The sequence below is a fragment of the Pyrinomonadaceae bacterium genome, assembly GCA_036277115.1.
GTDB lineage: Bacteria > Acidobacteriota > Blastocatellia > Pyrinomonadales > Pyrinomonadaceae > UBA11740.
Genome location: DASUNM010000023.1, coordinates 979,625 through 1,210,310 on the forward strand (window position 1 = coordinate 979,625; position 230,686 = coordinate 1,210,310).

Here is a 230,686-nt window from a genome sequence, read left to right on the forward strand (position 1 = left end):
GATAATGACGGTGTTGCCGCAGACCAGCGCGGGAATCATTTTCCACGACGGAATCGCCATCGGAAAATTCCACGGCGTAATCAATCCGCACAGGCCCACCGGTTGCCGCACACACATCGCGAACTTGTTTGGCATCTCAGCCGGCGTGGTAAAGCCGTGCAAACGCCGGCCTTCGCCCGCGGTGTAGTAAGTGCAGTCGATCGCCTCTTGCACGTCACCGCCCGCTTCCTTCAAAACCTTGCCCATCTCGCGGGTCATGTCGGCGGTGAATTGTTGCTTGTCGCGAATCAGGATTTCGCCGAGCTTGAAAAGAAGCTCAGCGCGTTTCGGCGCCGGAGTGCGTCGCCAGCCGTCAAACGCCTGGCGCGCCGCCGCCACTGCTTCGTCAACATCGTCCTGAGAGGACTGCGGAAACCGGCCGATCAGATCGCGCGTATCAGCGGGGTTGCGATTTTCACTCCACTCGCCGCTGCTGCTCGGCACCCATTGGCCATTGATGTAGTTGTGATAGGTATTCGCGCGGGTGCGCGCGGACGATTTATTAGACCTGGCTTTTTTTGCGAGTGCTCTTTTTGCTTGAACCATAAAAAGTGAGGGGATAGGGTGTTGGGTTAAGGGTGTAGGAGGAAAATATATAGAAGGGATCAGAACGCAGCGGACGACGGCGAACAAGCCATTCTTATCTGAGAGGCACGCATTAACAACTACACCCTAAACCCTACACCCAACACCCATCTCCTATTCGTAAGTAAACTGGACTATGCGCTGCACAACCCGCTTGGCGCCATGATCGTAGCGCGAAAGGTTGAAGACGATAGCGTCGCCTGGTTTCAGCGTGTCAATCACGCGCTGAAAATCCGCCAGCGTTGCTACCGGAACGCGATTGATGCGCGTAATGACTTCACCGACTTTGACGTCCACGGGTCGCACGTCGGCGACCAGACCGTTCGGATCCACTTCTTTAATGTAGAGACCTTTCACGCCGGTCAGGCGCTTGTCGGTAACTAACTGTGGCGTCAGCTCGCCCAGCGTGAGACCGAGCCGCGCCGCTGACGTCTTAACAGTCTCTGGCTTCTCTTTGCCGGTAACCGTCTCATCGCGGACGCTGAAATCCGGACGTTCTCCTAAAGCAACACTGACTGAGCGCTTCTCTAACTTGCCATCGACATCGCGCAGGTAGGTGATACTTACTGTCTGTCCGATAGCCGTGCCGGCTACTTTCGCGATCAGATCCTGCGAGTCCTGAACGGGTTGCCCGTTGAACTCGATGACGATGTCGTTCACCCTGAGACCGGCTTTTGCCGCCGGTGTGGGCTCGCCGTCGCGTTGTTCAACCTGAATGTCGGCCACAATCGCGCCGCGTGCGTCCGGCAATGAATACACGCGCGCAAACTCGCCCTTAACAGAATCAAGTGTTACGCCGAGATAGCCCCGCTTAACCTTGCCGTTGGCCAGAATCTGATCGCAGACAAACTTCGCTTCGTTTGAAGGCAACGCGAAGCCGATGCCGTTATAGTCACCGTTCAGCGTCGCGATTTGCGAATTTACCCCGATAACTTCTCCGCGCATGTTGATGAGCGGACCACCGCTGTTCCCACGATTAATGGCGGCATCGGTTTGCAGAAAGCGCTGGAAGGTTTGCGCTGAAGCCGTGTCGCGCTCTTTCTTGGAAATAATTCCCGCCGTCACCGTCTGCTCAAGCCCGAACGGCGAACCAATCGCCAGGACCCAATCGCCGACCTGCACCACGTTCGAGTCGCCAAACTTCATTACCGGCAACGGTTGCGGCGCATCGATTTTCAAAATCGCCATATCGGTCTCACGATCTATACCGATAACCCTGGCGAGATAACGCTCGCCGTTTAGCAGACCAATCTTGATCCGCGATGCGCCTTCGATCACGTGATTGTTCGTGACGATGTATCCCTTTGCGTCGATGATGAATCCGCTGCCGACTCCACGCATGGGGCGCGGTGGCTGGCGGCGAAACAGGTCATAGAGAGGGTTGTTCGGTGTCCGATCGGACTTGTCTTCGTTGTCGCTCTCAGTAATGTCCGAAGCTTGCAAGGTGTCGATGTTCACCACTGCCGGTTCGACGTGTCGCGCGATTTCGACGAACGAAGCAGACAGCGAGTCCGGCCCACGCGCCGCCAATTGAAGTTGATCCTGCGCCACCGCCGGACGGCCCGCCAGCATCGCGCCAATGCCGATGCCGGTCAGCACGCAAACAGCCCCCAGCGCAGCAATCCACACGCGTAACTTTTTCAGAATGAAAGTTTCCGCGTCCGTCTTTGGCTTAAATGATTCGAACATGGTGCACCGCCTTCGAAATCTCGATAGCGTTTAATTGAATGAGCAGGGCCACTCTGGCTACTGTCCGGGGCTGAGTCGCGCCAGTATAACCGAAAGAGAAGCGGAAAAACTAGACGCAGCCGCCGCCACTGAGTCCGGGGCCTGAGAAAGCCTCGTTAGGTGAAACTTCCTGCCGGGTGATCCAAACAGTCGCGGCCGCCGATCGCGAATCGCAGCCGGCGGCCACCTCGTATTCGAAGGAATTAACGATTAATTGCCGCTTGAAGAAGCCTCTGCGGAAAGCGCTTTTTCGATCGCCTGCTTCAGACGGTCACGGCTCTCTGCCGGTGAGTAGCCGCGCCAATGGCTGATGATTTGGCCGTGCTTATCGACGACGATTGTCTGCGGAATTGAGCTCTTCCCATTCATCAGGGTGCGTGCTGTGGCCGGATCGGCCCAGCCAATGCGAAAACCGAAGTTCATGTCGCGCACGAATTTCTGAACCTGGCCGCGCGCCGCGAGCGGGTCTTCGGTCGTCAGCGCGATGAACTCCACCTCGCGCCCGGCGAATTCCTTTCGCACTTTTTCGTAATCGGGGACCTCTCGCCGGCACGGACCACACCAAGTGGCCCAGACATTTAAGACGATCACCTTTCCGTCAAAGTCGGTCAGCCGAAAGCTGCTGTCGTCAATGGCTTTTAGTTCGCGGCTGAGCAGGCTTTCCGGCAGAACGGTCATCACCGGCGGTCCCGTCGGCACATACGCAGGCTTGCTGGTCAGTGATTCACTGGGCGGCGCTGGCGGAGGAGGTGGCGGCGGCGGATTACTATTTCTTCGGCCCGACTGGGCGGCCGCCGTCGCCAGGATTGCCGTAATGATAAGGGGAGCAAAGAATTGTGTATTTCTGAGACGTGACATAAGTAAAAGCGCACGCCGCCTACCTCGCGCCGTGCGCCGCACATCTTACGCCAATTCCCTGGGTCGGTAAATACCCGGCGCCGCCGGACGCTTTAGGTGTCAGCCATCATGGTGAAGAACCACCTTTCAAAGCCGTGAAGTCTTCGCGCTTTGCAGACCCAACGAGAGCACCGTCTTTTGAGAACCTGTACTCGCGAAGAATGTAGCTTCTCCCTTGCACCCTTCCCGAAGGCATCCGCAGCCAGAGGGTAATGCTGATCTCACCGCCTGCCTTTGAAACTACCTGGGGAGGTTGAAACGATCGGTTCTCGAAGTCTTTATTTTTCTGGTGCAGCACTTTGACGAAAGCAAGCAGGCCCTTGACCACCCAGGCCTGCACTAGTTTCTCGCGCTGCTCCTGATCGGCGGCCTTCCAGCCAAGCGTACCCAGCACGCCTTCCGACAAAGCTGCATCACTTGGGCCAAAATAACGGGTGTTTACAAACACGCCGTCAAACTTGCATCCGCGGTCAAAAGCGAAAGTGCCCACGACAACCAATGGCAGCTCGCGATCACGGCGGATACAAGTCCGGCTCCGGCGATCAACCTTCTTGCCGGTGAGGGTTTCGAGGGCTGCCGCCACGCCCTGGTCGGTTGAAAGGTCATACGGCGCAGCCTCTCGCCCCTGATTAAACGCGAGCCCGGGTGATGCCCAACCGGATGCCAGCGAGATAACGATGCTGACGGAACAAAACAGCTTCGCTAGAGTGATCGACATGTTCAGCTCGCTGGCGCAATCCGGTTGATTACTGCAATCACGCGATGTCCTGATTGTTTTTCTCTGTGGACGCTTTGTCGCTCTCCGTGTCTCTTGTAGTGGCATTGGTTTAAAGAGGGCCCCACCACAGAGTCACTGAGTTCCACAGAGTTCCACCGAGATTCCAAATTGAGTACGCGATCCGGTGGCAAAGATCACTTGCACAACTGCATGCGCAGCGAGTGTTGCAAGCCGCTGGTAACCGCTTCAGCATTGAAGCGGCCGCCGCCGATGTAGTTTTGCTCGAGAGCAAAACTGGTTACCAGACAGTTTTGCGCACCCGGCAGGCGGAACATCACATAGCCGCGCTTGTACCGTCCTGACGGAATACCGTTACGGTGATGGTTGACCTGCCACTCACCGTGCAGCATGCCGATCTTAACTACCGTTGATTTAGGGTGCCTATCCTTCAGCCAGCCGCGCGCTTTAGCTTCGATCATTGCGTCGCGGAAAGTCGGCGGAAACACCCACTTGCCGGCGTTTTCATTGGCGAGAGCGACCAGTCGATCATGCGCCGCGTCGTATTCAGCGAAAACGGAGACGTCCGGCATAGTGATACCGACCAGGGCATAGTGTTCCTTGTACGCTTCCATCAACGCTGCGTGTCGGGCAGCTTTGTCGAAAGAGTCGCTCCCCAACACGTAACCCTTCCATTCGCCGACTTCGCCGAACTCGGCCATCGCGTCGTTGACGCTGCCGATTTTCTCAGCCAGCTTCGCGCTTAAAAGTTGATTCACGCAGTTTTTCGTTATTGCCTCACGATTCTCTGCCGCCCGGCGAAAGTCGCCCACCAGGTGCTCCTCAGCGTTGCCCGCTGACCAACTAGGGTTCTCGATCGTCGGATACTTCTGCTTGACGATTTCGTAAAAGGCGGCGCCATGGGTCAGCGCGGTACGAATCGACGACAGTTCTCGGCACCCCGCGGGTTTCTCAGCCCACCATTTGAGGTAATACATTCCGTTGCGGTACGGCGCCATGTCTTTATTGAACTCGCTGACCTGGTCGCGCGTCGCGCCGGTTTCGACCCTGGTGTTCGCCGTCGGCCGCGTGTTCGCGTTCGGCGTCGGCGTCTTGTTGCCATTCGGATTCGGCGTCGTCGGGTTCGTATTCGTGGTCGGCGGATTTTTCGGCTGCGGATTTTTCGGATTCTTCGGCAGCGGAATCTTGATGTCGCCGATTCTGATCTGCGCCGAAGCGCCGATAGCGAAAAGCGCCGTCATGAAACACAAGGCAATGATGCGCGTGAGCTTTGTTGAAGAGTGCTGATTCATTTGAGACCTCCGATTCAAACTGAGTATGTGAGTTGATTAATTAACGACATAGAAGTCGCCTTGCTTCACGGTGCGCGTCTTGCCGTCGGCCAGCTTCACATCAACCGTGCCGCCATTCACGCTGGTTACGCGCGCGTAAGCGAACGACTGGTTTTCGCTGTCCTGCTTCACGATCACAAAGTCATTCTGTTTTGGAGACGCTGCGGGCGCTGGATAAGGCAGGACCTTGTCGAGAGTCAGCTGCGATTGCGGAAAGCTCGCCGGCCATTTGACCGTCGCTTTGCTCGGCGAGGCGCTGACGACGTTGCCGATGTACCAGGTGTGATCGGTCCACTCGGCGACGACGCGTTGGCCTGCTTTCGGTTTGTAGGCGGCCGGCGGATGGGGACGACCTGTCTTCGCGGACTTCAGGAAAGCAACTTCCTGCGCGTAGGTCTTGAACTCTGCGGCCGCGGCTGAATTGATCTTAATAAGTTTCTCTGGCGGCACATTCAGACTGTCGCCGTTGGAAATCACTTGCACTTCGATGACGTCGCCGTTGACGCTCTTCACTTCTGCGCCCGGCCAGTAAGCATCTCGTTGATGGGCCACAACGATGTCGCCGGGCATCACCTCGGCTTTCGCGCCGGCTTTTGGCAGCGTGTACACATCCACCGCGTCTACGGTCTGCGGCGACTGGCCGTACATCACCTTGTAGCGCGTGCCGTCGATGCTTTGGACTTTTCCTTCGACGTAGCCTTGCCGCGAAAACTTGAAAACTGCGGTGTCGCCTACGGCAGGCTTGGCGGTGGTGGATTTTTCAGCGTCGGCGGTGGTGGTGCTGGTTTTGTTGCTGCCCGAACATGCCGCCATTAGCAATGAAACGAGGGCGAGAAATAGGGATAGTTTTTTCACGATCATCCTCCGTTAGTGCGAACTGAAGTTGAGAACTGCTGCACTATTCAAACGAGTATGGTGATGACCGCTGAAAAATTTCAGAAGAATTTTTTGGGGTGAATAATCCACAGATTTCACAGATAGGAGAGTCAGTACCGGGAGCGGTACTGACTCATCTGTGTAATCTGTGGATAAGCTATTCCGGAAGCGCGCGGAAGTAATAGCGCCCGACGGATTCGAGCTGTCCATCGGCCTGGCGCGTTAGCTTCACTTGATAATCGTCGGGCTGGACCAAACGGGCAGGTAGGTCAAGGGTGATTTTCGTTTGGCCGTTTCGATGAGGTCTTAGGTTCTTTCTAACGGTCACGGTTTTGCCGTCGGCGTTGGCCAGCTCCGCTTGATATGTGCCAGGCGATGGATTCTCCAAAACCAAACTGAGACGCAGAATTGCACGTTCGCCGCGCGGTACCGCCACGCGCGTCATCTCGCCGGGCCCGCGCAAGGCGCCGGGCAATAAAACAAAACTGGCCACCGCGACTGGTGGTTCGGATGGCGAAGGCTTTAACTGAGGCGGAGTCGGCGATGCGGTCGGCTGAACGTGCGCAACTGCCGGAGCCCGAGTGGCTGCCGGCGACGCCGCATTTACGGGTGGTTGATAGGCGACAGGTGTTTCGGTTTGCCGCGATTGCCGGGACAAGTACCAGGCACCAGCGAGCACCAGCACCAGCAGCGCAAACGAGCCGGCGGCGGCCCAAGCCGGCCCAGGTTTCAAGGCGAAGAATTCACTAAACGCTTCGCGCCAGGATCGCCTGGCGGCCGGCTGCGGCACAGGTACAGCGGCTTCGGACTGCGCGGAATAATCGCGAAGCGCCCCAGTCAGCCGGACCTGCTCCCGCCGCGCGTCGGTTTTCAAGAAGCGCGTGTGGAAAACTCCTGCGGCTTGCGGGTCGAGTTCGCCCGCGACGTACTCGTCGACCAACTGAGCTTCGGCGAGCCGGACACGTTCTGCCACAGCGTCGTCTGTCAATAAACGCTGATCCAGCCGCAGTCTCTCATCCTCGCGCAGTTCGCCGAGTAAGTACGCCCGGAGCCTTTCGTCAGAAAGCTCCTCCGATCCGTCTGTCTCGAATTGTTTGAACCCGTCAGTCATCGTCGCTCCGCGCAGCACCCGATTCCGGCACGTGCTTCTTCATCTGCGTATGGTGTTCGTTAGTATTTCATTTCAAATCAAATTCGACCGCTCAACACAACGGTTGATGCATGGCTGTAACTTTTCCTTGAGACGCAGCACGCGCAGCCGCAGCGTGTTGATCGTGATTCCCATTTCGCCGGCCATGATTTTGTGCAATTCGATTTTCGCCTGCTTCTCTTGCGAGTAGTACCGCAGAAGCAGATCGCGCGAGCCGGAGGGCAGCTTACTCAGGCACTGTTCCAAACAATGATGCACCAGCTCGCGTTCACCCGTGTCGTCGTCATTCAATGCAGCATTCTCAGGCGGCGCGGGTTTCTTCAAGTACTCGTGATGCACGTTGTTGGCAACACCGAAAAAGTAAAGTGCTTTATCGCCTTTGTAGTTTGCTTCAATGTCCGCCACGCGCCGCGCCACCCGATCAATCGTTTCATCAGCCAGTTCTTCAGGAACGGCACAGTTTCGCGCCGCAAAAATCGTAATCAGTCGCCAACGAATCTGTTCGTAGCGTTCACCCGCGCGCTCGCGATCGCGGTCCAGCCAGACCAGGAGGCGGTCGAGGTCTGCTTGTTCGAGTGTGCGGGTGGTGCGCCGCGCCGGCATGGCTGCGGAGACTATCGCCAATCGCCTTGCAAAGTAAACGCGGCCCAGTAATACGGCGAGCGCCAGCGTGGCTGTGCGCGCATTTCGGCTTGCGCGGCGGACAAGGCTGCGGATGCAGGCATCTGTTTTTGCAGCAGGTTGCGATAGAAGAGCTTCATCAATTCAGTGGTCGCTTCGTCGTCCACTTTCCAAAGGCTGGCGATAACCCGCGGGGCGCCCGCGTACATGAACCCGCGCGTCAGACCAATTAAGCCTTCGCCACGGACGTCTTTGCCGAGCGCAGTGCTGCAGGCACTCAAGACGACCAACTCGCTTGAGAGTCGCAGGTCGTAGATGTGGTTCAGTCTGAGAAAGCCATCCCGCCGATTCCCCAGTGCGTCATACATCGAAAGCACGATCCCGGAAAGCTGAGGCTGCTGCGAATTCACGAGAGCGTGCGTCGCAAAGTGCAGCACCCGATACTGATTCAACTCTCCCTTCGTTACGCGGTCGCGATTGGCATCGAAGTCAAACGCGCTGAACGTCGTGCCCGCGGGCGCCAGCGCGAGAATAAACCTCGCTTCTTCGCGCGCGCCCAATAACCGAGGCAGGCCGTTTCCGTAGAAGCCGATCTCCGTTTGAGTTCCGTTGGAAGTTGTTCTTCGAGATGGCGGAAGCCGCGGGTCGTCAGCCTCGAAAACCGGATCCGCGAATACGGCGACAGTTTTCGTGGGCGTTGGCCGGCCGCTGTGCGCACGTCGCAGCTGACTCAATACGCCGATTGATGGCAGAAAAGCAATTTCGCGGGCGCCTGATCTGCCGGCCAATCGTGGCTCGTTGAGCAGCGCCGCGAATGGCACGTATTGCAACGCGCCATCCGCAACAATCAACACGCGTTTACCGGCAAGCGACGATTCAATCGGCCCGAGCAGAAGTCCCCTTAGCTTTTCGCCGAGCGTTTCCAGTTGCTTGTCTGCCGTTTCAACCCGTGCGCGCCGCTGTCCGGGCGACTCAGGTTTTACGAGTTGATTGCGCGCTGTTAACGACTGGTAGAATTGCTGCGCGAGTTTTTCAATTTCAGCCCGGCCCGCAAGCTCGTGGCTCTGCAGTCCGTTTGCTGTAATTAGCCAAACGTAACTCCGCTCGTCACTCAGCTTGTATTCAAGCAGCACTGTGTCCGCTTCGAGCAGCTTCTGCGTCTCAGCAATCGGATCAGAACTGGCGCTCACCAACTCGGCATAACGCGGATTGCTTTCTCTGATCCGCGCTTGCAGCGTTTCGAGTTCAAGCGTCAAACCATTCAGCTCTTGTCCCAGAACCTTAGCCAGTTCGGCTTTCTTTGGATCGCTAAAAGCTGTTTGCTGCTGATCGCTTTTGCCGTTGATCAGTTCGGTCAGCTCTTTTTCACGCGCCAGCAATTGTGGATCAGCGTCGCGCCGCAGGTCGGCCTTCGCCTCGTGCAACAAATCCAGAAGGCTGCGCGCACGTGCCTGCTCGCTCGCCTCAAGTGCGCGGACCGCAAAATCCTTTCCCGGATGGGCGCGGTGTTCTTCCATGAGCAGATCGATGTACAGCTCGTAGTACTGTTGCACCGTCGCCAGGTAAGTCGAACGCAAGTCCGTGCTGCCGAGTTTTCCGCGAATCGTTTCCGCAATTGCGAGTGCCGTCGTGATGTTTTTCCGCGCGTCCTCTGTTCGTCCTGTCTTTCGCTGCACCATCGCGAGGCGATGCAGCGTCATCGCTTCGCCATTCCGATTTTCGGTTTCGCGAAAAAGCCTAAGCGCTTGATCGAAGTAGTCGAGCGCTTTTGTGAAATCTTCGAACTCGTAGTGGGCCAGCGCAAGATTGTGCAGCGTCAGGGCCTGGTCGGGTTTAGCTCCCGCGTTACGATGGATCACCAACGCGATCTCGAAGATGGCCATTGCTTCCGGAGTGCGACCTTCAGAGTTCGCGAGCAAACCGAGGCGCGCAAGCGTCGCTGCCTCGGCCAGCGGGTTCCTGGTTTCCCGTTGGAGACTTAGCGCCTGCTCCAAATGGAGCCGTGCCGATCGGGTGTCACCCTCCGTTTGAAACAGTTCGCCGAGATGCCTCAGAGCGGTTGCCTCTTCCAGCTTATTCTGCGATTTCCGCGCGAGCCCCAGCGCCTCTTTGAAAAATTCACGCGCGCGCGCGCCTTCGCCGAGCGTTACGTATAACGCTCCGGATGAATTCAACATGCGAATCAGGCCGATAGTCTGGCCGCGCTGTCGATAAATTGCGGCACTCTTCGCGTAATAATCCAGCGCCTTCTGCGGCTCGGCGAGCTTTGCGTACGCCGCGCCGAGAAAATTGTAGGCCCGCGCTTCGCAGTCTCTTTCTTCAAGCGACGCGCACAAAGGCGCCGCCGGCTCGTAATAAGAAATCGCCCTTCGCGCTTCACCGAGTTCGGAATAAACGAGCCCCAGGTAGACGAGAGCGGTGGCGATTCCATGGGGCCGATTGAGGGCACGAAAAATGGCGAGGGCCTGGTTTTGATAATCGGCGGCGGTTTTCAATTGGCCGATGCCGCGATAGGCTTCGCCGATGTTGCTCAACAGATAACCGAGCAGGTTCTTCGATCCCAACGCGCGGTAAAGTTTCTCAGCGCGCTCGAACTGTTCGAGCGCCGTAGCGAAGTCTCCTTTTTGAAAGTGAATGTTTGCGGTCTCGTGGTAGGCGAGAGCTTCGCCTTCCTTGTCCCCGGTGCCGCGGTGGATCTCAGCGGATTTGTGAAGCAGCGGAAGTGCGGCATTGAAGTCACCGAGAAAGACATTCATGCTCCCGATACTCTTCAGCGCGAGTGCCTCGCCGCGACGGTCGTGCAGTCGCTGCCAAAACTCCAGCGCGCGCAAATAAAACTGCCTGGCCCGCACGTAATCACTCTGTGTCTCGTAAACACGTCCGGTGTACTGCAAAGCCATTGCCTGGCCGCTAACATCGTTCAGTTGATGGTAGAGCTGACGCGCCTTCTCGTATTCCGCCAGCGCCTTTCGATTGCGGTCGGGCGATGGTCGCGAGCGAAGCGAATTGCCGGTACTGATATGACCACGAGCGGTAACGCGAATGCGGTCATCGCGCGTGACCGCTCGCGCCAGCACCAAAACAATTTCGTAAGAGCCTCCAACTTCTTCGGCCCGCGCCGTGACACGCACGAAGTAGTCGCCTGCGGTCTCCGCCTCGAATTCGATCTCCTGCGCCCCCACGCGTCCCAAAGAGTCATCCACGATTACTAGTCGCTTTTGTTGTGCGTCAAACGCCTGGACCGAAACATCGACGCCTTTTTGCAGCACAGTCACCTTAATCAGATGGCGCGCCGGCGCGTCCAACCGGAACGTGTGGGCTTCGCCGCCTGTCAGCGTGCGAGTAACTGGCTCATTGATCCGCAGGATGGGGAATTCGTTGGTTGGCTGCGCGTTCGCGCAAGGTGATGACGCACTGAAAGCAGAGAGCGCTATCAATAGGAAGGCTACCGGACTTCTCCTGGCGGTTAAACTCATCTCACAAACCAACCAGCTGAGAATCCTAGCGCAAAACGTCCGTACTCTCGACGTTTTCCCTGCTTTCCGGGATTTAGACCAACTTCCGCGGAGTCAGCTTCAACTCGATGGTCTTGTCACCGCGGCGCACTGTGATTAGATAACTTCCAGGACGCTCGAACATTTCACCCAGCGCGGTAATACTAAGATCGGCTGCGTGCTTGCCGTTAACCTTCAAAATTTGATCGTCTTTAAGCAGTCCGGCCTCCGACGCCGGTGAATTTTCAAGCACGTCGAGAACGCGAAGGATGGAAAAACCTGCGCCTTCAGCAGTGAGGGCCATCCCACTCTGCGCCTGGTCGAAAGGGTCCTGGAAAGTCGACGCCGGTTCGAAAATTATTCGGTGCCGTTCGTAATCGAGAAAGAGCTTGAACTTACTCGCGATGCGCTGACCAATATTTCCGGCGAGCGAGGCATTGGCGAAAGCGCCGGCTTTGTCCTGCGACAACAGAGCGGTGGGGCCCGCGATTTTGAACTTGCCAATCTTCAGTTCTGAGACGCGGGTCATGCGAGCCTGGACGTCGCCGCCTGCGCCCCCGACACCAATTGCTCGAATCGTGTGATGATTCGCTTCGAGCAGGCGGTGTTCTTTGACCAACGGAGTATGTAAAGCGAGCGCGCCGCTGGACCCCAGATCGAACACAAACCTCCCCTTGATCGGTTGGCCGCCGCGCGGGGTCACCTCAGCATCGATGAGTGGATGTCCCTGACTGTTGAATTGAACCGGTATGCTCTCACCGTTGCCTGAATAAACGAACCCGTCTTTAGCGTGCAACCTGAGAACGTGCGCCTGGTAATCAACTTCGATCACAAACTGTTTGATGAAGTCACTGCCGATGATCCCATCGAAGTCGTGTCCGAATCGCGCGGCGAGGCGGCCCAGCGGAATGGCCAGCGCGACCGGCTGGGAAAACTCTTCGAAGCCTTGCAGTTTCCATGTCGCGCCGCGGACATACGATCCGAGGAGCGTGTCGCTGCCGGCGCCGCCAATGCGAAGCTGCCCATGAAGATCCAGGCCGAGTTCCCTGGCGCGGGCAATGTCGACTATGCCGACCTTGTCACCGGTATCAAAAACAAATGAGAGCGGCCGCGAATTATTTATCTTGACCGGAACTACGATGTGCCTGGTCACGAGCTTGAAAGGGATCGTGACGATCGGCTTGGGAGCCGAAGCCTCAGGCGCACGCCGCCCCCGCGACGAAAGAACTGCCTGCTCCGAAAACGGCGAGACGACCGCCGCGAGCGTTACCATCAATGCGAATAGAAGAGTGATAAGACGATTTCGCTTCACGTTTTTCTCCCGAGACTGCGGTAAACGATGAATGAACGCTGCTCGCGCCTGGCGGGTTGCACAATTAACCTTATTTCCCGCCCTCCGGAATTTGTGCTTGCGGGACGGGCTCGGAGACCGCGGTCTGGCCGCTTATCGGCGCTATCCTCGACCCCCTCGAAAGCCCAGTGATTCCCGCCAGAGAGAGACATGAGTCGGCAATTAATGAGGCCGTTAGGTCGGCTTGCAAAAAAGTTGCATTACTAGCCATTTCGGAATAAGCTGGCCCTGCTCGCACTCAGAACTCCGGGACTCACACTGGGACGCTCACGATGGGGACGCGGCATCAAAGGAGATAAGCATGCCAATCAATGTCGTTATCGACATCTCGCATCACAATGGGAATGTCGATCTGAAGAAAGCCAAAGCAGCCGGTGTCCTGGGTGTCATCCACAAAGCGACTCAGGGAGTGGGGATGTTCGATAACCGGTATCAAACCAATCGTCAGCAAGCTCAGGCTGCCGGACTGTTGTGGGGCGCCTATCACTTCGGCACGAAAGCCAACGGTGCAGCGCAGGCTGATTTCTTCCTGAGCAAGGCCGACGCCGACAACCAGACGCTGCTGATACTGGACTACGAACCTAACGGCAATTCCACCATGACGCTCGATCAAGCGCGCGCATTTGTGGCGCGCGTGAAAGCAGTCAGCGGCAGATTTCCCGGCCTCTACTCAGGCAACTTGATCAAAGAACAATTGGGCGGGCAGCCTGTGGATCCGATTTTGTCGCAGTGCTTTCTTTGGCTCGCTCAGTATGCCAACCAAACAACCAACATTCCGGCCACCTGGCCCAGCTGGACGCTGTGGCAATACACCGACGGAGTAGCGGGGCCCGGTCCGCATTCAGTCGACGGCATTGGCCCATGTGACCGCAATCAATTCAACGGCACGGTCGAGCAATTACAACAACTCTGGGGTGTTGCGGCTGACGCCGCCGGCAGCAACTAAAACAGAGAAGTCTCTCACGACACGGACGAGTTTTGCGTTGAGTTTTCAAGCAATGCTCGAGCATTTCTCTGCAAACCTGCGAGCTTAGCGCGTTTCATCGCGCTCCCTCGGAAACGAGCAGCGTACGACTCGGGCGTCAGTTCAAGAGTCTCAACCAGCGAGGCATTAACGTTTCTTTCGCGAGGTTCAAAGCGCGTTTCAAGCGTGACCGGCGTTGTGTGGTTCCAGGGGCACACGTCCTGACACACATCACAGCCGTAAAGCCAGCCGTCCAGGCGTTCAGCCACGTCGGCACGAATCGTGGCCGCGCGTGATTCGATCGTCGCGTGTGAGATGCACAGATTCGCATCCAGTACGTACGGCTCAACAATCGCGCCCGTGGGACACTCATCAAGACAGAGAGTGCAACTACCGCATTGATCCGCAATTTGATCCGCTTCGTACTCAAGCTCCAGGTTCAGCAACAACTCGCCGAGGAAAACCCATGAGCCGTAGGCGCGCGTGATCACGTTCGTGTGTTTCCCCATCCAGCCAAGCCCGGCGCGCGCCGCCCAGGCCTTGTCCATGACGGGCTGAATATCCACGCAAACCTTACCCTCCGCCTCCGGCCATTGCTGTTTTATCCACTCAAGAAGTTCGCGGAGTTTCTCGCCGACTACTTCGTGATAGTCATCTCCCCAGGCGTAACGGGACACGTGACCGACGTTGTCATCGTCAACATGCTGATGAGGCGTGTAGTAATTCATCGCGACGGCGATGACTGAACGTGCTTCAGGAAAAATCTTTTGCAGGTCGGTTCGCTGCTCCGGATCGCGAGCCATGTAAGGCATTTCGCCGTGAAATCCACGGTGCAGCCACTCTTCGAGTTGTTGACGTTCGTCGAGCAGCACCTCGGCGCGAGCAATTCCCACGGCCTGAAACCCGAGTTCCAGCGCCTTTGCCTTAACCGCTTGGCTGCGCTGCTTCACCTCACCCGAGACGTGCTGAGGAGTAACTGGCATTGAGTTCGATAAGTATACCAACTCGAAAGTAGCGACGAGCCTAAGAGTAACGCGGGCCGGCGGATGCAAAAAAGAAGGCGCGCCTCTTTCGAGACGCGCCTTAAGGGTAAAAGATTAGTTTCGGTTAGAACTCAAACCTGACAGCCAGCTGAACCTGCCGCTCGCGGAAGAGCGTGCTGTCAGCGCCGGTCGTTGACAGAAACGTCGGGCTGAAGGTCATCGTCGTACCGGACTGCGTGTACGCCGTGGTGTTCACGAGAGTAACCTGGGTGCGGTTGAAGAGATTAAAGGCCTCGCCCAGAATTTCCAGCTTCGTTCCTTCGGTAATCTTGAACCGCCGCGAAAGGCGGAGATCAACGTACCAAATGTTCGGCTGCTTGAAGGCGTTCCGCGGCAGACCGGCAAAACGGTTGGAACCACCTGAACCGTTCACGCCACCCCCAGGCGTCGTATTCGAAGCAAATCCGAATGCTGTCGGACTGACGCCGCCACTGACAAACGGAGTCACGCGGGCACCCGAAAACGCATTGAGAATCGGAGCAATCGTCCAGCCGTTGAAAATGTGGCCGGCCGGTTTGTCTCGTAAGCTGGCGAAGTCCGTGTTGTAGACCAGGCTCGCCACAAACTTCTGTCGCCGGTCAAAATTCGACAGAGCATCTTCCGCCGCCGGATCGAATGCATTGAACGGAACATTGTTCGCGACGAAAGTCTGCGATCCCTGGCCGTTGTCCATCGCCCGCGACAAGGTGTAGTTCACCTGGAACTGCAAGCCGTCCGTCAGACGACGATTGGCCTGCAGCACCAACGCGTGATACTTCGAAATGATATTGCTGCGGATCTCCGTTAGCTGCTGATAGGTGGTGTTTGGCCGGGCACCGACAAAGATTGGAGTTACGACCTGCTGACCATTTAATGGTCCACCCACGATGTTCAGCGCCACATTCCGCGCCGGTGGCGGCAAATTCGTGTCGACAAAGGTCGGCAGTGAATTTCCGAAGCTGAATAGATACGAAGCCGAGACGACCATGTTGCGAGCAATCTCACGTTCGACGATTAGATCGCCCTGGTGAATTTGCGGCAGTTGAAAGTCGTCGTCGAAGTACTGGACCGCCGGACGCACAACGACATTGGTGGTGGTTGCCCCAATCGGCACCAACAGGTTTGGATAAATCGGCAAGCAGTTTTGCGCCGTGACCGGGTTACCACCACAGGTTGACGTGCTCGGTGGCAGATTATTCGAGGCAATCGTCAACTGCTGCTGCGAGACACTCGGACCAAGACCCGTGTTGGTAAGCGCACTGTAAACAGTCGAATTGATCACGCGACCGTAGTACAGGCCCCAGCCGCCACGAAGGGACGTCTTACCGTCGCCGGTCATGTCGAATGCGAATCCGACGCGCGGACCGAAGTTGTTCTTGTCATTCACCTTGTTGGCCGTTTGCGGTAACGCCGGATTTGGCGCAACGGCGTCAGGATTCTTCTGGTACTCGTAACGCAAACCGAGGTTTAGCGTCAGGCGCGGGTGAATCCGCCAGTCATCCTGAATGAAAAAGTTGAAATCCGTGGTCTTTATCGTTAGACCGAGCGGCCCGATACCCTGGTTAAAGGCGCCAGCGTAGCACTGGCCCGCGCGGATTCGTGCGGCCACGGCCGTCGTCGTAGCCAAACGCGGGCAGACACCATTGAAAGGGATGACGTCGGTTGGAAGAGCGCGGATGGCTCCGTTGGTCGTAAAGTTGATGTAGTCAAAAATAAAATCATCGATTGCATTCGCGCCGGTGTAGTTGAACTCGCCGCCGATGAAGCGAAGGTTGTTGATGATGTCCTTGACGAAGTTGATGTCTCCGCCGAACTTCAACGCGTGTTTACCTTGCGTCCACGTCATCGTGTTGGCGAATTGCCAGCGTCGTTCATCCGGAAACGCCGGACGGTCGAGGAACTCCGGTATACCGAAGCTCAGGCCATTCGTGATGAACGTTTGGGGAGAGCGGCCATCGATCGAGTTCGTCGGCTCGCCCGCTTGTGGCGCACGGCTAAACTGCGTTTCGTTATCACGTCCCCATTGGAATCGGAACTCATTCAACAAACTTGACGAAAGCGTTGAGCTGAGCCGGGCGGTCAACCAGTCGATGTCAACCAAATCATCACCGAAGTTGTCACGCGCGCGCGTGTTCGTGGCCTGTGTCTGAACTCCGTTGGGCGAATTCCAGCGCAAACGGTTATAAGTCACGGTTAAGGTATTACTGTCGTTAAGGTTCCAGTCCAGCTTCGGCAGGATCAGCCTTTGATCGCCGCGACGCTCCACCTCGCCCGTAAGGCTGTTCAGGAAGGCGAGACCGGCGTCGATTTGTGGGTTCGTCAGTCCGCGCGATGTCAGAAGGGTCCGGTTGGCCGTGTTCAAGAAGTTAGGATTGTTGAACCTGGCGAGACCTGGAAAATCGCGGCGCTGCTCGTCGTATGAGAAGAAAAAGAAAGCCTTGTCCCTCACGATTGGGCCACCGATGGTGCCACCGAACTGATGACGCACGTCGTGCGGCTTGATCCCGACCGGCGTGAAGACGCCGTTTACCAGCACATTGTTGGTCGCCAAAGGATTGCGGGCGCCCCACTTGTTGTTGCGCTGATAGTAGAAGAGATTGCCGTGGAATTCGTTGGTGCCGCTCTTGGTGACAGCGTTGACCACGCCGCCGGCCGAGCGTCCATACTCGGCTGAGTAGCTGGAGGTGTTCACCTGAAATTCGCGAATCGCCGCCTGGCTGACTGAGTAGCTTATACGCGTGCGGCCGCGCTCTTCAGCGAAGAACGCCTGGTTGTTGTCGCCGCCGTCGATGGTGCTGTTGTTCAGCAGTCCGGAAATGCCGCGAAAACTAATCAAGCCAAAGTTACCATCCGGAACCGCGCCTGGGGTCAGCAACGCAAAGTTAGACCAGCGGCGGCCGTTGATGGGCAGTTCGTTAATCGAAGTCTGGTTGATGTTGCTTGAGAAGTCCTGCTGCTCGGTATTGATTACCGGTGCGCCGCCCGTGACTTCGACGATGTTCTCACCGCCGGCGATCGCCATGACCGCGTCAACTGAGCTAACCACGCCGACTTCCACGACGATGTTCTGTTGGGTGAACTTCCCGAACCCGGAACCTTCAGCCGTCACAGTGTACGTTCCCGGTTGCAGGTTGTTGATGCGGGCGCGCCCTTCGTCGTCGGTCGTCGCCGTGTCTTCCTTATTGGTTTCGGAATTGCGCGCGACCACCGTGGCACCCGGGACGACGGCGCCCTTCGGGTCAGTAACGGTAACGCCGATCGCGCCTGTAGTCGTCGACTGCGCCATGACGCTGAACGCGGAGAGCGCCAGCACCAGGAGCGCAGCAAAACTAAAACTGAAGATTTTACGCATATCAGGAGAACTCCTTAGAGAATTAGAAATCGTTGTGGCCACTTTGCGCCAAAGGCGCAAGCAAATCTGAGACTTTCGAGAACTGTGAACTGCTTGTTGCGAAGGAACGTCTCTGAACAAAGCAGAAGGCGGTTTTTATCACGATGATTGGCAATTGTGCAAGCATTTTAAGGGTTTTTGTGGCCGACTACATCACGTGTTGAATGCGGTCAGGCGTGACATTGTTCTTCGCGACCCGAAAGCAAAAGCGCGCCTCGTTCAGAGACGCGCTTTTAACAACCAGGTTTCCACCCTTAGAACTCGAAGCGCACGGCAAGTTGAATCTGCCGCTCACGGAAAAAGAATCCGTTCGAAAGATCGCTCGGGGTTCCGAAGGTCGGATCGAAGGTCGCGCTGCACGAACCGTTAACGGTATTGCCTGTGCAAGAGACGTTGTAGATGCGGTTATTAACGCCGGTTACCTGGGTCCGATTGAAAATATTGAACCCTTCCGCGAGCACCTCGATCTTAGCGTTTTCCTTTATCGTAAACCGTCGCGATATGCGGAGGTCTACGTAATTGATTCTTGGCGCTTTGAAGTAATTGTTGGGCAAGAAGGCAAAGCGCAGCGAACCATTCGATCCGTTAACGCCGCCCGCCGGGCTAGCGCCGAAAACAGAGGAAGTGCTAAAGCTGTTCGTGACGCCGGTGTATCGGAAGCCGGAAAACATGTTTACGATTGGCGCAATGGTCCAGCCGTTGAAAATGTGCCCTGCCGCGGTGTCCCTAAAGCGCTTGAAGTCAGTGTTGTAAACAATGCTTGCGGAGAATTTATGCCGCCGATCATACGGAGACAAAGCATCCTCGCCGCCCGCATCAAAAGGATTGAACAGAGCCGAAAAGCCCGGTGTAAAGGTCGCCGAACTCTGTGAGCCCCCGTCATCTTGCGCTCTCGACAACGTATAGCTGCTTTGGAATTGAAAGCCGTCCGTCAAACGCCGGTTAGCTTGCAGCACTAACGCGTTGTACTTGGTCGATACGCTATCGCGAATTTCAAGGATATTGCCAAAGCTTGTGTTCGGCCTCGTTCCCGTGAAATACGGGAAGGTCCACTGGTTGCCACCGAATGGCCCGCCAACAATATTGATCGTTGCGCTGCGACTTGGTGGCGGCAGGTTCGTATCAACAAAGGTTACGAGATGCTTCCCGAAGCTGAAGAGGTAGGACGCAGAAACCACCGTGTTGCGTCCGATCTCACGTTCGACAACAACATCACCCTGATGAATCATCGGGTTTTGAAACCCCTCACGGAAATAGTTCACCGCGGCGGTACCCGCCGGGGCGGTCGTCAGGATATTTGGAAAGATAGGCGCTGCAGAGTTGCCCGCCGGAGTGACGGGGTTTGTTGCCGGATTGACCGATGACACCGCCTGGCCCGTGCTCAGGCCGGTGTTAATCAGCGAGTTGATGATGACGGTGCCGTTTGTTCGGCCGAAGTAAATTCCATAGCCGCCGCGCAAACTCGTCTTGCCATCACCGGTGGCGTCCCATGCGAACCCGAGGCGCGGACCGAAGTTGTTCTTATCACTCGGTCGGTTGGCAGTTTGCGGCAGAGCCGGATTAACCAGAAACGGCGTCGGGAATTTTTCATATTCCCAGCGCAGTCCGAGGTTCAGAGTCAGCCGCGGCATTGCGCGCCAGTCGTCCTGAACAAAGAAAGCATAGTCGATGGTCTTTTCTTCAAAACGCGGCTGACCAAAACCCTGCGCGTAGTTGCTCGTGTAGCACCTGCCGGCAAGCCGGGTATTCCCAATTGGTGATGCCGCTGTCGCGCATATAACCCCAGCCGTTCGCAACGCTCCGTTGCTCGTGAAATTAACGTAGTCAACGATGAAGTCGTTGATGTTGGAATAAGTGTAAGAGCCGCTGCCGGTGAACAAATTATCGTCAATGTCTTTGACGTGATTGATGTCCATGCCGAGTTTGAGGGTGTGATTTCCACTGGAGTAGGTCAGCGTGTCGGCGAATTGAAAGCGGGTCTCGTCCGGCAGCGCCGCGCGATCCAATGATGTTGCTTTGCCAAAGGTGATGCCATTCGTCAGGGCAACCTGTGGCGAAAAACCGTTGGCGGTCGTCGGCTGGCCTGGCAAAGGCGGCTGGGCAAACTGGGCATTAAGTTCATGGGCCCACTGAAACCGGAACTGATTGATCAGCTTGCTTGAGAAAGTGGAATTGAGTCGCAGATTAAGCGAATCTATGTCAACAAAATCATCTCCGAAACCGGCCCGGTCACGCGTGACCGTCGCGCCCGTCTGAACTCCCGCTGGGGAGTCCCAACGCAGCCGATTATAAGTCGCGGTGAAGTGGTGGTTCTCCGTGAGATGCCAATCAAGCTTCGGGAGAATGAGTCTCTGATCGCCACGACGCGGCGTCTCGCCGGTCAGGCTGTTGATAAACGCCAAACTGGAATCAATCTGGGCCGTGGTCAAGCCTCTCGCCGTGAGCGTGGTGCGGTTGACGGTGTTGAGGTAATTGGCCGTACTAAACACGGCAACTCCCGGGAAGTTTCGTCGTTGTTCGTCGTAGCTGAAGAAGAAAAACGCTTTGTCCTTTACTATCGGCCCGCCGATAGTTCCGCCGAATTGATGACGCACATCCTCAGGCTTTAAGGCAACGCGGGTTGACACGCCATTTACAAGCTGGTTGATAAAACTATTTGGATTACGCGCGCCCCATTTGTTATTACGGGTGTACCAAAAGCCAGAGCCGTGAAACTCGTTGCTGCCGGACTTGGTTACGGCGTTGATCACGCCGCCCGCGGAACGTCCGTACTCAGCCGAAAAATTCGAAGTGTTTACCTGGAATTCGCGAATGGCCCCTTGGCTTATTGAGTACGCGCTGCGGGTACGACCGCGCTCCTCCGAAAAGAACGCCTGGTTATTGTCGCCGCCGTCAACCGTGCTGTTATTGAGTAGTCCGGAGATGCCGCGGAAACTGATCAGACCAAAATTGCCGTCCGGTGTTGCTCCAGGTGTCAGGATGGCGAAGTTAGACCACCGGCGGCCGTTAATCGGGAGTTCGTTAATCGACGTTTGGTTGATGTTGCTTGAGAAGTCCTGCTGCTCAGTGTTGATAACTGGCGCTTCACCGGTGATTTGGACAACTTCAGTTGCACCTTGGAGTGACAGATCGATTTCCAGCGATGTCGCGCGCCCGACCTCGACAACGGCCGTACCGCTAAAGGCTGCGAAGTTCGCCACGTTGACGGTTACCGCGTAGATTCCTGGATCGAGGTTAACGGTCTTGAAGGCGCCATCATCATTTGTGGTCACCGTCGACTCTTTGTTTGTCTCGGTGTTTTTGACGGTAACGGTAGCGTTAGGAACAACCCCGCCTTGCGGATCTTTAACCGTGCCGCTAATCGCACCTTGCGTTGTGGATTGCGCGATTGCGTTAGACGCAAAGATCGCAAGAACTAACGTTAGAGCAAAACTAAAATTGAAGATTTTACGCATATCAGGACCACTCCTTAGGGAATAAGAAAACGTTGCGGGTCACTCTGCGCCAAAGACGCAATCCAAACTGAGACTTTCGAGAACTGTGATCTCCCGGTTGCGAAGGAACTTCTCTGAGCAATGCAGAAGGCGGTTTCTAGCACGACTGGTTGGCAATTACGCAAGATTAAAACGGTGTTCGGGACGTGAAAACTTCATGAACAGATCGAAAGTTACACGGCAAAAACGGCAACTGTCGTGCCCTGCAGGGGCCTCGATCGGCGTCGTCCGATCCCTGCTGTTTTCTACGGTTGCTCGTGCAAACGTCAATCACGAATCGGATTGCGCAACCATTATTTTGGATTTTCTATGAAAATCTAAAGCTTCTCGACAATGATTGCGATGCCCTGACCGCCTCCGATGCACGCGGTGGCCAAGCCATAACGACCATTACGCCGCTGCAATTCGCGCAGCAGCGTCAGCACCAGACGCGTTCCCGTAGCACCGAGCGGATGACCGAGCGCGATAGCGCCGCCGTTCACGTTCGTCTTGTTGCGATCGAGCCCCAGCTCCATTTCCACCGCCAGGTACTGGGCGGCGAAAGCCTCGTTAACTTCGACGAGATCCATGTCCTCAACCTTCAGGCCGGCTTTCTCCAGTGCTTGAAGCGACGCGGGCACCGGGCCGATGCCCATGATCTCAGGTTCAACCCCCGCATAGGCCCAACTAACGATGCGACCGAGCGGCTTCGAGTCATGCGCTTTGACGTACGATTCGCCGGCGATGACCAGCGCCGCCGCGCCATCGACGATCCCCGAGGCGTTGCCGGCGGTGACGAAGCCGTCTTTTGCGAACGCAGGCCTGAGCTTCGCAAGACCTTCCATCGTGGTGTCGGGACGCAGGTGATCGTCGTGATCGAATAGCGTTGTCCCTTTCCGGCTCTTCACCTCAACCGGCGCAATTTCATCGGCGAAGAAGCCTTCATCGAGTGCGCGCTTCGCGGCCTGCTGTGAACGGAGCGCGTACTTGTCCTGCTCCTCCCGAGAAATCTCGAACTTGCGCGCGAGGTTTTCCGCCGTGCCCGCCATCGGCGTATTGCAGTACGTGTCGAGCAGCGCCACCATCAAGCTGTCTTCCAACTTTCCCTGACCCAAACCAAACCCTGAACGCGCGCCGCGAATCACGTGAGGGGCTTGCGACATCGACTCCATGCCACCGACCAGACACGTCCGCGCTTCGCCGAGTTGAATCATCTGCGCGCCGGAAACGATCGATTGAATCCCGCTGCCGCACAAACGATTGACCGTTAACGCCGGTCGATCGAAAGGGACACCCGCTTTTAAAGCGACGTGCCGCGCTCCGTAGATTGCATCGCCGGATGTTTGCAGCGCGTTGCCAAAGATTGCGTGATCGATTTCTTCGGCGGCGACGCCCGTGGTTTCGAGGGCCGCTTTCGACGCGGCGGCGCCGAGATCAATTGCCGAAATATCCTTCAATGCGCCGACATACTCGCCCATCGGCGTCCGCTTACCACCAAGAATGAAAACATCCTGAGCCATGAATTAATTTGCCTTCCTACGGTTGTAAATTTTCTTGTCCTTAGAAACGAACGAGGCTAGCAAACGAGAAACGCGAGGTCAATTTGCAAAGGACGAAAGTAGCGGATGCTGTTTAGAGGCGGGCTACCGCCCGCCTCTTAGCCGGCAAGATTGGGCGGGCAGTAGCCCGCCTCTAAACGAAGGTGAAAATTCAATCGATGAACCGGTGTTTCTCGCGATAGCGATGCAGCAGCTCTTCGAGGAAGCCTTCGTAAGTGAACGTCGGAAGATCGTATTGCGGGCGCAGCTTGAAAAGAATCGGCATCGAGACTCGCCAGGCCATCCACTGTCGCGGATAGTCCTTCAAGTCCCAACGGCGGCGTAGAAAACTTTCAACGACTTGAATCTCAGCTTCGGTCAACAGATTCACGTCCGCGGTAAATGGCACCGGCTTCCAGGCGCGCCGCAACGCTTGATCGGAAACAGGTGAAGCGAACACTTCGGTGAAGGCGGGCGCCTCGGCTTCGCGTTCCCGCACGACCACCGTGCCCGCAACCAGATCGCCGACGCGTTGGTCGCGCCCAGTCACAAACACCGAGACCAGTCCCACCGAATAGAACGGCGGCGTCGGCAGCATGTCAAAGTTTCGCAAAAGGTTTCTGACTGCCGATTCAAAGAACCCAATCGGCCGGCCGTCTTCGCGAATCACGCGCAGCTTCAGCCAACGCTTGCCCGGTGTTTGGCCGCGCCAAATCCATTCGAATACGGCAAAGTACCCGGAGATCAAAAGAAAGATGAATATAATCAGCACCGCCTTTACCCAACTGGGCGCACCCGTAACGCGATCTCCAAAGTCGGAGAACCCCGCGATGATCATGAAGAAGATCACCATCGCAAACAGTGCCACCGTTTGAATAATGTGGTCGATGGCGCAGGCGATAAAGCGATTGCCAATCGACGCGAGCGCAAAGTGAAGCGGTACGCGCTCAGGCGTTTCAATGACGAGTGTTTCGTCTGTAGTGACAACTGCGGACATGCTTACGAATTAGCAGCTTGACTGAAATGGTTGTTCGCCAGCACCTGCGCCACGGCTTCCGGATAGAGCTGGTGCTCCTGCTCAAGTATCCGCGCTGACAATGTCTCAACCGTGTCGCCTTCCAGCACCGGCACTACGCGTTGCGCGATGATCGGCCCGCCGTCCAATGTCTCATCAACAAAGTGCACCGTGCAGCCGCTGTAGTTCGTGCCGTTATCGAGTGCCTGTTTCTGGGGCCCGAGGCCGGGAAAAGACGGCAAGAGACTCGGATGAATGTTGAGAATCCGCCCGCGAAACCCTTCAATAAATTCGTTAGAAAGGATGCGCATGTAACCGGCGAGGCAAATCAGATCGATGTTTCGATCGCGCAAGGCGGCCATGATCTCGCGGTCATGTTCTTCGCGCGAACGGCCCCGGCGTTCAATAACAACACTCTCAATACCGCGCGCTTGTGCTTTTTCCAAGCCCGCGGCAGTTACTTGATCGCTAATCACAACGGCGACATCCGCGTTGGGAATCATTCCGGCTTGCGCCGCATCGATCAGCGCCACCATGTTCGAGCCGCGGCCGGAGATTAAGATACCAAGGCGATGAAAAGGCATGAAAAGTTTCGGCCCTGAAAGATTGTGCGACCAAAAATAGCATATCAAAAATGAAAAGCACCTATTTAAGAGCAAAGGGACCGGGGTTGCGTCAGTCAGCGAAAGCAGCCGTAGGATCGAAGCCTGAGGGCTACATTCCGTCCTACGAACTGCTTTCAGTCATTCTCGTAATCGGCAGATGACTTGCAGCGACTAAAGAACGATCACGGCCCAAATCTTTCCCGGTATTCAATCGACGACAGAAACGCTTTGACCATCTCAGCCTGAATGAAGTTGCCGTTGAACTGGTTCAACTTCGTCAGCCAGAAGTCATAGCCGCTATGGTCTGTATCCTGAGCGGCATTCGGGTCGCGCCGCAGATATCCAAAGTACTGCATCAGCACAAAGGCCCGGTTCATCTCGTTGGCCTTCAGCGTCGAATTCTCGGCCACCCGCCGCAGCGCCCTTCCTCGCGCCGCCAGATCCGCCGTATTCACCGCCACTCCAAACTCATTAATTGCCGCGTCGCGGTCCGTGGTCGAGGGAGTCACCCCGGCATTCGCGAACAACGCATCCACAAAAGCCGCCGGCGTCAGCGTCGTCGGATAAGCCGTGGCGAATCGCGACCGCTGCACAAACTCAGAGACGAATGCCTGCTTGTTGTTCTCCAACACTGTTTCCCAACCAGGCTGAAGGACAATTACGCCTTGCGAGATCTTCTGCGTGTCGGGCATAAACTCGCTAAATTTTACGATGGGCACAGGCAATGTGTGAGGCGATCCAATGTTCGAGGTGCCCGTTGCGTCGCCGTATGACGCTTTGTAAATTCGCTCGACCAGGTAACCCGTATCCTGGAACTCAATCGAGAGGAAGAACGACGCCGAGACAGCGATGCGCTTCGCTTCTATGCACTGCACGTTGGCGCCGCAAGAGGTGATTTCGTTGGTCCAGAACGCCAGGCCGGCCGGATCGGGCTCGCGATTAAGAAAGTCGTGATAATGCTGCCGCACAAAGTTTTCGGGATCGTCGATGGGACTGGTGGCCGGCTCAGTCACGTCGTCGGCGATCGTCAACGTCGCCGTTGAGGGCGTTCCGAGGACCGCTCCGCCCGTCGGGTTCGAGAGCGTCAGTGATAGGGTCTCTGCTCCTTCCACATAATTGTCCTGTGAGATCAGGACCGTGAAGGTCTTCGAGGTTTCGCCCGCCGCGAACCGCAGCGTGCCCAGCGCCGTGGTGAAATCGCACCGCGGCGAAGCCAGCCCGCTAGTGGTGGCGCACGGAACCACTGTCATCGCCGCGCTGTCGTCCGGCGTGGCATAGTCCACGGTCACCACTTGGGTAGTATCGCCGACTCTTTCCACGGTAATCGTCGTTGAGCCGGAGTCTTCGGTCGTGTTGTAATTCGCCGCGCTGAATCTGATGTTTCCGCCCCCGGCGTCGTCGTTGCTGATCGTTCCGGTTGCCTGAGCGGGACTGCCTATGGTGTAGCCAGCGCCCGAAGTCACAGTCAGGATTACGGTTTCATCCGATTCAGAGGTCAGGTCGGCTGTCGGATCAATGGTGACCGTCGCAGTAGAGTTCCCGGCGTCAAACGTCACCGTACCAGTTGCAGACGTAAAGGTGGCGGCGCCCGTCTGCGAGTAATCAGTATCGAAGGTTGCCGTGCCGCCGACCGAGAAGTTCACCGTCAACGCGCCACTGTTAACACCCGTGCGCGTGAACGTGTAAACGAGATTCGTCGCCCCATCTTCAGATACCGACGCAGGTGACACAGCCACGGTCACATCCGTGTCGTCGTTGTTGATCGTGCCCACTGCCTGGCCATCTGCCATAGTCGCGTTGGCGGAGTTGTTGCTCAGGTTAGCGAAGAAGGTCTCGTTGGTTTCAACCGAGGTGTCTCCGTTCACCTGGATGGTGAATTGTTCACTCGTGTCGCCTGGGACAAAGGTCAATGTCTGCGCCGGACTGATGGCGGAGTAATCGCCCGGGGCGATGGCCGAGTCATTTTGAGTAGCGTAGTCAACGGTCACAGTCCCGGAAGAAGGATGCGAGAGCGTTACGGTGAACGTGAAGGCGGTGGTCCCGGTATTCCCTTCATTCAGCTCCACGTCAGCAATCGAGAGTGAAGGCGTCGGGTCGTCGTCGGTGATGGTGCCGGTGGCCGAAGCCGGGCTGCCGACGTTATAGCCTGCTCCCGCCGTCACTGTCAGAATTGCTGTTTCGTTCGGCTCATCGGCGGTATCGGGTGTTGGGTCGACGGTTACAGTTTTGGTGGCGCTGCCGGCGTCAAACGTCACCGTACCGGTTGAAGAGGTAAAGGTGGCGGCGCCTGTCTGGGTGTAATCGGAATTGAAAGTGGCGGTACCGCCAACTGAGAAGTTCACCGTGAGCGCGCCGTTCGTGTCGTTACGAGTGAAGGTGTAAACGAGATTCGAGGCGTCATTTTCCATTACTGAAGCAGGCGACACCTCTACGGTTACCTCCGCGACGCCCGTACCCTGGATCGCAAAGTCATAAGGATTTTCGTCGTTATCGTCATTGGCGATACTCAAGGTCGCCGTGCGCAGCCCTGAAGCAGTGGGATCGAATTGAACTGTGAAGGTGGTTGTGCCGCCGCCGCTGCTGACAGGCGAAGAAGGCTGCACGGTCACGCTGAAGTCTCCAGCATTCGCGCCGCCGATTGTCACTTTGGGCGTGCCGGTGAGGTTGAGCGCCAGAGGGCCGGTGTTCTCGATCGTGAAAATGCGTGAAACGGTGCCGCCGTTAATCAGGGCGCCACCAAAATCTGTGTGATCGGTCGCGGTGGGAGAATTGTCGCCGTCGGTGATCGAAACGCTATTGCCGCTGACGTTAATCTCCGGGGCCGGAGGGATTGCGCACTCGCCACCGCCGTTGGCGCATGCGACGGTAAGGATAGTGAGTGTCCAGCACTCGATGTTGCCCGCGACTCCCGTCTCGTCGTCGACCACCTTCAGTTTCCAACTGCCGTTGACCGCCGCACCAGATTTGCCGTTGAAGGCGATGAGAGCTTGCTCGGGCTGGAAGGTGCCGACGAAAGCATTGTCGCCATCGGTAATGGAATCCTCGGCAGAGTCATCGAAGACTGTGTCGTTAGCGTCGGCGGGACAATCTGTTCCGTAGTTTGCTCCCGCTCCGTTATCGGAGGAGAGGTTAATAGTCGTGCCGTCAGGGCCGACAAGACTGATGTCCAGATCGTCCGTAGATCCGTGCGTCAAATGTAGATTGACCAGCGCCTTGGCAATCGGACCTGTCACGCCGGACACAGTTACCGGCAACTCAGCCCCGCTCGGGTTATTGTCCGGAATCGCTACCGGACCCGCCGAGTTGAATGTGGAGCTGACCGCAGGTGTCGAAGTAATCTCCAGCGCCCAGCACTGGATCGTGCCGGCGTCACCTGAAAACGTGTCTTCTACGCGCAGGTTCCAGGTGCCGTTGACTGACGCCCCCGACTTATTGATAAAGGGGGTGAGATCGTCAACCGGTCGGAATGTGCCGACAAAAGGATTATCGCCGTCATCGATGGGTGTATCCGCGTCGTCGTCAAAGATTGTGTCATTGGCATCCGCAGGGCAGTCGGTACCGAAATTTGCATCGCCGCCATTGCCGAGCGCAAGGAATACTTCAGTTCCGTCCGGCCCGACGAGACTGATGTCCAGGTCGTCCGAAACGGGATGCGTGATAAACATCTTCACCCGGACCTTGGTTATTGGTCCGATGATCCCGCTGACATTCAGCGGCATGTTAGCCACGTTCGTTTCATCATCGGGAATCGGCACGGCCGGACCGCTCGTGTTAAAGGTAGAAGTCACCGCTGGGACGTTAGTGGGAAGTTGGAAATCCACTATGAAGACGCCTTGGGCAGTCGTCGCAGTTATTCGCAACGCGATCGGCGCGCCGCAGCCAAAACCCGGTGGAACGCTCACTTTAAAGGGCGTAGCGTTCACGCCGGTATTACCCGTCGCGAGATCAGAATAGGCAGAGTTCGGCTGAGTGACAGTGACGCCCGCGGTTTGGCTGGAGAGCACCGTCGAGATGGCGGTGGCGCCAACGCCCCCGCGGTTTCGCAACTCGATGTTGAGCGAGATGCATTCGTTGACATCAATCAAGCCGTTCGCATTGCCAGCGCTGTCGTCGATCACAGCCGCGCTGAATGCGAGCGACACTGCGGGCGGTCCTTCCTGCGCGCATTGTGAGAATTCGGAGGTATCGCCGTTCGGCGCGGTCGCCGTGGCGGTCAGAAAATGGCCGGCCGGGATAGCCGGCACGACATGATTAAAGTTGATACTGCCGCCGGCGGGCGTAGTAACGTCGGTGGTACCCACGAAGGTTTGTCCCTCGCCAAATCCTGAGCTGTCGCAGGTAGGATTCGAGAAAAATTCCAGACGAAACTGCGTACTTGGCGTGCTGTTGAGCGTGCCGCTGATGTTGATATTGCCGCCGGAGTTCGTCGGAAGGTTGAGGATAGGATAGTTCTGCCGGTTGTTGGCGCCGTTATCCGGATCGTTCGTGTCGTTCGCCGTCACATTGTTGGGACTTAGATCGATCCCGAGACCGCCACTTCCGAAAATCGAGTTTGTTTCAATCGTGTTCTGCGCGCTGGAGTCGACAAACACCCCGTCGCCGCCGCTGTTCGCAATCGTATTGCTCTGAATAGTGTTGTTGCCCGATGTCGCATCGCCCTCGATCAGGACGCCGTGATCTCCACTGTTTGAAATGATGTTACCGGCGCCGGGCGCGGCGCCGCCGATGGTGTTATTAGGAGAGAAGTTTATGGTCACGCCTTCGCCGGTATTGCCCAGCGGAGCGGCGTTAATGTCTACACCGATATAATTGCCCTGGATAGTATTGCTGCCCGCGTCGAGTGTTGCGCCTTCGATCGACACGCCTCTTGAGTTACCGGAAATAATGTTCCGCGCCCCCACGGTCGTACCGCCAACGGTGTTGCTGGAGGCGCCGGTGATGATGACCCCGAAAGATCCGTTACCGACCGCGGCGGTGCCGTTCTTATCCGTCCCAATTAGATTGCCCTGCACAAGGTTTCCCGATCCCGAACTGCCCTGGATCGAAATTCCTCCGAAGCCGTTACCTGAGATCAGATTGCCCGCCCCAGCCGCCGTGCCTCCGAGCGTCATGTTGATCTGGTTCTGTAGTTTGACCCCGGTGGTGTTGCCGCGCGCGGCCGTGCCCGTCGCGTCGGTGCCGATGTAGTTGCCCTGGACCACATTCCCGGTCGTACTGGTGCCATTGATCTCGACGCCGTCGCCATTTGCGCCTGAGATGATGTTGCGCGCGTCTGCTGTCGTTCCCCCGATAGTATTGTTGTCCGCTCCGGACAGTACGCTCACGCCGTCTCCAAAAGTAAACAGGCTCGCCTCAAACTCGACATTGCCCGTCACGTCGAGACCGATGATGTTGCCTTGCACCACGTTGGCATCAGAAGGCTCACCGGTTATCTGGATTTCGCTCGCCGTGTTTCCGCCGATCACGTTGCGCGCGCCCGCGACGGTGCCGCCAATGGTGTTGTTATTTGAAGAGAATATGCCGACGCCGAGTCCGCTGTTGGCAATTGCCACTGTGCCGGTCTTATCGGTGCCGATAAAGTTACCCTGGACCTTATTAGTGCTCGCCGGACTGCTGGTGCCGGAAATTTGCACAGCATGACTATTGTTCCCTGAGATGATGTTGCGATCAGCCGGGTTGATGCCGCCGATCGTGTTATTTGGCGCGAAAGAACCGACGCCTACCGAGGTGTTGCCACGGTCAATCGTCCCCGTGGGATCCGTGCCTATGAAGTTGCCCGCGATGATGTTGTTCTCGCCGCCCGCTCTAATCACGATTCCAAAACCACCAAAGCGGTTAATAACCAGTCCCCGAACCACACAGTTGTCCGTGTTGATGTCGAGCCCGTTAAAACCGGAAGAAGTGCCGTTTAGCTCAACGTTAAGCACGGCGTTGCTTCCCATGGTTATGGGATTAGTGTTCGCACTTGAGCCAGGCTGAGTGTAGCCGTCGATGATCACCGGGTCGGTGATCTGTGGAGTCGAGCCGGTGATGTTGATCGTCTGAAGACCCCCACCGGGGATGTTGAATTGAATCGTATCCGGATTCGCGGGATCAACGTTGGCGTTCGCGGCGTTGATCGCTTCGCGCAGAGAGCAGCTTGCGTCACAAACACCGTTGTCGTTGTTCGTCACGGTGACCACGAATGTCATTGCCGCTGGGGCCGTCTTCAGGCCACTGGACCTCGAAGTGGACTTACTGCCCGAGGTGTCGTTGGCTGGCGGCGCGCCCTGTTCGGCTCCCGGAATCTGGCTCTGTTGATCGTCTTGCGCTGCCGACTGCCTTTCCTTTTTCTGACCGGCGCGTTTCTGATCCTGTCCAATTCCCGTCTTGCTGGCCTTCACGGCCACGTCACCTGCGTTTAGAAGCAGGGCCAGACAAATGGTCATGGCGACCATCGCCGCAATATAAGTAAACGCGGCAAATCGGCGAATGGGGGGATTGTGCTTACTGGCGATCAAATTCGCAGTTTTCGTGAGTTTGGGTCTCATGACATCTCCTTTAGAAACTGAGCAAATGACTTGGGCTGGTCTGAGATGAAGTTTTCCTTCTACTTAAATACGCGTAGAGAGCAGCTCAAAAAGGTTCAACCGGGGGGCGAAAATATTCTTCGGGGTGAGGACCTGGGCCAGTGGGTGATCGTTCATTTTTCCCGGATGTCCCCGCACTGACATCCTTCGCGATATCCTTCGCGATGCCTTTGATTCTTTGTATAATCCGACCTCGTCAATCGGCGTCAGGAGAGTCCCGAGGTACTGTGACTGTCCCCCCTCAGCAAGATGTGACGGCGACTCTTTTGGAGATGAGCGCCGGCGACAGCGATGCGGCAGCGAAGTTATGGCCGCTGGTTTACGACGAGCTGCGGCGGCTCGCGGCCGCCTTCTTGCGCCGCGAACGGCCGAACCACACGTTGCAACCAACCGCGCTCGTGCACGAAGCCTACCTGCGCTTGATCGATCAAACTCGTGTTGATTGGAAAAACCGCGCTCACTTTTGCGCCGTGGCGTCTGAGATGATGCGGCGCATTCTGGTCGACCATGCCCGCAAATACCTCGCGGCAAAACGCGGCGGGTCGGAAACCAGAATCTCTCTCGATGACGCAGTCTCTTTTCCCAACGATCTCGAAATCGACGTGGTCGCAGTCGATGAGGCATTGCTCGATCTGTCACGCCTCGACCCGCAACAGGGCCGGCTGGTCGAGCTTCGTTTTTTTGGGGGGCTGACTTTGGATGAAACGGCTGAGGTTATGGGCATCTCGCGTTCGACCGTGCAACGAGAGTGGGACATGGCCAAAGCGTGGTTGTACAACCAACTTAAGAAGGTCTCGGACAATGACACCTGAGCGCTATCAAAAGGTGAAAGCTTTGTTCTACGCGGCGCGGAAACTTGAACCGCAGGCGTGCGCGGACCTGCTGTCAGACAATTGCAATGGCGACAGCGAGCTGCGCAATGCCGTTGAAGAACTACTGGCGTCTGCGGGCAAGGTCGAGGCTTTCATAGAGAAGCCTGCCTACGCTGTCATTGCTCATACGCTGGCGGGCGATGTGACGCACTCACCGGTCGAAGGCAAACGCATCGGCCAGTACCAGGTAGTGCGCAAGTTGGGCGAAGGCGGCATGGGGGCGGTCTATCTGGCCCAGCGCGCCGATGACCTCTATCAAAAGCAGGTAGCGATCAAGCTAATACGGCGAGGCTTTGATAATAGCGAGCTGTTAAGGCGTTTCTATACTGAGCGCCAGATTCTCGCCGCGCTGGATCATCCGAACATCGCCAGACTCCTTGACGGCGGGACCACGGAAGATGGCGTCCCGTATTATGTGATGGAATATGTTGAGGGACGGCCGCTGCTCGAATATTGCGACGAGCAAGGGGTCACGAACGAAGGACGACTGAAGCTCTTTCGCACCGTCTGTTCCGCGGTCCAGCATGCCCATCAGAATCTGATTATTCACCGCGATTTAAAGCCCAACAACATCCTCGTCACGAGCGATGGAAATCCCAAGTTGCTGGATTTCGGCATCGCCAAGGTCTTTCAACCTCATGCGGAAGCCGGAGCGATAGAGGTCACCGTTACCGACTTGCGCGTGATGACTCCGGAATATGCCAGTCCAGAACAGATCATCGGTCAGCCGGTTACCACGGCGAGCGATATCTATTCGTTGGGAGTGATTTTCTATCAACTGTTGACCGGTCAACGTCCCTATCGTTTTCGCAGCCACCTGCCACAGGACATTGCGAAAGCGATTTGCGAAACGGAACCCGAAAAGCCGAGCGCGGCCCTCAAAAGCCAGTCATTGGAAAACGGCAATGGCCAACCAGGCCGAAAACAAACCCGTCAAGTAGAAGCCGGGGACCGGCATTTACGAGGCGACCTGGACAATATTGCTTTAATGGCGCTGCGCAAGGAACCGCAGCGGCGTTACGCCACCGTCGAACAGTTTTCCGAAGACATCCGCAGGCATCTGCAGGGCCTGCCGGTCATCGCCCGCCGCGATACTTTCGCTTACCGGACCAGCAAGTTCGTCAGACGCAACCGCTACGGGGTCATGGCCGCCGCGTTGGTGGTGGGGCTTTTGCTCGCCGGCGTTGTCGGCATTATTCGTCAGTCCAGAATCGTAGCAGCCGAACGCGACCGGGCGCGAACCGAACAAGTCAAAGCCGAACGCATCAACAAGTTCTATCAGGACATGTTGGCGCGCGCCAACTCTCGCTGGTATGCACCCGGCAGCGGGAAAAAGGCCGATGTGACCGTTATCGACGCTTTGAATGAAGCCTCAAGCAGAATTGAACACGAACTGAACGACGAGCCGGCGGTGAAAGCCGAAATCCTGACGACAATCGGCGACACGTACGGAGCCTTGGGGCGGCCTGAGCTCTCCGAACGTCCATTTCAGCTGGCCTTGAATCTGCGCCGCAGTTTGTTCGCGAATAATCACATCAAGGTGGCTGAAAGCCTTTACTACCTGGCAGGAGCAAAATCCCTGACGGGGAAAGTCGAAGAAGCCGAGAGTCTCTACAAACAAGCGCTGGATATTCAGCGGCAGAGGCCTAGTGAAGGCAATAACCTTCCTTACATGTTGCTCGAATACGGCGCCTTATTGAAGGGTAAGAACGACCAAGCCGCACTTTCGCATTATCGTGAAGCGTTGGCGATTTTTCAGCAGCGCAACGGACCTGAGCACATTACGGTGGGCGTCGCACGTGATTACATCGGCAAACTTAACCTGGAGCGGGGAGACTTTGAGAAAGCCGAGGCGGAATATCGAGAAGCCATAAGGCTATTCGGAAACGAGCAGAATACTTATCTCGCCAAGTTGCACGAGCGATTGGGACAGATTCTGGCAACGAAGAAGATCTACCACGAAGCGGAGTCCCAGATGCGGCGAGCGCTGGAGCTTTATTTGCTCACCTATGATGGGAATGATTGGAACTCCGTCGCGGTGAAAATGCAGCTGGAGAATATAGTCTGCCTTAAAGGCCAATGCCCCACGGCGAAAGCCGAGATGGAAAAGATTTTCGCGACGCAGAAAACTCTCCTCGATCCGAACAGCAAGGAGTTTTCTTCGCTACTGTTTTACCTGGGCATCATTCTGACAAAAAACGGGGAGCCTAAACGAGCTGAGAGTTATCTTCGCGAATCGATACGGATCTGGAGCGCAATAGACCCATCGAAGCCTTCCGCATCTTTGGGCAATGGCCTCGGCGAGTGTTTACTTGCCCAGGGTCGTTATGCCGAGGCAGAGCCCTTGTTATTGGCGTGGCACAACGCAATCAAGAGTGACGTGCCACACAGTCCGCGAATCAAAGCCGCTACCGAAAATCTGCAGAAGCTCTATCAGGAATGGGGTAAGCCCGCAAAGTACTAGCCGCTCCGTCGGAAGCACTGGTTTCGCATAATCAGCCAAACGGATGCGCGGACATGCAGACGCGCTCCAACCTATCTCCCATTCAGAAGTCCCGGTAACGTTGGTCAGATGAATTCAACAGTTCGGACAGTTAAGCGGGATCGCCATCGCTGAAAATCTGCGCCAGGTGATGCTTCAAATGATCGACGTAGTCTTTCATTAAATATTCGAGGGTGACCGGCTCCGCTTTAGGGACGGTCTTGAAAGCGATTTCCTGCAGAGTGTGCAGCGTGCACGGCGTGTTCAGCTTTGCCTGGTCGGCGTGCGACATCACATGGTGCAGGTGCAGATTGTAAGTGCGCCAAAGTTCGACGAGCTGTGGCCACGGCGCATCCTGATAGTGGTTCGTGCGTACCCAGTCGTCCTGATCGTAACCGGGAAACACTAGATCATCTTTCAACTGTCCCAGCACGAAACGCGCGTGGTTGTTGGTCGCAGAGTCGATCAAGTGCCCGAGTATTTGTTTTGACGACCAGTGATCTTCGGTGCGTGGCTGCGCCGCCTGCGCTTCGTCAATCGTGCGCAAACGATCCGAGGCAGACTCAACCGTCTTGCGAAAGTCTCTAAGCCAATCTTGCATTGCCTCTCCTCTTTATATAAGAACTACGCGCCGGTCACCGTTCACGATGCGGCCGACTTCATAGCAGGCTTCGCCTGTCGATGCGATGTGTGTTTTTATTCCGGCGGCTTCCGAGGGCTCACAGACGACGACCATGCCGATTCCCATGTTGAATGTGCGGAACATCTCGGACTCGTCGATGTTGCCGAGGCGCTGAAGCAAATTGAACACGGGAAGAGCCGGCCACGCACCGCGTTGAATCTCGGCGTTGGTGGCCTCAGGCAAAATCCTCGGAATGTTTTCGAGCAAGCCGCCGCCGGTAATGTGCGCGAGTCCTTTAATATTGCCGCGATCGAGAAGGCCTTCGAGCGGGCGCAGGTAACTCACATGCCGGCGCAGCAGCACTTCGCCGGCCGTGCCTTCGGCTTCATCCAGGTGGGTTGCGACGGTGTAGCCCGCGTCCTCGAAAAAAAGTTTGCGCGCAAGCGAATAACCGTTCGTGTGCAAACCGGCTGACGGCAAACCGAGTATGACGTCGCCCGCTTCGATCGTTTGCCCGTCGATGATGTGTTCGCGATCGACTACGCCGACGATGAACCCGGCCACGTCGTATTCGCCTGCGGAATAGAAACCCGGCATCTCAGCAGTCTCGCCGCCCAACAGCACGCAGCCGTTTTCGCGACAGCCGTCGGTGATGCCTTCGATCACACTGGCGATTACATCGGGCGAGAGTTTTCCCGTCGCCACGTAATCGAGAAAGAAAAGCGGCCGCGCGCCCTGCACCAGAATGTCGTTAACACAGTGATTCACCAGGTCGCGCCCGACTGTGTTGTGCACGCCGGTTTCGAATGCGACCTTAAGTTTCGTGCCGACACCGTCCGCGGAAGCGACGAGGACAGGCTGACGCATTCCGGGGAAGGCGCCGTCGAACATGCCGCCGAAGCTGCCGATGTCGGAGAGGGTGCGCGCGTTAAATGTCCGCCGTGCGAGTTCTTTGATTTTTTCGGTGGCGCGATTCGCGGCGTCAATATCGACGCCGGCGTCGGCGTAGGTTGCGGGTTTCATAAGCTAGTGAATCGTAAATGGTAAATCGTAAATAGATCTCTTTTCCAAGGTCCGCGCCGATAGAACGCGTCGCGCCTGGCGTCTGAATCTATTCACCATTCACGATTTACTATTCACTTCCTTTTCGGCGTCGCTCTCGGTTTCGGCGGCGGACCGAAATCGCCGTACGCGATAAATCCGGATCGCGACGAATCATCTTTCGACCCTTCGCGTCCCACCCAGACATCTTCAGTCGTTTCTTTAGCCGGCTTGATATCGTAGAGCTTGCTGGAATCGAGTCTGCCTTTCGTCGTGATCGTTATCTCGCCCTGCAGATCAGTGCGATAGACTTTCGCGTTTATGCCCTTCAGCCGGTCGAGCACGGTTTGCGACGGGTGGCTGTAACGGTTCCACGCCCCCGTCGAGATGATTGCCGCTTCCGGCTTCACGCGCTTGATGAAGTCCTCCGAACTCGCGTACTTCGATCCGTGATGCGCGATCTTGATGACCTTGGCGGTGAGGTCAGCATCCCGGCTGAGCAGCCTCGATTCCGTTTGCTCTTCGGCGTCACCCATCAGAAGCATCGTGAAGCCGCCGTAATCCAACCGCAAAACGATTGAGTTTGCGTTCGGCTCGTTGCCGCCGGCTTTCATTTGATCCTTGGTGAAGAACGGCTCGTTGGGCGCGAGCACCGTCAGGATCGCGCCACCGCCCAGATCCATCTTCTGACCCGGCTCAGCTTTCTGGTGCTGGGCGCCGGACTTTTGCAAAGCTTCCTTGTATTCATCGAAGAAGCTGGTGACCGTTTTCGCCCGCGTTCTTCTCGGGGCCGGAGTCGGCGTCGCTCTCGCACCGCTTCTCGCCGGCGTCGGTGACGGAGCAGGCGTCGACATGTCAACTCCGTTGTCGATCACCGTATCGACTTTAATTCCATTTAATACTTCATCAGCCGCGCCAATGTGATCCGGGTGCGGATGCGTCGCGATGAAGTAGTCGAGCTTTTCAACTTTGTGACGCTTCAACGCTTCGAGCACGACTTTGCCTTTTCCGGCATCGCCGGCGTCGATCAGGACGGACTTACCACCGGGCGCTAAAATCAGAGTCGCCTCACCTTCGACCGGGCCCACATCGAGCATAACGATCTTCAGTTCGCCTGTCGGTTTCGGCGGCTGTGTGCGCCACCAGGGCAATCCCCACTTAACGAATGCGAACGTACCGCCACCCAGCAGGAGCACCAGCACCGCAATCACACATCCGCATCCGCGAGTTGAACGTTTCATTTGAATTTGCGCCAAGTATAGTTCACTTCGGTTTGGAAGTCGGAGTTGCGAGCAGTGAAACTGTGATCCTGGAACAGAAAAATTCTGATGATTGCCGAGCGCTCCGCGTCATCCTCGCGCTTTTGTTGCGGGGAATAGGAACCTGAGCACCTTGTTCATTCTCAGTGCCCACGCAATATCTTCGTGCCTGGCCCGTTTGTCTTCGAAGTAATAAAGGTCTGAGTCGAGCGCCCAGCCCTTCTCAGTCAGCGCATCGCGCAACCGTCTCGCGTTTTTGTCCATCCCTGCGCCTTCCTCGGAACCCACATCGAGCCAGATACGCTGCTCGGGCTTGGCAGTTAACGACTTGACGCTGCGCAAGATGACGCCGCGATCCCACCAGACTGAGGGCGACATGACGGCCAGCTTGCCGAAGGTCTGAGGGTAACGCAGCCCGAGATGCATCGCCATAATCCCACCCAAAGAAGCGCCGCCCAATCCCGTGTGCGCGGCGTCCGGAAGCGTCCGATACTCGCGGTCAATGAACGGCTTTACCTCCTCGACCAGCATGCGACCTGTCTCTTCGCCCTTGCCTCCCTTACCTGAGAAGCGCGTGGGCGTGTACTCGTCCGTGCGATCTTCCCATGTCCCACCGTGTTCGACGCCCACGATGATCAGCGGTTCGATCAGCTGGGCCTCAATAAGCAGCCTCGCCGTCTCGTCAACCTCCCAGATGACGAAGGAGTTTGCCCCGTCGAAGAGATAGAGCACTGGATAGCGCTTCGCCTCATTCGTCAGATAGTCAGGCGGGAGATAAACGAAGAGCTGGCGGGACTTTGGCAGAAATTGAGATTTGAAGTCCGGATGGAAGCGGACATGGGGCGGCAACTGCCGCGTCCTCTGCCCCTTCTGCGCCCAGCCCCACGGGGCGTAAGCGCAGCCGAGCAGCAGCACGACCATGGCCACGACAGGCCGGGCGAGCTTGAGGTTGGAGTTAGCCACAGAGGACACAGAGAAGACCGGCAAAGGCTAAGCGCTAAGGGAAGAGGCAAGGGCTAAGAACAGACGGTTATTGATTCACCTGCACCTGTATCCAGCTCTTAGCTCTTAGCTCACGACGCTTTGGAATTCGCGTAACGCGGTTTCAATATCCGGGCGCGCGACGTCGTAATGCGTGACCATGCGAATCGACGTTCCGAATCCGATCGCCAGGACGCCCCGCTCGCGCAGTTCCGCACAAATGCCGTCAGCGGTCTTTCCGGTTTCGGCCACGTCAATGATCACGATATTCGTGACAACTCGCTCCGGATCGATCTTGATTCCGGGAAGTTCCGCCAATCCCACGGCCAGCCGGCTCGCGTTCTCGTGATCTTCGTGCAGCCGCTTCGGAGTTTCCTGCAAGGCCACCAGACCCGCAGCCGCGATCACGCCGGCTTGTCGCATTCCACCGCCGAGCATCTTGCGCACTGATCGCGCCTGGTCGATGAAGGCTTTCGAGCCGAGCAACACCGATCCCACCGGCGCACCCAGACCCTTAGACAAGCAAAACATCACTGAGTCAACCGGTCGGGCCAGGTCAGCTACCGATTCACCCAGCGCCGTCGCCGCGTTAAAAATTCGTGCGCCATCAAGGTGGACCGGCAACTTCATCGCATGCGCGTGTTCGCAAATGTCTTCCACGCGCGCGCGGGACATCACCGATCCGCCGGCGAGGTTGTGCGAATTCTCGACCGCGATCAGTCCGGTCGGCGCCATGTAGTAAGCCGCATTGGCGTGAAGCGCAGCCGCGATCTCGTCCCATGTCAGGATGCCGCTGCCGTCTTTGCTGTGCACGGGCCGCGCGACGCAACCTGAGAACGCCGCCATTGTGGCCATCTCGAAGTTGTAGATGTGTCCGCGCTCTTCAATGACGACTTCGTGGCCGTGTCGCGTGTGCAACTTCACCGCGATCTGATTTCCCATCGAACCGGTCGGCACATACAGGGCGGCTTCCTTCTGAAAAATCTCAGCCGCCAGTTCCTGCAAACGATTGACGGTTGGATCTTCGCCGTAGACGTCGTCGCCGACTTCGGCTTCGGCCATGGCGCGCCGCATCGCCGGCGTAGGTTTAGTGACAGTGTCGCTGCGTAAATCGATCATATGGGACAGGCTTCAGTCGGTATTTGTAAAAAGGAGACACAGACTAAAGTCTGTGCTACTTGGCGCGGACTTTATCACATATTCACAGGGGAATTCGGGCAGAAACCGTGCTTTTGCGGAAGATCAACGGGTCACGAGGACTCGGGCTGCATGGAAGAATCGTCAGCAGCGGCGTGCACAAAGATGCAACGGCCTTCGAAGACAGCGCCGGGCTCAATAGACAGCGCCACAGTTTCGATGTCGCCGACGACGCGGGCCGATCCGCCGAGTTCGACCTTCCGCTTGGCGCGAATGTCACCGCGCACGCAGCCATTGATCGTCGCATCATGGACTGAGATGTCAGCGTCGACTTCGCCGTCGGCTTCGACGATCAGATGGCCTTCGTCCGAACGGATGACTCCGGCAGCGTACCCGTTGATCCGCAAGTTACCTTCGAAGGCTATCTCGCGCGGCGGTAGCGGCGTCGCGACCGCCACCGAATCCAAAGGGTGATCTGTTTCGTTTCTTGAAGTGTCGCTGACGTTAAGCCAGTCTTCAACGACCTCGTCGGGATCGCGCGCGAGATCCGGGCGAGAATCCTCCGGGCTCAAAATCGGCACGGGTTTGAAGGTCAGAGTTTCCGCTTCCTGTGACACGACGGTCGGTAGCTACCCTGCGGTCTTCAGCATGCGGCAGTCGCCGTGAAAAGTAGCACCGGGTTTTATGGAGAGCAAGGGGGTTGAAATGTTGCCATTGATGACCGCGCCGCGTCCAAGTTCCACGCGCTCGCGCGCGAACACATCGCCGTTGACTTCGCCGCTAATGATCGCCACGCCGACTTCGATCTGCGCATCGACCGTTGCCGCGTCGTCAACGATCAGAGTGCCGCGTTCCGATTGCACCTTACCGCGAATGTGACCGTTGATTCGCAGCAGGTCTTTGAAAGAAAGCTCGCCATCGAGTTCCGGATCGGAATCGGATCGCACACGCTGTTTGACCATCAGTCCGCCGCCACTCGCCGTCAACTGCCCCGATATGAGACCGTCCACGGGCATGTAGCCGCGATAAGTTGCTTCACCGGTAATCACCGGAACGCGAGTCTGGAACGTGTGCGGCTTTTGTGTGGCGGGCGACGCTACGGGCCTGAGTCCGGCGGTATGACGATCGACACCGGCAATGACGTTTGGACGACGCGCAGGGACAGTTTCACCGCTGCTGGATCGCAGGGCGGTTTCGGTCTCTAGCTGAAGAGCCGGCTTGACCAGGGGGCGTTTTCCTTTCTTCGCTCGTACCGCGTCAAACAGTTTTCCGAAAACTGTTCAAGACAAACTTTTAACCAGGGAGGAGTCCGCGCTGACTTGAGGGCGCGCACACTACCACAGCAGGCACCGGCGTTCAAGGGAAATTCTTCAAATTAGGCCACTAACCATTGGCCGTCGAGTTTCGCATGTCCTTTCATGGGCGACGGTCGTTAGTGATGCTCAAGGCGAGGATGTCGGCGCGTGAGCAAATCGCCACCCGCTTCACGGCTTGCGGCAGTTTCTGATTTCCCAAATCCACAGTTGAATTTCCAACGATAAAGGCCGAGCCTAACTTGACCCAGCCCGATCCGTAATCGACGTACACCGGCACGGGCATCTTGAAATTGTCCGACACGCCCGACTGAGTGATTTTTCCAGTGAGGCTAGTGCCCGCTAGTTGGTACTCGAACTTATAACTTGGCATTTCAGTCCCATAGACCCACGCGTCAAAAAACCAGTCCATCCGCCGGTTTCCATCCACATCCATCTGCGGGGTCATGTGCTTTTCCACGATGCGCTTGAAGTCTTCAGTCGATACGTCCAGGTTGTAATGCGTCTTGATGAAGTCTTGCATCATCGCCGAGAAATGACGGTCGCCGGTGCGCGGATCGAACATCATCATCCTCAGCATGTGCAGGATGTATGCGCCCTTGGGATAGATCATGAACCGCGCGACGCCACCGGTCTTTCCGCTGTTCAAGCGGTACCCTTGAGTGACCGGGCCAACCGTGTAAGGTTTCTTGTCAGCCGTCTGCGGACGCGCTTCGATGATTAAGCCGCGCTGGTCATTCCAGAATTTCAGAAAGCGGCCCTCGTCGCGCATGACATACTGGACGTAGAGCGACGTAGAGAACTCGGCAAAGCCTTCGCTCATCCACTGATCGTGATAACTTTTCCAGCCGACCATGTGTCCCCACCACTGATGAGCGATCTCGTGCGGCGCGACGTATTCAAAAAAGTTGTTCGTCGCAGCTCTAACATTCCCTCCGGTGCCCATATAACGCTGCGTTGGATCCAGGAAAGCAGTAAACGGCATATAGATGAGCGTGGGCCATGCCTGTCCGAAATTTCCGGCCGGTTGCTGCGTGAGCGCGAGGCGGGTATAAGGCAGCTTCCCAAAATAAGCATTGAAGATGCGCGTGGCGTTTTGCGTGTCCGCCAGCATCGCACCGCCCATTCCTATCGTGTTCCTCGAGCCTGACGCGCTCATTACTGTCGTGTTCGGCGAGCCCATCTGGCTGGGCATTGACGATGGAGACTCCTCGTTAGCGTAAAACTCGACGTTGTAGCCTGTCTCCGAGTCGAGAAGCTCCTTTTTCTTAAAACTGCCGTAATTAAAGCCAGCGACTGCCAGGGCCACGTTTCCGCTCGACCACTTGACCGTCATACCTCCGCCATCTGAGGCTGGCGGAGCCACGGGTGCGCCCGTGCCGATTACAGTTTTTCCCTTCGGGTAGTGGTAAGTGACATCGAATGTCGCCCGATCACCGAAGGCGGTTCCTTCGTTATTTGGATACCAGGTAGATCGTGCGGGCGTTGCCAGAAAGAAGTTGCCGCCGCCCACGTCGATCAACGCGTCTCCGCCCCCGTACTCAACAATCAGCTTGTAGGTTTTGCCCGCTTGCAGCGGTTCCGGAAAGACCACACCGAAATCGGCGTCCTCGTTCTTCCCTTCCTGAACGAAATCCAGATCGCGGCCGGCTTCGTCCTTCACGCGCGTGACGCGCATCGAGCGAAACAGTCTGAACGGCAGCACGCGCGCACCGTTATCCAATTGGCGAAACGTGATCTTGTCCGTGGACGTGAGCTTCGTGCCGCGAATTACTGTATCAATTTCATGATGGACCAAATCATAAATCCGATGATCCTCGTCGCTTGAAGCGGTGCCCTTGGCATACTCTTCGGCGCGATGAAAAGCCGTCCACAGCCCTCCGTCAGACTCTCCATAGCTCGAGAGCAGGACTTCCTCTGGAGAAACGAGTGGAATCCCGAGCGGGTCATATTGAAAGTTGAGTTTGTTGAAGCGCTTGCCATCGATGAAAGCGGTAAAGAATCCCGGTCGCTGAGGATTGTAAAGATCGATCAGCTTGCGCAGGTCGACATTGCGGCGCAACGTGCGGCGCAGAAGGGCCTGGTTTTCGCGATACGCATCTTGTGCCCGGGCAGCCTGCGCACCATTGGTGGACATTGTGACCTGCGGCGACGCTTTGATCTCGTCGAAGGTCTTGTCGGTAAAATGCAGCACCAACTTTGTAAACGCTTCCTTGATTTCCGGTTCTTTCGTGAACAAAGACAACGTGTGCTTTTCAATTGCCGTAGGCGGCGTGAGATACAGCTCGCCTTCGCCAAAGAAAACCGCGCCCGAGATGCGGTCGTTGACGGCCGGAGTAAAATAGATCTCGCCACTTTTCAAAGTGAACGCTCCGGCATCTCGCTTGATCACCAGATTAGTGACCGTCGCGAACGGTCCGCCAAAATCGCCGTTTGATCTTGCCTGTTGGCGCAATTGCTGATAGTTGGGATCAGTGTTGGCTTTGACGTTCGTCACCGTGACTGTTGCTTCGATGGGGGCAATCTCTAATTTCACATCCAGCGTCACTACCGCGCCCTCTTCAATTTTGAGGTCGTCGTTGCGCGCGTCACTAAAGCCGGCGGCTGAGACCCCCAGCGAATAAACTCCAGCCGGCAGTCCCTCGAATTTGTACCGACCTTGTTTGTCAGTGACCGCCGTGAAATTCTGATTCGTTAGCGTGTCGATGATCGTAACCGTTGCGCCTGCAACGATTGCGCCCTTAGGATCGGTGACCTTGCCTTCGAGTCGCCCGCCTGCGGCGTGGGCGAACGAAAGGGGAAGCAACGCGCATAAGAGCAACAGAACGAACGGGGTTTTAAGTCGATTTGAGGCTTTCATAGTTCAGTTCGAGTCAAACGTGTAATTTGCCGGTCAGAGAGGATTTCAACGGGCGCATTCTAGCTCACGTTGACTCGGTGCGTATACATTCGCGTTGGCCCGTTTGTCAGTCGCGTCCGCAGCGTGGCATTCTGAGGCCGATGTTTGCTGAGAGTCGCATCAAGACGAAATTGCTGCGCCGCATGGGCGAGGCGATTGAAGACTTCGGGATGATCGAAGATGGCGACCGCGTCATGGTGTGCATGTCGGGCGGCAAAGACAGTCACACGCTGCTGGATTTACTGCTCGATGTGCAGAAGCGCGCCCCCGTAAATTTCGATCTGCTGGCGGTTAATCTCGACCAAAAGCAGCCGAACTTTCCGGCTGAAGTTTTGCCAAATTATCTGCGCGAACGCGGCGTGCCATTTCGTATTGTCGAGCAGAACACTTACGCAATCGTGAAGCGGCTGGTGCCGGAAGGAAAGACTTACTGTTCAGTCTGTTCGCGTCTGCGGCGCGGCATTCTTTACAACATCGCAGTCGAGGAAGGCTGCACCAAGATTGCTCTGGGCCACCACGCCGACGATATCATCACCACGTTTCTGCTAAACGTTTTCTACGTCGGTACTTTGAAAGCGATGCCGCCGGTGCTGCGGTCGGACGACGGACGTAACACGATCATTCGCCCGCTGGCTTACTGTCGTGCCAGCGACATTACCGAGTTCGCGTCCGAAATGAAGTTTCCCATCATCCCCTGCGATCTCTGCGGGTCGCAGCCTAACCTGAAACGCGCGCGCATCGAACGGCTAATCACGGACCTGGAAAAAGAGATTCCGAATATTCGCGCGTCGATGTTGACCGCGCTTGGCAAAGCGGTGCCGACTCACCTGCTCGACCCAAATCTCTTCGACTTTAAGAATCTCTCCAGCGGAACCGGCAATGTCGAAGCCGAACTCGATCTCGTTCTGGGCCACACGGACAACGAACCTGCACTCGTCGCGATCGCATAAACCCGCGAGCGCTCCAGCACAACTGGACACTTCAAGGCTTAACAGTAGAAATGTCACGTCGGGTGCATCCAGGCGTTGCCGTGCCTGCGGTGTCCTGACCACCCGCCGCAATCTGTTTCACCGTGTCTCCCGCCCGCAATTCGACCGTGCCCTTTGAGACTGATACCAACGTATCGCCGCAAGTCGTGTCGACCAGGAACTCCGCTCGATTAGGGCTGACAGCCTTAACGGTGCCGTCATTAGTAGTCGCCGTGGCACTCGTGCCCGATGAAGTTGATAAACGCACCCGGCCCGATGAAAGCATTTCCACCGTGTAACCCGAATCGTCAAAACTTAACTTCATCGTCGTTTCGGGCAACACTTCAACGCGTCCCAGCTTGCCCAAACTCACCACGGCACTGGAATTTTGTCCTGTAACGATGCTGGTCTCCGACACGATTTTTAGCCCATTAGTAGCCGGAACTTCGGTTCCGTCGGCCTGCTTCAGCGTGACCGTGCCTCTGACCTGCATTACTTGCGCGTGAGTTTGTTGGAACGCACCAGCAACCCCCAGCAGAACGACAACAAACACCCACATCCATCCCTGTTTACCGCGTTTCATAGACACCTCCGAAGTTCAGTTTTGACTTGGTTCAGCGCCGAAAAGCTTACCTTAAAAGGAGGCGGACAAATATTGCGACTTGATAATCTTCTCAGGCGGCCAATTGAGTAAAACTATTTGATTCTGCGTTCCCTCAGCCCGACGATGAAGTACCTTCATCGTCGCCGCCTAAGCCGCCAACTGCATGACTGGCCACCGGGTTTGTGATTAAATCGGCCCGATGGTGACGACCAAAAAACGCGAACTGGATCTGTCGGCATTTCCGTCCGGAACGGTCACCGAATACACAACGTTCGTTTGCCTCGCCTGCATCTTTGATATCTTCACCAAACAACTTCAGATGGCGCCGCGCACAGCCTTTTCAGAAGTGAAGCGTCACACGCCGACCGTCGAAGAGCTCACCAGCCGCGGCGCGATGCGTCCGTACTTCGACAGCGACGAGAAGAGTCCACATTGTCCTTACTGCGGTTCCGCGAAGCGTTGGCTGGCGCGTTTCGACACCTATTGCATCGAAGGCGGCAAGACGACCGACGCCGCCCGACGAGCGCTGATCAAGAAACTTCCCACCGCCGGCGAACAGTTTGTTGTGGTCGAAAAGAAATCCGACTCACGGGCCGTGTTCTTCGAGTGGCTCGACACTTTGGGGATGAATGTTGAATTGCAAGACGAAACCTGGCTGATCGAAACGACGCGACGCTATCTGGAACGCCGCGATCCGAAAACGAATTGGGCGGAAGTGTTTGAAGGGGCGCGCGCGGTGCGTCGCTCGTCCCGACTGACCGAAGGTTGGGAGCGCGATGGCGCGCGGCTGTTTCTCGCGCCCCAGCTCTACAGCGAAGCGATTCTCATCCAATACCTTGTCAGCCGTTCCCACACACATGGCGGATTGACGCTGGAAGGCCGGCTCACTTTGATGGATTTGCTCCGTCGTCTGCGCTACAGCGGCTACCTCGACCGCATCGGAATCACCGAAACAGATCCGGGTGAAGTGTTCGAGCGAGTTGTCGATCACATGGCGGCAACTCACGAGTGGGCGAACGCCGACTCAGTCAGGAGGGCCGCAAAAGGAAAAGGAGTCAGTACCGCGAGCGGTAGCGACCGGGTTAAGAGTTCGAAGAAAAAGCCGGCCAAGAGAGCTTCAAAGTCTCGCAAGACCAAACCGGTCCAGCCTGAGCCGGATGAGATCGTCTCTGAACCCGTTAAGCTTTACTACCTCATCGATCGTCGCGAGTTTTTGGAAAAGGTGAAGAGTGTTTACGCGGCCTATGCGTGATGTGGAGTGCGTCGGATCCCTCTCCCAAAGGGAGAGGAAACAAAAAACCCAAAGCTCACATTTACGCCTCACGATCAGCAATCAAGTCAACAATCGAAATCAGAAGTTCGGCAGGCCGATTGATGTTCGTCGCCGCATCGCAGGCGGAGCGGCGCACAATATCAATTTGACGTCGGGTCGCGTCGATACCGTGGACCGCCGGGTAAGTCGCTTTACTGGCGCGCGCGTCTTTGCCCGGCGTCTTTCCCATGGCGCTGGCGCTTGCCGTCACGTCCAAAAGATCATCGGTGATTTGAAACAGCAGCCCAAGGTTTCGACCGTAATCGGTGACCGCTTCCAATTCTTCATCGTTCGCGCCGCCGATAATCGCGCCGCAGCGTGCGGCGCCACAGATCAGCGCGCCCGTCTTTTGCAGATGGATCTGATCGAGTGCCGTCGCGTCTACTGATTGCGCCTCTCCATCCAGATCGCGCGCTTGCCCTGAGACCATCCCGCTCGGCGTGCCCGCCGCACGCGAAAGTTCAGCAATGACTCGTACGCGAATCTCGGTCGAAAGGGTTTTGTCTTCCGCGATCGTTTGAAACGAGAGCGCTTGCAGCGCGTCGCCGGCGAGAATTGCCGTCGCTTCGCCAAACTTGATGTGACAAGTCGGACGCCCGCGCCGCAGATCATCATCATCCATCGAGGGCAGATCGTCGTGAATCAGCGAGTAGGTGTGAATCATCTCGAACGCACACGCCGTTCGCAGCAACTGATCGCTGGTGGCGCCGAACGTCTCGCCCACCGCCAGCACCAGCGCGGGCCTAAAGCGCTTGCCGCCCGCAAACACACTCCAGCGGATGGCGCTGTGAAGCCGAGCAGGGTCGGCTGTCTCTTTGGGGATTAGCTGATCGAGTTCCGTGTCGACGAGTAAGCGCGTGGAAACGAGAAATTCTTTCGCGTTGATTGTCGAAGCATTAACCACAGAGGACACAGAAGAAGAAATAATCGCCAAATTACTCCTCGCTCTTCGATGCTGGTTCACTCTCAACATCGAACGGGCGGATTGTGGGCCGGCCCTGATTGTCGCGGGTCAGGATCTCAATGCGGCGTTCAGCTTCGTTCAGTCGCTCCTGACACGCGCGCGAAAGCTTTACGCCCTGCTCGAAAAGCTCGAGGCTTTTTTCCAAAGGCAGATCGCCACGCTCAAGCTCACGCACAATGCGCTCGAGTTCTTCCAGCGACGTTTCAAAGTTTGGCGCGTTGTTGTTGCTCATATCTTCGTGGCACAGACTTCAGTCTGTGTTTGTCAGCGGCGGAATCACAGGCTGAAGTCTGTGCCACTAAGGCGACGGGCTCGGCGACGGTGTTTGCAGCTCTCGCAAACGGCGCATGATGTCGTCCTGAACGTCCGAGCCGCGTTGTGACAAACCCTTCTTCGCCGTGTCCGCGATTATGTTCGTCAGACGGTCGTCGCGAATCGCGATTACTCGCCAACGGTCTTCCGCCTGCTGCATTGTAAGTTGAATCTGCTCGTCTTTGAACTTGAGATCGACAGTGGCGCTGGCGCCGTCCTGTTTGATCGTGGCGAAATACGACGCGCCCAACGCGACGAGAAAAACAGGTTTGCCTTTGGCCGGCTCAGTGACGCGACGAATCTCAGCCGGCAAGACCTCGCGCAGTGTCTCTTTCAACTTCGGCGTGATATTCGAAACGATCTGATCGATTTGCGACGGCACCACGCTGTTAAGAATTGAAGTCCCGCTGACGCGCGACCGCACGTCCGAAACAAAGCCTTCGGAAATTTTGTCGAGGTCGAGAATGCGATCCAATTCCGCACGGTCATCACGTTGCGACGCATCGACCAGCAACGCGAGCGTGTAAGCCGGCTTTGACTTGAGGTGCTGCCACCAGAAAAACGCGCCCACGCCAACGCCGATGAGGAGAAGAAGAAGTATGACGCCGATGATTCCCAGAATTCGACCCAGTCGTCCGGATTTCCTGGCGCGCGGGCGCCAACCCGGTGGTGGCGGCTGGTTAAGGTCGATGACGATGCGATTACGTTTACTTTTCATGCGTCTGGGCAACGGTATCAGGTCAGTACCGGGAGCGGTAGCGACCGGATCATCAATTCAACGTTCTGTTTTGATCCCCTCGCTATCGCTCGGGGTACTGACACTCTCAACCCGGCAATCCACCGCGCCCTTCCAAAGCCGAACGCGTAGTTCGTCGCCGGGAGAAACGGCGGACGCCTCGCGCACGATCACTCCGCTCGCATTCTGGGCGATGGCGTAACCGCGTTCCAGAGTTCGCAGCGGCGACATCGCATCGAGCTCGGCCGCGGCGACGCCGAATTGGCTGCGCGCGCTTTCCATCCTCGACATGATCGCCGCAATGCGTGCCTGATTCAGCCTCTCAAAGCGCGCGCGTTGTTTAATTGTGCGGCTCCGCAACTCCGCGGGCGACAGCAGCCGCGCCGCAGCGTCGAGCCGCCGAAACGCGGTTTGATACACCCGCGCAATAGACTCGCGCAAACGATCTTCTCTCGTCGATACGCTCTTCAGGGCATCGCGCAGCCGGGCGCGGACTTCTTCAAAGCCGCGCGCAAACGTCAGCTCCTGCACGCGCGCACGTTCAGCCGCGATGCGAAAGTTAACCAGCCTGCGCAAGCCGCTGACCAACTGATCGAGCGTCGTGCAAAGCTGTTCTTCATGCGCCGCGACTAATTCTGCCGCGGCTGAAGGCGTCGGGGCGCGCAGGTCCGCTACGAAATCGGCGATGGTGAAGTCCGTTTCGTGGCCTACCGCCGAAATCACCGGAATCGCCGACGAGCGAATTGCGCGGGCCACCGCTTCTTCATTGAAAGCCCAAAGGTCTTCAATCGAACCGCCCCCTCGGCCCACGATGAGCACGTCGATCGTCGCATCGTCGCGGCCATCACGTTTCGCGCGTGCATGGTGATCGTTTAGGAACCTGATCGCGCGCACAATCTCATGCGACGCTCCTTCGCCCTGCACCCGCGCGGGCGCGAACAACAGATGCACCGTGCGCGTCCGGCGCGAGATAACGTTGATGATGTCACGCACCGCCGCTCCGCTCGATGACGTGACGACGCCGATACGGCGGGGAAAATATGGAATCACGCGTTTCAATTCCGCCGCGAACAAACCTTCTGCCTGCAAACGCTTCTTCGTCTGCTCAAACGCCAACTGCAAAGCGCCGGCGCCGACCGGCTCGAGCGTCTCGACGATCAGTTGGTATTCGCCTTTTTGTTCGTACACGCTGATGCGGCCGCGCGCGCGAACCTGTAGTCCATCTTCCGGGCGAAACCGAATTCGTTGATTGCTGCTGCGGTAACACGCCGCGCGTAACTGTGCGAACTCGTCTTTCAGAGTGAAGTACCAGTGCCCCGACGTGTGGGGACGGAAGTTTGAGATCTCGCCCTCAACCCATACTGACGCAAAGCCTTTTTCCAGTGTGCCGCGAATTGACGCAGTCAAATCCGACACGCTCAAGGGAAGGCGTTCAGTTTCTTCAAACAGAGATGCGAGAAGCGATTGCTGCATGCGCGTCGGAATCCAATAAAGCGCGCCGGATCATAACTCATTCGCCATGCAGTGTCAGACTGTGACTAATTTTTCCGCGGGAGACGCGGAGCCAGCGTATAATCACCTGGTCGCTGACGCGATGATTGAAATCCGTAGCCAGCTGATTCAAGCCTTCGATGCCCATACTCCTAATCGCAATCGTTTTTTTCATAGTGCTGCTTATTGCCGGAGTCTACCTGGAAGAGCTCTCCTGGAAACAGGTTGTTGTTTGGGTCGCGATCGCGGTCGTCGCGTATGTCGGGTTAGTGTGGTTTGTAGATGAGTCAGCGAACCTTTTCAGCGCTGCTCTCGCGGTAATCGACGTCGTGCTGGCCGTTATTATTTTTAAGGAGTATGTCGGGAGATTATAAGGTCGGTACGCACGCCTCCGGAGTGCCGCTGATGCGAAGCACGCCGGAGGCGTGCGTACCCTCAAAACCCCGGCGCCATTAGGTTCGTCACGGCGACGGAATTCTTGATCTGCTGCTTACTCATCCATTCTTCCGATTGCGCGATCAGTTCCCGTCCTTCATCGCCACCGCGCAGTTCGCCCAGCCGCCGGCGCGCCGCCGCTGCGTAAAGAGCCATATCCGCCGCTACAAAGCCATCGACCGCCTGCTTCGTCAACGCTTCCGCGCGTGAAGTGTCGCCTCGCTGCTTCGCGAGCGCGGCGTAAGTGAAGTTCGCGAGCGGATTCGACCACGGCATGTCCTCTCGCGCGATGCGGTCAGCGCAGTTCCCGGCGATGCGCAAACGCTCGTCGCGCTCTCGGCCAAACGCGCTGGCCAGCGCCAGGCGCGCGCGCAGATGCAGCATGTCGATGCGCAGGCCCTGCGTGCGCAGCAGCAGGGATCTTTCCAGCGGCTTAACCTGTTGGTCAATGTGTTTCCACGCGACTTCGAAATCGCCGGTGTAAAGTTCAATCTGCGCGAGGGCAACGAGCGATGTGTAGTGCTGCAGGTGAAAACCTTCGCGCGGCCATTGGGTCATGGCGGCGATGACCTCGTCGCGCGCACGGTCGGGATCGTCGGTCGCGAGCCAGATTGGATTGAGCCGCGTACGCAGGTCAGTGGCGGCAAAAATGTTTCCCTGCTCAAGCGCTACCGAAAGTAACTGCGGCACTCGCCGCGCCACCTCAGTCAGCTCGCCCAGAAACATTAGCGACGTCAGCATGAAACGGTGGGCCACGGTCAGCTCCCAGGCCGCGCCGGTGCACTGATCGCGCAACACCTCAGCCGCGCGTTCGCACAACTCAGCCGCTTCTTTCCAATGGCCGATCAGATATGCACTTAGTCCGCGCGCCCAGATCGCCAGGCCGAGTGCGTGTGGATGTCCTGAGCGTCGCGCCAGCTCTTCGGTTTGATCTGCAAGCTGCCGCGCGCGCGCAATGGCTGGTCCACCGCGCGTAGCCATCTGCACGGTCTCGAAAGTCATCGCCCGCGCGACGCGATAGACTTCGCCGGCGCGCAGCGCTAACAGCACGTGCCGGCTCTGAAATTCTGCCCCGCGTATCAAATCGACTACCCCCAGGCCGGCCGCGACCGACCAGCAGATGTCGATGCGATGCAGTTCAGCTTCTGAAATGGCCGCCGCGTCACGCTCGGTGAAATCCAGTCCGCGCATCGAAATCCACGCGCGCCGCACCAGCATCGACAACAACGCGCGCTTGGGACCTTTCGGTAATTTGAATCCTGCGGCCTGCAAGACCTTCTCGAAAACAGCGAGTCCTTCCTCGACGTGCCCGCCCATTAGTAACTGGGCGCCGGCGCGTTGTTGCAACTCAAGCGCGCGTCTGGGCGCGGTTGACTTCGCGGCTTCAAGAAACTCAGCGGCCGCTTCGGCCGGTCGTCCCGCGTTGGCCAGAGCATCTCCCAAAGCGATCTTCAAATCGACAACGTCAGTCCCCGCCGGCGCCAAATCAATCGCCCGCCGGAAATAGAGCGCGGCTCGATCAAAAGCCAAAGTGCTCGCCGCTTTTCGCGCCGCGGCTTCCGCATGAAAAGTTGCCCGCGCAAGTTCGCCTGCCCCGAGATAGTCGTGGTACAGGGCTTCCGGATCGTCAAAGCTGCGAGCTTCAATCGCTTGCGCCAGCCGCCGATGAATTTGCTTTCGGTCCGCATCGGGCAGCAGGGCCCGCAGCGTCTCGCCGATGCGATCGTGATGAAGCTCGATTCCGTAAGCCGTGCCGCCCGTGCGAACCAGCTCCGCCGCGCGCACCGCGTTCAGGATCTGTAAATCGTGCTGCTGTGCGCCGCACGCCGCGAAGGCGACGTCCTGGTTCACCGGGCGCGCCGCAACTGCGAGCACATTGAGCAGCCCGCGCGACCCTTCGGGTAGTTGCCTGATGCGTTCTTCGAGCATCGTCGCCAGACTGACCCCGGTCTCGCCCGCCCGTTCAGCGATCGAAACGTAGTGACAGAGTTGTTCGACCAGAAACGGATTGCCCGCGGCTTCCGCCACGACGGATTTTACGAAGAGGTCACCCTCGACTTTCGCGGCGGCAAGCAGTGACGCAGCGAGCTCTGAAGCTTCTTTGTTGGACAGACGATCGAGAACTATTTCGCGACAGGATTCAGTGCCGGCGTTTTGCACTAACTGCTTAAGGAAAGTCTTTGTCTCGAAATCTTCAGCGCGAAAACCTCCGATGAGCAACAGCGGTGGCGCATCGGGTGGTCGCAGCAGGTCTTCCAACAGTCTGATGCTGTCGTCGTCGGCCCACTGCAAATCGTCGGTCCAGATAATCAGTGGCTGCCGGCGGGTGAGCGCGGTCAGCATCTCTCGTAACGCGCCAAATGCGTGGCGGCGCAAGGTGAATAGATCGCCCGTCTCAGCCCCCGCGCGCTCGTCAAAGATGGCATCCACTTGGAGGAGTACGGGAAAGCTTCGCGCCAGCGCGCGTGCATGACGGGGCACCAAAGCCTCAGCACTTTCGCGTGGCAATGACGCCAGGTATTTGCTGAGGCTATCGACAACGCCGTCGAGCGCCTTGTACGGAACCGACTCGCGCTCGTAACAGCGGCCCTGAAGAATCAGCGCGTCCGGAAAATTCTCTTTCGCCTGTTCGAGAAACGCCTGCACGAGCGTGCTCTTGCCCATCCCGGAAAGCCCGCGCACGTAAACTGAGACCGCCTGGCCGCGGCGCATGGTGCCAAACGCATCATTCAGTTCCCGAAGCTGCCGCTCGCGCCCGACAAACGCAGTTTCTGCAACGGACACCGCGAAAGAGGATCGGCTCGCTTTGAGAAACCGCAGCACGGCGCGGCCTTTGAGACGATTCTCGGGCCGCCGGCGCAGCAAGTTCATGCAGAGTTCGTTGAGATCATTCGGAACTCGCGGGTTGATCTCGATGGGCTGAATAGGCCGGCGCGTTTGTTTCCGAATCACGACTTCAAAGAATCTTCCGGTGAAAGGAAGACGGCCGGTGAGAGCTTCGTAGAGCATCACGCCGACGCTGTACCAGTCGCTGGCTTTTGAGATTGGCAGTTGCGCCCCTTGTTCGGGCGACATGTAATCAGGCGTGCCCACGAGCAGGGTGTCGCGCGATGCGGGTTCAACGTCTTCGACCAAACCAAAGTCTAAAATTACGACGCGCCCTTCGTCCGTGATGAGCACGTTCGACGGTTTGATGTCGCGATGTAGCTTTCCGACTTCATGCAGGTGATGCAAACCCTCGGCAAGTTGCCTTAGCGCTGAACGCAAACGCAGCTCATCAAATTCAGGTATCGGCGTCCAGGAGGCCGGCGATTCAGCAGAGACCGACATTTCGCCCGATTCAAACAGAACATCAGAGCTGTCGAACTCGACGGTATTGGCCTCTAAGATCGCCCGCTCATCACCCCGGCGAAGCGTGGAAGATCCTTCGCCGGTTTCGCCTTCGCCTTGACGTCTGATGTGCTCAATGAACTGGACGCCCTGCACGAGTTCCATCGTGAAAAACCAGTGACGTCCGGACGACATCAACTCGTAAAGCGCGGCCAGGTTCGGATGTGAAACGTCGGCGAGCTCGCGGAACTCGCGCTTCAAACGATAAATGTGCTCCGGTTCGGCGCGATTCAAAGTCTTCAACGCCACCGGTTTATTGGTCAGCCGGTCGATTGCTTCGTAGACGACGCCCATTCCGCCCGCGCCGAGTTTGCGGCGCAGACTGAAGCGTTCAGTCCCGCGAAATTCTTTAGCTGCTTCGACCATGGCCCGGCGATGGAAACGACTGGCGGCGCGAGTGATTGACAGATGCGATTGTGCCTTACATGATTTGCCGCGATCAATGTTTGACCGCCCACGGCGAGATTGGAAGGAGTTCACATGGACTGGCGCGTGCTGCTCACGACCTTTGGCATCATTTTCCTGGCAGAGATGGGGGACAAGACGCAACTCGCCGCGATGACCATGGCGGCCGACAAGAAACGGCCGTGGGAAGTTTTTCTCGGCGCGTCGCTGGCGCTGGCAGCAGTTTCCGCTGTGGGCATTCTGGTTGGCACGGCGCTCGGTCATTACCTGCCGCTCGATTGGATTAAGCGCGTGGCGGGTGCGGCCTTTGTTGTAATCGGTGTCTTGATACTCCTTGGGAAGTTCTAAGAACATTTTCCATTTGTCATATGACATCTTTCATTTGCCATTTATTTGAGCGCGTTGGCACCCGCGTTTTTGCGAATGGCCCGCTGACAAATGGAAAATGAAAAATGGAAATGATTTTTTGATCGCGCATTAAGCGCAACAACCGCAATGCCCCAGACACCACACACGGAAAAACACTTCACGGCCGGGCAGACTGTTCGCGACACGGTGATCGGAATGGCGGACGGATTAACCGTGCCGTTCGCGCTGGCCGCGGGCTTAACCGGCGCAATTGATTCGGCGAACATTATCGTGACCGCGGGCTTTGCTGAGATTGCCGCCGGTTCGATCGCGATGGGCCTCGGTGGTTATCTCGCGGCGAAGAGCGACGCGGAGCATTACGCGAAGGAGCGCGAGCGCGAGAAGCGCGAAGTTAAAGAGATCCCCGACGAAGAGATGCGCGAAGTCGCGCAGGTCTTCAAATCCTACGGCTTGAGTGACAAAGAGAGCGCACCGATCGTCGAAGCGCTCTCGAAGAATCCGAGGAAGTGGGTCGATTTCATGATGCGTTTCGAGCTGGGCCTGGAAAAACCTGATCCGAAACGTGCATTGGCCAGTGCGTTGACGATCGGAGGCGCCTATGCCGTGGGGGGCTTGATTCCACTCTCTCCTTACGTCGTTGCATCGGTTTTCCAGATCATAACTGTAACCACGGCGCTGTTAGTTTCCGTGAGCCTAACGTTGATCGCGCTGTTTGTTTTCGGCTTCATCAAGGGTCGCTTCACCGGCACCCGGCCGATGCGCAGCGCTCTGCAAACGGCTTTTATTGGGAGCGTCGCGGCGGGAGCGGCTTACGGAATTGCGCGGTTGATTGGCGGTTGACACGCCCGCGAGATGGCAAAAATCACACGTCGTTGGTTAGCAGTACCGCTCATAGCGCTAGTTGTGTTCATCAGCGCCTTTGAGTTGTGGCATCGCTCGACCGCCGGACACTTTGTGGCTTACGGAGCTCACACTCACTTACTGAGAGATCCCGCGAATATCGGCATTCCGGGAATCAATTCAATGTACGCGGTCGATGTTTTCAATTATGGCCTTCTGCCGATAAGCCTGAAGGGCTGTAAGCAGGGAAGTGACATCTCGCCTTACTACGAGATCGTCTATCGATATCAATTAGAAAGGTGGGACCCAAGCGCGGCAGATTGGAAACAAATAATTTCGCTTAAAGCGAGCGATTGTCCGAAAGAAGCGCTAGTTTCTTCAACGCTATGGCCAGGGCAGTCAGTCCGAATCGTGGACTGGGAGGCGACGGCAGCAACGGACGGACTTCGGGTCGGCGACAATGCACGGTTCGTGGCGCACGCGCTGTTCGATACTGATGACAACTCGGCCGGGCAAAAGACATTTATCTCGCAACCTTTTCCCATTGATGAGGAGCCAACCGACAGATCGACCCAATACAGAATTAAACACTGAGTCAACGATGAACCTCTACGTCGGCACCAGCGGCTACAGCTACAAAGAGTGGAAGGGCAATTTCTATCCGGAGGATTTGCCGGCGAAAGAGATGCTCGCGTATTACTCGCGCCGCCTGCCGGCCGTGGAGATCAACAACACCTTCTATCGCATGCCGCAGCCGAACATGGTTGAGAATTGGAGAGATCAGGTTCCCGAGACTTTCCGCTTCTCGATCAAAGCCACGCAGCGCATCACCCACATTAAACGCCTGAAGAACTGCGCTGAGGAAACAAAGTTTCTGATCGAGACGGCGTCATTGCTGCGAGAAAGATTAGGCGTCGTGTTATTTCAACTTCCGCCGAATTCGAAAAAGGATCTGGAACGGTTGCGCGAGTTTCTCGAGTGTCTGCCGGAGCCGACGCGCGCTGCCTTCGAGTTTCGTAACGAGTCGTGGCTCGACGACGAAACGCTCGACCTTCTGCGACAGAAGAATTTTGCGCTAGTCGTTTCGGACACAGACGAGAAGCCGCTCACGTCAATCACCAACACGGGAGACTGGGGCTACCTGCGTTTGCGCAAGACTTCGTATTCAGATCAGGAGTTGGGGGATTGGATGAAGCGTGTGCAGGAGCAGAAATGGAAAGACGCCTTCATCTTTTTCAAACATGAAGACGAAGGCGTCGGACCGAAATTGGCGGCGCAGTTTTTAGCGTTGTCAGAACCACCTGCGGCGCGGGGTCCCCACGCGGGCATCCCGCGTGGGGTGCAGGATGCGGGTGGTTGAACTTTGCCCAATCTACAACCGCCCGCTACCCCGACAGGTCGCGATTCTGACTTCCTTTTTACTCAATCTTAATGCCCGAGCTATTTAATCTTCACGCCCGCGCCGACGCGGAAGTTGTCCTGCCGCTTGCCGTTAAAGTACGTCGGCACCCAATCCACCATGATCGGCCGGACATCGATGTGCTCGCCGGCGTGGATGTCTACGCCGCCGCCGAACGCCATCGCGAATGCCGTATCAGCCTTCTTGTGCGGTGACAGACGATCGTCGAAGTTCGCGCGGATGTGCGTAATGCCGAACAAGGCGTGCGCAAACGGGGTCGCGACGCGGTTTCGCGCATTGAAGCGTGGCCCGATCATAATATCGTAACGCTGCACGCTCGCATTGAAGACCCGGCCGCTATTCCGATCAACGTAACCGGTGTCGTCAAATCCGGCCGTGAAGCTGGTGACGATGCCCACGTTGCGGTGCACGTTCTGATTGAACTCACCGGTGAAGCCGTTGTAGCTGGTCCGCTCGCTCGCGAAGTTGACGCGCGCGCCGTTGAAAGTGGCGCTGCCCGATCGATCGAAATGGTTCGCGTTGTTGAAAGAGCGCTGGTGAGCGTAACCAATGTAGAACTCATAAAACGAGTAGTCTTTATCCTGCGCGAGAGCGCACGGCGCGCAAATCGCGGCGATTAGGAGCAAGAGAAAAATTCTGGTCATTCGGAGCGCCTCCTTGTTGACGCGGCTGGTTTTGAATTGAAAGATTACCGGTATATTAACACTACCAATCGGGAAAACATTCCCAGATTTTCCGCAAATTATCTCTTTTCTGGTTAAGGAGAGGTCGTTTTCGCGGTCCTAATCCGCTGAGATTCAAATGAACTTCCTGCAAAAATCTTTAATAGTCACCGGGTTGCTTGCGCTGTGTGCCGGGTCCCCTCTGGCCCAATCAACCGCGGATCCGGTCAGAGAAGCTCAACGGCTGACGCGTGTCGCGCAGGTTGCTCAACAGCAGGGCCGCTTTGACGACGCCATTAAAGCGTATCAGACGATTACGGTCGTCGCTGCGAGTTCCCCGCGCATTGCTGCCGCAGCCCATCTGGCCGTCGGAAACGTCTACATGATGACGGGCCGGTTTCCGGAAGCTGCGACGGCTTATCGAAAGTCGATTGCCCTTGACCCTGCGTCTGCGGAAGCCTTGAACAATTTGGGGGAAGCTTTGGGCGAGCTGAAACAGTACCGGCCGGCCCTCGAAGCTTTTCAGAAAGCAGTCGCGGTCGATCAGAAGTATTTGAAAGCGCGCTACAACGTGGGCGTTACCTATGATCGCCTGCGGCAGTTCAAGTATGCGGAATTCATTTACCGGATTCTGATTCGAGATTTTCCCGAGTTCGCGTTGGCCTACGACAGTCTCGCCGTGTCGCTTTCAAAATCCGGGCGCCCGCGCGAAGCAGTTCCGTTTCACGAAAAGGCGATCGGCCTGGCGCCGAAAGACCCGTCGTTCTACTTCAACTTTTCGCTTTCCTACCTGATGCTTGGAGATACGAAAAAGGCGCAGGAGCAGCAGCAGAAACTTCGCGCGTTGGATCCGGCGATGGCTGAGCATCTGGCGATCATGATCGCCAAACGCCCGCGGTAACTGGGATGCGGCTCCCTCTCCCACTGGGAGAGGGCTGGGGTGAGGGAGCAAATCTCTAGCGGCGGCAATAAACCCACTTATCAACGCGAGGCTTCGCCTCGCGGATTGTCGTAGGTAGAAGAATCACTGATTCGGGCGTCTCGGCTCCCGTTAAGCGGAGGCGAAGCCTCGCTGGATTGGCAGGCGGGCCCGCTAAAGCTCCGCTCCCTCACCCCGGCCCTCTCCCAAAGAGAGAGGGAGAAAGAATCCTAGAAATTTCCGCCACAAGCTTCGTGCCCGCAATCGCAATCGAGCTCGATTGTGTCGCCGGTGCCTTCACAAGACGCGCTGCAGTACTTGCCGTCTTCCGGCCGTGGACACGAACAGGGCGGGTTCTTACAGGTGTTATCGTCAGCCATGATTTCTCTCCTGAAATCTATTGATGATTGGTTGGAACGAGCGCCAGAGCTTAACACATCCGGCCAACTCAACCCGAACGAGTTTGCCGCAACGCGCCCGTTTGGCTAACATCGCCCGCCACCAAAGACCAAGGGAGTGAACATGAACGCTACTGTGATGACTAAAGAAATTCCGCCACCGCTTCAGATGCTGCAACTGATTTCCGGATTTTGGGTTTCGCGTTGCCTTTACGTCGCCGCCAAGCTCGGTATTCCTGACGTGCTGAAGGACGGACCAAAGTCAGCCGGCGAGTTAGCCGCGGCCACCGGCGCGCACGCGCCGTCACTGTTTCGGGTTCTGCGCGCGCTCGCCGCCGTCGATGTGTTGACGCAAACGGGCGACCGCTTCGGCAACACGCCACTGTCAGAGACGTTGCGCAGTGACGTGGCGGGATCGCTCCGGGCTTTTGCCATGACTGAACTCGGTGAAGAGCACTATCCCGCCTGGGGCGAGCTGATGCATAGCGTGCGCACCGGCGAAATCGCGTTCGACAAGGCCTTCGGCGAACCGGTTTGGGAATTCTTTGCAAAGCATGAAGAGAACGCAAAGATTTTCAACGACGCGATGAGCGGCATGACGGCCCAGGCCGAACAAGCACTACACGCGGCCTACAGCTTTGCCGGAATTAATACCCTGCTTGATGTCGGCGGCGGTCACGGGGGATTGATTACATCGATCCTGAAGAGAAATCCGAACATGCGCGGAATTCTTTTCGACTCGCCGCAGGTGGTCGCAGGCGCAAACGCGAAGATTGCGGACTCAGGCGCCGCGGACCGATGCGAAGTTGTCGGCGGAGATTTCTTCCAGGCCGTGCCGCAAGGCGCCGACGCGATCATCATGAAGTGGATCATTCACGACTGGAACGACGAGCAGTCGATCGCCATCATGAAGAACTGTCATCGCGCGCTGCCTGAGAACGGCAAACTGATTCTGGTGGATGCAGTCGTCCCGCCCGGAGACGAAATGCACTTCGCAAAGTTCATCGACCTGAACATGCTGGTGATGACCGGCGGCCGCGAACGCACCGAAGAAGAATTTCGGCAGCTCTACGAAGCCGCCGGATTCCGCCTCACGCGCATCGTCCCGACCGAATCACCTTTCAGTGTGATTGAAGGCGTCAAAGCGTAAGAAGAGAGTGCCGGAAGCTCGATTGTGGTGAGGACACTTTTGAGAGGCTCGCGACCGTGGCCAGCGAGCTTCCGACACTGGCGAGCTTCATTCCGGCGCACCGCGAGACTTCAGAAGCTGAACAACCTCTTCCTGTCCATATCGAATGGCCATCGCCAGGACCGTGTTTCCGTCATTGTTCTTGATGGCCATGTTTGCGCCGGCGTCCAATAGCACGCGCACATGCTCAACCTCATTCGCACGCATTAAAGCCGTCCAGCCGTTGCGGTTCACCGCGTCAACTTCGGCGCCCGCGTCAATTAACGCCTTGATTCCTTCCGGCGTACTGTATTCAGCGGCAAACATCAACGCGGTTGTATCGTCATCTTTTGCATTTGCCTCTGCTCCAAGTTTGAGCAAGAACTTGAGTGTGCGGGCATCGCCGTGCCGGGCAGTAAGAACCAAAGCTGAATTCAAATCGCTCTGGCCCAAATCAACCGCCGCGCCTGCATCGATCAGGAGCCGTAGGTTCTCGCCACGGCCTTCGCGCGCCGCAATCAACAACGCCGACGCGCCTTCATCGTTCGCTCGATCCAGCGGTACGCCGCGTTTGACGAAATATCTAAGAACGTCAGCGTCCTGATTTTCCGCCGCGTTCATCAGGACGGTAATGCCGTGGTTGTCCCTATCGTCCGCCTTTGCTCCTGCGGCAATCAATTCCTTCACGACCGCGAGATTACTTGAGCGAACCAGCTTCATGAGTACACTACGGCCCGAATTGTCGCGAGCTTTAACATCGCAGCCCATTTCGATCAGCTTCTGGACAAACTCGACCGGCGCCGCGTTTCGCAAATGCATCAGCGGCGTTTCCCCTTCCTGGTTCGCGCTGTTCGGACTGGCGCCCGCTGAGATCAGAATGTTCACCATAGTGAGATTGCCATTCGCAATCGCGTAGGCGAGTGCGCTGGTGCCAGTTGCTTTGTCGCTCGCGTTGATGTCGATGGTGCCGGGAATATGCTCGACAAGTGCTGCCAGGTCATCATTGAAGGCAGCTTTAATTAGAGGATCAGCCGGTTGGCTTATGCGGATTCCTCCCATTGTGACGGTTTCGAACTGGCGTTCTTCCATTACAATCTGCACTTCTTCCAGAATCTGAGGAACCTCGACGGCAAGATCCACGGTCTTGGTGGATGCGGCCGGCAGTTCGATCTCAATCGGCTCTTTTGGAGCAAAACTTGCCGCGTCAACAATCAACGTGTACTGCCCGGGTTCGAGCAGCGAGAATTTGTACGAACCATCTTCGCCGGTCACGCAAACGAAGGCTGCGCCGCTTCCTTTCCTGGACAGAATCACACTGGCTCCCATGACGACTGCTCCGTTTGGATCTCTGACGGTGCCGGCAATGGTGGCTTCGTGCGCGATCGGTAAGGCGACCGCCGTTGCCACGGGTGTTTGGCGCGGGCTTTCAAAACCGGTTCCCGACTGTGACTGTACCGCGCTCGACAAGGTGAGCGTCGCGCTGAAAGCTCCGGCCGCAATTCGCGAGGCGCGCCGGGCGATCTGATGCACTTTGCGCGGAAGCTGCTTCGTCAGCAGACGTCCGCCAGGACTCGTCACAAAACGCACGCATAGTCGTCCTTCGGCACGCTCGACAAGACGCATCGCTTCGGGTCTGGTCAAAGCAGAAAGATTGGTGACGTCGAGTTTGCAGTGCTCGCAAAATCGCACCCGATCGTTACCGATCATTGAATCCCAATCGGCGTCGCAAGGCGCAGGAATATTTATTCGATCGAAAGAATGGATTGACTGTGGCATAGCTACGCTCCTTCAACGCTCGACAGCTCACGCAATCGAATTGGGTTGAACCTGGGGAGAGGCTCCTTGTCTTAATGCAGACTTAGACCTTCAACCGGACATTTCTGTTCCGGCATTTAGCTTGCCCTTGAAAAATAAACGAACCTGAGGAGGCGTTCGGACTTGCGCAATCACGAGCCTGGAGAGTCGCAACGGATTGTCGCTGAGATGCGCAGCCGTTCGCTCTGGGTTGTTAGCGAAGAAAAGAAATTTGGAGGGCCATGCGAAAAATTGTAGCGGCGAGGTGCAGAAATGAAAACTTGGAATTCGATTCGAGCAAGAATGAGTTTGTGCATCAAGGTGAGCATGCGCGTGTGCGCACCGAACTAAAGTGCGCGTGCGATTTGCGCCGCCACCCGCGCGTTGTTTTCCAGCAAAGCAATATTCGCACGCAAGGTCGCGCCCGCGCTTTGCTCAGCCATGCGCGCCAGCAGAAACGGCGTGAGATCGCGACCCGCGACTTGCTCACGTTCCGCTTCCGCCAAAGACTCGTCGAGTACGCGCTGCAAAAGATCCGCGTCTACTTCTGCTGCGGCGGGAACCGGCACTGTCACGAGCAATGCTGATTCCATCCCGAGTTCTCGCTGCGCGTTGAAAATCTCGACCACTTCCTCTGGCGAATCGCAGCGCGCATCAACCGGCAAGCCACTGCGACGCGAATAGAAGGCCGGCAGATCATCGCATTCGTAACCGACGACTGTGACGCTGTGCGTTTCCAGCCACTCGCGCGTCGCCGGCAAATCCAAAACAATCTTTGCGCCCGAGCAAACGACAATCATTGGCGTGCGCGCCAGCTCCGGCAGATCCGCGGACACATCCGACAGCGAACCACGATGGACGCCGCCAATACCGCCGGTCGCGAAGACGCGAATGCCGGCTCGGTGAGCAATCCACATAGTTGACGCAACAGTCGTCGCTCCATTCCACCGGCGCGCCACGGCGATGGGGAGATCGCGCGTGCTGACTTTCTTCACGCCACCTGCAGTGGCGATCAGTTCGCGTTGCGCGGCATCTAATCCGATGCACAGCTTTCCGTCAATTACGGCAATCGTTGCCGGAACACCGGCTTCCGCACGCACAATCTCTTCCAGACGAAGCGCCGTCTCCAGGTTCTGCGGCCGCGGCAGGCCGTGCGCGATGACGGTGGACTCGAGCGCGACGACGGGATTGTTCGCGGTAAGCGCTGCCTTTGCCTCCGCGGCAATCTTGATTAAGTCAGAACGCATTAGCTGGATAGGTTAGAGTCGGGCTACTGCCCGACCGATGGCGGGCGGTAGCCCGTCTCTAAACGGTATTATTCGGTAACAAGAACACTAATTCTTGCGCAGTGAGAACACGGTTCCGCCGCCGTTGCGCTTTGCCCACGATACATCGGCATCAATCATGCTGGCGCGCGTGCGAATGTTGGCCACACCCCGGCCGGAATTCTTGCGCGCGTCCGCTTCATCATAGCCGCGCCCGTCATCTTCGATTTGCAACTCGAACTGATTGCCGGGCGCGATGCCGGCGCTCATCTTCACCCGCTTCGCGTTAGCGTGACGGCAGATATTGCTCAAAGCTTCCTGTGCGATTCGATAAACCTGGATCTGGGTGCTCTGCGACAGCTGAAGTTTTTCCTCGATCGCGTCGTCACAAACAAAATCGTATTCAAACTTACATTCAGGCGCCGCTTGCTCAACCGCATGCGCGAGCGCGAACTGCAACGCCGCCGACAAACCGACATTTTCGAGTGCCGATGGACTCAGATCTTCGCAGATGCGCCGCACCTCGTGTGAAATCGATTCAATCTCCGCGCGCAAAGCATTTGGAGCTGAGGGCGCTCGATTCGGACGCGCCGTCGCGGCGTTCAACGGTATCTGATCGACGAGCAACGCGAGATGGCGCAAATCCGCCAGGGTCTGATCGTGGAGATCGCGCGCGATGCGACGCCGCTCAGCTTCCGTTTCGTTCGCGAGTCGCAGGCGCGCGTCCGCCAGCTCGCGATTGGCTCCGGCGAGTTCCGCACTCGTCCGATGAATGCGCCGGTTCTGCACGTAACCCCACACGAGGGCAATCAGCGCCAGCAGCAAGAGAACTCCGAGCGCCGTCGAGGTCCAGGGGAATGGCGCGCGCGCGACGGTAAATTCAAACGAGAGGGGAAGGGCCGGCGTCAGATCTTTCGTGAATGCGCGCGCGACTACTTTGTACTTGCCTGCGCTCAGCTGCTCCATAGGAAATTGTGAGTCCTGCGAAAGCTTCTGGCGGATAATTTTTCCCGTGTTGTCGTACAAAGCGAACGCGTACTGAAACTGCTCGGGAAAAGTGCGGCTGCTAATCGCCGTGACGTCGAGGAGCAGACTGTTCTGCGGATAATCGAGATGAAGTCCCGCTGGAAGTTCGCTTTGCTGGTGAATCCTCTGGCCAATGACCCGTGAAGGCAGAACGGTGGGCGTGCCGCGACTCGGTTGATAGCGCACTACTCCCCGATTCGTCGCCGCGATCACCCGTTCGCTGCCATTTTGGTCGCGGGTGCTGACCACGCCGAACACCCGCTGCGACGCCAGTCCCTGCTCGATGTCGAAACGCGAAACGACCGCGCCGAATTGATCGTCGAGGGAGACCCGCAGGAGTCCGTTGCCAACTGTCGCGCACCAGACCTGTCCGGCCCGGGAATTGTCGGCACTCGGAAAAAGAGAGCGGGCTTGTACCCCGGGCGCGAGCTCGCGCAGCTCTCCTGACTTGTAAAAGAAAAGACCGCGCGCGCTCGCCAACCAAAGCCCATCACTGTCCGCCAGGGCCGACCAAACTGCGTCGCCTTTCAGTCTTTCGAGCGCTGTTTCCGTGCGCGCTTCTTTTCCGTCCCAGAAAAAAACTCCAGCGGTGGCTGTTCCAATCACCAGCCGTCCAATCGGATCGCGACCGAGCGCCGTCACTTCGCGCAAACGATTGTCGGTCGAAGGCGCCGGCCACACGAACGTTCGTTGTGAACCAGCCAGTTTCTCGACGCCGTAGCCGTAAGTGGCAATGTAAGTCGCGCCGTCAACGTTCGCGATCGCGCGCACGCTGTCGCCTTCGGGCAGGTTGTTGCTCGACGGCGAGACACGTGCAAACGCGAGTTCGTTGCGATTCGAGGAAGCCAGTAGTCCGCTGGACGTGCCAATCAACACGCGGCCTGAGTTGTCTTCGTTGATGGCGTAAACGATTCGCCGGCCGACATCGGCAACCGGCGACCAAGCGCTTTCCGCTGCGTCGTGCATGAAAAGTCCGGCATTTGTTCCGGCGAGCAAACTCCCCTTTGACGTGTGCCAAAGCGCGCGGACGTAATTCGCGTTAGCATCGTTGGCAATGGCTTCTGTCCGGGCGGCATTCGGATCGTAACGGCAGACGCCTTTGTCGGTGGCGAACCAGACGACATCCTCGGCGTCGATGAAGACGCCGTAAACATGATCGGAACGCAGCGCGCCCCCCGTGCCGACAAAGGTGAACCGCTCGATTATTTTGCCGTCGCGCAGGTGAAATGCTCCGCGGCCGTCAGTCGCCACCCAGATGTCTTCGCCGGCGCCGCGCGCGATTGCCGTAACGGGACCCGTCGGAGCGTTTGCTCGCACCGGCTTGAGCGGGTCGCTTTGATCGAAGATCGCGCTTTCTTCCTTACCTCCGCGCGCGCCGACCCACAATCGTCCTTTCGCGTCCGTTTCCAGCGCGTTGATGAAAAAGCTCCGCGGCCTGCTCACCAATTCCTTTACGTCGCCGTTTTCGATCACCAGCACACCGCGACTGTGCGTGCCCACGTACAGCTTGTCGCCAACCATTGCGAGGCTGGTAATTTTCAGTGGCCCGGGCTGATCTTTGTCGGCGCTTTGGAGTGGTTCAGTTGGAATTGCCTGCACGGTAAAACTGACTTGCGGGACTCCCTCGCCGGCCCTCATCTCGCTCACCGCGCCAAGCTGTACCCGGCAGTCAAAAATCTGGCCATTCTCGCTCGCCATCAGAACGTGGTCACGGTCGCGTGTGACGATGGTTGTGATCGCTTTGCCCGACGTTTCTTTAATCGGGTGGGCCTTTCCATTCGCCATCCAGGCGGCGCCGGTGTCCGTGCCAATCCAAATCGCTCCGGAATCATCAATCTTCAGGGCCAGCACTCGGCCCTTCGGCAAACCTTCCGCAATAACCGCATGCGTTCGGCGACCATTGAACATCGCCAGCCCGCCATCGGTCGCAAACCAGGTTACGCCCGTCTTCTCCTGCGCAATCGCCCGCGCTCGATCCGAAGGCAATCCGTGGAACGAAGTCAGCGCACCCCACTGATGCAAATTTGGCGGCGGCGTTGGTGAAGGAGAAGGTGTCGGCGTGGGCGAAGGGGTCGGACTTGGCTGTGGTTGCGCGGGCGGCGGCTGATTTTGGGAAAACACCCGGGGCAGTAGCCCGACCGTGAGGGAGGGCGTTTCAATCAGCAGAGAGCCGAAGATAGTGAGCAGGAGCAGAACCGCCAAAAGCAGATGATGAGCAGCAACTCGACTTTCATTCTCACCTGGCTTCAGCCAGGTGAATGGGCTGCCAATCTTTTTTCCTAACCGTTTCAACGGTTTCACTCTTGGAACGTTCTCCTTTGAAACAGCTTTTGGGAAAACCGTTGAAACGGTTCAATAGGAATAATGCCCGACTGTTCACCCGGCTGAAGCCGGGTGAGAATGAGAAGATTTTTCTTTCTTAACACTGTCACTTTCGCCGCGTCTTCGCTTCTTCCCGCTTCTGCTCTTCCGAAAACTTCTTCCGATCACGGTCGATCCAACCTTCGAGGTCCGCGGCGGCCTTTTCCAGTTCGTCGCTGTTCAGCAGTCCGCGGCGCAGCGCTTCAAAGAACGCACGCGTGCGCACGTTATAGGCGAGCTTCTCGTAAGCTTCCGAGTCTGTGCCCTCGGGAATTGAGATGAAGAGTTTCTCGTAGAGCGTGGCCAGACGGCTTTCCACTCCGCGCAGACTCAAACTGCACTTGCGCGCGATGGCCCAGTTCGAAAGTCCGAGCGCGAGATAGTAAAGCGCCTCGGCTTCGAACTCCGTCAGCAAAGGCCGTTTGAAGGAATCCTTGAACGCCGGATCGATCATATCGGCGCCGTCTTCCAAAACCGCAGCCACGAAACGCAGGAAACGCGACTCGGGATTGTTCTTATGAATGAAACCGTAGGCCGGCGGCGGATCAACCGACTTAACGATCTTGCGAATCTCGTTGATGTAAATCTCGTGCGGGAACTGGGTCCAAAAAATGATCCGCGCTTCGGGATAATCACGCCAGATTGCGCGAGCGGCCTTTACTCCCGAAAGCTTCGGCATCTGAATGTCGAGGATGCAGACTTCGGGCTTCTGCGCGAGCGCCAGCTTCACCGTCTCTTCGCCGTCACCGGCTTCAATCACCGGAGTATGCGAGGGAAAGTCGCGCTCGAGTATCTCGCGCAGATAAGCGCGTTGCGCCACGTTGTCTTCGGCAATCAGGATGGACATTGTCATGATTCTAAATCGCCAATCGATGTTTTGGGAAAGCTCGCGTCATCCACTGAATTCATTGCGTCAGCATCCGCCGCAGCTTGCGAACCTCAGGCGTTGATTCGCATTCCTTTAAATAAGCGAGCAACCACTCTCTTTGACCACGCCGGTTACCCGTCGCGATCTGAGACAATTCCGCAAAGTTGTATTTGACGAAATCCTCCCCGTACAACGAATCAATGTTGTAAACGGAGTCAAACTCGTGCTGAGACAGATCGGAGCGACTCGCATCGAGGACTGGTGAGCCGCTGCTTAGCTTCTTAATAAGGGTGGCGCGCTGACGCTTGCTGAACAGTTCTGTAACAGGACTGGTGTCATAAGCGGGCATCGAATAACTTACGGACAGGTCGAGTTCAACTATTGCGCGCCCGTGGCTGACTTCCAATGAGACCGGCCGAGCGGCGAACTCTCGGGTCGCGCCGTCGGGCGCGCCCGATTGAATACCCGCAGCCGAGTAACCAGCGACTTGTCGCAGGCGGCCGCCGCTAATCTGAAAAATGTAATCAATGTAGAGCGCCACGCCGCTTCCTGACGCTCCCTGTCCGCGAATGACCAGCCATGGCTTGCCCCCGCTCAGAAGGATCATGTGATAAGGCTCGATGTATTTTCCCCAGACGTCTGCATGGCCGAGCACCTTCCACTTGTCTGGCCGTTCGATGGCTTTAAAGACGACAAATCGCACCGCCTCTCCCTCTACTACTCTCAGGAGTGCTTCATTGCGCGGTTCGTTATCGAGATCGTAGAAGAACGTCTCCGCCTTACAACTCGAGCATTCGGCTACTGCACGTGGCGCGTCGTTATCCTTAATGCCAAGGGCCTGCCAAACTTTGGTCAGATCCGCATCAGGGTGGTTGCTGATAAATATCTCGATGTCGACTGGTGAGAGACTTTTCGGCATTGACTGATCATCTTCCGGCTCCGTAAACCGGGTAAACGGAGGATCAGGACAAACTGGAGCCGGAGCCGAAACTTGGTCGCGCCATTTGCTGGTCACGCGTGCGCGGTTTCGTATTGTGGTGGTCGTAGTGCCAACCGTGAAGGTTAGTGCCGCCACCAGTAGCTTCAGAAAAAGTCTTCGCACTTCACATGAATATGCCGGTTACCGCTTCCGCTCAATGTGGCAGGCCACATTAGCGTCCGCGGCTGCGACTGAGGACGAGGCGCTATTTCCTCCGCGCCCGACGGTAGATGAAGTTGTAGACCGGTTGTTGGCGCAAGGTGGATTTAATGCGCCTCTTGAGCTCGACTCTATCGTCGAGACGGTAGGTTCGATTGTAGATTTGCCAGCCTTCTTTCCGGCGGCCGGCGTAGATGTGAGTCAGCACCATGTGGAGCACGGCTGAACGGATGGCAAACTCATCTTTGATGGTGTTGCGGCTGTCTAATTTCCTAATTTCGCCAAACAGGTAATTTCGAAAGCGCGGATTGGCCGGAAGGTACTTTTTGCGTTTTAGATCATATCTAAAGACGATCTCAGGCAAAGGGATCTGACTCATCGACATTTTGTCTTGCAGCGAATAGAAGTCCGTTATTGGGACGATTACCTCAAACACTCCATCCCCATCGAGATCGACGATCGTCATGTCGTCACCCTCTCGTCCTACCGACCAGTGCATTCCATTGAAGATTATTCGCGGCTTGCCGGCGAGATTAACTATCCATTGAGCGCCACCACGAAAAATGTCTTGTGAGATCACCGCCTGTTTTGTGGGCCCACCGAGAATCGAAACCAATCCAAACCTGACGGCATTGCCGGCTCCGAAATAGATATCGCCGTCAAATCGAGCCAGGACTCTACGGTTACGTTTCAGAACAGCATACGAGACATCTATGGAAAGCGCGGTTTCCGTTCCAAGGTCGAGTTCTACCTCTCGCGTTCGCTTCTCGAGGACGTAGCTCTTGTAACGGATGCTCTCAGCCGAACCAAGCACATCACCAATCCAAATCTCAGTTTGCTTCTTCGGAACCTCGCGCCCACTCGCCGTGAGCGGTGGGCACGCTGACATCAACGAGGTGAGCAGAACAACGATCTGAGAGAATCGCAGCATGGCGGTACAGTCGTTCTACGCCCCTGCGAAGATCGTCTCAATGTGGTTTTCCACGTTGGACCGCCCGGCTGTGCCGCTTCTGACTAAACCTGTCTTGTGGTAAATCTCTACGCCATGAAAAGACCATTCGCAGTCGCACTGATCTCCCTGCTCGTTCTCTTTTCAATGCCGGCAGGCGCCCAGACAACCACCCAATCGCCTCCAGCGAAACCGGCGCAAACAGAAGCGCCCACGCTTTCGCCAAGTGACGCCGCCCTCTGGCGACGCGCGCTCGCGATTCATCGCAGCGCAATCGTGGTCGATACGCACAACGACATTCTGTCGATGATGACTGATGACAACTACGATCTTAGCGTCTCGTCCGTCGGGAAGTACCACACCGATTTCGCGCGCATGAAACAGGGCGGACTGACCGCGGAGTTCTTTTCGGTTTATGTCGATCGCAAGTACGTGACCGAAGGCGGCTCGGCCCGGCGCGCCCTCGACATGATCGATTACGTCTATCGCGCAGTGGAACGGCATCCACGCGAACTCCTGTTTGCGACTTCCACGGCGGACATTCGGCGCGCAAAAGCGCAAGGCAAGATCGCTGCGCTGATGGGAATTGAAGGCGGCCACGCGATTGAAGACTCTTTGATGGCGCTGCGTGATTTTCATCGACTCGGCGTGCGTTACATGACGCTGACGCACAACAACACGAACAACTGGGCCGACTCGTGCTGCGACGCCGCGAAACACAACGGTCTGTCGGACTTTGGCAAAGAAGTAGTGCGCGAGATGAATCGCATCGGCATGTTGGTCGATGTGTCGCACGTATCTGACAAGACGATGAGCGACGTCCTGGACATAAGTACGGCGCCGGTGATTGCTTCGCATTCGTCGGCGCGCGCGCTCGCCGATCGGCCGCGCAATATTCCGGACGAACTGCTCCGACGCTTTGCGAAGAATGGTGGCGTGGTGATGGTGATGTTTTACCCCGGCTTCATCGACAAGAACGTGATCGCCGCGACCAAAGAGCGTGCCGATCGACTGAAGCCACAGTTGGATGAGCTGGCGGCAAGATACAAAGACGATCCAAAAGGACTCGAAGCAGAACGCGACAAGCTGTTCGCGGCGAATCCTCTGCCGCCATCGCCGCTTTCGGTTTTGATCGATCACTTCGATCACGTTGCCAAAGTTGCGGGGGTGGATCACGTGGGTATCGGATCAGATTTCGACGGTGTCGCGAGCCTGCCGGTGGGAATGGAAGACATCTCGAAACTGCCGAGCATTACTTTCGAGTTACTGAAGCGCGGTTACAGTGAACGTGATGTGCGGAAGATTCTCGGCGGAAATTTCATGCGCGCGTTTGCGCAGGCTGAACGGGTCGCGCGCAGAAGCAAGAAGCTCAGCGGCGACGGCAGCGTGCGAAGAATTAAGTGATTTGGAGTGCGGCGGCTCCCTCTCCCTCTGGGAGGCTGGGGTGAGGGATCGAAGCTTTAGCCGCTAAGAAAAGAAAAATAGTTTTGTTTTTCGCGCCCGGCCCTCACCCTACCCCTCTCCCAAAGGGAGAGAAAACAAACCCCAATCCAATCCAATCCAAAGCGCCGACTAGAGCACTCCACGCGAGATGCTAGCGCGGGGACCCCGTTCCGGCACGCTCCAAACGCGACACGGCCCACGAGTGACTTTATTAAACGTCACGCGTGGGCCTCGGGGTGTGGACAGCTCCGTTGATTACCGTTTTTCTTGTTCGTTCTGGCCGCCTTCTTTGTAGCTGCCGCCGTCACCGCCAACGCTTGGATCGAAGCCGCGCTGGCCCGCTTGCTTATCCTCCTGGGCACCCTGTCCGGGTTCCTGGCTGCCTTGTTGGCGGCCCTTGTCACCGCGCTCACCGGCGGTGCGATCATCCTCTGGATTCCGACCCGGCGCCTGATGGCCTGTGTTACCAGTACCTTGTTTCATTCCCTGCTCTCGTTCTCTGTCGTCTGCCATATCATTCCTCCCCTTTTGGTGTTCCGTGAATTGAAATGTCAGGCCGTCGAGATGCGGCCTCGCACAGAATTTCTTGTCTTCAACCGCCATGCCAAACACGAAAGTGCGTATACATCGAGTTCGCATTCAAGTTTTCCAAAATGTCAGCACTCAAACGGTACAGTGTGCAAAATAAAATAGAACAGCGAAGTGCAGACGCCATGTGGAGTGGGAGTGAGGCCTACGGCGAGAGAAGAAAAAATGCGTTTAATTTCTCTTCGCTAAAGCTGCGCTCCCTCACCCAGCTCTCTCCCAGGGTGAGAGGGGGCAAACTACGAACGTGCTTGCTTGAAGGAGTCTGCGTAATCTGCGTACTCTGTGGATACCGATGCGCGCGGGAATTTACATCCACACTCCATTCTGCCGATCACGCTGCTCGTATTGCGATTTCGCGACAGGAATGTTCGAGAGCGACGTCGCCGATCGCTACGTGCGAGCAGTCGTTGCAGAGATTTCCCGCTGGCGGGAAGTCGAGCCATCCGCGGCAGTCGACACGGTCTACTTTGGCGGCGGCACGCCATCATTGCTGACCGTTGAGCAGCTCGAACACATTCTGAACGCGGTTCGCGGGGCGGCACGCACGCCTCTGGCGTGCAGCATGCCGGAGGCATGCGTACCGACGTTTGACGTTGCTGCCGATGCCGAGATCACGCTCGAGATTAATCCGGGAGATGGCGGCGAAAACGCCGATGCGCAGCGCAAGACCATGAGCGAGTGGCGTCGCCTCGGAATCAATCGGGCAAGTTTCGGAGCGCAAACGTTCGATGATCGGGAGCTGAAGATGCTCGGACGAACGCACGATTCGGGCGATATCAGCAAAACGTTTCAGCGCCTGCGTGACGCAGGATTCGACAACATCAATTTCGATCTGATTGCCGCATTGCCCGGACAGACATTGGAAGGCTGGCAGCGGAATCTCGACGAAGCTCTGCAACTGCGGCCGGAACATTTGTCGCTCTACCTGCTCGACGTACACGAAGGCACGCCGCTGCACGATCAAATCAACCGCGGCATGCGCCCGCGCCCTGACGAAGATCTCGCGGCTGAGATGTACGCGCTCATGATCGAGCGAGTCTGCGCCGCCGGCTACGAGCATTACGAGATTTCCAACTTCTGTCTGCCGGGGCGCGAGTCGCGTCACAACACGAAGTATTGGAGCGGCGCGCCGTACTACGGTTTCGGGAACTCGGCCCATTCCTACGATGGCGCGCATGGGCGTTGGGCCAACGAACGTGATGCGGCAAAGTACGTCGAGCTGATAGAGAAAGATCAATCGCCTATCGTCGAACGCACGGAATTGACCGAGGAAGACGCGCGCTCAGAAGCGATCTTTCTCGGATTGCGTCTACTGCGTGGAATCGATTTGAACAGCTACCGCGCGCGGTTCGGCACGGATTTGCGCGAGCAATTCAATGGCGAGCTGGATCGCTTAAAGGCGGGAGGCCTGGTTGCGATCGACGAAGAGCGCTTGAAGCTGACCACGCGCGGGGCTTTGTTATCGAATGAAGTTTTTGCCGCGCTGGCTTGAGTGGCAGCTCTCATTCTCACCGCGCTTAAAGCGCGGTGTTGTCGCGACAGTTGGTAAATCTGAAACCGTTTAAACGGTTTCGAATCTTCTCGCAACGAAGGCACCGGCTGAAGCCCGGTGTGAATGAGAAGCTGCCACTTAGATCTCGTGAACCAGCAGTCCATCCCTTAATTTCGGCTCGAACCAGGTTGATTTCGGCGGCATGATCTCGCCGGCGTCTGAAACGCGCAGCAAATCCTCGATCGTGGTTGGATAAAGCGAGAAGGCGACCGCCGCTTTCCCTTCGTTAACCAACTTTTCCAGTTCGTCAGTGCCCCGAATCCCGCCCACGAAATCGATTCGTTTATCAGTGCGCACGTCTTTGATTCCGAGAATCGAATCGAGCACCCGATCCTGCAAAATGCTTACGTCCAGTGACTCAACTACTCCTTCAGGACGCGATGCGCCATCCGGCAAACCCAGTCCGTGCCAGCGCCCGTCGAGATACATACTCCATTGGCCACGCTCTTTCGGTGATGGCGGGGCGCCGTCTGTCACCTGGAAAGCTTTACCCAATTCCGAGAGAAAACCGGCGGGTGACATGCCATTCAGATCGCGCACGATCCGGTTGTAAGGAAGAATCTGCAACTGCTTATCGGGAAAGAGCACGCACTGAAAGAAGTTGTATTCTTCGTTCCCGATGAAGCTGAAGCCGTGCTCTTTCAACTGCGCGCGGGCGCGGCTGGCACTGGCGGCGCGGTGATGGCCATCCGCGATGTAAAGGTTAGGCACGCTCGCAAACGCTTCAACGAATGCGCCCGTGTTCGAAATGCGCCAGATACTGTGACGGATGTCATCATTAGCCACGAAATCGTAAAGCGGCTCGTTCTGCTGCAAGGCCTCGTTAACCAGTGAGTCGATGTTCGCCTGGGTGCGATAAGTCAGGAATACCGGTCCTGTCTGCGCGCGCAGCACCAGCATGTGTCGCGTGCGATCATCCTCCTTGTCACGCCTCGTCCGTTCGTGTTTGCGAATGACGTCGCTGTCGTATTCATCGACCGAGCAACAGGCAACGACGCCGATCTGCTCGTGATTGCCCATAATCAGGCGATAGAGATACAGGCTCGCTTCGCTTTCCTGCTCGAAGGGACACTCCTTCTTCAGCAGGTCAAAATTCGTAACGGCCTTGGCGTAAACTTCATCGCTGTAGATCGGCGTGCCGTCGGGCAAATCAATTTCCGGACGCGATACGTGCAGAAAACTTTGGGGATTGCCCGAAGCCAGCGCGCGCGCCTCGTCGGTGTTGACGACGTCGTAAGGCACCGCGGCGACCTGATGCGCGCATTCAGCCGCAGGGCGAAGCGCATTGAAAGGACGAATGACTGCCATCCGCACTCCTCACTTGAACTGGAATGTTGAAAGCTTTGCGTAAGACTAAACGCGGCTAAGTGGATTTGCAAAGCACCCCGCGAGCGTACTCGAATCACACCGGCGTGCGGCCAAACTCGCGCAACAGCGGCTTCAGGCTGTCGATCACCAACTCGTGCGCGGCGCTGTTCGTCGCCACCACTCCATTGCGGTTGTCGATGCGCGCCGCGTTATAACGAAGAGGCTTGCCGAACAGATCAGTGAGTCGCCCGCCCGCCTCCGTTAAAACGATTTCCGGAGCGCACGTGTCCCACTGCTTCGTGCCCGGCGAAAGATGCAGATAGAGATCGGCTTCCTGTTCCGCAATCAACCCGACCTTAACCCCGACCGATCCCCTGCGAGTTTCGAATTTGAAACCGAACGAATCGACCACGCGCTCCATGCGCGGGCTGCGGTGCGAGCGACTCGACGCCAGGACCATTTCCGCCGGATCAGTTTTGTTAGAAACGTGCATCCGCTCAGCCTGTTTCCCGTCCCTCTCTAGCCACGAGCCTGCGCCGCGCACCGCGCGATAGAGGACATCGCGCACGGGTTGATAGACAACCCCGAGGACGGCTTCGCCGCCAACCGCCAGACCGATTTGGACGGCAAAATCTCCATCGCGTTGCACAAAATTCTTCGTGCCGTCCATGGGATCGATTAACCAGACGCGCTCTTTGTTCAGACGCTCGTCGGTGTCAACTGACTCTTCCGCGAGAATGCCGTCGCCGGGAAACTCATGCGCCAGTCGCCGCACGATGAGATCGTTGGCTTCGCGGTCCGCGGCGGTCACCTCTTCCATTTCCAGCAGCGCATTCACTTTTTGCTCAACGAGAAACGGACTGTTGTAGTGCGCGAGCAGAACCGCGCCCGCAGCGCGGCCTAGTGCGGTCGCGACTTCAATTTCGCGGTCGTAGTTGATTTTGTCCACGGCTGGTTGATCTGACTACACGCTAACACAAGGCATCGGTTGATCGAAGTCACGCGCGCTTCTATAGTCATGACCAACTCAAATCAAGATATGAGCAAAAACGACTGCGCGAAAACAGATGGAACTGCGCGTTATCGCGCGCGCTTCAAAGACGCCGCCGACGGCCACTTTCGGCAGGCGCAGGATCTTTGGCTGTCGTCCATCGGCGTCGGAACGTATCTTGGTCAGCCGGATGAACTCACGGATCGGCGCTATACCGAAGCCATCCTGCGCGCGGTCGAGCTGGGTGCGAACGTCATCGACACCGCCGCAAACTACCGTTTGCAGAGAAGCGAACGATCGATTGGCGCGGCGTTAACGGAATTGCAGACCCGCGGATTTCCGCGTGATGAACTTGTGACTTGCACCAAGGGCGGCTATCTACCGTTTGACGGCGCGCCGCCAAGCGACGTGCGCCAGTACGTCGAAGACAACTTCATCAAGACCGGAATCGCGACGTGGGGTGACATCGCCGGCGGCTCGCATTGCATGACGCCCCGATATCTCGAGAGCCAGTTGGAGCAGTCTCTGCGCAACATGGATCTCGACTGTGTTGATGTTTATTACGTGCACAATCCTGAATCGCAGTTGTCGGCCGTTTCCGGCGAGGAGTTCTCGCGGCGTCTGCGTGCGGCGTTTGAGTTTCTCGAGCAGAGTGTCGCGCAGGGCAAGATTCGCAATTATGGTGTCGCGACGTGGAACGGCTTCCGGGTCGAACCAAACGCCCGCGGGTACCACTCGCTTGAACAGATGGTCGAAGTTGCACGCGACATCGCCGGCGATGCGCATCACTTCCGATTCATTCAATTGCCGGTAAACCTGGCAATGCCCGAGGCGCTGTTTTTTAAGAATCAGAAATTTGGCGATGAATGGATGACTGCGACCGATGCGGCGCACAAACTTGGCGTCACGGTCATTGCCAGTGGTTCAATTTTGCAGGGCCAGGTCGCGCGCGGCTTACCGGAAGCGATTCGCCAGGCGCTGGGGTCGCTTGCCACGGACGCGCAGGCCGGTATTCAATTTGTGCGCTCAGCGCCGGGAATCACAACCGCGCTGGTGGGAATGAGCAACGTCGCGCACGTCGCAGAGAATCTTGAACTGCTGCGCACTGAACCGGCTGCGTCTGCGACGGTGATGGGTTTGTTCGAACAGGAAGAGTAATTTGGAGTGCGGCGGCTTGACGCCGCTTTGGATTTATTAGGAACGGGAACTAACTTTGCGTTCCTTTGCGACTTGGCGCCTTTGCGTGAACCTATCTCACGCCAAGACGCCAAGGCGCAAAGAACCGCCAAGAAAGAAAAGCGCCGTCTAGGGAACCCACGCGAGATGCTCGCGCGGGAACCCCGCGGTCGGCGCACTCCAAAAAATGAAAATTCTAATCGCTGACAAATTCGAAGAGTCCGGCCGCATCGGCTTGCGCTCGATTGGTTGCGAGATTTCGTTTCAGCCTGATCTCAAAGACGACGCACTGGTCGAAGCGATCGCCAAAGAGAAGCCCGACGTGCTCATCGTGCGCGGCACAAAAGTTACCGAGCCGATGCTTGAAGCCGGGCCTCTTAAGTTAGTGGTGCGCGCCGGCGCGGGCTACAACACGATTGACGTAGCCGCGGCATCTCGGCGCGGCATCTATGTGGCGAACTGTCCGGGAAAGAACTCAATCGCCGTCGCGGAACTCGCGTTCGCGTTGATGCTCGCGCTCGATCGCCGCGTCGCCGACAACGTGATCGCTTTGCGGGCCGGTCAATGGAATAAAAAGGAGTTCTCGAAAGCGCGCGGTCTGTTCGGGCGGACGCTCGGCCTGGTCGGCGTCGGCAAGATTGGACAGGAGATGATTCCGCGCGCGAAAGCTTTTGGTATGCCCGTTATTGCCTGGAGTCGCAGTCTGACGGATGAAAGAGCTGAAGAGTTAGGCGTGGAACGAAAGGATTCGCCGCTGGAGGTCGCGAGGGCCGCCGATGTCGTGAGCGTCCATGTGGCGCTGAAGCCGGACACGCGCTCGCTGATCGGTCCCGAACTCTTCAAGGCAATGAAGGAAGGCGCTTACCTCATCAATACCGCGCGCGGCGAGGTTGTCGATCAGGATGCTTTGGTGGCAGCGATTCATGCGAAGGGCATTCGCGCCGGGCTCGATGTTTTCGCGGCTGAACCAACTTCCGGCGTGGCCGAATTCACTGATGCGATTTCGCAGGAAGCAAGCGTTTACGGCACGCACCACATCGGCGCCTCAACCGATCAAGCGCAGGAAGCCATCGCTGCCGAAACCGTGCGTATCGTGAAGTCTTTCAAGGAAACCGGTCAGGTGCCCAACGTCGTGAATCTCGCGGCGCGCACGCCGGCCACCCATCGGCTGGTGGTGCGTCACCGCGATCGGCCGGGCGTGCTGGCCCAGGTGCTCGAAGCTATCAAAGCCGAACAGATCAACGTGCAGGAGATGGAGAACATCGTGTTCGAAGGCGCCGAAGCCGCCGTGGCGCGGATCAATCTGGACAAAGCGCCGTCGAGCGCGACGCTCGATCAATTGCGCGACGGGAACGCGGATGTTATCGAGTTGAATCTATTGACGCTTCAATGAACACAACTCTCATAACGGGCGCGTCATCCGGAATTGGTGAAGCATTCGCGCGCGCGCTCGCGGCCCGCGGGCACAACCTGCTGCTCGTCGCGCGTTCGGAAGATAAGCTGATCACGCTTTGCAGCGAACTCGGCCGCATCCGGAGCATTCACTGTCAGTATGTGGCGATGGATCTGTCAAAGGCGGAATCGCCGGCTAAGTTGTTTGCAGAAACTAAAAAACGCGAACTCGAAATCGATTTGCTGATCAATAATGCCGGATTCGGATCGATGGGAGATTTTGCTGCGCATGACCTCGACCGCGAACTCAACATGATCGATTTGAATGTGCGTTCGCTGGTTGAGATGACGCATCGCTTTCTGCAGCCGATGCGCGCTCGCAAGAGCGGTGCGATCGTTAATGTCGCTTCGACGGCTGGATTTCAGCCCGTGCCTTACATGGCGACGTACTCGGCGACAAAAGCGTTCGTGCTTTCATTCTCGGAAGCGTTGTGGGAAGAAAATCGCGAACACGGAATCAAAGTGATGGCGCTGTGTCCCGGCGTGACTGAAACGAATTTCTTCGAAGCATCGCAAATGAAGCAGAAGCCGCCCGCACGCGCGTCGCAAACAGCCGAGGAAGTCGTCGAAACAGCGTTGCGGGCGCTCGCCCGGGGGAAGAGTCACGTGATCTCAGGCTGGGCAAACTTCTTTGCGACTGAAAGTGAACGCCTCGTGCCGCGTTCACTTGTCACCCGCGCAATTGGATCCGTGATGCGGAGCTCGCGCGGCGATGCGATACAGAAACGTGAGCCATAGTCAGCTATGACCCTGGTCGGTAAATCAATTCCCCGCAAAGAAGGCCGGAAGAAAGTCACCGGTCAGGCGCTCTACGTCGATGATCTGAAATTCGACGGCATGCTGCACGGCGTGACCGTGCGCAGCTCAGTTCCCCGGGGAAGCATCAAGAACATTTCCTTTGATAACCCACCCGCTAACGCAGGCGGTAGTGACCTCTCCATCCCCTGGGATGAATTCACCATCGTCACGGCAAAAGACATTCCCGGAGAGAACTACGTCGCACTGATTCTGAACGACCAGCCCTATCTCGCTGAGAACACGGTGAATCACGCCGAAGAGCCAATCGTCCTGTTGGCTCATCACGACAAATACCTGCTCGAGGAAGCTCGCCGCCGAGTGAAGATTGAATATGAAGAGACGCCCGCAGTCTTTTCGCTGGAAGAGTCACTCGCGCCGAAAGAAATCATCTGGGGCGAAGACAATGTCTTTAAGAAGTTTCTCGTGAACAAAGGCAACGTTGAAGAAGCCTGGGCGCACGCGGACTTCATTGTCGAAGGCGAATACGAAACCGGCGCGCAGGAACAGCTCTACATTGAAACGAATGGCGTGATTGCCACTGCGAATCCGGCGGAAGGCGTGACCGTGTGGGGATCGATGCAGTGTCCCTACTATGTGCACAAGGCTTTGATTAAGTTGTTCGGCCTGCCGGAAGAAAAGATTCGCGTAATTCAAACTGAAACCGGCGGCGGCTTTGGTGGGAAAGAAGAGTATCCATCTCTGATCGCCGGCCACGCGGCTCTGCTCGCATGGAAATCAGGCAAGCCGGTGAAGATGATTTACGACCGTGCCGAAGACATGGTCGCGACGACCAAGCGCCATCCATCGCGCACGCGTCACAAGACGGCGCTGACGAAAGACGGAAAGCTTTTGGCGATGGAGATCGATTTCGTGATCGACGGGGGCGCGTACTGCACTCTGTCGCCGGTCGTGCTGTCGCGCGGAACGATTCATGCCGCCGGGCCTTACTTTTGTCCCAACGTTCGCATCCTGAGCAAAGCGGTGGCGACTAACATGCCGCCGCATGGCGCGTTTCGTGGTTTTGGCGCGCCGCAAAGCATCTTCGCTCTTGAGCGACACATGGACAAAGTTGCGAAGACACTTGGTCTGTCTCCCGAAGAGTTTCGCCGCCGCAATTTCATCAAAGAAGGAGAGACGACGGCGACGAATCAGGTGATCCGCGAGCATGTTGATTTGGACGGATTACTGAATCGGGCGTTTGAGTTGACTGACTATCACGCGAAGCGCGAGCGGTTTGCGGAAGAGAACGGTACACAGGCCTCCGGCTTGCAGCACGCCGGAGGCGTGCGTACCAAAAAAGGCATTGGCTTTGCCACGTTCATGCACGGGGCGGGATTTACTGGTTCGGGCGAGGTGTATCTCCAATCCGTCGTCGGCGCTGAAGCTAACGCCAATGGCCAGGTGAAAGTGCTCGCCGCCAGCACTGAGATCGGCCAGGGCACGAATACGATCTTTGCGCAGATTGCCGCGGAAGCCCTTGGCATTGATTACGATCTGATCGAAGTTGCCCAGCCGGACACCGGCAACGTCCCGAACAGCGGCCCGACGGTCGCGTCGCGCACCACGATGATTGTCGGCAAGCTGGTTGAATCGGCGGTGCTTGGTCTGAAACAGACTCTGGTCGGCAGCGGCTTGCTGAAAGAGGAGTCTACGCAAGCTGATTTTCAAAAAGCGTGTGCGGAATACACTGAGAAGTTCGGCGCGCTTAAATCTACCAGCCAGTATCAACCGCCGCCCGGCATTCGTTGGGATGATGAAAAATACGAAGGCGACGCGTACGGTGCGTTTGCCTGGGCGGTTTACGTGGCCGAGATTTCCTACGATCCGCTGACGTATGAAGCCCACGTTGATGATTTCGTCGCCGTGCAGGAGATCGGACGCGTGATGAATCCGGTGCTCGCGGCGGGCCAAATCGAAGGCGGCGTCGCGCAAGCCATCGGCATGGCGCTTTACGAAAACGTCGTCTGGCAAGACGGACGCATGGCTAACGGCCAAATGACGAACTACATTATGCCGACCGCCGCTGACCTGCCACCGATTCGGGTTTACTTTGAAGAGAACAGGTACGCGTTCGGTCCCGGCGGCGCTAAAGGAATCGGCGAACTGCCGATGGATGGGCCGGCGCCGGCGATCCTGAATGCCATCGAGAACGCCACGGGAATTAGTTTCAATCGGATTCCACTGATGCCGGAAATGATCCTTCAAGTCGTTTAACGAGATGTGGGATTGGCAGCGAGTTCTGTCATTGGTTCTGTCGGGAGTAATGATCGCATTGCTCTTTGCCATGTCCGCGAGTATTTCAGACTTTTGGGGCGTGCTTTTGTATGCGATGTGGCCAGTCGTTTTGTCCTTGGCGTGCATCTGGTTTCCAGATGAGATCGACGCGTGGTCCGATCGACCAGGTCCAAGATGGATGGTTAAGGCAGTGGGTTGGTTAGTGCTCTTGATAACTCTCGCACGCTTTACGCTTGGTTGGTGGATTACTTAGAACATGAGATCGCAGTTTAAATGTACGGTCAATGGGAATGCACTGGAACTCCAGGCTTATCCAATGGAGCGTCTGCTCGACGTTTTGCGCGAGCAGCTTCGTCTGACCGGCACCAAAGAAGGATGCGGCGAAGGCGAGTGCGGCGCGTGTACCGTGATGATCGACGGTCAAATCGTCAACAGTTGTCTGGTTCCGGTGGCGCAAGTCGAAGGCTGCGACATTAAGACGATTGAGGGCATCGCGGTCAGCGAAAGCCAACTTCACGCGGTACAGCAGGCATTCATCGATTGCGGCGGCGCGCAATGCGGCATCTGCACGCCGGGAATGGTGATTGCCGCCGTCAATCTGCTCGAGAAAACGCCGAACCCGACTGAGCCCGAGATTCGGAATGGTCTTGCCGGAAACCTTTGTCGTTGTACCGGGTACATGAAAATTTTTGAGTCTGTTGTGCGTGCGTGCCAAAGATAATGAGAGGTTACGTTCCTACTTACAGCATCATTTCTCCCGCGAAGCTGGCCGAAGCTCTCGATATGCTTGCGCAAGACAACGGCGCCTGGAAACCTTTCGCGGGCGGTACTGATCTGATGGTGCTGCTCGAAGCCGGGAGACTTCCGCACAAAAACTATGTCAACATTTGGAATTTGAAAGAGCTGCGCGGAATTGAGGTGACGGACAATCAGATCACGCTGGGCGGACTCACCACCTACACGGAAGTTCAAAACCATCCGGTTTTGCAGCAAGAGTTTCCGATGCTTTGTCAGGCCGCGAAGGAGACCGGCGGCATCGCCATCCAGAATCGCGGCACGCTGGGCGGCAACATCGTCAACGCTTCGCCAGCCGCGGATTCGCCGCCCGCCCTGCTTGCGTATGACGCTGAGTTGGAACTTGTTTCCAAAGCAGGCGCGCGAAGAATTCCATACTCGGGGTTCCATAGTGGCTACAAGCAAATGGATATTCGTCCTGAAGAATTGTTGCGCGCGATTAATCTGCCGCGCCGGACGAAAGGACTGACGCACTACTATCGGAAGGTTGGCACGCGGAAGGCACAGGCGATTTCCAAAGTTTGCTTCGCGGCAGTTGCCGGTGTGAAAGACGGCGAAATCGATCACGTGCGGATCGTGCTGGGCAGTGTGGCCCCGATTCCGCTTCGCTGTTTCAAGACGGAAAAGGTACTACATGGCCAGCCGCTAAACGGCCAAACGATTGCCGCCGCCAAACAGTCGCTCGTCGATGAAATCTCTCCTATCGATGACATTCGCTCTACCAAAGATTACCGTTTGCAGGTTTCCTTGAATCTGCTTGAAGATTTCCTCTCTCACTTACGCTAGGTACGCACGCCTCCGGCGTGCTGCATGCCAGAGGCATGCGTACCGGGTTAACCGTTTTCCAGTGGCAGTTCAAAACTTCCTTGCGTTAGAATCCCACCAACGCTTGCGCTTGAAATCTTTTGCGTACGTTACGAAAGTTCGCGTCGTCGTTCTGGCGGCGCTGCTCCTCGTTTTCTCTCAGGGCACATCTGGTCAAAGCACCCGGCCCACACCTGCTGAATCTCCGCGGGAGTTCAACATGCTGGTCCTCGGCGACTCGATACTCTGGGGCCAGGGGTTAAAAGAGCAAAACAAGTCCTGGTATCTGGTGAAGAGCTGGCTGCAAACCAACGGGCACATCGTGCGCGAGCGCATCGAAGCTCATGCCGGAGCCATGATCGGGACTCCCGGCGGAGAAATGCCGAAGTCTCTGACAGTCCACGGCGAAATAGCCAACGCTTATCCGACGCTTCACGATCAGATCGATATCGCAGTCCGGTCTTACGTCGATCCATCGCACGTCGACCTGGTGCTGGTCGATGGCTGTATCAACGACGTTAACGCGCGCCGGTTTATGAATGCGGGCAACACGCCCGAAACAATTCAGGCGCTGGCGCAGGAAAAGTGCGGGGCGCCAGTCGAAGAACTGCTGATAAGAATCGCCTCGACCTTTCCCAATGCGCACATCATCATCAGCGGTTACTACCCCGTCTTCTCTGACAAAACGCCACGGGATTTCTTCATGCGGGCGCTGGCGAAAAGGTTCTATGCGGCGCTAATTCCCAATGGGCCGAAAATCAATTCGCGAGAAATGCTGGCGCAACTGACGATCATTTCCACGGCCTGGTACGCCGCCTCAAACAGCACTTTGAGCGATGCCGTCGCCCGGGCAAACACGCGTCTCGTGGCGCGTGGGACGCGTCAACGCGTGATGTTCGCTAAGGTAACGTTCGAACCCGAACATGCTTTCTCCGCCCGTAAGTCACAGCTTTGGGGATTCGACGCTTCTTTTTTGAGAAAATTATTGGTGCTTTTGACGTTAGGTAAAGTGGACCTGCGAACTAATGACGAGGTGAGCAGCCTGCGCTCGACCGCCTGCCGGGACTTTTACAAAAGCATTCCGGGCGAGAGCGAGGACGAGAAGAGATCGCGTAAGGACCATTTGATGGTTTGTCGTCTTGCCGCCATTGCGCACCCCAACCGTAAAGGGGCCGTCTTGTACGCCGAGGCGATCAAAGAGCAGCTGAAAAATCTACTTCCCAATCCCGGCTGGCTGCGGGCGACGGCCACCGGCGCGACCGCGCAATAAAACTTTCCATTGCACGCAGCCTTCTGCGGTGATAAATCTGGGCCGGATTGAAAGGAACGGGGATGAATCCAAATCCAATCGAATTTCGCAGCGGGGTCATCTCGCCGGTTGAATGCGTGAAAGAGGGCTGGCAGCTAATCAAGGACCAGTACTGGCTCTTCCTGGGACTAACGCTCGTGGCGATGCTCGTCGGTGGCGCGGTTCCCGTCGTGATCATCGGTCCGATGATGATCGGACTTTACATGTGCCTGTTTGCGAAGATGCGGGGCGAACCGGTCGAGTTCGGAATGCTCTTCAAAGGTTTCGATTATTTCACGCAGGGTTTGGTGGCGGCTGCAATTCAGACTGTGCCGGTAATCCTGATTATTGCGGTTGGACAGGTCATCTTCGTGGCGTTCACGATGATCATCATGCCAACGCAGCGCGGCGACGTGATGCCAGCGGTGTTCTGGGTTGCCCTGGTCGTATTGGTGCTGGTTGCAATGATCGCCAGTCTCGCCATCCACGCTCTCTTTATGTTCGCCTATCCGCTGATTGCGGACCGAAACATTCCGGGCCTGGACGCAATTAAGCTTAGTTACCGCGCCGCGCTCCAAAACCTCGGCGGCATCATTGGCTTGCTTCTGCTGGTCACCGGACTGGGAATCCTCGGCGTGTTTGCCTGTTACGTAGGCGCTTTCCTGGTCATGCCGATTAGTTTTGCCTCGTACGCCGTGGCCTATCGCAGAGTCTTTCCTGAAACTGGTCCGCTTGCCGGCTCCGCGCCGCCACCGCCACCCGGAAGCTGGGCCGCCTAACGATGCACGCGACGGAACTGGTAATTCGCGGACGCCGGGTCGCTACCGAACATGGAGTCGGCCCGGCGTCAGTACATATAACCCGCGGCTACATCTCTTCCATTTCGATTTTCGAAGACGTCCCCGCCGGCGCCGATCTGGTAGAAGCATTCGATTCGATCGTGATGCCGGGCCTGGTCGATACGCACGTCCACGTCAACGAGCCTGGTCGCACCCATTGGGAAGGATTCGAGACGGCGACGCGTGCGGCCGCCGCCGGAGGTGTGACGACGATCGTGGACATGCCTCTGAATTCGATCCCGGCCACGACAACTCCCGAAGCCTTCGACGCGAAGATGAAAGCTGCAGCGGGCAAGCTGCATGTGGACACCGCGTTTTGGGGCGGCGTGGTGCCGGGAAACACGAGTGAGTTGGCAAACCTTTGGGAAACAGGCGTGGTCGGCTTCAAGTGCTTCCTGATTCATTCAGGCGTTGATGAGTTTCCGAATGTCACCGAGAAAGATCTGCGGGAAGCCATGCCTGAGTTGGCCCGGCTCGGCGCGCTGCTGATTGTGCACGCGGAATTGCCCGGCCCGGTTGAAGCATGCTGCCAAACAGCATCCCAGTTGCCCGTTCGATCGTATGAAACTTTTCTGCGTTCAAGGCCGCGAGAAGCTGAGAACGAAGCAATCGCGACAATGATCCGGTTGTGCCGCGAAACCGGCTGTCGCGTGCACATCGTGCATCATTCGTCGGCAGACGCTTTGCCGATGCTGCGCCAGGCGAAAAGCTTCGGGCTGCCGATTACGGCCGAGACATGCCCTCATTATCTTCACTTTGCCGCCGAAGAAATCCCCGATGGCGCGACTGAATTTAAGTGTTGCCCTCCGATTCGTGAAAGTGAAAACCGCGAACAACTCTGGAACGCTCTCCGCGACGGCACGCTTGATTTCGTCGTCTCGGACCATTCGCCGTGTCCCCCTGACATGAAGCTGCCCGAGGAAGGCGATTGCATGAACGCCTGGGGCGGAATTTCTTCTTTGCAGCTTCGCCTGCCGATTATGTGGACTGAGGCCAGCGCCCGCGGTTTCATGATTGAGGACCTGGTTCGATGGCTGTGCCGCGAACCAGCGCGACAAGTTGGTCTCGAAATTCTGAAAGGCGCAATCAAAGACGGCTGCGATGCCGACATCGTCATCTGGAATCCGGATCGGGAATTCAAGGTCGAGCCGGCGATGCTGCATCACCGGCACAAGCTGACTCCCTACAATGGCGAAGTTCTGCGCGGCGTTGTAGAAAAAACTTTCCTGCGCGGGCAGATGGTTTATGATGACGGGCGATTTTTCGGACCGTACGGATCATTGCTCTTGCCGGAGCGAAGTCAGTACCGGGAGCGGTAGCTACCGGGTCTCAGGCATCGCGACGGTCGAGTTTGCAATGACGCTACCCGGTCGCTATCCCGACGCCTCGGGAAACTGACATCACGGCGTCCGGTCCGCCAGTTCCTATGGACTTCACCGAACTAATCGATCTGGCATCCGAACGGCTCGGCGGCACTGTGCTGCACGCCAACGACGAATTCTTTGCGCCAAAAGAGAACCTGCTAAAAGCGTCGGTTCCCGTCTTCATCGAGGGCAAGTACACGGACCTCGGCAAATGGATGGACGGCTGGGAGTCACGACGCAAACGCACGCCCGGATTCGACTGGTGCATCGTTCGTTTGGGACTCGCGGGCGTAATTCGTGGAGTTGTAGTCGATACAGCGCACTTCAAAGGCAATTATCCGGAGCAGTGCTCGATTGAAGCCTGCGCGGTCGATGGCCTGCCCACCACCGAACAACTGATTGACGGCTCGCAACAGTGGACTGAGATTCTGCCACGCGCCAATCTGAATGGTGATTCCCACAACCCGTACCCGATCAGCAGCGACGAACGTTGGACGCACCTGCGATTCAACATCTTCCCCGACGGCGGGGTGGCGCGTTTGCATGTGTACGGTGAGGTTGCACCGCAATGGAACCGCTTGCGGCAAATCGGCGGTGATATCGACCTTGCGGCCGTCGAGAATGGCGGAATGGTGCTGACTTGTAGCGACATGTTTTTTGGTCACCGGCACAACCTGATTATGCCGGGACGTGCGGCCAACATGAGCGACGGCTGGGAAACCAAGCGCCGGCGCGGCCCGGGACATGACTGGACGATCATCAAGCTCGGCACACCGGGCCGCATTCGACGGCTGGAAGTAGACACGTCCTGGTTCAAAGGAAACTTCCCCGAGAGCTGCTCGCTGGAAAGCTGTAACGCCCCGGACGTGCCGCTCGAAACGATGCAGGATCCTGCGTTCACCTGGAAGCCGGTGCTGGCGCGCACGAAACTGCAGGCGCATACGCGCCATTTCTTTGACGAGGTGATGGAGACAGGGAACGCCTCGCACATTCGCTTCAACATCTTTCCGGATGGCGGTGTCAGCCGTTTGCGGGTGTACGGGACGATTGAGTAGTGAACCATTGACTCATTGATCCATTGAGTCAGTGAATCAATGGTTCAATGAATCAATCGATTGACCGAATTAACGAACTACCGGCAGCGCAGGCGCAGTATGAGTTTCTGAAATGTTGCGGCTCGACAGCATGGGCGAAGGCAATAAGCGATGCTCGTCCGTTTGCGAATTCGGACGATCTATCGGCTAAAGCTGACGGGATTTGGTGGAGCTTAAGCGAGGAAGACTGGCTCGAAGCTTTTCGCGCCCACCCAAAAATCGGCGAAAAGAAAGCCGAGGCCGCTCAATCGGCTGAGGCGCAAAGGTGGTCGGCGCAGGAACAATCGGAAAGCGAGCGCGCGGCAGCCGAAACGAAAGGGGCGCTGGCGGAAGGAAATCGCGAGTATGAACGGCGTTTTGGCTTCATCTTCATTATCTGCGCCACGGGCAAATCGGCGGAAGAGATACTTGCGGCGCTGCATGGCCGCTTGAATAACGATCCGGCAACCGAACTGCGGATGGCAGCCGAGGAGCAGCGAAAAATTACTCAACTAAGGTTACAGAAGCTCCTGGAGAATTGAATACCCGAATGGCGACCCTTTCGACTCACGTTTTGGATACTTCTCGCGGGCGACCGGCGGGCGGCATAGACATTAGCCTCGAACGATTGAATGCCGGTGAAGGGTGGTCACCACTTTCGCAAAGCGTCACCGATGACGACGGCAGGGTGAAGCAGTTCGTCTTAAGTGAGCCTAATCTCGGCCCCGGCACTTATCGACTCGTGTTTTCAGTGGAAAAGTATTTTAAGGAACTGAATCAGCAGACCTTTTACCCGGAAGTTTCTGTCGCGTTTTTGATCGAACCCGGCGCAGAGCACTATCATGTGCCGCTTTTGATTAGCCCGTTTGGATATTCGACGTATCGTGGGAGTTAGGTTTTAGGACTTTGGTCTTGGCTCAATCGTGGTTTCAAAGACCAAGACCAATGACCTAAGACCTAAAGCAGCAAGATGCAAATCGATCCAACCATCTCAGAATGGCTCAACTTCATCGCCCGCTGGATCCACGTGTTTGCTGGGATCATGTGGGTGGGGACGACGTACTACTTCACCTGGCTCGACGCGCGTCTGACCGAAGAAGAAAAGGCGCTCGCCAACACCGGAAATGCCGCGCAGATTTGGATGGTGCATAGCGGCGGCTTCTACGTCGTGGAAAAACGAAAGGTGCCGGACGAGCTTTCGCGGAAGTTACACTGGTTCAAATGGGAAGCCGGCACCACCTGGTTGAGCGGCTTTGCGCTGCTGATCGTTGTTTATTACCTCGGCGGCGGAGCGCTAATTGACCGCGACGTCGCTGATATCGGCCTGGGAACCGCCGTTGGTATCGGCATAGGGGCGCTGATTGTTGGCTGGTTGATTTACGACTTGCTGATGATTTCGCCGCTGGGCCGCAACGAAAAGCTGTTTGCAGTAATTGCTTACGCGTTGATTGTTGCGGCTTCGTACGGCCTGACCCGCGTTTTCAGTGGTCGGGGCGCCTACATTCATCTCGGCGCCATCTTCGGGACAATCATGGCCGCGAACGTTTGGATGCGCATTCTGCCGGCGCAGCGAAAGATGATCGAAGCCATGAAAGCCGGCCAAAAACCGGATCAGAAGCTGGCCGACCAGGCTAAGCTCCGTTCAAAACAGAACACCTTCACGGCCGTCCCCGTGGTGATTCTCATGCTCAGCAGCCATTTCGGCGGCACAACTACAGGCGGCTACGACTGGATCCATTTAGTGATTTTGGTTCCGGTGGGCTGGCTGGCAGCAAAGTTCATTCGCCGGGCTTAGCGGGCTACTTTCCCATCTTTACGATCTCTTCAAACTCAGCTTCACCAACGGGGCTCACTGATAAACGCGATTGGCGCACGAGTAACAAGTCACTCAACTTCGCGTTCGCTTTAATGTCAGCAAGCGAAACTGGTTTCGGCAGACGCTTCACCGGTTTGATATCGACGGCAATCCAGCCCTCTTCCCTGGCAGTTGGGTCCGGATAGGCAGCTTTCGACACACTCGCGATTCCCACGACACATTTATCTTTTCCCGAGTGATAAAAGAAAACCGGATCTCCGACTTTCATTTGCTGCAGGTTGTTCCGCGCCTGAAAGTTTCGCACTCCCGTCCACTGTGTACTTCCGTCGCGCACTAGATCGTCCCACGAATAATCTTCCGGTTCCTGCTTCACCAGCCAGTGACCTTTACTTTCTTTCCCCGCTGACTTCATTGCGATCGTCTCTCAGTTTTGATTTTCGAAATCGTTGGCTAGAATTCTAATCCTAAATTCCAAATAGAGGATCAACCAAGTGGCAACTAAACTCAAAGAAGGTGACAAGGCGCCGGACTTCGCTGTGCCCGACGGCGAAGGAAACACTGTTCGTTTGAAAGATCTACGCGGCAAGAAAGTCGTGCTCTTCTTTTATCCGAAGGACGACACGCCGGGATGCACGAAAGAAGCTTGCGCGTTTCGCGATTCATTTTCGAAGTTCCGCAAGCGCGGCATTGAAGTGCTGGGAGTGTCGCTCGATAATGAGAAGTCGCACCAGAAGTTTGCGCAAAAGTTTGACCTGCCGTTTCGACTGCTCGCCGACACTGAAAGAAAAGTCTCAGACGCGTACGGCACCTACGGCGAAAAGAAATTCATGGGGCGCAAGTACATGGGCAATCACCGCATGACTTTTCTGATCGACGAAAAAGGGAAGATTAAAAAAGTTTACGAGAAGGTGAGGCCGGACGAACACGCGGAGGAAGTTCTGGCGGCGTTTGCGGATAAGCGGACTTGGCAAAGACTGTAAGAGACCAACTTCAGTTGGGTTTTCGTCGCTAGAGTCCGACTAAAGTCGGTACTCTAAACAGGACTCAGGACGAGACGGCTTTTTTCGCGGCGACGGCTTTAGTTGAGCGCTTCCTGCCCCGGGCCGAGGGTTTACGCCCCGGCATCAGCACGCCGACCGAACTGAATGACGGTGAAAGTCCGCGTTTCACCTGATTTGCGGCAGTTTTCTGCAGTTCTTCGAGCGCCTCGTTCACAAAATACATGCGCTGGTGATTCACGATTTGGGTGCGGATTTCGCGCGTCCAGAGCAGCAAATTCGCGAGCGCGTCGCAAACTTCATCCTTCGGAAGTTTTGTGACATGGGCGATCTCTTTTTGCGTCTTTGCGCCACAGCGGATTGCTTCGCGTACGCGATCAGCGGGCGAAAGTTTGCGCAGCATGCGCGCGATGCGACGTGACGAAAATCCTGACTTGGGATCGAGCGTTACTTTTGTCTTGGTGGAAGTGGTGCCGGCTTTGGTGCGGGCGCTCTTGTATTCACGCAACGCCTGACGACTTAAAGCGATCTTCTGTCTGATGCAGCGCTTGCAGTAGAGATTCAGTCCGTCCTTACGTGCGCGGCAGACACCAAACTCTGAAACCGGCAACGATTCTTCGCAACGGGGGCACCGCTTTAATTCAAGGGCAATTACTTCTGCTGCATTCGTCATCATCCGCGCTCCGACACTATTTCGAACAACACGATTCCAACTGACCACTCGAGCCCCGATGACAATCGAGGCTGCTTGCGCCCTGGTTCGATCGAACCCCGTCGGTGTGAAACTTGGCGATGAGCTATCGGGGGAGTTGAATTTCGCAACTCTTTTACGATCCGAAAGAAATTGCTAATCGGCTTCGTAAATCAAAACGCAAAAGCGTTTCGAGTTAATCGCGAATTGGCTGACGGTTACTTGCGAGGGTAAAAAAATAATTGCGTTAAAACTGCTAATCGTTTCGTCAACTCGATCGCCGATACTCATCGTTAACCAGCAAGGGACTGGAATTATATGTAGGAAGATTTTTTTTGCAACTTCCAAATTGATTGAGTGCGATCAAATCATCAAACACGATCATTTTACGGTTGCGAAGACTTAAGAATTTCTTCTTACCTTCGCAACATGTGTAGTGGTGACAGTTAGAAGAACGCTTGCTTCAAAGGCACTACTGATAAATCTGCGATCCATGATGATTCTCCGCGAACGACAACCGAAAGATTGCTAATGAATTCATTGCATTGACCAGAACACATAAAGCGTTCGCCGTATGTTTCGCGCAACCCATGCGACTAAAAGGAGCTTGGGCCTACTATTAGTTGGCGGTTGATTGGAAGCGTTGTGAACCATCAACGTGGATGATCGAAGTCGAAATCAAAAATCCTTCTGATCCGTTATCGATTAATTCAGAAAACAATCTTCAGCTGCGCGCCGCTGACTGGAGCGCAAGCGTTCGCTTGCCAGTTCTGCAAGGAAGGCAACCGAGACCGTTGCGCTCCAGTCCGTAAGTGCTTCCGAGGAGAAGTAGTTCGCGGGAAAATATTACGCCCTCCCTCACGGTCGGGCTACTGCCCCGCATTTTGCTCGAGTTAGCAAGACTGTGAATGCTGTCGTGTTGTGCAAAATGCCCTAAGTTGTTGCGCCTTCGCCGGTTTTGCTGCTGCGGGAGTCTTCGTCCACAGGTTTTACACAGCGCCTGTGGAAGCTTGTGAATAGGTCGGAACGCCTACTTTTTTGGCCGGTCTTTCAAACGAATGACAAATTTCAGCCCCGACCAGACGTCATTGATCGCGCAGACCTTCACGTCAACCAGCCCCTTTGCCAGACCGAGTTCTCTGACAACGTTGTCACTAAGATCCGATGCGACTCCGGACGTTTTCTTAGGCCAGCAAATCCAAAGCATGCCGGTCGGACGTAACTTCGCTGCGTAACTTGAAAACGTTCGCTCCAATTCACGCTTGGTTGTAACGAACAACAACACGATATCAATCGGTTTGCGCGCGCGTGAGTTCACGGTGACGTTCGCCGGCAGAATCAACTCTTTAAAAACTTCGGCGGGCGCGTTTACAAAACGAAGGTTGAAACCGTCTTTGATACCAAGTTTTTTGGCGAGTGGTGTTCCAGAATATCCAGCCATTAACGTTTTACGTCGGCATAACTCCCTCCCCGCAAGCGGGGAGGGTTGGGTGGGGTTAGCGCCGGTGCCAACCTCTCCCTCTTCCCCTCTCCGCTTGCGGAGAGGGGGGAAAGAAAACGCCGTCTACAAACACAATTGAGAGCACTCTTTCAAAATTTTAAGATCCAGTCGCTAACTTTGACCGGTCAAAAAACGGGGCGATACTAAACTTGGAAAGCTTTGCGTTCAAGATGTTTGTGCTTCTGACATACGCGCTTTGCAAAATTCGCAACTAACAACCAGGGATGCTGATTAAAAAGCCATCTGACATTCAGTCGAGCGAGATCACCGATCAAAAAGTGTATCTCAATCGGCGCTTGTTCATGCGCGGCGCGATTCTCGCCGGATCAGCCGCCGCAACTGGTTTGATTTACCGCAAGTTGAATCCATCGGCTCCTGTCGTCGAGTCGCGTCCGAAGATCGAGGTGGTTACCACGCCCACGGATGAAGCAATTCGCAACGCCTTTAAGACGAAAGAACCTCTGACATCGCTCGAAGACATCACCAACTACAACAACTTTTACGAGTTCTCGACCGTTAAGGAAGAAGTTGCGACCGCCGCGCGCGGTTTTGTTACGCGACCTTGGACGGTTGATGTTGGAGGTCTCGTCAGCAAGCCAAAGACATTTGACCTGGACGAGTTGCTGAAGCTGGCGCCACAGGAAGAGCGGATTTACCGGCTGCGCTGCGTTGAAGGCTGGTCGATGGTGATCCCCTGGGTCGGTTTTCCCTTGAACGCGCTGCTCAAACAGGTTGAGCCGCTCTCTACGGCCAAATACGTGGCGTTCCAAACGCTGCTCGATCCCAATCGCATGCCGAATCAGAACACGGGCGTACTCGATTGGCCGTACGTTGAGGGGTTGCGGCTCGACGAAGCCATGCATCCGCTGACGATTCTGGCGAGCGGCTTGTACGGCGAGACTCTGCCGCCGCAGGATGGCGCCCCGATTCGGTTGGTTGTGCCCTGGAAATACGGGTTTAAAAGCATTAAGTCAGTCGTAAAGATTACTTTGGTCGCCGATGAGCCGCCGACGACGTGGAACATACAGGCACCGAATGAGTATGGGTTTTACTCGAATGTAAATCCGGGTGTCAGCCATCCACGTTGGAGCCAAAGCCACGAGCGTCGGATTGGTGAGTTCCGGGCTCGCGAGACGCTTTTGTTCAATGGCTACGCAGAACAGGTCGCGCATTTGTACGAGGGGATGGATTTAAGGGTGAATTACTGAATTGGTCGGTTTCAGTAGTCCGTTGTCAGTTGGGAAACCGAGTCAGCGGGACGATCGACAACCGACAACTGACATTTTTCCATGGACACTCGCTTTACCAAACTGGTTCTGATAATCAACGGCCTCGTGCCGCTGACGCTTTTGCTTTGGGACGTGTGGCGGAAGCAGGTGGGCGCGAATCCGCTCGAGTTTGTGACGCGCACGACAGGCATGCTGACGCTGGTTTTTCTGCTTATCACCCTCGCCGTCAGTCCATTGCGTCGCATCACCGGCTTAAACTGGTTGATCAAGCTTCGTCGGATGCTGGGCATCTTCGCGTTCTTTTACGGCGCGTTGCACCTTTTGACTTACATCGCGTTTGACCGGTTCTTTCGTTTCTCGACCATTCCGGCTGACATTGCCGGGCGACGTTTCATCGCCGTGGGCGTCGCGGCGTTCTTCCTGATGGTGCCGCTGGCAATCACTTCCACTGACGCGATGGTCAAGCGCTTGGGTGGCAAACGCTGGGCGCGTCTGCATCTCCTCATCTACCCCGCCGCAATTTTAGGTGTCCTGCATTTCTACATGCTGGTAAAATCTGACGTGCAGCGGCCGCTGACTTTTGCGTTTCTGCTGGCCGTGCTGCTGGGATTCAGGATTTTCGCGAAGTATCACCAAAGTCGAGAGCGGCTGACCGCCGACTTTAACCCACGCTTATGACTGAGGAAAAGCGAGCAAGCGAGCGCGTCCCGGTGAATCTACCGACGTGTTGGCACGGCGCGACCGGCACATACGAAGGTCGCGTCGAGGATCTCAGCGTTACCGGTTGTTTTGTGAACACCAAAGGCCCGGTTGATGAGGGCGAGATTGTGAGCCTGCTGATTCAACTTCCTTCCGGTCGTTGGTTGCCAACACGCGGAAAAGTCGCGTTTTATCAGCAGCTGACCGGTTTCAGCATTTCGTTTTCGATTTTGGACGACAAAGAGCGCGAAACCCTGAATGAACTTGTCGCGCAGCAATCGCCGAAAGCCTGAACCCGCCCGATGCTCGATCCGACCAAGCGCTTTTCCAACCGCGTAGAAAACTACCTGAAATATCGTCCGCGTTACCCAGCCGAAATCATTGCGCTGCTTGAGAAGGACTGCGCCCTGACGCGTGATTCGGTCATCGCCGATGTCGGTTCAGGCACCGGCTTTCTCAGCGAGTTATTCCTGCGCAACGGTAATCGCGTGCTTGGCGTCGAGCCGAATGCGGAAATGCGGGCTGCCGGCGAACGGCTCCTGGCTGATTATCCGAACTTCTTGAGCGTTGATGCGACGGCCGAGGCCACGACGCTTTCCGACTCATCAGTTGACTTCATAACAGCCGGACAGGCCTTTCACTGGTTTGATCGAGAGAAGACTTACCGAGAGTTCCAGCGAATCCTGAAGACCGGTGGATGGGTCGTCATCGTCTGGAACACTTTCCCCACCGGCCGGAGCGCCCTGGTCAAAGCTTACGACGACGTCCTGGTGCGATACGGGACCGACTACCGCGAGGTCGCAAGCGAGATAGAAAACTCGGGCATTCAGACGTTCTTTCCGCCCGGTCAGTACCAGCGAGCACGATTCGATTTCCAGCAGACGTTTGACTGGAAAGGTTTTCAAGGGCGGCTGCTATCCGCTTCTTACGCGCCGAACGCCGACAGCGCCAATTACGAGCCAATGCTGGGCGACCTGCGGCGGGTCTTCGATTCACATCAGAAAGATGGAGCCGTCGTCTTTGACTACGACACGGTGGTTTATTACGGCCGGCTGAATCGGTAAGAGAAAGCTACTGGACGGGCAACGCACTAAGGCGGGCCATGGCGCGGGCCAAATCCAGACGGGTAAACGCGGCTTGCGGACTAAAAGCCGTACCATTCGACTTAATTAGTCCATTCTGAATCGCGACGGCGACGTACCCACGCAAAGATGAAGGAATGGAAAGGGTATCCGTGAAAGTCAGCGGGTGTGTTCCCGTCTCGGCCTGTTGCTGCAAGCCGGCGGCACGAACCAGAGCCACCACAGCTGTCAGTCGATCAACCGTGACATTCGGCTGGAAGGTGCTGCCGGTAATGGATGGGAACAGAGCTCCGTTTGGTCCTGCCTGGGCGCTCTCAACGAATAACATCGTCGATCGATCGCGCACGTCGCTGTAACGTGACTGCGCCGGCAAATACTGAGGTACGCGCCCGCCCAACACCATCGCCTTTGCTAAGTCACTGCGCGTGACGGCAAATCCCGGACGGAAGTGTTGGCCGACGGGAGCCATGACGAGCGAGCGAAAACTCTGCTGAATTCCGGCGACCGATGAGCTATCAAGGCCACCAATATCCGCCAGCGCCGGGTAACGGGCCTGGGTCACGCTCACAAATCCGAAGTAGCTCTGTCCCGCATTGGTTACGCCGTTTTCGGTGATTGGCACCGGCGCGCCCGCAGGGCCGATCACATTTGCGACGCGCGCAGTCCAAACGCCCCCTGCCGGCGAATTAATCACCGAGCTTTGACGGCGTCCGGTAAGTCCCTGGGTGATTGCTTCATTGGCAATGGACTGCTCGCGTCCCGTTGTATCCAACAAAGAAAGGCTAAGTTTGCTGGTGCTCAAGAGTCCGCCCCACGCCACCTGCACCGACGCACGTAAAGCATCCTGCGGCAGCCAGACTGGCGAATCGTTGTATGCGCCCGGGACGACTGAGCCGCTGAAAAGCTGTGGCGTGCTTTCTTCAAACTCGACCTGATTCTGGAAAGCCAGCCCACGCCATTGACCGAAGCGTCTTTGCGGGAACGCTGCCTCAAGAACTGCCGCGTGACTGTTCAGCATTCCTGCGCCCACTTCGTGGATGTAGTAAGCCGTCAGCGGTGTGGCGGTGCGTTGCAAAATGTCGCGAACCTGAGCCGGGGTAAGTTGCGGGTTTGCCTCAAGCATTAAAGCAATTACGCCCGCGACGTGTGGCGCGGAAAAACTGGTGCCGCTGCCGGTCGTGTAATACGGCAGCTCATTCGCACTCAATTTCTTGTCCTCGACCAGGCCTCCGGCGGTAGTGATTGAGGCGACGGTGGCGGGCCGCAAACTAACTTCATTAACACCGGGCGCAACCAGCGTCGGCCGAAACATCGGACTGCCGAACTCACCGCGGGACGAAAAGTTGGCCAACTGGCCTTGAATATCGGTCGCGCCCACGCTAACGACCCACGGAGCCACCGCATACGGGTTTATTGAATCGTCACCCGGCCCGGTATTACCGGCGGAAAAGACCACGTTCACGCCGTTATCGGTGAGCATCTTCGTAGCTATGTTTACCGGGTCGTTAAAATCAAAGACTGTTTTTGCTGAGAAGCTGCAATTGACGACGCGTACATTGAAGCTGGACGAATTCGCCAGCAGGTAGTCAAAGCCCGAGAGAACAAAGAACAGATTAGCGTCGCCGGCACTCAGACCGAGGATATTTGCTCCCGTCGCTACCCCCGCATATTTCCCGGCGGACTGCTGTCCGTTGCCGGCGATCACACCGGCGACGAATGTTCCATGACCGTAAACCTGGTCCGTGCTGGGCAGGTTAGGCGAGGCGACCGGGTAATTGAAACCAACACCCTGCCCTTGCGTGTCGGCTAACTTCACATTGTTAACCACGCGGCCTGCCAGATCGGCATGAGTGCCGTCAACTCCCGTGTCGAGCACCGCGACGGTGACGCCGCGACCACTCACTGCCACTCCGTGATTCGCCACCGTCAGCTCGTTATTTCTTTGCACGCGGTCTATTCCCGTTACATTTCGGGTAGCCGGTTCGAGATCCCAGCGAAACGTGCGGTTTCCATAGATTGAGCGGACGGAAGCCAGACGAGAAATCGCACTCAGCCGAGCTTTGGTGGTAGTCACCGAAATCATCGGCAACACCTGGTAACGCGTGCCCCCGAGAACTCCTATGCTCTGCAAGTCTGCAATATCCGCGTCCGTAGGCCGTTGGTGATAGACGATTACCGCGGCGACGTTGCTGTCATCGGTCACGTTGTTCAGCAGCACTGCCAGTTCCGGATCCACGCCCGCGATGCCCACGCCGGCTCCGTTATCGTTGAGCGCTGCCATCAGCGCGGCTGTTCCAGTCTTCACAAAACTGTCGGCTCCACTAATGGTGATTCCGTCAGCACCGCTAACCGTGATGCCGTTGACGCGAGTTATCGTGACCGAGCCCGGCGTAATGGAAAAGATCACGCCGTCGGCGCCCGACGCGGTGATGCCGTCGGTTCCCGCAACTGCGATCGTGCTGTCGGCCCCGCTGGCCGTGATGCCATCTGATTTAGCTATGCCGCGGGTGTCAGCGCCGCTCGCGGTGATGCCGTTAGTGCCAGTGGCGATTACGTTATCGGCGCCGCTGGCCGTAATTCCGGTGGGGTTTCTGATGGTGACCGAATCAGCTTGATAAGTATTTCCGTCGGCTCCACTGATGGTAATTCCATTCGGGCCCGCCGCCGTAAGGCTATCCGCCCGGTTAATGGTGGTTGAATCTGCGCCCGAGGCGGTGATGCCGTCCGCTCCGCTGACCGTAATGCCATCAGCCCCGGAAGCAGTGATTCCGTCTGCGCCGGAAGCTGTAATGCCGTTTGGTTTGAAGGCGAGAAAGCTGTCAGCGCCGCTGACGGTGATTCCTGAAGTGTTAACAAAACTTACGCCGTCGGCGCCTGAGGCGGTGATGCCGTTTGAGCCGAATATAGTCAGACCGGCGAGCGCAGGTACGCTGCTCAGTATGACCACCAGAGTCAGCGCCAGTGCGGTTCTCGCTTTGTTGAAAAAGAGACGGCCCATCTTAACAAGCCTACGCCACGGTCGGGTCAGGACAGCAGCTTGTTCGTTTACAAAATCGGAGGCGGTGTAGTTGTCAAAATACAGAACTGAGACGACCCGTGATTCTAAATTGCTTACTCGCGAGGGTTTGTTGCGTTCGGCTTGCATTTGAGTCGTGCTTTTCCTAAATCCCGCCAAATTTCCGCCGAAATTGACCCTATTCAGCTTTCCATCAGTTCACGAAAAGCGTTCTGTGTCTGCATTGCAGGCTCGACGCCGAGCTCTTTTTGCAAGAGTTCCCGCAAAGTTTCGTATTGCTCTTTCACGGCGACGCGGTTCCCGACCGCGGCTTGGGCGCGCATCAGCATGCAATGGATGTCCTCGCGGAACGGGTCCTCGTGCAAGATCCGCTTCGCCAAGTCCATCGTCCGCGGCCATTCCGCCTTCTTTTCGGCAACGGCGGCCAGTGATTCCAGCATTCGCAGGTGCTGCTCGCGGTAATACGAACGTTGCTCATCGACCCAGGGCTCGTAAGTTCCCTGCATGAACTCGCCGCGATACAAGGCCACTGCCTCCTCGTAACACTCAATACAGCGCGCATAGTTACGTTCGCGGCGCGCCGTTTCGCCATCGGCAATTAAGCGCTCCAGGGTGTCTGTGTCGATGCGATAAGAAAACTCGGGATTCAGTTGATAGTCGCCGTCGCGATAGATGATGAAGTTTTGCTTCAACGGCTGGTTACTGTTGAGCGCCTTGCGAATATGCGAGATGGTCGGATGAAAGTTCTTTTCGATCGTTTCGATATTGTCCTCAGTCCAGAACATGTCGATGATCGTGTCCTTTGGCGCGCGATGGTGCCGGCGCGACACGATGAAGCACAGAATGTCGCGGGCGCGGCGGGTGGTCCACGCATCAGCCGCAAAAGGCCGGGCCGGATCGCGGAAGATCTCGACCGGCCCCAGCATGTTTAGGGTTAGATCGACGAGGGGCCGAGGCGTTAGGTCCGTGGCCGTGACGGGTTGCGGCGCGATTGCTGCCACTACCGGGACCCCGGCGCGCAAATCTGCGGGCAGAATTTCCTGCGCCAGGTCTGAAGCGAAAAGCGACGGGCGATGCGCAATTTCCTGCCGCAGCCAATAGTCGTAATCGTATCGCGCGGCGAGATCCATGACTCGCCGCAGGTATTCGAGCATTTGCGGCTCATGACCAAGTTCCGCCTCGCAGGTCGCCAGATCGATGCACGCCTGAGCTTCGTAGTAGTGAAGTCCGCGCGGGCGGAAATATTCGAGCGCGGGAACCAGCTCCTCGAGCGCCGCGCCAAATTCGCGTACGGCAATCCTGATTCGGACATGCGCCAACGTCGCCGTGAACACTCCGGCATCGTCATTGCGCGCCGAACGGAGCTCGATTAGCCGCTCAATCTGGTTGCGGGCGCGTGCCAGATCGCCGGCCTTCAGACTTAGCAGCGCTTGTTCTTCAAACAGTTCAACGCGCGATTGGTCGATACCGGCCTCTTCGTAAGCTCGCGCGGCCCGCTCATAAAACTCAGCTGCGCGCTTTAGCTCGCCGCGTTCACGGTAAAGATTGCCGTAGGCTTCAAAGGCTTCCCCCTGCTGGCCGACGAGATTGAAAAGCTGGCAGCGCTCCAGCGCCAAATCGAGATGCCTTTCGCACTCTTCCATCTCACCGCGATACAGGTGGCACCGAGCAATGTTCAGGTGCGCCCAGGCCTCCTGCGGAATCGGCGCCTCGTGCCCGTCCGTGCGCAGCATGCGACGCAGCCAGTGCAGCGCTTCGCCAAAATCGCCGCGCATCATCGCGGGCAGACCCAGGTTGTGCGTGATCAGCCGAATGTGATGGTCGTCGTTCCGCTCTTCGGCGGATTGCAGCGCGACGCGAAACTCGCGCTCGGCGGCCGTCCAATCGCCCAGCGACACAAAACAGAGGCCGCGCGTGTTCCCGCACTTGGTGCGCACGGCCGACTCAGGTTTCGTCAGTTCAATTGCGCGATCGAGATAATTGAAAGCCGCGTCGCAATCGCCCTGACGTCGCGCAATCGTCGCCAGAGAGTGCAGCGCGTCGGCTTCGCCTTCGTCGTCGCCTTTGGAACGCAGCGCGGTCGCGGCCCGGCGGAAAAGACTTTGAGCGGTATCGAATTCCCCGCGCAGACGCGCGACTTCGGCCCGATGCGCCATCGCCCGCGGCTGCGCTTCCAGCACCGTGGGCGGCAAAGCCTCCGCCAACGAGACAAGCGAGGCGAGCTTGCCCGAGGCAATCCACTCGGCCCCATGCGCGGCGATTACTTCGCCGGCGCGTTCGAAGTCCTCGGCTTCCAGCAAATGGCGCACGCCCTGGTCCCAATCGCCGCGTTCGAGCAAGTGGTCCGCGCAGCGCACATGTTCCGCGGCCACGCCTGAAAGGCCGATCTCCGTGCGCAGACGCCGCCGGAGGAAACTCTGAAACAGCGGATGCAGACGATACTCTTCGCCGCGCGCGTCACTGGCGACCGTCAGAAAAACGTTCCGGCGCACGAGCTGCGGCAGGATGGCCGACGAAATCACTTCGGGATAGAGCCGCGCGCAGGTGTTCACTTCGATTCGATCCAGCAACGCCACGCGCATCAGGTATTGCTGAACGTCCTCCGGCTCAGCGTTGAAGACTTCTTCCGCAAAGTATTCAAAGATGTCGCGTTCCGACTGGTGCAGAACCCCAAGCGGATCGGCATGTCCTTCGCCGGCGGGCGCCTGCCGCTGCGCGACCTGCCGCACCAATTGCAGCGCCGTGATCCACCCGTGCGTGCGTTCGCCGTACTCTTGCAGTTGTGCCGGCGTCAGGGCCAGACCGAACACTTTGCGGAAGAGTTCTTGCGTTTCTTCCGCCGTGAAAAGCAGGTCGTTGCGGTCGATAATCGCTAGCGATTCCTGCGAACGCAGGCGGGCGAGCGCCAGCGGCGGCACGTCGCGCGAGATGATGATGACGTGGACGACATCCGGCAGATAAGTGATCAGCCGATCGACTACCGCATGAACCGGAGTTTCCGTGCCCAGGTGGTGATAATCGTCGAGCACGACGATTAGCTGCTGTTCAACACGCTCAAGAATCTCGTTCAGCAGCACGTCGGCGGCGCGCTCGGGCTCTTGCACCATCTCCCCCGCCTGCAAATACGCAAAGATCGTCTCGCCAAAATCGCTGATGCGCTGCTGAATTCCGTGCGCCAAATAACCGAGAAAAACCGCGGGGTCACTGTCCGTGTGATCGAGTTGATACCAGACGTAGGGCTGCTCCTGTTTGCGCAGAAAGTCGGCTACCAGAGTCGTCTTTCCCGATCCCGCATTCGCGGCCACCAGCGTTACGGGCAGCGACAGATTGGCGCGCAGCCGCTCAATCAGCCTTTCGCGGTACAGCAACTCGGGCGCGGCCCGGGGCGCCAGCAATTTTGTGCGTAGGAAAAACGTGCCGGGCAGCGCAAGCGGCGCCGCGGCAGTGGTCGGCGGAGTAGGCTTGGCAGATTTGCGTTCGCCCTTGGCCATCACAGCTTCGAGAACCCCGACGCGTCGGGGTCGTGGGGTGCGGAGAGTAGCACAGCCAAAACCGGGACTTCTACGCGTCGTTAAGCGTTCAGATAACTGCGCGCCAGAGGCGACGCCGGTAGTTTGGACGGGGGCGGTGGTTATTTCAGGCATTGCTGCCAAAGTTTCGTTCTAGGTTGGCAGTTCGAGCGTTAGTTGACCCATTGAACTGATTGCGGGTCGCGCTTCGATAGCCAGAAAGCTGTCGGCGACGGCACGACCAGCGCGTCCCGGCGTGGCGGCAAAGTTCGCAATCGCCGCGGCCCGGCCGTTGGTTTCGCGCAGAGCGATGCGCGCGTGCTCTTCGCTTAGGCCATAGGTTTCGAACAGGCGCGCGGCCTCTTCCAAATTAAAAGCCAACTCGGTCTCTTCAATCACCCGTAGCATTTGCTTGGAACGCAGACGCCATAGCGGTGCGGGCGGCAGGCTGCGGCACGTAATGATCAAGTGGATCTCTGCCGGCAGAAGCGGCAACAGGCGATGAAAGAACGGCACGACCCAGTCGGCGTCGTAAATCAGGTGCAGGTCTTCGATGATAACCAGCAAAGGCTCTTCCCCGACTGGTCGGGGTTCAGCTAACTGGAAAACGAATGCTTCCGCCAACACCTCGGCGCGGTCGCTCTCGACTGATTCAGTGATTTCCATCAGCCGCGCGGCATCCATTGCCGGTCGCTGTAAACGAAGCGTGGAAATCAGATACTGGCAGAAGACACCAAGTTCAGCGTCAGCCGCATCGACCTTGTACCAGCAGACGGGTCGAGTTGCGCGCCGGGCAAACTCGGCAGACAGAGTCGTTTTTCCCGTCCCCGCGCGGCCATTCACGATGGTGGCGGTGTAATTCGACAGGTTGTCAGTCAAAAGGTTGAGCAGGCGCGGCCGCGAAGTGCGCGGTCTCTGCGTCGGAACCGTGATTTTGTCGTGTATCAGGTGGTTGTCGTCTCTGGGCATCTTTGAATCCTTGCTAACGAGGGAATTCCCGCCGCGGACCCGTTCGGGTCAGGGTGATCGCATTATCCGAAGGTGGCTTGAGGAATTCTTGAGTTCTGATTGCAATCGGCGAATTCGGGCGGAATTGGGAAGAAATTGCACATTGCGCGTCGGCGTCGAGTGCGCTATTTACCACCGGCGTCCTTAGCTTACGTCGGGTCATGCTCACTGACGGTTCCGGTCGCAAAAGCGGCCATCCGAAGGTAGCCAGACGTGAAACGTCTGGGAACGGAGTGTGACGTGAACCGCGCTTCGAAGATGCGCAAAGAAGATGCCTTGCACTCACATTAGCCTTCACATCCATTTGGTTTTCTCAACCAAAGTTCAGAATGGATTCACCGCGAGATCGGCCGCCGATTGTTTGCCTGGCAAAAGGATACGGAGCATTCGCGGTGAGTCCCTCAAACCTTGAGCGAGTAAGGATATATGTCATCAACCAGGAGCAACATCACAGTCGTCTTACGTTTCAGGAGGAATATGTGGGTCTGCTGCGCGCGAGCGGCGTCGCATACGATGGCGATATCTGTGGTGAGAGCTGTGCGCATCTCTGATGCGCGCCCTCGTTTATGCCATCTTTCCAGACGTTTCACGTCTGGCTACCCTGGGGTAGCCGCTTCGCGGCCCAGAGGTTCGGCTCCCGGAATCTCGTTGTTACAAACTCGCTCGCGATGTAAACTCACGCCGCTTCCGAGACCGGTTTTTGCAAAAGGAGTACCGAATCATGATCAAGCGTGCGTTGAGTTTCTTTTTCATACTCGTCACCGCATCCCTGGCCGCCGGGCAAACAACGCCGGCCCCGTCGCCGACAGCGACACCGACTCCGGCCCGACCGGCGGCACCAAAGACTCATCTGAAAGTAGGCGATGCGGCGCCCGACTTTAACTTGCCCAGCACCATCATCGGCGCGGACAACCGTTCTGTGCGCTACAAACTGAGTGACCTTAAAGGCAAGAAAAACGTCGTGCTCGCGTTTTATGTGCTGGCGTTCACCGGTGGTTGAACGAAAGAAATGAAGGCGTATCAGGCTGATATCGCCAAATTCGAAGCGACCGACACACAGGTTTTTGGCGTTAGCGTTGACAGCGTTCCCGCTAATCGCGAATTCGCCAGGAAAGAAGGCATCACGTTTCCGTTGCTCAGCGACTTCGCCAAGCGCTCCGTTGTGAAGGACTACGGCATTTTCAGTGAAGAAGGCGGCTATGGAAATCGCGCGACCTTTGTGATCGACAAGAACGGAATTATTCAACACATCAAGGAAGGCAACGAGGCGATTGACCCAACCAGTGCCATGGACACCTGCAACATCCTGACGCACAAGAAAGCCACGCAATAGCGGCGAGGGAATTCATCATGCAAAGCTATCTCAATAAGACTTTCGTCATAGGCGATCCGCAGGCAAGACTCCGCGAGGGAGAGGACCTGTTGGCGTTCGTGATGGAAAACAACCAGCCGAAGCTAATACCGAACGGTACTGAGGTTCGCATCATTGATGCGCGTGTCCTGCGCGACCTGGTTTTCGTGAACGTCGAGAATTTTGGCTGGACGGCAGCCACCAACCTCAAGAACAAGTTCCTCAATGAGACGGTAGGCGTGTTCCCGCCGCAAGACGACAATCAGAAGGGCGCAAACGCAGCTTGGGATGCGGGCAGGTTCCTGAAACAAATCACGCTCATCCAGATCGTCGGCGCCGACAACCAGTTGAAGTTCATCTCGGAAGACATTGCGGACGAGTATCTCGCTCTGGTAAACGCCGCGGCGGCGGACGGAGTGCTGATGCCGCTGAAAAGCGGCTTTCGAACCTATCCGAAACAGGCGTTTCTTCGTGACGGTTGGGAGCGGCGCCGGCCGGGATTTAACCTGGCCGCGAAGCCTGGCTTTTCAAACCATCAGGATGGATTTGCATATGACTTTGCGATTAGCGGTTATGAAGGAAATCCGCTTTACGACTGGATGAAGCGGAACGGCCCACGTCACGGATTTGTCCGGACGGTGAATAATGAACCGTGGCATTGGGAGTATCGCCCGGCAATCGCCCAGACCGGAGCGTTCAAAGCGCCGGGAGTCACCAGGTAGGCGACGCGATAGAGCTCGAAAGCGAATGCGGCGGCGTTGGTAATTTGCCATCGCCGCCACATTCTTTTCTGCACTGTGGCACAGACTTCAGTCTGTGATATTTCTTGCGCGGGTTAACTGTGTCAGTACCCGGAGCGAACCGGGGTCCCCATGCGGGCAGCCCGCATGGGGTGGTGGATGCGACGGGATCCGCCCGAGTCTCCAGTGGCTCTAGATCCGGTCGCTACCGCTCCCGGTACTGACACCGTGCCCTCTTGCCCCGCGCCTTACCTGAACAACGTCGCGCAGGGCCGGCGCTTCAGCACGTGCGTCTGTCCGTCAGGGTCTTTGACCCGAAATCCAGCGATGCTGACGGTGCCGGTATATTTTTGATCGCCGACAGTGAACTCAACCGCATTCCCCCTGACGGTGGCATCCACAAACTCGGGTTTCGGATCTTCCGCGCCGCCCTGAGCGATCTGCACCATCGCATAGAAGCGGTTGTGCGCGGGAATAATCACGATGCGCATTCCGACCAAATCGCCCGACTCTTTGCCAACCGTGAAGTTTTCATAAACACCCGCAACCGGCCCAGTCTGCGCCGATATATTCGCGGCGAAGAAAACTGAGAAGACCATCACACCTAAAATTGCGACAACTTGCGATTTTCGTTTCATCTGAATCTCCCTTAATTTGAAAATGTAATTTAGAAGAGCTGTTATTGCGTCTTGCCCGCGCGGGCCAGACCTTTATCAATCGCTTCGCGCAAGGCGTCGGCGCTAAGCGAAGTGAGCACGACGCCATTTATAAAAATTGTGGGCGTGCCTTCAATGCCGTATTGTTCGCCTTCTTCGATGTCACGGCGAATGTCGGCGTCAAACTTTCCGCTCGCGAGGTCAGCGTCGAACCGCGCGCGATCGAGCCCGGCCTGGGTCGCAAACTTTTTCAGTGACTCAGGGTCGAGCGACTTCTGGTTCTTGTAAAGCAGATCCACGTACGGCCAGAACTTGCCCTGCGCGTGCGCGGCGGCCGCCGCCTGCGCCGCCTGAAATGCGTTTTCATGAATTGCGCTCAGAGGAAAGTTGCGAACCTCAAAATACACGCGGTTGCCGTAGGCCTTCAGCACTTCCTCGATCACCGGATACATGCCACCGCAAGCACTGCACTGAAAATCCGTGAACTCGACGATCTTAACCGGCGAGTTGATGTCTCCCCGCGAAATGCCTCTGCCGACTGCCACATTGAAAACGGGCGCCACCGGTTCCTTCAAAAGCGTTTGGATCTTTGCGCCGGCCCGCAGGCGAGCCGCCAAGTCCTGCTCCAGTTTTTGTTGCTGTTGTTCCTGTAGGTAATTCGCGATCGCGCCGCGCGTAGCGGCCAGGTCACCGTTTATCTGCGATTTGTTGTCTTCGTAGAACTTCGCGATCTCAGTTTCGCTCGGGGTTGTCAGCTTCTCAGTGACTTCGGTGCGAATGATCACTTCCGGTCCAATGTTTTTCTTGTTTGCTTCCGCGAGTACCAGCGTGTCATTGATGCGACGATCGAGCGCTTGCTTTTGCGCTTGGTAAATCTGGCGATCCAATTTGTGGATGTAGGCCTTCATCCGCTCGTTAATCATTTCGATCCGGATCGGCTGGCCATTGACCGACGCCAGCACGGTCCCCGGCGCAAGATTCGGCGCGTTAACGTCCGCGCCTTTCTGGACCGTGTTCGTCATCTTCAGACGATTGACCATGTCGCCGTAAGCCTTTGCACCACGTTCGTTGCGCAGATAATTCATGATTGTCGGCCGCGCCGCTTCCAAATCCGTGTTCGCAAACTGCGCGCGATTCGCGTCGTACACAGCGCGCACTTCCGCATCAGTCGGCGGCGGCGTTTTGCCCGTAACTTCGCGCGCCAAAAAATCCTCCAGCGGAATTCCGCGCTTCCTGGCTTCAGCATTAATCAGCATTGAACTTACCCGCGCATCAACCGCGCGCTGGCGCGCCTCTCTGATCGCTTTTTCCCGGTCCTGATAAAACGCGTTGAGTTCCGCGTCGCTGCCCATCGCCGACAGAACCGTCGATTCAATGTCCATCAATGTGATCGTCACGTTATCGACGACCGCGAGCACCGGCGAGTTGGTCGACGGCGCGGGCTGCGCCGGAGTCGGCGCCGGCGTCGCCGCGGCCGTTGGGTTCGAAGCAGGCGTCTGTTTCGAAGTCGGATCTGCCGACGGAGGCCGGCCGGCCCTTTTCGCGCGCGGGCGTGGCTGCGCGATAACGGTGACTGCCATCGAGATGATCAGAACAATAATCCAGGGGGAAGTGCGCTTCATGAATTGCATCTTTCTAGTCAGAGTCGTGAGTTGTCAACTCGCGCCAGGCAAAGATTTGTAGTGCGACAACTCCTTCTCCCTTTGGGAGAGGGCTGGGGTGAGGGAGCGAAGCTCTAGCGGCCAAAGAAAAGAAAAATATTCTTTTGTTTTTCATCCGCTAATCCCTCACCCTAACCCCTCCTAGGGAGAGGGAGCTGCAAATCTAAACCAAATTCGCGTTCGCTTAGGCGACAAGCTTCTTCACTGTATCCAACGTGTCTATTTCGGCGGCCATCTTGTCGCGGCGAAGTCTTACGATGCGCGGAAAGCGCAAAGCGTAGCCGCTCTTGTGGCGATTTGAGGGCTGCACGCGGTCGAAAGTCACCTCGATCACGACCGTGGGTTCGACAATGCGGACGCGCCCGTGGGCGTATTCCTGCAAAGTGTGCGCGCGAAACCATTCAGTCATCTGGGCAATTTCAACGTCGGTCAAACCTGAGTAGGCTTTGCCGATGTTCAGCAGTTCGGCGTCGTTTTCCGAACGGCGCACCGCGAACGTGTAGTCCGAAAGCACGTTGCGCCGTTTGCCGTGGCCGAGTTCCACCGCGGTCACCACCACGTCCAGCGTCGCCAGCGCCTTTTTCAATTTCAGCCACTCACGACCACGCCGGCCGGGTTTGTATGAAGACCTGGGGTCTTTAATCATTAAACCTTCGTTGCCGCGTGCGCGCGCCGCGTCGAATTCATCATCGAGTGCGGCAACGTCGCTGAACGCCCGTGTTTGCGACAATCGCACGGTGCCCGCGTTTGTTTGCGGCCCCCCGATCAGTACTTGAAGTTGCGCGCGACGCTCGCGCAGCGGTTCATCGATTAAAACCTTGCTGCTTGCATACAAAACGTCCCAACCCACGAAGACCACCGGCGCGCTTGCCAGCAACTCATCACTGATAGTTTTTCTTCCCAGCCGTTTTTGCAGATCGGCGAAGGGCAGAATCTCTTCGCCACGCGCGGTGATGATTTCGCCGTCGATGATCGCGTCGGTCGGAAGCCTGCTCAACGGCTCGATCAACTCCGGAAATCGCGCCGAGATTTCATCGAGGGTTCGCGAGTAAATCGCCACTCGTCCGCCCTCCACGTGAACCTGCGCGCGAATGCCGTCGAACTTGTCTTCGACGAAAAACTCATCCGGCATTGTGCGTGCGATGTCCGCAAGGTCCGACGCCGGGGTCGCGAGCATGAACTTCAAAGGGTGGAATAGACGCATCTCGAGGTCGCCCAACGCTCCGGCGCGCGCGCGCACCGCTGCTTCGCCGATGTCGCCGCGCAACATGTTGGCGAGCGAGACCTCAGCCAGCGGTTGTTTGAAGGCGCGTGCGATCGCATCTTCCACCAGCCCCTCGCGTAAACCGATTCGCAAGTCACTCGACAAGAGTTTCACCAGATACTTTGCTTCCAGCGGTGTGGCCTTCGCCAGCACCTTAGTGAGCAAATCGGTTTTAGCTTTCTTTCCGCGAGTGCTGCTCAAGCGAATCAGAAGATCTTCGGTGTCGCCGAGACTCAGGCTCGGCGTGTTCGCAGACTTCGCTTCCGTGAACATCTCAAACGCCACGTCGCCCGCATCACCCCAACGCGCCCAGCGCGCGCCAAGGTCGGCGTGCAGACCGGTCGCGTGGATTAGCGCCTCGCTGATTATGCTGCCGCCAACGTTCGTCGTGCGCGCGTCGTGTTGTGCGAACACCTGACCGGCAAAGTACCGCGCGGCGCGGGCCAAATCTTCGTCCGAAAGAGCCGGAAAATATTCGCCCAGCAGCGCCGCCTTGGCGAGTTTCTTCGTGGTTGCGCCTACCTTTTCGGCGACCCGTGCGAACTGCTCAAGTGAATTTGAATGAATAGTTGAGGCCATGAATAACGATCGGAATGCTGGATTTAGTGAGATTGCTGTAGGGTGCACCGAGTTGTCAAAAGCTGTTCAATTACGATTGACAGATCGGACCACGAGAGTACACTGCGAGTTACTCGGGGTGTTGGCCGCAGGTTCCGAGCGCCCTTCAGGAGGTAAACCTTGATACGACAACATAATCAGCCGGCGAAGTTTAGCCACATCGGCTTCGCGTTACTCGCCTGCGTTTGCGCGTCAGGTTTATTCGCACATGCTCTACCAAGTCGGGCACAGACAACTCCAGAAAGAGTCGTCGAATTCAAGATTCCAAATCATGTGCCGATAAAGGTAAGGCTAAAGCGTGAAAAGGAAAAAGCAATTAAAGACCTCACAAACGCGTCCTGGTATGAAGATTTTCAGCTCGAGGTCACGAACACCTCTGACAAGCCGATCTATTTTTTGAACCTGTGGCTAATTTTGCCCGAATTGATAAACCGAAGCGGTCGTCCCGATGGGTTCGTTCTCAATTACGGAAGAATGGACTTCTTAGCTTTCGACACCCGACCGATCTCCACAGACATTCCGATTGCGCCAGGATCGACGTACGTCTTTGAGATCCCGGAACAATTCCAAAAAGGCTGGGCTGCTCACAAACAAAGAGATAACGTGTCCGATCCCAAAAAACTGGAATTATCATTAACCCAGTTGAGTTTTGGAGATGGAAGCGGCTTCATCCGCAGCGATGCGAGACCTTTTCCCTTCAAAGACTGACGGATCTTCCGGTAGCGTTAATAAGAACTCAAGAGGCTAGAAATCCGCCGGCTCATTTCGCCGGGAGTGAACCGAGGGCTGCGGGTTCTCAGGTGGGGATCTGTACCTGTTGCTTCCGACCACGATACAATCCATTCGGACAGCGTGAGGCCGGATCTAAAAGATGTACCTGCTGATTCTCGATTCTCTGGGAAATACTGAGTTGCTGCTGATTCTGGTTGCGGCGCTGATTTTCTTTGGGCCGCGACGGCTGCCGCAACTCAGCCGGCAGCTCGGCAAAAGCCTGTCCGAATTTCGCCGCGCGTCCGAAGACTTCAAACGCACCTGGGAACGTGAGGTCAATGCGGAAATTCACGAGCACGGTATCGATCCCGCAAGTTCATTTCTCGACAACGCCACCAATCGAATTCGCGCCGCACGCGAAGCCGCCGCGCGTGAACTGAACGTGTTCGAATCCGAACCGCGGCCCAGCGCGCCCGAGATTAAGCCGGTCGATGCGGAACTCGTCGAGCCGCGCAATGCCGGGGCTGAGAGTGAGCCGGCGAAAACCGAACAGCCAAAACACGAGTGGATATAATCGCGCACGTCGAAGACACCTGTGATCAAGCCCCTCCCCGCGTGCGGGGAGGCGTCGGGGGTGGGATTGCCACATGCCGCCTCCTCACCCCTAACCCCCCTCGCGCGGAGAGGAGAACACGCGTTTCATCCAAAGGGCCTTTCAGCGGTAAGACTCTTTCAACGCCGTTCGAGGGTTATCCTATCTAACATGTCTCTGCGTCTACTCAATAAACCAGAGAAAGCAGCTCGCGAAGATGAACTTGGCGGGCAGATGTCGTTTCTGGAGCATCTGGATGAGCTGCGCACCCGGCTGATTCGCAGCATCGTGTTCGTATTCCTGGCCGCCACACTGGCCTGGGCTTTCTCTGATCGCATTTACAATTTTCTCGCGCGACCCGTGCAGCGCGCGCTCAGCGAAGCTCAACAGCAAAGGCGCGTGCCGATTGACGGGGTGAGCGGTCAGCTCTCTACCGGTTCGCTCAGTTCACTCAAACCCGGCGACAAGCTGCGTTTCACTTTTCCCGAAGCTAAGCAACTCGGCCCCGCGGCGATTCCCGCCGGCACATCGGTTATTGCGCGCGTCGATAAAGACGCGCAGGGGAACATCGGACTGTTCACCGATGAAGCGTTAATCGCGGGCAACGAAGTCGTGCCGAAAGACGTGCGCCTGCCAATTGATCTGGCGAAAGGGTACGAGAAGGGAACAGACCCCAACGACAAACTGATCGTGACCACCGTGGCGGAATCCTTCGCTTTGTACGTGAGAGTTTCTTTGTACACGGCCATCGCGATCTCAGTGCCGTTTCTGTTGTGGCAGATTTGGGCGTTCGTCGCGCCCGGACTATTTCCGCACGAGCGCAAATACGTGACGCCCTTCGTCTTGTTGTCGAGCGTCTTTTTCGTGCTCGGCGCAGCGACTGCGTATTACGTGATCTTTCCCGCCGCCGCGAAATATCTGCTGGGACTGGGTTCGGATTTTCGTTTGCTGCTGAAGGCGGACGACTACTTTGATTTCATCATCCTGCTGATGCTGGGAATGGGTCTTGTCTCGCAGATGCCGGCAATCACATACGTGCTGGCGCGCATTGGCGTAGTGACTGCGCGCTGGATGCTGAAGGTTTGGCGCTTCGCATTGATCGCCATTCTCGTCATTGCCGCGATCCTGTCGCCCACCGGCGACATCCCGAACATGCTTCTGTTCGCCATGCCCATGGTGGTGCTGTATCTGATTTCGATTTTAGTGGCGCTCATCAGCGGCCGCCCACGGACGGCCACATAGTTCTCAGATCTCAGATCTCAGATCTCAGATTTCAGATTTCAGATCTCAGATTTCAGATCTCCGATCTCAGATCTCAGATCTCATTTCAATTCTTAAATCACAAAAAGTCAGTTGGTTGGAGCGGTAGCAGGCGCGGGGGATTTCCGGCGACTGCCGCCCGCCGTCTGCAGCAGGCTCATCACCCCCATGTAGCCGTAGCCAAAGCAGAACAGCAGCAGGAAAAGAATCGGTCCCCACATGTGCATCTTGATCGCATAGGCGATGGCCAGCACAAAATAAACTGCAAAGCTCAGTTCCAGCAGCGGGAGCCAGCCGTGCTTCCGTTTGTACTTCTTGCGCTTCCACGATTCGTCGTCGCCGGGCTCGACGCTGTACTTAGGCGTGCGCACAAAGTCGGATTTCTTTCCCATGAGCGCTTCCAAAACCGCGCGCGCGTTTGAGAACGCCAGGCCAATACCCAAACCCATCACCAGCGGCAGGTGCAGAAAGCGTTTCTTCGTTCGGTCGAGATACCAAACGGCGCTGCCATAAAACAGCACGACGGAAACTGTCGAGAAGAAAAGCAGCGGCACATCCAGAACCATCAGTTGGTAAAGCCCCTGGTTGTATCGCACCAGCAAGAGCGGGAACTGCATGAAGCTGGCGACGATCATCAGCGGATAGCTGATGTTGCCGGTCAAGCGGAAAAACATTTCCAGCTTCACCAGCAAAGGCAGAGGCGCATTCCAGATGCGGCGATAAAGTTTGAACCAAACTTGCAGCACGCCCTTGGCCCAACGACGCTGTTGCGCTTTGAAGGCGTTGATCTCGACGGGAATTTCCGCCGGGGCTTCTTCGTCCAGCAGGTAAACAAACCGCCAGCCCATCAACTGGGCGCGAAAACTCAGATCGGTGTCTTCGGTCAGCGTATCGTGCTGCCAGCCGCCACTCATCTCGATCGCTTCGCGTCGCCAGATACCCGCGGTGCCGTTGAAGTTGAAGAAGTTGCCGCTGCGATTGCGCGTCGTCTGCTCAACCACGAAATGGCCGTCGAGCATGATCGTTTGCAAACGCGTCAACAGATTGTACGAACCGTTGATGTGCGCCCAACGCATCTGCGCGCAACCGACTGTGGGCTCGGTGAAGAAGTGGACCAGCTTGCGCAAAAAGTCAGGCTTCGGCACAAAGTCCGCATCGAAGATGGCGATCAAATTTCCTTTCGCCGTCTTCATACCATTCTCCAGCGCGCCGGCTTTAAAGCCCGTGCGATCAGAGCGATGGATGTAATGAATGTCGAAACCCTGGGCGGCGAAGCGCGCGACTGTCGCGCTCGCAATGTTCACCGTCTCGTCCGTCGAATCGTCGAGCACCTGAATTTCCATGCGCTCGCGCGGGTAATCGATCTCCGTCACCGCTTTAACCAGCCGCTCGACCACATACATCTCGTTGAAGAGAGGAAGCTGGACGGTGATATGCGGCAACTCGGCTTCGGCAAATTCGCCTTTGGGCTTGGGTGGAAATCGCGAATAGCGCCAGAAGTCTATGACCTGCTTAACGCGATACACGCCGTAAATCGCCAACACGGTAAGAATGCCGAAGTAAACGATCAGCACCGTCCAATCGAACATGTCGAGCTGGTAAAGCGGGCTGATATTGCCGAATGTCTTATCGACCACATCGCAGTATCCCGGAGAGTCAATGCAGATGTTGCCACTCAGCGGCGTCGGGCAATTTGTCCCGTATTCGAGACAGTTTGAGGGGATAACTTCAGTCGCGAGCATTGCTTATCTTTCTTCAGTGAATACCGCTGCCGGTTGGTGGCCGATTCGAACGCGGGCCTTGAATTCTAGCCTATTCGGATCGAATTCCATAGTGAATCCTGGCCCATGGAAGGGTGAGTGGCGCCGAGTCGGGGCAGTCGTTCGACCGTCAGGGAGGGTGCCGATTTCGCTATAAGCACGCCCTCCCCAACGGTCCGGTTACTGCCCCGCGAGTCTCCAATTTGACTGGGCTTTTTGACCGATGACCGGGTGACCGAAACCGGAAATACCACAATTCCTGAAGAAAAACGCAGCTTCGTTCATGGAATGGGCATTGCGATGCGCGAGGTGCGGAGCGTCCTGCTTCTGCTCCCCCTTGAGATGTCACGCACCCGGCTTAATCAAATCTACACTTGGCTCGTCGTTCTGGCGGGCATCGGGGCGTTGGTGTTCTCGCTGGCTGAGTTCCCCGTCAGGCAGCTCGACGTGCGGTTCCTCGTGATGGCCTTGGCGACGGTGCTCGTGGGGCCGCGACTTAGTATTCAGATTCCGCGTGTCCGGGCCCACATCTCAGTATCTGACACCTTCATCTTTCTTACCCTGCTGCTGTTTGGCGGTGAAGCAGCGATCATTTTGGCGACCGTGGAAGCGCTCTGCTCGTCGGTACGCATCAGCAAGCAGGTAAGCAATCATTTCTTCAACTCCGGCGCGACGGCCGTTTCAACTTTTCTTACGGTCTGGTCGCTGCGTCTAATCTTCGGCGAGACGGTCACGTGGCAGGATTCGTACTCCACCAATCACCTCGCCGCGATTTCGGCGATGGCGATTATTCAGTACGCGAGTAACTCGCTGCTCGTCGCGACCAGCTCCGCCTTGAAAGCCAACACTTCGGTTTGGCTAACCTGGCGAAAGAGCTTCCTCTGGACTTCCATTACCTATTTCGCCGGCGCATCAGCCGCGGCGCTCATTGCTCGCTTCATCGGCACCGTCGGCTTCTTCGCATTCGTGTCAACGATTCCGATCATCGCAATTGTTTACTTCACTTATCTGACGTATTTGAAGAACGTCTCAAGCGCGGCCGCGCAGGCGGAACAGGCGCGCCAGCACGTCGAAGAATTGAATAGCCACATCGCGGAACAGGAACGAATCAGTAAAGCGCTGCGCGAAACCGAAGAGCATTTTCGCAACGCGTTTGATTACGCCGCGATCGGAATGGCGCTCGTCTCGCCGCAGGGCTCGTGGCTGCGCGTGAATCGCTCGCTGTGCGATCTGATTGGCTTCACGGAAGCCGAACTGCTCGCGTCGAACTTTCAAGCCGTGACGCATGGCGATGACCTGCAGCACGATTTGGCAAACCTTTACCGGCTGATGCAGGGCGAGACGCTCACTTGTCAGGTCGAGAAGCGCTACGTTCACAAGTCGGGCCAGATGGTTTGGGCGCTCAACAACGTCTCGCTGGTGCGCGACAGTGACGGCGCTCCGGTGCACTTCATTTTTCAGATTCAGGACATCACTGAGCGCAAACGCGTCGAAGCAGCTTTGCAGAACCTCTCGCTGATTGACGAGTTGACCGGTCTATATAATCGCCGCGGATTCATGGCGGTGACTGAACAGCACCTCGCCGCGATTCGGAGGAACAAGCAGCTGCCGGTGATCTTGTATGCCGATTTGGATGGCTTGAAGACCATCAACGATTCGCTGGGTCACCACGAAGGCGATCGCGCGCTCAAGCGGACTGCGGATATTCTCAAAGATACTTTCCGCACGTCGGACATCGTGGCGCGCCTGGGTGGCGACGAGTTCGTGGTGCTGGCCGCCATCGGGCAGGAAGAGGTTGCCGATTCATTGACTGAGCGGCTCCAGGAAAGATTTGACGTCAGCAACGCCCAAGCCAACCGGCCGTATCAGCTTTCGATCAGCGTCGGCGTCGTCCACTTCGATTCCACCGACACATCGATTGAAGAGGTCACCGCGCGCGCCGATCGCAGCATGTACGAGAACAAGCGGCGCAAACAATCGTTTCGGATTACGAACCTCGAGGTCGTGCGGCCGCGAATCGAAGTCGCCGCTTAGGTACGCGCGCGTCCCGCGCGCTCGTAGCACGCCAGAAGCGTGCGTACCAGGGTTGTCGCGCCGTTAGGCGCGAAATGTTTATAGATTTCCGTCCCGTTGGTTTAAGGCGCAGAAAGAACGAAGCCGCTTCGTTTCTTTCTGCGCTGATTTCTTTCCTGGTTCGCGACTATAAACATCTGGCTCCTTCGGAGCCCTGCGTTTACAATGCGACGCCTTGTCTCGATCAGGCAGTTCTAAAACTGGTAGTGACGCGCCCAAGCGTTGGCGCACCCTGGCGCTGCTCGCGATTGCTGAATTGCTCGGCATGTCTCTGTGGTTCAGCGGCTCGGCGGTGGTGCCGGCGTTGGCGCGTGAATGGAACCTGACCGAAAGCGCCGCCAGTTGGCTAACCCTCTCAGTGCAACTCGGATTCGTGGCCGGCACGCTTCTCAGTGCGCTGTTCAATCTTCCCGACATCATCAGCTCAAGACACCTGTTCGCGTTGACCGCAATCGCGGGGGCTTTGGTGAACGCGGCTTTCGGATTGTTCGCTGACGATGTAGACATAGCGATCACTCTGCGGTTCTTGACCGGAATGTTTCTGGCCGGAGTTTATCCGCCCGCCATGAAGATCCTCGCGACGTGGTTTCGCTATGGTCGCGGTCTCGCACTCGGTGTTCTGGTCGGTTCGCTGACACTAGGGAAGGCGGCGCCGTACTTGATCAATGGAATTGGCAGCGAGAGCTGGCGCACGAATGTCGCGCTGGTTTCTTTGCTGGCCGCGGCCGGTGCGCTGATTGTTCTGTTCTTCATCAGCGATGGTCCCCTCGCGCTCCCGGCCGCGCGGTTCGACTGGCGACAAGTCGGAAAAATCTTTCGCAATCGTGGGGTGCGGCTCGCGAGCCTCGGTTACTTCGGCCACATGTGGGAGCTGTACGCGATGTGGACGTGGATTCCGTTCATGATTCGCGCGAGTCTTTCTTTGCGGCAAAGCGAGCCGGCCCTGGCTGAGGTCGCTTCGTTCCTGGTGATCGGTTGCGGCGCACTGGGTTGCGTCGTGGCTGGTTTGCTCGCCGATCGCATCGGTCGCACAGTCGTAACGTCGGGCGCGATGGCGATCAGCGCGAGTTGTTGCTTGCTGATCGGCTTTGCGTTCGGTGCTCATCCGCTGCTGCTTTTAACGATTGCCGCGATCTGGGGCGCCAGTGTGGTCGCCGATTCCGCGCAGTTCTCGGCCTGCGTCACTGAACTCGGCGATCCGCAATACATTGGCACCGCGCTGACAATGCAAACATCGCTCGGATTTTTACTGACGACTGTCTCGATCGAATTACTTCCGCGCGTTGAAAAAATCGTCGGCTGGCGTTACGCGTTCATGATTCTCGCGCCGGGTCCTTTGTTGGGAGTATTGGCCATGCTGCGTCTGCGCGCGCTGCCGGAAGCGCAGAAGATCGCGCACGGCAGGCGTTGAGCTGAATACCACTCGCGTCGAAATGAGGTCAGTCCCACTTGCGTCAGCAAGTGGGTTAAGGACTCACCTGAGGCTTGACCCTTTATTCCATCCGCTGACGCAGATGGTACTGACTCCGATCCCGCTGACGGATGGTACTGACTGCGGGCGAGACGCCCGCGCTCCCAGCGATTTGCAGTCATCGCCGTATCGGCGTTTAATATGCGAAAGAATGATCGGCGCAAAACTTGGGAACTACAGGATCCTAGAGAAGATTGGCGCCGGTGGGCAGGGAACAGTTTACAAAGCGACCGATACGAAGCTTGGTCGCGCAGTTGTCATCAAAGTCCTTCCCCCGGAACTCACCGTTAAAGAAGCCAACCTGAAGCGTTTTGAACGCGAAGCGCGACTGGCCTCGGCGCTCGATCACCCGAACATCTGCACAATTTTCGACCTTAACGAAATCGGTGGCGTGCATTTCATCGCCATGCAGTTCGTCGAGGGCAAAAACGTCCGCGAGCTGGTGAATGGCCGTCCGCTTGATCTGCGCAGCGCGCTCTCAATCACAATCCAGGTCGCTGACGCGTTGGCCGCGGCGCACGGACGCGGCATCGTGCATCGCGACATCAAAGCCGGCAACGTCATGGTCACACCAACCGGTCAGGCGAAGATCCTGGACTTTGGTTTGGCGAAGCTTTTGGACAGTGAAGATCTCGGTGGCATACACCACACCGATTTAACCGAAGTTGGCATTCCGTACGGCACTGCGACGTACGCGGCGCCTGAACAAGCGCGCGGCGAACGGGTTGATGCGCGCGCGGACATTTTTTCCACCGGCGTTTTGCTGTACGAAATGCTCACCGGCATGTGGCCGTTTCAGGGTAAGACGAGCATCGATGTGCGCCACGCCGTGTTGCACGACGATCCGTTGCCGCTCGATCAGGCGCGACCGGATCCGACGCCGGCGCGGCTGCAAGCAATCCTCGATCGGACGATCGCAAAGAACCCGAAGGATCGTTATCAGAAAGCCGATGTGCTGCGCGACGAATTGCGCGAAGTGCTGCGTGACGTCGATAGCGGCACGGCGTTCAATGAACCGCTGGTGCCGATTGCTCCGAAATATTTATCGGGAACGAGTGCGGTTGGCCGCGCGATGCGCTGGTTACGCGGAGTAACGGGCGAGCGGACTTCACAGATGCGCGGATCCAGCTCCGCCGACCGGCCGGTACATGAAACGCCGGTGACGAGCGTGGGCGAAGGCGACCGCAAAAGCGTCGCGATCCTTCCTTTTAAGAATCTCAGCAGCGATCCGCAATCGAGCTTTTACGAATTTTCTCTCGCGGACGCGGTCATTACTGAGCTCGCGCGCGTGCGTTCGCTGGTCGTGCGGCCATCTTCGGAAATTGTGAAGTACCAGGGAAAGCAGGTCGATCCGCGCGAAGCCGGCCGTGAGATGAGTGTCTCAGCGGTGCTCTCCGCTGGTTTCCTGCGCGCCGGCGATCGCATTCGTGTCACCGCGCAGCTGGTGGACGTGAACTCAGGCGAGCTTCTGTGGAGTGACCGCATCGACGCCGACGCAACCGACATCATCAACGTGCAGGACACGATCACGCAGGAGATTTGCGACGGGTTGCGGCTGGAACTGTCGTCGGACGAGAAAGATCGGCTCGAACAGCAGAAGACTGCGAATGCCGAAGCCTACGAGGAATACCTGCGCGGCCGCGACTCGCTCGGCCGGTACATCTATCACACGATCGCGCGCAAAGACATCGACGAGGCGATCGAGCGTTTCGAACGCGCTGCGGAAATGGATCCTTCGTTTGCTTTGGCGCACAGCGCGCTGGGCGCCGCCTACGGCAGTCGCGTCATGAAAGGATTCGGCGAGGCCGACGATCATGCGCTGGCGCGCGAAGCCTTCGACAAGGCGCTCGCTCTCGACCCACATCTGCTGGAAGCCCGCTTGAACATGGTCTTCATCTACTTGTCTGGCGGTGAGAAAGCGAAGGCGCGCGCGGCCGTCGATGAGCTGCGACGGGAAGCACCAAATGATGCGAGCGTCCATTTTGTGCGCGCGGTGGTGGCGCGGCTCGACGGCGATTACGAGAAGGCGCTGCGCAGTTTGGATCGGATGCTGAAGCTGAACCCGAGCGAGCGCGTCGTGGTGAGCTACAATCGATCGCGCATCCTCACTTACCTCTCGCGCTTTGATGAGGCGTTTGCGGAATTAGGCGCCGGCGCCGCCGTCGAGCCGGATCATCCGCTGATCAAAACGTTTCGCGCGCGCGCATTGTACTACCACGGCGAGCCGACCAAGGCGGCCGAGATTCTCGAAGCAGTGCTTGAACAGCACCCGCAGCTCGACGGCATCCGCCCGATCTACGCGACGTTCCTGAGTGCGCTCGGGTTCAGCGAAGAAGCGCGCGCGCAATTAACCGACGAAGTCGTCAAGACAGCTAACACCGATCACGACATTGCGTACTGGCTCGCGTCGGCGTATGCGATGGAAGGCGAGCGCGATCCGGCTTTGCAGTGGTTGCGACGCGCGATTGAGCTCGGCAACGAAAATCGCCCCTGGTTCGAGCGTGACAAGAATTGGGAATCGCTGCGTGACGATCAGGAGTACCAGCGGATTCTGAATTCAATTAACGTCCCGATGTCGCGGGACGAAGCAAATCCCTAATTGGAGTAAGCTTACTGCACCCGGGCGGGCGAGGCGCCCGCGCTCCCAGCATTATGAAAACATTCGTCGTTGGTGACATTCACGGCCGTTGTGCGCAGCTGCGCGGGCTACTCGATCTTCTGCCGCGTGATGAAGCCACGGACACGTTGGTTTTTCTCGGCGACCTCATCGATCGCGGGCCCGATGTGCCGGGCTGCGTCGAGCACGTTTCCAAACTCTGTGGTGACAATCCGGAACGCGTCCGGTGTCTGCGCGGTAATCACGAACAGATGCTGCTGGACTTTATCGATCGCAAGCACACGATTTGGGTCGAGGCCTCGACCGGAGGAGAACAAACTTTCAAGCAGTACACGGGCAAGCCCTGGCGTCTGCGCACGGATGCGGATTTCTGGGCCGCGAGTGACGCGATCGCAGAAGCGATTCCGGCAGAGCAACTCGCATTCATGCGCGAGTTACCGCTTTATCACGAGGACGAATTCGCGCTTTACGTTCATGCGGGTCTGGAAGATGGGAAGCATCCGCGCGACAGCTCACCTCACGCTCTGCTCTGGACACGCAACACCGACTTTTACAAAAGCTATCGCGGCAAGCCGTGCGTGTTCGGTCACACGCCGACGCCCTTCCTGCCGCTGCGCGGACGACTCGGCCGCCACGGCATCTACGTCCACAACAGCGCGATTGGCATCGACACGGGTTACAACCTGCAATCGCCGCTGTCGTGCCTCTCGCTGCCCGACTTCACTTTGTATCAGACGTTTGCCGACGGCCGCACCGCTACGCATCACATCACCGTAATGATTCCAGAAAGTTTGAAAGAGATGCAGCGGAATGCGGCGGCTGGTAGTTAAAGAAGGGAACATCGGCGGTCCAGCGCGTATGCACAGCCAACGACCACGGGAGGTATTATCGGCGCCGTCAAGGATCCCTAGGGCGCTGTCGTCGCGGACGCCACGGTGACGGCAATCGCGTGCTCTTCAACAACATCACCGTTGACGGCAACGACCTGCCGCGACCTACGATGATGGTAACTATATTCTCGGAAGAAAATCCATAGAAGTGAATCAATATATAGCCAAAAAGGCGGTTTTTGGCACGTTTCTTAAACGGAACACCCTTTGCGACGGTGACCTCGACACACGAAGCCGCCGTTAAAGCTGCTAAATGTGGAACTACGAACGGGCTGTCTAACTTTGGAGAGTGGGGCAGCCCGCTTCGTTTCTAGGCGCAGGGGAGTCAGCGTTTCATCCAAGAATTTGGACTAAAAACCAATATAATCTCACCCCAACCACGCGCCCACATCACAACAAGCCCACATAAGGCTGAATAATCGACGCCGCACATACGAATTGCCGGCCGGAACATTGTTTGCCTAAAACCTTAACAAAGTATCCGTCACCGGCACTCTCCAAAAAGTAACACCGGTCGTCGGAAACGAGAGTTCCACATTCAGCTGCGGATGAACTGCGGCTTTGGTGTGTCTATGCGAAATCGGAGCGATATTCCGTCACGAAGCTTTAGAAGAATTAATAAGTTCTTCGACGCCGCTGAATTGTTCGTCGATAGGGTCGCCAAGCTGTTAAAGAGATGCAAACCGCTGGTTATCGAGGTCTTTCTCCTCGTTGAACTCATAGTCTTGCTTGTGTTGGTGATTTTAAAAACCTAGCGAAAGCCTATTCGTATCGCAGGCATTCAATCGGATCGAGGCGGGCGGCTTTGCGCGCGGGCCAGACGCCGAAGACGAGTCCCACGAAAATACTCACCGACAATCCCGAGACAACGGCCCAGGTAGGAACTGAAGCCGGCAGGCTCGGAATAAGCAGCATGATGAGATTGCTGATGCCCACCGCCGACAGCACACCAATCATGCCGCCGATAAACGTGAGCGTCATCGCTTCAAAAAGGAATTGATTGGTGATGTCGCGGCGTCGCGCGCCCAGCGCTTTCCGCACGCCAATCTCTTGAGTGCGCTCAGTCACGCTGACCAGCATGATGTTCATGACGCCGATGCCGCCGACCAGCAGCCCAAGGCTGGAGATCGCGATCGCGATCAACCCGACCATTGCCGTAATGCTGTCGAACTGCTTAACGAAGTTGTCGGCCGTTTTGATGTCGAAGTTGTTTGGATCGCCAAAGTTGACGTTGCGCCGGCGACGGAGGATATCTTCCGACTGCGTCAGTGCTTCATTGAGCTGGCCGGCTCGCGCTTTAATTACAAACAGCAGCCAACCGCGTGCGGGCGCAACCTTTTGCGCGGTGCGCAGCGGAAGATACACGGCATTATCTTCCTCGTTCTCTCCGAAGAAGCCCGCTTTGCGCTTTTCCAGAACGCCGACGATCTCAAAGTTCAAACCACCCATCCGAACTTCCTTGCCGGCGATGTTGCTCTGCTCACCTGGAAACAGTGCATCGGCCGCGTTGACGCCAATCACCAGGACATTCCGGCGCTGATCATCGTCAGCATCGGTTATGAAGCGCCCTTCGCGAATCGTCACATTTGTCAGATCCGCATAATTGGCGGTCACGCCCGTCGTGTTTCCCCAGCGATAATTGTTTCCCCGATAGGTGATGTTGTCGTCGAACGGTCCGCCGCTGTAACCAACGTTCGGCGCCTCAACGGCAATATCTTCCACGGCGCCCGCCTGGGCCTTGATTGCTTCGGCATCGTCCACCGTCAGAGGTTTACGCAGGCGCTCGGCGCGATCTGTGTTTGTGCGCGGGCCGGTGGTGAGGTGAAAAGCATAGATATTGTTCGTGCCGTAATCTTCAATCATGGCGACCAGGCTCTGCCGCATGCCGGTCAGGATGGAAGCCACCACGATGGCAGTGAACACGCCAATAACGATGCCGAGCACGGTCAGAAAGCTGCGAAACTTATTCGAGCGGACGCTGTCCAGCGCCATGCGCAGAACTTCTGTCGGAAAGATTTTAGGAATCTTAAGTTTCACGTACTTCCTAAGTCGCTATTTTAGTGCTTCGTACTTTGTGCTTGGTACTTTGAAAAGACATCAAAGCACGAAGTACAAAGCACCGCCCTACGTAGTTTTTGTCAAAGCAATAATCGGGTTCAGCCGGGCGGCCTTGAAGGCCGGATAAATGCCGGCAATCATGCCCACGCCGGTTGATACAACGACCGCTAAGAGAATGTAGCCAATGGTAATCGTCATCGTGATCCCGGCGACTGCCGTTATCAGGGTGACAATCCCGTAGGCCGCGAGCAGCCCAATCAGACCGCCCATCCCGCAGAGCATGGCGGATTCGATTTGAAACTGCACCAGGATTTGTTTGCGCGTCGCGCCCACCGCTTTGCGCAAACCGATCTCAAACGTTCGTTCCGTCACACTAACCAGCATGATGTTCATCACGACGATACCGCCCACGATCAGAGTGATGGCCGTGATCGGAATCACCACCGCGGCGATGCTGGCGGTGAATTGATCGATTTGATTGGTGAGCCCTTCGACGTCCACTACGCCAAAGTCATCTTCCTCGTTCCCCTTCAACCGGTGCTTGTTGCGCAGCTCCATGCGCGCGTTTTCGATGGCCGCCTGGAAGGTTTCTCGCGAACTCGAGCCGCCGTGAATTTGCAGGTTGTTTCGCCCAAACATCTGCATGTGGGTGGTGGCGGGAATATAGATGTGGCGGTCCATCGAATCGCCAAAGAACGAGCCGCGTGTTTCTTCGACGCCGACCACGCGCATCGGCAATCCACGGACCTTCAGCGTTTTGCCAATCGGGTCCGTGTTCCCAAAATACTTTTCTCTAATTTCCTGGCCGAGCACGCATACCAGCGCCGAACGCGTCACGTCGTCGGGCGAAATGAAACGGCCTTCGTTAATCGTCTTCTGTTCGATCGTCTCCATATTCGCGGTGACGCCGAAAATAATTGCGCCGGGGAACTCGACTCCGTCCTGACTGAGATCGGCCTGCGCGCCCATCGCGACGCCGACCTCCGAGCACGCCTGGCAGCGGTCGCGCACCCATTCGTAGTCGTCCCAGTTCAGCCGTTTATTGCGGCGATTCCGGCGCTCGTACTCTTCATCGCTCATCCGCCCGTGCGAGGCCATGCGCGCAATCATGAAGTGGTTCGCGCCCAGAAGCTTCGAGACGCGCTCAGTCACATAGGTGTTCAGGCCGCTAATCGACGCGCCGACGACCACCACCGCGGCGACGCCGATGATGATGCCGATAAGGGTCAAAAACGCGCGGAGTTTGTGCGCCAGGATGGACTGAAGCGCGATTTTGGCGGAATCGGAATAGACGGAATACAGGTATCGCATCGGTAAATACGGTCTGATTTCAGTACGAGGACTGCCCGCGAAAAGTTTAGACCTTAGACACGGAGCTGGGGTTCCATCTTAAAGACGCGGGATTGGAGAGGTTATTAACGTTAATTTTGGAGTGCGGCGGCGGGCTCTTTCAGCCCTTCAGGCTGACCCATAACCCCCAAAGGATAGTGAGAAGCCCGGCGCACTCCAAATTATTGTATAAAGCCCTTTTTCAAAAGCCACTCACGGACAACAACCTTCTTGTCTCGCCGCGCGCCGTCCACCTCGTAGTTCAGCTTCCGCATTTCGTCGGTGGAAATCGCACCGCCGAGTATTTGCAGGGCGTCGGCCAACGCCGAAACCCGCGCCAGGGCATCTCTGCGGGTCATGAACACCGCTTCGTACGGCGGGAAATAGCGCCGATCATCTTCGAGTTGCACCAGATCGAGAGAAGCAATCCGCCCATCGGTTGAATTTCCCGCGATCATATCGACCTGGCGCGAAGACAACGCGGTATAAGTTAAGTCCAGCGCCATCTCGCGGATTGCACGGAATTTCAAACCGTACGTGCGTGAGAAGCCGGGGTAACCATCCTGTCTACTGATGAAGTCATGCCCAAAGCCGGCTTGCCATTGTGGCGAGTGTCTCGCCGCTTCCGAGACGGTTTTCAGATTTAATTTACGCGCGTCTTCACCCCGCACCAGGATCGCGAAGGTGTTGTCGAAGCCGAGCGGCGGACTTACTTCGACGTTGAATTGTTCGCCGTACTCGCGTCTGACCTGATCGTAGACAGCTTTAGGATCGGTGACGGGCGGGTGTTGGAGAATCGCCGTGAAGGCTGTGCCGGTGTATTCAGGATAGAGATCGATTTGCCCGGCAGTCAGTGCCGTGTGCACCAGGTTTCCTCCCAAGTCAAAACGCCGGTCCACCGTGACATTCTTGGCTTCGAGCATCTGCGCGACAATCTCAGCAAGCAGGACGGATTCCGTGAAATCCTTCGAGCCAACGACTACTCGAGCCCGACCGTCAGAGGCTGTGCCGCGGAAACTCTTTAGCGCCGCATAACCCATCGCGAGCACGCCTGCCGCCAGAACAGTCACAGCCACTACGCGCAGTGGTTTCGGAAATCGCCGCTGACGCGACACGTTTGGGTCAAATCGTCTTTCGATCAACGTAAAGCCGAAATCCGCCGCCAGAGCCATCAACGCCGATGGTACCGCTCCGGCAAGCAGAAGACGATCATCGTTCACCCTTAAACCTCGAAAGATGTATTCCCCCAACCCGCCGGCGCCAACTGCGGCCGCGATGATCGCCACGCCAATTGTGATCACTACCGCGACGCGCACGCCGGTGAGGATGACACTCAACGCGAGCGGCAACTCGACCTGAAACAGCACCTGCCGATCAGTCATTCCCATCGCGACGGCGGCTTCGCGGACATTCGCGTCGACACCAACGATTCCCGTCACTGTGTTACGAATGATTGGCAGCAGCGCGTAAAAGACGAGCGCTACGATCGCCGTGCGTGGACCGATGCCGCCGATGAAGGGAAGTGGAATCAGAAACCCGAACAACGCGAGACTCGGAATCGTCTGCATGACGTTCGCGATGCCCAGCACGGGCGCGCGCAGACGTTTGCGCCGCGTGATCAGGATGCCGAGCGGCAATCCGATCGCGACCGCAATCGCGATCGCGATGAAAACCAGCCAGACATGCTGCGCGATGTGCGCCAGAATGTCAGACCAGTTGGATCGAAGGAATTCGGTCATGGAACATTCAAGGCAAAAGTGTTTTAAGTCCCGTTAGGGACTAAATGTTTATAGAGAACCTACGGAACAACTTTGAGTTCTGAATCTCCGCGAGGAGCGATTATCGCCCCTCGCGGAGAGTAGGTTTCTTGGTGACGCCTACTTCTATAAACATTTCGCTTCTACGGAGCGGTGGCCAAATCCGCTTTCAGCGTTTCCAAATATGCTTGCGCCAATTCGTTCTCGGACTTGACGAATCCTTCCGGCGTTTCGATCAGCACAATCTTGCCCGCCGACATCAACGCGATGCGCGACCCGAGCAGCAAGGCTTCGCGCACATCGTGCGTCACAAAAACCACGGTCTTACCCAAACTGGATTTCAGTTGCGCAAATTCTTTCTGTAAAGATGCGCGCGTCAATGGATCAAGCGCACCGAAGGGCTCGTCCATTAAAAGCAGCGGCGGATCGGCAGCTAAAGCGCGCGCGACTCCGACCCGCTGGCGTTGACCGCCCGACAACTCGCGGGGATAGCGATCTCCAAAGCGAGCAGGCTCGAGTCCAACCAGGGTCAACAACTCTTCAACGCGATCGCGGGTCCGGTCTTTCTCCCAATTCTCCAGCGAGGGCACCAGCGCCACGTTCTCGGCGACCGTGAAATGCGGAAACAACCCGGCTTCCTGAATCACATAACCCGTCCGTCGTCGCAAACGAATTACGTCCCATTCGATTGTCGGTTTTCCGTCGACGACAACCTCACCCGAGGTCGGCGTCAGCAAGCGATTTACCAGGCGCAGCGTGGTCGTCTTGCCGCAGCCTGATTCGCCGAGCAACACAAGTGTTTCGCCTGACTGAACACTGAAACTCAATCGATCGATGATCGGCCCCGACGTGTTAGGTTGGACCGCGAATGTAACTTCGCGAAATTCAACGAGGGGTGTTACTGCGTTAACGTTCAAAGCGTCGCGAGAATATCAGAAACATTCACCAGCGACACTAATTTGGAGTGCGCCGACTTGGCGGCGCTTTCTTTCTCGATGGTCAAAGCGGTGTCAAAGCCGCCGCACTCCAAATTTTTACCGCCGGATGGTAAAGTTTCGCCCAACCCATGAGCCAAATCGATCGAATTCACGCACGCGAAATTCTGGATTCACGCGGCAATCCAACTCTTGAAGCTGACGTCATTCTCGTAAGCGGTGCGCGCGGGAACGCGGCTGTTCCCTCCGGGGCTTCCACCGGAGAACACGAAGCGGTTGAGCTGCGCGACGGAGATCCCAAACGCTACCTGGGCAAAGGCGTCTTAAACGCGGTCCGGCATGTCAACGAAATCATCGCGACCGAGCTAAAAGGAATGGACGTGCTCGATCAACGCGCGGTCGATCGCAAACTGATTGAGATCGACGGGACGCCGAACAAATCGAAGCTGGGAGCGAACGCTCTACTGGGGGTGTCGATGGCGTCGGCGCGCGCGGCTGCGAATTTTCGGAAGCTGCCGCTGTATCGACACATCGGTGGTGACGCGGCGAACACTTTGCCGGTGCCGATGATGAACATCATTAACGGCGGCGCGCATGCCGACAACAACGTCGATTTTCAGGAGTTCATGATCGTTCCTGTCGGCGTTGACCGGTTCACAGAAGCGCTGCGCACGGGCGCGGAAATTTTTCACACGCTCAAATCAGTTTTGAAGAAGAAAGGCTATGCGACGAGCGTCGGGGACGAAGGCGGCTTTGCCCCAAACCTGAAATCGAACGAAGAAGCCATCGAAACGATCATCGAAGCGATAGCTCAAGCCGGTTACGAAGCGGGCCGCGATGTTTTGCTCGCGCTCGATCCGGCGTCGAGTGAGTTCTATGACGGTTCGGCCTACGTATTCAAGAAATCCGACGGGCGGAAACTTTCGAATGAACAGATGGTTGCTTTTTGGTCAGACTGGGTCAGCAAGTATCCGATCATCTCGATCGAAGACGGCATGGCCGAAAATGATTGGGACGGATGGAAAGCTCTGACCGAAGCAATTGGCAATCGGGTGCAACTCGTCGGCGACGATCTCTTCGTCACCAATACCAGGTTCCTGCAAAAGGGAATCGATCTCGGGGTGGCGAACTCGATTCTGATTAAGGTTAATCAGATTGGTACCTTGACCGAAACGTTGGAATGCATTGAGCTCGCCAAGTCGAACGGCCGGACCGCGGTCATCTCGCATCGTTCGGGCGAAACTGAGGATTCGTTCATTGCGGATCTCGCGGTGGCAACAAACGCGGGCCAGATCAAAACTGGTTCGCTTTCCCGCAGTGACCGCATCGCGAAATATAATCAGTTGCTGCGGATCGAAGAGGAACTCGGCCGCGCGGCGCGTTATCCGGGTAATACGGTGTTTAGTCAGAACCGCCTGCGGTAGCGGGCGGTTGAACTCGCGGAAATTGCAACCAACGATCAACCCCCCGCTACCGCAGGTGGTTCGGACTTCATATGAATCTTTCAGACATCAGACGTCTTTTCGATTACACCGAGTGGGCGAACGACCTCGCGCTTGAAGCTGCGAAGCGGCTGCCGGACGACAGTCTCCGTCGCGATGTTGGCTGCAGCCACGTATCGATCTTCGGCACCCTCACGCACACGGCGGGCGCGGAATGGATTTGGCTCGAGCGTTGGCACGGACGCTCGCCGACGAAAGCCGAAGCCTGGCCGAAGTGGACACCGGAAGCGTGTGTGGACATTGCGACCCTGAAAGATCGCTGGTCCGACATTATCGATCGACGCGCGCAACTCCTGATGAACATCGATGAGGATCGTCTCGCCGCCGAGCTGTCTTTTAAGCTTCTGAGCGGCGATCCGAGTTCCTTGCCGCTCATCGATCAGATGCAGCACGTGGTCAATCACTCTACGATGCACCGCGGGCAGGTTGTCGGCATGATTCGACAGTTAGGAATTGAGCCACCTGCTACAGATCTACTCTTCTTTCTGCGTCGAGAGATTTCGCCGAAATAGCTTCGGTGCGCGCGCCTCTGGCGCGCTGTGTTGAGGCACGCCGGAGGCGTGCGTACCGTTATGACCGATACCTGGCAGCGAGACGACTACACCATCAGCACCGATCGTTCGCGTCTGAACATCGAGCTGATTCACAACTTCATTAGCAAAGATTCCTACTGGGGCAAAGGCCGCGCGCGCGAAGTTGTCGAGCGTTCAATCGAGAACTCATTTCCGTTTGGAATCTACAAAGGCGATGAGCAGGTCGGGTTCGCCCGCATCGTGACGGACTATGCGACGTTTGCGTGGGTCGCCGACGTGTTCGTTCTGCCTGCACATCGCGGCCGCGGACTTTCCAAGTGGTTGATGGAAATCATTCTCGCGCATCCGCAGTTGCAGGGCTTTCGCCGCTGGGTCCTCTCGACAAAAGATGCGCACGGCGTTTACGAACGGTTTGGTTTCATCAAGCTTCACCGGCCCGAGCGTTGGATGGAACGGCCCGATCCGGACATGAAGGAGAGTCCGGATTATTGGCAGTGAGTGTGGGTAGGCACGCCGCCGGCGTGCCCTGCGTGGCAGACTAGATTGCACGCCGGAGGCGTGCGTACCGAATGAGAACTCCACTTGCACTCATTATTCTCGACGGCTTTGGCTATCGCGCGGAACGCGACGGCAACGCGATCGCCCAGGCGGAGATGCCTTTCTACAACGAGCTGCTCGAAAAATATCCAAACACTTTGCTGCAAGCGTCAGGTGAATGCGTTGGCTTACCCAGCGGCGTAATGGGTAACTCGAACGTGGGTCATTTGTGCATGGGCGCCGGCCGGGTCGTGCGCACAGATCTTGAATACATCAATCATGAAATTCGCACCGGCGCTTTTGCTCAGAATCTGGTGTTGAATGCAGCGATTGATAACGCCGTCAATCACGATCGCGCGCTGCATGTCATGGGTTTGACGTCAGACGGCATGGTGCATTCGTCACAGGAACACGCGTTCGCTCTGTTGCGGATGGCCAAAGATCGCGAAGTGCGTCGCGTGTATGTTCACTGTTTTCTGGATGGCCGCGACACGCCGCCGCAATCGGCGGACAAATACGTCGCGCAGATGCAGAGCGCGTGTCGCGACATCGGCGTGGGCGAGATCGCTTCAATGGTGGGACGTTACTACGCGATGGATCGAGACAAACGCTGGGAGCGAAACGAACGCGCTTATCGTCTGCTCGTGCATGGCGAAGGCGAGCCGGCTACCGATCCAATCGCGGCGATCAAGAAAAGCTATGAACGCGGCCTGCACGACGAATTTGTTGAGCCAATTGTACTCGTGGGTGCAGACGGGAAACCTGTCGCCACGATTCAGGATGGCGACTCAGTCATCTTCTTCAACTTTCGCGCGGATCGCGCGCGGCAGATCACCAGTACGTTGGCCGTTCCCGGCTTTGACGATTTCCCGACCCCGAACCGGCCGCACACGCACTTTGTTTGTTTTGCCATTTACGATAAGACGTATCCGCTGCCGGTAGCCTTTCCGCCGGAGGCGCCGCGAAACATTCTTGCTGACGTCTTTGCCGGAATCGGGGTGCGCAACTATCGGATGGCGGAAACTGAGAAGTACGCGCACGTCACTTACTTTTTCAATGGCGGGACAGAGCGCGAGTTTCCGCATGAGAAGCGCCTGCTGGTTCCTTCGCCGAAAGTCGCGACCTACGATCTGCTGCCTGAGATGTCGGCCTTCAAAGTTACCGACAAGTTCCTGCGCGCGCTCGAGGAACGCGACACGGACGTGTTCATCGTGAACTTCGCCAATCCCGATATGGTCGGCCACACCGGCAAGCTCGACAAAACAATCGAAGCTTGTCAGTACGTCGACACGTGTCTCGGCTGGATTTCGAAAGCCGTTGCGTCCGCGAAGGGCACCATGTTGATTACCGCTGATCACGGTAATGCCGAGCAGATGCTCGACCTATACACTGGTGAGCCGCACACCGCGCACACATCGAACCCGGTGCCGTTTGTTTTGATCGACAAGGATTCGATCGGTGTAAAGTTGCACAGTGAAGGGGCCTTGGAAGACGTCGCGCCGACGATGCTCGGGCTGTTGGGAATTGAGAAGCCTGCGGAGATGACGGGAAAAGATTTGCGGGAGAGATAGCTTTTCTCTCTTTTGCGTAGCCCAGGCGTTCACGCCTGGGAACGTTTACGTAGCCCAGGCGTTTACGCCTGGGAACGTTTACGATTCCAAACTATATTGAGCCCCTTTTAGGGGCTTATCAACGAGCGTAAGCGCATGAATGGGCGTTAACTTTCAACCCAACTGCTGTCCCAGGCGTGAACGCCTGGGCTACAGAAACACCCGGAATGGCCACCGCAACTGACACACTCGCAGTAAAGAGCACGTCAAGCGCAATCTCGCTTCGCTGGATCATCAGCGCGCGTGAGGACCTCGTGTGGTTCATCAGCTCGGTCGCGTCCAGTTATCTGCTCCTGATTTTGTACGTCACCGGCGTCCTCCCGCTGATTCCGATGGTGGCCGGCTGGGCAATTCTAATCGACGCGCCGCACGTGTTCGGCACCTTCTCTCGCACCTACTTCGACAAATCGGAGTGGAAGACGCGCAAGCGTCTGATGCTCGGCTCGCTTTTGTTCTTCGTAATCGGCCCCGTGATGGTGCTGCTCGGCGCGGGCTTTACATTCTTTTTCATCGCGGCGCTTTGGGCTTATTACCACCTGGTGAAGCAGCACTACGGCTTTATGGTGCTGTACAAGAAAAAGAATAACGACCTCGCGCCGATTGATAACGCGCTCGATCGCCTGTTGCTGCTGTTCGCGTTCAACTATCCATTCGTCGCGTTCATCGCAAACGATCCGACGGCCATGGCCCGCGTGCCGGCGATCTTGAGAAGCGGAGTCAATGCGGTCGCGCTCCTGCTGTTGATTGGGACAGTGGTTCTGGCGACGGGTTGGTTAATACGCCAGGTTCAGCGCCTGGTGTTGCGCCAACCGCTCAACGTTCCGAAGTATCTGTTACTAGCGGCGGCGATACCGATGCACTGGATCGCTCTGCTAACTCCGATGCCGGCAAAACCGATAGCCCTCGTGGCGATTCTCACCATCTATCACAACTTTCAATATCACCGGCTGATCTGGTTTCATAATCAGAAGTACGGTACGCGCGCGTCCCGCGCGCCGAATGCAGGCGAGACACCTGCGTACCAGGCTTACGGCGCCGCCGCATTCATCAGCCGCCGCCTGATCATCTACATCGCGCTCGGAATCATCTTCGGTATCATCTACCAGGGCCCGCGCCAATACTTCGGCTATCTGAATCTCCACACGGGGGACTCACCGGCCGCGCTGTCGCTGCCCATTCAACTAGGCATCGCCTTTCTCTGGGGCTACGCCTTCATTCACTACTATCTGGATTCTAAAATTTGGCGGGTGCGCAGAGATCCCTCGGTGGGCGCGGCGCTGAGAATGTCAGAGCCGTCTGCGTAGCGGGCGGGTAAACGTCGAGTACCCGTGGGTCAGTTGCGAAAGTCACCCACCCGCTACCGCAGGTGGTACTGACTTCTTGCGCTTGAACTTCAGAGGCTTCGCGTTCCGCATTTCCGCGGTGTTGCAGAACTGAGTGAGGACCTGCACAAACTTCTCGGGCTGTTCGGCGGGCGGCAGATGACCGCAGTTTCGAAAGACGATTAAGCGCGCGCCCGGAATGCAATCGCGCAGACGAAGGCCATCGCTGAGCGGCACGTGGGAATCGGCTTCGCCCCAAACAATCAGTGTGGGCATGCGAATCGTATTCGCCTCGCGCGAGACTCGTTCGGCACTCCACCGCCGCATTGACCTCACCATCGCGCGATGCGCGTTCTTCGTTGCGAGAACGTGATGCCGCGCTGCGAGCTTGTGTTCGTCGAGTACGCCACCGCGGCGGCGATGCATGTCCTCGACTCGTTTTCGCAGCACCCATCGCGAACCGAGATACAGTGGCGTCACCACGTCTCCGATCAGCGGCAGACACGCGACCCGCACCATCGGCTCTCTGCGAATGTTGTCGTTACTAACAGTCCCGACCAGCACGAGTCGTTCGACCCGTTCCGGATAATCCAGCGCGATCGTTGCCGCTACTGCGCCACCGTATGACGCGCCGACGATGGTGGCCGTGTCGATCTCCAGACGATCGAGCAGGCTGACAATTGTGTGCGCCTGCCAATCGATCGTGTATTGCCCGTCAGCCGGTTTGTCCGAGTAGCCGTAGCCGGGCATGTCGATCGCGATCACGCGAAAGCCTGCATCAGCCAGGGGCAGAAACACGTCACTCCAGATAAGCGTGGAAGAGATGAAGCCGTGAATCAGCACGATGGCCGGCGCGTCTTCGTCGCCGGCTTCCTGATAATGAACGCGCACGCCGTTGATCCGCGTGAACCAGGAATGCTCCGGATGCGGGATCAGTTTGATGCTTTCGGGCCAACTGACATCACGTGGCCGCGTCAGAAGTTTCGTGGCGATTGCGCCCGCGGCGACGCCCGTAAGTCCGGCAAGTAGATAACGTTTTTTCATCAGGGGCTGAAATATTAACTCGCGAGAGGAACGGATTGAAAGTTCCGAGGGGCAGTGCGCCACGTTTTCAATTCACACCTCGCTTCAGCGAGGTGATGATGTGAACCGTTCTTAACACCACTAACATAGTTGACTCATCAGATTCGCAACCCGAAGGGTTGCTAGAGAGTAGCCGGGGGTCGCAGCGAAGCGTAGACCCCCGGAAACATCGGCGCAAAATACCGCACCCTGAGAAGGGTGCAAGACGGTTCTGTGACCCTTTCAGGGTCAAGAATCATCGATACTCGGTCCCCGGGGTATCGCGCTGCGCGCTCAACCCCCGGCTACTTTCTTTCAGCCCTTCGGGCTGAGCGAAATTTATAATTAGAGTTGCGAGAACCGTTAGCGACCACCTCGCTGAAGCGAGGTGTGATTGAGACTCAGCGGGTTCCAAACAGCTCCGCGTCCTTCTGTTTAATCACAACCTGCGGATGGACGACGCCCCTGGCGCGTTCGTATAAGCCGACCGCCAGCAACTCCTCACAATTTCTAAGACGGATTGCCTGTTCATCAGCCCACGTGCCACCAGTTTCGGCATCAATGGTCAGATCGATTCCATTCAGGAGCCGCGTTTCATCCTCCTTGCGAACTTCAAAGTCCGGCAAATGCGAAAGCGCCTTGTTGGGTGTAATCAATCTATCCGTGACCGTCTCGTTCTCTACGCGTTCTTCAAGCTGTTCCAAAGTGATTGAATCTTCAATCGAGAACCCGCCGGCGCGTGTGCGCCGCAATCCCGATAAGTGAGCACCGATGCCGAGTCGCTTGCCTAAATCTTCCGCCAGCGTCCGGATGTAAGTGCCCGCGGAACAGATAACGCGCGCGTTCAGATCCACCGCGCCGTCCTGGTTCGATTCCCGCTCGCCCGGGGACAGCAGTTCGAATGCGGAGATAGTCACGCGCACCGGTTTCCTTTCAATCTCTTCACCCCGGCGTGCGTGTTCGTAGAGTTTTCGTCCACCGATTTTCTTTGCAGAGTACATCGGCGGGACTTGTTCGATCTCGCCGGTCAAGGAAGCCATGGCCGCTTCAATTTCCGCAAAGTCCGGAATGCTTCCTTCCCCACGAGTGGCGAGGGACTGAGGGTGACGTTGGACGTTGCCACTAACCTCTCCCCCGAACCCTCTCTCCGCATGCGGAGAAGCGGAAACAAGGGGCACGCCCGTGACGTCACCGGTGTCAGTCGCGTATCCAAGCCGAATCACTGCTTCGTATTCCTTCTCGGCGCCGCTGAGAAATTGCGCCAGTCGCGTTGCCCGTCCGACCAGCATCACCAGGACCCCAGTCGCAAACGGATCCAACGTGCCGGTGTGGCCGACGCGTCGCTCGCCGATGATTCGGCGCACGCGCGCAACCACATCGTGCGACGTCATCCCCGCCGGCTTATCAATGATTAGCACACCGTCCATTGGCCGATTGTCCGATGACGAAGAAGCGGGGGCAAGCCCCGGGTCCCCAGCGGGGCGCCCCGCTGGGGTGGAAGACCACCTTCCGGACCTTGAGGCATTCCCAGGTTGCCCAGTCATCCTGAGTTCAAACACGCCGCGCGGTCTCCTCACGGTCAGGACGGTGGTTTACCCCCGCCCTCTGCTGCTATAAACACTCGACAAGAAATCGCATGCGCCAGCGACGACGATCAAAAGCGTCCGATGAAGAGCCGCCGCCGCTCACCCCAGAGAAAGCGCGCGCACTTGTCTTTCAACGCGCCGCGAAACTGCTCGCGGCTAAGCAGCGTTCCGTTGAAGAGCTGCGAGAGAAACTATCGACCACGCGCGGCGCGACTAAACCAATGATTGATGAAGTCATCGCCCGCCTGAAAGGATACGGCTATCTCGATGACGCAAAGTTCGCGCAGAGCTACGCCTCGCTTCGCCTGCGCGAGCGGCCCATCGGCCGGCGCCGGCTGCAACGCGACTTGTGGCTGAAGAAGATTGACAAGCAAACTGCCGAGACGGCCCTCGATGAAGTCTTCGAATCTACGCCCGAAGAAGATTTGATCGAGCGCGCCATCGCGAAACGCATTCGCCTGCGGGGAAAACCCAAGACTCGCGAAGACGCCAAGAAGCTCTTCGATCACTTAATTCGCCAGGGTTTTGAATTCGAATTGGTGAGCGATAAGGTGCGCGCGCTGTCGCAAAACCGAATTGATGATTCGGATTAAGGCCGCTTTGCGCGCAGTCGCGCGCGATATTTCTTGCCGACAATCCCGGCGATGCCCGTCGTTAACAAAATCATTGTGGCCGGTTCGGGAACCGCCGCCGGAGTGAAGTCATATCGTGCCTCAGTGACTGCGAATCCCTCCGGGTTCCCCGCCGGACGCCGCAGCACCAAGGTCGCGATGCCGCTGCCGTTAATCATGGTGCTGAAAATCACCGGGCCGGGATCATTCACATCGTGGACATTTATTGTGCCGGTCATGTCAAAGGGCATTGTCAGCGTCACTAAATCGGTCTCCGCCGCGGAAGCAGGAATAACTACGCCCGCCCCGGTAAACTGCAGAAAGCTATCCTGGGATGCCCAGGACACCTGGACAGTCGTGCCATTGTAAGTAACGAACGACGGCCCTTCAGCGCTAAGGTAAATAAGCGCATTTGGGAGAATAAGGTCTCCCGGCTGGCAAAGCGACGCCGACGAAAGACACGGCGACAGGTTTTGCTGAACAGGCGCGTGAGGATTAATACCCCAGGCGGATAAGCCGGTACCCGAGAAATTGAAAGCTAGTGTGTCGCGAACGGTGCTGGTTACACTCACAGAGCCACTCGTTATTGTGACAGGCTCAGCTTTGGCTGCCGGTGGAAACGTGAGAAGCGACAGAAACGCAACGCCAAAAACGCTAATCAACTTAGCTCTGATTGAGAGCATCGTGGAAGCCTCCTTGTCCGTGCAGACGTAAACAGAGTTCTGGAGGGTAGATATTATTAATGGCGTGCGCCTTTCAGAACCGGATGAGGACTGCTTCGCGGGCCTTGCACTCTGCACTTCAAAGAATAGGTACGCACACGTCCCACGTGCTAGCACGCCGGAGGCGTGCGTACCAAAGTGAAATCTACTTCTCGATCCAAACAATCGGAACCGGCGAGACGAGCACGATCCCGCTCGCTTTTGCGTTCTGAAAGAATGGCGTCACCTCGCCGCTTTCGGTGTCGATCAAGAGCAACTTGTCGGGCGCATCGCCCGCGACCATCAATCGCGCGGAAGAATTGATGAGGAACTTGGCGCTGGCAAAAGTCCAGGTGATCGAGGTGGGTCTTTGCTTCTGCCAGTTGGTTGGATTCAAAAAGAACAGCTCGGTGGTCGTGCTGCTGGGTTGTTCGATGAAAAAAGGCGCGCAACTCTGGGCGGCGCAACCGATGAACCGGCACTCGGAGCACGGCGCGGGCGAAGGGTCGAGAGTTTCGAAACGATCCATGTTCTTCGCGATCAGCAGCGCGTTTTGATCCGCGGAACGAACAAACCCTTCGTTGGACTTCGCGCAGACGGTTTCAATCGACCACTTCCTCGGCCCGTCCTTCAGCTTCACCGCTTCGCCAACGGTCGCTACCGTTGAAGTGTTCGGCTTGAGCGGCTCGGCCCCTTTTTTCGTCGTCAGTCCAGCGAAACGATTCAGCACCAGACGGTCTTCCGAGATCCAATGAGCGCACTCCGCCGTGCCGTTCGGATCGTCGATAGCCAGTTTCGCCTTTCCGGTCACATCAGCTACATACAATTTCGTCGCATTACCGGACTTCTGCTGGTAGCTGAAGTGATTACCGTCGGGCGCCCACGCCAGACACACGCTCTCTCCTTTTACCAGTGATGTGACCGAACCGCTGGTGAGATCGCGAACGCTGATCTCGTCTTTCGTAGCGAAGAGCAAGCGCGCCTGATCGGGACTTGCTACTGCCTCCTTCACCCCGGCCGTCAGCGTCGTTAGGTTGTATCCATCGCCCGCTTGCGTGAGTTCTGCGAGCGCTGCGCCGGTCGATGGATCGCCAGTTAAAAGCAGCACGCGGCCCTTGAACTTTGGGCCGGTGGGTTTGGGCGCCTCCGAACAAGCTGCCGTCAGCCAGCAAGCAAGGAGGCAGGCACCCATTAAGGATTGTCGAAAGCGGTTCACTGGTTACTCAATCTGAATCGAACTCATGAGAGCAGAAAGCCAGGGGCTCCGGTCCTCACAGCCCATTCAAAAGATCCTCGTGCGACTTCTGAATCAAACCGCCCCAGTCAAAGTTCGTCGGCGAGAAGTCTGAATTGATCACCATGACCACTTCGACTCCGTTGGAAAAATGAACCACCAGCGTGTTTATCTCGCCGAGATTCGAGGCTGCCGGATGCCCGCCGGCTTTCCACCACGACGTAATCTTGCCGTCTGGTGAATTGAATTCTGAGGACCAGTCGTAGCTCAAAAGTTCCGTGCGCATTTTTGTCGCCAGCGCGGGCGAAATGATTTTGTTCGTGGTATTAAGCGTCTGGAAAAATTTTCCCAACTGCGCGGCAGACAGAAACCAACCATGAGCGCCACAAAACATGGAGAAGTCACCAAAGTCTCCGCCCTTGGCATTCGGCGCCGCGTGCTTGTAAGTCAGGCCCTGCTGGTTGCCATCACTCGGCATGCAGAAAATCTGAGGTAGTCCCGACGGCGCGAAGACATTCTCGTTCACGTACTTCATGTAAACATTGGACGAGACCAGCGCGTTCTCGGCGTCAGTTTGGGCCTCGGTAAAAGTGCTCGATGCAGGTTTTTTGATCGAACCCTTTATCACCGCCATCAGGACCCGCAGCAGACCAAAGTTCACGTTCCGGTAACAACCAACCCCGATAGCGGGTGCAGGTTTCACATTGTCACAATCCTTCTGCTTATCGTTCACGTCAATCCCGGCGGCTAAGCATTTCTTAAGGCTCTGGTAGTCGTCGGTGTCCGGCGGACAGCGCAGGCCAGCCCGATGCCTAAGTAACTCTCGAAACGTGATCGTGTCGACGCCCGCACCCGGTTTCCAGTTATAGGGCAGGTAATCGACAATCTTTTCGTCCAGCTTCTGATCGAACGTCAGGCCCTTGTTCTTTAGATCCGTATCATCCAGCAGCTTGAATAGCGCCGCCGTCGTGGGGATTTTGCTCACGCTGGCCATCGTGTATTTCACGTCGACCGTCATTTTCATCTCTGGCGGATCCTGGCTGAGGCGCGCCGAGCCCCCCGCTCGCGACACACTTGCCTGGTCCCATTTCGAGATGACGAAGGCATAACCGTAGGGCTTGCCCTTCAGTCCGACTTCAATTTTGTCGGCCAGCTTGTTGAGGTCCAACGGTTTCTTGTCGCAACTGTTAAAAAACGAAAGGGTAAGAGACAAGGCTAAGATAACCAGGATTGTTCGCCGCATTTGGGAAGACCTCCTGAAGCTGCGTTTGAATTAATTTTGAGAGAGTGTCCAACTGAGCGCACGAACTGTCAATGGTTTCCCGGGTCGGAGATCAGGCCGCGCGTGTTTGATACGGAAATGCTCAATATGAAACGCGCGGGTTAAAGACTCGCTGGATCGCCGTGTTAGACTTTTGATTCGTCAGTGTCACTGCTCGGCATTTCCTACTGATCTCCGACCTCTGACCTCTGACTTCTGCTTTTATGACTGGTAACGAAATTCGCGAAAAATTTCTGGAGTACTTTGAGCGGCACGGCCATACGCGTGTGCGCTCCAGCCCGCTTCTGCCTGCCAACGATCCGACGCTGCTCTTCACCAACGCGGGCATGAATCAGTTCAAGGACGTGTTCCTCGGAGCCGAAAAGCGCGATTACGTGCGCGCGGGTTCGTCGCAGAAATGCCTGCGCGCCGGCGGCAAGCACAACGACCTGGACGAAGTCGGCAAGACTGCGCGGCATCAGACATTTTTCGAGATGCTCGGGAATTTCTCGTTCGGCGATTACTTCAAAGAAGACGCGGTCAAGTTTGCCTGGGACCTGCTCGTCAACGAATTCAAACTCGACCCGCGTCGCATGTGGTTCACCGTTTACGAAGGCGATGAACAGGTCGGCCCCGACGAAGATGCGGAAAAGTTTTGGCACGCGGTCGGCGCGCCGAAAGAAAGAATTCTGCGCTTTGGCCGCGCAGATAATTTCTGGCAGATGGGCGAGACCGGGCCCTGCGGCCCGTGCAGCGAGATTCATTACTACATGGGTGAGGATCCGAATGACGCAGAGAATTGCGCGGAGAACGTCAACGGTCCTTCCGACATCATCACTGAGCTTTGGAACCTCGTGTTCATGCAATTCGATCGCAGCGAAGAGAGTCCGGGCCAGTACAAGCTGACTCCTCTGCCTGCGCCTTCCGTCGACACCGGCATGGGCCTTGAGCGCCTGTGCGTTGTGCTGCAAGGCGTGAAATCGAATTACGAAACTGATCTGCTGAAGACCATCGTCGATTTCGTTGCCCAACTCACAGATCGAAACTACGAAGCGGAAACCCAGGAAGGGTTCGCGATGCGCGTGATCGCCGATCATGCGCGCGCGACTGCATTCTCGATTGCTGACGGAATTTTGCCGGCGAATGAAGGACGCAACTACGTGCTCCGCAAGATCATGCGGCGTGCGATTTACCAGGGCAGGCACACGCTCGATTTCGAAGGCTCGTTTTTTCACAAAGTCACGAACTTCGTGATCGATCAGATGGGCGAAGCCTTTCCCGAACTCGAAAGCCATCGCGACTTCATTGGCAAGATGGTGCGGCTGGAAGAAGAGCGCTTTGGATCGACGCTCACGGTTGGTTTGCAGAAGCTGGACGAACTGTTCGCGAAAACCGGAAAGGGGCAATACCCGGATTGGAAGGAACTCGCAAAGCTCTACGACACGTTCGGCACTCCGCGCGATTTGATTCGCGTAGCCGTGGAAGAGCGCGGGTTGCGGACGTTTGACGAAGAGACATTCAATCAGAAATTTGACCTCGCCCTTCAGGAACTGCAACAGGCCAGCGGGATCGGCAAGACTGAACAGAAAACGAAGACGAAACCGGTCTATGCTGATCTGGCCAGCCGCGTCCCGTCTCAGTTCCATGGTTACGAAACAACGCGCGTCGACGATGCAAAGGTCCTCGCGATCATTCGTGGCGATAACGAAGTGTCTGAGCTAGGCGAGGGCGATGACGGCGGCGTGGTGCTGGATCAAACTCCGTTCTATGCCGAGAGCGGTGGCCAGGTTGGTGACGTCGGCACGATCATCAAGTCGGCGGCGAACGAAAACGACACGGCGCTTGTCGCGCGCGTGGCCGATACCTACTCGCCCGTTCAGGGTCTGATCATTCACAAGGTCAGAATCGAAAAAGGTTCGATCAAAGTCGGCGACACAGTTACCGCCGAAGTCGATGTCTTCACGCGTGATGCCACGCGGCGCAATCACACCGCGACGCACCTGGTACACGCTGCGTTACGCGAAGTCCTGGGCGCGCACGTGAAGCAGGCAGGCTCAGTCGTGGCCCCGAATTATCTCCGCTTTGACTTTACGCATTACCAGCAAATGAACGAAGAGGAAATGCAGGAAGTCGAGCGGCTCGTCAATGAACAGATTCTGCGCAACGTGAAAGTCGATACCGACGTCATGCCGGTCGAGGACGCAATTCGCGGTGGCGCGATGGCGCTGTTCGGCGAAAAGTATTCCGGGATGATGCGCGTCCTGACAGTGCAGGGATTTTCCAAAGAGCTGTGCGGCGGCACGCACGTGCGCGCGACCGGCGACATCGGCGTCTTCAAAATCACAAGCGACGAATCGATCGCTTCGGGCGTGCGGCGTATTCGCGCCATCACCGGCTTTGACGCCTACGAACGTTTCCGCGAAGACGAGCGTGTGATTGAACAAGTGGCCGCGAACCTGCGCACTTCGCGCGCGGAATTACCGAACGTCATCGGCCGGCTCCAGGAAGAATTGAAGAAAGCGCGCCGCGAAGCTGAAGAGTTGCGTTTGAAGATTGCGAGTGGCGCAATTGGGACATCGGCGTCCAACGGCGACGAAGCGCGTGACGTGGCTGGGGTGAAAGTTCTCGCGAAAGAAGCGAGCGGCCTCGATGCTGCCGGCATGCGTCAGCTTTCTGACACTTTGCTCGCGCGAATTAAGTCGGGCGTGGTTGTGCTCGGCCGCACGAACGATGGCAAGGTCTCGCTGATTGTGCGCACGTCGGACGATCTCACCAGGAAAGTTCCGGCCGGGCAGGTCATCAAAGAGCTCGCGCCGATTATTGGCGGCAAAGGCGGCGGTAAAGCCGACATGGCCGAAGGCGGCGGCAGCCAACCTGAAAAACTTGGCGAGGCTCTGCAGGCGAGTTATGGCGTGATCGAGCGATTGTTAAATCCATAAGATAAACAGGATTAACAGGATTCACCGATTGTATTCGTTCATTGCATCCTGTAAATCTTGTTAGTCCTGTCTATTCATGTCCGGCGTTTTCACATGCTCCGGCCGAAATCCGACACCCACCAGACGCGCCGGAATCCTTCTGAGAAATGGCCAGCGATTGAACAGCTTCAAAGGCGCCGGAGCACGGAAATCCGTATCGCCGAGGACCCGATCGATGACGTTGTTCTGCATGAACACCTGCAGCCCTTGCGTCATGCGCGTCGGAAAATTGCGTCGCAGTTGCACTCGTTCCAAATCCGCCAACCCAACCGTGTTGCGCGTCAGCCGTTCCGCGAGAATATTTGCCGTCGCCACGGCATCCTGAATCGCGAGGTTGATTCCGACACCGCCAATTGGCGACATGGCGTGCGCGGCGTCGCCGATGCAAATCAGGCCGGGCCGAAACCACTTCTGCAATCGATCGATGCGGACAGTCAGCAACTTGATCGGTTCCCAATCCGGTAACTCCTGCATGCGATCGCCTAAAAACGGCACGACCGAAATTATGTCTTCCCGGAACTGGTCGAGGCCGCGGCCTTTGATGTTTTCGAATTCGCCTTTGCGAATCAGATAGCCGCACTGCCAGTACTCGCCGCGGTTCAGCATCACCATCATCTTGCCGGCTTTGATCCGGCCAAGCGTCTGTTCGCCGTCGGATGGCTTGCGCGACATGCGGAACCAAAGCACATCCATGGGCGCGCCAAACTTCTCAACTTCCAGTCCGGCTTTATCGCGCACGATCGAACCGCGACCGTCAGCGCCGATGGTCAGGTCGGCGCGCACATCCAACTCGCCGTCCGGTGTTTCTGCGCGCACACCGGCCACGCGTCCTTCGTCTTCCAACAGATCTACGACTTCGGCCTGCATGATCAATTTGAATGTCGGATAAAGCCGGGCGTGATCGGCGAGAAAGTCGAGAAAGTCCCATTGCGGCACGAGCGCGATAAATTTGCAGACGGTCGGCAAATAGGAAAAATCCGCGAGCTGCACAAAGTCGTCGCCGATCTGCCCGCCGAGTGCGCGCACTTCGTCGTGCGGCAATTTCAGAAACTCTTCGAGCACGCCGAGCTCGTGCATCACTTCGAGCGTCGAAGGGTGCACGGTGTCGCCCCGAAAGTCGCGCAGAAAGTCCGCGTGCTTCTCGAGCACGACCACCTCGACGCCGGCCCGCGCGAGCAGAAAGCCGAGCATCATGCCGGCTGGACCACCGCCCGCGATGCAACAGCGCGTCGTTATTTTTGTCGGGCTATCCACAGACAAAAGAGTCCAAAGGGAATAACGATTAGTACTTCACGCCATGACGCGCTTTGGGACCAGGGGTGGCCAAATACTTCAAACCGAAACGGTCTAAACAGCCGAAACGCATGGAGAGAACCGATCGACAAGTGCGCCAGACCCGACAGTGTCGCCGCCGTTGGGCGATAACTCAATCGGACGATAGCGATTAGATTAATCGCGATGAACGCGCTGTAGATTACCAGAGATACCGCGCTATCGAAGTTCGAGAATTCCCAACTACCGACCACAAAGCTGCTGCCCGTTTCCAGCCGGTAGTAGTGACACGACCAATGCGGCATCCAAGAGCACGCCGCAATCCCAAAGAACACTCGCAGCCACGACTCGCGCATAAAAAATCGAACGAAGCCTATTCCTCTCCGCAAGCGGAGACGGGTTAGGGGGGAGGTTGACGCGCCTTGCAACCCCACCCCATCCCCCGCTCGCGGGGCGGGGGCGAACTCTTGGGCCATAGATCGACCAAAGGCTGAGCCGTCGGACTTCTATCTCGCACAATAGTCGATGTCAACGGTTCGGCCGCGCAAAACTATCAAATTTCGGCGTCTGCGAGTATGATTTCCCAGCTTTTTAAGCCTTGTGCTTAACCAAAAAGGAGCAATTGATGCGAAGAACGACAATCTTAGTGTTGTCTCTTGTCTGCGGCCTCGTGTTAATGGCCTGTACGACGACCGAGACGAATACGAATACCAATAGCAATACAGCGTCGAGCTCAACTGATAAACCCGCGGCGACAACCACGCCCGCGACGACTACGGCTTCGACGAGCGGCACCAGCATCGGCGTACCGGAATGCGATGATTTCCTCGCGAAGTATGATTCCTGCACCAACAAAGTCCCTGAGATGGTGCGTGCGCAGTACGAGAACGCCGGCAAACAGATGCGAGACCAGTGGAAGAGACTGGCCGACAATCCACAGACAAAGGCATCGTTGGCAGCGGCTTGCAAACAGGCTGTTGAGCAACAGGCCGCCGCCTGGAAGATGTACGGCTGCGCCAACTGACCTAAGCTGTCAAACCTAGAATCAACGGGCCGGTAGGAATATAATCTCGCCGGCCCGTAGCCATTTGAATTTCAATGAGCAACGAGCCGGCTGAATCTGACGTCTCAGCCGGCAGACGTTTTTTTGAATGTCAGAATCCCGATTAGTCGGGATTGAACCAGCTAATAAGCCAATTTCGGATTCCAACTCCAACCACCCGCTACCGCAGGTGGTACTGACTCAACGCTTCGGAGGTACTTCAAATGAAAGCACAACTCGCCCGCGCAGTGGCTGTCGCGCTGCTCGCCATGTTCTTCGTCCAATCAACCTTCGCAACTTGCGGCGGTGGCGGCGGTGGTGGTGGCGGCGGCGTCAGTGGCAGCTCGAGCGGCGGCGGTTCATCGGCGCCGGTTTACCCGGTGCCCTGGAAAGTCCGCAAGGCGAACGACGCGCCGGCGACCGGGCTGGTGCTCTATTGGTTCCCAGCGTCCGAAGCCGAAGTCAAAGCCTCGAGTCTGCGCCAGTCGCGCATCCTTTCGCTTTACGCCACGCAGTGCGTGGCAATGGAAGTTAGCGATGGCGTCAGTACTCCGCATGCAGACAAGCTAATCGGCGAATCCACCCGGCCCATAGCGGCGTTGGCCATGCCTGACGGCACGCTGGTCGGTAAAGTTGAGAACGCCAACGGCAAACTGAAAGTCGCCGACGTCGAAAAACTGGTTGATGGGGAAATGAAGAAGCGCGAAAGCGAAGTCACCTCCCAAATGAACGAAGCAACCCGCAAAGTCACGGCCGGGGACAAAGATGGCGCGATTAAGATTTACAAATCGGTGGTCGAGCAGAAATGCCAGTTTCCTAAGAAGGCAAAAGACGCGGTGAAAGAACTGAAGAAGCTCGGCGTCACGGACGTCGCGAGCATTCCGCCGTCACCGGTGTTTGAGCCGCGTCAAAGCGCTGCGATCGAGCGCGTGATGAGACGCGGGCTTACCGCCGAACATCGCGGTCAATACGAATTGGCGGATCGTCTCTATATGCAGGCGCATCGCATGGACCCAGCTGATCCGACGCCGCTGCGCTATCTCGGTGAGAACTATCGGCACAACATCGGCGACTGGGACAAAGCCCGAAAAGTCTTCAACCAGATTCTGGATATGCCCGCCGATCCGCTTTCGCGCTCGGTCGCCTTACATGGACTCGGCAAGATGACTATCCATGACGGCGAGTTCAAGAAGGGTCTCACCTTCATGGAAAAGGCCGTGGCGGAATATCCGCTGGCGCTCGCTTATCGAAACCTCGCGGTCTTCTGGAATTCGGAAGGCGATCCAGCGAAGGGCAACGAATACACGCAACAGGCGCTGGCGCTCGACCCGAAGGATCCTTACAACATCGTATTCGCGGCGGTCTTCATGGCGGCGAACGGCGAGAAGGAAGAAGCGCTGAAGATTGCGCGCGAGAACATTAACTTGCTCCCGGCGTCGTACAACCTGGCGGCAATCTACGCGCAGAATGGTCAGAAAGAGAAAGCGCTTCAATTGCTGCGCCGTCACTTCTACGTGTACGAACGCTATCAGGCCGTGCGGGCGAAAGAGATGATGGAAGCGCGCGTCGATGCAATGTTCGATTCGATTCGCTTCGATCGCGACTTCATCGCGCTGACCCGCAACGCCGACGGCAAGCTGCCGGTGCCGATGAAAGGGATGCCGGCGACGCAGGCGATGCCGCATCGATAATCGTAACGGATAGCTGACACCGGGGCGGCAGGGTTAACTAACGCCGCCCTTGTAACTTATTGAAACCGTTTCTCTGCGGTGGCGTGTACAAGTTTGAAGTCCGGGGTCTTAATCCCGACTTTCCCGAATGACTTCGTCGCACGTTCTGGATTCATGTAATCGACAATTAACTGATCGCTCCCAAGGAAGCTGTGATGAAAAGCTTCGCATCCCTCAAATACTCACTTTGTAGTCTCCTGCTGCTCGCGGCCGCGACTACCACCCATTCACAACCGAACACCGGTTCAATCAAAGGCACAGTCACTGATCAGCTTGGTGGTCTTGTCGTCGCGGCAACCGTCATGGCTAAGGACAGTAAGGGCGCCACCAGCACGGTCACTACCGACGTGAATGGCAACTACGAATTCCGGACTCTCGCTGCGGGTAATTACGACCTGACCGTCACGGCTGAGGGGTTCAGCACGCTCGAACATAGAAACGTAAGCGTGCGCTCCGCGAAGACCTCGACGGTGAACCTGGAGCTGGTAATCGGCTCAGTTGAACAAACAGTCGTCGTCGACAACAGCATCATCAGCACCGATGCCGACCGTAATGCCGACGCGATCACGCTCCGTCAACGCGAGTTGGAAGCATTGCCGAATGATCCGGAAGCGTTCGCCGCCGCACTACAGGCGCTCGCTGGCCCACCACAGGGCGAAGGCGGGGGTGCACAAGTTAAGGTTGACGGATTTTCAAACGGCCAGGTACCGCCGAAGGAAACCATCCGCAAGGTTCGCATTAATCAAAATCCCTATGCCGCCGAAAATGAATATCCGGGTTGGGGAGGCATCGAGATTTTTACCCAGCCGGGCACCGACAAATTCCACGGTGGAGTATCTTTCAATTTCAACGACGAAAGTCTGAACTCAAGACATCCGTTTGCGAAAGTGCGCGCTCCGTTTCAGACGCGCCAGTGGGGAGGCAGCCTGACGGGACCGCTGGTGAAAAAGCGCGCCTCTTTTACTTTCTATCTCAATCGATACGAGAACTTCACGAACACCGTCGTCAATGCCACGATCCTGGAACCGATCACGCTGAAGCCAGTCGGGTTCAATCAGATTTTTGTCATTCCCGGAGCCTCGACCAATCTTGGCTGGCGAAACGATCTCAAGATCAACAAGAAGCACACGCTCGTTTCGAATTATCAATACGGGCGCTCGTCACAGGATCCTCAGGGTATCGGCGGATTCTCTTTGCCGTCACGCGCTTATCGCACTAGTAACGAATCACACACACTTCAGATTACTGAGACGGCGCTCATTAATGAGAGGACCATCAACGAGACTCGATTGCAGTTCAGTCACCGCATATCCCGGCAAACGGCCAATAATTCGTTGCCCGGGCTGAACGTCTCTGAATCGTTCTTCGGCGGCGGATCGCAGGTGGGTTCAGCCAGTAATAAAGATGATCGCGTGGAGTTGCAAAACTTTACGTCGTGGACTTACGGGCGTCACTTTCTGAAGGTGGGTGGACGGCTCAGGTATGTAAGAATTGTAAGCATCTCGCCGTCGAATTTCGGTGGCACTTACACGTTTACCGGCGGTGTCGGGCCCGCCCTCGATGCCAACGATCAAATCGTGCCGGGCGCTCCGGCGATTCAGCTAACCAGCATCGAGCGCTATCGCCGGACGCTCGTATTTCAAAGACAGAATCTCAGCCCGACACAAATCAGACTGCTCGGCGGTGGCGCAACTCAGTTCTCGATCGCCGGCGGTAATCCCGAAGCTGACGTCGCCCAGACAGACGTGAGTTTTTATTTTCAGGACGAATGGAAGGTCAGTCCAAATTTCACTTTGTCGCCGGGGCTGCGTTACGAAAACCAGAGCAACATCAGCAGCAATTTCAATCTGGCGCCCCGCATCGGGTTTGCCTGGTCGCCGGCGTTTGGTAAACGAAACGCCGGTGCCGATGGCAAGAGTTCGACCGCGAAGCCAGGCGAAACGAAAACCGCATCCGCCCCCAGTCCGCGGAGCACGGTAATCCGCGGCGGCTTTGGCATCTTTTACTCACGAATCGGTGAGAACTGGACGCTGCTGACGAACCGTTTCAACGGTATCAACCAACAGCTGTTCAACGTTACCGACCCGGCCGTCCTGAATTTGTTTCCGTTAGTGCCGCCGGTGACTCTGTTGAATGCTTTTTCGGTGCCCGGATCCCGTCGCGTCCTCGATCCCCGCCTTGCGCCGGAACAAATTTTCCGGGCGACTATTGGCATGGAACACCAGTTCTCGAAGACACTTCAGTTTCAATTAACCTATGCGCATGGCGAGACAAGACGTTCGGTGCGCACCTTGAATATCAATGCGCCGTTGGGTGGGACCTTCAATCCCGCAATTCCTACCAGCGGTGTGCGGCCCTTCGGTCTCGCGGCGGGCAACATATACGAATATAACTCTGATGGCCGCTCGAGATACGACAGCCTGAGCGTAGGGGCGAACGGCAAAATTGCCGGGAAGATCGATTTTTGGACGAACTACTCATTGAATTATTCGCGCGGTAACGATTGGGGGACTACCGGGTCGCCTTTCGACGCGTACGATTACAGTAACGAGTGGGCCCGCGCGAACTTTGACACGCGCCACTGGTTTTCGACCGGCGCAAGTTATCAATCCAAGTCCGGCTTCAGCGTGAACACATTCATCATTGCGAATTCCGGTCCACCGTTCAATATCACGACCGGACGCGACACGAACGGCGATACTTCATTTTCCGAGCGGCCGGCGTTCGCCACCGATTTGAACAAACCCGGAGTGGTGATCACCCCGTTCGGGGCGCTGGATCCGAATCCGACGCCAGGGCAACAAATAATCCCGCGCAACTTTGCGCAGGGGCCGACTTTCTTTTCCGTGAACGTGGGCGCGTCAAAGACTTTCAAGTTCGGACGCGCGACTCCAGCAAAAACGGCCGCCATCGCCGCGACCGGTACACCGGCGGTGGTCTCGGCGACAACCGCTGCGCCGGCCAGCCCCACGCCTGCCGCAAAGCCGCAAAGACCTTATTCTCTGGTTTTGTCGGTCTATGTGAGCAATGCGCTGAATCACACAAACAGGGCCGCGCCGGTGGGAAACATGGCTTCACCTTTCTTCCTGCAGTCGACTAATACTTCCAGCATGTTCATTTTCGGACCCGGTGGCACCGCTTCATCGGGCGGCAATCGCCAGGTTAGCGTGCGCGCCAGGCTCAGCTTCTAATTGCCGTATCAGTCGGTTCATCTCTCAATTAAGGTTCTCTTCCCCTCCTGAGGGGATGGTTCACTTTGAGCCTTCTCAGTCACACCGCGGCTTTAGCCCGGTGGCCCCTGCGGCCATGCAAATTGGAAATCGTTTAGACGGTTTCCCACGCAGTCGCCAGCCTGATCGCCGCGCTAAAGCGACGGCGAGAATGAGAGACTCTCTTAAACTGAACCAGTCCCCAACTAACTCGCCGGTTTGTGCTTTGCTGCCCACCCCTCTATCCTTATCGTTTGCCTTCAGGTGAGTTTTCTTCACTATCGGGACGCAGCAATGGATACAAACAAGATTCGCAATATCGCAATTATCGCCCACGTCGATCACGGCAAGACGACTCTAGTTGATGCCATGCTCAAGCAGGCCGGCACCTATCGCGACAACGAAACCATCGTCGACCGGGTCATGGACTCGATGGATCTCGAGCGCGAACGCGGCATCACCATCATGGCCAAGAACACTTCCGTGCGTTACGGCGATTACAAAATCAATATCGTCGATACGCCGGGCCACGCTGATTTCGGCGGTGAAGTGGAGCGCGTGCTGAAGATGGTCGATGGCGTGATGTTGCTGGTGGACGCGGCCGAAGGCTGCTTACCGCAGACGCGATTTGTGCTGCGCAAAGCTCTGGAAGCAAGACTGCCGGCGATCGCCGTCGTCAATAAGATCGATCGGCAGGACGCCCGCCCCGAAGAAGTTGTGAACGAGATCTACGAGTTGTTCCTGGATCTTGATGCCACCGACGAGCAAATTGAGTTTCCCATTCTCTATGCCATCTCGCGCGATGGGGTAGCCAAAAAGAAACTTGATGATACTTCGGCAAACCTGAAACCGCTGTTCGATCAGATTATTGAAACGATTCCGGCGCCGCATGCGCTGCGCACAGATTCTCTGCAGCTGCTGGTGGCGAATGTGGACTACAGCGAATACGTCGGCCGCCTGGCGATTGGAAGAATCTTCTCCGGTGAGATCGCGCGCAACCAGGAAGTAGTGATCGCCGGGCACGAAGGCACGGTCAAGAAAACCAGAGTGAAAGAGCTTTACGTTTTCGAAGGCCTGAAGCGCGTTCAGGCTGATACAGCCGGCGTGGGCGAAATTGTCGCGCTGGCCGGCGTCGAAGACATCAACATCGGCGAGACGATTACCCATCCCGACAACCCAAAGCCGCTGCCGGCGATCGCCGTGGACGAACCAACCATCGCGATGATCTTCACGGTTAACAACTCGCCATTTGCGGGCACGGAGGGTCAGTTCGTCACCTCGCGTCAGATCAACGAACGCCTCCAACGTGAACTGCTCGGGAACGTCGCGATTCGCGTCGAGGAAACGGATTCGCCCGATCAATTCAAGGTTTCGGGCCGTGGCGAACTGCAACTCGCCATCCTGATTGAGATGATGCGGCGCGAAGGTTACGAACTGCAGGTTTCCAAACCCGAGGTCATCACGCGCCGGGTCAACGGCGAGCTGCACGAACCAGTCGAGTTAGTTGTGGTCGATTGCCCGGAAGATTTTATCGGCGTCGTGACTGAAGCGATGGGCCGGCGCAAAGGCCAGATGACGAAGATGGTAAACCACGGCACCGGCCGCGTGCGCATTGAATTCGAAGCGCCATCGCGCGGGCTGATCGGATTTCGCGGCGAGTTCCTGACGGAAACTAAAGGCACCGGCTTGCTCAATACGCTCTTCCTGCGTTTCGACAAATGGATGGGCGAGATGAAAGGCCGCGGCAGCGGCTCGCTGGTCGCGGATCGCATGGGCACTTCGACTACTTACGCGCTCTATAACCTTCAGGAGCGCGGTGTTCTCTTCATCCGGCCCAACACCAAAGTTTACGAAGGCATGATTGTCGGCGAGAACGCGCGCGCGGTCGATCTGGATGTGAATGCGATCAAGGAAAAGAAACTGACGAACATGCGCGCGTCGGGTTCGGACGAAGCCATGCGACTGGTGCCGGTGAAGGACTTGTCCCTGGAAGAGGCTTTGGAGTTCATTGCCAATGACGAATTGGTCGAAGTAACACCCAAATCAATTCGCCTGCGCAAACGAGTTTTGAAAGCGAATGAACGTCCGAAGAAGGAAAGCTGAACTTGAGTTTTACCCGGACGGTTAGAGCGGCGTCGCCCCGCTGCGGTGTCATCGAGCGAACCATTCCGGTGGCTTTCGTTCTGATGGTCGGAAAACGGGCGCCATGAACCACAGAGTCCCACCGAGATTCTGAAATTAGGAACAGCCTGCGGGTGCGCACACCCTATCTCATTGCGATTGGCAATTGATTGCTCTTCACGCTGCGGAGTTTTACAGCTAGGGACAAATCGCCCCGGCCCCTAAGGTCGTCGGTGAGACAGACCGTGACTTGCGTTATCCAGTTGAAATCAGGAACTTCATTCACGGCTTCGACTGGCAAAACGTAAGTGACATTCTGCGAATCAATGGCTTCTACGGTAATTACTGCCGGGATTTCTCCGTCTTTTAATTCCAGATTGTATCCAAACAGCGTTAACCGCGTGCGTTGATCGGTACTAAAAAGATTCTGTGGGGACGTGACGGCGAAAGGCTCGCTCATCAGGCTTACCGACTCTAACGCCGTGGCTTTTCCGGTGTATTCAAACTGGCGATTCAGATAACTAAGCAAGACTGGCGGCTGCTGATTAACCGGTACGAGACTGACGTGGATTTGTTGGTAATACAAGCCCGTTATCGCTTCGAAACCCGAGTCCGTTCCCACCAGCAGCCAGAGTTCGCCGCGTGAATTGGCATTCACCAACGAAGTGTGTTGATGAGTGCGCTGGATAGAAACATAGGGCCGTTGATTAATGTTGCACGGCTGGCCGTTGGCAATGTTCCCCGTCACCGACGCGGCAATCCCACTCTGCGCTTGATCTGACTTGTCCACGTTCATCCTCAGCCAGGGAAAAACGGTCGGCTTAGCAAACAAAGTCTTTGGCTCCGCCGGCGATCCTCCCGCCTTCAGATAAACGCTTTCACCAGGTGAGCCACCGACACCGCCGCACCCGCTCTGGGCGTTCGACGCAAAAACAATCGTAAAAGTGATTTGATAAGTCTGACCGGCGACGATGCCGTCGTTGCGATCTAATCGTCGTTTCAAGAACATGAACAGATCATCGGAATGATTGTCACCTTGAATGTAGTATCCGGTTCCGCTTACACCCAATTCCGGAGGTAAGTTCTTTATCTCAGCTCGCAGTTCGTACAAATCATTTTGATCGGTAGCTGGCGGGTAATCCGAAAAGCCGGCTTGCCACCCCACAGTACCGTTGCGGAAATCGAAACTTTTGGTGACGGGCTGAGCGGTCTGCGCGAGAGTCGCCGGCGGGCACGCCATGCAAAGCCAGCTTGCCAAGGCGATAACGCTGAATTGCCACACCGAGGTGATAGTCTCGCCCAATCTCATGCTTCTAGTCCTGTTAGGCGGGGTTGCCCGCCTTTTCTACGGCGACGGCGGCGTCAGAACAAGCTTGATCGGTTCAGTATGCACGCCGGCCACGATGGGAGAAGAGTGAGCGTTGGCGAATTTGCCTTTCGTGACTTCCAGCGAAGCGCTGACGGTGAGCGTGAGGCCGGCGTAAGCCTTAAAGCTGAATCGTCCCGCTTCGTCAACCTTGATTCCGTAAAAGACGCTGTCCTTCGGCACCATGTAACCAACATTCGCGTTGGTGACCGGCTTGCCGTCCGGCGCCACAACCTGTCCGCGAATCTCGACTTCAGACGGCAGCGGCGGGACCTTAATATCGAGGTCAATCGTCTCGCCTTCTTTGATAGTAAAGACTCGGGCCTGAGACTTGTCCGTCGTGCCGGGGTAATACATTACCGGGAATGGACGGTCCTGACTGCTCATGCCGTCAAAACGAATTTGCAGCACATAACGGCCCTCCGGGATCAGTTTGAAACTATACGAGCCGTCTTCATCCGCGTACGCATAATCCTCGTGTCCCTGGTACCTTTCTTTGTCAGCTTGAAGCAGGGTGATTTGGGCTTTAGCGACTGAAAGCCCTTGAGCATTGAGCACTCGACCGCCGAGTTTAGCGTTCGACTCAAGCCAGAAGTGCACAACGGCGCACCCGCGATCCGCAACTTTCACTTTTGTATCAGGGCCGCGCGTTGCGAGTCCTTTCGGCGCGGCCGGCACAACCGTATACTCTCCGGGCTCGACGCCCTCGATCTTAAACGCTCCTTTTGCATCAGTGACCGCCTCGGCTTTTTGCGGCCCATCGATCGTCACCTTCACGCCGGCCAGCGGTTCACCGTTCGACCCGCCTGTCTCATTCCGCCGCTCGCGAACAACTTCGCCGCTGATCGTTCCGCCGGCTTTGGCTTTACTTAATCCGCGGATGTATACGAGATCCGGATCGGCTTCCGATATCGCCCGGGTGCGCGTGCAAATATTGGTGTGCAGTTTTTGGTCGCTCTCAGATCGATAAGCGTAGACGAGAAACTGCTGCGCGCGACGAAAGCCGAATCCGCAGTCACCACCGCCGAGGCCCGTCAGCACTTCGACTTCCGCGCCTTCCACGCCGCGAAACGCTTCATCGATCGAAATGCGCACGGCGCGCCGCTGGTATTCGAAGTCGCCTTCTTTCACAGTTACCAGCTTCCCTTCGATCACCGTGCCGATGAAGACGGCCGTAACTTCCCAATACTCCTCGCAAGGAGAGTCTTCCCCGGCGCAACTGCAAGCAGAAACGCGCGTACTGCTGAAGAGCATTAGCACCGTTAAGCCGAGCAACATGAAAACGTATCTCATTTTTGTCCCTTATTTATCGAACGGGGATAGTCTCAATCTCTTGCAGACCTCAACCACGCCAAGCGCTGGTTTTAAATCGGATAAATCCCACTTCGTAATTACCGCCATAGGGCGACTTTACCCAATTGATGCCTCTCACAAGCGTGTAGTGGCCAGCCGCATCATCAAAAAACCACAGGCCATTGAGCTGAACGCGACGAAGTCTATTCTCAAGAAATATCACTCGCTTGACGCTCCAGGCATAAAAGCTGTCGCGGGAGTACTGGCCGAGTTTTTGGACTCCCACCTGGCTATTTCCAAACAGGGCCCGTTCATTTGCCTCGATGTAGCGGACGCCAACTCGCGCTCTGCCTACGTACACCTTCATATCGGACCCGCGCGGCCCGGTAGTCAGTTGGTACACTCCGTCTTGGAGGATTTCGAACTCGGTGCCAGACCCGGCGAAAGTAATTACTGGCCGCCGAAATTCTTCCGCTTCCTCGCCGAAACCTAAAATGATCATTGCTGAGCCCCGCACGACTTCTATGGCCGCGTCTCCGTCCCGTCCGGATCCATAAACAATTTCAGTGTTCGTAGTTAGAAACAGCGAGCAGGTCATATACAACGCGATCTCAAGCCGGCCACCGTCATCCGTCCTGACCACGTCGCCGTATTTCAAATCGTGGCCGTTCTCAACCGCGTGCCAATCAGACTGGCTATCTCGGACAAAGACTCCCGGCTGAACGAAACTTACAAAACCGCCCAGAGCTCTCACAATACTTGCTGCGCGTTTTGATTGCCGCTCCTCGTCAGTCTCGGTGTCAAGATAGCTGCGTGAATTACTTTTCAGAGTGCGATACCACTTGCTGTTCTTCAGAGTGTCATTCGATCGGACTAACGATTGGCTGCGCTGGCGACTCCACTCATCAAACTCGTCGGTTTGGATATTGAATTTCTCGAGCTTCGCCGCGTCATCGCGGAACGTTGCCGAGAAACCGCTATCCACGCGCTGCCCGGCAAAAAACGCGCGTCCATTGCTGACCCGCAGTCGCGTTTCGCGATCTTCATTTACATCGAACCGGTAAAGGCCACCCGAAACGATTCCGAATTCGTTTCCCGGAAACCGAACAGTCACCGGCTCATATTGGAAAGGAAACGCGCGGTCATACTCCCACTTGGCCATCCGGCCCCTGATTACACAAACCTCAACGATGGCCGAACCAGCTTCGATTTTTAAAGTGAGATTGGTCGGAGTTAAATCAACCAGAGTCAATTGAGTTCTGGCAGAAAGCCGCAAGTAATAACCGGGATTCAGCAGAATCTCGGCGCGCGCATCGGAACCGGTTTGAATCGTGTCGCCATTCCCCAATTCCATTCCGGCTTTGACGACTTGCGGTATAGATCGCGCACCCGTGTAAGTGACGCTGCTTTCGGCAAAATTGACTACGCCGCCCTTCGTGAGAAACCCATCCAGAGGTATGGCGTGCTCTGGGCGGCGCGGTTGCTGCGGACTCTGAGTGAATGCAGGCGCGAAAATTAAAACAAGAATCAGAAATGTGGGAATCGTTTTCATCCGAGAGACGACTCAAAAAACGCCACAATATGGCTGCCGCTTCGACGCTGCAGGGAAGATTAGGTTTGCCTCGATAGTCCTGGTTTCAGAATCTCTGTGGCGCTCGGGTGGAACTCCCGTCTCCCTGCGGTGAATTTGTCTTTAACTACCACCACAGAGACACCGAGAACCACAAAGCCGCACAGAGAAAAGCAAACCACACTCCGTTTGCTTGGTTATTGTTTGCTTTGCTGCACACGTCGAGAATCAAACGTGCGACCACGAAAACTCAGCCGTTCATCCGAGATGCTTGCGCAGGAAAGGCACCGCGCGCTGCCAGGCCAACTTCGCAGCCTCAGCGTTATACGTCGGACGCGTGTACGCGAGAAAACCGTGACCTGCTCCTTCATACGTAAACAGTTCGACCGGCGTCCTTTGACTCTTAAGCTCCTTCACCAGCCGCTGACTTTCAGCCAATGCGACGGCTACGTCGGCCGTGCCGTGATGAATCTGCACCGGGACTTTTAGCCGCTTCACGTCGCTCGCCTTCGTCACGCCTGGATGAAAAGGCACGACGGCATCAATCTGGCGTGAGCGTGCACCATAAAGCATCGCGATCTTTCCGCCATAACAAAATCCAAGCACGCCCATCGTGTCAGTTTTGACGAACGATTGCTGCCGCAAATAATCCGCCGCGACGTCGAGATCTTCAAGCACATCAAGATCAGTGTGGTTTGCACCAGCGGCACGCATTTCCGCCAGCGTCCTCGCGGCGTCGGGCAAAACATGAAAGATGTTCGGCGCGAGTCCCACAAACCCGGCCACCGCCAGCGCCGCACACGTGTTCGGGATGTATTCTTCGGTGATGCGATTGCCCGCAATCACCAGCACTGATGGGTAGACGCCGTCGGCCTTCGGGCGCGCGAGATAGCCATCGATAGTTTCGACGCCGTTATGTTTGAAGACGACACGGCCATGTTGAATTGAAGGGTCATCCAGGACTCGCGTTGGCGCGTTCTGAGTTTGCGCGTTTGTGTCCGCAACGTTTAGCAACGCGAAACTGGCGAGCGTCGCCGTCGCGCCGGACAAGAATGCCCGCCGACTGGAAATATCCTCCGGGCAATCGTCTTCAATGCACATAATTGGTTTCCTAACCTGCGCGCTATTTAATCATTCACCCCAAAAAATACTCACTGCGCGGGCGAAATTTAAAGACGCAACTTCGGCGAGCTTCTTTATCTCAATGATCAGGGTCATGTGGGAGAAAGCAATGGGAAGTCTAATCGTCTATCCGCGCTGCTCCGGACTTGAGATCACGCAACAACCTATCGAACCCTTCTTGGTATGCGTCAGGCGTCTTCCACTGACTAAAGTCGCCAATGTGGCGCTGACGGCGAATATCAGCTGGCCACCCTGAGCTTATCTCCAATACTGAGTCATCCAGTCGGACCGGAAAAAGCATAGTACGGGTCAGTTGTTGTTCTCTTTCTATAGCCGTTTCGACTTCTTTTTCGACCCAAGAGCTCGACACTGAATTAACAGAGAGGACTAGAAGTAATTTGTCATATACTCGAATTACTTCGTCAATACGCGTACGAAATTTCTCACCTATTTTTAGATCTTCCGGGGCAAACCAACATCGCACTCCCCGGCTTTGCAGATCAGAATAAAGTTTATTAGCGAAATCTTGATCTTTACTCGAATAACTAATGAAGCAAGAATAAAACTGAATGGGTTCGATTGCCCCTACAAGGGCAGGAACTTGAACGATAAGCGCATCTGGGACGCCACACCCGCGCAAAAACGTTTCTGAGATTCGGCCTAATGACTGAAACAGGGTATCTATTCCGACGGTGGACGGCCCCGTATGGATTACCGTGTCCAGTCCTTGAACGCCACTTAGGTCAACATTGCCAAATCTGGTCCATCCGACTCTGGCATAACTCATATTGGCGCCATGAAGTGTGGCGTCATTAAAATCCACTCCGAAGAGGTTAGCCCCGCTGAAGTCCGCAGCAGCTAGATTGGTTCTTCCGAGATTGGCTCTGTCGAAATTTGCATTCCTAAAACTAGAGTAGCTTAAATCTGCCAAACGCAAATACGCTCTGTCGAAGCTCGCCTCGTTAAAGCTCCCGTTTTTAAGATCCGCTTGACTCAAATTGGCACGTCTAAAGTTCGCGAAATCAAGGTTCGCATGGCTCAGATTAGTCTTAAACAGGTCCACGCGTCTCATGTCAGCATGTGGAAGCTCGCAGCCCTTAAGGTTCGCTCTACTTAACCGAGTGTGTAGTGGATTCCCTTTTCTCCATTCGTTCCAAACAGATACTCCCTGCAGTAGAATATCGAGAGGCTGAACGTTTAGATTTTCTACCATACGCCCTAAAAGACCCTACATAGGTATATTAACTCTCGTCTAGCGCGAATTGGTCAGACGAGCCCTATTCCCAAGAGAAAGGCCTATCTACCGGGCCGATACTTTCACGCTGCATTCGCCCCTTCCGCCAAAGCCCTTTGCCGCGCGAAGTGTTCTGCGATTTCCGTAGCGGTCTTGCGGCCCACAAATGGCGCGAGCTCTTCCACGCTTCGCTCACGCTTCGCCCGAACCATTCCTTAGGATTTGCTCGATGGCCTTTTCAACCTCCGCTGACAGATTCAAACCGCCTACAAGTTCTTCTTCGAATTGCTTAAGAATCGACAGCGCTCGCTTCTTTGCTCGGTTGTACATCGTGGTCGTGCGCGGAGTGTCGGCAATGCTCTCCCGAAATTCGGCCATTTGAACCTGAGACTGAGCAAACACGGCCTGCAACATCCGAATCCCCGATAACATGCGGTTCAGATCGTTTTCATTTTGCGGGCGGAATTCCTCAATTGTGAGGGCGCGGCTATACGCGTCCATCCCATTAGAAAATGAGGCGCTAACCACAGGGACGTCTGCTTCCATGAGCGCGGCAAAACTGTTAAGTGCTTCCGCGATCCGATTACTAATGCGCTTCACATCTTTTACCTCAATGTTGCCGCCGGCGGTTATGCGATTCAGATCTGCAGCACCGCTTCTGACGCGAGAGTTGAGGTCTTCCATCGCCGTATTCATCCGCGTCAACGCTTCTGTCATCGACTGAAAATTCTCTTGCCCCTCCTCGATGAGGTCCAGCAATCCTACGTCCTCATCATCGTGCTGGGAGTCTGCTGATTCTTCGTCTTTTTGTATGGTTGTAGAGACGACACCCTCAGGGGCTGTTTGAACTCCCCAAGTCTTTCCCCACTCTTGCACTTGGCGACCCAGATGCATTCGTGCTAATTGAGCGAATTCGTCCCTACTAATAAATGTCCAGTAATAGACTCCTTTCTCCCCGAGTTCATCTTGGAACTTCTTTCGAGATGTGAGTTGTTCCGGATCTATTTCGCTGGGGCTTACAGTAGCGTCCTTGAAGTAAAACATCACCCGGATGTCATTTGGAACATGTCTATGTCTTTCGTACGCACGGTGGAACTCTTCAGCAGTACCGGAACCATCTCGCGCAGTAGGAGAGCCGAAGCGAGTCCACATGAGCCCGACAAAAATGTCGTACTCATCTGCAATCTGTTCGTTAATTACTGCTTGGGGATCCGACCCTGCTGCTGGAAATGTGTGGGTTTCCCAGCCAACCCACTCCAGGCGAACGCCGAGATTCTTGCTCCACGTATTGTTAAGTTCTTGTATTAACTCTTGTAGCGCAGTCCTCTCCTCCTTAACATCGCTCGGAGACGAAACAAAGACGCGCAAAACTGTTTCAGTTCGGGCCATCGGTTTGATTACTGGGGTTTTTGATGTGTTGCAAACACAGCAGCTCTCGCTGCGTCCTGATGTCTTCCCATTGCTGTCTGAGATTGTCGAGAACGGCAGTCAATCCGAAATCCGTCAACACAATCTTAGTGCAGAGCATCCCAAAATCCGCGCACCACTTAAATGCAAATGCTGACACGAGATTGAAAGATTGCGGCGGTTGATTCCAAAACGCGGCAACTCCAGAATGAATTCGCCAATTCATCTTGGCGTACTCAGTCCGGTAGTATTCGGTCAACGATGAGCCTAAGTCTGCTTCTATTTGGGACGCATAAAACACGTCTGCCATTTGAATATCTTCGAATAATGTGGGCTTACCAGTCCATCGTTCAGGATGAGTAGGTTTCTTCGGATTGCGTTTGTTCGGCCACAGCACCGTACGCATGTGATCTATGCTGCTCTTAGAATTGCGGACAAATTCGACTTGCCCATCAAATTGGTCCGGAACATCCAAACCATTTTCTTGATAAAAGCGAATTATCTGCTCGGCGGATTTCATCTTTTGTGATTCACCCCACCAATGCATTTTCCATCCTGAAGCATTTGTCTTGTCTTGATGAAGTAAAGTCAGATCGACGGTAATCTCCAGGAGAGCTCTGTTAGCAACTGCGGTCGCTTGAAAATCTAACGGGTCATTCAGTTTTTTAACCGTCTGCATCCAAGCGTGTGCGCGTCCCCAGAGCCCTTTCATAGACACGTCTCGATGTCCGGTTTGTGAGTTTACAATCACACCATTAACAGTTGGCCAACGGTCCTTCATGTAGTCCGCAACAAGCTGCGCTCCTTGGTACATCCCGGTGGCGAATGCTTTTGTTTGTTCGATTGTCGGCGCGTCTTCCATGGTCAATTTTCTCAGGCCGCATTCGCGCCTTCGGCCAAAGCCCTTTGCCGCGCGAAGTGTTCCGCGATTTCTGTGGCCGTCTTGCGGCCAACGAATGGTGCGAGCTCTTCGACGCTGGCTTCTGAGACGCGGTGAATCGATCCGAAATGACGCAGCAGACGCGTTTTTCGCTTGTCGCCCACGCCCGGAATTGCCGACAACTCAGAAGTGAAGTCGCGCAGCTCACGCCGCTTGCGGTGATAAGTGACCGCGTAGCGATGCGTTTCGTCGCGAATCATCTGAATCAGACGCAGCACCGGCGAATAAGAATCGAGATACACGGGCCTGTCTTCACGGCCTTTGACGAGCAGATAGGCGACTTGATTGTGATAGAGCGGCGGCTTGACGACACCAATCATCGGCACGGCTTCCAGATCCAGTTCGCGCATTGCCGTCGCCGCCGCATTCAATTGCGCCTTGCCGCCGTCGATCATGATTAGATCGGGAAGCGGCTTTTGTTCGTCGCGCACGCGACGATAACGACGCATTACCGCTTCGTGCATTGAAGCGAAGTCGTCTGCGCCCTGCTTCCAACGAATCTTGAACTTCCGATATTCGCTGCGGTTCATTTTCCCGTTTTCACTGACCACCATGCCCGCCACATTCTCCGACCCCTGAATGTGCGACACATCAAATGATTCGATCCGGGCAGGGAATCTCGGCAGCTCGAGCGTCTCCTGCATCTCTTCGAGGACCCGCTTCATGTCCGGCTTCAGCACGCGAAAGCGCTGCTCGAACGCCAGCTTCGCGTTCTTTTCGACCAGGTCGATCATGTCGCGCTTCTCACCGCGTTGCGGCGCGAGAATGTGAACGCGCCGGCCCTTGCGTTCGGAGAGTGCACGCTCAAGCAGTTCGCGATCTTCGAAATTAATCGGCACATGAATCTCGCGCGGCAGCAACGAGAGATTCACGTCATGTGTGTTTAGATCCGCGGCGGGAATGCTGGGCCCGCGTTCGGCGGCGCTGTAGTACTGCGACAACACCTCGCTCAGAAACTCAGCCGGACTGAAATCTTCTTCCGGCAGGTCTTCCCAGAAAAATTCCCGGCGGCCGACGATGTCGCCTTCGCGCATGGTGAACAGTTGCAGCGCGAGCCGTTTGCCTTCGCGATAATAGCCAAAAATGTCTATGTCGCTTTCGGAAGTCGTCGCCATCTTCTGTTGCTCGGAAAGCTTGATTACTGTCTTCCGCAGATCGCGATACTTGGCGGCGACTTCATAGCGCATCGCTTCCGACGCGTGCATCATGCGCGCCTCAAGTTTGTCCGCCAGTTCCGTATTCCGGCCTTCCAGCAACATGCGCACGTCGCGCACCGCTTCCTGATATTCTTCCGGCGTGCACAAGCCTTTCACGCACGGTCCCAGACATCGTTTGATGTGATACTCGAGACACGGACGCGGCGCTTTGCCGTCAATTTCGATATCGCACGTGCGCAGTTGAAACGTCCGATTGATCAGATCGATTGTCCGGCGCGCCATCGAAGCCGGCAGAAACGGTCCGAAGTAAAGTGCACCGTCGTTTTGAATCCGCCGCGTGATCACGCACTTGGGAAACGGCTCGTTGACGGTGAGCTTCAAGTGCGGATAAGACTTGTCGTCTTTCAGCTTGTAGTTGAAATACGGCTGGTGCTTCTTGACGAGTGAAGCTTCCAGGATGAAAGCTTCGACTTCGTTGTCCGTCACGATGACTTCGACATCGGCGATCTGGTAGACGAGCTCTTCAGTCTTGATGCCGTAGCTGAATTCGCCGCGGCGGCCGGACTGAAAATACGAGCGCACACGGTTGCGCAGGTTCTTGGCCTTGCCGATATAGATCACTTTTCCGGCCGCGTCTTTGTACAGATAGACGCCCGGTGACCGGGGAATTTCTTTGAGCTTTTCGTCGAGAGTCATTGTTGATAACCGCAGTAACTCTGGCATATCAGAGCCTTGACCGAAAGGCCGTCAACGAGCCTTCGAAGACGGCGGCAGAAGGTAGCCCCGGGTGAGCGAGCGCAGCGAGCGTAACCCGGGGTGCAGTTGTTATAAGATTCGAGCCCGCGAAGCGGGCGACAGAACTCTGCCGCCCCTCCGGGGCTCAAATTATAAGTAGCCGCTGAACCCCGGGCTTACGCCCGGGGCTATGTTATGCCGCCTGCTGACGCAGGCTCGTAGCGCGTACCAGTCACGTTCCGCTTCATACAACTTTGTCCTGAAATATGATAGCTGATTACCAGCAGACATATTAAACGACGTGCAACTACCTTTTCAGCTTCCTGACAAAAAAGAATTCGATGCCGTCGGCTTCGGCTTGAATGCTGTCGATCATTTGGTCGTTGTCCCGGAATATCCCCAGTTCGACACGAAAATTAGATTGACGGAACACAAAGAGTCCGCGGGCGGGCAAACAGCGACTGCGATGGTGGCGTTGCAGCGGCTCGGGATGAAGACTGCGTATGCCGGCAGGTTTGGTTCGGATGACGCCGGCAGGTTTGGTCGCGAGTCCCTGGTTTCAGACGGCGTCAACGTCGATCACGCCGAGACGATTGATGGTGCAACTAACCAAATCGCCTTCATCATTATCGACGAACGTTCCGGAGAGCGCACCATCATTTGGGATCGCGACGAACGCCTTTCTTACCGGGCTGATGAAGTGCCGAGGGACTTAGCAGGCCGGGGCCGTGTCCTGCATATCGATGCGCACGATCCGCCCGCATGTGTAGCCATGGCGCGCGCAGCGCACAACGCGGGCGCGGTTGTCACGGCTGACATCGACAACATCTACGAAGGCCTGCCGGAATTGCTCCCATTGATTGATGTGCTGATTACCTCCTCGGAGTTTCCGCATCGCTTGACCGGGATCAGCGACTTGCGCGAATCGTTGACTGAAATCGAATCGCGCTATGGCTGTGCCATAGTCGGTGCGACGCTCGGCGCACGCGGTGCGATGGTTTATTGCGAAGGTCAATTCATCGAATCACCCGCGTTCGCGGTTCCCGGCGCCTGTCGCGACACAACCGGCGCCGGCGATGCCTTTCACGCGGGATTTATTTACGGAATGTTAAGCGGTGCAGACCTCGAAGCGTGTCTGAAGTTTGGAAACGCCGTAGCTGCTTTAAAGTGTCGGGCGTTGGGCGGGCGCGCGGCTTTGCCGGGCGTTGAAGAGCTCATGGAGTTCATGTCAAACGCAGAGCCTAATGCTTGAAGGCAAGTTTGTCAGGTAGAACATCTACGTTGACTTGCGGCTCGTACTGGATCGTCAGCTCCACCTCCACCTTTCCGGACCTTTTCTCAAACAGCTTAACGAGCAGGAACGTCTTCTTATCTATCCAAAGGGTAACCCGAGTGTTCATCCAATCCGTGCCTTCAATGCGATACGCAGGTCTGCCGCTAACCTTCTCTTCAGTGACCAAACTCAACTCGGTCAGATTCTGCACGCGCCGGGTATCCCCCAAATTCTGAAAGAGCATGCTTGGGACTACGATGGCCGATTGGCTCGAAACTCCTGTCGCGCCCGCCAAGGCCTGTCCGAGAGTCTCGTAATATCTGGTTTCAGGTTTTATGGACCACCAACTTCTGATAGAAACGCCGTCGCGCCATACGATAAACCTTTCCGCCCTGAGATCGCTGTCCTCGGTAAATTCAAAACGGAAACGCGAGGGCCGCACAAAGGCCGTGGTAAAAGGTTTTATGACAACCCGATTGCCGGACCCTCTAAAAAAGACTTCTTTTACCCTGCCCTTATCCATGTAGCTGTTACAAGACATATAGACGGAACCATTCGATCCAGAACTTCCTTCGCCGAAATCGTTTCCTTTTGCTGTGAGTAGCCGCGAACCGGGATCAACAGCACTAACAAACAAAGCAGAAGCAGTCGTTTCATCGTAGTGTTCGCCTCCTTTGAGCTGTCGCCTCAATCTCAAGACGCTTTCAGCACCTGCGCTGTCACCTCTTTGTTGCCGTGAACCCGCATAAAATACATCGCGACCAGGAACCCGGCGAATTGAATCACGGCCGCCGTCCAGAACGTGCGAAAGATCGACGCATCGCTCATGTGGTGCGGTAGCCGATCGACGCCGACGTAGGCGATGGTGCTGTAAATCAGAAACGCGGCCATTGACGGACCGACCGCGCGGCCCAGGCTGGCGACTGATTGAGTGACACCGAGCACCACACCCTGTTCGCTGGCGCTCGCACACTTCGACGCGAGACTGGTGAGCGACGGCGCGTTCAAAGCGTTTCCCACTGAATTGATCGCGCCGGTTACCAGAACCCCCAGCAGTCCCATCGCCGGACCAACAAAGGGGACAACGAGGAGGCTTCCGGTGAACATGAGCGTCCCTGCCACGACCAGCTTCGCCTCGCCAAAGCGCTTCACCAGTTTTCCAATCAAGGCGCCCTGCACGAACGCCGAGATGATTCCCACGAACACGAAAATCCAGCCGCTCTGAAACGCGTCGTAACCAAGACGGAAGACCATGAACAGCGTGAACACCGCCGTCAGAATCGAAAACGCGACAACCGACAAAAAGTAGATCGTGAGCACCAGACTGAGGCGCGGGTTCTTGAAGGCGTTGATGACTTGAGCCCAACTCCGGCCGGTGGCCGCGGAGACGCGGGCGGGATGATCGGGCGTCACGGTTTCCGGCAGAGTGAAATACAGAAGTATTGCGTTAGCGAAAGCGAGAGCGCCCGCGAACATAAACGGCACATGCACACCCCAGCGGCTCATGACGCCGCCGATCGCCGGACCAAACACGAACCCGAGACCGAAAGCCGCGCCAATCAACCCCATTCCCTTCGCGCGATTTTCCGGCGTCGTGACGTCGGCGATGTAGGCTTGTGCGGTTGAAATATTTCCGCCGGAGATGCCGTCGATGATTCTTCCGAGAAACAGCATCCACAGCGTCGTCGCAAATCCCATCACGAAGAAACCGAGACTGGTGCCCAACAGGCTGATCAGAAGTACCGGCCGGCGCCCATGCTTGTCTGACAAACGTCCCAGCACCGGCGAAAAGATCAGTTGCATCACTGAGTATGAGGCGAAAAGCAGTCCTACTCCGCGCGGCGTCGCTCCAAAGCGCGTGCCTTCGGCGTAGTACGGCAGCACCGGAATGACAATCCCGAACCCGACCAGGTCGATGAAAACCGTGACGAAGATTACGAGGAGGGGTGAGCGCTTCATAACTTGGTTTCAAGTTCCAAGTTTCAGGTTTCAGGTTTCAGGTTTCAGGTTTCAAGTTATCCAACCATCGGGTCAGCGAGTAGACCAATAGAAATTCGCTCTAACTTTGAACTTGAAACTTGAAACTTGAAACCAGCGTGTTATCGGCGACTGATCATTCGATCGGCGGACGCCTGACCACCGCCGGCGATGAGAAGCGCCAAAGCCATCCCGACCAATGCCACGGTGTACTCGATGCCCGAATTCGACATGAAGAAGCCTTTGCTCCAGTGCACCCCCAGCATCGCGGTGAGCATGATGCAGAAGATGAGAAAAGCTCCGACCCGCGTAAACAGACCGAGCAGAACCAGAATTCCGCCGACCAGTTCGGCGATTGCCGCCGCGCCCATCCAAAGCCATGCCGGCCGCATGAATGGATAAGGCGCCGGAAAATTCATGAACGCGCGGAGTCCCGGCCCCTCCCAGGAGCCAAACACTTTTTGCGCGCCGTGGGCAATGAAGATAACTCCCAAAGCGAGTCGCAAAGGCAGCATGGCCCAGGTGGCTGAGGTCGCAGTCAGTTTACGAAGCATGACTCATAGCCTTTCCAGAAGATGAGGTCAGTACCATCTGCGTCAGCAGATGGAATAGCAACTTAGTCAACGAGTTGAACCCTTAACCCACCCGCTTACGCATGTGGTACTGACCTTTTGTGTGAATCGTCTCCCAACTATAAATCTGTTTCGGCGTGTCACCTAGTGTTGTAACCGGCGCGCCAGAGTGCGATGTATCGTGTACTGGTTCAGTTTGAGAGAATCTCTCATTCTCGCCGTGGCCTTAGCGCGGCGATCAGGTTAGCGGGCCGCGCAGGAAACCGTTTAAACGGTTTCCCTTGCTGGGGCCGCAAGTTGCCACCGGGCTAAAGCCGCGGTGTGAATGAGAAGGGTCAAAAGTGAACCAAGGATCCCGTTATCGACTCACGTAGATATCACCGCTCATTTCCGGTATCGTTCAACACGTCTTGCACAAGAAGTCGGCCCCCCTCTCCGCACGCGGAGAGGGGGTTGGGGGGGGAGAGGTGACGAGCGCGACAACCCCACCCCCCAACCCCTCCCCGCAAGCGGGGAGGGGAGAAAGCCACGTCGCTAATGAGTTTTTGCAAAGCTCGTTTCGCATGAGGAATCCAGAGACTATGCGCGGGAAAAGATGCCTCGGGGTGGCGCGACTGTGGCTGCTCGTTCTGATCTGCAGCGCCAGCGCGCTGGCGCAAGCGACAAAGCAGCCTGACATTTCCTTCACGGTATCAATGCCGGAACCCTCAACGCACTTGCTCGATGTGGAAATGAGGGTGCAGCGCTCCGAACCCAGGTCGCACGTAAATCTGATAATGCCCGTGTGGACGCCGGGCTCGTACATGGTGCGCGAGTTCGCGCGGCACGTGCAGGAGTTTGCGGCCTTCGATGGAAATGACCGGTCCCTGCCCTGGATCAAAACGAATAAGAACACCTGGCGCATTCAGACTGGCAACGCCCGCGACTATCGGGTCACGTATCGTGTTTACGCGAACGAACTGACGGTGCGGGCCAGCGAACTCAATGCAGACCACGCCTTCTGGAACAACGCGACGCTGTTGATGTATCCGGAGGGCGGACTTAACCAGCCAGTCACGCTGAATATCATTCCGCACGGCAACTGGAAGATCGCGACCGGCCTGCCCTCGACCGGCGAGCCGATGGCCGGCGGGCACTGGGCTTTTCGCGCCGAAAATTTCGACATCCTTTATGACTCGCCGGTTGAGGTCAGCAATTTTAAAGAACTGAAATTCGAAGTGCGTGGCGTGCCCCATCGCATCGTGATCGACGGCGAAGGCAACTACCACCCCGATCGTCTGCTGAACAGTGTGCGGCGGATCGTCGATGCGCAAATTGCGATGTTCGGCGAAATTCCCTATCGGGATTACACGTTTATTCTGCACCTGCGGGCGAACACTGGCGGTGGTCTCGAGCACCTGAACTCGACGGCGCTTGGCTTTCGGCGCCATGCATTTACCACCGAACGCGCATACTTCAACTTCAACTCTTTGGTCTCGCACGAATTCTTTCACCTGTGGAACGTGAAGCGAATTCGGCCCGACCCGCTGGGCCCGTTCGATTACACGAAAGAAAACTACACGCGGCTGCTTTGGGTCGCGGAGGGAATCACCGAGTATTACGGCAACCTCATGGTGCGCCGCGCCGGTTTGATATCTGATGCCACGTATCTCGAAATTCTCGCCGCGAACATACAGATTGTTCAGGAGCAGCCGGGCCGTCACCTCGTGAGTGTCGAGGAAGCAAGCTTCGACGCGTGGATCAAATACTATCGGCCGGATGAAAACTCGATCAATTCATCGGTCTCGTACTACGAGAAGGGTGAGTTGCTCGGGATGCTGCTTGACCTCGAAATTCGCCGCCGGACAAACGGCGCAAAGTCTCTCGACGATGTCATGCGTAAACTCAATGCTGAGTTCGCAAAGAAAAACCGAAACTACACGCCGGCGGATTTTCAAAGAATCTGCGAGCAGATTGCCGGTAGCAGCCTGGAACAATTTTTTTCGCGCTACGTCCGCGGGCGCGAAGAGCTTCCGTATAACGACTTCCTTTCCGCCGCGGGTCTGGCACTCAATACAACCGGAGCTGGCGTCGGGACTCTTATTCCATCAACAAGCTACCTGGGGGCCGACCTTGAAGAAACGGCCGGAACTCTCACAATCAAAAACGTGCGCGCGGGCAGTCCCGCTTACGAACAGGGGTTGAACGCTAAAGATCAAATCCTGGCCCTCGACGGTATTCGGGTGAACAAAGATCTGTTTGAAACGCTGATCCGCGCCAAGCCGCTCGGCAGCGTCGTTCGCGTTACGCTATTTCGAAATGAAGATTTGCGGACATTTGAAATCAAGCTGGGCAACCGGGTAAATGTTCCCTACCGGATCGTTCAACTGCCGGCACGGACCGATGGACAAAAGCAAATTTACGAATCGTGGCTGTCACCGACACGCGTGCCGTAGATGCGCCTCTGAATTCGTTTCTCTCAATGAAGTCGAAACTTCTCGTACTTGCGTGTCACCTGTGCCTGCCGGTGCTTGTCCTGCTCACCACAGGACCGATTCATGCTGTTGGTGAAAGTCATTCAGTATCAGCGGCTGGTTTAGTTCAGTCGGCGCGTTCATCTGCGGTTGAGACGGTTCAGTTTCACAGCCCGCTCGTCGGAAAGACCCTGCCATACAACGTTGTATTGCCGGCGGACTATCGCGCATCGCGGGTCACGCGTTATCCGGTTCTTTATCTGCTGCACGGACTGACTGGCCATTATTCAGACTGGCTGACGCGTTCGAATGTCGCGGATTACGCTTCAACATATCGAATCATCGTCGTCATGCCGGAAGGAAACGATGGCTGGTACACGGACAGCGCGACCGTCGCGAGCGATAAGTACGAGAGTTACTTCATTCGGGAGCTGCTTCCCGACGTGCAGAAGCGTTATCGCACAATCGAGAGTCGCTATGGCCGCGGCGTGGCCGGTTTGTCGATGGGCGGATACGGCGCGCTGAAGTTTGGTTTGAAGTATCCGGCGATGTTCGCCTTTGCCGGTTCGATGAGCGGCGCATTGCGTCCTGCCACCTGGACTGAAGAAGAATTGAAGGATTTTAAGGCGATTCGCGACTCGGTGTTTGGCGTCTTTGGTCCCATGGACTCAGAGACGCGGAAGGCAAACGACATTCAACAACTCGCGCGCAACGCGTCAGCCGCGCGGATTTCTTCGCTGCCGTACTTTTATCTCGACTGCGGAACCGAAGACGTGTTGGCCAACGACAACGCACGATACGCGGCGCTCCTGCATGAAAAGAAGATCGCGCACGAGTACCGGCAATTACCCGGCAATCACAATTGGCAGTACTGGGATCAGCAGGTGCAGGAAGTTCTGAAGATTGCGGCTGAGAAACTAAAGGCGAAATGGCATCGCCCACCCAGACCCACCCATCACCTACCCACTCAGGGCCCACCTTTGTAAACGAAATTATACCGGGGGGTCCCCCATTCAGTAACGAATTGGCGATCTTTTACCGCTGGTAAGAATATGACATTCCGTGCTGCCTGGATGCAGCGTTGGTCAACCTTGGTCCCCAGTCCGCTTAACAGCTTAATCTCACCTACCGATCCATCCGCTCGATACTCGACTGAGAGGCTGACGGTTCCATTCCGCTGCTGCGGTGGCAGGTCTGTTTGCGCCGGGTGCACAAAGAAAAGCGTCTTCGCGGGACGATCCGCCAGCGGTACCTTGTAAGACTTCTCGATTCCTTCAACGAAAAGGGTTGCAAAAGCCCCGCGGGACTTTTGGTCACCTTTTTGAAGTAGCTTGTTGCCGGCTTCTCGCAACCGATTCCACCAATCACACTCTTCCGAAGTACAGGGCTCAGTTGCCGCGGGAATCTCCGTATAGTGCCGAATTTGAAGCCCGCTTGAACCCACCTTCGTTGTTCGGGTTTTGGTGTCTTGGGCGGACGCGGGGACCGTCATCAAAAGAAACGCGCAGCAGAGAAGACTCGCTCCGAGTGAAGCACGCCTCTGAAACGAGAGGAAGACCGCCCCCAGAGTAGTATTCCTCTTCCCCATCCCGAATTGCGATGCGATTGCGAAGGTCACGTCCCCGGTTTTACTTTCCAAAGGCGTTTACGAACAGTAAACAAATTCTCTCTCAATCTCGAGTTTTTGACCATGGATGTTCTTATCTCACGCGCTTGAATTTCACCGGTCCGGCCGTGAGACCGTCCGCTCGATCGCCGGAAAACGTGAACCCGATCACGTTGCCGCTCGAGGGCACTATTTCTACGCGAAGTTCATTCTTAGCGGCGTCATACACCTCAGCCTCACTCCACAATGGTCCGTACGATACGACCAACTTGCCGTTGACGACTTTCCATTCCATTCGATCGCCCTCGAAACTCTCGTAAACGCCGGCATAAGACTCCAGCGGATGCGGCAGCGGCTTTTGGCGCCCCGCGCGTCTGCCGTATTCCGCCGCCAAACCTTCACGGTACCTCTTTCCCGTCTGCGGCGCGGCCGCCAGTCTTTTCTCCCAACGGTATTTTGCGCCGGGTGTTTGTAGGAAACTGTCATAGATGTACTGCGCCACGTTTTCCGCGAACTGGTCACCCAGTAATGACTCGTGCGTTAAGACCGCCACGCCGAGCCGATGTTCCGGCATGAACGAGACGTGCGCATAGAAGGCTGAGAAGGCTCCGTGTGCGTGAATCAACTTTTCGCCTTCATACGATCCAATGTTCCAACCGAGACCATATTCGTACCGGCGCACCCACGAGAACGGCGTGTCCTGATCAACTTGCCGGCGATGAGTCTCAGCAATTACGGCGGCGGGAAAAATCTGCGCGCGGCCGACTCTGCCACGATTAATGTTCATGATCAGCCACTTCGCCTGATCTTCACCGGTAGTAACCAGGCCGCCGGCGGCGTGCATATTTGCATCGGCCTTTGCGTAATAGAGTCGCTTGTAACCCGGCGTGGCTGCTTCGTAAGGCATTGCGAGCTGCTCGCGATTCGCGCGCGAAAGATACGGCGTGGTGGCTTTCATTCCCAGCGGGTTGATAACCGTTTCCTGAACCAAATCCTTCCAGCTCTGCTTAAGCGAAGTATCAAAAGCCAAACCCGCTACTTGATAACCGATGTTGCTGTAAGCGAAATCTTTTCCCGACCTTGACGCCGGATGCTGGGCCAGCGCCTCCACGAGTTGTGAGGTCGTGCCATGGCCGGTCAAGGTCAGTCTGAAATCGACGGGCCCGCCAGAGATTCCGTGAGTATGAGTTAACAGGTCGCGCAACGTGATCGCGTCCGGTGAGAGCGGGGCTTGCAGCTTCACGTTTGGAATAAACCGGCTCAGGGGCGCGTCGAGATCCAAAGTGCCTTTGTGATCAAGCCTTGCCGCGGTCAGCGCCAGGTACGGTTTCGATGACGACGCGGTATAGAAGACCGTCTGCGGCGTGACTGGCCGCTTGGCCTCCACATCGGCGTAGCCAAACCCCTTCAGAAGGATCACGCGCGAGTCTTTGACGACCACGACGACTGCGCCGGGAGCAATCTGATCGGGGTATAAGCCCTTGTGCAGGTCGGTGATGAACGGCTCGAGGTTAGGCGGCGTTTGCACACCTCGTGACGCAGCTTTATTCGGCTGAGCGATAACTGTGCTGAGCGACATCACGCCTAGTAGCGTTGCCGCAATTAGTTTTTTCATTCATTACCCCCGATTTCGAAAAGAGGCTCCGGAGCGTGATTCGGCAAGATACTCTGGCGCGTGTAATTGGATATAGAACAATTGAAACCAGTGATGGCGCGAAGAAAAGCCTTCAAGCAGCTCGCCGATGGCCGTTCACGATTGTTCGGTAATCACTTGGAGTCAATCCGGTGACTGATTTGAAGGACCGGCCCATGTGACTCTGGTCGGCGAATCCACAGTCGTGGGCCGCAGTGGCCAGCGGAACGCCGGACGAAGCCAGCAGCTCCGCGGTAGCCCGCGCTTTCAAGAGCGTCCGGTAATCAGTAATCGAACAACCGACATAGCGTCGGAACACGCGGGCCAGATAAACGGGGTGGACATTTGCCTGCGCGGCCAGGTCGCTAACGCGGACACCCTCGCAAAATCTCTCGTCCAGGTCTTGCCGAACGCGTTCAAGCCATTGCGGAGAACTCCCCGCTCGCATCGACTTTGCCGTAGGCAATGAAGCCAGGACTTCGTACACAATCTCCTCGAGTTCTTCGTTCGGAAGAGCGGTGCGCCGGTATGCCTGTAAGAGACACAACATCCAGCGCGCTACCGCTCCGCCATGGACCCAATGCCAGCGACTGAGTTTTAGATCGCCGTCAATAAGCGACTGGATGATTGGCGGTTCAAACTGGACCGAGAACATACGGGCGCCGATGGTTCCGAACCGATCCGCATGTTCCGTGTCGCCGGGCTTTACGACAACGCTGAGAGGAAAAGCGTCTTCAACTTTGCTTCCCACGCTCTCGCTCAGCGATCCGGCCAGTACAATTGAAATGGTGGCGTACGAATGCGCGTGCTTGTACTGCTGGTCTCCTGGCGAATAGATGCTTTCGCTCACGCGCACATTGCCGGCAAATGCGGCGCGGCGTTTCGAGCTTCGCGTTGTGAGAGTTTGCCTGGCTGCGGATTGCGGTGTCATACGCTGATGACCCAGCTATACGCCGGCCGATCGCTTTGTGTTCCGCGGTTTCGTTTGGGAGGGTGCCAGTCTTCTGGCCTTCAGTACCGGCTAGATGGCCGGCCAATGTGAATATGCGGTCCCGTGGCTACGCCGGGAATTGCACCGCGAAATGCTGAAAAGGGGATTCCATTGCGGCGCATGAAATCGATTAGCGCCTGACCTTCAGCTCCGTCCGGATGCAGCGAAACATCCATCGCATTGCGGTGATCCAAGTGCCAGCGATTGTGAATCGCGCCCTGCCCGAAAACAGCAATCGGCAAGGGACGTTTGAAAGTCTGTTGAAAGAACTGCTCGAGCTTGCCCGCTTGTGAGATGGCCCAACTACCGGCGCCCGTGTAGCGAATAAATGAGGTCGTCTGAATCAATCCGCCTTTTGGCTTCAGTCGCAACCTGGCAATTTCCTTTTCCCCTTCCATCTCGAGCATCGTTTGCGAGATCTGCGTCTCGGCGCCTTTCATCTGATTCTGAACGCCGGCGATCTTAAGTTGCTCATCGGCGACCGCCTGTTCGCTATCTTCAAACTGCGTCCTGGAAATCAGGCCTTCCTTGAAAAGCTCTTTGGACTTGTCGCGCCGGGCTTCGGCCTTCTTCACGCTGGCTTTGTAAAGGTCGAGCAGTTTTTCCAGACTGGCTTTGTATTCTTTCGTTGTCTCGACGTATTGCTTTCTGAGTTGTTCCAGCTCGGAAGCCGCCGGCGGCGCAGGTTTGACGTTCGCTCGCGATTTCGTTTTGTTGCTCTGCGCGACCGCCACGGAAAAGCAGAACACCGCCAGCAGGACTGCGCTTGGCGCTTTCGTCAAAAGACGAGATCCAGGAGATTTAGTCGCGCGTCTCACGTATGTTGATTAAGGCAATAAACAGACCATGACGGCCAGAAAGGATAACGAATCGTGAATGGCTGCGGTTCTCGGTTATTCCAGAAGGTTGGCGCGAAAATGGAACACGCCTGTTCACTTTGCGTTCGGCGCGGGGCGTGCAAAGAGCAAGGAGGTTAGCGCTAAGGGCAAGCGTCAGAGGTTTGCTCTTGGCTCTTTGCTCTTTAACGCTTTGCTCTTTGCACGCGCCTTCCGCGACTTAGCGCGTCAGGAATCGAAAATTTTCGAACCGCCGGAAATTTTCGGGCGACGTCTGCCGCACGCCGAAGGCGCCCTGCACGATCGACAGTTTCGACATCAGCCGCGGTTCAGCAAATTGGAATCGATCGGCGGTCGCTTGCGCGCGTTCAAAATCCATCTTCGCGAGCGATGCCAGTTGCTGTCCGAATCGGGCCACGACGCGACCCAGATCACTACCACCCTGCAACGGCATTTCGCCATCGCGAAACACTTGCACTTCGAATCCGTTCAAGACCTGCGCGGCCGCCAGCAACTCATTAAGTTGCGCAATGCCCGGCTCTAAAACTTCAAAGCTGCGTTTCGGATCGAGCGTCGCAAAAAGTTCCGCCACGCGAATCTGGTTTTCCAAATCGCGATAATCAGACGCGCGTTTGCTCACAATCGCACGTGCGTCTTCAGCAAAACGAAGCGCCAGCTTTGGATTGTCTTTCTGGGTCGCGGCCACCAGATCGCCCAGGTACCTCACGCGATCGGCGTCTGACGGAAGTGTCGCCAGCTTCGTACGAATCTCGTTAAGCTTTGCCTCGGAAACGGTCGTGGTCATCTTCTTAAAGTCGATCGCCTGCATGATCTGCGCACGGCCTGATTCATCGAGGTGATCGTTCGCCAACTGCAGCGCGCGGTCTGTGTTGCCTTCATCGATCGCCCGACGCGCGGCGGCTTCGTAAACCCGCGATTGCAACTGCGGCGGGGCCATCGCCGCGGCGTTCGCCAGGCTTTCGCTGTCACCCTCCACACTGCGAATCTGATTCGCTAACCGTGCCATTCCCGAATTGTCGGAATTGCCCATGCCTAATTCAGTGAGTTTCTGACGAACGGCCTGGCTCCGCTCAGGCACGTACTGATCGATTTGCGGCAGCATGCCCTGGAGGTTCCGCAAAAGCATCCGCGCGTTGTTTTGCTGCACCTGTGCCGGGTCAAGTTGCGTTTGATTGTTGCGCGACGGATCTATAGAAACTACTGGACCAGTCCCCCCTCCGATCACTGCCGCTTCGCGGCGCGTGCGACGCTGATTGTTCGCACCACCACCGCCACCGCCGGCTCCACCAGTATTCGTGCGCGGCGTCGCAGTCAGCGCGGCGGCCACGGCATTATTGAGCAGTCCCTGGAACGCAGATTCCGTCAGCACCGAAGTGTTCGCACGCGAATTGGTGGCGGTCGCAGTACTGGGCGAAGTCGTGGCCGCTTGTGGTCCAGGTCGCAATAGGCTCATGGCCACGTTTACGGCCTGACCGCTGGTTAAAAGATTGTCAGAACTCAGGCGGTTGAGTGTCTTCTCAGACAGTTTCTTGAATGCGTCTTCGTCTTTCGCCTGCAGCTGAGACAGCACGCGGCTCAACGATGTCGGATACTCGCCTTTGTCCAAAGACTCGGACGCTTTCTGATACGCCACTTTCGGATCACTGGCGGCGATTACCGCGAGCAGCGTCTGTTCGAGATTGTCATCCTGAAACTGAAAATTGGCCCTCCGGCGATTACCGGCATTCATCCCGGTTGGGGGTTGCGTTTGCCGCAGCAGTTGATAAGCCAGTTCTGCATCGTGGCGCGCGGCGCTGAGGACCAGTTCACGCCTGAGAGCATTGAGCATGCCGAATTCGCGCCGTTCGGAATCGTCGGACTGGGCCATCGTGTTCGCCAGTACCGAAGCCGCATCTGTGAAAAACGTTCGCGCGCGCGCGGCGCTCCTATCCCAGAGCAAATCACCCGCGACGATCTGCACCCGAATGCGATTCTCCGGCAGCTTCAGCCCTTGCGCTTCACTGACAATCTGTTCCAGCAAAGCCGCGGCTTTGGCCTCGAGCTTGGCTTTCTCTTCCTGCTCTTTCGCGGCATCGGGCGTCGCCTGCGTCACTTCCTGCGCGGCGGTGAACGATGCGAATAAAACGAGAAACGCCGCAATTAAGGGCAAACGGGCGATTAACTTACTCATGGCATTGTCCTCAAGTTTCGGATTAGGCGGAGAGCGGCTGTTCTAGCAGCTTTAGACGTTAATGCACACGGTTTGGTTACCCAAATGTTCCCGAAAAGCTGGGGGTGTCGGTCTGACTCCCCTCTCTGGGAGAGGACTGGGGGAGGGAGCACAACTCAAGGAGAGAAAAGAGGAACTTGAATTCTTGTTCCGATCGCCCCGCTCTCAAGGGGCAAAACAATCCAAAGCGCCGTCGAGCGGGCGCACTCCAAAAAGAGCCGTTTACTTACGTTCACAATTAGGCTAGCTTCAGACGCATTCACAACCCATACGAGGTTGCAGATGGAAGAACGCACCGTCACACATTATCGCTGGAATGAAATGGCCATCGAGGCTCTCTCGGATTCGCTCGCGCGCCGGGTAATCACCGGCGATCGCATGATGCTCGCTCATGTGTATCTGAAGAAGGGCTGCATCGTGCCGCGCCACTCTCACGACAACGAACAGATCACCTATATCCTGGAAGGCGGCCTGCGGTTTTGGATTGGCGCGGACGAGTCACAGGTGATCGATGTGATGGCCGGCGAGGCCCTGCACATTCCTGCGAACGTGCCGCACAAAGCGGAAGCTTTGGAAGACACCCTCGACGTTGATGTCTTCAGCCCGCCGCGACAGGACTGGTTGGACAAGACGGACGATTACTTGAGATCGCCAGGACCGGGCTCATAGACGGGAGGCTTATAGAAGTTTTGAGGAGAAGGTAGAGTTGCGGGATCTAACCTCCAAACGGGAGGCCGCGGTGGTATCTGCGGATTGAGAAACTTGTCTTTGCCCGCGAGCAGGTCAGAGCCTTCACTGGCAGTAATGAAAAACATGTAAAGCCGGTTTCCCGAAATAAGTAATCTGCCAAAACCACGGCCATTCTTTACCCCCGCACTTTCCGGCGGTGTGAGTTCAAAGTCCAATCCAGGCATGCCCTGATAGTTAGTCGGATTTTTCGAGAGCAATGTCGAATTTGATCGCGTCACTAACCCATTCAACGCACCGTCTAAAACGTAAGCGGTATCGCTGAGTTCAACCCCTGAATAATCCGCGTAGCAGAAACCTGCGACACCCTGGCCCTGCACCTCAGAGATGAACACGTGAGCGGAAATCTTGCCGTTGGGAATTGGGGGCAGATCCATTTTTTCCCGAATTGGCTCATTCGGCATCGCGATCGTGAAAGTTTGCCCGTCGGGACGAAACTCAATCCAATTTACTTTCGCGTGACCTCTAATAACGCCCATCCCAAAGGTGTAGATAATCACGGCCACGCTCAACCCCAAGACGCATGCACATGCCTTTCCGAGCGTGAACCGGCTCTTGGCCGGATAGGGTTGATTATAGGAGTTCACACCGCCACGGTACGTGGGTGCAGAGTCGTAAGCCGACTGTTCGGCTGTTTCCGACAAGACCGCTTCACACTTTCGGCAGGCTTCCGCGGAGACAAAATTAATAAAGCCGCAGTAGTGGCACTTCTTATTATTCATTTGGGAACTCATCGAGTCTGGATCGCCCGGCCAAGGTTGATAAGCGAGCGATTAATGAAGCGGGACATAGGTCATGTTTGGAGGATCCACCGGCTTCCGAAGGGGACCCGCACTCTGCTTCCGTATCTGCGGATTGAGAAACTTCTCTCTCCCGGCGAACAACTCTGAGTCTTCCTTCGCGGTGATGGACAAGAAGAAGAAACGGTTCGGCGTGATAAACATCTTTCCATAACTGCGATTAATCCTGGGCCTCATGTTGTCCGGTGGAGAAACTTCAAACTCCAACCCGGGCATTCCTTGATAGGTGATGGGTTTTTTCGAAATTAACGTGGCGTTTGTTCGTTGTAATAAACTGTCGAGTTCAGCGTGGAGAGCTTCCGCCGCCGCATCCATATCGAGCTCCGTTCCCGTATAGTCGACAAAACCAAATACGGCCGTGCCTTGTCCCGTCACGGCGGAGACATATCGGTGGTTTGTCATGTTGCCGGTCTCGAGCGGCGTCACTATCGGTTCCAGCCTGTTGGGCTTGCTCGGCATCATCACCGTGAAGTCCAAACCATCGGGACGGTACTCAATCCACCTGACCTTCCGATTCCGGCTAATGCGGTCGAAGCTCAAGACGGCGAACACACCGAGCATGACCACGCTCACACCTACTAACGCAAAGACTTTCAGAACGGGGAAACCCGACTTCGTCGGATAGGGCTGACTATGCGCGTTCACAGGACCGCGATAAGTCGATGGATAATCGTAAGCCGACCGAACACTCGTTTCCGACAGCTCGGTTTCACATTTGTGACAAGCTTCGGCATAGACAAAATTAATAAAACCGCAGTTCGGACATTTCTTGTTCATGGAGAGTCCCCTGATTGAAGTTTCAGAGTTGCGAGGAGCCCAGGACGGGCACGGCCAAAACCAACATAGCAAAAGGCTAATCGGCCTTGCAAGGAAATATTTTATTTGGGAAAGATTGCTGGTTGTGGGTGGGAATTAGCAACGCCAGAGACGGCTAACGGAAGCGATCAAAACTGAAAGGCCCGGACCCGATCTGATCGAGTCCGAGCCTTTTCCTATTCCTTAACTTTCGTTGTCAGCTGCCTGTCAGAACGACCTGCGTGAGCGGGTGGGTGATCTCAAGTACTCGGGCGTTGACCCGCCGGCTCTGACTACTCGCAGCTCTTATCTGAAAACGAGGCCGATACCGACGCGGAAGTTGTGCTGAGTTTCTCCGCCGAGCCGAGTCGGATTGTAATCCAACTGAATCGCGCGGAAGTCGACACGCGGACTAATCTTAATGTCCACGCCGCCGCCGATGACACCGGCAAAACCGGTTTCGCTTTCGCTCACGAAGCCGCTGACGCGCGCATTAGTGAATCCAGCCATCAAGTGGGCGAACGGTTTTACCTTCTTGTCTTTCGAGTTGTCTTTGAACTGAACTCCACCAACCAGCGTGTGAGTTTTGGCGTTCACCTCGAACGGCGCCGGAGCGTCGAAATTCTTGTAGTGAAAAGCATAGTCACCTTTCAGCCCGATGTAGCGGCTGATGTTGCCGGTCACGGCGCCTTCGACACCGTTGAAGCCTTCGAAATCACCACCGAAATCCACGCGCGCGTGTGAAAACCCGGCGTAGATGTCTACTTTGTTGTAATCATCGCTCTGCGCAAAAGAAAACGACGCCGCGCAGGCCATAATGATCATTGAGAATAAAAGTTTACGCATTAAAGGAAATCCTCTTTCTTATGTTTTGTGTCTCTGTTTCTGATTTACGGTTGCATCTGGGGGAACAACCAAGATGCCGGGCCCACTCGGAAGTTTGCCTGTCATCGCGAAAAGAGTAGTGCAACCGTGGTGCCAGCCGTCGCCGAATCAAGAAACGCGCCGGAAAACGATGATTTCAGCTCCTTACGCGACTCGCGCTTAATGACCGGAACGCAGGATTCGTCCGACAGGCGCAGTGCAACAAAGGGGAGCCAAGCTTATGATTGGAACCATGAACAGCGAGTGCACTCATATTGATCAGATTCAAGATGTGACGCCCAGCGGCGATGGCTGTGAAGACTGCCTGAAGATCGGAGACACGTGGTTTCACCTGCGTCTGTGCAAGACGTGCGGCCACGTGGGCTGCTGTGACTCTTCAAAGAACAAGCACGCGGCGAAACACTTTCATCAGGCCAGTCATCCGATTATCAAATCGTTTCAACCGGGCGAAGACTGGGGCTGGTGTTATATCGATGAAGTAATGCTGGATGAAGTGTGACGGGGCGGCTTCTCCATCTCCCTTTGGGAGGGACAATGCTTGATCCAACAATTAAGTTTGCAACCCGAAGGGTTGCAAGAAAGGAGAATTCGCACCCTGAAAGGGTGCCAGACTAGTTCTGCGACCCTTTCAGGGTCGGAAATTACAAACACTCGATTCCGGGGGTATCGCGCTGACGCGCTCAACCCCCGGCTACTCTCTTTCAGCCCTTCGGGCTGACCCAATCTGGAAGAGCGCTCGGCCTACGATCCTCAACAAATCCTCATGCCAGCCCCACTTTTAAGCTAAACTGCGCGTCGATGGATCCGACGCTGAACCTTTTCATTGCGGACGCCAAAGACATCGTCGATCGCCTGTATGCCGATCTGCAACAACTCCGCTCGTTGCGCGCCCAGGGCCGGCACCGGCGTGAACTTGCGTCGCGCATCTTTCGTCACGTGCACACCTTGAAGGGCTCGGCCGGGTCGGTTGGATTGAAAGACGTCAGTCAGCTCGCTCACGAATTTGAAGGCGTGCTCGACGGGGTGCGTTTGGGCCGCATCGTGATTGATGACCCGGTGCTCAACTTGTTCGAAGACACAGCCGATGCCATCGCCGAATCCATCGCCAACTCAGGGCGCGGCGACGAATCGGCTTCGCAAGCGCTGATCGCCCGGTTGCATGCAGTCTCCGCATCTGCAGCTCAGCAAGGCACGATTGCCGGAAGTTTACGTTCGGCTCTACCGGAGGACGTCTCGCGTTCCTTGAGCGAGTATGACTTGCAGCACACGCGCGAAGCAGTGCGCGAAGGAGCGAAACTGTTCATTGTCGACGCAGGTTTTCCGATTGATTCGTTCGACACGCAGTTTCGCGAATTGACGAAACTTCTGGGAATGACCGGCGAGGTCATTTCAACTATTCCCGGCGCCGCTTCCACGGCTGAAGAGATCAATTTTCGCCTGCTGTATGCGGCCGAGCTCATCTCAGACCACACTCGATCGCGCGCGACTGAACTCGGGACTTTCGAGTTCAAAGAGATTCCTGTTGCCTCGCCCGACGGCGTCGCCAACACTGCGGCCACAGTCAACGTGCTGCCCACGCCGGCAGTATCAAGCGCGACCTCTGTCCGGGTCGGGCTCAACGATCTGGATGAACTGACGGCGGCGGTGACCGATCTTTTGCGCGATACAACGAACGCGCTCTCCGCGTTGCCGAACACGGTCGCAGGAGACGCGGCCAGCTCAACCGCGTCTAATTTGCGCAGCCGATTCGTGAACCTGGAAGAGCGTCTGATTAAGTTGCGGCTCGTGCCTTTGTCGGATTTGCTGAACGGCGTGGCGGCACGCGCCGGACGTGTCGCCGCCCGACAACTGGGCCGGGACATCGAGTTCGAAATCATCGGCGGCAACGTCGGTATCGACAAGTCGCTGGCGGATTTGGTGGCTGAGCCGCTGATGCATCTGGTGCGCAACGCCGTCAGTCATGGCATCGAGACGCCCGAGGAACGACGCGCGGCCGGCAAGTCGCCGAACGGATCGGTCAGGCTCCAGGGGTTCAGCGAGGGCAGCCGGATTTATATCGTCGTCAGTGACGATGGACGCGGCGTCGATTTCGCCCAGGTCGCGGAAGCGGCAACCCGACAAGGCATTGTCAGCCAGCCTGAAGATCTCACGGGGGACCAGGCGCTGCGCCTGATTTTTCGTCCCGGGTTTTCAACTTCACCCGATGCTTCGGATCTCTCTGGCCGCGGGGTGGGATTGGAGATTGTCGATCGCGCGATGACGCAGGCGGGAGGCGAAGTGCGACTGACATCCGAGCCCGGCAAAGGCGCAACGTTCGCGATGATGATTCCGGCGACGCTCGCCCTCGTGCCGTGCGTGGTCGTCCACGGCGGCAAACAATTCTACTGTTTCGATTCAAGTATTGTTGCCGATCGTATCAGCTTGTCCGACGGTCAGCTTTCTCCCGATGCTCAGCACGTGCAGTGGCAAGGGGAAACTGTGCCCCTGTTACGACTGAGCAGTTTGATAACTGGTACAAATGGCGAGCCTCCGAATAGCCCGCGCGCGATTCTCGTGTGCCAGCCGAGCGAGCATCGGCAAGGGCTCGCGGCACATCAGACTCACATCGCCGTGGCGGTTGACGCGATCGCGGGGCAGCAGGAGACGTTGGTGCGAAGCCTCGGGCCATACTCCAGCCTGTGGCACGGCATCTCCGGCGCGGCGGAAATGCTGGACGGAAACGTTGCGCTGATGATCGATTTGGCGCGGCTGATCGAAGCAAATGAAGGTTAGGCGGTTTTGTCTTCTCGGGATTCTGGTCTTCGGCATTGCGTGTTCGAACGTAATGGCGCAAAGCCAAACATATCCGAAAGAAATTCGCGGCTACAAAGTCGAACGCGCTGCGGTTGAGCTGAAATCGACTGAAAAGAAGAAGCCATCAAAATCCGACAACTCGTCGACCGGCGGCCAGGCCGGGGGATCGAGTACGGCCGACAATTCGTCTTCAAACCAAACGAGCACAGCATCTTCAAAAGCGGGATCCGAAGTTGATCAGTTAATTACCTTCGGCTCCCCGTCCATCGCGCGCGTTACGCCACTGGGAATCACTTTTAACGTGCCCGTCGTGGTCGCACCGATCAAACAGAGCGGTAAAGTCGACTTTCTTCTCTTCGAAGACATGATGGTCAACGATCATTCCATCGAAATTGACGAATACCAGCGTGCTTTTGATCTGCCGACAAAGAAACCCTTGACGCTGAGTGGGCCTCTGCGATTCTTTATTTACACACCCGTCGCGGCGCTGGCGGCGGTGGGTGAATGGAGCAACTCAAGAGAGACGTGGCCGGTGACGGGCCGCGTTTATGTGTGCGGGAAATACAAGAAGTTTCTATTGAGCTTCAAACGGTGCGTGCCGGTTGAACTCAATCTGACGATGCGCAATCCCTTAAGAGGTCAGTGAGATCATTTCGGCAAGGCGGAAACCCGCGAGATGTTTGTGAAGTAGACCTGCTTCGCATCAACCGCGAGGTATTTGAGCCAACCGGCCTCACCCTGATCGAGTTCAACGGGTTCTCCGCCGCCGGTCGAAACTCGCCGCAGCGCTGCCGGTCCGAACGAGCCTGTCTTCGGTACATCATCGAAGTAGTAAACGTGCCCGTCCGCTACCACGAATTCCATCGTGTGATTAATTGACGGCGCCAACTGCGACACTTCACCGCTCTTCTTGTTGAGCTTCATCAATGCCGAGTGTCCACGCTCGTTCATCTGGCAAAAGTAAAAGTTTTCGACGTCCTGTTGCAGACCCAGGCTTGGCTGTTTGAAAGCATGACGATAGAAGTCGGTGATCACGCCGCCGCCTTTTGGGATTCTCTTGATACCGTCGCCGGTCATGAAGTAAATAACATCGCCGTCAAGAGCGATACCCGATGTCGGAGGCTGAGGCGGCGTGAGTTGCTTCGCTTCTCCGCCGTCCTTCGGCGCGTACATTATCGGCGCCGGGAGCGAACCCTCGCCCGTCCAGATCAACCAATAGATGTTTTCGTCATCCATGACGATTTCGTCAGGTTTGGGAGCGTTGGGAATGATCTTCTCGCTATCGCCGCCACCCTTGGGCACGCGTAAGAGGTTTCCACCGTCTGACCAATAGAGGAATTTGCCGTCGATCGCCAGCGTCGTGTCAGGAATGATCTTCCCGCCCTTTACGAAAATGCTTACCGTTCCATCGTTGAGAGAAATCTTTTTGATGTTGTTTGTTCCTTCATTCATGCTGACGACCGTGCTGCCAGTAACGAAGTAAACCGCCTCACCATCTGAGATTATTTTGGATGGATGGTCTTCTTTGTCCGCGAGCACTTTTGCCTTTGTCCATCCCGGCGCTTTCGGTTCGTTGGTCGAACGGCAACCGAGGGCAAGCAACAAAAGGCTAAAGGCGAGAACAGTTTGGATAAGTTTTAGCTTAGTCACGTGACGGATTCCGAAATTACGGTAACGCGAGAACGCTGTGCAGGCCTAAAGCTCCGTCAGGAGCGCGATGGTTATAGCACGCAGTCGCCCCCAGAACCCCAAAGCTCCGTAAGGAGCGATATGAATATTTCGCTCCTCCGGAGCTCGTGTTTCAAAGAGAAGCCCGTGACCTATAAACATTTCGTGCCTACGGCACGAAGATGGTGTGGCGTTCCGAAAAGTCTATCCCTCTCGGAACTTGATTTGGCCTACTTTAGCCGAGTCATCCTCACGCCCAGTCAACTTTCGGATGCATCGTGTGCCATTGCGTCGCTTTCTCAAACGCGAGTGCGACGCGTAACGGTGACGCTTCGTCGTACAACCCGCCGGTGAACATGATCGCCTGTGGCAGGTGTTGCGCCGGCGCGTTCTGCGTGGCGGGAAAATCGAGAAAGCCGCACGGCAGGCACACCGCCGGATGACCAGTCAGGTTTGTGATCAGGAGACTCGCGCTGCCCGGCGCGGGCGAAACGAAGACGTCCCAGTCGCGCATCAGCTTATCCATCTCGCGCATCAGCAAGACCCGCGCCCGTTGGGCGCGAAGGTATTCGACGGCCGGTACAAAACGATTCGTGCGGAACGTGTTCGGCCAGTCGCCGTTATCCTGTCCCGAAAGTTGATTGATACGCCCATCGCGGGTGATGTCGTCGAAAGCAGTCGCCGCTTCTGCCGTCAGGATGTAACGCAGGTTAGCCGTGGGAAACTTCGGCATCTCGATCGGTGTCATCTTGACGCCCGCTCTCGTGAGCGCGTCGAGCGCCTCTTTGTACATCGCGTTTCGTCTCGCAGCTATCTGCTTCTGCTGTTCGCTCGCATTGGCCGGCGGCGTGGTTTCAAATTCGGCTTTCAGATAACCAATGCGCAGACTGCTCAAGGGCACGTCGGCATTCCAGTTGAATGGCGCATCGCCTACCGTCATGTCCTGACCGTCGGGACCGTAAATCGCATCGAGCGCCGCCGCGCAATCTTCGACGCCGCGACACATCGGGCCAATCTTGTCCATCGTCCAGCTCAAACCCATTGCGCCATAGCGACTGACGCGTCCGTACGTCGGCCGCAAACCCACCACGCCGTTACGCGACGAAGGCGAAATAATCGAGCCAAGCGTTTCCGTTCCGATCGAAAACCCTACCAGGCCCGCGGCAGTCGCGGCGCCCGGCCCGGCGGATGAGCCGCTCGCGCCCTGCCGATCTTCGTCGGGCGCCCACGGATTACGCGTCACACCTCCGAACCATTTCGGTCCCTGCGCCAGCGCGCCCATGGAAAGCTTCGCCACCAGTACGGCGCCCGCATCACGCAAACGCTCGATCACCGTCGCGTCGTAATCGATCATTTGATCGCGATAAGGCTCAGCGCCCCACGTCGTCCTGATGCCTTTCGTCGCGAACAAATCTTTCGCGCCCCACGGAATACCGTGCAGCGGCCCCCGGTACTTGCCGCGCTTGAGATCGGCATCCGCACCTTCGGCCTGCTTCATCGCCAGGTCTTCAGTAAGTGTCACCACACACAGAAGCTTCGGCCCGTACTTCTTCAAACGCGACAGGTACATACGGGTCAGTTCGACTGAAGAAACTTTTCTCGTGCGAATCAACTCCGCAAGCTGCGGCACGGTGGCAAAGGCGAGATCTTCAACCGACTTGAATTGAGCTGGTTCGTTCCGGCCAAACCGGAACTTTGTTTTCGCGCGCGCACGTTTGACGTGGAAACCCGGCAACTGGGGATGAAAAATGACGGCCGGTTCAGTATCGAGCGGCACATCGATCTTGCGCACGGCCTCGTATCGATCGAGATTCGTGTTCACGCCGGAGAGTGCCATCTCCCGATGCTTATCCGACAGCTCAATGCCGATTACTTTCTCGGTGTGCTCAAGATCACTTTTCTTGATCCGCCCCGCTGTCGGTGAAGGCGTCGGCGATGGACTTGGTGCCGGAGAAGGAGTCGGCGAAGCCGTCTGCGCGAGCGCACTTAGAGGCGCTTGCGAAGCGGCGATCGCTGCGGCGCCGGCAGCCGGAAGAACCTTCACGAAGGTGCGACGATCGATCGATTTGCGGCTTTGTTTTTTCATGGGTTTGGAGCGCCGACATCTTGTCGGCGGTTCGCGGGCATCCTGCCCGAATTGCGGTTTGAACGGCGCATACAATATCACAAGAATTATTTGGAGTGCGCCGGCCTTGACGGCGCTTTGGATCAGATCAAGCTAGGAGATTTGCGCGATCCAAAGCGGCGTCGTCGCTTCGCTCTGCCGCCGCACTCCAAATCCACGCGGATGCAAACCAAAACGGAAGATGCTAACCTAATAACTCAATACAAACCTTCATTTTGATCGCGGCGCGCGAAGCCGCTAACGGTGAATTTCTTTGGCCCAGGAACAAACGAAAACCGAACTGTCTGAAATCATCGCCGAGAATTTCGGCGCGAACGCGACCTATGTTGAGTCGCTCCTCGCCCGCTTTCGCAGCGACCCGTCCCTCGTCGATGAGTCATGGCGCGCGTACTTTGAAGAGCTGCTTGGAAATGGCCAACCGGCCGCCGCGTCCGGGGCGCCGGCACCCGCGAAAACCGTTGCGCAAGCCAGGCCAAGCGGAGATGGCGCTAAAGCGGCGACAGCACCGGCAAAAAAATCGCCACCGGCAGCGGCCGTCACTCAACCAGAATCAGGAAGAGAAATTGTTCCAATTCGCGGCGCCGCCCTCAAGATCGTCGAGAACATGGAAGCAAGCCTCGCCGTTCCCACGGCGACTTCGCAGCGACGCATTCCCGTCAAGCTCCTCGAAGAAAATCGGATCATTATTAACCGCCATCTTCAGGACAACGACCGGGGCAAAGCTTCATTCACTCATCTGACCGCGTTTGCTCTGCTGCGCGCGCTCGATCAGTTTCCGCAGTTGAATGACGGCTTCGAAGAGGTTGAGGGTCAGCCGGCCCGCGTCAAACGCGAAGCGGTAAATCTCGGCATTGCGATCGATTTGGAGAAGAAAGACGGCACGCGCTCGCTCCTCGTGCCCAACATCAAGAACGCGAGCCGCATGCGCTTCCCGGAGTTTCTCGCCGCCTACGACGATGTCGTCAAGCGCGCCCGCGAAGGCAAGCTGCAAATCCCGGATTTTCAGGGCACGACAATCTCTTTGACCAATCCGGGCACGATTGGAACTGTAGCTTCGACGCCGCGGTTGATGGTGGGTCAGTCCCTAATCATCGCTACGGGTGCCATCGAATATCCGGCTGAGTACCAATCGATCGCGCCGGCGATCCTGCCACAACTCGGCATTAGCAAAGCCATCACTATCAGCAGCACGTACGATCACCGCATCGTTCAGGGCGCTGAGTCAGGCGCTTTTCTCGCGCGTGTGCACGAATTGCTGATCGGCAAACACGGCTTCTACGAACAGATTTTCCATGATCTGGGGATCGCGCATGCGCCGCTGCGGTGGAACGTCGATCAAAATCCGCTGTTTGCCGGGGCCGACCAGACGCATGAACACGCCTTGCGGCAGGCACGCGTGATGGAGCTGATTAACGCGTATCGCGTGCGCGGGCACCTCGTGGCCGACATCGATCCATTGCACGCGCTGCCGCTGCTCTATCATCCGGAACTCGACATCGAAACCTACGGCCTGACAATCTGGGATCTCGATCGCATCTTCATCACTGGCGGTCTGGCCGGCACTGAAGAGGCCACGCTGCGTGAAATTCTGGACATCCTTTATCGCGCTTACTGCGGCAAAGTCGGCACCGAATACCGGCACATTCAGAGCAAAGAAGAAAAGACCTGGCTGCGCGAGCAGATTCGCCGCGAATTTGTGCACGCCGAGCCGATCGACGCCGAAGTTAAGAAACGCATCCTTTGGAAGCTAATCTCTGCCGAACAGTTCGAACGCTTTCTCAATACGAAGTTTCTCGGGCAAAAGCGTTTTTCGATCGAAGGCTGCGAGACGATCATTCCTCTGCTCGATCAACTGATCGAAGGCGCGGGCGAGCAGGGCATCGAGCAAATCACGATGGGCATGGCGCATCGCGGGCGTTTGAATGTGCTCGCGAATGTCATCGGTCACTTTTGCGAACGCATCTTCACTTCGTTTGAAGGCACAGTTCATCCGGCGTTTCCCGCCGACGAAGGTGATGTGAAGTACCACCAGGGCGCGGAGGGTGAACGTGAGACGGCGAGCGGCAAAACGGTCCAGCTGCGGCTGTCACCAAATCCCAGCCACCTCGAAGCCGTCGATCCGGTTGTCGAAGGCATGACGCGGGCCATGCAGGACGCGATGGCCGACGGCGCAGTCACGAATGACGAAGCGCGGAGCCGCGCGCTGCCGATTCTGTTGCACGGCGACGCGGCATTTGCCGGACAAGGCATCGTGATGGAGACGCTTCAGCTGGCCCAGCTACGCGGTTATCGGACCGGCGGCACGATTCACATCATCATCAATAATCAGATTGGCTTTACGACTTCACCCGAAGCGGGTCGCTCGTCGATCTATTCAACCGACGTCGCGCGCATGACGCAGTTGCCCATCTTTCACATCAACGGCGACGATCCCGAAGCGGCCTTTCGCACGATGCGCCTGGCCCTCGCTTACCGGCAGCAGTTTCATAAGGATGTCGTGCTGGATGTCGTTGGCTTCCGTCGCCTTGGTCATAACGAGGCCGACGAACCCAGCTACACCCAGCCGCTGATGTATCAGCGGGTCAAGGAACATCCGGGCGTGCGCACGATTTACGCCAAGCGGCTGATCAAAGAAGGCGTCATCGATGAAACCGGTGTGAACCAGATGCTTGAAGAGCGAGTCAGTCGCTATGAAGACGCGTTAGCGCGGGCGAAGAAGGTCGCGGCCGACAATAAGGATGTGATCGCCGTCGAACCGGAAGTTGCTGAAATCGACGGCTCGCAAGTCGTTGAAACACTGATTAGTGACGACGTCGTTAAACGAATCACGCAGCAAATTTGCGTCGTTCCCGAGGGGTTCCACCTGAATCCGAAAATGGTGAGCCAGCTCGCGCGCCGCGCAAAGATGGGCGACGGCCAAGTGCCGATCGATTGGGCTTTCGCCGAAGCCGTGGCGTTCGGATCGCTCGCCCTCGAAGGCACGCGCGTTCGTTTGAGCGGCCAGGATTCCGGACGCGGAACCTTCAGTCAACGCCACGCCGTGCTTTACGACACGCAGTCGGGCAAAGCCTGGGCGCCCCTTTCGGAGCTGCGATCCGAAAACAATGCGCAAGGCCGGTTCGAAGTGTTCGACAGTTCTCTTTCGGAAGCGGGCGTCCTCGGATTTGAATACGGCTACTCAGTGATTGCTGCTGATGCACTCGTCATGTGGGAAGCTCAATTCGGCGATTTCAATAACGTCGCGCAAGGCATCATCGACCAGTATGTTACCGCCAGCGAGGACAAGTGGCGGCAAACTTCGCGACTGACGATGCTTCTGCCGCATGGTTACGAAGGTCAGGGGCCTGAACATTCCAGCGCTCGTCTCGAACGGTTCCTGCAACTTGGTGCGGCGAACAATTTGTGCGTGAGTTACCCCAGCACGCCCGCGCAGTATTTTCATCTGCTGCGACGACAGGTGCGGCCTGGCTTTGAGCGTCCGCTGATCGTGATGACGCCGAAGAGTCTACTCCGGCTTCCCGCCGCCGCTTCTTCGCTCGATCAATTCACGACCGGCGGGTTCCAGCCGCTCTTCGACGACGCGGAGGTTAAGGATCCGGCCGGCATCGAACGAATCGTCCTGTGTAGTGGCAAGGTTTTTTATGACCTGACGGATGCGCGTAAGAAAGGGGCGTCAGAGGGATTAGCGAGCAAGGTCGCGATCATCCGCGTCGAACAGTTCTATCCTTTCCCGCGCACCGCGATTAAAGAAACTCTCGCGAAGTATCCGAACGCGAACGACCTGGTTTGGTGTCAGGAAGAACCCAAGAACATGGGCGCCTGGACATTCATAGAAGGAAAATTCGAGGACCTGATACCGCGTGGCGATCTTCTGCGTTACGTCGGCCGGGCTGAATCAGCCAGTCCGGCGACCGGGAACTATTCGGTTCATGTTAAGGAGCAGGAGAAGCTTGTGCGGGCGGCACTAACGATCGAGTAGGCTACTTCGTTACGACTGGATATCCCGCGCTCTTCCATGCGTCCAACCCGCCGGTCAAAGCTGCTGCGTTCTGAAATCCCCTGGCGTTGAGTGTGAGCACCGCACCGGCGCTCGTGTGTTCGGCCGGTCAAGTACAGTACGTGACAATCATCTTGCTCTTCGGCAATCCATCCGCCCGTGCCGAAAACTCATTGTAAGGAATCAGGATTGAGCCTCTGATGTGGCCCTGCTTGAAGGTTTCTTCGCTGCGCGTATCGACGATCAGCACCTCGTCCTTCTCCCAAAGATTGTGCAGTTCCTGGGCCGTGATACGGCGCGCATTTTCAACCGAATTCTGAGCCGGCTGTGGAGCCCTTGGGGTCTGCGTTTTTTGTGCGGTGTTTCCAGACCCGCGGTTCCCTTCCTGAGAATTACACGCGACGAGTACTGCCAGCAGACCAATCGCCATCACCAAAATAAAAGCACGCATCAACATGATCTCCGAAGATTTTGAAGTGGGAATAATCTACAACGTCCGCAGCGGGAAAGGAAACGAGGGTGTGTGGGTAAGGGGTTGGGTGTAGGGCAGTGATGAGTGAGTAGTGGGTCATTTTCAATGTTTCACAGAAAGCTCAGAGTTAGTTAAAGAGCTCACCTTTTGCTCAAGAACTGTCTTCTCTAGCACACATCTATTAACTTCACCGAAAACCAAAGCCTCTTGGCGATATCCCTTTGATGAAATGTGATTAGGTTGGCGGGCCCGATTCGAATGGCTATTGACTCGCTATAAAATCAGGCGTATACCATCCCGCATTAAGCTAGGAAAGATTTAACGGCTGGCCCTCAGAGCCTGCGCTTAGCCCGCACATTTTCCGACCGGCCGTTCATTTCTCAGACCGCCTCAACCCCGGAAGGAGCTTTACGATGAAAAGCTAGTTGCGAACACTTCGTTTCTCTCTTTTTAACTCACAAGTGTTGTCTCTTATCACCCCAAAAGGAGAATCCTCATGCGTTTCCGTAGCCTTACATCTCACGTCACCCTGCCCTCGCTATTGGCGAGAGCGGCAAAGAAAGTTCAGGTCATGCTATTTTCCGCCGCGGCGATGACGGCCTGTTGGGGGCTGAGCGTCCAACCCGCGATGGCGCAGTCTTTCGCTCCTCCCGATAACTACGCTGTTGACGCACTTCCCCGTTCACTCGCAGCCGGAGACTTCAATCTTGACGGCAGACTTGATCTAGCGGTGGTGAACTCCGGCTCGACCGCTCACTCAGTGAGCGTGCTCATCAACACCGGCGACCGCACGTTCGAAAGAAGGGATTACCCTGCCAGCCAGACTCCAGTTTCACTCGCGGTCGGAGACTTAAACCTCGATGGTAAGCCTGATCTGGCTGTAGCAAACCAGAGCGGCGGCGTGAGCGTGTTCCTCAACACCGGCAACGGAGCCTTCGCATCAAGGGTTAACTACCCTACTTTTGCCGGTCCGGAGACAGTCACAATCGGAGACTTGAATCTCGACGGCAAGCCTGATCTGGCGGTAGCAAACTATCAAAGCGACGCAGTAACCGTTCATTTCAATAACGGCAACGGGACCTTCGCCGCACCGATCGGACTCGCGACTGCCAGGGAGCCCATGTCTGTCGCAGTAGGAGACCTTAACGGTGATGGCAAGCCTGACCTCGCGGTGGCGAACTTTATCAGCGCCTCGGTGAGCGTCTTCCTTAATAATGGCAACGGTACCTTCGCTGCCAAGGTTGATTACCGTACTGATATTGGCCCCCGGAGGGTTGCAATCGGGGATTTCAACGGTGACAGCAGGCCTGATCTGGTGACGGCAAACACCGATCATATAACAGTGAGTGTCTTCCTCAACCGGGGCAACGGCACCTTCCCCGATAGGGGGGTTGATTACCTGGCTGGCACGAACCCCATTTCAATCGCAATCGCCGACTTCAACGATGATTGCAGGCTTGATCTGGTGACGGCAAGTTTCACTGTTGGCACCAACGTGAGCGTCCTTCGCAACAACGGGAATGGCGTCTTCAACACGAAGGTTGACTTCACGGCTGGCCCATCTCCCAGGGCGGTCACAGTCGGAGACTTCAACAATGATGGCAAACTTGATCTCGCGGTGGCGAACTACAACCATGCCACAGTGAGCGTGTTGCTTAGACTAGCGTGCGACCCACTTCTGACGTGCGACAATTCACCGCCCGTCATCGCAGCCCATCCGGACGTGACTGCTGAGGCCACCAGTGCTTCGGGCGCCGTGGTCAGCTACACGAGCCCAACGACTTCGGATGCCGTTGACGGAGTGGGGGTGGCGTCGTGCTCACCCGCTTCGGGGTCGACCTTTTCCTTGGGTAATACCACGGTGACCTGCACTGCGACCGACACGCAGGGAAACAGTGCCACGCCGACTAGCTTTAGGGTGTCTGTGGCGGATACGACGCCGCCGGTTACCGCCCTGACCTCAGTCGTAGACGGCAGCGGAACGGCTACAGCAGACGGAGGCTCAACGCTGTCCGGCTCCATCACGTTCACCTTTGGGGGCGCGGACGCTGTCGGGGTCGCGGGATTTCAGTGCAGCCTGGATGGGGCATTGTACGCTCCTTGCGCCGGCCCGGCAGCCTACTCGGCCTTGGCAGTAGGCATCCACACCTTCCAGGTGCGGGCGTTCGATACGGCAGGCAACGTAAGCCTCCCTGCTATCTTTACCTGGACTGTACTGACACCTGCTCAGGCCATCCAGAACCTTGTCACCGCCATCGGCAATATGGGACTGCCCGCGAACGTGGAGAACAGTCTGATAGCGCCGCTGAACAACATTAACCCCGGCAACCAGTCTGCTGCCTGCGGCAAGCTAGACGCATTCATCAACCAGATCAATGCCAAATCCCAAAACGGCCAGCTTACATCGGCCCAAGCCAGTCAACTCTTGCAGGCAGCCAGCGCTATAAAGGCCATGTTGGGCTGTTAGTAAGAGGCTTACTTGCCAAATTGGACTTGGCAACGGCAGATAACGTTGCGGAAAAATGCGGCAAATGCGGCGGGGGTTAATCCTTTAAGGGAAAGGCGGACTAAGGGAAAGGGGGACTGCCTTTATCTTGTTTCTACCGAGACGCCGGATGGCTTAAGCTCCGGAGTGCAGTTGCGTTAATACTATTGCACTTATAGCACTGGTGCAGCTGTGGGTATGACTTATCTCCTACCCCGACACCCGACTCCCTAAAGAATCACTCTCCGATCCCCTTCTCTTCTGGTTACCCGCTCACGATCGAAGTATTCGAGCAGCGGAATCGCGTACTTCCGCGAAATGCCTGCCAGTTCTTTGAAGGTTGGCACGTCGATCGACTTCTCTTTCGCAGCGTGCGCGCGCAGCTTTGCTTTCAAATTCTCGAGCGCGTCGCGATGAAAGAACATCTCACCGTCAACGCGCACCAGGCTGCCTGCGTCAATCAACACCTGGAGGACTTTGCGCCCGTGTTGCTGCGTACCGGCGTTGATGCCCGCGCGAGTAAACGCTTCAGTCATGCTTGGGGCAGCCAAAGCGGCCTCGCGATAAACTGCCTCAAGCCGATCGCGCAAGGCCGCGTCCGCTCCGGAAACCGCGCGCGTATGTTCCGGCTTGCGCACCACGTCTTTCTCAACCACGACCGCTCCGGCTTGCTCGACTTCGGCTAACACCGCCCGAAACAACTCCACGGGTACGTGCGCAAAGCGGCGCCCGCGCAGAACTTCCAGCGCGAGTCCGCGCGACAAGGGTTCAGCCTGATGATGCGCCGCGACATCTTTGACCACGTTTCGCTTAAATTGTTCAAGGACGGTTGGGCTCAACAACTGTCCGCCGATTTCTGAAACGGAACCGGCAGCGCGCGCCCGGGCAATCGCGTTCTGAACCACCTCATCTCTCCATGCAGTTCGCGTCACCAGATCGCCTCGGCTCATACCACTGTCCTCAGCGTTCGCGACAAACGCGGCCAGCTTCTGTTCCGCCGTCCCGTCGACGAGGTTCGTCAGCCGTTCTCGCACGGTGGCGAAGTCGCGCGCGCGATGACGAGTGGCAAAGGCGTCGAGAATGATGCCGCCTCCGATGGTTCTTTGCGGTGAATACGACCGGATGACAAACCGGTCGCCGAGCACACCAACAACCGGCGTTTCGAAACGCAGTTGCGCGAACCCACTTTCCCCTGGATTGATTGGATGGACCTCCCTCGCCGCAAGCGGGGAGGGACTGAGGGTGGGGTTAACGTCGCCGGCAACCTCTCCCCCTAACCCCCTCTCCCCTTGCGGAGAGGGGGAACTTAGCACCCGCACACGTGCCAGAATCTCCGCGGCGCCGAGATGAACCCGCACACGCTGACGCGAGCGCAAGGCGCGCGGCGCATCTGCAAGCATCTGCACGTGCACATCGACGATCTGTGTGGGCTGAAGCCGGTTAACCGGCGTCAAAACCATGCCGCGCTCTAACTCAGAGGTTTCCACACCGCCGAGGTTCACCGCGGTCCGCTGACCCGCCTCCGCTCGTTTCACCTTCGTCCCGTGCACCTGCAAGCCGCGCACACGCACGCGCCTGGCCTGGGGCAGAAGCTCCATTTCGCTTCCCTCTTCAATCTCGCCTGAAATCAAAGTGCCCGTGACTACGGCCCCGAATCCGCTCATAGTAAACGCGCGATCGATTGGCAGCCGCGTGATTAGACTGTCTGAGCGCTTCGGAACCTGCTGAGCCACTTCGCGCAAAGTACTCTTCAACTCGTCCAGCCCTTCCCCCGTGCGCGAGCTAATGGCCACGATCGGCGCGCCCTCAAGAAACGATCCGGCCACCATTTCGCTGACTTCTTCTCGCACCAAGCCCAGCATTTCTTCATCGACGAGATCTTTCTTGGTTAGCACGATGAGGCCACTTCGCACATCGAGCAGCCGGCAGATTTCAAAGTGCTCGCGCGTCTGCGGCATCACGCTTTCGTCAGCCGCGATCACCAGCGCGACGAGGTCAATGCCGTGGGCGCCGGCCAGCATGTTCTTGACGAAGCGCTCATGACCGGGCACATCGACGAAACCAACGCGCACATCGCCCAGATCGAGATCGGCGAATCCGATGTCGATCGTGATGCCGCGCTGTTTTTCCTCCGGCAGACGGTCCGCATCGATGCCCGTCAGCGCGCGCACCAGCGCCGTCTTGCCGTGATCGATGTGACCTGCCGTGCCGACGATGATTGACTTCATTGCTTTAGAAATGTGAGTGGGATATTAGCTTGTTTTTGCCTTTCGAAAGAATATACTGCGCGGCAGCTCTTAACAGCTGTCGTTGAAAGGATCTGATGATGTCCTGCTGAATGGATAATCGGAGCGAACTATATGCGCATCATAATCGCGATCCTGATTGCCTCCATCTTGTCAGCATCTATTGCCGGACAGACACGCCCGCGCGGGCGTGACCTCGGGATTCCATTTCCCGGGCGCACAGGTGCAAACAACGCCATCACCGATGTCCCCGGCATCGCTGTCGGTCACGTCACGCTTATCGAGGGAGAAGGCAAACTGATTCCTGGCAAAGGCCCGATCCGCACCGGCGTTACGGCTATTCTTCCCAGACCGAAGGGGAATTGGGATCCAGTCTTCGCCGCAACCTTCAACCTGAACGGGAACGGCGACATGACTGGCGTCAATTGGATCAAAGAATCGGGATTTCTCGAAGGCCCGATTCTCCTGACGGGCACGCACAGTGTGGGCACTGTGCGCGATGCAGCCATTCAGTGGCAAGTGAAGAACGGCCGCGAGTTCTTGTTTACCTATCCGGTCGTCGCCGAGACGTTTGATTTTCTTAACGACGCGAATGGCGAACATGTTAAACCGCAGCACGCGTGGCAAGCGCTCGATGCCGCCACGCCCGGGCGGGTCAAAGAGGGCGCGGTCGGCGGGGGCACAGGCATGGGCTGCAATGGGTTCAAGGGCGGCATCGGCACATCGTCACGCGTGCTCTCAAAGGAAGAAGGTGGATTCACCATCGGCGTGCTCGTTCAATGTAACTACGGTGGTGATCTAAGAATCCTCGGCGTTCCAATTCGCCAGGAAATTACCGACCTGCGAACCTGCACGACGCTTCCTCAACCGTTGACCCGTCCATGGACGCGTCGAATTCCGGCGTGCTCATCAGCCGCAGCGTCGAAGAACGACAGTGGTGAACAACAACACGAAGGCCGAGGCTCAATCATCGTGATTGTCGCTACCGATGCCCCCTTGCTTCCTCATCAACTTGAACGCATCGCGCGCAGGGTGGGAATGGGACTCGGCCGGCTCGGTAGTCTGGCTGGAAACTCTTCCGGAGATTTGTTCCTGGCCTTCTCAACCGCGAACCCTGGCGCGGCGGAGGCCACAGGCCTGCCAACCCTGAAGATGTTGCCGAATGATCGCATCGATCCACTATTCGGAGCGACGATCGACGCCACTGAAGAGGCCGTTGTCAATGCCATGCTCGGAGCTCAGACTATGACGGGCGCCGACGGCATTCGCGTTTTCGGTTTACCTGGAGATCGCGTAGTGACCGCATTAAAGAAATATAACCGGATGAAGTAACGGGCCGTCTGAACACTCGCAAAAATCCCATGGGAGGAAACTCAAAGACCACGGCTCCTGTATTCGTCGCCCTCCTGCGCGGCGTAAACGTCGGCGGCAACAACATCATCAGCATGAAGTCGCTCAAGACAAGCTTCGAGAAGCTGGGTTTCAGCGACGTCAGCACCTACATCAACAGCGGCAACATCCTGTTTAAAGCCAAGGAACGCGACGCGCGCAAACTCGAAACAAAAATCGAGGCGATGCTGTCCCGCGACTACAACCTGGGCTGCAAAGTCGTGGTGCGAAGCCTCGCGGAAATGGCCAGTCTGATCGAGAATCTGCCGCAGAGCTGGGACGGCGACAAGCAGTGGAAGTACAACGTAATATTTCTCAGACACTCGATTGATTCCGACGAAGTGATTAAGCGTCTCGGACCTAAACCGGAAATTGAGAAGGTGGTTTATTATCCCGGCACGTTATTATGGTCGGCACGGATAACTGATTTGAGCCAGACGACGATGTTCAAGCTTTCGAGCCAGAAACTTTTTCAGGAAATGACCGTGCGAAATACGAATACGACGCGTAAGCTCTACGAACTCATGGACAAAATGGTGGAGGATTGACCGAGTTGAGGCAATTTCTAATCGCGCTCCTGCTGCTGACCGCTTTCGTTTCACCTGCCCTGACGCAAAAACCGGATGCCGCCAAATCCCTTCCCGAACCCAGGGACGCCGGCGTGCGCGAGCGCGAACGACGGGCTTTGATCGAGTTCTATGAGGCGCTCGGCGGGCCCGACTGGATCGAGCGTGACTTCTGGGCCAGCGATCGTCCGGTCGGCGAGTGGCACGGCGTGACGACTGACGCCGACGGCTATGTCACGGTGCTGACAATCTATGACAACAACCTGATTGGCCCGATGTCTGCGGCCATCTGCCGTCTGGAGCGATTGCACACGATGCATCTTTCGTTCAACAAGATCTCGGGCGCCATGCCGGACAAGCTCGGCGACTGCCGCGCGCTCAAAAACTTTTGGGTGAAAGGAAACAAAATCACCGGACAACTGCCGGCGGGCGTCGCGGTGCTGCCCGAACTGGAGTATCTCGACCTGCACGCCAATGAAATGTCGGGTCCCCTGCCCACGGTCTGGAACACTCCCAAGCTCAAGATTGTCCGCGCTGAGGACAACCGCATTTCCGGTGAGTTGCCGGGCCAGTTGCTTCGCCAGCCGCTGCTCGAAGAATTCTTTATTCACAACAACGAGCTCGCGGGCTCGATTCCGACTTCGCTGAATCCAAATCTGCGCGCTGTGCTGCTCGCCAACAACAAACTGACGGGCACGATTCCGGCAGAGTTTGGAAAACTGAAAAAGCTCACCGACCTGCGTCTCAATCGAAACCAACTTTCGGGATCGATACCGGATTTCTCGGGAGCTACGTCGCTTCAGGTTCTGCGGCTTGATTACAACCGCCTGGTCGGGCCGATTCCCGACGGGCTGGCAAAGCGCTTAATGGTTTTCGACGCATCGCACAACCCGGGATTGGAACCAGTAAAGTAATGGCTAAGTTGGACGCGGCGGCCTATCTTCGGCGAATTAAATACGACGGCCCGCTTGAGCCTTCGGCTGAGACCCTCCGGCAACTGCATCTCGCGCACTTGCTGTCCGTTCCCTTCGAGAACCTGAGCATTCACGGCAACCAGCCGATCGTCCTGAGCGACGACGCGCTGTTTGAAAAGATTGTGCGCCGGCAGCGCGGCGGTTTCTGTTACGAGTTGAACGGGTTGTTTGCGGCCTTGCTGCGCGCGCTCGGATTTAAAGTGACGATGCTGTCGGCTGAGGTCGCTAACAACGAAGGGGAGTTTGGTGAACCCTTCGATCACATGACGCTGCTGGTAACGCTCGAGGAGCGTTGGCTCGCGGACGTAGGATTCGGCGATTCATTTCGCGAGCCTTTGCGCCTTGACGCGCGCGAACCACAAATCCAGGGTGACGACGCTTTCAAAATCGAAGAGACCGAAACTCATTTGATCATGTCGCGGCGCCGGGCGGAGGGTGACTGGCAACCGCAATATCGGTTTACCCTGGAGCCATACGGATTCGCGGACTACGACGAAATGTGTCGTTATCATCAAACGTCGCCGCAATCGCATTTCACGCAAAAGCGCATCTGTTCTCTGGCCACGATCGACGGTCGATTGACGCTGAGCGATTTGCGTTTGATCACCACGCGTGGCCGGGAGCGAGAGGAACTTGATGTCGCCGACGAACCGCAGTATGCCGATGTGCTGCGAGAGAAGTTCGGCATTACCCTCGAAATCTGATGACGGCCGCCAACGGAACCTTCGCCCATCGTCGCGCGCAGCGCGCGCTTGAGCGCCAACTTGAGTATCAGCAGCAGAAGGCGCAAAAACTTCGGGGGCACGAAACGCAGTTAATCTCGGGGATGACGCAAGCGTCAGCTGCAGTGCGCGCGAAATTGCAGCAAGTACATCCGCTCGCCGAGAACGCGCGCGTGTTGGAGGTCGGAAGCGGAGCGCACGGCTTGATCTTCTATTTCGGCTCGCCGAACGCCATCGGAGTAGATCCACTCGCGCATCACTACTCGTCACTGTTTCCGGGATGGCAAAGAGAGGCCACGACGATCGGCGCGTGCGGCGAAGCACTCCCCTTCCCGGACCATTCGTTCGACGTCGTCTTGTGCGACAACGTCGTGGATCACGCTGAATCGCCTGCCAAAATCGTCTCGGAAATTGTGCGCGTCCTGGCGCCTTCAGGCGTGCTCTACTTCACGGTGAATGTGCATCATCCGATCTATTCGCTAGCCTCGGGAATTCACGGAATTTGGCAGCGTTTGGGTGTTCGGTACGAAGTCGGCCCATTCGCGGATCACACCGTTCACCTGACAGTTCCGGGCGCCCGCGAGTTGTTCGCGCGGCAACCTTTACGCATCGTCAAACAGACAACGGATCTCGAAGTGGCAAAGGCCCGGGCCCACAACACGCGCGCGCGTCACGCCGGCGATCGTCTGAAACGCGTGTTTTTCAAGAACGCCGTTTACGAGGTGATAGCCGTTCGCGAGTGACTCGCGCGTTGAGCGGCACAGACTTCAGTCTGTTCACCCGTCGAACTCACAGACTAAAGTCTGTGCCACTCTGATAGTGATGACAATTCAGGATGCTTACACGGACTGGTCCGCGACTTACGATTCAGATCGAAACCTGACGCGCGATTTGGATCAGCACGTCGCGCGCCAGGAACTTGCTCGCTTCCACTGTCGATCAATTCTTGAGGTTGGCTGCGGCACGGGAAAGAACACGCCGCTGCTCGCCTCGATTGGCGAACATGTGCATGCGCTGGATTTTTCGGCGGGCATGATCGAGAAAGCGAGAGCGAAAGTAACATCGCCGAATGTCACTTTCGAAATTGCCGACATTACACAGCGGTGGCCTGCTAAAGATCAATCATTCGATCTGATCGTCTGCAATCTCGTCCTCGAACACATCGAAGACCTCAATTTTATTTTTGCTGAAGCGTCGCGCGTGCTGGTCGAAGACGGAAGGTTTTTTATCTGTGAGCTTCACCCGTTTCGACAATACCTGGGGACACAGGCGCGCTTTCAACGTGCGGATGACACGCAGCACATCACCGCTTTCACGCATCACGTAACGGACTTCACGAACGCCGCCCTGGCAAACGGTTTAATGGTTAAGGAAATGAGAGAGTGGTGGCACGACGAAGACGAAGGCAAGGCACCCCGCCTGATCTCGTTTCTATTTGAGAATCACGTACCACAATTGAATTGTTAGTGCTGCTTTTCTTTGCGCAGCCGCTCGAGAAGTTGGTTGATGCTCTCTAGCAGTGCGTGCGCGTTACGATCCACGCGCGCGACGGTGTCGCGTTGGGCTTCGGTCAGCGGCGCTTCGCGGTCGCGCTCAAGACACTGACACAAGCCGATAATTGCATTCAGAGGCGTGCGAAGCTCGTGCGTCACATTTCTGACGTACTCGGGTCCCAAGTCGTCCTGGGCCAGCAATGCTCCGTTGAGGCGCACGCGGTTGTGAGGTATGTCCAAATCGCCGTTCATGATCCCGTCGTCCCGCTTTCCGACCGCTTCTTCAGTCAGATCCAAGGACGCTCCTTTGTTCGAAGTTTGCGTGAGGCCCGGGGAGTTGTTCGCTTCGCACGTGGTTCTTTCTGACGTCAAAGCAGGAGGCTGATCCGCAGAACTCACATCATTTGAGTAGTCAAGGATTGTGCCAGCCGTGATCCGCGGACAGCAGTGGGAAAACAGGATTATGCGCCAGTAGGGTTAATAAATTGGCACTGTAATCGGCCATCTAACGAGCGATTCCGGTACGAAGTGTTACTCCCCGTTCTTCGCCAGGAAGCGGGTAATCAGATTATTGAGTTGATCAAAATCGATGGGCTTCGTTACGTACTCGTTACATCCAGCCGCGAGCGCCGCTTCGCGCGATTCAGCACCATCATGCGCTGAAACCGCGACGATCGGCACATCGCGGAACTCTTCACACTCACGAATTCGTCTCGTGGCGGCCAGGCCATCAAGCTTCGGCAGACTCAGGTCCATGAGGATTAAGTCAGGATGCTCGCTCAAAGCCACCTCAACTGCCTGCTCGCCGTCGGTTGCTTCGATCACACTATGACCAGCCATCTCGAGCAGACGCCGCATCATGAAGCGACTATCTTCGAAATCCTCAACAACCAGGAAGAGTTCTTTCTCTCTCATTTAGTTAAGCCTACTCCTCACCGCGCCCTATTAGCATGACAAGCATACGCCGAAACAACCTTGTTTTGCTCTCGCACTGAAACGCGACACAAAATCACAACGCAATCGAGCCTATTTCGTACAGGTTTACCAGTATCATCGGTTTTACGCGATGAAAGCTGCATCTTCTATGCAATTAGACCCCGCGGCCCTCGAAGATCTGGGCCGAGCGACGCTCAGAATCGTTCACGATCTCAAGAACCAGCTTAATGGACTCAAATTGTACGCCACGTTTCTGCGCAAGCGTCTGGAGCGCGACGAACATTCGCCGGAAGAGCGCGAGACGATTGTGAAACTTGTCGCTGGTTTAGATCGTGCGGCGAGAGATTTGACGGCGCTGGTGCGATACGCACAGCCACAGGATCTGCGACAACTATCGGGCGTCGACCTGCGCAGCGTAATCCAGGCGGCCGCCCATGATCCAGCGCAGCGAGTCACCGGCGCCCTGAGTGGAAGCCTCTTGGGGGATGTCAGCGATGGGCCACTTGTCGGGGTATTCGATCCGCATTCGCTCGCCGATGCATTCAGCTCTCTGGCGCGCGAAGCATTCGCCGGCCGCAGCGCAAGTGGTGAATCCGCCGTCACGTTGCACGCCGAAAGAAGTGCCGGCGAAGGTTCCGCGAAAGCCATCATCGAATGGCGTGGCTTAACCTTGCGCGAAGGTATTGAGCCTGGCATCCATGCACAGTTCGCTAAACGCGCGATTGAAGCCCACGGTGGCGTGGTTGAATTCGATCGCGACAAAATTCGTGTCACTTTACCTCTCTCCGAATAAATCCAAAAGGAGTTCTACGTAATCAGAATGAGCAAAGCAAAGAACAAAGATACTCGGATTCTGGTTGTTGACGACGAACCGCTGATGAGCGATTCGCTGCGGCAACACCTCACGGATGAGGGTTACGCGGTTGATGTAAGTTCCAGCGGCACTCAAGCCATCGATCTTTTCGACGGTGGCGCGCATCACCTGGTCATTTGCGATCTGCAACTGCCGGACATGGACGGGCTCGAGTTGCTGCGTCACATGAAAGACGCAAAGCCGTCGACGGAAGTGATCGTGGTGACGGGCTACGGATCAGTGCAAGTCGCGGTCGAGGCAATTAAATCAGGGGCGTTCTACTTCGTCGAGAAACCATTCGACTTTGAAGAGTTGTCGCCGCTGGTTGAGAAGGCCCTCGAGCGGCGCGAGCTGGTGGCTGAGACCGCGAACATGCGACGGCAACTCTCGACGCGCGCTGAGTACTTCAACATCATCGGATCGTCGAAACCGATGCAGACGATCTACGAAACGATCGAGTCAGTCGCGAAGTCCGACGCAAACGTTTTGATCGTCGGCGAGTCCGGCACGGGCAAAGAACTCATCGCCAACGCAGTGCACTACAATTCGCTGCGCGCGAAGAAGCCTTTCATCAAAGTGAACTGCGCAGCTTTGCCAAAAGAACTGATCGAATCCGAATTATTCGGTCACACCAAAGGCGCCTTCACCGGCGCTCATGCCGACAAAGAAGGCCTCGTGCAACACGCCGCCGGTGGCTCGCTGATGCTGGACGAAATCGCGGAAATGCCTGTGGAGTTGCAGCCGAAACTGCTGCGCGTACTTCAGGAACGCAGTTGCCGCAAAATCGGTTCAGAGAAGAGCTATCCGGTGGATTTCCGCCTGATTTGCTCGACCAATCGCATGCCGGCCGATGCCATCCGCGACGGACTTTTGCGCGACGACCTTTTTTATCGCATCTCGACCATCACCATCCACGTGCCGCCTCTGCGCGAGCGGATGGAAGACATTCAGTTACTCAGCGATCACTTTTTCAAAGAGTATTCCGAGAAGTACGACCGGCCACTTAATGGCGTGTCGCAGTCAGCCTACCAGCGTCTCTTCTCTCATTCCTGGCCCGGTAACGTCCGCGAACTGCAGAACGTCATCGAGCGTGCGGTGCTTTTGGCTAAGGGCGATCGCATCGAACCCGTCGATCTGCCTTTCGACAACGGCACTGCGCCGTCTGCTACTTCACCGACGATGGCCTGGGATGTTCCACCTAATATGACCCTCGAGGACATCGAGAAGTTCGTCATCGAGCGCACCCTGCAACGGACCGGCGGTAACAAGCAGAAAGCTGCAAATATGCTTGGCATTTACCGGCCGCGCCTTTACAGTAAGATCAAGAAGTATCGGATTGGCTCGGACGCCGTGAGCGCGAACTAAGGGAAACTACCAACAAAGAAGGACCCGACCGTGCAATCAAACCCTGAAGACCGTCGTCAGTCTCCCAGGCTCGATGCAAACCTTCAAGCGCGCCTCGAATTCAGCGTACTGCTGCGCGAAGCTGAGAGTAGCGAGACCGGCGTGCAACACATGCGCGCGGTGGCGGGCCACACCGTCAATCTCAGCACGGTTGGTCTCGCGGTGATGCTGCACGCGCAGAATATCGATCCGCAATACCTGACCGGCGGCGAAAACTCAATGTCGATCGAGCTTGATCTGCCGAGTGGCGTTTCGATCGAGATCGAAGCCATGCCCGTTCGCTACGAAAAGCGGGACGACGGCTATCTGATCGGCGCGCGCATCACCGAAATCAGTGAGCGCGATCGTGAACTGTATGATGAGTACTTGCGGGAAATTGCGGGAGCCTAATCCCACTGAACATCCAACTCGCAATAACGAAGCGACAAATCTTTACAGCACTGATAAGAACCGAGCCAGCGTCATACCAAACGCAAACAGGAAGGCATAGACAAACCGATCCAGACGGACGAGTGGCTTCCCTTGACGCCGACGCAGCCAGCCTATTCCGACCATCGTCAACGCTGCCAATAACGGTATGAGCACCAGACTCAGACCGGGGAAGCGGGAACTGCGAAAGAACCTATAGGGAAAGAATATCGTGAGAAGTAGGCCGGCGATCGCGCCGAGAGCAAAACAGATTATCGCCGCCAGAAACCTGCTAACCGCGGTGGGCCACCAATGCGTCTTCGAAAGTTTTTGAGATGATCCTTCAAATAACCCTTCCACAAAGACCGTCAGGATAAGTTCTAGTAAAAGCCCAAGCATGGATTTGGCGCACGAAGGCTAAGTTGCTGCTACACGATTTCATAAGTAGCCACGCTCGTCGGCGTCTCAAAGCATCTCACTTTGTAAATCTGCACGCGCTCGTCGTTAATCTTCGCGGCCAACTTTTCCAACACAAACCGCGCGACATTTTCCGCCGAAGGATTCTGTTCCACGACAAACGGCTCGAGCTCATTCAAGTTCTTGTGATCCAGATACGTAACCAGATCGTCGGCGGCCTGCTTTAGCTCAACAAAGTCCACCAGCAAACCGATGTTGTTCAACTCCTTGCCGCGCGCATAGATTTCGATCTTGTAATTGTGGCCGTGCAGGTTTTCGCACTTTCCCCGATAGCCGCGCAGTTGATGCGCGCTGGAAAAATTGCGCTCGATCATGACTTCAAATTGTCCGGGCATGGAACTTAGTTTCAGGTTTCAAGTTTAAAGTTTCAAGTTGGGGGCTTGTTGGCGGTACGACTTTGGCCTTTCTCATTCACACCGCGGCTTTAGCCCGGGGCAACGCAACTCAGACACAAGAAACCGTTTGAACGGTTTCCTTTCGCGGCGTGCCAACCGTGATCGCCGCGCTAAAGCGGCGGCGAGACCGAGACATTTTAAAATTGAACCTCGCCTACTTGCCTTCCATTTCCTTCCGCAAGCTGAGCGGGCGCATGTCGGTCCAGACTTCTTTAATGTAAGCCAGGCATTCCTCTTTTGTGCCTGTCTTGCCGGCGTCGTTCCAGCCGAGTGCGTTTTCGCGATCGGCCGGCCAGATCGAATACTGCTCTTCGTGGTTAACGACAACCTTGTAGATGGTTCTGTCTTCTCGTTCTTCGCTCATCTTAACCTCCAGAGGGATGGGATCTCAGTTTCAGGTTTAAAGTTTCAAGTTGCGAGCCGGCGTTACTTTGCGACTTGGCGTGAAGCGCCCCCGTTACAAACCTGAAACCTGAAACTTGGAACTTGAAACTTCCCTCTCGAACACGGAACGTAAATCCTCGATCTTCGAAGTGACCCGGCACGGCGGCAGGCTCTTGAGAAACTGTTGCCCGTACATCTTCGTCCGCAGCCGCGGATCGAGCACCGCGAGCACGCCGCGATCCGATGTGCTGCGAATCAGACGACCCAATCCCTGCTTCAAGCTGATGATCGCCTGCGGCACGCTGTACTCGTAGAAGCTTGAGCCGCCCATCTCTTCAATGTGCCGCTGCCGCGCGGCGACGACCGGATCGGTCGGAACCGCGAACGGAAGCTTGTCGATGATCACACACGATAGTTGGTCGCCGCGTACATCGACACCTTGCCAGAAACTCGCCGTCGCAAACAAAACGGCGTGCGGCGTCTCGCGAAACTTTTTCAGCAGAGCGCCTTTCGAGGCGCTGCCCTGCACAAAGCACGGATAGTCGATCTGCGACGCCACTCGATCGTAAAGCTCGTTCATGCCCGCGTTACTGGTGGAAAGCACGAACGCGCGCCCTTCCGTCGCGTTCACGATCTTGATCACTTCATCCGCCGCGGCGCGTCCCCATTGGGGCGAGCGCGGGTCAGGCATCGAAGGCGGCAAGTACAGCACGGCCTGATTCTCAAAATCGAAGATCGATTCCGCGAACATCTCTTCGCTTTCGTCCAGCCCCAGACGCTCGCGTATGAAGCGAAAGTTCCCGGCGCTGGAAAGCGTGGCCGAGGTCAGAACCACGGTCGGCACTTTCTCGAAGAGACGATCCTGAAGCAATCCCGAAACATCAATGGGCGACGCGCGCAGGAATACCCCGCGGCCCCGCCGCTCCAGCCAATAAACGAATTTCTGATCATCCGCCTTAACGACGAAGCTCAGCGAGAAGCGCAACTCGCGTGTGCGCCGCAGAATGTTCTCAGCATCCGGTGGTGGATCCTTGAGAATCGCCAGCGTTGTCTCCAAACGATAAAGCGCCTTGTCGAGCGCATCGCTCGGAGCGCCCGCTTCTTCGTCTTCGACGCCTTCCCTCACAGTCGTGCTACTGCCCCGATTCGGCGTTAGCGCAAACCTTCCTTCCAACCCGCGCCCCTCACGAAACGAAACCCAAAACGCATCCGCGAATCGCTGCACGCGCGCGCTAATCCGCGCCAGCTGTCTTTCCACTTCATGCTCCTCAAGCCGCAACGCGCCCACGTCGTAAAGCAGATCATCAATCTGATAATTCGAGACCTGCACGCCAAAGTATTCCGAAGCGACGTCTTCGATCTGATGCGCTTCGTCGAGGATTACCGCCGCGTAATCCGGCAGCACCGCGCCATACGCGCCATTTCGCAAAGCCAAATCGGCAAAGAAAAGATGATGATTGACGACGATGATGTCGGCATCCAGAGCCCTCTGCCGCATGCGCGTGACGAAGCATGGCTCGTAATCCGGGCACTTTTGTCCCAGACAAGTATCTGAGCGCGCATCGATATGTCGCCAGAACGGCAGGTTCTCAGGCAGGTTTGAAAGTTCCGCGCGATCGCCCGTTTCCGTCGTCGTCGTCCAGCGAAACACTTCGTCGAATTGATCGATCTGATCGAGTCCTTCCAGCACCGGCGTGCTTTCCGCGCGCTTGATCCGGTGCAGACACGCGTAATTGTTCCGCCCCTTCATCACGGCCGCGCGAAACTTCGCCGGCAAAGTCTCTTGAAGAAACGGAATGTCCTTCTCCATCAACTGTTCTTGCAGATTTTTTGTGCCGGTCGAGATGACTATGCGCGCGCCACTACCGACCGCCGCCGCGATCGCCGGCACCAGGTAGGCAAGCGTCTTACCGGTCCCGGTGCCCGCTTCGACGATTAAGTGGCGCTTCTGCTCAAACGCGCGCAGAACCGCCGACGCCATTTCAATCTGGCCCGGCCGGTGTTCGTATTCAGGATGAGTCCTGGCAATCAGGCCTTCCGGCCCAAAGACTTCTTGCATGAGAGAAGTACTTTAACTGGAAAGGAGTAAATGGTGAATCGTTCGGGGCAGTAGCCCGACCGTCAGGGAGGGCTTATCAGAAATCTGTGAAATCTGCGGATAAGAACCTACGCCCTCCCTGACGGTCGGGCTACTGCCCCGATGCCGTCTGCCTCCTGCCTCCTGCCTACTGGCATCTTCGACCGCGCCCGAGGTGACTCATCACTCATGACTCATCAGTGCTCTTCCGGTTTCACTTGAAACATCGAGCCTGAACCCCGAAACTCACGGCATGAACGTCGAACTGGATGAGGATCCGCGCTCCGAAGACTTTCGCACGCTGGTCGATGGCGTGCGCTTATTCAACCGCGATCGCACCGGCGAAGAATGGCCGCGGCCTGTCGCTTTCTACGCTCGCGACGCGGAGCGGCGCATTATTGCAGGCGTACAGGGAACCTTGTGGGGACGCTCGATGCACATTGACGTGCTCTGGGTTGATGAGCAACACCGCGCCTGCGGCTATGGTTCGAAATTAATGACGGCAGTTGAGAGCTATGCGGCCGCTCACGCCCACCCGCTGCTCTATCTCGAGACGACCAGCTTTCAGGCACTTCCGTTCTATGAAGAATTAGGTTATCGAATCTTCGGCGAGCTGCCCCAAATTAGCGAAGGACACACGCTGTATTTCTTAATGAAGGAAGTGAACTGATACCGCTTTTGCGAGCAACGATCGGTGCAGTAGCCCGACCGTCAGGGAGGGCTACTGCACCGAAGCAGCATCGTAGACCGCCCTGGCAATCTTCGCGATCACGCCTTCGCGCGTCGCTTCATCCGCCGGCGAGTCTGCCACGAAGACCGCAATCGCCACTCGCTTTCCATTTGGCAGAGTAATGATGCCGATATCGTTTGTCGCCGCGGTCACCCCTTTGTCCGTACCCGAAGTCCCCGTCTTGTGCGCGACCGCCGTACCCGCGGGCAGCAATCCCTTCAAACGCTTCTTCCCCGGCTTCGATTCCGTCATGAACTTCAACAACACGACTTGTGATGATTCCGACATTCCGCGGCGTTCGTGCAGCGCGCGCAACAAAGCGACCGACGCCTCAGGCGTGGCCCAGTTGCGATACTGCGCGGTATTGTTCTGACTAAAGGTCTGCTCAGTATCGAGCACAATCATATCTTTGATACCCAGCTCGGTCAGATAAGCCTGCACCCCCGACGGCCCACCAACGAGCCTCATCAAGACGTCCGACGCCGTGCCGTCACTCTCAGCAATCGCATACCGCAGCAGATCTTCCAACGTCACTGAAGTGCCGTTCGGATGCCGGTCGCGAATCGGCGAGTGCGCCCGGCGCCCCACCATCTCACTTTTGAGGACCTGAATTTTGTCTGCGAGCTTTAACTTTCCCGCGTCGACTTGCTTCATCACCGCCATGCTAATCGGCAGCTTATAGACGCTCTGCATCGGAAAATGTTCGTGCGGATTGAGCGAGGCGAGGGTCTCGCCGGAGTCTAACGCGACCGCAGTTACGCCGACCTTGCCTTTGGCCTCCGCCGCAATTTCTTTGATTTGATTTTGGAGCCCTTCGTTCTCAGCGCTGGTTACCTGCGGACTCGACACTGGAGTCGAGGGAATTTGAACATTTGAAGTTGGACTCTGGACGTTCTGTTCTGAGCCACAGCCCGACACCAGAGTAATTACGAAGAAGGCGAACGAAACTATTATTCTCATTTTTTTGCGCAGGGCCTTTATATTTGGAGTCACGATTTACTCGCCGGTTGGAAGGCGGCTTTCGCGTCGTCAGGGCCCAACAATAATCAAGCGAGATCTGGCTGGGAATCAGTTCATCAAATCGGGCGACTTCGCGCCTCTGGCGCGGCACATGGCGGTAAGCCATCGGCTTACCGGCCCGCGGTTGCGTTTGATTTCGCGGCTTCGCCGCCGCGGAGGCTGAGCCTCACTTCTGAGGCATAGCCTCAGAAGTTTTTGATAACAACTCTCCGGAAAGGCGAAGCCTTTCCGCTATGTGCTGCGGCCGAGCCGCCAAGGATGAACTAACTTCTGCCCTCTGACCTCTGATCTCTGTCCTCTGTCCTCTGTCCTCTGTCCTCTGATGTCTGACTTCTGATGTCTGATGTCTGATGTCTGCTCTCTGCCCACCGCTCACTGCCCACTGCCCACTGTCTTGTGATCGACTAACTCTCCGCTGTTAGCTCGCCATGCACCGAAGCCCGACACAGGAATCGAAGTAGCCGCCGGTAACTCGGCCGGCGCCACCCCACCTTCTAATTCCGGCCGCGTCTCTTTCTGAAAGAACCATGCATAGGCCGCTCGCATCAGTCCGACCAGAAACATCGTCAGCAGCACTGCCTGCGAGATTTTTTCAAACGGCGTATCGCTGACGGCGCTCTCCACCAAACGATCGTTCGGCGGGAACAGCGCCGCGAGCAGAAAATAAGCCGGAATCAAAATCACGCTCAGCAGCATCAAGAACGCACCCTGCTTAATACCCTTTCGCCGCTTTGAATCCGCGCGCTGCTTTCGGCCATCGCCGGCCACAAGCTCGCTGAGGCCGTGCAGCGACAATCCACAGCGTGAGCAAAACTGAACGTGGTCAGCGCCCGATGTCTTGTTTTGACCTCTGCCGTCTGACTTCTGACCTCTAATTTCTTGCGAACATTTTGGACAGAACATGAAAACCTCCCGTCGGTTCGGTGAGATGCTTACGGTTTCACTACGACGACGACTACCATCCAGTTCCTTTTGCTTTGGACTTTGGACTTTGGACCTAACTCGAAACCCGAAACTCGAAACTTTTTTGCTCACTGCTCACCGCTCACTCTTAAAGGCCATCAGCATCAGCCCGGCCATATATAGCCCCAGCGTGAAGAAAGAAATATAGCCCGTGGCGGGCGCGAACATTGGCGCGTCGAGCGTGCCGAGAGAAACTCCCTGCGCCAGCGCCCCGGCCAGACGCTTGAGCCAACCTCCGTCCGGCGCATAGAGACTGGCCAGCAGCATGTGCTTGAGGACGAATGCAGTGCCAAAAAGCACTACCAGGCTGCGTAACAGACGCCGCGCATCGAAAGCTGAAAACTGGTTATTCCAAAGCGTCCACAGAAAAAAGAATGAGAAGAGCCAATGTAATAAGCCACGTTCCGGCAGTACCGAATTGAACGCCTGCGCCGACGCGAAGAAGAGAGTCAGCAGCAGCCAGATGTGGCTTACATTCCGCAGAGGTGGATGGTCGGCGCCGATCCACGAACGCAATTCGATCAAGCCCCCGCGTACAAACAGCAGCATCAGGAGGACGGCCAGAACGAGAGTTATCAACGGCGGCGGGAAAAATATAAACGCGCGATCGTCGGAGCTGACTCGCAAGCCGCCCAACAGCGCCACCGTCAGGAAAATAAGCGGCAGAACCCAATAAGTTACGAGCGCCTGATTCCGCAACCGGTAAGCAGTGGGCAGTGACAAGTCAGAACCGCCTGCGGACCGGGGTCCCCGCGCGGGCAGCCCGCGTGGGGTGGTGGTTGCGGGCGGGTCATGAAGGACAGCAGGCGTCAATTCGCGATCAGATCGCTGCGATGACACAACGTCGCCCCTCTCGACAGGTATCAGTTCAGTCGCAGATGCGCTATCAACCGCCTCCACGTCGACTGCGTCCAGATCGTCGCCGCTTGTTTCTCTTAACTCCTCAGTCTTCACTCTTCGCTTCTTTCGTTTTCCGTCACCTGTAACCTGTCACCGTCACTCGTCATTCATCACCCGTTGCACATCCCTCATCACTTCTTAATGCCCGCGTCAACTACGAAACGGATCGCATCCGTTACGACGTGTGGCTCGTCGAGTTGAATGTGATGGCCACTCCTCTCCGCAACAACTGTCTTGCTGTTTCGGGAGAGGTTAGCAAGCCCAACCTTCTGTTGCCTCTTCTCCTCGTGGATCCGCTTCCACTCGTCGGCTGCAATACCGGGCGGCGGGTTGCCGGCATCAGGTTTCGTTAACAGGACCACTAGAGGTTTATCGCCCAGTTGGTACGGCGTTTTAGCCCTAGCCAGGTACATCGCGTGCAATTCTTCGGCCCAGAAATCGGCCCCTGCAGCTGCGCGCGGCGGTTGAGACCGAAACCAGATGCGCATCGCCTGAGTAGACACGGGCAGCTTGTCGAACGGCGGTTCGGTCTTCGGCGCCCCGAACAGTTTTTGATTGAACTCGAACTGTTTGATGTCTTCTGCGGCGGCAGGCTTCGGCGGGCTGTTCCGCATCGTTTGCACAGGAGGGACCCCTATCCCTTTAGCCCCTGCCCGCACCTGAACAACTTTGCCTTGATACATCAGGGTCGTGTCTTCGTGCGTGGGATCAACCAGCACCATCCCGGCAACCTCATCAGGATATTGTTCGGCATAGACTCGCGCGATCAGTCCGCCGATCGAATGTCCGACGAGCACGAAGGGCGCTTTATTCCGGGCAGCTTTCAACAGCAGGTGAAGTTCGTAAGCTTCCTGCCTCATGGTGCGCGGTATCGGGCCGGGATCACTCCAGGCGATCCCGGCGCGGTCATAGCTGCACACGCGCGCAAAACGGGACACGTCCGGCTGGACCAAGCCCCAGTCGAACGAGAAATCACCGCCACCTGCGATTAGCACAACCGTCGGCACACTTTTGCCTGTTTTGCCTGTGCAATTGAGGTGTAAGCGGTAGCCTCCCACATCAACCAATTTTCCGGGAGGCGAATAGGTGAGGTTCTTATCTCCCTGGCCGACGGCTGTCACTGACACCAGCAGTAAGAACACAAATGCAGTAACTCTCACAGACTTATCACCTCATGCTTACCGCTCGTTCGTTAACTCATAGATCAATGATTCAATGATTCATTACTCATTACTCATTACTCATTACTCATTACTCATTACTCATTACTCATTACTCATTACTCATTACTCATCACTCATTACTCATTACTCATCACTCATTACTCATCACTGCTTGAGCCCACCCGCTACCGCAGGTGGTACTGACCTCTGACGTCTGGCCTCTGACTTCCGCCGTCTGCCTCCTGCCTGCATCCGTATTGCGCCTTCTCCTACACCCGACATCCAGTCTTTCTTCTATTCACGATTTACGATTCACGATTTACTGTCTCTCTCTCACTCATCACTCATCACTTTCTTGTCCGAAGAACCTTCAACGGATTAACGTCTCCCCAGGTGCGCTCCGTACCCTGTTCCAGCTCCGCCTTCAACTCTGCGGCCGTACGCATTTGCAGATTGTCATCCGCCACGGTGAGCGGCGCCGGCGAGAGCGCAATGGCCCGATTCGCTGCTTCCAGGCCCTGCCTGAACAGATCCTGATCGTAGTAAACGCGCCCCCAACCTTCGCGGTAGAACGAGTAGGCGACATAAAACTGTGTCTTGGGATCACTCTGGGCGGGGTCAGCGCGCTGCCACTCGTCGCGGGCGGCGCGAAATTGGTCGCGACGAAAGAGCGCGAGGGCGGCGTCAAACTTCTGCTGATCTACCTGGTAGGTACCGGTCGCCACCTGTGCTCCGGTAGCGACTTCCTTGAAGCTGCGCGGCTCGGTGGCAAACAGCCAAACAATCACGCCCGCGTAAAGCACGCTCACTGCGAGGCCAGTAATTTGAATAACCTTCTGCTTCATTTCTCAGTGTCGGTACGCACGTGTCCCGCGTGCTCCTGCTTTCTGCCGTCTGCCTTGGGCTGTATCGGTACGCACGCGTCTCGCGCGCTCCCTTGTCTCCCTGCCGTCTGTCTCTCTCTTGCGCCCCTTCAGGGCGCGGACGAATTTCTTCCGTGATCCAGGGGTGCGCTCGCTGCGCTCGCTTACCCCTGGCTACCTTCTTTCACGCCTTCAGCGTGATGTCTGCTGCCGCCTGCCTTCTGCTTTCATCCTTCATCCTCGCTCTTCACCTGCTCACTGCCCACTGCCACTCTTCTGCCGCTCTCACTACATCAAGGATTCGGTGTATACACCCACGCTGCGCTGACCTTTGCCTGAAACGCGCCTACGAAAAACAAGGACGACTTGAACCTTACTGTCACGACGAAGGCATTGTCTTCTATGCGCGGCCGCGTAAATTCCACGTTTTGGCTAACGACCTCCTCGTAAGACGAGATGGCCGGGAAAAAGTTTGGGTCCGCAGCGTCCGCGGGACGCGCGGGTAAAGGCAACCGCAAATCTCTCTCCTGCCGGCCAAGGAATGGCAGCAACGGCGAATAACGCGCGGGACTCGACGGTACCAGAATACCTAAAAACGCCTCGACCGGAGCCGGTGGATCTCCGAGGTCTTTTTCGCGCGTGCGTGGCGGCGGATCTGTGAGTAGGAAATACCGATCGCGGTCATCTGGTAAGGGATGGTTTTGAATCGCCGTATCTACGGGCACGACAATCTTACCCTCTCGGGCAGCTTTCACTACCTTTGCCGGCACAGCCGGCGCCGGCCATTTCTCGACGCTGTCCCGCTTCGGTTTCTGGAAAGCTGTGAAGTGCTCTTTACCCGTCTTTTCACAGAGCAACCACGCCAACGCCAAGGGCAGGCTGAATCCTATGATTGAGGGGCGTTGGTCGAGACGCTCCGCTACTGTGCCTTTCGGAGCACCGGGAACGCCGGCCCAATCTTCGAGGTTGACGTTAGTCAAAGGTGGCTGCGAATCAAAGGTGTCCTTCAGCGAATCCAACATCTCCTGGAGTTCGGATTCCAGACTTTGCCTTTGCAGAGCTGCATCAACCTCGTTCTGCGCCAACCACACGCGCGCGGCGCGCGCTTCGACGTAACTTCCGTAGGGAACTCCCGTAGTCATCTCAGTCTTTCCGCGTTCCGGCTGGTTCGCGAAAAAAATGTCGAACTGAGAACAGAAGCCGCGGGCGACGGGGTCTGAAGGATCGTGGATGCTGGTCAGTGCCAGCAGACATTTGAAAGCATTCGACGGACCGTTGCCCATCTTGGCTTTCATCCAGAGGTTGAAGACCCTCTTTGCGCCATCAGGACTTCGACGCGCGGTCATGTTGAGGGCCCAGGCGAGCGCAACCATCGTGCGTCCTTCGGGATAGATGTCCAGGCGCTCCGAAAACATCGCGGCTTTCCCCCAGCCCGTAAGAAAGAGAAGCATTTCCGTGGGCCCGCTACTGACTACTGAAGCCACCAGCGATTCAACTGCCTGGCCGAAATCATCCCGGGGAAGATTATGCTCGCTCCAAAAAGAGTGAACGTCGGCCCCCGCCGCCGCGCCCATGTCTGCCGGTGAAGGATTGAAAGCCCGGTACTCTGGTCCATAGCCCGCCAAATCCAGCGCCCGCTCAAACGTCCTGGAAAGACCACAGAAGTATGCGTTAGTCGGGTTGCCGGTGATCTTCGCCAATGCGCGCGCCAGCGGATACTCCAAACAAGGGTTGATGTCTATCGCGCCGCGAAATGTGAAGCCGCCGCACGGGCGCACAATGAAATAGCCAGTCTGCTTGAAATATCTTCCAATCCGATCTGCCTGCGTTCTTACTTTAGTAAGAATTTGCTCCCGCAGCTCAACCGCGTCGCGCCGCCACCCCTCAGGCGTTTCGGACAGCGCAAAGGTGATCATGTAATAGCCAGTGACGAGCCCCACGTACTCATCCATCGAAGGTTCCCACCGCCGGTAACGATCGACTCCGCCTTTCGCGTTTGCCTGGATGTACCGCGCGTCGTTAAACGGCGTGCAGTAAAGGTACGTGTGCCCTTCTGCCCATGTCTTCTTATCGGCGTTAAGCAGGAACTCGTAATTCTGTCTTAGTTTGGTCTGGCCGCCGACAACCCTTGTCTCCCACATGTCAGAGGCCACCGCGTCCCAACGGACCACGTATCCCTGAAAAGTCGGATTAGAACTAAACTTGAACAGAACCTCGAGGGTGTTCAGAATGCGATCAATTACTTTGAGAGAGTCTGTGTTGCCGAGTCTTGCTTCAATCGCCAGGCATGACAAGCGAATGCCGGTCATCAGGAGCGAGTTTGTGCGATCGTGTTTAGCCCAACGCCATCTCTCGATCTCACTGAGGACTCCGGCCCGCAACTTACTCTGCAAATCATCAGCATTCTCGTACAAGTCGCGCGCCGGGATTCCCACCAAGCTGCCGTCTGGCAGGCGACGTAGGGGTGGAGCAATTTGCGGCCGATGCCAGACGATGCCGCCGGGACTGGCCTCGCGATTGTCGGGTTCGAGAGGTCCGGGATCCCCGAGATGCGCTTCCATATCGAAGTGATCGGCGCGCGCATAGCGAGACAAAAAGAAATGTCGCGCCAGAATCTGCGCGCGCAAGCCGCTGTAGGCATCTTCAAACTCGTCCGCCATTAACTAATTTCCCCTTTAGACTTGGGACTTGGGACTTGGGACTTGGAACTTGGGACTTGGGACTTGGGACTTGGGACTTGGGACTTTGGGCTTTGGGCTTTGGGCTCTTGGTCTTGGACTTTGGACTTTGGACTTAACTCGAAACTCGAGACTCGAAACTCCAAACTCGAAACTTTGTTTCGTCTGCTCACTACTCACTGCCTTCTGCCTACTGCCCTCTGCCTCCTGCCTTCTGCGTCCTGCCTACTGCTTCCTATCTCTTGCCTCCACCTTCGGCCGATCACCCATCACCAGGCCGAGACCAAATCCCAGGATGCCCCACGAGATTAGCACCTCGCTGTCCGCGATTAGTTTTGCCATAACCGTGGTCGGGACGATGTCGCCCGAACCTCCGCCCGCGGCTCGCGAAATGCTGTAATGCAGACACTCGCCGAGCAAATTCCAGAAAGCGCCTGAATCGAGTCGCGGCTTTGCTTCCACCTCATCGCGCGAGCGATGCAGGATTTCGACCGCAGTCAAATACTTCCGATCAAGATCGCCGACGCGATCCTGGTGAATGGCGAGATACAGCGGGTAATTGATGCCGAGAAATGGTCGCTGGTTCGGGAGGGAATCAATCAACTCTTGTCGCGACTTCCGCTCCCAAACTGAACTCGAGTCCCTCGCCAGAAGATACTCAAATTCAACATTGGTATGGACCGCTTGACTGTAGTCGCCGGATCCGGCAATCGCGAAATACACCCCGCCGTAAGTGAGGATCATCGCGAGATAACCGACCAGTACCAGATACACGCGCTTTTGCCAGGCAATACGCCTTTCAAAAGGGAGCACGACACTACGAAAGATGTTGTAGAGAACCGCGAAAGGGAGCACATAAAGGACCACCACTAGCAGCACAATGGCGACCACGACATTCGGGATCGGCATAACGCCCAGGAACGGATACGCTATCGTAAGCGCCAACGCCAAAGCCGTGGTCCGCAGAATCCCAATCAACCTGCGGCCCAGTGAGGGCCTTCTCTTGCCGCGCAGACTCCGCAGGACTTCCTTAAAAGCTTTTTGCCACTCGTCGCGACTCAATGTCTTTTCCCCGTCAGCCTTTACTTATCACTCATCACTCATCACTCATGACTCATCACTCATCACTCATCACTCATCACTCATCACTGTAGTTAGACTGCCTTCTGCTCACAGCTCACTGCTCACTGCTCACTGCTTTCGAACGACCCACGTCGTCATCGCGCGCATGTTCTCAACCACCGTCGTTTTAATCGGCTCAAGAAACTCCCCGCCGAGCGCAGCCGTCACCCTCTGCAACATCTCGGCGTCTACCAGAAACCGATCCGAACCATCCGGGAGATGATAACGTCTCCCCTCAATCAACTTGATCTGATCTTCCACGCCAATCGTCGACGCCAGCCGGGCGAACAACATTCCACCCGGTTTCAGCACCCTCCACATCTCGTTCACCATCGCCTGCCACTGCTCTTCGTCGCGCGCAAAGTGAAGCACGGCACTACTCAACACCACATCAAAACTGTCAGTACCACCTGCTTCTGTGCCTCTCCCGATGGTGTCTTCTCCCTCTCCCCCTAGGAGAGGGCTGGGGTGCGGGAGCGCAGCTTTAGGTTGGGAGAGGGTGCGAAGCACACCAAGTGGGCCCTTCTTTGCGCTTGGCTTTTCGCGCTTCGCTTTCTCCTCTGTGTAATCTGTGTAATCTGTGGATAGTCTCTCGACCGTTTTGTCAGTACCACCTGCGTTAGCGGGTGGGTCACTGAGTGCTGACTTCCACGACATGTTCTCAACAGGCTCAACGCGAAAATTCTCCGCCGGCAAATGCGGCGCCAGCGTGGCCGCCATTTGTCTTACCTGTGCAATGTGCGGTTCCGATTCATCAACTCCAAACACTTCGTAACCACTTCTGAGAAAATAGATAAGGTTCCTACCCGCGCCACACCCCGCATCGAGCACCCGCATCCCCGGCACAATCCTGCCCTTCAATAACTGGTCAAATAGATAGATATCGATCCCACCAAACCACTCCTGAAGATTACTTGACGTCTGCATAAGCGATGTAGGTACCCGGGGCTCCGGTAGGGACTTCCTTGAAGCTGCGCAAAGTCACGTTGATTGCCGGAGCTTTCGCAGAAGTTCCTGAGCTCTATTGGCCGTGTCTGAATCAACGCCTTGGGCAGCAGAAATAATTTCCAAAGCCTCCTCTTCCAAACCTTCACGAAAAATTCGCCGCGCCTTTGTAGTTCGGGAGATACGAGACTTCAAAGTGTACTCTTCCGGTAAAATCGCTATGACATCTTGATTCGAGAGCAAGGAGTCCCTGAAATTTTCGTAATAACGCACGAAAGTGCTCTTGCCAATGCTGTTGATTAGCCGAATAAGATCAGTAGGCATTTGCTTCTTTGCGAAAAGACTGCTCGCTCGGAAATCAGAACGGATTGAACCACGCCGGCTGCGGATGATTCTTTGGCTTGAGTGCGCGCTTCAGCCTGACCGGCTTCGCCAAGCGCCAGTGATAATTCTCGGGACCCTTCCGGTAGCAATCAACTATCTCGATTGTTCCGACCAACACGCCGGTCGGCAAACTCCCCAGCTTCAATCCAATCTCGCGCCAGTATTTTGGCGGCGCGGGCCGCATCGCCGCATAAATGTAAACACGCTCACGCTTGTTCGTGGGTTTGCTGCGATATTCAATACTCTTTTTGCCGCGCAGAATCTGTTCGGCGTGAGGTTGACGAATACTAAGGGCTAACAACCGTCGTTTCATTGGCCGTTTTTCTCCCTCGCATAGAGTTCTCTCAAACAAGTCCGCGCCGCTTGCAATCTTGGCAAAGCTTCATTCCGCGGCCATCTGTTTTTGCCCATCCCTCAAGTGCGCTTCGGTCAAGTGAACATTTCTTCATGTATTCCGCAGTCGTGTAATTCGGCAAGTTTTTATCATTGATATGAAAGCACAAACTTCCGTGGATAATGGGATAGTTCGGATTGGTCCGCCGCTTGTCGGAGTTGATTACGAATCCACTCGGATTCGTATCGAGCCAATCGTGATAATCGGCATCGTTATCAGGCTCGTAAATCATTTACATTTCTCAAATGGAGGTTAGGCACTACCGTTTTTCCCACAGTCGTTCCCACATCTTCCTTGTGTTCGGCCCTTCCGGCGCTCCGCATTCTCTGGCAGCTTGTTTTGCCTCAACCTCGACAAAGGCATGATAGGACCCATCCAAACTGCGAAACACAAGATACGAGTTTCCGTCTTTGCCCTGAAACGTCTTGGCTTCGAGCCCTAAGCCCTTTTTCTTTCTTTTCAGCATTTGCTTCTCCTCCCCCCGAAATCCTAAAAAATGCTAGGCATCAGGTCGCGGCCATATCTGATTTGCCAACACGAGCAACTCTTCAGTTCGAGCGCTAATGAGACCTTCATTCCACTCAGGAAACTCGTGAAACTGGCGATTCAGCGCAATCGCACTGTGCTTGATTATTTCTTTTCTCTTCACATTCCATGCGGCGTTAGAGACTGCCGGATTCAGTCGCCTGGTTAACAAAGTAAGATTGCCAATCTTGTGCAGGAAGGAATTCCGGGTGTCGGGATCGCTTTCGCTTGGCAACGGCCAGTAGTGCTCCCAGTGTCTTGGCATCAGATGCTCGATTGTTAGCTTCTCCTTGATTGCGATTTTTTCGGTTTTCTCGGTTTGCGACGCTGCATCGAGCGCCTCAAGGATGACACGCGTCCGTCGATGTTTTCCATAGAAGGAGGTCGTCATCCAAGCGGTTCTAAACTCATCGTCGTTAGGCCATCTTGAAGTGTCGACGGTTTGTTCGAGCAAGATTGATCTAATGGCTGCGGCTGAAAAATCTTGCTGATGGCGCAGCTTGTGAATGACATCGACAAAGAAGCGGTTGTAGTTTTTCGGCGTTAACTGACAAACCGCTCGGCGGATAAGAAACGATTCCAGGTCTGAGCAGATTTGCCGAAGCTCGCTTTCGTTTTCTGGCTCAGGATGGGTTTTAAATACTTCCAGCAACAATGGGAAAACCGTGCTTGTATCCAGCTCGCGAAGGCGGTAGAAAAACAAACCAGCCCATGTTTCTTTCGGAAACTCCTCAAAGCTCTTGTATATTCCTGAGTAAGCCTCAAATTCCTCGAGGTATTCTGACGACGAGCGCCCTCCGGCGATGACGTACTCGCGAAAGCTGGAAAAGAGCTGACTAGTGACCGCCTCTTCTCCCATTACCAGAGTCAGGTAGTGTTGCAGAAACCAATCGAGGCGTGGACGTTTGAATCTGCCTTGTCCGACCTCTTTACGCCAGAAGCTTCTTTCACTATCGAAGTGCTCCCAATGGAGGTCATATAGTTTTTCAGTATTAAGATTCTCACCCTCCGCTCGGTGGAATAGGAAGTTCTTCACCAAATCCGTAGGCAGCAAAGGCGTGCCTAGTGCGTTGAGGGTCTGGAATATCTCCTGGGCATCGTCGTCCTGATCAAGATCGATCACTACAAGATTCAATTGATCTTTCAGAGTCTCGTAGAGTGCTCGTACTCGCTTCGCATACTCCTCTTCCCATGGTGGGCCTCCCAGCCAATCAAGAATAGCGTCCGAAAAATAAAGGTAGGCCTCTGGAATTAGTTGCTCGCCGCTCTCTCCAGCCGGCGTCCGCCCTACCTTGCCGGGAGATCCTGCGCTCATCACTGATCTAAATGCAGAGCGATCAGCATTTGTCGGCCAAACCTTGAAAACATCATCCGGATCGTCGCTGAGAGGCGTGTCGTTGTCGGTTAGTTTCGTGAACGCCTTTTTAAAATTCTCTTGTCCGCTCACTCCGCAGAGATCTCGGATTGCCGCGAGAGCGATCTGTAGGGTAGTAAGTCGCTGTTGTCCATCAATAATCTGTCGGGCGTAAAGGGATCCCGTGGAGGTCTTTAATTGATCCAAGACAACGGTACCTAGGAAGTGCGGACGAACCTTAACTCCTGCGACACGTTTGTCGGCGATATGTTGGATTGCTTCCCAAAGAGGCTCCCAGTTCTTTTTCTGGTTCCAAACGTACGGTCTTTGGAACAGCGGGGCTTCGAGCCTAACGGTCGGATCGAATACTTTGTCGAGGGTGAGTTTGTTTACATCCATGAGAGTATCTCCGGTGAAGAAATTGGACTGAGGACCGCATAAGTTGAGTTTTGAAGTTGATCCTTCTAGGAAACGGCGAAGCGAGCGGCAAGGCCCTGGACTGTCATGTTTTCAGAAATCGCATCATGTGGAATGAGAAGATAGCGCCACGGCTTCCCACCGTGGGAAGAGGCGTAATCACTTGCATGCTTGCACCAAGCGACGGCCGCATCGCGCTTCGCCAGAACTTCCGGGTCCTTCATCTGGCTTTTCATCTTCGGTTCGATCATGTAAATCATCTCAGCAGTGTCGGCGACGAAATCCGGTTGATATTCAGGGTTTTCTGTTCGCCACTTGTAGAACATCTGAAACTGTCCGCGCGCCGGTTTGAACCAACGTTCGGACTCGCGCTCAAGTATTACTGACATGATTCGTTCGGCTTCTGACTGAAACTTCTCTTGTGGGTAAAGGCTCCGACTGAATCCGGTAAACAGGTAACGCGACATGTTGCTCTTATCTTTCGGCGATTGCCGAAAATCGATCGGCAACTCGCCTGCGGCTTGGGTGTAGGCTTTGTCTTTCAACTCTGAGAAGCCCTTGTTGATCTTCACTTCATAATCAACTTCTTCTTCCCAGTAATGGTCTTGCATCTGCGCATGGATCAGACGCGCGATTTCTGTCTGGTAGACACGCAATATCCGTCTCACATCTTCTTCATCACTCAAATAGCTCTGAAGGCGCTCCACCATTTGCGAGGCCAAGTCATACAGCAAATCGGCATTGTCTTCGTAAGCAACGTCGTCGAAGTCGATAAGGCCCGCTACCACAAAATCTTCGAGCCTGAGTTCATCAATTCCACCTTTGCCGAGCTTGATAAGCCGGAGCTTTCCTGTTCGTAATTCCTGTGACCAGAGGTCATTTGATACCGGCTGATAGTTGATATTCGACAACTCCAACTTGAAAGGCTTAAAGCCCGATTTCACTTCCTGTTTTGGCACGACGACAATTCGCGGGATATCAATCGTCCGGTTCACTGTCACTTCCGTCGTCTTCGCAACGATCGCCCCGATGTCGGGTGTTTCGACAACCCCTTCAAGGCCCATCTGCGGCGGAGCGTATTGTTCGGTGACAATGCGCACGATTTCTTTCTGAATATCTGGCTTCGTGAGATGTGTCACCGACGGCAATTTCTGAGGCTGGTTCTCAAGCTGCTTGATAACCTGATATGTAAGCTGCGCTACCTTTTGGTCTTCCGGTTTGGTAAACACCGGCGGCTGGCTTGTTGGAATAATGAGAGTGCTTGAAGTTTGTTTCTGCGGAACAAATCCGAGATCGATTGCGAGTTGCGTCTGTGACACCACTGTTACTGTTCTGCTCTCAAGTTCATTCCCATCCAGGACCAACGCTCGCAATTGAATCGGCGAATCGGGACGGCGTGAGTCATCGACAATCTCCTGAAACTTGTCGTGCACGACAATACTTAACTGGTCGACGGCAATTACTCCTGTGCGCTTCCCATAGGGCAGACGCAACCCACGGCCAATTGACTGTTCGACAAGTGTTCTCGCATTCGCAGCTCTCAACGGAACAATCGTATAGAGATTAGTAACGTCCCAACCCTCTTTGAGCATGTTCACGTGAATAACGATCTCTGTTGGCTCGTCGGTATGCTCTACCTTTAAAAGCCGCTCAACCATCTCATCTTCTTCTTTTCCGGTTTTGCTGGAATCTACCTGGATTGCCTTTCCTTTGTAACGTCCTTTAAAGAACTCTTCTGATTCAATCATCTGAAAGAGTTGCGCAGCGTGCGTAGTATCGCGCGCGATCACCAGCAGGAATGGCTTAACGAATTCCCTGGCGGATTCCCGCGCGTAGGTCTCTAATTCAACCTTCACACTCTCGTGTAAACGGACTCCGTCTTCAAGCTTGAGCTTTTCAATCTCCTCCTGCGACATACCTTTCGGATCAAAGTTCTTACGCGTTATAACGGCGGGCTCTTTTACAAACCCGTCAGCCATCGCGCGACCGAGAGCGTAATCGAAGATCACGTTCTTAAAAGCAACAGTTCCGCGTGCGCTTTCGACAAAAGGAGTGGCTGTGAGCTCGAGGCCTAAAACAGGCTTTAATTCATTAATCGCTCTAACTCCAGCTGACGCACGATAGCGATGCGACTCGTCCATGAGTAAGACCAAGTCGGGCAACTCGGCGAGATACTGGAAATAGCTTTCGCCGATGTATTCCGACAGCCGCTTTATGCGGGGAGACTTACCACCACGCACTTCAGAGTTGATCTTCGAGATGTTGAAGATGTTTATCTTGCATCGATGCAATTGATCGAAAAGTGTACCGGCCATGCCTTCATAATTGTCGCCGGTAATGATCGTTGGAGCGTCGACCGCAAACTCAGCGATGCCTGTGAAGACGTATTTGGGCGTGTTAGGGGTGAAATCAGTAATTAGCTTGTCGTAGATGGTCAGATTTGGCGCAAGCACGAAGAAGTTATTGAGGCCATGCGCGAGGTGGAGATAACTGATGAAGGCACCCATCAGGCGGGTCTTGCCAACACCTGTCGCTAGGGCAAAGCAAACGGATGGGAACTCTCGCTCGAAATCAGTAACCGAAGGAAACTCGCTCGTAATAGCCTCGATGGCCGCCGCAATGTCCGCATCCTTCTTTGGCGGCGCAATCTCCGTAATGCGATCGAGAATCTCCAGTGACTGCCGTTGCGGAGGTCGCAGGCTTAACCGGCCGGCGATGCTGTTAACGTGTCGATTCATTTTAGTTCGTTCGACTTAAGAAAGATCCTGCAACTTCGTCGCGAGTTTCTCCAAAACCAAAATTCAATCGTCATTTGAGATTTTCTATGTTGATTCAGCCGCAAACAGGTCCGCTTGACCTGATTCAGGTGGCGCTTGAGGGAGATTCTCTACCTGCAGGCTGTAATTATCATGGCCCCACTCACAACGCGAAAGGACAGCTTTAGGAATTTTCTTCACTGTTAGGTTTGGTAACTGATCCGCTCGCGCGCGAAACGCAGTGCACAGCACCAGCAGCGTGCGATCTGTTCCCACTTCGTCCGAGAGTTGCTGCAACTGATCGTGCGTCAAATGCGCGGTCGTGACATAGATAAAGTCGCGCTCAGTTGAATGACCGTGATGCCAATAGACGGAATCGCTCGGCGAGTAGGTGAATCCTTCCAGCTTGCACAAAGCCTCAGCCAACATCGCTGCGTTGTATTCTTTGTTGATAACCCAGTTGCCCCACTTGTCTTTTTCCAGGAGCGATGGCGCAAGTTTGTAATAGCGAAATCCGCCGCCGCCTTTCCAATTGACCGCATTCGTAATGCCGCTCGAATCAGCACCGTTAACAACCCGTTGCAACCGTGGAATAATATGTGTGTGGGCATGATCGCCAAGTTCCACCATGATCCACTTCCGCTGCATTTTGTGAGCTGCCGCGCCAGTTGTTCCAGAGCCCCCGAAGGAGTCTAAGACCCAATCACCTTCATTAGTTGTGAGTTCCAGGACCCGCTTGACCAGACCCTCCGGTTTTTTGCCCTTTGGGAACTCAACTCCTCCTTCAGCATGGAGATTATTCGATAGAATATCGTCCCAGAGTGTGGTGAGGGGCTCGCCTGCAACCCACTGCCCGTCAATTTTCTTTAACTTATCAGCGTAAAAAAGAATGCGCTTGCCGCCTTTTAAATAAATATCCGAATAACCCTCACGTTGCAGTCGAAGGATACTCTGTGGTTGCTTGCTCGAATGATCGATAAGCTTTCGAGCTTCCGCGCTGACGCTCTCATAGCTCGGCCTCGCGAGTTGCGTTATGCTACGAGCGTTCCTCACCACAAAGTCATCGAGAGCCTCCGGCCTAGTTTTGATTAACGCGCGCGCCTCTTTTTCAGGCAACCGATGCGCTGCGGCAAAGGCCCTCATGAGCGTTGTTATTCTCCATTCGGAATACGGCCGGTCAATGTTCTCAATAAATTGACCATAGCGCTCGTCCCGTTCTCTAGCGGTATAAACTCGGTTAGGTTGCCAACACGACTTGTCCTTCGCATAAATCAATACGAAATTAGTTGTGTTCACACAGCCAGGATTTATGGCTTTGTGGCCGGTAGCCGAACCTTGCTTGAAGGTCACCGTATAAAGTCGATTGGTTCTGCCGAACACCTCGTCGAGAAGAACGATCAAATAACCGAGCTCATTGTCGTCGATGTGGACGAACAACGTGCCGTCCTTCGTCATTAATCTGCGAAGAAGCACCAGACGATCCCTCATCAGTCGGAGCCAGTCCGAGTGTTCCGTCGTATCATCATAGTGTTCGAAAGCTTGCTGCGTATTGAAAGGTGGATCGATGTAGATACATTTGATTTGGCCTAGAAATTCTTGTTCGAGCGCTTTTAGCGCAAGCAAGTTGTCACCAAAGATCAACCGATTATCGAAGATGTCATTCTCAGTAACTCGATGCGGCGCATGATAAGAAAGCTCCGGGTCTTCGACCAGAATCCGCGGCTCCAGCCGCGGCCGGTTCTCCTTACCAATCCATGTCAGTTCCAATTTCTGTTTTTTGGCGTTCATGTCTATGACGGTTGCTTAAGCGGGTAAAGGCGCCGCGACTTTCCGCTGTTTGACCAGTACTCACCTGATTTGTCCGAAGCAGGCCAGCCGTGGTCGGGATGGAGCAACGCCTCGGCGAGTTGCAAAACCATCTCGCCGAATTCCACTGCGTCGGCCGAGTTGAGATGAAAAGAGATTTCATCGAAATGGCAACCGATTACGTTCCGAACGTTAGCAAACTTCTCTAGTTTCTCTAACACCGGACCGAGGTGCACCACAGGCGCTACGGATCCGGAGGAGAGCGCGCCATCGTGCAACTCTACGCGTAACACTCCCCGAAGTTTCTTATTGATTGACTGAATCAAATCGCGCAATGCCGGCTTGCCGCGGCGGCGCGGCACCGAGCACTCATACTGATCGGCGAGAAAATTCAAGATCTTTTCGAGAAACACGCCGGCACAGGCGCAAATGTCGGCGGGCTCGGGTGGAGTTTTCCGCACATGTGATCGCAGCACTTCAATACGCGGCGTTGTTTTAGACGTTACAATCCCGGCAATAATAGTCCACGGCCCCAACTCAACAAATTGGCACTCGCCCTTCTGCAGTTTGCCCCAGCGAAACTTCTCACGCCATGGCTGATAGTGCGTCGTTAATACGCAGTGGGCGAAATTCTGCGACACGTCATAGAGCATGTTTATGATGCGATCCACATGCGGCTCATCCATGCTCGCGACTACGTCATCCAACACAAGGACGGTGTCGCTGGGATTCTCTAGTTCTGCCAGCGCGAGGAAAATCGCAATTCCCAAGGTGTCCAGATGCGACTCGCTCAAATAAGCCGCTGGTGGCGGAGCGGTTGCGCCGGGAAACTCCGAAACGACATCGAGCGACGCCCGCTTCACCGGATCCAGTTGCAGGCTAATCTTGCTTAGGCCTTCACCGGGATGGATTTCTTCGTAAAGCTCGCCTACCCGCGAAGCGATTTTAGTGAGCACCTCGTCCACAAATGCCCGTCGTTCAGACACAAACATCCCGTTCGTCTTCTCGAGGCGGGGAAGCAACGAGTCCAACTCGGTCTTCTGTAGAATATTGTGTTTGTATTGATCCAGCGCGTCGCGCACCGTCCGCAAGAGCGTTTTCATTTGCGTGCGGCTGCTCAATTCTGATTCAACAGCCGCGCGAAATTCTGTTGCTGAGTCAATTAGACGTCTTAATTCCTCTTGTGACCAACCGGTCTTGCCCGCCTGAACCTGAAGAACATCCGTTGCCGGAGGCAAATCTTTCGGCCACGTCACGCAAAGCGCGCGAAGCTGATCGGCAGAGAGTCGAGCCGCTGCGGTTGCGCCTTCCAATCGCGAGGCTGCGGTTTCGCGGGCCCGTTCCGCCGCCTTCCTGCTTTCCAGAGTGCGCCGAACAGTTCCCATTACTTTTAGTGTTGATTCAACCGATTGCGGCAACCCGTCTGCAAATTCGCGGCTTTGGCACAGCGGGCAAGCCTCGGGATTCTGGTGCCGTTCAAAATAATGACTTGCCGCCTGTAGCAGCTGAGTTAATTCCTCGCTGCCATCTTCCGCGTTCGCGAGGGCTGCGGCAAGATCCGTTTCTGCTTTCTCCAGCGTCGCGCGCGCAACTGAGTCTGCGTCAGTTTGGGTAGACAGATCAGCCATTCTAGACGCGAACGCTGTAGTGATCCGCTGGTACTCTTGAATCGTCGATATTGCGTTGTTCAAATGTGCTACTTCGCGCTGCGCTTCAGCCTCCGCCCATTTCAAAAGATCCGAACCCGGTGAGCCAGCTTGTTTCCAAACGTTCTCTAAGGTTTCCACATTTTCACCGATTCTGGCTCCAGCCTCTGCCAGGCGTCTTTTCGTCGAGTTTATTAAATCGCGCAACGATCGTTCGCTTTCATCCAACGATTCAATTGCAAGAAAGGGTCGCAGGGCTTGATAGCGATCCGCAGGCCGGCCAGCGAGCAGATTAAGTATCTGATGGCGCCGAAGGATCTTCACCCTGGGGCGCGTGTCAGCGGGTTCAACTACGCAATTACCTTTGATAACCTGCGCGGACCAACTGTCGGCAGTGGAGGTCAGCGTAATTCTTATATCTGTGGCCTTGCGCGTAGTCGAATGCCAGTACTTTGTAGTAGACGAGAGCCCCTTGCCCTCAAGTGAACCGAGGCCGCCGTTTCCCAGCAAATCAAGGGCGTCGCAAATAGTACTCTTGCCTGAACCGTTCTCGCCAAAAACGATGGCGATCTTTTTCCCGGTTTCGAATTTCAGCTCAAAGGGTTGTGTAGCGCCGCGCAGCGCTTCGAAGGTGAGTGACTTAAGTTTCAGCATGGGAGGCATCTCTTCTTGGTTGATTTTCTGGTTGATTTTGGCACAGCCTCCACGGCTAGCTTCCAATCGCCTTCACGCAGCTTTCCCGAGGCGAGAGAATCAACGAACTTATCGACGCGCGTTACATCAAGCAACTTCTCCTTTTCCAAACGAGCCGTGATTCGCTTTGCCAGTGACAAAGCCGGGGAATCGGGTTGAGATCCCATTTTGCACCTCCTAATCCAGCGACCACCGAACACAAAACAGTTTTTCGCTCCTCGTTTCCTGGGTCAGCTGGGCTTCCAAATTCTGTATGAATGCATCGCGCTTCGCTTCAACATCATCCTGCGCGTCGAATAAGCTGCGGCGCTTCTGACTGCGCAAGGCTTCCAGCGCTTTAATTTGCTTTTGACCCGCGAGCTTCTCTTCGAGTGTCAATGCAGCGGTTGCAGCGCGCCGGCTTTCCTTAATCTGACGATCGATGTCCTTGATTTCACGTTCAAGTCCAAGTTTCAAGTCATCCGCCCAGCCTTCCAGCTTTTCTGCTTCGGTTTCGAAAAAGCGCGCGTTGCGTTCAGAGATTGATCTCTGGACTGCTTCTCTGCGCGCGCGAGTTGCGCCGTCGAGAGCATTTAATGTTTCCAGCGTAGAATCGACTGACGCTCCGATGCAGGCCGGCAGCGTCAACAGACGGATCGCTGCTTCCTCTTCGATTGTTTGTCCCATATCAGTCACCGCAGCAAAGAGCAAATAATCCTCTGCCTGATCGAGGGACTCCACGGTAAAGCAAGAAAGTGAAAGCCAGCCAGACTTCCCCCGCAGCGGTTCAAGAATAGTTATCTTGCCTTCGTACGTTGCAAGGTCCAGGTGAATCTCTGCATCGGGCAGTTCGCGCTGCTTCGCTTCGTTGATAAGTCGTTCCGCGAGCGGGTGATTGAGACGATAAAGATGGGCTTCGCCCGAGCGACGTGGCAACTCATACAGACCAAGGGGAATATCGCCGTTGTGATCGGCGAATGGGTCTGTCTCAAGCTGGAATGACGAATCGTCGATAAAGTCAGCCTTACCCTGCAACTCATGCCGCGTGAGATCCATGAGCATAAGTTCAAAGCGGTTAAGGTAAGCCTTTGAGTCGCGGTCCCGCACTCTCAGCTTCTCGCGGACTTCGTCGTCAAAGTTATCTAAGAGCTTCTGGCGCGTGTGAGTCATCGCTTCGCTGATCTCAAAATTGAGTTCAAGCTGAAGCTGATCAAATGCGGACTTGATCTCTTCCTGCTTGCGGCAGGACTGATAAATGGCCGCAATCCGCATTTCAAAATCGACACCAGAGCCGATTGCGCCGAGCACTTCGTCACTTGCTCCGAAGACACCCTCAAAGAGCTGGAACTTCTCTGAGAGCAATTCATAGACTCGTCGGTCGGCTTCGTTCTTCTTGTTTAGAAAATTGACGACAACTACGTCATGCTCTTGCCCGTAGCGATGACAGCGGCCGATGCGTTGTTCGATTCGCTGCGGGTTCCAAGGGAGATCGTAGTTCACCACCAGCGAACAGAACTGAAGATTGATTCCTTCGGCGCCGGCTTCGGTCGCAATCATGATTCGGCCCTCTTCGCGGAAGTAATCAACGATTGCCGAACGCATGTCGGCAGTTCGCGAGCCAGTCACGCGATCTGTTCCCTGATGTTTTTCTTTCCACGCGGCATATATCTGTTTCGAGCGTTCATCGGTATTTGAACCATTGAAGAGAACAATGCCCTCAGCAAACGGGCTGTCAGCAAGCACGCGGAGAAGGTAACTCTGTGTTTTTCGGGATTCGGTAAAGATAATTGCTTTTTCCGCCGCACCAAGTTCCCTGACTTTGGGAAACGCTACGCCGAGCGCCTTGACCAAAGCCTTGCCCTTGGCGTTGTGCTCGATGCTGGTTGCTAGTTGAGCGAAGGAATCGAGATCGGCTATCTCGGCTTCGAGCGCCGCACGATCGGCTTCAGACAGTGCCTCTTCGAAGGGGGGCTCATCCAACAATTCTTCTGCCGTCTCGTCCAGTGCTTCGTAGTCTTGATAGAGTTCTTCAACCAAAGATTCCACCGGCTGTTGCTGTCGCAACTTCTTCTTGAGCCTTGCGGAGATTGAGTTGAGCGCTCCGGCGATGGCGAAGGTCGATGACGCCAGAAGCTTGCGCAGCACCAGCGTCATCAGTGTTCGCTGGCTGGATGGCAAGGCCTGAAGATTTGGACGCTGAAGGTAATCAGAAACCAGGTTGTAGAGGCGGTCTTCGCTTTCTTCGGGAACGAAGTCTTCAACCAGGGCAAAGCGGCTGGTGAACGGAACATATGCCGTTACTTGCCGTCTCAGCGTGCGATGGCAGACTGGCTTAAGACGCGCCTTCAGGGTGTCGAACACCTGATCCTGGCTCAGGTTTACGAACTGTTCGCGAAAGCTCTTGAGATCGCCAAAAGTGTGTTCGTCAATAAAGCTAATCAGACCGAACAATTCCAGCAGAGAATTCTGGAGCGGCGTCGCGGTTAGCAGCAGCTTATTGCAATGCCCCAGCGCGCCTTTGAGTGTGTTGGCGATAACGTTTGAAGGTTTGTATACGTTTCGAAGACGGTGCGCTTCGTCGATGACCACGAGATCCCAGGGCGTGTTCGCAACGTCGGATGCTTTGTTACGGGCGAATTGATAAGAGCAGATGATGACCTCATCTTGAACCTCGAACGGCTTGAGCCTACCTTGCTTGACCGCCGCATTGTAGAAGCGAGCCTCGAGAATGGTGCAAGGCAGAAAGAATTTCTCGCTCAATTCCTGATGCCATTGCTTTCGCAGGTTTGAGGGCGTGATGATTAGAATCCTGCGCTTGCGCTCGGCCCATCGTTGAGAAATGACGAGCCCGGCTTCGATTGTCTTGCCTAGTCCCACTTCATCGGCCAGCAAAGCTCCCTTTGAAAGGGGGGAATTGAAGGCAAACAGCGCGGCGTCGACCTGATGGGGGTTCAGATCAACTTGTGCGCTCGCAACGGCACCGGCCAACTTTTCCAGGCTGTCGGAGGAGCAACGCTTCGTGAGCTCATAAGCGAAATACTTCGCGTGATAGGGAGTGATTCCCGGTGTTTTTGCTTCAGGGGACAAGAGTATCTCCGTAAACAGGTCGGGAAGCTTGGGATAAACGGCGCAATATTAAAGCGGCAAAGGGGAAAGGGCAAAGGATGAACGACGGGAGCCAGGGTCAGGGGTCGGGAGAAAGGAAAAGGAAGGCAGCTTAAAGAATTGCGGATTGCGAAATTCGAATTTTCGAAATTAAGAGCCAAGCTGGAGCCGCCAAACAGCGGAGGGGCAGACGTTAGAAGCGACAACCCAAAAGAAAATGCCGCGAGGTTAGTCGCGGCATCTTCGCGTGGGGGGTGTTGGTTCTGTTTTGTAGCGACGAAGCCTGTAGGCACCCGGTCGCTGCCGCTCGCGGTACTGACCTCTCTCAGGGCCGGCCAAGGATTGCGCCGAGGATGTCACCGATGCCGCCACCGGTATTGCCCGTGCGGTTGTAGCCACCATTATTGTCGTAGCCACCGTTGTTGTAACCAGCATACTGGCGATAGCCTGCGTCATAACCCCGCACGAAACCTTCGCGGAAAGCCTGCGAGTTCGCATTCTTGTAATGTTTTGAACGCTCCGGGCTGTAGCTCTGCCGACGTTGCGCATCACTCGAGCCTGTGCTGATACCCTGCTGGTATCCCTGGTTCAGCGCAATCTGATTGGCGTTGCTGTAGCCGCCGTTGTTGTAGCCGCCATTTCGGTAGCCACCATTGTTGTAGG

185 protein-coding genes (2 of these 185 cut by a window edge) are annotated in these 230,686 nt (G+C 56.2%); 74 read left to right on the forward strand and 111 right to left on the reverse strand.

The genetic code is table 11. The features are described 5' to 3' along the window. The 10 genes from VFX97_11065 to VFX97_11110 all read right to left on the reverse strand — a co-directional run. Positions 1 to 585 carry the start of an aldehyde dehydrogenase family protein gene (locus tag VFX97_11065; GenBank protein ID HEX5703730.1) on the reverse strand. The gene continues 972 nt to the left of window position 1, outside the view, so only the first 585 of its 1,557 coding nucleotides appear in the window; the start codon lies at positions 583 to 585; its stop codon lies beyond the left edge, outside the window. A 153-nt stretch (positions 586 to 738) separates the two neighbouring features. Beyond that, positions 739 to 2,313 (reverse strand): trypsin-like peptidase domain-containing protein, encoded by a 1,575-nt coding sequence (locus VFX97_11070; GenBank protein HEX5703731.1) that lies wholly within the window; start codon positions 2,311 to 2,313, stop codon positions 739 to 741. A gap of 249 nt (positions 2,314 to 2,562) precedes the next feature. After that, the gene (locus VFX97_11075) at positions 2,563 to 3,210 is read right to left on the reverse strand and encodes a TlpA disulfide reductase family protein (GenBank protein HEX5703732.1); all 648 of its coding nucleotides are present in this window, start codon (positions 3,208 to 3,210) and stop codon (positions 2,563 to 2,565) included. Positions 3,211 to 3,316: 106 nt separating this feature from the next. Then, on the reverse strand, positions 3,317 to 3,967 hold the full coding sequence (locus VFX97_11080; GenBank protein ID HEX5703733.1) for a hypothetical protein: 651 nt from the start codon (positions 3,965 to 3,967) through the stop codon (positions 3,317 to 3,319). Between the two features lie 194 nt (positions 3,968 to 4,161). Continuing rightward, complete coding sequence (locus VFX97_11085; protein HEX5703734.1) at positions 4,162 to 5,277, reverse strand: hypothetical protein; 1,116 nt, start codon at positions 5,275 to 5,277, stop codon at positions 4,162 to 4,164. Positions 5,278 to 5,313: 36 nt separating this feature from the next. Further along, a complete protein-coding gene (locus VFX97_11090; GenBank protein HEX5703735.1) occupies positions 5,314 to 6,171 on the reverse strand; it encodes a hypothetical protein in 858 nt (285 codons plus the stop codon). A 178-nt stretch (positions 6,172 to 6,349) separates the two neighbouring features. Beyond that, the gene (locus tag VFX97_11095; GenBank protein HEX5703736.1) at positions 6,350 to 7,303 is read right to left on the reverse strand and encodes a hypothetical protein; all 954 of its coding nucleotides are present in this window, start codon (positions 7,301 to 7,303) and stop codon (positions 6,350 to 6,352) included. A 72-nt stretch (positions 7,304 to 7,375) separates the two neighbouring features. Further along, positions 7,376 to 7,945, reverse strand: coding sequence for a hypothetical protein (locus VFX97_11100; protein ID HEX5703737.1), 570 nt, complete (start codon positions 7,943 to 7,945; stop codon positions 7,376 to 7,378). A gap of 11 nt (positions 7,946 to 7,956) precedes the next feature. After that, a complete protein-coding gene (locus VFX97_11105) occupies positions 7,957 to 11,439 on the reverse strand; it encodes a CHAT domain-containing protein (GenBank protein ID HEX5703738.1) in 3,483 nt (1,160 codons plus the stop codon). A 73-nt stretch (positions 11,440 to 11,512) separates the two neighbouring features. Then, positions 11,513 to 12,769: an aspartyl protease family protein gene (locus tag VFX97_11110; protein HEX5703739.1), complete on the reverse strand. Its 1,257-nt coding sequence runs from the start codon at positions 12,767 to 12,769 to the stop codon at positions 11,513 to 11,515. A 340-nt stretch (positions 12,770 to 13,109) separates the two neighbouring features. Here VFX97_11110 and VFX97_11115 point away from each other — a divergent pair, with 340 nt between their 5' ends. Beyond that, the gene (locus tag VFX97_11115) at positions 13,110 to 13,754 is read left to right on the forward strand and encodes a glycoside hydrolase family 25 protein (protein ID HEX5703740.1); all 645 of its coding nucleotides are present in this window, start codon (positions 13,110 to 13,112) and stop codon (positions 13,752 to 13,754) included. A gap of 14 nt (positions 13,755 to 13,768) precedes the next feature. On the opposite strand, the gene queG is transcribed toward VFX97_11115, so the two are convergent. The 6 genes from queG to purN all read right to left on the reverse strand — a co-directional run bounded on the left by queG (position 13,769) and on the right by purN (position 24,795). Further along, positions 13,769 to 14,755, reverse strand: a complete 987-nt coding sequence (gene queG, locus VFX97_11120; GenBank protein HEX5703741.1) for a tRNA epoxyqueuosine(34) reductase QueG — start codon at positions 14,753 to 14,755, stop codon at positions 13,769 to 13,771. A 124-nt stretch (positions 14,756 to 14,879) separates the two neighbouring features. Beyond that, complete coding sequence (locus tag VFX97_11125) at positions 14,880 to 18,146, reverse strand: TonB-dependent receptor (GenBank protein HEX5703742.1); 3,267 nt, start codon at positions 18,144 to 18,146, stop codon at positions 14,880 to 14,882. Positions 18,147 to 18,439: 293 nt separating this feature from the next. After that, a complete protein-coding gene (locus VFX97_11130; GenBank protein HEX5703743.1) occupies positions 18,440 to 21,640 on the reverse strand; it encodes a TonB-dependent receptor in 3,201 nt (1,066 codons plus the stop codon). Positions 21,641 to 21,996: 356 nt separating this feature from the next. After that, positions 21,997 to 23,178 (reverse strand): acetyl-CoA C-acetyltransferase, encoded by a 1,182-nt coding sequence (locus VFX97_11135; GenBank protein ID HEX5703744.1) that lies wholly within the window; start codon positions 23,176 to 23,178, stop codon positions 21,997 to 21,999. 190 nt (positions 23,179 to 23,368) lie between these two features. Further along, positions 23,369 to 24,193, reverse strand: coding sequence for an RDD family protein (locus tag VFX97_11140; protein HEX5703745.1), 825 nt, complete (start codon positions 24,191 to 24,193; stop codon positions 23,369 to 23,371). 2 nt (positions 24,194 to 24,195) lie between these two features. Then, on the reverse strand, positions 24,196 to 24,795 hold the full coding sequence (gene purN / locus VFX97_11145; GenBank protein HEX5703746.1) for a phosphoribosylglycinamide formyltransferase: 600 nt from the start codon (positions 24,793 to 24,795) through the stop codon (positions 24,196 to 24,198). 50 nt (positions 24,796 to 24,845) lie between these two features. On the opposite strand from purN, the gene VFX97_11150 reads away from it, so the two are divergent. Beyond that, positions 24,846 to 24,977, forward strand: a complete 132-nt coding sequence (locus VFX97_11150) for a hypothetical protein (protein HEX5703747.1) — start codon at positions 24,846 to 24,848, stop codon at positions 24,975 to 24,977. A gap of 21 nt (positions 24,978 to 24,998) precedes the next feature. Here VFX97_11150 and VFX97_11155 read toward each other — a convergent pair whose 3' ends face one another. Then, positions 24,999 to 31,346: a Calx-beta domain-containing protein gene (locus VFX97_11155; GenBank protein ID HEX5703748.1), complete on the reverse strand. Its 6,348-nt coding sequence runs from the start codon at positions 31,344 to 31,346 to the stop codon at positions 24,999 to 25,001. 266 nt (positions 31,347 to 31,612) lie between these two features. Here VFX97_11155 and VFX97_11160 point away from each other — a divergent pair, with 266 nt between their 5' ends. Together VFX97_11160 and VFX97_11165 are read left to right on the forward strand one after the other, a co-directional pair. Next, complete coding sequence (locus VFX97_11160; protein ID HEX5703749.1) at positions 31,613 to 32,197, forward strand: sigma-70 family RNA polymerase sigma factor; 585 nt, start codon at positions 31,613 to 31,615, stop codon at positions 32,195 to 32,197. After that, on the forward strand, positions 32,187 to 34,721 hold the full coding sequence (locus VFX97_11165) for a tetratricopeptide repeat protein (GenBank protein HEX5703750.1): 2,535 nt from the start codon (positions 32,187 to 32,189) through the stop codon (positions 34,719 to 34,721). The genes VFX97_11160 and VFX97_11165 overlap by 11 nt, the downstream gene beginning before the upstream one ends. Before the next feature lie 130 nt (positions 34,722 to 34,851). On the opposite strand, the gene VFX97_11170 is transcribed toward VFX97_11165, so the two are convergent. The 8 genes from VFX97_11170 to VFX97_11205 all read right to left on the reverse strand — a co-directional run bounded on the left by VFX97_11170 (position 34,852) and on the right by VFX97_11205 (position 43,952). Next, on the reverse strand, positions 34,852 to 35,340 hold the full coding sequence (locus VFX97_11170) for a DinB family protein (GenBank protein HEX5703751.1): 489 nt from the start codon (positions 35,338 to 35,340) through the stop codon (positions 34,852 to 34,854). 12 nt (positions 35,341 to 35,352) lie between these two features. Further along, complete coding sequence (gene purM / locus VFX97_11175; protein ID HEX5703752.1) at positions 35,353 to 36,384, reverse strand: phosphoribosylformylglycinamidine cyclo-ligase; 1,032 nt, start codon at positions 36,382 to 36,384, stop codon at positions 35,353 to 35,355. Positions 36,385 to 36,497: 113 nt separating this feature from the next. Continuing rightward, positions 36,498 to 37,643, reverse strand: a complete 1,146-nt coding sequence (locus tag VFX97_11180; GenBank protein HEX5703753.1) for a ComEC/Rec2 family competence protein — start codon at positions 37,641 to 37,643, stop codon at positions 36,498 to 36,500. 108 nt (positions 37,644 to 37,751) lie between these two features. Continuing rightward, complete coding sequence (locus tag VFX97_11185) at positions 37,752 to 38,624, reverse strand: alpha/beta hydrolase-fold protein (protein HEX5703754.1); 873 nt, start codon at positions 38,622 to 38,624, stop codon at positions 37,752 to 37,754. 105 nt (positions 38,625 to 38,729) lie between these two features. Beyond that, positions 38,730 to 39,761, reverse strand: a complete 1,032-nt coding sequence (locus VFX97_11190; protein HEX5703755.1) for a GntG family PLP-dependent aldolase — start codon at positions 39,759 to 39,761, stop codon at positions 38,730 to 38,732. A gap of 131 nt (positions 39,762 to 39,892) precedes the next feature. Further along, positions 39,893 to 40,396 (reverse strand): polymer-forming cytoskeletal protein, encoded by a 504-nt coding sequence (locus VFX97_11195; GenBank protein HEX5703756.1) that lies wholly within the window; start codon positions 40,394 to 40,396, stop codon positions 39,893 to 39,895. Between the two features lie 12 nt (positions 40,397 to 40,408). After that, positions 40,409 to 40,828 (reverse strand): polymer-forming cytoskeletal protein, encoded by a 420-nt coding sequence (locus VFX97_11200; protein ID HEX5703757.1) that lies wholly within the window; start codon positions 40,826 to 40,828, stop codon positions 40,409 to 40,411. 367 nt (positions 40,829 to 41,195) lie between these two features. After that, on the reverse strand, positions 41,196 to 43,952 hold the full coding sequence (locus VFX97_11205) for a carboxypeptidase regulatory-like domain-containing protein (GenBank protein HEX5703758.1): 2,757 nt from the start codon (positions 43,950 to 43,952) through the stop codon (positions 41,196 to 41,198). A 140-nt stretch (positions 43,953 to 44,092) separates the two neighbouring features. Here VFX97_11205 and ttcA point away from each other — a divergent pair, with 140 nt between their 5' ends. After that, complete coding sequence (ttcA, locus tag VFX97_11210) at positions 44,093 to 44,941, forward strand: tRNA 2-thiocytidine(32) synthetase TtcA (GenBank protein ID HEX5703759.1); 849 nt, start codon at positions 44,093 to 44,095, stop codon at positions 44,939 to 44,941. Between the two features lie 31 nt (positions 44,942 to 44,972). Here the strand turns inward: ttcA and VFX97_11215 are convergent, their stop codons facing one another. Further along, entirely contained in the window at positions 44,973 to 45,542 is a 570-nt protein-coding gene (locus VFX97_11215) for a hypothetical protein (protein HEX5703760.1), read from the reverse strand. 220 nt (positions 45,543 to 45,762) lie between these two features. Between VFX97_11215 and VFX97_11220 the strand changes: the two genes are divergently transcribed. Beyond that, entirely contained in the window at positions 45,763 to 46,815 is a 1,053-nt protein-coding gene (locus VFX97_11220) for a hypothetical protein (GenBank protein HEX5703761.1), read from the forward strand. A 61-nt stretch (positions 46,816 to 46,876) separates the two neighbouring features. On the opposite strand, the gene VFX97_11225 is transcribed toward VFX97_11220, so the two are convergent. The 4 genes from VFX97_11225 to xseA form a co-directional block, all read right to left on the reverse strand. Beyond that, on the reverse strand, positions 46,877 to 47,788 hold the full coding sequence (locus VFX97_11225) for a farnesyl diphosphate synthase (GenBank protein HEX5703762.1): 912 nt from the start codon (positions 47,786 to 47,788) through the stop codon (positions 46,877 to 46,879). A gap of 22 nt (positions 47,789 to 47,810) precedes the next feature. Beyond that, positions 47,811 to 48,071, reverse strand: a complete 261-nt coding sequence (locus tag VFX97_11230; protein ID HEX5703763.1) for an exodeoxyribonuclease VII small subunit — start codon at positions 48,069 to 48,071, stop codon at positions 47,811 to 47,813. A gap of 66 nt (positions 48,072 to 48,137) precedes the next feature. Beyond that, positions 48,138 to 48,869, reverse strand: coding sequence for a hypothetical protein (locus tag VFX97_11235; GenBank protein HEX5703764.1), 732 nt, complete (start codon positions 48,867 to 48,869; stop codon positions 48,138 to 48,140). A 57-nt stretch (positions 48,870 to 48,926) separates the two neighbouring features. Beyond that, positions 48,927 to 50,360 carry an exodeoxyribonuclease VII large subunit gene (xseA, locus tag VFX97_11240; protein HEX5703765.1) on the reverse strand — a complete coding sequence of 478 codons (1,434 nt, stop codon included), beginning with the start codon at positions 50,358 to 50,360 and terminating at the stop codon, positions 48,927 to 48,929. Between the two features lie 158 nt (positions 50,361 to 50,518). On the opposite strand from xseA, the gene VFX97_11245 reads away from it, so the two are divergent. Beyond that, positions 50,519 to 50,752 carry a hypothetical protein gene (locus VFX97_11245; GenBank protein HEX5703766.1) on the forward strand — a complete coding sequence of 78 codons (234 nt, stop codon included), beginning with the start codon at positions 50,519 to 50,521 and terminating at the stop codon, positions 50,750 to 50,752. 61 nt (positions 50,753 to 50,813) lie between these two features. On the opposite strand, the gene VFX97_11250 is transcribed toward VFX97_11245, so the two are convergent. Further along, positions 50,814 to 54,569, reverse strand: a complete 3,756-nt coding sequence (locus VFX97_11250; GenBank protein HEX5703767.1) for a protein kinase — start codon at positions 54,567 to 54,569, stop codon at positions 50,814 to 50,816. A gap of 114 nt (positions 54,570 to 54,683) precedes the next feature. On the opposite strand from VFX97_11250, the gene VFX97_11255 reads away from it, so the two are divergent. The 4 genes from VFX97_11255 (at position 54,684) to VFX97_11270 (ending at position 57,177) form a co-directional block, all read left to right on the forward strand. Further along, the gene (locus VFX97_11255; GenBank protein HEX5703768.1) at positions 54,684 to 54,956 is read left to right on the forward strand and encodes a TMEM165/GDT1 family protein; all 273 of its coding nucleotides are present in this window, start codon (positions 54,684 to 54,686) and stop codon (positions 54,954 to 54,956) included. A 147-nt stretch (positions 54,957 to 55,103) separates the two neighbouring features. After that, complete coding sequence (locus VFX97_11260; GenBank protein ID HEX5703769.1) at positions 55,104 to 55,817, forward strand: VIT1/CCC1 transporter family protein; 714 nt, start codon at positions 55,104 to 55,106, stop codon at positions 55,815 to 55,817. A gap of 12 nt (positions 55,818 to 55,829) precedes the next feature. Continuing rightward, positions 55,830 to 56,411 carry a hypothetical protein gene (locus VFX97_11265; protein HEX5703770.1) on the forward strand — a complete coding sequence of 194 codons (582 nt, stop codon included), beginning with the start codon at positions 55,830 to 55,832 and terminating at the stop codon, positions 56,409 to 56,411. A gap of 7 nt (positions 56,412 to 56,418) precedes the next feature. After that, a complete protein-coding gene (locus VFX97_11270) occupies positions 56,419 to 57,177 on the forward strand; it encodes a DUF72 domain-containing protein (protein HEX5703771.1) in 759 nt (252 codons plus the stop codon). 80 nt (positions 57,178 to 57,257) lie between these two features. On the opposite strand, the gene VFX97_11275 is transcribed toward VFX97_11270, so the two are convergent. Continuing rightward, positions 57,258 to 57,881 (reverse strand): hypothetical protein, encoded by a 624-nt coding sequence (locus VFX97_11275; protein HEX5703772.1) that lies wholly within the window; start codon positions 57,879 to 57,881, stop codon positions 57,258 to 57,260. 157 nt (positions 57,882 to 58,038) lie between these two features. Between VFX97_11275 and VFX97_11280 the strand changes: the two genes are divergently transcribed. Then, a complete protein-coding gene (locus VFX97_11280) occupies positions 58,039 to 58,800 on the forward strand; it encodes a tetratricopeptide repeat protein (GenBank protein ID HEX5703773.1) in 762 nt (253 codons plus the stop codon). A gap of 248 nt (positions 58,801 to 59,048) precedes the next feature. On the opposite strand, the gene VFX97_11285 is transcribed toward VFX97_11280, so the two are convergent. Then, positions 59,049 to 59,198: a hypothetical protein gene (locus tag VFX97_11285; protein ID HEX5703774.1), complete on the reverse strand. Its 150-nt coding sequence runs from the start codon at positions 59,196 to 59,198 to the stop codon at positions 59,049 to 59,051. Between the two features lie 142 nt (positions 59,199 to 59,340). Here VFX97_11285 and VFX97_11290 point away from each other — a divergent pair, with 142 nt between their 5' ends. Next, positions 59,341 to 60,366, forward strand: a complete 1,026-nt coding sequence (locus VFX97_11290; GenBank protein ID HEX5703775.1) for a methyltransferase — start codon at positions 59,341 to 59,343, stop codon at positions 60,364 to 60,366. A gap of 87 nt (positions 60,367 to 60,453) precedes the next feature. Here the strand turns inward: VFX97_11290 and VFX97_11295 are convergent, their stop codons facing one another. The 6 genes from VFX97_11295 to VFX97_11320 form a co-directional block, all read right to left on the reverse strand. Further along, positions 60,454 to 62,160, reverse strand: a complete 1,707-nt coding sequence (locus tag VFX97_11295) for an ankyrin repeat domain-containing protein (protein ID HEX5703776.1) — start codon at positions 62,158 to 62,160, stop codon at positions 60,454 to 60,456. A gap of 365 nt (positions 62,161 to 62,525) precedes the next feature. Continuing rightward, on the reverse strand, positions 62,526 to 63,425 hold the full coding sequence (locus VFX97_11300) for a pseudouridine-5'-phosphate glycosidase (protein ID HEX5703777.1): 900 nt from the start codon (positions 63,423 to 63,425) through the stop codon (positions 62,526 to 62,528). A gap of 87 nt (positions 63,426 to 63,512) precedes the next feature. Continuing rightward, positions 63,513 to 66,770: an ATP-binding protein gene (locus tag VFX97_11305; protein HEX5703778.1), complete on the reverse strand. Its 3,258-nt coding sequence runs from the start codon at positions 66,768 to 66,770 to the stop codon at positions 63,513 to 63,515. 127 nt (positions 66,771 to 66,897) lie between these two features. Beyond that, a complete protein-coding gene (locus VFX97_11310) occupies positions 66,898 to 67,683 on the reverse strand; it encodes a response regulator transcription factor (GenBank protein ID HEX5703779.1) in 786 nt (261 codons plus the stop codon). 52 nt (positions 67,684 to 67,735) lie between these two features. Next, positions 67,736 to 68,617 (reverse strand): hypothetical protein, encoded by an 882-nt coding sequence (locus VFX97_11315; protein ID HEX5703780.1) that lies wholly within the window; start codon positions 68,615 to 68,617, stop codon positions 67,736 to 67,738. Positions 68,618 to 68,882: 265 nt separating this feature from the next. Further along, entirely contained in the window at positions 68,883 to 69,767 is an 885-nt protein-coding gene (locus tag VFX97_11320) for a hypothetical protein (protein HEX5703781.1), read from the reverse strand. 114 nt (positions 69,768 to 69,881) lie between these two features. On the opposite strand from VFX97_11320, the gene VFX97_11325 reads away from it, so the two are divergent. Continuing rightward, positions 69,882 to 71,189, forward strand: coding sequence for a dipeptidase (locus VFX97_11325; protein ID HEX5703782.1), 1,308 nt, complete (start codon positions 69,882 to 69,884; stop codon positions 71,187 to 71,189). 294 nt (positions 71,190 to 71,483) lie between these two features. Here VFX97_11325 and VFX97_11330 read toward each other — a convergent pair whose 3' ends face one another. After that, the gene (locus tag VFX97_11330; GenBank protein ID HEX5703783.1) at positions 71,484 to 71,741 is read right to left on the reverse strand and encodes a hypothetical protein; all 258 of its coding nucleotides are present in this window, start codon (positions 71,739 to 71,741) and stop codon (positions 71,484 to 71,486) included. A 367-nt stretch (positions 71,742 to 72,108) separates the two neighbouring features. Between VFX97_11330 and hemW the strand changes: the two genes are divergently transcribed. Next, entirely contained in the window at positions 72,109 to 73,308 is a 1,200-nt protein-coding gene (gene hemW, locus VFX97_11335) for a radical SAM family heme chaperone HemW (protein HEX5703784.1), read from the forward strand. Positions 73,309 to 73,446: 138 nt separating this feature from the next. Here the strand turns inward: hemW and VFX97_11340 are convergent, their stop codons facing one another. Next, positions 73,447 to 74,676 (reverse strand): DUF1015 family protein, encoded by a 1,230-nt coding sequence (locus VFX97_11340; GenBank protein HEX5703785.1) that lies wholly within the window; start codon positions 74,674 to 74,676, stop codon positions 73,447 to 73,449. 94 nt (positions 74,677 to 74,770) lie between these two features. Further along, positions 74,771 to 75,625, reverse strand: a complete 855-nt coding sequence (locus VFX97_11345; protein HEX5703786.1) for a 3'(2'),5'-bisphosphate nucleotidase CysQ — start codon at positions 75,623 to 75,625, stop codon at positions 74,771 to 74,773. Positions 75,626 to 75,715: 90 nt separating this feature from the next. Between VFX97_11345 and VFX97_11350 the strand changes: the two genes are divergently transcribed. The 13 genes from VFX97_11350 to VFX97_11410 all read left to right on the forward strand — a co-directional run bounded on the left by VFX97_11350 (position 75,716) and on the right by VFX97_11410 (position 89,286). Further along, the gene (locus tag VFX97_11350) at positions 75,716 to 76,825 is read left to right on the forward strand and encodes an aldo/keto reductase (GenBank protein HEX5703787.1); all 1,110 of its coding nucleotides are present in this window, start codon (positions 75,716 to 75,718) and stop codon (positions 76,823 to 76,825) included. A 205-nt stretch (positions 76,826 to 77,030) separates the two neighbouring features. Beyond that, positions 77,031 to 78,236, forward strand: coding sequence for a 3-phosphoglycerate dehydrogenase family protein (locus VFX97_11355; GenBank protein ID HEX5703788.1), 1,206 nt, complete (start codon positions 77,031 to 77,033; stop codon positions 78,234 to 78,236). Then, positions 78,233 to 79,033 carry an SDR family oxidoreductase gene (locus VFX97_11360; GenBank protein ID HEX5703789.1) on the forward strand — a complete coding sequence of 267 codons (801 nt, stop codon included), beginning with the start codon at positions 78,233 to 78,235 and terminating at the stop codon, positions 79,031 to 79,033. The genes VFX97_11355 and VFX97_11360 overlap by 4 nt, the downstream gene beginning before the upstream one ends. Positions 79,034 to 79,039: 6 nt before the next feature. Continuing rightward, positions 79,040 to 81,307 carry a xanthine dehydrogenase family protein molybdopterin-binding subunit gene (locus VFX97_11365; GenBank protein ID HEX5703790.1) on the forward strand — a complete coding sequence of 756 codons (2,268 nt, stop codon included), beginning with the start codon at positions 79,040 to 79,042 and terminating at the stop codon, positions 81,305 to 81,307. A 277-nt stretch (positions 81,308 to 81,584) separates the two neighbouring features. After that, entirely contained in the window at positions 81,585 to 82,049 is a 465-nt protein-coding gene (locus tag VFX97_11370) for a (2Fe-2S)-binding protein (protein HEX5703791.1), read from the forward strand. Next, positions 82,049 to 82,909 (forward strand): xanthine dehydrogenase family protein subunit M, encoded by an 861-nt coding sequence (locus VFX97_11375; GenBank protein HEX5703792.1) that lies wholly within the window; start codon positions 82,049 to 82,051, stop codon positions 82,907 to 82,909. The genes VFX97_11370 and VFX97_11375 overlap by 1 nt, the downstream gene beginning before the upstream one ends. Positions 82,910 to 83,012: 103 nt before the next feature. Beyond that, a complete protein-coding gene (locus VFX97_11380; GenBank protein ID HEX5703793.1) occupies positions 83,013 to 84,197 on the forward strand; it encodes an SGNH/GDSL hydrolase family protein in 1,185 nt (394 codons plus the stop codon). 62 nt (positions 84,198 to 84,259) lie between these two features. Further along, positions 84,260 to 84,994 (forward strand): hypothetical protein, encoded by a 735-nt coding sequence (locus tag VFX97_11385; GenBank protein HEX5703794.1) that lies wholly within the window; start codon positions 84,260 to 84,262, stop codon positions 84,992 to 84,994. A 2-nt stretch (positions 84,995 to 84,996) separates the two neighbouring features. Continuing rightward, positions 84,997 to 86,373 (forward strand): allantoinase AllB, encoded by a 1,377-nt coding sequence (gene allB, locus VFX97_11390; GenBank protein ID HEX5703795.1) that lies wholly within the window; start codon positions 84,997 to 84,999, stop codon positions 86,371 to 86,373. A 107-nt stretch (positions 86,374 to 86,480) separates the two neighbouring features. Next, positions 86,481 to 87,473 (forward strand): allantoicase, encoded by a 993-nt coding sequence (gene alc, locus VFX97_11395; protein ID HEX5703796.1) that lies wholly within the window; start codon positions 86,481 to 86,483, stop codon positions 87,471 to 87,473. A gap of 47 nt (positions 87,474 to 87,520) precedes the next feature. Then, positions 87,521 to 88,033 (forward strand): 2-oxo-4-hydroxy-4-carboxy-5-ureidoimidazoline decarboxylase, encoded by a 513-nt coding sequence (gene uraD, locus VFX97_11400; protein HEX5703797.1) that lies wholly within the window; start codon positions 87,521 to 87,523, stop codon positions 88,031 to 88,033. Positions 88,034 to 88,041: 8 nt separating this feature from the next. Continuing rightward, positions 88,042 to 88,386, forward strand: a complete 345-nt coding sequence (gene uraH, locus VFX97_11405; protein ID HEX5703798.1) for a hydroxyisourate hydrolase — start codon at positions 88,042 to 88,044, stop codon at positions 88,384 to 88,386. A 75-nt stretch (positions 88,387 to 88,461) separates the two neighbouring features. Beyond that, positions 88,462 to 89,286 (forward strand): urate hydroxylase PuuD, encoded by an 825-nt coding sequence (locus VFX97_11410; protein HEX5703799.1) that lies wholly within the window; start codon positions 88,462 to 88,464, stop codon positions 89,284 to 89,286. Positions 89,287 to 89,290: 4 nt separating this feature from the next. On the opposite strand, the gene VFX97_11415 is transcribed toward VFX97_11410, so the two are convergent. After that, complete coding sequence (locus VFX97_11415) at positions 89,291 to 89,719, reverse strand: EVE domain-containing protein (protein HEX5703800.1); 429 nt, start codon at positions 89,717 to 89,719, stop codon at positions 89,291 to 89,293. Positions 89,720 to 89,798: 79 nt separating this feature from the next. Here VFX97_11415 and bcp point away from each other — a divergent pair, with 79 nt between their 5' ends. After that, entirely contained in the window at positions 89,799 to 90,287 is a 489-nt protein-coding gene (bcp, locus tag VFX97_11420; GenBank protein ID HEX5703801.1) for a thioredoxin-dependent thiol peroxidase, read from the forward strand. A gap of 64 nt (positions 90,288 to 90,351) precedes the next feature. Here the strand turns inward: bcp and VFX97_11425 are convergent, their stop codons facing one another. Together VFX97_11425 and VFX97_11430 are read right to left on the reverse strand one after the other, a co-directional pair. Continuing rightward, positions 90,352 to 90,978: a hypothetical protein gene (locus VFX97_11425; protein ID HEX5703802.1), complete on the reverse strand. Its 627-nt coding sequence runs from the start codon at positions 90,976 to 90,978 to the stop codon at positions 90,352 to 90,354. Between the two features lie 1,048 nt (positions 90,979 to 92,026). After that, entirely contained in the window at positions 92,027 to 92,437 is a 411-nt protein-coding gene (locus VFX97_11430; protein HEX5703803.1) for a hypothetical protein, read from the reverse strand. 284 nt (positions 92,438 to 92,721) lie between these two features. Here VFX97_11430 and msrP point away from each other — a divergent pair, with 284 nt between their 5' ends. From msrP to VFX97_11450, 4 genes are all read left to right on the forward strand, one after another. Continuing rightward, positions 92,722 to 93,705: a protein-methionine-sulfoxide reductase catalytic subunit MsrP gene (gene msrP / locus VFX97_11435; protein ID HEX5703804.1), complete on the forward strand. Its 984-nt coding sequence runs from the start codon at positions 92,722 to 92,724 to the stop codon at positions 93,703 to 93,705. 81 nt (positions 93,706 to 93,786) lie between these two features. Beyond that, positions 93,787 to 94,404 (forward strand): protein-methionine-sulfoxide reductase heme-binding subunit MsrQ, encoded by a 618-nt coding sequence (locus VFX97_11440; protein HEX5703805.1) that lies wholly within the window; start codon positions 93,787 to 93,789, stop codon positions 94,402 to 94,404. Further along, entirely contained in the window at positions 94,401 to 94,718 is a 318-nt protein-coding gene (locus tag VFX97_11445) for a PilZ domain-containing protein (protein HEX5703806.1), read from the forward strand. The genes VFX97_11440 and VFX97_11445 overlap by 4 nt, the downstream gene beginning before the upstream one ends. Before the next feature lie 9 nt (positions 94,719 to 94,727). Continuing rightward, entirely contained in the window at positions 94,728 to 95,489 is a 762-nt protein-coding gene (locus VFX97_11450; GenBank protein HEX5703807.1) for a class I SAM-dependent methyltransferase, read from the forward strand. A 7-nt stretch (positions 95,490 to 95,496) separates the two neighbouring features. Here the strand turns inward: VFX97_11450 and VFX97_11455 are convergent, their stop codons facing one another. The 3 genes from VFX97_11455 to VFX97_11465 form a co-directional block, all read right to left on the reverse strand. Beyond that, positions 95,497 to 98,505, reverse strand: coding sequence for a S8 family serine peptidase (locus tag VFX97_11455; protein ID HEX5703808.1), 3,009 nt, complete (start codon positions 98,503 to 98,505; stop codon positions 95,497 to 95,499). Between the two features lie 200 nt (positions 98,506 to 98,705). Then, positions 98,706 to 102,167 carry a BTAD domain-containing putative transcriptional regulator gene (locus VFX97_11460; protein ID HEX5703809.1) on the reverse strand — a complete coding sequence of 1,154 codons (3,462 nt, stop codon included), beginning with the start codon at positions 102,165 to 102,167 and terminating at the stop codon, positions 98,706 to 98,708. A gap of 18 nt (positions 102,168 to 102,185) precedes the next feature. Then, positions 102,186 to 103,001 carry a hypothetical protein gene (locus VFX97_11465; GenBank protein ID HEX5703810.1) on the reverse strand — a complete coding sequence of 272 codons (816 nt, stop codon included), beginning with the start codon at positions 102,999 to 103,001 and terminating at the stop codon, positions 102,186 to 102,188. Positions 103,002 to 103,369: 368 nt separating this feature from the next. On the opposite strand from VFX97_11465, the gene VFX97_11470 reads away from it, so the two are divergent. The 4 genes from VFX97_11470 (at position 103,370) to VFX97_11485 (ending at position 105,113) form a co-directional block, all read left to right on the forward strand. Next, entirely contained in the window at positions 103,370 to 103,591 is a 222-nt protein-coding gene (locus VFX97_11470) for a hypothetical protein (protein HEX5703811.1), read from the forward strand. A 170-nt stretch (positions 103,592 to 103,761) separates the two neighbouring features. After that, positions 103,762 to 104,040: a hypothetical protein gene (locus VFX97_11475; GenBank protein ID HEX5703812.1), complete on the forward strand. Its 279-nt coding sequence runs from the start codon at positions 103,762 to 103,764 to the stop codon at positions 104,038 to 104,040. A gap of 9 nt (positions 104,041 to 104,049) precedes the next feature. Next, positions 104,050 to 104,373 (forward strand): redoxin domain-containing protein, encoded by a 324-nt coding sequence (locus tag VFX97_11480; protein ID HEX5703813.1) that lies wholly within the window; start codon positions 104,050 to 104,052, stop codon positions 104,371 to 104,373. Between the two features lie 17 nt (positions 104,374 to 104,390). Then, positions 104,391 to 105,113 carry a M15 family metallopeptidase gene (locus VFX97_11485; GenBank protein ID HEX5703814.1) on the forward strand — a complete coding sequence of 241 codons (723 nt, stop codon included), beginning with the start codon at positions 104,391 to 104,393 and terminating at the stop codon, positions 105,111 to 105,113. Between the two features lie 266 nt (positions 105,114 to 105,379). Here the strand turns inward: VFX97_11485 and VFX97_11490 are convergent, their stop codons facing one another. The 3 genes from VFX97_11490 to VFX97_11500 all read right to left on the reverse strand — a co-directional run bounded on the left by VFX97_11490 (position 105,380) and on the right by VFX97_11500 (position 109,291). Beyond that, positions 105,380 to 105,769, reverse strand: coding sequence for a hypothetical protein (locus VFX97_11490; protein HEX5703815.1), 390 nt, complete (start codon positions 105,767 to 105,769; stop codon positions 105,380 to 105,382). A gap of 41 nt (positions 105,770 to 105,810) precedes the next feature. Continuing rightward, complete coding sequence (locus VFX97_11495) at positions 105,811 to 107,409, reverse strand: thioredoxin domain-containing protein (protein HEX5703816.1); 1,599 nt, start codon at positions 107,407 to 107,409, stop codon at positions 105,811 to 105,813. 223 nt (positions 107,410 to 107,632) lie between these two features. Beyond that, positions 107,633 to 109,291, reverse strand: coding sequence for an ATP-dependent DNA ligase (locus tag VFX97_11500; protein HEX5703817.1), 1,659 nt, complete (start codon positions 109,289 to 109,291; stop codon positions 107,633 to 107,635). Positions 109,292 to 109,603: 312 nt separating this feature from the next. Between VFX97_11500 and VFX97_11505 the strand changes: the two genes are divergently transcribed. The 3 genes from VFX97_11505 to tatC all read left to right on the forward strand — a co-directional run bounded on the left by VFX97_11505 (position 109,604) and on the right by tatC (position 111,875). Next, positions 109,604 to 110,038: a hypothetical protein gene (locus VFX97_11505; GenBank protein HEX5703818.1), complete on the forward strand. Its 435-nt coding sequence runs from the start codon at positions 109,604 to 109,606 to the stop codon at positions 110,036 to 110,038. Between the two features lie 163 nt (positions 110,039 to 110,201). Further along, on the forward strand, positions 110,202 to 110,615 hold the full coding sequence (locus VFX97_11510) for a twin-arginine translocase TatA/TatE family subunit (GenBank protein HEX5703819.1): 414 nt from the start codon (positions 110,202 to 110,204) through the stop codon (positions 110,613 to 110,615). Positions 110,616 to 110,804: 189 nt separating this feature from the next. After that, positions 110,805 to 111,875, forward strand: coding sequence for a twin-arginine translocase subunit TatC (gene tatC / locus VFX97_11515; protein HEX5703820.1), 1,071 nt, complete (start codon positions 110,805 to 110,807; stop codon positions 111,873 to 111,875). 107 nt (positions 111,876 to 111,982) lie between these two features. On the opposite strand, the gene VFX97_11520 is transcribed toward tatC, so the two are convergent. Continuing rightward, positions 111,983 to 113,635, reverse strand: coding sequence for a glycosyltransferase (locus VFX97_11520; protein ID HEX5703821.1), 1,653 nt, complete (start codon positions 113,633 to 113,635; stop codon positions 111,983 to 111,985). A 249-nt stretch (positions 113,636 to 113,884) separates the two neighbouring features. Between VFX97_11520 and VFX97_11525 the strand changes: the two genes are divergently transcribed. From VFX97_11525 to VFX97_11540, 4 genes are all read left to right on the forward strand, one after another. Beyond that, entirely contained in the window at positions 113,885 to 115,687 is a 1,803-nt protein-coding gene (locus VFX97_11525) for a diguanylate cyclase (GenBank protein HEX5703822.1), read from the forward strand. A gap of 214 nt (positions 115,688 to 115,901) precedes the next feature. Further along, a complete protein-coding gene (locus tag VFX97_11530) occupies positions 115,902 to 117,137 on the forward strand; it encodes an MFS transporter (GenBank protein ID HEX5703823.1) in 1,236 nt (411 codons plus the stop codon). A 211-nt stretch (positions 117,138 to 117,348) separates the two neighbouring features. Next, positions 117,349 to 119,796 (forward strand): protein kinase, encoded by a 2,448-nt coding sequence (locus tag VFX97_11535; GenBank protein ID HEX5703824.1) that lies wholly within the window; start codon positions 117,349 to 117,351, stop codon positions 119,794 to 119,796. 53 nt (positions 119,797 to 119,849) lie between these two features. Next, complete coding sequence (locus tag VFX97_11540) at positions 119,850 to 120,644, forward strand: metallophosphoesterase family protein (protein ID HEX5703825.1); 795 nt, start codon at positions 119,850 to 119,852, stop codon at positions 120,642 to 120,644. 822 nt (positions 120,645 to 121,466) lie between these two features. Here VFX97_11540 and VFX97_11545 read toward each other — a convergent pair. The 5 genes from VFX97_11545 to VFX97_11565 all read right to left on the reverse strand — a co-directional run bounded on the left by VFX97_11545 (position 121,467) and on the right by VFX97_11565 (position 126,911). Next, the gene (locus VFX97_11545; GenBank protein ID HEX5703826.1) at positions 121,467 to 122,741 is read right to left on the reverse strand and encodes an ABC transporter permease; all 1,275 of its coding nucleotides are present in this window, start codon (positions 122,739 to 122,741) and stop codon (positions 121,467 to 121,469) included. Positions 122,742 to 122,828: 87 nt separating this feature from the next. Continuing rightward, the gene (locus tag VFX97_11550; GenBank protein HEX5703827.1) at positions 122,829 to 124,073 is read right to left on the reverse strand and encodes an ABC transporter permease; all 1,245 of its coding nucleotides are present in this window, start codon (positions 124,071 to 124,073) and stop codon (positions 122,829 to 122,831) included. Positions 124,074 to 124,273: 200 nt separating this feature from the next. Beyond that, complete coding sequence (locus VFX97_11555) at positions 124,274 to 125,830, reverse strand: ABC transporter permease/substrate-binding protein (protein HEX5703828.1); 1,557 nt, start codon at positions 125,828 to 125,830, stop codon at positions 124,274 to 124,276. A gap of 161 nt (positions 125,831 to 125,991) precedes the next feature. Continuing rightward, positions 125,992 to 126,765: an ATP-binding cassette domain-containing protein gene (locus VFX97_11560; protein ID HEX5703829.1), complete on the reverse strand. Its 774-nt coding sequence runs from the start codon at positions 126,763 to 126,765 to the stop codon at positions 125,992 to 125,994. Then, positions 126,762 to 126,911, reverse strand: a complete 150-nt coding sequence (locus VFX97_11565) for a hypothetical protein (protein ID HEX5703830.1) — start codon at positions 126,909 to 126,911, stop codon at positions 126,762 to 126,764. The genes VFX97_11560 and VFX97_11565 overlap by 4 nt, the downstream gene beginning before the upstream one ends. A 3-nt stretch (positions 126,912 to 126,914) precedes the next feature. Here VFX97_11565 and eno point away from each other — a divergent pair, with 3 nt between their 5' ends. From eno to VFX97_11590, 5 genes are all read left to right on the forward strand, one after another. Beyond that, positions 126,915 to 128,207, forward strand: coding sequence for a phosphopyruvate hydratase (gene eno / locus VFX97_11570; protein ID HEX5703831.1), 1,293 nt, complete (start codon positions 126,915 to 126,917; stop codon positions 128,205 to 128,207). A 71-nt stretch (positions 128,208 to 128,278) separates the two neighbouring features. Then, positions 128,279 to 128,797, forward strand: a complete 519-nt coding sequence (locus VFX97_11575) for a DinB family protein (GenBank protein ID HEX5703832.1) — start codon at positions 128,279 to 128,281, stop codon at positions 128,795 to 128,797. Positions 128,798 to 128,857: 60 nt separating this feature from the next. Next, on the forward strand, positions 128,858 to 129,316 hold the full coding sequence (locus VFX97_11580) for a GNAT family N-acetyltransferase (GenBank protein HEX5703833.1): 459 nt from the start codon (positions 128,858 to 128,860) through the stop codon (positions 129,314 to 129,316). Between the two features lie 71 nt (positions 129,317 to 129,387). Further along, the gene (gene gpmI / locus VFX97_11585) at positions 129,388 to 130,926 is read left to right on the forward strand and encodes a 2,3-bisphosphoglycerate-independent phosphoglycerate mutase (GenBank protein ID HEX5703834.1); all 1,539 of its coding nucleotides are present in this window, start codon (positions 129,388 to 129,390) and stop codon (positions 130,924 to 130,926) included. A 206-nt stretch (positions 130,927 to 131,132) separates the two neighbouring features. Further along, on the forward strand, positions 131,133 to 132,269 hold the full coding sequence (locus VFX97_11590) for a hypothetical protein (protein HEX5703835.1): 1,137 nt from the start codon (positions 131,133 to 131,135) through the stop codon (positions 132,267 to 132,269). Between the two features lie 42 nt (positions 132,270 to 132,311). On the opposite strand, the gene VFX97_11595 is transcribed toward VFX97_11590, so the two are convergent. Together VFX97_11595 and VFX97_11600 are read right to left on the reverse strand one after the other, a co-directional pair. Next, positions 132,312 to 133,331, reverse strand: coding sequence for an alpha/beta hydrolase (locus tag VFX97_11595; GenBank protein ID HEX5703836.1), 1,020 nt, complete (start codon positions 133,329 to 133,331; stop codon positions 132,312 to 132,314). A 419-nt stretch (positions 133,332 to 133,750) separates the two neighbouring features. Next, positions 133,751 to 134,776: a tRNA pseudouridine(55) synthase TruB gene (locus VFX97_11600; protein HEX5703837.1), complete on the reverse strand. Its 1,026-nt coding sequence runs from the start codon at positions 134,774 to 134,776 to the stop codon at positions 133,751 to 133,753. Positions 134,777 to 134,985: 209 nt separating this feature from the next. Between VFX97_11600 and VFX97_11605 the strand changes: the two genes are divergently transcribed. Further along, positions 134,986 to 135,528, forward strand: a complete 543-nt coding sequence (locus VFX97_11605) for a regulatory protein RecX (GenBank protein ID HEX5703838.1) — start codon at positions 134,986 to 134,988, stop codon at positions 135,526 to 135,528. Here the strand turns inward: VFX97_11605 and VFX97_11610 are convergent. The 3 genes from VFX97_11610 to VFX97_11620 form a co-directional block, all read right to left on the reverse strand. Then, a complete protein-coding gene (locus VFX97_11610; GenBank protein HEX5703839.1) occupies positions 135,525 to 136,229 on the reverse strand; it encodes a PEP-CTERM sorting domain-containing protein in 705 nt (234 codons plus the stop codon). The two genes, VFX97_11605 and VFX97_11610, sit on opposite strands and share 4 nt — an antisense overlap. A gap of 184 nt (positions 136,230 to 136,413) precedes the next feature. Continuing rightward, the gene (locus tag VFX97_11615; GenBank protein ID HEX5703840.1) at positions 136,414 to 137,439 is read right to left on the reverse strand and encodes a hypothetical protein; all 1,026 of its coding nucleotides are present in this window, start codon (positions 137,437 to 137,439) and stop codon (positions 136,414 to 136,416) included. Between the two features lie 79 nt (positions 137,440 to 137,518). Then, positions 137,519 to 138,724: a serine hydrolase gene (locus VFX97_11620; GenBank protein HEX5703841.1), complete on the reverse strand. Its 1,206-nt coding sequence runs from the start codon at positions 138,722 to 138,724 to the stop codon at positions 137,519 to 137,521. A 242-nt stretch (positions 138,725 to 138,966) separates the two neighbouring features. Between VFX97_11620 and alaS the strand changes: the two genes are divergently transcribed. Then, positions 138,967 to 141,681 carry an alanine--tRNA ligase gene (alaS, locus tag VFX97_11625; GenBank protein HEX5703842.1) on the forward strand — a complete coding sequence of 905 codons (2,715 nt, stop codon included), beginning with the start codon at positions 138,967 to 138,969 and terminating at the stop codon, positions 141,679 to 141,681. Positions 141,682 to 141,741: 60 nt separating this feature from the next. Here the strand turns inward: alaS and VFX97_11630 are convergent, their stop codons facing one another. Continuing rightward, positions 141,742 to 142,974, reverse strand: a complete 1,233-nt coding sequence (locus VFX97_11630) for an FAD-dependent oxidoreductase (GenBank protein ID HEX5703843.1) — start codon at positions 142,972 to 142,974, stop codon at positions 141,742 to 141,744. Continuing rightward, positions 142,953 to 143,348 carry a hypothetical protein gene (locus VFX97_11635; protein ID HEX5703844.1) on the reverse strand — a complete coding sequence of 132 codons (396 nt, stop codon included), beginning with the start codon at positions 143,346 to 143,348 and terminating at the stop codon, positions 142,953 to 142,955. The genes VFX97_11630 and VFX97_11635 overlap by 22 nt, the downstream gene beginning before the upstream one ends. A 269-nt stretch (positions 143,349 to 143,617) precedes the next feature. Here VFX97_11635 and VFX97_11640 point away from each other — a divergent pair, with 269 nt between their 5' ends. From VFX97_11640 to typA, 4 genes are all read left to right on the forward strand, one after another. Beyond that, positions 143,618 to 144,016, forward strand: a complete 399-nt coding sequence (locus VFX97_11640; protein ID HEX5703845.1) for a hypothetical protein — start codon at positions 143,618 to 143,620, stop codon at positions 144,014 to 144,016. Between the two features lie 242 nt (positions 144,017 to 144,258). After that, entirely contained in the window at positions 144,259 to 145,725 is a 1,467-nt protein-coding gene (locus VFX97_11645) for a tetratricopeptide repeat protein (protein HEX5703846.1), read from the forward strand. A gap of 194 nt (positions 145,726 to 145,919) precedes the next feature. Continuing rightward, entirely contained in the window at positions 145,920 to 148,955 is a 3,036-nt protein-coding gene (locus tag VFX97_11650; protein HEX5703847.1) for a carboxypeptidase regulatory-like domain-containing protein, read from the forward strand. 312 nt (positions 148,956 to 149,267) lie between these two features. Further along, entirely contained in the window at positions 149,268 to 151,076 is a 1,809-nt protein-coding gene (gene typA / locus VFX97_11655; GenBank protein ID HEX5703848.1) for a translational GTPase TypA, read from the forward strand. Between the two features lie 163 nt (positions 151,077 to 151,239). Here typA and VFX97_11660 read toward each other — a convergent pair whose 3' ends face one another. From VFX97_11660 to uvrC, 8 genes are all read right to left on the reverse strand, one after another. Further along, the gene (locus VFX97_11660; GenBank protein HEX5703849.1) at positions 151,240 to 152,403 is read right to left on the reverse strand and encodes a hypothetical protein; all 1,164 of its coding nucleotides are present in this window, start codon (positions 152,401 to 152,403) and stop codon (positions 151,240 to 151,242) included. Positions 152,404 to 152,439: 36 nt separating this feature from the next. After that, positions 152,440 to 153,753: a carboxypeptidase regulatory-like domain-containing protein gene (locus VFX97_11665; protein HEX5703850.1), complete on the reverse strand. Its 1,314-nt coding sequence runs from the start codon at positions 153,751 to 153,753 to the stop codon at positions 152,440 to 152,442. A gap of 49 nt (positions 153,754 to 153,802) precedes the next feature. Beyond that, entirely contained in the window at positions 153,803 to 155,305 is a 1,503-nt protein-coding gene (locus tag VFX97_11670) for a hypothetical protein (GenBank protein ID HEX5703851.1), read from the reverse strand. Positions 155,306 to 155,581: 276 nt separating this feature from the next. Further along, complete coding sequence (locus tag VFX97_11675; protein HEX5703852.1) at positions 155,582 to 156,424, reverse strand: dienelactone hydrolase family protein; 843 nt, start codon at positions 156,422 to 156,424, stop codon at positions 155,582 to 155,584. 139 nt (positions 156,425 to 156,563) lie between these two features. Next, positions 156,564 to 157,658 carry a toll/interleukin-1 receptor domain-containing protein gene (locus tag VFX97_11680; protein HEX5703853.1) on the reverse strand — a complete coding sequence of 365 codons (1,095 nt, stop codon included), beginning with the start codon at positions 157,656 to 157,658 and terminating at the stop codon, positions 156,564 to 156,566. Between the two features lie 213 nt (positions 157,659 to 157,871). Then, complete coding sequence (locus VFX97_11685) at positions 157,872 to 159,068, reverse strand: DUF4062 domain-containing protein (GenBank protein ID HEX5703854.1); 1,197 nt, start codon at positions 159,066 to 159,068, stop codon at positions 157,872 to 157,874. Further along, a complete protein-coding gene (locus VFX97_11690; GenBank protein HEX5703855.1) occupies positions 159,055 to 159,948 on the reverse strand; it encodes a hypothetical protein in 894 nt (297 codons plus the stop codon). The genes VFX97_11685 and VFX97_11690 overlap by 14 nt, the downstream gene beginning before the upstream one ends. 11 nt (positions 159,949 to 159,959) lie before the next feature. Next, positions 159,960 to 161,879 (reverse strand): excinuclease ABC subunit UvrC, encoded by a 1,920-nt coding sequence (uvrC, locus tag VFX97_11695; protein ID HEX5703856.1) that lies wholly within the window; start codon positions 161,877 to 161,879, stop codon positions 159,960 to 159,962. A gap of 340 nt (positions 161,880 to 162,219) precedes the next feature. Between uvrC and VFX97_11700 the strand changes: the two genes are divergently transcribed. Continuing rightward, the gene (locus VFX97_11700) at positions 162,220 to 163,170 is read left to right on the forward strand and encodes a PfkB family carbohydrate kinase (protein ID HEX5703857.1); all 951 of its coding nucleotides are present in this window, start codon (positions 162,220 to 162,222) and stop codon (positions 163,168 to 163,170) included. Here VFX97_11700 and VFX97_11705 read toward each other — a convergent pair. The 3 genes from VFX97_11705 to VFX97_11715 all read right to left on the reverse strand — a co-directional run bounded on the left by VFX97_11705 (position 163,160) and on the right by VFX97_11715 (position 165,722). Continuing rightward, positions 163,160 to 163,882: a hypothetical protein gene (locus VFX97_11705; protein HEX5703858.1), complete on the reverse strand. Its 723-nt coding sequence runs from the start codon at positions 163,880 to 163,882 to the stop codon at positions 163,160 to 163,162. The genes VFX97_11700 and VFX97_11705 overlap by 11 nt on opposite strands. 2 nt (positions 163,883 to 163,884) lie before the next feature. Then, positions 163,885 to 165,150 carry an MFS transporter gene (locus tag VFX97_11710; protein ID HEX5703859.1) on the reverse strand — a complete coding sequence of 422 codons (1,266 nt, stop codon included), beginning with the start codon at positions 165,148 to 165,150 and terminating at the stop codon, positions 163,885 to 163,887. Positions 165,151 to 165,290: 140 nt separating this feature from the next. Then, entirely contained in the window at positions 165,291 to 165,722 is a 432-nt protein-coding gene (locus VFX97_11715) for a DoxX family protein (protein ID HEX5703860.1), read from the reverse strand. A gap of 599 nt (positions 165,723 to 166,321) precedes the next feature. Here VFX97_11715 and VFX97_11720 point away from each other — a divergent pair. Together VFX97_11720 and VFX97_11725 are read left to right on the forward strand one after the other, a co-directional pair. Next, positions 166,322 to 168,175 carry a PDZ domain-containing protein gene (locus VFX97_11720; protein ID HEX5703861.1) on the forward strand — a complete coding sequence of 618 codons (1,854 nt, stop codon included), beginning with the start codon at positions 166,322 to 166,324 and terminating at the stop codon, positions 168,173 to 168,175. Positions 168,176 to 168,201: 26 nt separating this feature from the next. Next, positions 168,202 to 169,179, forward strand: a complete 978-nt coding sequence (locus tag VFX97_11725; GenBank protein ID HEX5703862.1) for an alpha/beta hydrolase family protein — start codon at positions 168,202 to 168,204, stop codon at positions 169,177 to 169,179. A gap of 714 nt (positions 169,180 to 169,893) precedes the next feature. Here the strand turns inward: VFX97_11725 and VFX97_11730 are convergent. From VFX97_11730 to VFX97_11745, 4 genes are all read right to left on the reverse strand, one after another. Further along, complete coding sequence (locus VFX97_11730; protein HEX5703863.1) at positions 169,894 to 171,414, reverse strand: serine hydrolase domain-containing protein; 1,521 nt, start codon at positions 171,412 to 171,414, stop codon at positions 169,894 to 169,896. A gap of 112 nt (positions 171,415 to 171,526) precedes the next feature. Beyond that, positions 171,527 to 172,363 (reverse strand): AraC family transcriptional regulator, encoded by an 837-nt coding sequence (locus VFX97_11735; GenBank protein ID HEX5703864.1) that lies wholly within the window; start codon positions 172,361 to 172,363, stop codon positions 171,527 to 171,529. A gap of 80 nt (positions 172,364 to 172,443) precedes the next feature. After that, positions 172,444 to 173,205, reverse strand: a complete 762-nt coding sequence (locus VFX97_11740) for a TolC family protein (protein ID HEX5703865.1) — start codon at positions 173,203 to 173,205, stop codon at positions 172,444 to 172,446. Positions 173,206 to 173,479: 274 nt separating this feature from the next. Further along, the gene (locus VFX97_11745; GenBank protein ID HEX5703866.1) at positions 173,480 to 175,450 is read right to left on the reverse strand and encodes a hypothetical protein; all 1,971 of its coding nucleotides are present in this window, start codon (positions 175,448 to 175,450) and stop codon (positions 173,480 to 173,482) included. A gap of 321 nt (positions 175,451 to 175,771) precedes the next feature. On the opposite strand from VFX97_11745, the gene VFX97_11750 reads away from it, so the two are divergent. After that, positions 175,772 to 176,158: a cupin domain-containing protein gene (locus tag VFX97_11750; protein HEX5703867.1), complete on the forward strand. Its 387-nt coding sequence runs from the start codon at positions 175,772 to 175,774 to the stop codon at positions 176,156 to 176,158. Here VFX97_11750 and VFX97_11755 read toward each other — a convergent pair. The 3 genes from VFX97_11755 to VFX97_11765 form a co-directional block, all read right to left on the reverse strand. Next, positions 176,128 to 176,958 carry a hypothetical protein gene (locus VFX97_11755; GenBank protein ID HEX5703868.1) on the reverse strand — a complete coding sequence of 277 codons (831 nt, stop codon included), beginning with the start codon at positions 176,956 to 176,958 and terminating at the stop codon, positions 176,128 to 176,130. The two genes, VFX97_11750 and VFX97_11755, sit on opposite strands and share 31 nt — an antisense overlap. Positions 176,959 to 177,009: 51 nt before the next feature. After that, positions 177,010 to 177,813: a hypothetical protein gene (locus VFX97_11760; GenBank protein HEX5703869.1), complete on the reverse strand. Its 804-nt coding sequence runs from the start codon at positions 177,811 to 177,813 to the stop codon at positions 177,010 to 177,012. A gap of 324 nt (positions 177,814 to 178,137) precedes the next feature. After that, a complete protein-coding gene (locus tag VFX97_11765; GenBank protein ID HEX5703870.1) occupies positions 178,138 to 178,677 on the reverse strand; it encodes an outer membrane beta-barrel protein in 540 nt (179 codons plus the stop codon). Positions 178,678 to 178,936: 259 nt separating this feature from the next. Here VFX97_11765 and VFX97_11770 point away from each other — a divergent pair, with 259 nt between their 5' ends. From VFX97_11770 to VFX97_11780, 3 genes are all read left to right on the forward strand, one after another. Continuing rightward, complete coding sequence (locus tag VFX97_11770) at positions 178,937 to 179,215, forward strand: UBP-type zinc finger domain-containing protein (protein HEX5703871.1); 279 nt, start codon at positions 178,937 to 178,939, stop codon at positions 179,213 to 179,215. A 299-nt stretch (positions 179,216 to 179,514) separates the two neighbouring features. Then, on the forward strand, positions 179,515 to 181,488 hold the full coding sequence (locus tag VFX97_11775) for an ATP-binding protein (GenBank protein HEX5703872.1): 1,974 nt from the start codon (positions 179,515 to 179,517) through the stop codon (positions 181,486 to 181,488). A 52-nt stretch (positions 181,489 to 181,540) separates the two neighbouring features. Further along, positions 181,541 to 182,155: a hypothetical protein gene (locus VFX97_11780; protein ID HEX5703873.1), complete on the forward strand. Its 615-nt coding sequence runs from the start codon at positions 181,541 to 181,543 to the stop codon at positions 182,153 to 182,155. Between the two features lie 2 nt (positions 182,156 to 182,157). Here VFX97_11780 and VFX97_11785 read toward each other — a convergent pair whose 3' ends face one another. Together VFX97_11785 and VFX97_11790 are read right to left on the reverse strand one after the other, a co-directional pair. After that, entirely contained in the window at positions 182,158 to 183,159 is a 1,002-nt protein-coding gene (locus VFX97_11785) for a DUF5050 domain-containing protein (protein HEX5703874.1), read from the reverse strand. Between the two features lie 268 nt (positions 183,160 to 183,427). Further along, positions 183,428 to 185,263: an amidase gene (locus VFX97_11790; protein ID HEX5703875.1), complete on the reverse strand. Its 1,836-nt coding sequence runs from the start codon at positions 185,261 to 185,263 to the stop codon at positions 183,428 to 183,430. A gap of 292 nt (positions 185,264 to 185,555) precedes the next feature. Between VFX97_11790 and VFX97_11795 the strand changes: the two genes are divergently transcribed. Beyond that, positions 185,556 to 189,281: a multifunctional oxoglutarate decarboxylase/oxoglutarate dehydrogenase thiamine pyrophosphate-binding subunit/dihydrolipoyllysine-residue succinyltransferase subunit gene (locus tag VFX97_11795; GenBank protein ID HEX5703876.1), complete on the forward strand. Its 3,726-nt coding sequence runs from the start codon at positions 185,556 to 185,558 to the stop codon at positions 189,279 to 189,281. Between the two features lie 127 nt (positions 189,282 to 189,408). Here VFX97_11795 and VFX97_11800 read toward each other — a convergent pair whose 3' ends face one another. Next, the gene (locus VFX97_11800; protein HEX5703877.1) at positions 189,409 to 189,750 is read right to left on the reverse strand and encodes a rhodanese-like domain-containing protein; all 342 of its coding nucleotides are present in this window, start codon (positions 189,748 to 189,750) and stop codon (positions 189,409 to 189,411) included. A gap of 517 nt (positions 189,751 to 190,267) precedes the next feature. Between VFX97_11800 and VFX97_11805 the strand changes: the two genes are divergently transcribed. Beyond that, positions 190,268 to 192,238 carry an FG-GAP-like repeat-containing protein gene (locus tag VFX97_11805; GenBank protein ID HEX5703878.1) on the forward strand — a complete coding sequence of 657 codons (1,971 nt, stop codon included), beginning with the start codon at positions 190,268 to 190,270 and terminating at the stop codon, positions 192,236 to 192,238. Between the two features lie 248 nt (positions 192,239 to 192,486). Here the strand turns inward: VFX97_11805 and selB are convergent, their stop codons facing one another. Next, entirely contained in the window at positions 192,487 to 194,484 is a 1,998-nt protein-coding gene (gene selB / locus VFX97_11810) for a selenocysteine-specific translation elongation factor (GenBank protein ID HEX5703879.1), read from the reverse strand. Between the two features lie 132 nt (positions 194,485 to 194,616). On the opposite strand from selB, the gene VFX97_11815 reads away from it, so the two are divergent. The 6 genes from VFX97_11815 (at position 194,617) to VFX97_11840 (ending at position 199,620) form a co-directional block, all read left to right on the forward strand. Next, complete coding sequence (locus VFX97_11815; GenBank protein ID HEX5703880.1) at positions 194,617 to 195,834, forward strand: P1 family peptidase; 1,218 nt, start codon at positions 194,617 to 194,619, stop codon at positions 195,832 to 195,834. Between the two features lie 29 nt (positions 195,835 to 195,863). After that, entirely contained in the window at positions 195,864 to 196,439 is a 576-nt protein-coding gene (locus VFX97_11820; GenBank protein ID HEX5703881.1) for a DUF1697 domain-containing protein, read from the forward strand. A 5-nt stretch (positions 196,440 to 196,444) separates the two neighbouring features. Beyond that, a complete protein-coding gene (locus VFX97_11825) occupies positions 196,445 to 197,371 on the forward strand; it encodes a hypothetical protein (protein ID HEX5703882.1) in 927 nt (308 codons plus the stop codon). Beyond that, positions 197,371 to 198,135 (forward strand): arylamine N-acetyltransferase, encoded by a 765-nt coding sequence (locus VFX97_11830; GenBank protein HEX5703883.1) that lies wholly within the window; start codon positions 197,371 to 197,373, stop codon positions 198,133 to 198,135. Before VFX97_11825 ends, VFX97_11830 begins: the two co-directional genes overlap by 1 nt. Further along, entirely contained in the window at positions 198,135 to 198,896 is a 762-nt protein-coding gene (locus VFX97_11835) for a class I SAM-dependent methyltransferase (protein ID HEX5703884.1), read from the forward strand. Before VFX97_11830 ends, VFX97_11835 begins: the two co-directional genes overlap by 1 nt. A gap of 79 nt (positions 198,897 to 198,975) precedes the next feature. Beyond that, positions 198,976 to 199,620 carry a class I SAM-dependent methyltransferase gene (locus tag VFX97_11840; GenBank protein ID HEX5703885.1) on the forward strand — a complete coding sequence of 215 codons (645 nt, stop codon included), beginning with the start codon at positions 198,976 to 198,978 and terminating at the stop codon, positions 199,618 to 199,620. On the opposite strand, the gene VFX97_11845 is transcribed toward VFX97_11840, so the two are convergent. Together VFX97_11845 and VFX97_11850 are read right to left on the reverse strand one after the other, a co-directional pair. Then, positions 199,617 to 199,943 carry a histidine kinase dimerization/phospho-acceptor domain-containing protein gene (locus VFX97_11845; GenBank protein HEX5703886.1) on the reverse strand — a complete coding sequence of 109 codons (327 nt, stop codon included), beginning with the start codon at positions 199,941 to 199,943 and terminating at the stop codon, positions 199,617 to 199,619. The genes VFX97_11840 and VFX97_11845 overlap by 4 nt on opposite strands. A gap of 234 nt (positions 199,944 to 200,177) precedes the next feature. Next, entirely contained in the window at positions 200,178 to 200,561 is a 384-nt protein-coding gene (locus tag VFX97_11850) for a response regulator (GenBank protein HEX5703887.1), read from the reverse strand. Positions 200,562 to 200,730: 169 nt separating this feature from the next. Between VFX97_11850 and VFX97_11855 the strand changes: the two genes are divergently transcribed. The 3 genes from VFX97_11855 to VFX97_11865 are packed head-to-tail and all read left to right on the forward strand — an operon-like array spanning position 200,731 to position 203,229. Then, positions 200,731 to 201,375 (forward strand): hypothetical protein, encoded by a 645-nt coding sequence (locus VFX97_11855; protein HEX5703888.1) that lies wholly within the window; start codon positions 200,731 to 200,733, stop codon positions 201,373 to 201,375. Between the two features lie 27 nt (positions 201,376 to 201,402). Beyond that, positions 201,403 to 202,800, forward strand: coding sequence for a sigma-54 dependent transcriptional regulator (locus VFX97_11860; GenBank protein HEX5703889.1), 1,398 nt, complete (start codon positions 201,403 to 201,405; stop codon positions 202,798 to 202,800). A gap of 30 nt (positions 202,801 to 202,830) precedes the next feature. Next, entirely contained in the window at positions 202,831 to 203,229 is a 399-nt protein-coding gene (locus tag VFX97_11865) for a PilZ domain-containing protein (GenBank protein HEX5703890.1), read from the forward strand. Positions 203,230 to 203,271: 42 nt separating this feature from the next. On the opposite strand, the gene VFX97_11870 is transcribed toward VFX97_11865, so the two are convergent. From VFX97_11870 to VFX97_11885, 4 genes are all read right to left on the reverse strand, one after another. Further along, a complete protein-coding gene (locus VFX97_11870) occupies positions 203,272 to 203,646 on the reverse strand; it encodes a hypothetical protein (protein HEX5703891.1) in 375 nt (124 codons plus the stop codon). A 29-nt stretch (positions 203,647 to 203,675) separates the two neighbouring features. After that, on the reverse strand, positions 203,676 to 204,059 hold the full coding sequence (queD, locus tag VFX97_11875) for a 6-carboxytetrahydropterin synthase QueD (GenBank protein HEX5703892.1): 384 nt from the start codon (positions 204,057 to 204,059) through the stop codon (positions 203,676 to 203,678). Between the two features lie 214 nt (positions 204,060 to 204,273). Then, complete coding sequence (locus tag VFX97_11880) at positions 204,274 to 204,483, reverse strand: MbtH family protein (protein HEX5703893.1); 210 nt, start codon at positions 204,481 to 204,483, stop codon at positions 204,274 to 204,276. Between the two features lie 93 nt (positions 204,484 to 204,576). Beyond that, entirely contained in the window at positions 204,577 to 206,562 is a 1,986-nt protein-coding gene (locus VFX97_11885; GenBank protein HEX5703894.1) for a helicase C-terminal domain-containing protein, read from the reverse strand. A 271-nt stretch (positions 206,563 to 206,833) separates the two neighbouring features. Here VFX97_11885 and VFX97_11890 point away from each other — a divergent pair, with 271 nt between their 5' ends. Then, on the forward strand, positions 206,834 to 207,250 hold the full coding sequence (locus VFX97_11890; GenBank protein ID HEX5703895.1) for a GNAT family N-acetyltransferase: 417 nt from the start codon (positions 206,834 to 206,836) through the stop codon (positions 207,248 to 207,250). Between the two features lie 51 nt (positions 207,251 to 207,301). On the opposite strand, the gene bla is transcribed toward VFX97_11890, so the two are convergent. The 19 genes from bla to VFX97_11985 all read right to left on the reverse strand — a co-directional run. Further along, on the reverse strand, positions 207,302 to 208,270 hold the full coding sequence (bla, locus tag VFX97_11895; protein ID HEX5703896.1) for a class A beta-lactamase: 969 nt from the start codon (positions 208,268 to 208,270) through the stop codon (positions 207,302 to 207,304). Between the two features lie 432 nt (positions 208,271 to 208,702). Further along, entirely contained in the window at positions 208,703 to 209,233 is a 531-nt protein-coding gene (locus tag VFX97_11900; GenBank protein HEX5703897.1) for a hypothetical protein, read from the reverse strand. Between the two features lie 135 nt (positions 209,234 to 209,368). Next, on the reverse strand, positions 209,369 to 210,247 hold the full coding sequence (locus VFX97_11905; protein ID HEX5703898.1) for a hypothetical protein: 879 nt from the start codon (positions 210,245 to 210,247) through the stop codon (positions 209,369 to 209,371). Between the two features lie 77 nt (positions 210,248 to 210,324). Then, positions 210,325 to 211,353, reverse strand: a complete 1,029-nt coding sequence (locus VFX97_11910) for an alpha/beta hydrolase (protein HEX5703899.1) — start codon at positions 211,351 to 211,353, stop codon at positions 210,325 to 210,327. Positions 211,354 to 211,703: 350 nt separating this feature from the next. Beyond that, a complete protein-coding gene (locus VFX97_11915) occupies positions 211,704 to 212,201 on the reverse strand; it encodes a hypothetical protein (protein HEX5703900.1) in 498 nt (165 codons plus the stop codon). 311 nt (positions 212,202 to 212,512) lie between these two features. After that, complete coding sequence (locus VFX97_11920) at positions 212,513 to 214,879, reverse strand: hypothetical protein (GenBank protein ID HEX5703901.1); 2,367 nt, start codon at positions 214,877 to 214,879, stop codon at positions 212,513 to 212,515. Between the two features lie 243 nt (positions 214,880 to 215,122). Continuing rightward, the gene (locus VFX97_11925) at positions 215,123 to 215,959 is read right to left on the reverse strand and encodes a hypothetical protein (GenBank protein HEX5703902.1); all 837 of its coding nucleotides are present in this window, start codon (positions 215,957 to 215,959) and stop codon (positions 215,123 to 215,125) included. Between the two features lie 129 nt (positions 215,960 to 216,088). Then, positions 216,089 to 216,946 carry a class I SAM-dependent methyltransferase gene (locus VFX97_11930; GenBank protein HEX5703903.1) on the reverse strand — a complete coding sequence of 286 codons (858 nt, stop codon included), beginning with the start codon at positions 216,944 to 216,946 and terminating at the stop codon, positions 216,089 to 216,091. Positions 216,947 to 217,000: 54 nt separating this feature from the next. Further along, positions 217,001 to 217,288 (reverse strand): hypothetical protein, encoded by a 288-nt coding sequence (locus VFX97_11935; GenBank protein ID HEX5703904.1) that lies wholly within the window; start codon positions 217,286 to 217,288, stop codon positions 217,001 to 217,003. A 34-nt stretch (positions 217,289 to 217,322) separates the two neighbouring features. Continuing rightward, on the reverse strand, positions 217,323 to 217,661 hold the full coding sequence (locus VFX97_11940) for an ASCH domain-containing protein (protein ID HEX5703905.1): 339 nt from the start codon (positions 217,659 to 217,661) through the stop codon (positions 217,323 to 217,325). Positions 217,662 to 217,692: 31 nt separating this feature from the next. Continuing rightward, the gene (locus VFX97_11945; protein ID HEX5703906.1) at positions 217,693 to 217,974 is read right to left on the reverse strand and encodes a hypothetical protein; all 282 of its coding nucleotides are present in this window, start codon (positions 217,972 to 217,974) and stop codon (positions 217,693 to 217,695) included. Between the two features lie 27 nt (positions 217,975 to 218,001). Then, complete coding sequence (locus tag VFX97_11950) at positions 218,002 to 218,208, reverse strand: hypothetical protein (GenBank protein ID HEX5703907.1); 207 nt, start codon at positions 218,206 to 218,208, stop codon at positions 218,002 to 218,004. A 33-nt stretch (positions 218,209 to 218,241) separates the two neighbouring features. After that, positions 218,242 to 220,020, reverse strand: a complete 1,779-nt coding sequence (locus VFX97_11955; GenBank protein ID HEX5703908.1) for a DUF262 domain-containing HNH endonuclease family protein — start codon at positions 220,018 to 220,020, stop codon at positions 218,242 to 218,244. A 65-nt stretch (positions 220,021 to 220,085) separates the two neighbouring features. After that, positions 220,086 to 222,776, reverse strand: coding sequence for a DEAD/DEAH box helicase family protein (locus VFX97_11960; GenBank protein HEX5703909.1), 2,691 nt, complete (start codon positions 222,774 to 222,776; stop codon positions 220,086 to 220,088). 84 nt (positions 222,777 to 222,860) lie between these two features. Beyond that, on the reverse strand, positions 222,861 to 224,582 hold the full coding sequence (locus tag VFX97_11965; protein ID HEX5703910.1) for a site-specific DNA-methyltransferase: 1,722 nt from the start codon (positions 224,580 to 224,582) through the stop codon (positions 222,861 to 222,863). Positions 224,583 to 224,584: 2 nt separating this feature from the next. Beyond that, a complete protein-coding gene (locus VFX97_11970) occupies positions 224,585 to 226,900 on the reverse strand; it encodes an AAA family ATPase (protein HEX5703911.1) in 2,316 nt (771 codons plus the stop codon). Continuing rightward, positions 226,894 to 227,106: a hypothetical protein gene (locus VFX97_11975; protein HEX5703912.1), complete on the reverse strand. Its 213-nt coding sequence runs from the start codon at positions 227,104 to 227,106 to the stop codon at positions 226,894 to 226,896. The genes VFX97_11970 and VFX97_11975 overlap by 7 nt, the downstream gene beginning before the upstream one ends. Positions 227,107 to 227,116: 10 nt before the next feature. Continuing rightward, a complete protein-coding gene (locus VFX97_11980) occupies positions 227,117 to 230,005 on the reverse strand; it encodes an SNF2-related protein (GenBank protein ID HEX5703913.1) in 2,889 nt (962 codons plus the stop codon). A gap of 343 nt (positions 230,006 to 230,348) precedes the next feature. Next, positions 230,349 to 230,686: the 3' portion of a hypothetical protein gene (locus VFX97_11985; protein ID HEX5703914.1), read on the reverse strand. The gene runs 313 nt beyond the window's last position; only the last 338 of its 651 coding nucleotides appear in the window; its start codon lies off the right edge, out of view — the gene reads right to left on this strand; it ends in the stop codon at positions 230,349 to 230,351.

What these genes read in the sequence shown, in the direction of transcription:
- VFX97_11575 (HEX5703832.1), top strand. Translation starts at nt 128,279, where the DNA reads ATGAATCTTTCAGACATCAGACGTCTTTTCGATTACACCGAGTGGGCG.
- VFX97_11150 (HEX5703747.1), top strand. Translation starts at nt 24,846, where the DNA reads ATGAAAAGCACCTATTTAAGAGCAAAGGGACCGGGGTTGCGTCAGTCA.
- VFX97_11790 (HEX5703875.1), bottom strand. Translation starts at nt 185,263, where the DNA reads ATGAAAAAACAAAGCCGCAAATCGATCGATCGTCGCACCTTCGTGAAG.
- VFX97_11295 (HEX5703776.1), bottom strand. Translation starts at nt 62,160, where the DNA reads ATGCCACAGTCAATCCATTCTTTCGATCGAATAAATATTCCTGCGCCT.
- VFX97_11455 (HEX5703808.1), bottom strand. Translation starts at nt 98,505, where the DNA reads ATGGGCCGTCTCTTTTTCAACAAAGCGAGAACCGCACTGGCGCTGACT.
- VFX97_11510 (HEX5703819.1), top strand. Translation starts at nt 110,202, where the DNA reads ATGTACCTGCTGATTCTCGATTCTCTGGGAAATACTGAGTTGCTGCTG.
- ttcA (HEX5703759.1), top strand. Translation starts at nt 44,093, where the DNA reads ATGTTTGCTGAGAGTCGCATCAAGACGAAATTGCTGCGCCGCATGGGC.
- VFX97_11840 (HEX5703885.1), top strand. Translation starts at nt 198,976, where the DNA reads ATGACAATTCAGGATGCTTACACGGACTGGTCCGCGACTTACGATTCA.
- VFX97_11330 (HEX5703783.1), bottom strand. Translation starts at nt 71,741, where the DNA reads ATGGCAGACGACAGAGAACGAGAGCAGGGAATGAAACAAGGTACTGGT.
- VFX97_11365 (HEX5703790.1), top strand. Translation starts at nt 79,040, where the DNA reads ATGACCCTGGTCGGTAAATCAATTCCCCGCAAAGAAGGCCGGAAGAAA.
- VFX97_11325 (HEX5703782.1), top strand. Translation starts at nt 69,882, where the DNA reads ATGAAAAGACCATTCGCAGTCGCACTGATCTCCCTGCTCGTTCTCTTT.
- VFX97_11480 (HEX5703813.1), top strand. Translation starts at nt 104,050, where the DNA reads ATGAAGGCGTATCAGGCTGATATCGCCAAATTCGAAGCGACCGACACA.
- VFX97_11115 (HEX5703740.1), top strand. Translation starts at nt 13,110, where the DNA reads ATGCCAATCAATGTCGTTATCGACATCTCGCATCACAATGGGAATGTC.
- VFX97_11300 (HEX5703777.1), bottom strand. Translation starts at nt 63,425, where the DNA reads ATGCGTTCTGACTTAATCAAGATTGCCGCGGAGGCAAAGGCAGCGCTT.
- VFX97_11930 (HEX5703903.1), bottom strand. Translation starts at nt 216,946, where the DNA reads ATGCAGACGTCAAGTAATCTTCAGGAGTGGTTTGGTGGGATCGATATC.
- VFX97_11270 (HEX5703771.1), top strand. Translation starts at nt 56,419, where the DNA reads ATGAACCTCTACGTCGGCACCAGCGGCTACAGCTACAAAGAGTGGAAG.
- xseA (HEX5703765.1), bottom strand. Translation starts at nt 50,360, where the DNA reads ATGCAGCAATCGCTTCTCGCATCTCTGTTTGAAGAAACTGAACGCCTT.
- VFX97_11835 (HEX5703884.1), top strand. Translation starts at nt 198,135, where the DNA reads ATGACGGCCGCCAACGGAACCTTCGCCCATCGTCGCGCGCAGCGCGCG.
- purM (HEX5703752.1), bottom strand. Translation starts at nt 36,384, where the DNA reads ATGAAACCCGCAACCTACGCCGACGCCGGCGTCGATATTGACGCCGCG.
- VFX97_11975 (HEX5703912.1), bottom strand. Translation starts at nt 227,106, where the DNA reads ATGGGATCTCAACCCGATTCCCCGGCTTTGTCACTGGCAAAGCGAATC.
- VFX97_11095 (HEX5703736.1), bottom strand. Translation starts at nt 7,303, where the DNA reads ATGACTGACGGGTTCAAACAATTCGAGACAGACGGATCGGAGGAGCTT.
- msrP (HEX5703804.1), top strand. Translation starts at nt 92,722, where the DNA reads ATGCTGATTAAAAAGCCATCTGACATTCAGTCGAGCGAGATCACCGAT.
- VFX97_11720 (HEX5703861.1), top strand. Translation starts at nt 166,322, where the DNA reads ATGCGCGGGAAAAGATGCCTCGGGGTGGCGCGACTGTGGCTGCTCGTT.
- VFX97_11880 (HEX5703893.1), bottom strand. Translation starts at nt 204,483, where the DNA reads ATGAGCGAAGAACGAGAAGACAGAACCATCTACAAGGTTGTCGTTAAC.
- VFX97_11710 (HEX5703859.1), bottom strand. Translation starts at nt 165,150, where the DNA reads ATGAAGCGCTCACCCCTCCTCGTAATCTTCGTCACGGTTTTCATCGAC.
- VFX97_11760 (HEX5703869.1), bottom strand. Translation starts at nt 177,813, where the DNA reads ATGAACAAGAAATGTCCGAACTGCGGTTTTATTAATTTTGTCTATGCC.
- VFX97_11190 (HEX5703755.1), bottom strand. Translation starts at nt 39,761, where the DNA reads ATGATCGATTTACGCAGCGACACTGTCACTAAACCTACGCCGGCGATG.
- purN (HEX5703746.1), bottom strand. Translation starts at nt 24,795, where the DNA reads ATGCCTTTTCATCGCCTTGGTATCTTAATCTCCGGCCGCGGCTCGAAC.
- VFX97_11070 (HEX5703731.1), bottom strand. Translation starts at nt 2,313, where the DNA reads ATGTTCGAATCATTTAAGCCAAAGACGGACGCGGAAACTTTCATTCTG.
- VFX97_11660 (HEX5703849.1), bottom strand. Translation starts at nt 152,403, where the DNA reads ATGAGATTGGGCGAGACTATCACCTCGGTGTGGCAATTCAGCGTTATC.
- VFX97_11165 (HEX5703750.1), top strand. Translation starts at nt 32,187, where the DNA reads ATGACACCTGAGCGCTATCAAAAGGTGAAAGCTTTGTTCTACGCGGCG.
- VFX97_11340 (HEX5703785.1), bottom strand. Translation starts at nt 74,676, where the DNA reads ATGGCAGTCATTCGTCCTTTCAATGCGCTTCGCCCTGCGGCTGAATGC.
- VFX97_11800 (HEX5703877.1), bottom strand. Translation starts at nt 189,750, where the DNA reads ATGCGTGCTTTTATTTTGGTGATGGCGATTGGTCTGCTGGCAGTACTC.
- VFX97_11105 (HEX5703738.1), bottom strand. Translation starts at nt 11,439, where the DNA reads ATGAGTTTAACCGCCAGGAGAAGTCCGGTAGCCTTCCTATTGATAGCG.
- VFX97_11275 (HEX5703772.1), bottom strand. Translation starts at nt 57,881, where the DNA reads ATGACCAGAATTTTTCTCTTGCTCCTAATCGCCGCGATTTGCGCGCCG.
- VFX97_11855 (HEX5703888.1), top strand. Translation starts at nt 200,731, where the DNA reads ATGCAATTAGACCCCGCGGCCCTCGAAGATCTGGGCCGAGCGACGCTC.
- VFX97_11820 (HEX5703881.1), top strand. Translation starts at nt 195,864, where the DNA reads ATGGGAGGAAACTCAAAGACCACGGCTCCTGTATTCGTCGCCCTCCTG.
- allB (HEX5703795.1), top strand. Translation starts at nt 84,997, where the DNA reads ATGCACGCGACGGAACTGGTAATTCGCGGACGCCGGGTCGCTACCGAA.
- VFX97_11355 (HEX5703788.1), top strand. Translation starts at nt 77,031, where the DNA reads ATGAAAATTCTAATCGCTGACAAATTCGAAGAGTCCGGCCGCATCGGC.
- uraH (HEX5703798.1), top strand. Translation starts at nt 88,042, where the DNA reads ATGGCGACCCTTTCGACTCACGTTTTGGATACTTCTCGCGGGCGACCG.
- VFX97_11450 (HEX5703807.1), top strand. Translation starts at nt 94,728, where the DNA reads ATGCTCGATCCGACCAAGCGCTTTTCCAACCGCGTAGAAAACTACCTG.
- VFX97_11155 (HEX5703748.1), bottom strand. Translation starts at nt 31,346, where the DNA reads ATGAGACCCAAACTCACGAAAACTGCGAATTTGATCGCCAGTAAGCAC.
- typA (HEX5703848.1), top strand. Translation starts at nt 149,268, where the DNA reads ATGGATACAAACAAGATTCGCAATATCGCAATTATCGCCCACGTCGAT.
- VFX97_11430 (HEX5703803.1), bottom strand. Translation starts at nt 92,437, where the DNA reads ATGGCTGGATATTCTGGAACACCACTCGCCAAAAAACTTGGTATCAAA.
- VFX97_11085 (HEX5703734.1), bottom strand. Translation starts at nt 5,277, where the DNA reads ATGAATCAGCACTCTTCAACAAAGCTCACGCGCATCATTGCCTTGTGT.
- VFX97_11580 (HEX5703833.1), top strand. Translation starts at nt 128,858, where the DNA reads ATGACCGATACCTGGCAGCGAGACGACTACACCATCAGCACCGATCGT.
- VFX97_11890 (HEX5703895.1), top strand. Translation starts at nt 206,834, where the DNA reads ATGAACGTCGAACTGGATGAGGATCCGCGCTCCGAAGACTTTCGCACG.
- VFX97_11205 (HEX5703758.1), bottom strand. Translation starts at nt 43,952, where the DNA reads ATGAAAGCCTCAAATCGACTTAAAACCCCGTTCGTTCTGTTGCTCTTA.
- VFX97_11425 (HEX5703802.1), bottom strand. Translation starts at nt 90,978, where the DNA reads ATGACGAATGCAGCAGAAGTAATTGCCCTTGAATTAAAGCGGTGCCCC.
- VFX97_11940 (HEX5703905.1), bottom strand. Translation starts at nt 217,661, where the DNA reads ATGAAACGACGGTTGTTAGCCCTTAGTATTCGTCAACCTCACGCCGAA.
- VFX97_11495 (HEX5703816.1), bottom strand. Translation starts at nt 107,409, where the DNA reads ATGAAGCGCACTTCCCCCTGGATTATTGTTCTGATCATCTCGATGGCA.
- VFX97_11645 (HEX5703846.1), top strand. Translation starts at nt 144,259, where the DNA reads ATGAAAGCACAACTCGCCCGCGCAGTGGCTGTCGCGCTGCTCGCCATG.
- bla (HEX5703896.1), bottom strand. Translation starts at nt 208,270, where the DNA reads ATGAGAATAATAGTTTCGTTCGCCTTCTTCGTAATTACTCTGGTGTCG.
- VFX97_11540 (HEX5703825.1), top strand. Translation starts at nt 119,850, where the DNA reads ATGAAAACATTCGTCGTTGGTGACATTCACGGCCGTTGTGCGCAGCTG.
- gpmI (HEX5703834.1), top strand. Translation starts at nt 129,388, where the DNA reads ATGAGAACTCCACTTGCACTCATTATTCTCGACGGCTTTGGCTATCGC.
- VFX97_11170 (HEX5703751.1), bottom strand. Translation starts at nt 35,340, where the DNA reads ATGCAAGATTGGCTTAGAGACTTTCGCAAGACGGTTGAGTCTGCCTCG.
- VFX97_11320 (HEX5703781.1), bottom strand. Translation starts at nt 69,767, where the DNA reads ATGCTGCGATTCTCTCAGATCGTTGTTCTGCTCACCTCGTTGATGTCA.
- VFX97_11960 (HEX5703909.1), bottom strand. Translation starts at nt 222,776, where the DNA reads ATGAATCGACACGTTAACAGCATCGCCGGCCGGTTAAGCCTGCGACCT.
- VFX97_11965 (HEX5703910.1), bottom strand. Translation starts at nt 224,582, where the DNA reads ATGAACGCCAAAAAACAGAAATTGGAACTGACATGGATTGGTAAGGAG.
- selB (HEX5703879.1), bottom strand. Translation starts at nt 194,484, where the DNA reads ATGAAGTCAATCATCGTCGGCACGGCAGGTCACATCGATCACGGCAAG.
- VFX97_11615 (HEX5703840.1), bottom strand. Translation starts at nt 137,439, where the DNA reads ATGGGTGCCTGCCTCCTTGCTTGCTGGCTGACGGCAGCTTGTTCGGAG.
- VFX97_11075 (HEX5703732.1), bottom strand. Translation starts at nt 3,210, where the DNA reads ATGTCACGTCTCAGAAATACACAATTCTTTGCTCCCCTTATCATTACG.
- VFX97_11180 (HEX5703753.1), bottom strand. Translation starts at nt 37,643, where the DNA reads ATGAAACGTTCAACTCGCGGATGCGGATGTGTGATTGCGGTGCTGGTG.
- VFX97_11620 (HEX5703841.1), bottom strand. Translation starts at nt 138,724, where the DNA reads ATGCGGCGAACAATCCTGGTTATCTTAGCCTTGTCTCTTACCCTTTCG.
- VFX97_11415 (HEX5703800.1), bottom strand. Translation starts at nt 89,719, where the DNA reads ATGAAGTCAGCGGGGAAAGAAAGTAAAGGTCACTGGCTGGTGAAGCAG.
- VFX97_11500 (HEX5703817.1), bottom strand. Translation starts at nt 109,291, where the DNA reads ATGGCCTCAACTATTCATTCAAATTCACTTGAGCAGTTCGCACGGGTC.
- queD (HEX5703892.1), bottom strand. Translation starts at nt 204,059, where the DNA reads ATGCCCGGACAATTTGAAGTCATGATCGAGCGCAATTTTTCCAGCGCG.
- VFX97_11125 (HEX5703742.1), bottom strand. Translation starts at nt 18,146, where the DNA reads ATGCGTAAAATCTTCAGTTTTAGTTTTGCTGCGCTCCTGGTGCTGGCG.
- VFX97_11955 (HEX5703908.1), bottom strand. Translation starts at nt 220,020, where the DNA reads ATGGATGTAAACAAACTCACCCTCGACAAAGTATTCGATCCGACCGTT.
- VFX97_11600 (HEX5703837.1), bottom strand. Translation starts at nt 134,776, where the DNA reads ATGGACGGTGTGCTAATCATTGATAAGCCGGCGGGGATGACGTCGCAC.
- VFX97_11370 (HEX5703791.1), top strand. Translation starts at nt 81,585, where the DNA reads ATGAGATCGCAGTTTAAATGTACGGTCAATGGGAATGCACTGGAACTC.
- uraD (HEX5703797.1), top strand. Translation starts at nt 87,521, where the DNA reads ATGAATCAATCGATTGACCGAATTAACGAACTACCGGCAGCGCAGGCG.
- VFX97_11135 (HEX5703744.1), bottom strand. Translation starts at nt 23,178, where the DNA reads ATGGCTCAGGATGTTTTCATTCTTGGTGGTAAGCGGACGCCGATGGGC.
- VFX97_11715 (HEX5703860.1), bottom strand. Translation starts at nt 165,722, where the DNA reads ATGCTTCGTAAACTGACTGCGACCTCAGCCACCTGGGCCATGCTGCCT.
- VFX97_11920 (HEX5703901.1), bottom strand. Translation starts at nt 214,879, where the DNA reads ATGGCGGACGAGTTTGAAGATGCCTACAGCGGCTTGCGCGCGCAGATT.
- VFX97_11475 (HEX5703812.1), top strand. Translation starts at nt 103,762, where the DNA reads ATGATCAAGCGTGCGTTGAGTTTCTTTTTCATACTCGTCACCGCATCC.
- VFX97_11140 (HEX5703745.1), bottom strand. Translation starts at nt 24,193, where the DNA reads ATGTCCGCAGTTGTCACTACAGACGAAACACTCGTCATTGAAACGCCT.
- VFX97_11375 (HEX5703792.1), top strand. Translation starts at nt 82,049, where the DNA reads ATGAGAGGTTACGTTCCTACTTACAGCATCATTTCTCCCGCGAAGCTG.
- VFX97_11675 (HEX5703852.1), bottom strand. Translation starts at nt 156,424, where the DNA reads ATGTGCATTGAAGACGATTGCCCGGAGGATATTTCCAGTCGGCGGGCA.
- VFX97_11440 (HEX5703805.1), top strand. Translation starts at nt 93,787, where the DNA reads ATGGACACTCGCTTTACCAAACTGGTTCTGATAATCAACGGCCTCGTG.
- tatC (HEX5703820.1), top strand. Translation starts at nt 110,805, where the DNA reads ATGTCTCTGCGTCTACTCAATAAACCAGAGAAAGCAGCTCGCGAAGAT.
- VFX97_11465 (HEX5703810.1), bottom strand. Translation starts at nt 103,001, where the DNA reads ATGCCCAGAGACGACAACCACCTGATACACGACAAAATCACGGTTCCG.
- VFX97_11665 (HEX5703850.1), bottom strand. Translation starts at nt 153,753, where the DNA reads ATGAGATACGTTTTCATGTTGCTCGGCTTAACGGTGCTAATGCTCTTC.
- VFX97_11945 (HEX5703906.1), bottom strand. Translation starts at nt 217,974, where the DNA reads ATGATTTACGAGCCTGATAACGATGCCGATTATCACGATTGGCTCGAT.
- VFX97_11650 (HEX5703847.1), top strand. Translation starts at nt 145,920, where the DNA reads ATGAAAAGCTTCGCATCCCTCAAATACTCACTTTGTAGTCTCCTGCTG.
- VFX97_11285 (HEX5703774.1), bottom strand. Translation starts at nt 59,198, where the DNA reads ATGGCTGACGATAACACCTGTAAGAACCCGCCCTGTTCGTGTCCACGG.
- hemW (HEX5703784.1), top strand. Translation starts at nt 72,109, where the DNA reads ATGCGCGCGGGAATTTACATCCACACTCCATTCTGCCGATCACGCTGC.
- VFX97_11635 (HEX5703844.1), bottom strand. Translation starts at nt 143,348, where the DNA reads ATGCGCGAGTCGTGGCTGCGAGTGTTCTTTGGGATTGCGGCGTGCTCT.
- alaS (HEX5703842.1), top strand. Translation starts at nt 138,967, where the DNA reads ATGACTGGTAACGAAATTCGCGAAAAATTTCTGGAGTACTTTGAGCGG.
- VFX97_11830 (HEX5703883.1), top strand. Translation starts at nt 197,371, where the DNA reads ATGGCTAAGTTGGACGCGGCGGCCTATCTTCGGCGAATTAAATACGAC.
- VFX97_11730 (HEX5703863.1), bottom strand. Translation starts at nt 171,414, where the DNA reads ATGAAAAAACTAATTGCGGCAACGCTACTAGGCGTGATGTCGCTCAGC.
- VFX97_11460 (HEX5703809.1), bottom strand. Translation starts at nt 102,167, where the DNA reads ATGCCTGAAATAACCACCGCCCCCGTCCAAACTACCGGCGTCGCCTCT.
- VFX97_11315 (HEX5703780.1), bottom strand. Translation starts at nt 68,617, where the DNA reads ATGCCGAAAAGTCTCTCACCAGTCGACATCGAGATATTTATCAGCAAC.
- VFX97_11245 (HEX5703766.1), top strand. Translation starts at nt 50,519, where the DNA reads ATGCCCATACTCCTAATCGCAATCGTTTTTTTCATAGTGCTGCTTATT.
- VFX97_11755 (HEX5703868.1), bottom strand. Translation starts at nt 176,958, where the DNA reads ATGAATAATAAGAAGTGCCACTACTGCGGCTTTATTAATTTTGTCTCC.
- VFX97_11860 (HEX5703889.1), top strand. Translation starts at nt 201,403, where the DNA reads ATGAGCAAAGCAAAGAACAAAGATACTCGGATTCTGGTTGTTGACGAC.
- VFX97_11255 (HEX5703768.1), top strand. Translation starts at nt 54,684, where the DNA reads ATGGACTGGCGCGTGCTGCTCACGACCTTTGGCATCATTTTCCTGGCA.
- VFX97_11605 (HEX5703838.1), top strand. Translation starts at nt 134,986, where the DNA reads ATGCGCCAGCGACGACGATCAAAAGCGTCCGATGAAGAGCCGCCGCCG.
- VFX97_11735 (HEX5703864.1), bottom strand. Translation starts at nt 172,363, where the DNA reads ATGACACCGCAATCCGCAGCCAGGCAAACTCTCACAACGCGAAGCTCG.
- VFX97_11360 (HEX5703789.1), top strand. Translation starts at nt 78,233, where the DNA reads ATGAACACAACTCTCATAACGGGCGCGTCATCCGGAATTGGTGAAGCA.
- VFX97_11885 (HEX5703894.1), bottom strand. Translation starts at nt 206,562, where the DNA reads ATGCAAGAAGTCTTTGGGCCGGAAGGCCTGATTGCCAGGACTCATCCT.
- VFX97_11385 (HEX5703794.1), top strand. Translation starts at nt 84,260, where the DNA reads ATGAATCCAAATCCAATCGAATTTCGCAGCGGGGTCATCTCGCCGGTT.
- VFX97_11900 (HEX5703897.1), bottom strand. Translation starts at nt 209,233, where the DNA reads ATGTTCTGTCCAAAATGTTCGCAAGAAATTAGAGGTCAGAAGTCAGAC.
- VFX97_11805 (HEX5703878.1), top strand. Translation starts at nt 190,268, where the DNA reads ATGCGTTTCCGTAGCCTTACATCTCACGTCACCCTGCCCTCGCTATTG.
- VFX97_11470 (HEX5703811.1), top strand. Translation starts at nt 103,370, where the DNA reads ATGGATTCACCGCGAGATCGGCCGCCGATTGTTTGCCTGGCAAAAGGA.
- VFX97_11485 (HEX5703814.1), top strand. Translation starts at nt 104,391, where the DNA reads ATGCAAAGCTATCTCAATAAGACTTTCGTCATAGGCGATCCGCAGGCA.
- VFX97_11260 (HEX5703769.1), top strand. Translation starts at nt 55,104, where the DNA reads ATGCCCCAGACACCACACACGGAAAAACACTTCACGGCCGGGCAGACT.
- VFX97_11490 (HEX5703815.1), bottom strand. Translation starts at nt 105,769, where the DNA reads ATGAAACGAAAATCGCAAGTTGTCGCAATTTTAGGTGTGATGGTCTTC.
- VFX97_11915 (HEX5703900.1), bottom strand. Translation starts at nt 212,201, where the DNA reads ATGAAGCAGAAGGTTATTCAAATTACTGGCCTCGCAGTGAGCGTGCTT.
- uvrC (HEX5703856.1), bottom strand. Translation starts at nt 161,879, where the DNA reads ATGACTCTCGACGAAAAGCTCAAAGAAATTCCCCGGTCACCGGGCGTC.
- VFX97_11610 (HEX5703839.1), bottom strand. Translation starts at nt 136,229, where the DNA reads ATGCTCTCAATCAGAGCTAAGTTGATTAGCGTTTTTGGCGTTGCGTTT.
- VFX97_11130 (HEX5703743.1), bottom strand. Translation starts at nt 21,640, where the DNA reads ATGCGTAAAATCTTCAATTTTAGTTTTGCTCTAACGTTAGTTCTTGCG.
- VFX97_11870 (HEX5703891.1), bottom strand. Translation starts at nt 203,646, where the DNA reads ATGCTTGGGCTTTTACTAGAACTTATCCTGACGGTCTTTGTGGAAGGG.
- alc (HEX5703796.1), top strand. Translation starts at nt 86,481, where the DNA reads ATGGACTTCACCGAACTAATCGATCTGGCATCCGAACGGCTCGGCGGC.
- VFX97_11230 (HEX5703763.1), bottom strand. Translation starts at nt 48,071, where the DNA reads ATGAGCAACAACAACGCGCCAAACTTTGAAACGTCGCTGGAAGAACTC.
- VFX97_11815 (HEX5703880.1), top strand. Translation starts at nt 194,617, where the DNA reads ATGCGCATCATAATCGCGATCCTGATTGCCTCCATCTTGTCAGCATCT.
- VFX97_11595 (HEX5703836.1), bottom strand. Translation starts at nt 133,331, where the DNA reads ATGAAAAAACGTTATCTACTTGCCGGACTTACGGGCGTCGCCGCGGGC.
- VFX97_11780 (HEX5703873.1), top strand. Translation starts at nt 181,541, where the DNA reads ATGGCGCAAAGCCAAACATATCCGAAAGAAATTCGCGGCTACAAAGTC.
- VFX97_11725 (HEX5703862.1), top strand. Translation starts at nt 168,202, where the DNA reads ATGAAGTCGAAACTTCTCGTACTTGCGTGTCACCTGTGCCTGCCGGTG.
- VFX97_11310 (HEX5703779.1), bottom strand. Translation starts at nt 67,683, where the DNA reads ATGACAATGTCCATCCTGATTGCCGAAGACAACGTGGCGCAACGCGCT.
- VFX97_11745 (HEX5703866.1), bottom strand. Translation starts at nt 175,450, where the DNA reads ATGAGTAAGTTAATCGCCCGTTTGCCCTTAATTGCGGCGTTTCTCGTT.
- VFX97_11970 (HEX5703911.1), bottom strand. Translation starts at nt 226,900, where the DNA reads ATGCTGAAACTTAAGTCACTCACCTTCGAAGCGCTGCGCGGCGCTACA.
- VFX97_11935 (HEX5703904.1), bottom strand. Translation starts at nt 217,288, where the DNA reads ATGCCTACTGATCTTATTCGGCTAATCAACAGCATTGGCAAGAGCACT.
- VFX97_11445 (HEX5703806.1), top strand. Translation starts at nt 94,401, where the DNA reads ATGACTGAGGAAAAGCGAGCAAGCGAGCGCGTCCCGGTGAATCTACCG.
- VFX97_11640 (HEX5703845.1), top strand. Translation starts at nt 143,618, where the DNA reads ATGCGAAGAACGACAATCTTAGTGTTGTCTCTTGTCTGCGGCCTCGTG.
- VFX97_11550 (HEX5703827.1), bottom strand. Translation starts at nt 124,073, where the DNA reads ATGCGATACCTGTATTCCGTCTATTCCGATTCCGCCAAAATCGCGCTT.
- VFX97_11520 (HEX5703821.1), bottom strand. Translation starts at nt 113,635, where the DNA reads ATGCTCGCGACTGAAGTTATCCCCTCAAACTGTCTCGAATACGGGACA.
- VFX97_11265 (HEX5703770.1), top strand. Translation starts at nt 55,830, where the DNA reads ATGGCAAAAATCACACGTCGTTGGTTAGCAGTACCGCTCATAGCGCTA.
- VFX97_11770 (HEX5703871.1), top strand. Translation starts at nt 178,937, where the DNA reads ATGATTGGAACCATGAACAGCGAGTGCACTCATATTGATCAGATTCAA.
- VFX97_11410 (HEX5703799.1), top strand. Translation starts at nt 88,462, where the DNA reads ATGCAAATCGATCCAACCATCTCAGAATGGCTCAACTTCATCGCCCGC.
- VFX97_11950 (HEX5703907.1), bottom strand. Translation starts at nt 218,208, where the DNA reads ATGCTGAAAAGAAAGAAAAAGGGCTTAGGGCTCGAAGCCAAGACGTTT.
- eno (HEX5703831.1), top strand. Translation starts at nt 126,915, where the DNA reads ATGAGCCAAATCGATCGAATTCACGCACGCGAAATTCTGGATTCACGC.
- VFX97_11215 (HEX5703760.1), bottom strand. Translation starts at nt 45,542, where the DNA reads ATGAAACGCGGTAAACAGGGATGGATGTGGGTGTTTGTTGTCGTTCTG.
- VFX97_11750 (HEX5703867.1), top strand. Translation starts at nt 175,772, where the DNA reads ATGGAAGAACGCACCGTCACACATTATCGCTGGAATGAAATGGCCATC.
- VFX97_11235 (HEX5703764.1), bottom strand. Translation starts at nt 48,869, where the DNA reads ATGAAAAGTAAACGTAATCGCATCGTCATCGACCTTAACCAGCCGCCA.
- VFX97_11535 (HEX5703824.1), top strand. Translation starts at nt 117,349, where the DNA reads ATGATCGGCGCAAAACTTGGGAACTACAGGATCCTAGAGAAGATTGGC.
- VFX97_11850 (HEX5703887.1), bottom strand. Translation starts at nt 200,561, where the DNA reads ATGAGAGAGAAAGAACTCTTCCTGGTTGTTGAGGATTTCGAAGATAGT.
- VFX97_11690 (HEX5703855.1), bottom strand. Translation starts at nt 159,948, where the DNA reads ATGGAAGACGCGCCGACAATCGAACAAACAAAAGCATTCGCCACCGGG.
- VFX97_11290 (HEX5703775.1), top strand. Translation starts at nt 59,341, where the DNA reads ATGAACGCTACTGTGATGACTAAAGAAATTCCGCCACCGCTTCAGATG.
- VFX97_11685 (HEX5703854.1), bottom strand. Translation starts at nt 159,068, where the DNA reads ATGGCCCGAACTGAAACAGTTTTGCGCGTCTTTGTTTCGTCTCCGAGC.
- queG (HEX5703741.1), bottom strand. Translation starts at nt 14,755, where the DNA reads ATGCCAGTTACTCCTCAGCACGTCTCGGGTGAGGTGAAGCAGCGCAGC.
- VFX97_11555 (HEX5703828.1), bottom strand. Translation starts at nt 125,830, where the DNA reads ATGACCGAATTCCTTCGATCCAACTGGTCTGACATTCTGGCGCACATC.
- VFX97_11670 (HEX5703851.1), bottom strand. Translation starts at nt 155,305, where the DNA reads ATGAAAACGATTCCCACATTTCTGATTCTTGTTTTAATTTTCGCGCCT.
- VFX97_11280 (HEX5703773.1), top strand. Translation starts at nt 58,039, where the DNA reads ATGAACTTCCTGCAAAAATCTTTAATAGTCACCGGGTTGCTTGCGCTG.
- VFX97_11590 (HEX5703835.1), top strand. Translation starts at nt 131,133, where the DNA reads ATGGCCACCGCAACTGACACACTCGCAGTAAAGAGCACGTCAAGCGCA.
- VFX97_11100 (HEX5703737.1), bottom strand. Translation starts at nt 7,945, where the DNA reads ATGCCGGCGCGGCGCACCACCCGCACACTCGAACAAGCAGACCTCGAC.
- VFX97_11775 (HEX5703872.1), top strand. Translation starts at nt 179,515, where the DNA reads ATGGATCCGACGCTGAACCTTTTCATTGCGGACGCCAAAGACATCGTC.
- VFX97_11250 (HEX5703767.1), bottom strand. Translation starts at nt 54,569, where the DNA reads ATGGTCGAAGCAGCTAAAGAATTTCGCGGGACTGAACGCTTCAGTCTG.
- VFX97_11765 (HEX5703870.1), bottom strand. Translation starts at nt 178,677, where the DNA reads ATGCGTAAACTTTTATTCTCAATGATCATTATGGCCTGCGCGGCGTCG.
- VFX97_11680 (HEX5703853.1), bottom strand. Translation starts at nt 157,658, where the DNA reads ATGGTAGAAAATCTAAACGTTCAGCCTCTCGATATTCTACTGCAGGGA.
- VFX97_11220 (HEX5703761.1), top strand. Translation starts at nt 45,763, where the DNA reads ATGGTGACGACCAAAAAACGCGAACTGGATCTGTCGGCATTTCCGTCC.
- VFX97_11080 (HEX5703733.1), bottom strand. Translation starts at nt 3,967, where the DNA reads ATGTCGATCACTCTAGCGAAGCTGTTTTGTTCCGTCAGCATCGTTATC.
- VFX97_11350 (HEX5703787.1), top strand. Translation starts at nt 75,716, where the DNA reads ATGAGCAAAAACGACTGCGCGAAAACAGATGGAACTGCGCGTTATCGC.